Annotated in this window: 198 protein-coding genes, 1 tRNA gene and 1 rRNA gene (1 of these 200 cut by a window edge); 126 read left to right on the forward strand and 74 right to left on the reverse strand. The window is 49.0% G+C overall.

Features of this window, described 5'->3' with window-relative positions:
- The first annotated feature begins 3 nt into the window (after positions 1-3).
- Positions 4-119 (forward strand): 5S ribosomal RNA (gene rrf, locus J3369_RS00005).
- A gap of 94 nt (positions 120-213) precedes the next feature.
- Here the strand turns inward: rrf and J3369_RS00010 are convergent.
- From J3369_RS00010 to J3369_RS00045, 8 genes are all read right to left on the reverse strand, one after another.
- Positions 214-1,029 carry a transporter substrate-binding domain-containing protein gene (locus J3369_RS00010; RefSeq protein ID WP_349582252.1) on the reverse strand — a complete coding sequence of 272 codons (816 nt, stop codon included), beginning with the start codon at positions 1,027-1,029 and terminating at the stop codon, positions 214-216.
- 113 nt (positions 1,030-1,142) lie between these two features.
- On the reverse strand, positions 1,143-1,682 hold the full coding sequence (locus J3369_RS00015) for an acyloxyacyl hydrolase (RefSeq protein ID WP_349582254.1): 540 nt from the start codon (positions 1,680-1,682) through the stop codon (positions 1,143-1,145).
- A gap of 178 nt (positions 1,683-1,860) precedes the next feature.
- The gene (locus tag J3369_RS00020; RefSeq protein WP_349582256.1) at positions 1,861-4,935 is read right to left on the reverse strand and encodes an error-prone DNA polymerase; all 3,075 of its coding nucleotides are present in this window, start codon (positions 4,933-4,935) and stop codon (positions 1,861-1,863) included.
- Entirely contained in the window at positions 4,936-6,336 is a 1,401-nt protein-coding gene (locus J3369_RS00025; RefSeq protein ID WP_349582257.1) for a Y-family DNA polymerase, read from the reverse strand.
- Positions 6,329-7,015 (reverse strand): hypothetical protein, encoded by a 687-nt coding sequence (locus tag J3369_RS00030; RefSeq protein WP_349582259.1) that lies wholly within the window; start codon positions 7,013-7,015, stop codon positions 6,329-6,331. Before J3369_RS00030 ends, J3369_RS00025 begins: the two co-directional genes overlap by 8 nt.
- A gap of 101 nt (positions 7,016-7,116) precedes the next feature.
- Complete coding sequence (locus J3369_RS00035) at positions 7,117-7,614, reverse strand: hypothetical protein (RefSeq protein WP_349582261.1); 498 nt, start codon at positions 7,612-7,614, stop codon at positions 7,117-7,119.
- A 28-nt stretch (positions 7,615-7,642) separates the two neighbouring features.
- The gene (locus J3369_RS00040; protein ID WP_303573149.1) at positions 7,643-7,969 is read right to left on the reverse strand and encodes a DUF1820 family protein; all 327 of its coding nucleotides are present in this window, start codon (positions 7,967-7,969) and stop codon (positions 7,643-7,645) included.
- 52 nt (positions 7,970-8,021) lie between these two features.
- Entirely contained in the window at positions 8,022-8,591 is a 570-nt protein-coding gene (locus J3369_RS00045; RefSeq protein WP_119499457.1) for a TetR/AcrR family transcriptional regulator, read from the reverse strand.
- A gap of 134 nt (positions 8,592-8,725) precedes the next feature.
- Between J3369_RS00045 and J3369_RS00050 the strand changes: the two genes are divergently transcribed.
- On the forward strand, positions 8,726-10,366 hold the full coding sequence (locus J3369_RS00050; protein ID WP_349582263.1) for a M28 family metallopeptidase: 1,641 nt from the start codon (positions 8,726-8,728) through the stop codon (positions 10,364-10,366).
- Between the two features lie 69 nt (positions 10,367-10,435).
- Here the strand turns inward: J3369_RS00050 and slmA are convergent, their stop codons facing one another.
- Together slmA and coaBC are read right to left on the reverse strand one after the other, a co-directional pair.
- Complete coding sequence (gene slmA / locus J3369_RS00055) at positions 10,436-11,023, reverse strand: nucleoid occlusion factor SlmA (protein ID WP_119499458.1); 588 nt, start codon at positions 11,021-11,023, stop codon at positions 10,436-10,438.
- A gap of 106 nt (positions 11,024-11,129) precedes the next feature.
- Complete coding sequence (gene coaBC / locus J3369_RS00060) at positions 11,130-12,335, reverse strand: bifunctional phosphopantothenoylcysteine decarboxylase/phosphopantothenate--cysteine ligase CoaBC (protein ID WP_349582265.1); 1,206 nt, start codon at positions 12,333-12,335, stop codon at positions 11,130-11,132.
- 143 nt (positions 12,336-12,478) lie between these two features.
- On the opposite strand from coaBC, the gene radC reads away from it, so the two are divergent.
- The 9 genes from radC (at position 12,479) to mutM (ending at position 19,607) form a co-directional block, all read left to right on the forward strand.
- The gene (gene radC / locus J3369_RS00065) at positions 12,479-13,156 is read left to right on the forward strand and encodes a RadC family protein (protein WP_349582267.1); all 678 of its coding nucleotides are present in this window, start codon (positions 12,479-12,481) and stop codon (positions 13,154-13,156) included.
- A 169-nt stretch (positions 13,157-13,325) separates the two neighbouring features.
- Positions 13,326-13,685, forward strand: a complete 360-nt coding sequence (locus tag J3369_RS00070; protein ID WP_303573151.1) for a hypothetical protein — start codon at positions 13,326-13,328, stop codon at positions 13,683-13,685.
- Between the two features lie 104 nt (positions 13,686-13,789).
- On the forward strand, positions 13,790-14,473 hold the full coding sequence (locus J3369_RS00075) for a YjbF family lipoprotein (RefSeq protein WP_349582270.1): 684 nt from the start codon (positions 13,790-13,792) through the stop codon (positions 14,471-14,473).
- On the forward strand, positions 14,470-15,201 hold the full coding sequence (locus tag J3369_RS00080; protein ID WP_349582272.1) for a capsule biosynthesis GfcC family protein: 732 nt from the start codon (positions 14,470-14,472) through the stop codon (positions 15,199-15,201). The genes J3369_RS00075 and J3369_RS00080 overlap by 4 nt, the downstream gene beginning before the upstream one ends.
- A complete protein-coding gene (locus tag J3369_RS00085) occupies positions 15,198-17,303 on the forward strand; it encodes a YjbH domain-containing protein (protein WP_349582275.1) in 2,106 nt (701 codons plus the stop codon). Before J3369_RS00080 ends, J3369_RS00085 begins: the two co-directional genes overlap by 4 nt.
- A 300-nt stretch (positions 17,304-17,603) precedes the next feature.
- A complete protein-coding gene (rpmB, locus tag J3369_RS00090) occupies positions 17,604-17,840 on the forward strand; it encodes a 50S ribosomal protein L28 (RefSeq protein ID WP_119499464.1) in 237 nt (78 codons plus the stop codon).
- An 11-nt stretch (positions 17,841-17,851) separates the two neighbouring features.
- On the forward strand, positions 17,852-18,007 hold the full coding sequence (rpmG, locus tag J3369_RS00095; RefSeq protein WP_012516577.1) for a 50S ribosomal protein L33: 156 nt from the start codon (positions 17,852-17,854) through the stop codon (positions 18,005-18,007).
- A gap of 318 nt (positions 18,008-18,325) precedes the next feature.
- Positions 18,326-18,784, forward strand: coding sequence for a hypothetical protein (locus J3369_RS00100; protein WP_349582280.1), 459 nt, complete (start codon positions 18,326-18,328; stop codon positions 18,782-18,784).
- A gap of 13 nt (positions 18,785-18,797) precedes the next feature.
- Positions 18,798-19,607, forward strand: a complete 810-nt coding sequence (mutM, locus tag J3369_RS00105) for a bifunctional DNA-formamidopyrimidine glycosylase/DNA-(apurinic or apyrimidinic site) lyase (protein ID WP_349582283.1) — start codon at positions 18,798-18,800, stop codon at positions 19,605-19,607.
- Between the two features lie 89 nt (positions 19,608-19,696).
- On the opposite strand, the gene coaD is transcribed toward mutM, so the two are convergent.
- Positions 19,697-20,182 carry a pantetheine-phosphate adenylyltransferase gene (gene coaD, locus J3369_RS00110; protein WP_119499466.1) on the reverse strand — a complete coding sequence of 162 codons (486 nt, stop codon included), beginning with the start codon at positions 20,180-20,182 and terminating at the stop codon, positions 19,697-19,699.
- A 58-nt stretch (positions 20,183-20,240) separates the two neighbouring features.
- Complete coding sequence (locus J3369_RS00115) at positions 20,241-20,954, reverse strand: 3-deoxy-D-manno-octulosonic acid kinase (protein WP_303573157.1); 714 nt, start codon at positions 20,952-20,954, stop codon at positions 20,241-20,243.
- A 93-nt stretch (positions 20,955-21,047) separates the two neighbouring features.
- Between J3369_RS00115 and J3369_RS00120 the strand changes: the two genes are divergently transcribed.
- From J3369_RS00120 to glpG, 8 genes are all read left to right on the forward strand, one after another.
- Positions 21,048-22,049 carry a glycosyltransferase family 9 protein gene (locus J3369_RS00120; RefSeq protein WP_502877399.1) on the forward strand — a complete coding sequence of 334 codons (1,002 nt, stop codon included), beginning with the start codon at positions 21,048-21,050 and terminating at the stop codon, positions 22,047-22,049.
- Positions 22,050-22,231: 182 nt separating this feature from the next.
- Positions 22,232-22,639, forward strand: a complete 408-nt coding sequence (locus J3369_RS00125; protein WP_349582289.1) for a type 2 periplasmic-binding domain-containing protein — start codon at positions 22,232-22,234, stop codon at positions 22,637-22,639.
- Positions 22,636-23,817, forward strand: coding sequence for a hypothetical protein (locus J3369_RS00130; RefSeq protein WP_349582292.1), 1,182 nt, complete (start codon positions 22,636-22,638; stop codon positions 23,815-23,817). The genes J3369_RS00125 and J3369_RS00130 overlap by 4 nt, the downstream gene beginning before the upstream one ends.
- Before the next feature lies 1 nt (position 23,818).
- On the forward strand, positions 23,819-26,296 hold the full coding sequence (locus J3369_RS00135; protein ID WP_349582295.1) for a putative bifunctional diguanylate cyclase/phosphodiesterase: 2,478 nt from the start codon (positions 23,819-23,821) through the stop codon (positions 26,294-26,296).
- A gap of 145 nt (positions 26,297-26,441) precedes the next feature.
- Positions 26,442-27,635, forward strand: a complete 1,194-nt coding sequence (locus J3369_RS00140) for a glycine C-acetyltransferase (RefSeq protein ID WP_349582298.1) — start codon at positions 26,442-26,444, stop codon at positions 27,633-27,635.
- Positions 27,635-28,657, forward strand: coding sequence for an L-threonine 3-dehydrogenase (gene tdh / locus J3369_RS00145; protein WP_119499472.1), 1,023 nt, complete (start codon positions 27,635-27,637; stop codon positions 28,655-28,657). Before J3369_RS00140 ends, tdh begins: the two co-directional genes overlap by 1 nt.
- A 9-nt stretch (positions 28,658-28,666) precedes the next feature.
- A complete protein-coding gene (gene glpE, locus J3369_RS00150) occupies positions 28,667-28,978 on the forward strand; it encodes a thiosulfate sulfurtransferase GlpE (protein WP_349582301.1) in 312 nt (103 codons plus the stop codon).
- Positions 28,979-28,980: 2 nt separating this feature from the next.
- Positions 28,981-29,850 carry a rhomboid family intramembrane serine protease GlpG gene (gene glpG / locus J3369_RS00155; protein ID WP_349582303.1) on the forward strand — a complete coding sequence of 290 codons (870 nt, stop codon included), beginning with the start codon at positions 28,981-28,983 and terminating at the stop codon, positions 29,848-29,850.
- Here glpG and J3369_RS00160 read toward each other — a convergent pair.
- Complete coding sequence (locus J3369_RS00160; protein ID WP_442858435.1) at positions 29,841-30,254, reverse strand: flagellar basal body-associated protein FliL; 414 nt, start codon at positions 30,252-30,254, stop codon at positions 29,841-29,843. The genes glpG and J3369_RS00160 overlap by 10 nt on opposite strands.
- A gap of 165 nt (positions 30,255-30,419) precedes the next feature.
- On the opposite strand from J3369_RS00160, the gene J3369_RS00165 reads away from it, so the two are divergent.
- A complete protein-coding gene (locus J3369_RS00165) occupies positions 30,420-30,971 on the forward strand; it encodes a chorismate--pyruvate lyase family protein (protein WP_349582306.1) in 552 nt (183 codons plus the stop codon).
- 2 nt (positions 30,972-30,973) lie between these two features.
- On the forward strand, positions 30,974-31,855 hold the full coding sequence (gene ubiA, locus J3369_RS00170) for a 4-hydroxybenzoate octaprenyltransferase (protein ID WP_349582309.1): 882 nt from the start codon (positions 30,974-30,976) through the stop codon (positions 31,853-31,855).
- A 31-nt stretch (positions 31,856-31,886) separates the two neighbouring features.
- Here the strand turns inward: ubiA and ubiK are convergent, their stop codons facing one another.
- Entirely contained in the window at positions 31,887-32,141 is a 255-nt protein-coding gene (gene ubiK, locus J3369_RS00175) for a ubiquinone biosynthesis accessory factor UbiK (protein WP_119499477.1), read from the reverse strand.
- Between the two features lie 119 nt (positions 32,142-32,260).
- Between ubiK and rep the strand changes: the two genes are divergently transcribed.
- Positions 32,261-34,276 carry a DNA helicase Rep gene (gene rep / locus J3369_RS00180; RefSeq protein WP_303573167.1) on the forward strand — a complete coding sequence of 672 codons (2,016 nt, stop codon included), beginning with the start codon at positions 32,261-32,263 and terminating at the stop codon, positions 34,274-34,276.
- Positions 34,277-34,285: 9 nt separating this feature from the next.
- Here rep and J3369_RS00185 read toward each other — a convergent pair whose 3' ends face one another.
- Both J3369_RS00185 and J3369_RS00190 read right to left on the reverse strand, forming a co-directional pair.
- Entirely contained in the window at positions 34,286-36,883 is a 2,598-nt protein-coding gene (locus J3369_RS00185) for a sensor domain-containing phosphodiesterase (RefSeq protein ID WP_349582312.1), read from the reverse strand.
- A 181-nt stretch (positions 36,884-37,064) separates the two neighbouring features.
- Positions 37,065-37,463 (reverse strand): c-type cytochrome, encoded by a 399-nt coding sequence (locus tag J3369_RS00190; protein WP_502877390.1) that lies wholly within the window; start codon positions 37,461-37,463, stop codon positions 37,065-37,067.
- A gap of 425 nt (positions 37,464-37,888) precedes the next feature.
- Here J3369_RS00190 and J3369_RS00195 point away from each other — a divergent pair, with 425 nt between their 5' ends.
- Genes J3369_RS00195 through J3369_RS00225 form a run of 7 tightly spaced genes read left to right on the forward strand, consistent with a single transcriptional unit; the run spans position 37,889 to position 45,613 of the window.
- Complete coding sequence (locus J3369_RS00195; protein ID WP_349582315.1) at positions 37,889-39,256, forward strand: O-antigen ligase family protein; 1,368 nt, start codon at positions 37,889-37,891, stop codon at positions 39,254-39,256.
- A gap of 20 nt (positions 39,257-39,276) precedes the next feature.
- Positions 39,277-40,197 carry a glycosyltransferase family 2 protein gene (locus tag J3369_RS00200; protein WP_349582318.1) on the forward strand — a complete coding sequence of 307 codons (921 nt, stop codon included), beginning with the start codon at positions 39,277-39,279 and terminating at the stop codon, positions 40,195-40,197.
- Positions 40,198-41,139 (forward strand): sulfotransferase family protein, encoded by a 942-nt coding sequence (locus tag J3369_RS00205; protein WP_349582321.1) that lies wholly within the window; start codon positions 40,198-40,200, stop codon positions 41,137-41,139.
- 23 nt (positions 41,140-41,162) lie between these two features.
- On the forward strand, positions 41,163-42,167 hold the full coding sequence (locus J3369_RS00210; protein ID WP_349582323.1) for a glycosyltransferase family 4 protein: 1,005 nt from the start codon (positions 41,163-41,165) through the stop codon (positions 42,165-42,167).
- Complete coding sequence (locus J3369_RS00215) at positions 42,167-43,606, forward strand: lipopolysaccharide biosynthesis protein (protein ID WP_349582326.1); 1,440 nt, start codon at positions 42,167-42,169, stop codon at positions 43,604-43,606. Before J3369_RS00210 ends, J3369_RS00215 begins: the two co-directional genes overlap by 1 nt.
- Positions 43,603-44,529, forward strand: coding sequence for a glycosyltransferase family 2 protein (locus tag J3369_RS00220; RefSeq protein ID WP_349582328.1), 927 nt, complete (start codon positions 43,603-43,605; stop codon positions 44,527-44,529). The genes J3369_RS00215 and J3369_RS00220 overlap by 4 nt, the downstream gene beginning before the upstream one ends.
- Before the next feature lie 43 nt (positions 44,530-44,572).
- A complete protein-coding gene (locus tag J3369_RS00225; protein ID WP_349582331.1) occupies positions 44,573-45,613 on the forward strand; it encodes a glycosyltransferase in 1,041 nt (346 codons plus the stop codon).
- A gap of 30 nt (positions 45,614-45,643) precedes the next feature.
- Here J3369_RS00225 and J3369_RS00230 read toward each other — a convergent pair whose 3' ends face one another.
- Positions 45,644-47,233 carry a hypothetical protein gene (locus J3369_RS00230; protein WP_349582334.1) on the reverse strand — a complete coding sequence of 530 codons (1,590 nt, stop codon included), beginning with the start codon at positions 47,231-47,233 and terminating at the stop codon, positions 45,644-45,646.
- A 258-nt stretch (positions 47,234-47,491) separates the two neighbouring features.
- Here J3369_RS00230 and J3369_RS00235 point away from each other — a divergent pair, with 258 nt between their 5' ends.
- The 4 genes from J3369_RS00235 to J3369_RS00250 all read left to right on the forward strand — a co-directional run bounded on the left by J3369_RS00235 (position 47,492) and on the right by J3369_RS00250 (position 50,736).
- A complete protein-coding gene (locus J3369_RS00235; protein ID WP_349582336.1) occupies positions 47,492-48,463 on the forward strand; it encodes a glycosyltransferase in 972 nt (323 codons plus the stop codon).
- Positions 48,464-48,602: 139 nt separating this feature from the next.
- Positions 48,603-48,679: transfer RNA gene (locus tag J3369_RS00240), tRNA-Arg, on the forward strand.
- 157 nt (positions 48,680-48,836) lie between these two features.
- Positions 48,837-50,087, forward strand: a complete 1,251-nt coding sequence (locus J3369_RS00245; protein WP_349582339.1) for an AAA family ATPase — start codon at positions 48,837-48,839, stop codon at positions 50,085-50,087.
- A gap of 7 nt (positions 50,088-50,094) precedes the next feature.
- Positions 50,095-50,736 (forward strand): DUF4276 family protein, encoded by a 642-nt coding sequence (locus J3369_RS00250; protein WP_349582342.1) that lies wholly within the window; start codon positions 50,095-50,097, stop codon positions 50,734-50,736.
- Between the two features lie 45 nt (positions 50,737-50,781).
- Here the strand turns inward: J3369_RS00250 and J3369_RS00255 are convergent, their stop codons facing one another.
- From J3369_RS00255 to J3369_RS00275, 5 genes are all read right to left on the reverse strand, one after another.
- Entirely contained in the window at positions 50,782-52,425 is a 1,644-nt protein-coding gene (locus J3369_RS00255) for a replication endonuclease (protein WP_349582344.1), read from the reverse strand.
- Entirely contained in the window at positions 52,412-52,696 is a 285-nt protein-coding gene (locus J3369_RS00260) for a hypothetical protein (protein WP_349582347.1), read from the reverse strand. Before J3369_RS00260 ends, J3369_RS00255 begins: the two co-directional genes overlap by 14 nt.
- Positions 52,697-52,707: 11 nt before the next feature.
- On the reverse strand, positions 52,708-52,944 hold the full coding sequence (locus tag J3369_RS00265; RefSeq protein ID WP_349582350.1) for a helix-turn-helix transcriptional regulator: 237 nt from the start codon (positions 52,942-52,944) through the stop codon (positions 52,708-52,710).
- A 119-nt stretch (positions 52,945-53,063) separates the two neighbouring features.
- Positions 53,064-53,936, reverse strand: coding sequence for a hypothetical protein (locus J3369_RS00270; RefSeq protein WP_349582353.1), 873 nt, complete (start codon positions 53,934-53,936; stop codon positions 53,064-53,066).
- Positions 53,937-53,954: 18 nt separating this feature from the next.
- Positions 53,955-54,191, reverse strand: a complete 237-nt coding sequence (locus J3369_RS00275; protein ID WP_349582356.1) for a hypothetical protein — start codon at positions 54,189-54,191, stop codon at positions 53,955-53,957.
- A 221-nt stretch (positions 54,192-54,412) separates the two neighbouring features.
- Here J3369_RS00275 and J3369_RS00280 point away from each other — a divergent pair, with 221 nt between their 5' ends.
- Complete coding sequence (locus J3369_RS00280) at positions 54,413-54,808, forward strand: hypothetical protein (protein ID WP_349582358.1); 396 nt, start codon at positions 54,413-54,415, stop codon at positions 54,806-54,808.
- Between the two features lie 117 nt (positions 54,809-54,925).
- On the opposite strand, the gene J3369_RS00285 is transcribed toward J3369_RS00280, so the two are convergent.
- A complete protein-coding gene (locus J3369_RS00285) occupies positions 54,926-55,906 on the reverse strand; it encodes an IS5 family transposase (RefSeq protein ID WP_349582361.1) in 981 nt (326 codons plus the stop codon).
- A gap of 19 nt (positions 55,907-55,925) precedes the next feature.
- Positions 55,926-56,726: a hypothetical protein gene (locus tag J3369_RS00290; protein WP_349582364.1), complete on the reverse strand. Its 801-nt coding sequence runs from the start codon at positions 56,724-56,726 to the stop codon at positions 55,926-55,928.
- A 468-nt stretch (positions 56,727-57,194) separates the two neighbouring features.
- Here J3369_RS00290 and J3369_RS00295 point away from each other — a divergent pair, with 468 nt between their 5' ends.
- From J3369_RS00295 to J3369_RS00330, 8 genes are all read left to right on the forward strand, one after another.
- Positions 57,195-57,623 carry a DUF3010 family protein gene (locus tag J3369_RS00295; protein WP_349582366.1) on the forward strand — a complete coding sequence of 143 codons (429 nt, stop codon included), beginning with the start codon at positions 57,195-57,197 and terminating at the stop codon, positions 57,621-57,623.
- Between the two features lie 113 nt (positions 57,624-57,736).
- Positions 57,737-59,431 carry a class I SAM-dependent methyltransferase gene (locus J3369_RS00300; protein WP_349582368.1) on the forward strand — a complete coding sequence of 565 codons (1,695 nt, stop codon included), beginning with the start codon at positions 57,737-57,739 and terminating at the stop codon, positions 59,429-59,431.
- Positions 59,432-59,500: 69 nt separating this feature from the next.
- Complete coding sequence (locus tag J3369_RS00305; protein ID WP_349582370.1) at positions 59,501-60,031, forward strand: protein tyrosine phosphatase family protein; 531 nt, start codon at positions 59,501-59,503, stop codon at positions 60,029-60,031.
- Between the two features lie 148 nt (positions 60,032-60,179).
- Positions 60,180-61,073 carry a DNA ligase gene (locus tag J3369_RS00310; protein WP_349582372.1) on the forward strand — a complete coding sequence of 298 codons (894 nt, stop codon included), beginning with the start codon at positions 60,180-60,182 and terminating at the stop codon, positions 61,071-61,073.
- 205 nt (positions 61,074-61,278) lie between these two features.
- On the forward strand, positions 61,279-63,639 hold the full coding sequence (locus tag J3369_RS00315) for a TonB-dependent receptor (RefSeq protein ID WP_349582374.1): 2,361 nt from the start codon (positions 61,279-61,281) through the stop codon (positions 63,637-63,639).
- 53 nt (positions 63,640-63,692) lie between these two features.
- The gene (locus J3369_RS00320) at positions 63,693-65,063 is read left to right on the forward strand and encodes an MFS transporter (protein WP_349582377.1); all 1,371 of its coding nucleotides are present in this window, start codon (positions 63,693-63,695) and stop codon (positions 65,061-65,063) included.
- Positions 65,056-66,096, forward strand: coding sequence for a Gfo/Idh/MocA family protein (locus J3369_RS00325; protein WP_349582380.1), 1,041 nt, complete (start codon positions 65,056-65,058; stop codon positions 66,094-66,096). Before J3369_RS00320 ends, J3369_RS00325 begins: the two co-directional genes overlap by 8 nt.
- Positions 66,090-66,821 (forward strand): SDR family NAD(P)-dependent oxidoreductase, encoded by a 732-nt coding sequence (locus J3369_RS00330; protein ID WP_349582382.1) that lies wholly within the window; start codon positions 66,090-66,092, stop codon positions 66,819-66,821. Before J3369_RS00325 ends, J3369_RS00330 begins: the two co-directional genes overlap by 7 nt.
- 1 nt (position 66,822) lies before the next feature.
- On the opposite strand, the gene J3369_RS00335 is transcribed toward J3369_RS00330, so the two are convergent.
- Complete coding sequence (locus J3369_RS00335; protein ID WP_349582384.1) at positions 66,823-67,578, reverse strand: SDR family NAD(P)-dependent oxidoreductase; 756 nt, start codon at positions 67,576-67,578, stop codon at positions 66,823-66,825.
- A 263-nt stretch (positions 67,579-67,841) separates the two neighbouring features.
- Between J3369_RS00335 and J3369_RS00340 the strand changes: the two genes are divergently transcribed.
- The 8 genes from J3369_RS00340 to J3369_RS00375 all read left to right on the forward strand — a co-directional run bounded on the left by J3369_RS00340 (position 67,842) and on the right by J3369_RS00375 (position 76,814).
- Entirely contained in the window at positions 67,842-69,989 is a 2,148-nt protein-coding gene (locus J3369_RS00340; RefSeq protein WP_349582387.1) for a TonB-dependent receptor, read from the forward strand.
- Between the two features lie 286 nt (positions 69,990-70,275).
- A complete protein-coding gene (locus J3369_RS00345) occupies positions 70,276-70,971 on the forward strand; it encodes a Crp/Fnr family transcriptional regulator (RefSeq protein ID WP_303573185.1) in 696 nt (231 codons plus the stop codon).
- A 234-nt stretch (positions 70,972-71,205) separates the two neighbouring features.
- The gene (locus J3369_RS00350; RefSeq protein WP_349582390.1) at positions 71,206-71,877 is read left to right on the forward strand and encodes an isochorismatase family protein; all 672 of its coding nucleotides are present in this window, start codon (positions 71,206-71,208) and stop codon (positions 71,875-71,877) included.
- A gap of 4 nt (positions 71,878-71,881) precedes the next feature.
- Complete coding sequence (locus J3369_RS00355) at positions 71,882-72,826, forward strand: polysaccharide deacetylase family protein (RefSeq protein WP_349582393.1); 945 nt, start codon at positions 71,882-71,884, stop codon at positions 72,824-72,826.
- A complete protein-coding gene (locus J3369_RS00360; RefSeq protein ID WP_349582396.1) occupies positions 72,823-73,749 on the forward strand; it encodes a polysaccharide deacetylase family protein in 927 nt (308 codons plus the stop codon). The genes J3369_RS00355 and J3369_RS00360 overlap by 4 nt, the downstream gene beginning before the upstream one ends.
- A gap of 36 nt (positions 73,750-73,785) precedes the next feature.
- Positions 73,786-75,198 carry a 3-isopropylmalate dehydratase large subunit gene (leuC, locus tag J3369_RS00365; RefSeq protein WP_349582399.1) on the forward strand — a complete coding sequence of 471 codons (1,413 nt, stop codon included), beginning with the start codon at positions 73,786-73,788 and terminating at the stop codon, positions 75,196-75,198.
- Positions 75,198-75,824: a 3-isopropylmalate dehydratase small subunit gene (gene leuD / locus J3369_RS00370; RefSeq protein WP_349582402.1), complete on the forward strand. Its 627-nt coding sequence runs from the start codon at positions 75,198-75,200 to the stop codon at positions 75,822-75,824. Before leuC (J3369_RS00365) ends, leuD (J3369_RS00370) begins: the two co-directional genes overlap by 1 nt.
- Before the next feature lie 12 nt (positions 75,825-75,836).
- Positions 75,837-76,814, forward strand: coding sequence for an FAD-binding oxidoreductase (locus tag J3369_RS00375; protein WP_349582405.1), 978 nt, complete (start codon positions 75,837-75,839; stop codon positions 76,812-76,814).
- Between the two features lie 34 nt (positions 76,815-76,848).
- Here the strand turns inward: J3369_RS00375 and J3369_RS00380 are convergent, their stop codons facing one another.
- Entirely contained in the window at positions 76,849-77,844 is a 996-nt protein-coding gene (locus J3369_RS00380) for a DUF1838 family protein (protein ID WP_349582407.1), read from the reverse strand.
- A gap of 131 nt (positions 77,845-77,975) precedes the next feature.
- Between J3369_RS00380 and J3369_RS00385 the strand changes: the two genes are divergently transcribed.
- Positions 77,976-78,956 carry a LysR family transcriptional regulator gene (locus tag J3369_RS00385; RefSeq protein WP_349582410.1) on the forward strand — a complete coding sequence of 327 codons (981 nt, stop codon included), beginning with the start codon at positions 77,976-77,978 and terminating at the stop codon, positions 78,954-78,956.
- 6 nt (positions 78,957-78,962) lie between these two features.
- Here J3369_RS00385 and J3369_RS00390 read toward each other — a convergent pair whose 3' ends face one another.
- The gene (locus J3369_RS00390; RefSeq protein WP_349582413.1) at positions 78,963-79,823 is read right to left on the reverse strand and encodes an NmrA family NAD(P)-binding protein; all 861 of its coding nucleotides are present in this window, start codon (positions 79,821-79,823) and stop codon (positions 78,963-78,965) included.
- A 193-nt stretch (positions 79,824-80,016) separates the two neighbouring features.
- Here J3369_RS00390 and J3369_RS00395 point away from each other — a divergent pair, with 193 nt between their 5' ends.
- The 8 genes from J3369_RS00395 to J3369_RS00430 all read left to right on the forward strand — a co-directional run bounded on the left by J3369_RS00395 (position 80,017) and on the right by J3369_RS00430 (position 90,556).
- Positions 80,017-81,216 (forward strand): serine hydrolase domain-containing protein, encoded by a 1,200-nt coding sequence (locus J3369_RS00395; RefSeq protein ID WP_349582416.1) that lies wholly within the window; start codon positions 80,017-80,019, stop codon positions 81,214-81,216.
- Positions 81,217-81,252: 36 nt separating this feature from the next.
- On the forward strand, positions 81,253-82,728 hold the full coding sequence (locus J3369_RS00400) for a flavin monoamine oxidase family protein (RefSeq protein ID WP_349582419.1): 1,476 nt from the start codon (positions 81,253-81,255) through the stop codon (positions 82,726-82,728).
- A gap of 12 nt (positions 82,729-82,740) precedes the next feature.
- Positions 82,741-83,121 carry a c-type cytochrome gene (locus J3369_RS00405; protein WP_349582422.1) on the forward strand — a complete coding sequence of 127 codons (381 nt, stop codon included), beginning with the start codon at positions 82,741-82,743 and terminating at the stop codon, positions 83,119-83,121.
- Between the two features lie 146 nt (positions 83,122-83,267).
- A complete protein-coding gene (locus J3369_RS00410) occupies positions 83,268-84,158 on the forward strand; it encodes a DUF4437 domain-containing protein (RefSeq protein WP_349582424.1) in 891 nt (296 codons plus the stop codon).
- 238 nt (positions 84,159-84,396) lie between these two features.
- Positions 84,397-85,524 (forward strand): LLM class flavin-dependent oxidoreductase, encoded by a 1,128-nt coding sequence (locus J3369_RS00415; protein WP_349582427.1) that lies wholly within the window; start codon positions 84,397-84,399, stop codon positions 85,522-85,524.
- 204 nt (positions 85,525-85,728) lie between these two features.
- Positions 85,729-88,089: a TonB-dependent receptor gene (locus J3369_RS00420; RefSeq protein ID WP_349582430.1), complete on the forward strand. Its 2,361-nt coding sequence runs from the start codon at positions 85,729-85,731 to the stop codon at positions 88,087-88,089.
- An 82-nt stretch (positions 88,090-88,171) separates the two neighbouring features.
- Positions 88,172-89,572 carry an MFS transporter gene (locus J3369_RS00425; RefSeq protein ID WP_349582432.1) on the forward strand — a complete coding sequence of 467 codons (1,401 nt, stop codon included), beginning with the start codon at positions 88,172-88,174 and terminating at the stop codon, positions 89,570-89,572.
- 3 nt (positions 89,573-89,575) lie between these two features.
- Complete coding sequence (locus tag J3369_RS00430; RefSeq protein WP_349582435.1) at positions 89,576-90,556, forward strand: alpha/beta fold hydrolase; 981 nt, start codon at positions 89,576-89,578, stop codon at positions 90,554-90,556.
- On the opposite strand, the gene J3369_RS00435 is transcribed toward J3369_RS00430, so the two are convergent.
- Entirely contained in the window at positions 90,547-91,440 is an 894-nt protein-coding gene (locus J3369_RS00435; protein ID WP_349582437.1) for a LysR family transcriptional regulator, read from the reverse strand. The genes J3369_RS00430 and J3369_RS00435 overlap by 10 nt on opposite strands.
- A 141-nt stretch (positions 91,441-91,581) precedes the next feature.
- Between J3369_RS00435 and J3369_RS00440 the strand changes: the two genes are divergently transcribed.
- The 4 genes from J3369_RS00440 to J3369_RS00455 are packed head-to-tail and all read left to right on the forward strand — an operon-like array spanning position 91,582 to position 95,183.
- Positions 91,582-92,601 carry a carbon-nitrogen hydrolase family protein gene (locus J3369_RS00440; RefSeq protein WP_349582440.1) on the forward strand — a complete coding sequence of 340 codons (1,020 nt, stop codon included), beginning with the start codon at positions 91,582-91,584 and terminating at the stop codon, positions 92,599-92,601.
- A 2-nt stretch (positions 92,602-92,603) separates the two neighbouring features.
- Positions 92,604-93,674 (forward strand): LLM class flavin-dependent oxidoreductase, encoded by a 1,071-nt coding sequence (locus J3369_RS00445; RefSeq protein ID WP_349582442.1) that lies wholly within the window; start codon positions 92,604-92,606, stop codon positions 93,672-93,674.
- A 37-nt stretch (positions 93,675-93,711) separates the two neighbouring features.
- Positions 93,712-94,290: an NADPH-dependent FMN reductase gene (locus J3369_RS00450; protein ID WP_303573206.1), complete on the forward strand. Its 579-nt coding sequence runs from the start codon at positions 93,712-93,714 to the stop codon at positions 94,288-94,290.
- A gap of 32 nt (positions 94,291-94,322) precedes the next feature.
- Positions 94,323-95,183, forward strand: a complete 861-nt coding sequence (locus J3369_RS00455) for an NmrA family NAD(P)-binding protein (RefSeq protein WP_349582445.1) — start codon at positions 94,323-94,325, stop codon at positions 95,181-95,183.
- Between the two features lie 67 nt (positions 95,184-95,250).
- Here J3369_RS00455 and J3369_RS00460 read toward each other — a convergent pair whose 3' ends face one another.
- From J3369_RS00460 to J3369_RS00470, 3 genes are read right to left on the reverse strand one after another with little or no spacing between them, the layout of a single operon-like run.
- Positions 95,251-96,000, reverse strand: coding sequence for a maleate cis-trans isomerase family protein (locus J3369_RS00460; protein ID WP_349582448.1), 750 nt, complete (start codon positions 95,998-96,000; stop codon positions 95,251-95,253).
- A gap of 8 nt (positions 96,001-96,008) precedes the next feature.
- Positions 96,009-97,037 carry an NADP-dependent oxidoreductase gene (locus J3369_RS00465; RefSeq protein ID WP_349582450.1) on the reverse strand — a complete coding sequence of 343 codons (1,029 nt, stop codon included), beginning with the start codon at positions 97,035-97,037 and terminating at the stop codon, positions 96,009-96,011.
- Between the two features lie 34 nt (positions 97,038-97,071).
- Positions 97,072-97,710, reverse strand: a complete 639-nt coding sequence (locus tag J3369_RS00470; protein WP_349582452.1) for a glutathione S-transferase family protein — start codon at positions 97,708-97,710, stop codon at positions 97,072-97,074.
- Between the two features lie 209 nt (positions 97,711-97,919).
- Between J3369_RS00470 and J3369_RS00475 the strand changes: the two genes are divergently transcribed.
- The 3 genes from J3369_RS00475 to J3369_RS00485 all read left to right on the forward strand — a co-directional run bounded on the left by J3369_RS00475 (position 97,920) and on the right by J3369_RS00485 (position 101,094).
- Positions 97,920-98,594: a hypothetical protein gene (locus J3369_RS00475; RefSeq protein ID WP_349582454.1), complete on the forward strand. Its 675-nt coding sequence runs from the start codon at positions 97,920-97,922 to the stop codon at positions 98,592-98,594.
- A gap of 69 nt (positions 98,595-98,663) precedes the next feature.
- On the forward strand, positions 98,664-100,256 hold the full coding sequence (locus tag J3369_RS00480) for an FAD-binding oxidoreductase (RefSeq protein ID WP_349582456.1): 1,593 nt from the start codon (positions 98,664-98,666) through the stop codon (positions 100,254-100,256).
- Positions 100,257-100,272: 16 nt separating this feature from the next.
- The gene (locus J3369_RS00485) at positions 100,273-101,094 is read left to right on the forward strand and encodes an aldo/keto reductase (protein ID WP_349582458.1); all 822 of its coding nucleotides are present in this window, start codon (positions 100,273-100,275) and stop codon (positions 101,092-101,094) included.
- A gap of 30 nt (positions 101,095-101,124) precedes the next feature.
- Here J3369_RS00485 and J3369_RS00490 read toward each other — a convergent pair whose 3' ends face one another.
- Positions 101,125-102,066, reverse strand: a complete 942-nt coding sequence (locus tag J3369_RS00490) for a LysR family transcriptional regulator (RefSeq protein WP_349582460.1) — start codon at positions 102,064-102,066, stop codon at positions 101,125-101,127.
- A gap of 86 nt (positions 102,067-102,152) precedes the next feature.
- Here J3369_RS00490 and J3369_RS00495 point away from each other — a divergent pair, with 86 nt between their 5' ends.
- Genes J3369_RS00495 through J3369_RS00510 form a run of 4 tightly spaced genes read left to right on the forward strand, consistent with a single transcriptional unit; the run spans position 102,153 to position 105,324 of the window.
- Positions 102,153-102,689: a cupin domain-containing protein gene (locus tag J3369_RS00495; protein ID WP_349582463.1), complete on the forward strand. Its 537-nt coding sequence runs from the start codon at positions 102,153-102,155 to the stop codon at positions 102,687-102,689.
- Between the two features lie 2 nt (positions 102,690-102,691).
- On the forward strand, positions 102,692-104,107 hold the full coding sequence (locus tag J3369_RS00500; RefSeq protein WP_303573216.1) for an MFS transporter: 1,416 nt from the start codon (positions 102,692-102,694) through the stop codon (positions 104,105-104,107).
- A 3-nt stretch (positions 104,108-104,110) separates the two neighbouring features.
- The gene (locus J3369_RS00505) at positions 104,111-104,944 is read left to right on the forward strand and encodes a phytanoyl-CoA dioxygenase family protein (RefSeq protein WP_349582466.1); all 834 of its coding nucleotides are present in this window, start codon (positions 104,111-104,113) and stop codon (positions 104,942-104,944) included.
- Positions 104,944-105,324, forward strand: a complete 381-nt coding sequence (locus J3369_RS00510; RefSeq protein WP_349582469.1) for a cupin domain-containing protein — start codon at positions 104,944-104,946, stop codon at positions 105,322-105,324. Before J3369_RS00505 ends, J3369_RS00510 begins: the two co-directional genes overlap by 1 nt.
- Here the strand turns inward: J3369_RS00510 and J3369_RS00515 are convergent.
- Positions 105,307-106,017, reverse strand: coding sequence for a GntR family transcriptional regulator (locus J3369_RS00515; protein WP_303573219.1), 711 nt, complete (start codon positions 106,015-106,017; stop codon positions 105,307-105,309). The genes J3369_RS00510 and J3369_RS00515 overlap by 18 nt on opposite strands.
- Positions 106,018-106,254: 237 nt before the next feature.
- Here J3369_RS00515 and J3369_RS00520 point away from each other — a divergent pair, with 237 nt between their 5' ends.
- The 10 genes from J3369_RS00520 (at position 106,255) to J3369_RS00565 (ending at position 120,799) form a co-directional block, all read left to right on the forward strand.
- Complete coding sequence (locus J3369_RS00520) at positions 106,255-107,316, forward strand: Rieske 2Fe-2S domain-containing protein (RefSeq protein ID WP_303573220.1); 1,062 nt, start codon at positions 106,255-106,257, stop codon at positions 107,314-107,316.
- Positions 107,313-108,254, forward strand: a complete 942-nt coding sequence (locus tag J3369_RS00525) for a PDR/VanB family oxidoreductase (protein ID WP_349582473.1) — start codon at positions 107,313-107,315, stop codon at positions 108,252-108,254. The genes J3369_RS00520 and J3369_RS00525 overlap by 4 nt, the downstream gene beginning before the upstream one ends.
- A gap of 409 nt (positions 108,255-108,663) precedes the next feature.
- The gene (locus J3369_RS00530) at positions 108,664-109,542 is read left to right on the forward strand and encodes an NAD(P)-dependent oxidoreductase (RefSeq protein WP_349582476.1); all 879 of its coding nucleotides are present in this window, start codon (positions 108,664-108,666) and stop codon (positions 109,540-109,542) included.
- Positions 109,543-109,711: 169 nt separating this feature from the next.
- Entirely contained in the window at positions 109,712-111,949 is a 2,238-nt protein-coding gene (locus tag J3369_RS00535) for a chondroitinase-B domain-containing protein (RefSeq protein WP_349583702.1), read from the forward strand.
- Between the two features lie 21 nt (positions 111,950-111,970).
- Positions 111,971-114,172, forward strand: a complete 2,202-nt coding sequence (locus tag J3369_RS00540) for a heparinase II/III domain-containing protein (RefSeq protein WP_349582479.1) — start codon at positions 111,971-111,973, stop codon at positions 114,170-114,172.
- A gap of 5 nt (positions 114,173-114,177) precedes the next feature.
- A complete protein-coding gene (locus J3369_RS00545) occupies positions 114,178-114,522 on the forward strand; it encodes a cupin domain-containing protein (RefSeq protein ID WP_349582482.1) in 345 nt (114 codons plus the stop codon).
- Between the two features lie 2 nt (positions 114,523-114,524).
- The gene (locus tag J3369_RS00550; RefSeq protein WP_349582484.1) at positions 114,525-115,823 is read left to right on the forward strand and encodes an MFS transporter; all 1,299 of its coding nucleotides are present in this window, start codon (positions 114,525-114,527) and stop codon (positions 115,821-115,823) included.
- Positions 115,824-115,833: 10 nt separating this feature from the next.
- Positions 115,834-116,760, forward strand: a complete 927-nt coding sequence (locus J3369_RS00555; protein WP_349582487.1) for a sugar kinase — start codon at positions 115,834-115,836, stop codon at positions 116,758-116,760.
- 35 nt (positions 116,761-116,795) lie between these two features.
- Positions 116,796-117,422, forward strand: a complete 627-nt coding sequence (gene eda / locus J3369_RS00560) for a bifunctional 4-hydroxy-2-oxoglutarate aldolase/2-dehydro-3-deoxy-phosphogluconate aldolase (protein WP_349582490.1) — start codon at positions 116,796-116,798, stop codon at positions 117,420-117,422.
- A 413-nt stretch (positions 117,423-117,835) separates the two neighbouring features.
- Positions 117,836-120,799: a TonB-dependent receptor gene (locus J3369_RS00565; RefSeq protein WP_349582493.1), complete on the forward strand. Its 2,964-nt coding sequence runs from the start codon at positions 117,836-117,838 to the stop codon at positions 120,797-120,799.
- A gap of 92 nt (positions 120,800-120,891) precedes the next feature.
- Here J3369_RS00565 and J3369_RS00570 read toward each other — a convergent pair whose 3' ends face one another.
- Positions 120,892-121,623 carry a FadR/GntR family transcriptional regulator gene (locus J3369_RS00570; protein ID WP_349582496.1) on the reverse strand — a complete coding sequence of 244 codons (732 nt, stop codon included), beginning with the start codon at positions 121,621-121,623 and terminating at the stop codon, positions 120,892-120,894.
- 488 nt (positions 121,624-122,111) lie between these two features.
- On the opposite strand from J3369_RS00570, the gene J3369_RS00575 reads away from it, so the two are divergent.
- The 3 genes from J3369_RS00575 to J3369_RS00585 are packed head-to-tail and all read left to right on the forward strand — an operon-like array spanning position 122,112 to position 124,567.
- Positions 122,112-123,038 (forward strand): DUF6492 family protein, encoded by a 927-nt coding sequence (locus J3369_RS00575; RefSeq protein WP_349582499.1) that lies wholly within the window; start codon positions 122,112-122,114, stop codon positions 123,036-123,038.
- The gene (locus J3369_RS00580) at positions 123,028-123,804 is read left to right on the forward strand and encodes a glycosyltransferase family 2 protein (RefSeq protein ID WP_349582502.1); all 777 of its coding nucleotides are present in this window, start codon (positions 123,028-123,030) and stop codon (positions 123,802-123,804) included. The genes J3369_RS00575 and J3369_RS00580 overlap by 11 nt, the downstream gene beginning before the upstream one ends.
- Positions 123,797-124,567, forward strand: coding sequence for a glycosyltransferase family 2 protein (locus tag J3369_RS00585; protein WP_349582505.1), 771 nt, complete (start codon positions 123,797-123,799; stop codon positions 124,565-124,567). The genes J3369_RS00580 and J3369_RS00585 overlap by 8 nt, the downstream gene beginning before the upstream one ends.
- A gap of 20 nt (positions 124,568-124,587) precedes the next feature.
- Here the strand turns inward: J3369_RS00585 and J3369_RS00590 are convergent, their stop codons facing one another.
- The 3 genes from J3369_RS00590 to J3369_RS00600 all read right to left on the reverse strand — a co-directional run bounded on the left by J3369_RS00590 (position 124,588) and on the right by J3369_RS00600 (position 127,787).
- Positions 124,588-125,388: an alpha/beta fold hydrolase gene (locus tag J3369_RS00590; protein WP_303573228.1), complete on the reverse strand. Its 801-nt coding sequence runs from the start codon at positions 125,386-125,388 to the stop codon at positions 124,588-124,590.
- Positions 125,389-125,447: 59 nt separating this feature from the next.
- Positions 125,448-126,446 carry an NADP-dependent oxidoreductase gene (locus J3369_RS00595; RefSeq protein WP_349582508.1) on the reverse strand — a complete coding sequence of 333 codons (999 nt, stop codon included), beginning with the start codon at positions 126,444-126,446 and terminating at the stop codon, positions 125,448-125,450.
- Between the two features lie 126 nt (positions 126,447-126,572).
- The gene (locus J3369_RS00600) at positions 126,573-127,787 is read right to left on the reverse strand and encodes an MFS transporter (RefSeq protein WP_349582511.1); all 1,215 of its coding nucleotides are present in this window, start codon (positions 127,785-127,787) and stop codon (positions 126,573-126,575) included.
- Between the two features lie 439 nt (positions 127,788-128,226).
- On the opposite strand from J3369_RS00600, the gene J3369_RS00605 reads away from it, so the two are divergent.
- A complete protein-coding gene (locus J3369_RS00605) occupies positions 128,227-128,883 on the forward strand; it encodes a hypothetical protein (protein ID WP_303573231.1) in 657 nt (218 codons plus the stop codon).
- Here the strand turns inward: J3369_RS00605 and J3369_RS00610 are convergent.
- Positions 128,857-130,224: an MATE family efflux transporter gene (locus tag J3369_RS00610; RefSeq protein WP_349582514.1), complete on the reverse strand. Its 1,368-nt coding sequence runs from the start codon at positions 130,222-130,224 to the stop codon at positions 128,857-128,859. The two genes, J3369_RS00605 and J3369_RS00610, sit on opposite strands and share 27 nt — an antisense overlap.
- A 93-nt stretch (positions 130,225-130,317) precedes the next feature.
- Here J3369_RS00610 and J3369_RS00615 point away from each other — a divergent pair, with 93 nt between their 5' ends.
- Positions 130,318-131,271: a hydroxymethylglutaryl-CoA lyase gene (locus J3369_RS00615; RefSeq protein WP_349582517.1), complete on the forward strand. Its 954-nt coding sequence runs from the start codon at positions 130,318-130,320 to the stop codon at positions 131,269-131,271.
- 61 nt (positions 131,272-131,332) lie between these two features.
- Here J3369_RS00615 and J3369_RS00620 read toward each other — a convergent pair whose 3' ends face one another.
- From J3369_RS00620 to J3369_RS00640, 5 genes are read right to left on the reverse strand one after another with little or no spacing between them, the layout of a single operon-like run.
- Positions 131,333-131,962, reverse strand: coding sequence for an isochorismatase family protein (locus tag J3369_RS00620; protein WP_349582520.1), 630 nt, complete (start codon positions 131,960-131,962; stop codon positions 131,333-131,335).
- A gap of 22 nt (positions 131,963-131,984) precedes the next feature.
- Positions 131,985-132,845, reverse strand: a complete 861-nt coding sequence (locus tag J3369_RS00625) for an isocitrate lyase/PEP mutase family protein (RefSeq protein ID WP_303573235.1) — start codon at positions 132,843-132,845, stop codon at positions 131,985-131,987.
- Between the two features lie 36 nt (positions 132,846-132,881).
- The gene (locus tag J3369_RS00630) at positions 132,882-134,048 is read right to left on the reverse strand and encodes an iron-containing alcohol dehydrogenase (RefSeq protein ID WP_349582523.1); all 1,167 of its coding nucleotides are present in this window, start codon (positions 134,046-134,048) and stop codon (positions 132,882-132,884) included.
- A gap of 30 nt (positions 134,049-134,078) precedes the next feature.
- Positions 134,079-135,476, reverse strand: coding sequence for an MFS transporter (locus tag J3369_RS00635; protein ID WP_349582526.1), 1,398 nt, complete (start codon positions 135,474-135,476; stop codon positions 134,079-134,081).
- A gap of 40 nt (positions 135,477-135,516) precedes the next feature.
- Entirely contained in the window at positions 135,517-136,680 is a 1,164-nt protein-coding gene (locus J3369_RS00640; RefSeq protein ID WP_349582529.1) for an FAD-dependent monooxygenase, read from the reverse strand.
- A gap of 198 nt (positions 136,681-136,878) precedes the next feature.
- Between J3369_RS00640 and J3369_RS00645 the strand changes: the two genes are divergently transcribed.
- Together J3369_RS00645 and J3369_RS00650 are read left to right on the forward strand one after the other, a co-directional pair.
- Positions 136,879-138,492, forward strand: a complete 1,614-nt coding sequence (locus J3369_RS00645) for an FAD-binding oxidoreductase (protein ID WP_349582532.1) — start codon at positions 136,879-136,881, stop codon at positions 138,490-138,492.
- Positions 138,489-140,000, forward strand: coding sequence for an alpha/beta fold hydrolase (locus J3369_RS00650; protein ID WP_349582535.1), 1,512 nt, complete (start codon positions 138,489-138,491; stop codon positions 139,998-140,000). Before J3369_RS00645 ends, J3369_RS00650 begins: the two co-directional genes overlap by 4 nt.
- Before the next feature lie 18 nt (positions 140,001-140,018).
- On the opposite strand, the gene J3369_RS00655 is transcribed toward J3369_RS00650, so the two are convergent.
- Complete coding sequence (locus J3369_RS00655; protein ID WP_349582537.1) at positions 140,019-140,537, reverse strand: VOC family protein; 519 nt, start codon at positions 140,535-140,537, stop codon at positions 140,019-140,021.
- Between the two features lie 3 nt (positions 140,538-140,540).
- Positions 140,541-142,127 (reverse strand): carboxylesterase/lipase family protein, encoded by a 1,587-nt coding sequence (locus tag J3369_RS00660; RefSeq protein ID WP_349582540.1) that lies wholly within the window; start codon positions 142,125-142,127, stop codon positions 140,541-140,543.
- A gap of 277 nt (positions 142,128-142,404) precedes the next feature.
- Here J3369_RS00660 and J3369_RS00665 point away from each other — a divergent pair, with 277 nt between their 5' ends.
- From J3369_RS00665 to J3369_RS00685, 5 genes are all read left to right on the forward strand, one after another.
- Positions 142,405-143,940 (forward strand): aldehyde dehydrogenase family protein, encoded by a 1,536-nt coding sequence (locus J3369_RS00665; protein WP_349582542.1) that lies wholly within the window; start codon positions 142,405-142,407, stop codon positions 143,938-143,940.
- A gap of 61 nt (positions 143,941-144,001) precedes the next feature.
- The gene (locus tag J3369_RS00670; RefSeq protein ID WP_349582545.1) at positions 144,002-145,195 is read left to right on the forward strand and encodes an FAD-dependent oxidoreductase; all 1,194 of its coding nucleotides are present in this window, start codon (positions 144,002-144,004) and stop codon (positions 145,193-145,195) included.
- 8 nt (positions 145,196-145,203) lie between these two features.
- Positions 145,204-145,950 carry a maleate cis-trans isomerase family protein gene (locus J3369_RS00675; protein WP_349582548.1) on the forward strand — a complete coding sequence of 249 codons (747 nt, stop codon included), beginning with the start codon at positions 145,204-145,206 and terminating at the stop codon, positions 145,948-145,950.
- Entirely contained in the window at positions 145,950-146,861 is a 912-nt protein-coding gene (locus tag J3369_RS00680; RefSeq protein WP_349582551.1) for a polysaccharide deacetylase family protein, read from the forward strand. Before J3369_RS00675 ends, J3369_RS00680 begins: the two co-directional genes overlap by 1 nt.
- A 26-nt stretch (positions 146,862-146,887) precedes the next feature.
- Positions 146,888-148,414, forward strand: a complete 1,527-nt coding sequence (locus tag J3369_RS00685) for an aldehyde dehydrogenase family protein (RefSeq protein WP_349582553.1) — start codon at positions 146,888-146,890, stop codon at positions 148,412-148,414.
- Positions 148,415-148,469: 55 nt separating this feature from the next.
- Here the strand turns inward: J3369_RS00685 and J3369_RS00690 are convergent, their stop codons facing one another.
- The 7 genes from J3369_RS00690 to J3369_RS00720 all read right to left on the reverse strand — a co-directional run bounded on the left by J3369_RS00690 (position 148,470) and on the right by J3369_RS00720 (position 160,692).
- Positions 148,470-150,851 (reverse strand): TonB-dependent receptor, encoded by a 2,382-nt coding sequence (locus tag J3369_RS00690; RefSeq protein ID WP_349582556.1) that lies wholly within the window; start codon positions 150,849-150,851, stop codon positions 148,470-148,472.
- Between the two features lie 154 nt (positions 150,852-151,005).
- Positions 151,006-151,842 carry a LytTR family transcriptional regulator DNA-binding domain-containing protein gene (locus J3369_RS00695; RefSeq protein WP_349582558.1) on the reverse strand — a complete coding sequence of 279 codons (837 nt, stop codon included), beginning with the start codon at positions 151,840-151,842 and terminating at the stop codon, positions 151,006-151,008.
- A 63-nt stretch (positions 151,843-151,905) separates the two neighbouring features.
- A complete protein-coding gene (locus tag J3369_RS00700; protein ID WP_303573250.1) occupies positions 151,906-152,952 on the reverse strand; it encodes a DUF1838 family protein in 1,047 nt (348 codons plus the stop codon).
- Positions 152,953-153,138: 186 nt separating this feature from the next.
- The gene (locus J3369_RS00705) at positions 153,139-155,478 is read right to left on the reverse strand and encodes a TonB-dependent receptor (protein ID WP_349582561.1); all 2,340 of its coding nucleotides are present in this window, start codon (positions 155,476-155,478) and stop codon (positions 153,139-153,141) included.
- Between the two features lie 289 nt (positions 155,479-155,767).
- Positions 155,768-157,351, reverse strand: a complete 1,584-nt coding sequence (locus J3369_RS00710) for a TonB-dependent receptor (RefSeq protein WP_349582564.1) — start codon at positions 157,349-157,351, stop codon at positions 155,768-155,770.
- Between the two features lie 48 nt (positions 157,352-157,399).
- Complete coding sequence (locus J3369_RS00715; RefSeq protein WP_349582566.1) at positions 157,400-158,128, reverse strand: TonB-dependent receptor plug domain-containing protein; 729 nt, start codon at positions 158,126-158,128, stop codon at positions 157,400-157,402.
- Between the two features lie 257 nt (positions 158,129-158,385).
- Complete coding sequence (locus J3369_RS00720) at positions 158,386-160,692, reverse strand: TonB-dependent receptor (RefSeq protein ID WP_349582569.1); 2,307 nt, start codon at positions 160,690-160,692, stop codon at positions 158,386-158,388.
- 457 nt (positions 160,693-161,149) lie between these two features.
- On the opposite strand from J3369_RS00720, the gene J3369_RS00725 reads away from it, so the two are divergent.
- On the forward strand, positions 161,150-162,232 hold the full coding sequence (locus tag J3369_RS00725; RefSeq protein WP_303573255.1) for a DUF3089 domain-containing protein: 1,083 nt from the start codon (positions 161,150-161,152) through the stop codon (positions 162,230-162,232).
- Between the two features lie 51 nt (positions 162,233-162,283).
- Here the strand turns inward: J3369_RS00725 and leuD (J3369_RS00730) are convergent, their stop codons facing one another.
- The 4 genes from leuD (J3369_RS00730) to J3369_RS00745 all read right to left on the reverse strand — a co-directional run bounded on the left by leuD (J3369_RS00730) (position 162,284) and on the right by J3369_RS00745 (position 168,395).
- Complete coding sequence (gene leuD / locus J3369_RS00730) at positions 162,284-162,928, reverse strand: 3-isopropylmalate dehydratase small subunit (protein ID WP_349582572.1); 645 nt, start codon at positions 162,926-162,928, stop codon at positions 162,284-162,286.
- Position 162,929: 1 nt separating this feature from the next.
- Complete coding sequence (leuC, locus tag J3369_RS00735) at positions 162,930-164,348, reverse strand: 3-isopropylmalate dehydratase large subunit (protein ID WP_349583705.1); 1,419 nt, start codon at positions 164,346-164,348, stop codon at positions 162,930-162,932.
- Positions 164,349-164,453: 105 nt separating this feature from the next.
- Complete coding sequence (locus J3369_RS00740; RefSeq protein ID WP_349582575.1) at positions 164,454-166,319, reverse strand: hydantoinase B/oxoprolinase family protein; 1,866 nt, start codon at positions 166,317-166,319, stop codon at positions 164,454-164,456.
- A gap of 15 nt (positions 166,320-166,334) precedes the next feature.
- Entirely contained in the window at positions 166,335-168,395 is a 2,061-nt protein-coding gene (locus J3369_RS00745) for a hydantoinase/oxoprolinase family protein (RefSeq protein ID WP_349582578.1), read from the reverse strand.
- Positions 168,396-168,597: 202 nt separating this feature from the next.
- Between J3369_RS00745 and J3369_RS00750 the strand changes: the two genes are divergently transcribed.
- The 7 genes from J3369_RS00750 (at position 168,598) to J3369_RS00780 (ending at position 177,172) form a co-directional block, all read left to right on the forward strand.
- Positions 168,598-169,827 carry a class I SAM-dependent methyltransferase gene (locus J3369_RS00750; RefSeq protein WP_349582581.1) on the forward strand — a complete coding sequence of 410 codons (1,230 nt, stop codon included), beginning with the start codon at positions 168,598-168,600 and terminating at the stop codon, positions 169,825-169,827.
- Positions 169,827-170,189 carry a hypothetical protein gene (locus J3369_RS00755; protein ID WP_349582584.1) on the forward strand — a complete coding sequence of 121 codons (363 nt, stop codon included), beginning with the start codon at positions 169,827-169,829 and terminating at the stop codon, positions 170,187-170,189. The genes J3369_RS00750 and J3369_RS00755 overlap by 1 nt, the downstream gene beginning before the upstream one ends.
- A 177-nt stretch (positions 170,190-170,366) precedes the next feature.
- Positions 170,367-171,359: an alpha/beta fold hydrolase gene (locus J3369_RS00760; protein ID WP_349582587.1), complete on the forward strand. Its 993-nt coding sequence runs from the start codon at positions 170,367-170,369 to the stop codon at positions 171,357-171,359.
- A 42-nt stretch (positions 171,360-171,401) separates the two neighbouring features.
- Positions 171,402-172,109: a Crp/Fnr family transcriptional regulator gene (locus J3369_RS00765; protein WP_349582590.1), complete on the forward strand. Its 708-nt coding sequence runs from the start codon at positions 171,402-171,404 to the stop codon at positions 172,107-172,109.
- A gap of 141 nt (positions 172,110-172,250) precedes the next feature.
- Positions 172,251-173,693, forward strand: a complete 1,443-nt coding sequence (locus tag J3369_RS00770) for a flavin monoamine oxidase family protein (protein ID WP_349582593.1) — start codon at positions 172,251-172,253, stop codon at positions 173,691-173,693.
- Positions 173,694-173,962: 269 nt separating this feature from the next.
- Entirely contained in the window at positions 173,963-176,422 is a 2,460-nt protein-coding gene (locus J3369_RS00775) for a TonB-dependent receptor (protein WP_349582596.1), read from the forward strand.
- 69 nt (positions 176,423-176,491) lie between these two features.
- Positions 176,492-177,172 carry a hypothetical protein gene (locus tag J3369_RS00780; protein WP_349582599.1) on the forward strand — a complete coding sequence of 227 codons (681 nt, stop codon included), beginning with the start codon at positions 176,492-176,494 and terminating at the stop codon, positions 177,170-177,172.
- A 138-nt stretch (positions 177,173-177,310) separates the two neighbouring features.
- On the opposite strand, the gene J3369_RS00785 is transcribed toward J3369_RS00780, so the two are convergent.
- The 5 genes from J3369_RS00785 to J3369_RS00805 form a co-directional block, all read right to left on the reverse strand.
- Complete coding sequence (locus tag J3369_RS00785) at positions 177,311-179,146, reverse strand: alpha/beta fold hydrolase (protein ID WP_349582601.1); 1,836 nt, start codon at positions 179,144-179,146, stop codon at positions 177,311-177,313.
- A gap of 124 nt (positions 179,147-179,270) precedes the next feature.
- On the reverse strand, positions 179,271-180,719 hold the full coding sequence (locus J3369_RS00790) for an NAD-dependent succinate-semialdehyde dehydrogenase (protein ID WP_349582604.1): 1,449 nt from the start codon (positions 180,717-180,719) through the stop codon (positions 179,271-179,273).
- A gap of 26 nt (positions 180,720-180,745) precedes the next feature.
- Positions 180,746-181,930, reverse strand: coding sequence for a serine hydrolase domain-containing protein (locus tag J3369_RS00795; RefSeq protein WP_349582606.1), 1,185 nt, complete (start codon positions 181,928-181,930; stop codon positions 180,746-180,748).
- Positions 181,927-182,856, reverse strand: coding sequence for a DUF1838 family protein (locus J3369_RS00800; protein WP_349582609.1), 930 nt, complete (start codon positions 182,854-182,856; stop codon positions 181,927-181,929). The genes J3369_RS00795 and J3369_RS00800 overlap by 4 nt, the downstream gene beginning before the upstream one ends.
- Before the next feature lie 25 nt (positions 182,857-182,881).
- Positions 182,882-183,757 carry an alpha/beta hydrolase family protein gene (locus J3369_RS00805; RefSeq protein WP_349582612.1) on the reverse strand — a complete coding sequence of 292 codons (876 nt, stop codon included), beginning with the start codon at positions 183,755-183,757 and terminating at the stop codon, positions 182,882-182,884.
- 218 nt (positions 183,758-183,975) lie between these two features.
- Here J3369_RS00805 and J3369_RS00810 point away from each other — a divergent pair, with 218 nt between their 5' ends.
- Complete coding sequence (locus J3369_RS00810) at positions 183,976-185,319, forward strand: cytosine permease (protein ID WP_349582615.1); 1,344 nt, start codon at positions 183,976-183,978, stop codon at positions 185,317-185,319.
- 383 nt (positions 185,320-185,702) lie between these two features.
- Positions 185,703-186,488 carry a GntR family transcriptional regulator gene (locus tag J3369_RS00815; RefSeq protein WP_349582618.1) on the forward strand — a complete coding sequence of 262 codons (786 nt, stop codon included), beginning with the start codon at positions 185,703-185,705 and terminating at the stop codon, positions 186,486-186,488.
- A 109-nt stretch (positions 186,489-186,597) separates the two neighbouring features.
- Here J3369_RS00815 and J3369_RS00820 read toward each other — a convergent pair whose 3' ends face one another.
- Complete coding sequence (locus J3369_RS00820; RefSeq protein ID WP_349582621.1) at positions 186,598-187,785, reverse strand: CaiB/BaiF CoA transferase family protein; 1,188 nt, start codon at positions 187,783-187,785, stop codon at positions 186,598-186,600.
- Between the two features lie 167 nt (positions 187,786-187,952).
- Here J3369_RS00820 and J3369_RS00825 point away from each other — a divergent pair, with 167 nt between their 5' ends.
- Both J3369_RS00825 and J3369_RS00830 read left to right on the forward strand, forming a co-directional pair.
- The gene (locus J3369_RS00825; protein WP_349582624.1) at positions 187,953-188,798 is read left to right on the forward strand and encodes a cupin domain-containing protein; all 846 of its coding nucleotides are present in this window, start codon (positions 187,953-187,955) and stop codon (positions 188,796-188,798) included.
- A 118-nt stretch (positions 188,799-188,916) separates the two neighbouring features.
- Positions 188,917-190,335, forward strand: a complete 1,419-nt coding sequence (locus tag J3369_RS00830) for a sodium/proline symporter (RefSeq protein WP_349582627.1) — start codon at positions 188,917-188,919, stop codon at positions 190,333-190,335.
- A 60-nt stretch (positions 190,336-190,395) separates the two neighbouring features.
- Here the strand turns inward: J3369_RS00830 and J3369_RS00835 are convergent, their stop codons facing one another.
- Both J3369_RS00835 and J3369_RS00840 read right to left on the reverse strand, forming a co-directional pair.
- The gene (locus tag J3369_RS00835; RefSeq protein ID WP_303573275.1) at positions 190,396-190,704 is read right to left on the reverse strand and encodes a c-type cytochrome; all 309 of its coding nucleotides are present in this window, start codon (positions 190,702-190,704) and stop codon (positions 190,396-190,398) included.
- Positions 190,705-190,917: 213 nt separating this feature from the next.
- On the reverse strand, positions 190,918-191,625 hold the full coding sequence (locus J3369_RS00840; protein WP_303573276.1) for a Crp/Fnr family transcriptional regulator: 708 nt from the start codon (positions 191,623-191,625) through the stop codon (positions 190,918-190,920).
- Between the two features lie 290 nt (positions 191,626-191,915).
- On the opposite strand from J3369_RS00840, the gene J3369_RS00845 reads away from it, so the two are divergent.
- Both J3369_RS00845 and J3369_RS00850 read left to right on the forward strand, forming a co-directional pair.
- The gene (locus tag J3369_RS00845) at positions 191,916-192,335 is read left to right on the forward strand and encodes an acyl-CoA thioesterase (RefSeq protein WP_303573277.1); all 420 of its coding nucleotides are present in this window, start codon (positions 191,916-191,918) and stop codon (positions 192,333-192,335) included.
- A 452-nt stretch (positions 192,336-192,787) separates the two neighbouring features.
- The gene (locus tag J3369_RS00850) at positions 192,788-193,723 is read left to right on the forward strand and encodes an AraC family transcriptional regulator (RefSeq protein ID WP_349582632.1); all 936 of its coding nucleotides are present in this window, start codon (positions 192,788-192,790) and stop codon (positions 193,721-193,723) included.
- A gap of 20 nt (positions 193,724-193,743) precedes the next feature.
- Here J3369_RS00850 and J3369_RS00855 read toward each other — a convergent pair whose 3' ends face one another.
- Positions 193,744-194,637, reverse strand: a complete 894-nt coding sequence (locus J3369_RS00855) for a LysR family transcriptional regulator (protein ID WP_303573594.1) — start codon at positions 194,635-194,637, stop codon at positions 193,744-193,746.
- 161 nt (positions 194,638-194,798) lie between these two features.
- Between J3369_RS00855 and J3369_RS00860 the strand changes: the two genes are divergently transcribed.
- The gene (locus J3369_RS00860) at positions 194,799-195,989 is read left to right on the forward strand and encodes an MFS transporter (protein ID WP_349582635.1); all 1,191 of its coding nucleotides are present in this window, start codon (positions 194,799-194,801) and stop codon (positions 195,987-195,989) included.
- Here J3369_RS00860 and J3369_RS00865 read toward each other — a convergent pair whose 3' ends face one another.
- The gene (locus J3369_RS00865; protein WP_303573280.1) at positions 195,990-196,796 is read right to left on the reverse strand and encodes a sensor histidine kinase; all 807 of its coding nucleotides are present in this window, start codon (positions 196,794-196,796) and stop codon (positions 195,990-195,992) included. It lies immediately after the preceding gene.
- A gap of 174 nt (positions 196,797-196,970) precedes the next feature.
- Complete coding sequence (locus J3369_RS00870; RefSeq protein WP_349582638.1) at positions 196,971-197,333, reverse strand: RidA family protein; 363 nt, start codon at positions 197,331-197,333, stop codon at positions 196,971-196,973.
- 176 nt (positions 197,334-197,509) lie between these two features.
- Between J3369_RS00870 and J3369_RS00875 the strand changes: the two genes are divergently transcribed.
- Positions 197,510-198,352 carry an aldo/keto reductase gene (locus J3369_RS00875; RefSeq protein WP_349582641.1) on the forward strand — a complete coding sequence of 281 codons (843 nt, stop codon included), beginning with the start codon at positions 197,510-197,512 and terminating at the stop codon, positions 198,350-198,352.
- A 28-nt stretch (positions 198,353-198,380) separates the two neighbouring features.
- Here J3369_RS00875 and J3369_RS00880 read toward each other — a convergent pair whose 3' ends face one another.
- Together J3369_RS00880 and J3369_RS00885 are read right to left on the reverse strand one after the other, a co-directional pair.
- A complete protein-coding gene (locus J3369_RS00880) occupies positions 198,381-199,571 on the reverse strand; it encodes a sensor histidine kinase (protein ID WP_349582644.1) in 1,191 nt (396 codons plus the stop codon).
- A gap of 103 nt (positions 199,572-199,674) precedes the next feature.
- Entirely contained in the window at positions 199,675-200,763 is a 1,089-nt protein-coding gene (locus J3369_RS00885) for an MBL fold metallo-hydrolase (protein ID WP_349583707.1), read from the reverse strand.
- Between the two features lie 473 nt (positions 200,764-201,236).
- On the opposite strand from J3369_RS00885, the gene J3369_RS00890 reads away from it, so the two are divergent.
- From J3369_RS00890 to J3369_RS00915, 6 genes are all read left to right on the forward strand, one after another.
- A complete protein-coding gene (locus tag J3369_RS00890; RefSeq protein WP_349582647.1) occupies positions 201,237-203,525 on the forward strand; it encodes a TonB-dependent receptor in 2,289 nt (762 codons plus the stop codon).
- A 78-nt stretch (positions 203,526-203,603) separates the two neighbouring features.
- Positions 203,604-206,315 carry a glycoside hydrolase family 2 TIM barrel-domain containing protein gene (locus tag J3369_RS00895; protein WP_349582650.1) on the forward strand — a complete coding sequence of 904 codons (2,712 nt, stop codon included), beginning with the start codon at positions 203,604-203,606 and terminating at the stop codon, positions 206,313-206,315.
- A gap of 111 nt (positions 206,316-206,426) precedes the next feature.
- Positions 206,427-206,633: a ParD-like family protein gene (locus J3369_RS00900; RefSeq protein WP_070125995.1), complete on the forward strand. Its 207-nt coding sequence runs from the start codon at positions 206,427-206,429 to the stop codon at positions 206,631-206,633.
- Positions 206,626-207,396: a type I methionyl aminopeptidase gene (gene map / locus J3369_RS00905; RefSeq protein WP_349582654.1), complete on the forward strand. Its 771-nt coding sequence runs from the start codon at positions 206,626-206,628 to the stop codon at positions 207,394-207,396. Before J3369_RS00900 ends, map begins: the two co-directional genes overlap by 8 nt.
- Positions 207,397-207,485: 89 nt before the next feature.
- Positions 207,486-207,746, forward strand: coding sequence for a type II toxin-antitoxin system Phd/YefM family antitoxin (locus tag J3369_RS00910; RefSeq protein ID WP_349582657.1), 261 nt, complete (start codon positions 207,486-207,488; stop codon positions 207,744-207,746).
- Positions 207,747-207,775: 29 nt separating this feature from the next.
- A complete protein-coding gene (locus J3369_RS00915; RefSeq protein WP_349582660.1) occupies positions 207,776-208,114 on the forward strand; it encodes a hypothetical protein in 339 nt (112 codons plus the stop codon).
- A gap of 52 nt (positions 208,115-208,166) precedes the next feature.
- Here J3369_RS00915 and J3369_RS00920 read toward each other — a convergent pair whose 3' ends face one another.
- Complete coding sequence (locus J3369_RS00920; protein WP_349582663.1) at positions 208,167-210,179, reverse strand: glycoside hydrolase family 3 protein; 2,013 nt, start codon at positions 210,177-210,179, stop codon at positions 208,167-208,169.
- 23 nt (positions 210,180-210,202) lie between these two features.
- The gene (locus tag J3369_RS00925) at positions 210,203-213,835 is read right to left on the reverse strand and encodes a family 78 glycoside hydrolase catalytic domain (RefSeq protein ID WP_349582665.1); all 3,633 of its coding nucleotides are present in this window, start codon (positions 213,833-213,835) and stop codon (positions 210,203-210,205) included.
- Positions 213,836-214,335: 500 nt separating this feature from the next.
- Here J3369_RS00925 and J3369_RS00930 point away from each other — a divergent pair, with 500 nt between their 5' ends.
- From J3369_RS00930 to J3369_RS00940, 3 genes are all read left to right on the forward strand, one after another.
- Positions 214,336-216,996, forward strand: a complete 2,661-nt coding sequence (locus tag J3369_RS00930; protein WP_349582668.1) for a TonB-dependent receptor plug domain-containing protein — start codon at positions 214,336-214,338, stop codon at positions 216,994-216,996.
- A 125-nt stretch (positions 216,997-217,121) separates the two neighbouring features.
- On the forward strand, positions 217,122-218,501 hold the full coding sequence (locus J3369_RS00935) for an FGGY-family carbohydrate kinase (protein ID WP_349582671.1): 1,380 nt from the start codon (positions 217,122-217,124) through the stop codon (positions 218,499-218,501).
- A gap of 100 nt (positions 218,502-218,601) precedes the next feature.
- Positions 218,602-219,387, forward strand: coding sequence for a DeoR/GlpR family DNA-binding transcription regulator (locus J3369_RS00940; protein ID WP_119499527.1), 786 nt, complete (start codon positions 218,602-218,604; stop codon positions 219,385-219,387).
- A 115-nt stretch (positions 219,388-219,502) separates the two neighbouring features.
- Here the strand turns inward: J3369_RS00940 and J3369_RS00945 are convergent, their stop codons facing one another.
- Complete coding sequence (locus J3369_RS00945; protein ID WP_349582675.1) at positions 219,503-219,712, reverse strand: type II toxin-antitoxin system RelE/ParE family toxin; 210 nt, start codon at positions 219,710-219,712, stop codon at positions 219,503-219,505.
- A 12-nt stretch (positions 219,713-219,724) separates the two neighbouring features.
- Positions 219,725-219,970, reverse strand: coding sequence for a type II toxin-antitoxin system ParD family antitoxin (locus J3369_RS00950; protein ID WP_349582677.1), 246 nt, complete (start codon positions 219,968-219,970; stop codon positions 219,725-219,727).
- Positions 219,971-220,251: 281 nt separating this feature from the next.
- Between J3369_RS00950 and J3369_RS00955 the strand changes: the two genes are divergently transcribed.
- The 8 genes from J3369_RS00955 (at position 220,252) to J3369_RS00990 (ending at position 229,245) form a co-directional block, all read left to right on the forward strand.
- Positions 220,252-222,444 (forward strand): bifunctional rhamnulose-1-phosphate aldolase/short-chain dehydrogenase, encoded by a 2,193-nt coding sequence (locus J3369_RS00955; protein WP_349582680.1) that lies wholly within the window; start codon positions 220,252-220,254, stop codon positions 222,442-222,444.
- A 10-nt stretch (positions 222,445-222,454) separates the two neighbouring features.
- Positions 222,455-223,750, forward strand: coding sequence for a sugar isomerase (locus J3369_RS00960; RefSeq protein WP_303573292.1), 1,296 nt, complete (start codon positions 222,455-222,457; stop codon positions 223,748-223,750).
- Between the two features lie 101 nt (positions 223,751-223,851).
- Positions 223,852-224,997, forward strand: a complete 1,146-nt coding sequence (locus tag J3369_RS00965) for an alpha-hydroxy acid oxidase (RefSeq protein WP_349582683.1) — start codon at positions 223,852-223,854, stop codon at positions 224,995-224,997.
- A gap of 303 nt (positions 224,998-225,300) precedes the next feature.
- On the forward strand, positions 225,301-226,359 hold the full coding sequence (gene rhaT, locus J3369_RS00970) for an L-rhamnose/proton symporter RhaT (RefSeq protein ID WP_349582686.1): 1,059 nt from the start codon (positions 225,301-225,303) through the stop codon (positions 226,357-226,359).
- A 180-nt stretch (positions 226,360-226,539) separates the two neighbouring features.
- Entirely contained in the window at positions 226,540-227,184 is a 645-nt protein-coding gene (locus tag J3369_RS00975; protein ID WP_349582689.1) for a tellurite resistance TerB family protein, read from the forward strand.
- 128 nt (positions 227,185-227,312) lie between these two features.
- Complete coding sequence (locus tag J3369_RS00980; RefSeq protein ID WP_119499533.1) at positions 227,313-227,990, forward strand: hypothetical protein; 678 nt, start codon at positions 227,313-227,315, stop codon at positions 227,988-227,990.
- 207 nt (positions 227,991-228,197) lie between these two features.
- Positions 228,198-228,806, forward strand: coding sequence for a ZrgA family zinc uptake protein (locus J3369_RS00985; RefSeq protein ID WP_349582692.1), 609 nt, complete (start codon positions 228,198-228,200; stop codon positions 228,804-228,806).
- Between the two features lie 7 nt (positions 228,807-228,813).
- Positions 228,814-229,245 carry a MerC domain-containing protein gene (locus tag J3369_RS00990; RefSeq protein WP_349582695.1) on the forward strand — a complete coding sequence of 144 codons (432 nt, stop codon included), beginning with the start codon at positions 228,814-228,816 and terminating at the stop codon, positions 229,243-229,245.
- 157 nt (positions 229,246-229,402) lie between these two features.
- Here J3369_RS00990 and J3369_RS00995 read toward each other — a convergent pair whose 3' ends face one another.
- On the reverse strand, positions 229,403-229,933 hold the full coding sequence (locus J3369_RS00995) for a DUF3299 domain-containing protein (RefSeq protein ID WP_349582698.1): 531 nt from the start codon (positions 229,931-229,933) through the stop codon (positions 229,403-229,405).
- Between the two features lie 112 nt (positions 229,934-230,045).
- Here J3369_RS00995 and J3369_RS01000 point away from each other — a divergent pair, with 112 nt between their 5' ends.
- Positions 230,046-230,686 carry the 5' portion of an ABC transporter ATP-binding protein gene (locus J3369_RS01000; protein WP_303573300.1) on the forward strand. The gene runs 64 nt beyond the window's last position, so 641 of the gene's 705 nt are visible here — the first part of the coding sequence; its start codon is at positions 230,046-230,048; its stop codon lies off the right edge, out of view.

Genomic DNA, 230,686 nt, shown 5'->3' on the forward strand with positions numbered 1-230,686 from the left:
ATGCCTGACGGCAATAGCGACGTGGTACCACCTGAATCCATTCCGAACTCAGAAGTGAAACGCGTTAGCGGCGATGGTAGTGTGGGGTCTCCCCATGTGAGAGTAGCACACCGTCAGGCTCCCAATTACGAAGAAGCCCGCTCATCTGAGCGGGCTTTTTTCGTTTCCGAATGTATCTGCTTACGTCATACAAGACTCTTCAATTCTTAATGCTCACTCACTTCTGACATAAGCTGACTGGATATCTTTGATCAGGTTTTCGGGATCATGAATACCATACTTCAATTTTAATTCATCAATACGTGATTCGTTGCCGGTCAGAAAGTCATTAATCTGTTTGATAAGACCATGTTGCTTTATGCTCGCAAGCTTAAAACCAACGATATTGTGAGGCAGAACCGGTGACAAAGTGAATTCGCCAATCGTGGGATTTGCTTCAGACAGATAGCTGGTAACGAAGTAATCGACTTCTGCCACATCGGTTTTACCCTGCTCAACCAATTGCAGCGCCGACAGGCTGTCCTCAGTCTCTACAAAATCAATGTCACCATTTTTCTCTTTACCCTTCCAGTCGAGAGGTGTAAAGCCAAATGGTAAACTCACTTTTGAAACTTCATTGATTTCCATGTTCACATTGGTGTGCTTAATAATTGCACCGCTTAAGGTTTTCACCACATCCACAGAGTAGTGTTTTTCTGTTGATTCAGTGATACCCGGATGAAAGATTGGGTTGTCCGGATATATTAAATCAACCGTGCCTTTAGCCAACTCTATCTGCAGGCGTGGAACAGGCATTGTCTGATAAATGAATGTATGACCGGACTCACTGGCATAAAGCTCGAGAACAGCCCAGATGAAGCCCCTGTCCTGATCTGATGTGAAATTATAATGAGGGTAATAATCAAAGTTTTGCAGCCCTACAATGTAGGTTTCTGCCTTTGCAGGCTGGCTTGGGTTAATAAAGCATGACAAAAGCAAAGCAAGTGATGAGAGGCGCTTTAGCGGCTGTTTATTATTTTTAAATAACACTGTTCATGCCGGTGCTTACTCTGATTAAGAGTGCTTGAAAATTGACCATATTTTATGGAATCAATGCACAATTGCAAGTGCCGGTTTACAAACCGGCAACAAGATCTATATAACTAAAAATGGTATGAATAAGACACGTTCAGGAAGTCCAGACCGGGATTATCGCTGTTCAGGCCGCCATTTGAATAGTGCATGTACCTCAGAGCGAGTTGATTGACTTCGTGTTCATCTAAACTAAGGAGTAGTCCGAGACGATCTTCAAACTGATAATGTGAGCCAATGTTCTTACCGGCAAAATGACGGTCATTAACCAGACTTGCCCCGATACCTGCTTCAAGATATAACGGATACTTGTCGTATACCGTGGAAATTTGTTTTACCAGAACCGGAGAAAGCGCCAGTGCCAGATTAGTGTCGTGATCATTATAACGACCGTATTCCCAAACATTAAAGCTTGCCTCCCAATATAGCTTGATGTCTCCAAACCAGTCGGTATACAAAGATGTGGTAACGGGACGATAAGCAACTCTGACACCTTTAATGTCATCAAAGCCATGAAGATAATCGATCGCTACAGACTGGCCTGCCATTGAAGAGAATGTGATGCCGGATAAGAACGCGGCAAATAAACTGTATCTGAAAAGTGAAAACATGTGTTCCTCCTGAGTAATGCAACATGTTTGTGTAAACACGTTTGCAAAATGCTCACCAATAAAAAATGCACTAATTTACAGGGAGATAAATGGAGGTTTCGTAACAAACATTCAAGAATGTTTGTAAGTTGGTGTAAAGCTAAGTAAATCTTTCATAGTAGAAAACAGCATAAAAGGTTTAGTGGAAGTTCCTTGCTCCTGAATTCAATGTATCAAGCCAGCCACTTCTGTCAGTCAGCTTTCCTGCAATAATGTGAATAACCCCTTCGGGTGAACGTTCAAGAATGCCATCAACTTGCAGGATCTGTGATTTGAGATATGCCTGATGCTGATGTCTGGCGGTAGCTTGCCAGACAACCACATTCATATTGCCGGTATGATCTTCAAGGGTAAAAAAAGTCGCGCCGGATGCCGTGCCGGGGGCTTGTCTGCATGTAACGCAACCCAGTACGTGTACAACAGATTTATTGGGTCTGTTAATTAACTCCCGCGCCAGTGTCAGTTGTTTGACAGAATTGCTGCGAAGAATAAGCTCTACCGGATGCTGCTTTAACGATAATGTTGTTGACGCATAATCTTCCAGCAATGCATCTTTGTCATCTGGCGCAAAATCGAAGGGCAGTTGCTCATGCTGATCAGTGAATAAAGGCAGTGTGCTGTGCTTATCCATCATTTGCCATCTTGCACGGTAACGATTACCGGATATGCTGAAAAAAGCATCCGCACTGGCCAGAGAGGACAAATCAGATTCCGTCAAACCGGACATCTTAAGTTCAGTTAAACTCCGGTAACCTTCTTCAGGTCTCTTAGATTCAAGCAGTACAGCGCCATTTTCTGATAATCCTTTCACCAGTCGTAGTCCGAGCCGGATTTGCTTAATCCCTGCCTTCAGCTCTATCTTGTGATCAAAGTCCGACGCATTTACACAGGCCGGTAACACAGTGATCTCATGATGTCTGGCATCCTGAACCAGTTGTGAAGCCGAATAAAAGCCCATAGGCAAACTGTTGAGCAGGGCAACATAAAACTCTGCCGGAAAATAGCATTTCAACCAGCAGGATACGTAGGCCAGTACAGCGAAAGAGGCTGAATGCGATTCGGGAAACCCGTAACCCCCGAAACCTTTTATTTGTTCAAAAAGCTGTTCCGCAAAAGCCGGTTCGTAGCTCCGTTCCGTCATGCCTTTAATCAGCCTGTCACGAAATTCGTAAATGCGGCCATCTTTTTTCCAGCTCGCCATAGCGCGGCGAAGCTGATCGGCTTCCCCGCCCGAAAAGCCGGCGGCGACCATCGCCAGCTGAATAACCTGTTCCTGAAAAATAGGCACACCCATGGTTCTGGATAGTACCTGTCTGACTTCCTCTGACGGATAAGATACGACTTCTTTGCCATGACGACGCAGTAAGTAAGGATGCACCATATCGCCCTGTATCGGCCCCGGCCTGACGATAGCTATCTGTACGACTAAATCATAGTAACAACGTGGCCTGAGCCTCGGCAGCATAGTCATTTGTGCACGGGACTCAATCTGGAATGTGCCCACTGTATCGGCTTTACAAATCATATCGTAGACTTGCTGATCATCGCCCAGCGCGGTGATAAACGGTATCGATACCGGCACCGGAAACTGACGGTTTAGCAGGGCGAAGGTCTTCCGGATGGCGGTTAACATGCCTAAAGCAAGTACATCAACTTTCAGTAAACCTAAGGTTTCTAGATCATCTTTGTCCCATTGAATGACAGTGCGGTCTGCCATCGCAGCATTTTCAACAGGTACCAGTTCATATAACGGACCGGCCGAAATGACAAACCCTCCCACATGCTGAGACAGGTGTCTCGGGAAACCCGTAATTTGTTCAGTTAAGCTGATTAACTGACTCACCTTAGGGTTTAGCGGATTTAAACCGCAGGATTCAATTTGAGTTTGCCAGGGCACGGCTCTGTCGCGCCGGTTTATATTTTTAATCACATAATCCAGTTGGGATTCGGGAAAACCCAGCGCCTTACCTGTTTCGCGAAATGCGCTTTTAAACCTGAAGCTGATTACTGTCGCTGCCAGCGCTGTGCGTTCACGGCCGTATTTGCTGTAAATATACTGAATGACTTCTTCCCGCCGGCTGTGTTCAAAATCCACATCAATATCCGGCGGCTCATTTCTTTCTTTAGAAATGAAGCGCTCAAATAAAACATTTATCTGTCTGGGATCGACAGCGGTGATTTCAAGGCAATAGCACACAACCGAGTTCGCAGCAGAGCCCCGACCCTGATATAAAATATCGTTAGCGGCAGCAAACTGAACAATATCGTAAATGGTCAGAAAGAAATATTCGTATTGCTGTTCCTCAATCAGTGTCAGCTCTTTTTCTATAATGGCCCGCACAGCGTCAGATATCCCTTCCGGAAATCGCCTTGTAATGCCTTCTTCGACGCATTTTCTCAGCCAGCTTGTTGCGGTATAACCAGCCGGAACCAGTTCCGCAGGATATTGATATTTGAGTTCGTCCGGACTGAATACACATTGCGATGCAATTCTGGATGCGGTTGCAAGCCAGGCTGCCGGATACAGTTTTTGTAATTTACTTAGCGGACGGAGTGCTCTTTCTGCATTAGAGACAGCATGAAGGCCCAGTTTGTCTACCGTGGTATTTTCCTTCATAGCATGCATGACATGTTGTAATGCAAGCCGCTCGCTGTGATGAAAAAGGGCGTGGGTACACGCTGTTACCGGCAATGAAAAACTATCATGAAGTGCCTCATACTGAGCGAAACGAAGATGATCTCTGCCATCAAGGTGACGGACAGCGCCGATGTATGTTCTTTCAGGATGATAGCGTTTGAACCATTCTCCCCAGCGGACATTTTCTTCATCACTATGGTGAGGAAGCCAGATGATAATACAGTGCCGGACAGATTTGATGTCCCACTCTGCCAGCGCATAATCTCCTTTGGGACTGCGTCGTCTGGCATTGGTGATGATACGGCACAGTTCGCTCCATGCTTTTTTATCCGGGCAGAGCAGCACAAATTGCAATGATTCGCCGAAATTAAACAGGCTTCCGCAGATCAGTTTTACCGGTAAGTGATGGCGCGATATCTCGCTGTGCGCCCGCACAATACCAGCCACAGAACATTCATCAGTGATAGCAATAGCCTGATAGCTCAGGAATGCTGCTGTGGTTACCAGTTCTTCCGGTGAAGACGCACCATAAAGAAAACTGAAGTTACTTTGAGTAACGAGTTCTGCATATTGCATTCAGGCATACCAGCCGCTGATGTACCATCCACCCTGTTCCCTGAATATCTGCATGCGCTGACCGTGTTGATTCAGCGCGATGAAGTAATCTCTTTGTTCCGGTGCATTGTCCCACCAACCGCTTTCTATTCTCACCGGGCCGAACTCAATTTTAGGCGTTCCTGTCAGGCGTTGTGGCTGAGATAAAATAAAGGCAGGAATATGTTGTGCAGCCTGTTCACTGAAAGCGTGAGAGCGGGGCGCTTTTGCCATCGTAAACCGGTGGTCCTCCGGCCAGGCGGCGCCAGAAACTGCTTGATTACCCAACCGGGCGGTGAGTTTACTCAGTAATTGCTGGCGGGCGAAGAAATGCTTCCTGGCATTAAAAAAGTCGGCTTCAGTACCGGCATATTCATTAATTTCACCGGCACATAACGTGAATTGAATAACCGGCTCAGCCAGTTCTGTCGTTTCCAGTTTAAGGGCAATCAGGTTCGCCCATTCATCAAAGCTGAAGCGAAGATCTGATTTTCTGATATCCAGCGTCACAGGGTCTGTTTCTCTGTAACAGAGGGTTAGAATGAGCCACTGCGTGCCGGCATTCCGGAGTCGCAGAAAAATGCCTAAATCCTTCAAAATTTTACCGAGGTACGCATTCAGTTTATCTGTACCGGTTACTTCAAAAGGCAGAATAACCGTTTGTTCGAAGGTCGCAGGCGGATGATAAAACGGTCCTGCACGATAACTGTCTCCTTTCAGTGAGAACAGATATTTGAGTAAATCGCTGTTAAAGCGCTTACCAATTTCAGTGGCAGGTAATTCAAACAAGGCTCCCAGGTGTTTTATGCCAGCTCTGTATAACGCATGACTCTCTTTCTGACTGAGCAGTAATGAAGAAACGGGAAGATCATTAAGGGCCCGGCGAATTGATGCATTCTCCAGCAGCAGAATATTTGTTTTTTGCCTTGCAAGTACGCGGGCCGCGTCCGGGCTCCATGCTGAAGCATAATGACACCGTATGTTGCGTGAGAGGATCACTGCTTTTACGGCCTCCCATATTTGTTCGTAGCTGCCGTAATAGCGCACCAGATTATCGATACGTATTGCCAGTCCATCCGGCGGGCTTACTGAGATCTCTGCGACACACTCATAAAGTTGAGAGGCCAGATTTTTCAGTAATGACAATTCCATGGATTCATCGTAATCGATGAGCTCCAGGTTTTCACATAAGGCCGCGGCCTGAGCCAGTCCCATTTCCTGCTCAATGCCTGCTGCACGGGCAGTCCGGTTTAACTGAATAAGGGCATTGCGTTTCTGGTGGTAAACCGCAACAGGTAAACTGTTGTCAGTGGCTCCTGCATGCAGTGCGTTATCCAGCGTCAGCCGGTAACAGTATACATACAGCCAGCGCTGATCAGCCATGACGGGCACCATCCTGCTCCGGCAGACGGTTAAAACGGGACATTGCTGATGCAATAGCACTGTTATCCGGCGTGTATTTAAAGCGCTCTTTTACTCCCCGGACTGGCCAGCCTTTCAATTGCTTATTGATATTCACTTCAAAACCTTCAGTTGCCGGCATAAAAAGTAAATCTAAGGCGATGGGAAGCGGGTGTTGTATATTCTCAGGATGTTCGAAAAGTACCACCATACATTCATGCTGAGCAGCCGCCACCTGAAGCCGCCGGGCCTGTCCGGGGAGGATAGATTTTGTCCAGCAGCATACCAGTGAGCAGGCATCAGATTTGATGGCTTCTTCCGTTGCCCAGCCACACAAATCATCCGGTGCTGTGACAAGTTTGCAGTCAGAAGGATTTAAGCCGGTCCGGTTCAGCCAGGGGGCGGTAAGCATACCGGGCGCATTAATAAACACCGCCAGCGTTTCAGCTTGTAATGAATTGAATACAGATTTGAGAAATGACAATTCACCGCAACCCGGCAGACACACGATTCGGATTACCCCGGATGCAGGGAAGCCTCCAGACAATGCTGAATCAAAATGAGTGAATCCCGTCGCAAGCAGGCGGCTTTGTTTCATCTGAGCCTGACTGCCACGCCAGACTCCGGGGTGCATTTCAACCAGAGAAAGCGAATTTGCCATAATAATTTACCTGTATATCTATACAGTATTATAGGCAGAAAAAAACAGTGATCAAGACACCTGTTTATCTTTCAACAGAGTGATTGTTTTCTAAAGCAATGTTATTCAGACGCGGAAGAAGAGGCGCGGGGAGCCAGTAACCCTGATGTCATAAGATCACAGGCTTTAATAAAGCCATCGGCGGTATTTTTAACCCAACTGATACGTACATCATTAGGTTGTTCCTGCATAAAGCTTTTGATGTCTTCCATAGAAAGTTCGGTATCACGCAAAGCGATATTGAGCCCTTCTTCAATTGAATGTCCCTTCTCACAATTATCAAAAATAATCTTTGCAGATGAGGACACAATCAAGATTAAAACATCATACTTTTTACCACTGATAAGGCCTTTGCTACTGGCGGATTCAACCCGTTCGATAAAGATTTGCTGCAGAGATTTGGCCGTAGTACTCAAAGTGACAAAAGCACTATTGGCTTTACTGGCATTTTGCTTTGCCAGATGCTTATTTGAATTGACTAATTTCTGTAAGCTTTGCACTTTAAGCACAAAAAATATCAGGATTAAAACTAATACTGCAATAATGCTAAAAGCCAGCAAAGCAACAACTCCGGTCAGTTAAGGAAATTCAGTCTTTCTTCGGCGTGTAAATCGGGCTTGGGAACGCGGTTACTTTTTCAGAAAGTTGCGTGATTTTTGCCGTGCCCTGTTTTTTTACAGCATCAATGCGTAACACATTGTGCATAGGTACATACGTCCTTTCGACATCTGAAAACTCTGTTTTCAGTTTCTCATGGCTTGGATCAACCACGAGACTGGTATGAGTATCCCAGACAAAATCACCAATTTCTACAAAGCCGAACATACTGTCCTGACTTAATTCCCTCACATATAACTCATAGCGTTCGCCGTTACTGACAAACTGGATGCGGTACAAAGGGTCGTTACTACTCATGAAATTGAAAACCTAAGATGCACATTCGGGAGCATGATTTTACGGTTTTCTGTTAAACCTGCAATGGGGTTAGCAGAGCTTCTGTGGCAATGACCATCTCTTCACGGTTTTCAGCAAGGATGCCGTTTACGGCAAAGCCCTGAACATAACTGGTAAGCTGAAGGGCTGCAGACTCAATATTGATGTCCGGTTTTATTTCCCCTGACAATTTGGCTTTTTCCAGACAACCGATGAAATCGAGTTGCAGACGGTCCAGGTAGTGTCTTCCCATTTCTCTGATTGTGGGATCCTGTTTCCCCAGTTCGCAAACACAGTTAATCAATAAACAGCCTCTGCCGTAGACCAGGGGGATATATCGCAAAAAGAAAGTATTGATGGCGGTGATGCCGTGGTGGTTTTCCAGTTCACTGACTACGGGCATCAGCTGAGTTTTCTGATAATGCTCTAAAACTTTGTACAGGAACTGTTGTTTAGAACCAAATTCCAGATAAAAACCGCGCCGGTTAAAAGAGGTGCGGGCGATAATTTCATCCATGATGGCGCCGTGGAAACTATATTCAAGGAATATGTCCACAGCTTGTCCGAGTATCTCGTCTATATCGTATTGTGCGCTTCTTGGCATAGCGGTCGCATTAGTGTGTACTTCTATTGAGCGTAGCGTAAACCATGGAAGTATCAAGGGATAGGGTTAATCGCCTTGCTTAAATCATCTTCCGGGTTAACATGCCCGTGGTTTATGCAATTTTGAAGATGATTATGATAAGAAAATTAATCCTGAGCGGGCTGTTCGCTGCGTCTGCTATTACGGGTGTTGCGGCGCAGGATGATGCCGTTAGCAGCCATTTCAATCCTGACACGAACAGAATCAAATCTCACCTGTTCTTCCTTGCTGATGATTTGCTGGAAGGCCGTGATACCGGTTCCCGCGGGCACGATATTGCTGCGTTATATATTGCCACCGAATTTGCCAAATATGGTCTTAAACCGGCCGGTACGGATGGTTTTATGCAACCAGTACCTTTCCGTAAGGCCAGTCTGGTGCAGGAATCTCCCGAATTTACTTATCAGACGGAAGGCGGGACTTTGTCTTTTGCTTACCCTAAAGATTATTTGACCGGTCCAGATTTAATGACCACCGACTCTGCTCTGAGCGGTGAGATGGTCTTCGCCGGTTATGGCATTATTGCTGATGAACTGAATCACGATGACTACGCCGGTCTGGATGTGGAAGGCAAAATAGTAGTGGTACTCTCCGGTAAGCCGGCCTCTTTCCCCAGTGAAGAAGGGGCGCACTTCGCGTCGGGTTATCAGAAACAGTTTTATGCTGCACAGCATGGTGCCATTGGTATGATAACGGTTTCTACGCCAGTGGCTGAAAAAGTACGGCCGTATCAGAATATGCTCAGCTACATTCATACTCCCCGTATGGCATGGCTGGATGAAAACGGCGTACCGGCGAACACGTTCGCACAGCTGAAAAGCAGTGCTTATCTTGCCGAGCCGGCTGCACAGCAATTATTTGCCAATGCCCCTGTTTCTTTGAATGATATTTATGCGGAGCTGGAAGAAGACAAATCGCCGGCTGGTTTTGTGATTCCGGGGACGATTTCTCTGAGTAAAAAGAGTCTGCATTCTCAAATTTCCAGCCCGAATGTGGTGGGTATGATTGAAGGCAGCGATCCAACCCTTAAAAATGAGTATGTGGTTTTTTCTGCCCACTCCGATCATATCGGCTTTGCCAAAACAGTTAAGAAAGACAACATCAATAACGGTGCCATGGACAATGCCTCAGGTACTGCCGTGATGCTCGAAACGGCAAGGCTGTTCAGTGACTTACCTGAAAAACCAGCCCGGTCAATTTTGTTTGTTTCCGTAACCGGCGAAGAAAAAGGGCTGCTGGGCGCTGATTATTTCGCCCGTAATCCAACTGTACCGGTAACATCCATGGTGGCTGACGTGAATCTGGATATGCCAATCCTGACCTATCCCTTTGCTGATGTCATTGCATTTGGTGCCAGTCACAGCGATATGAAAGCGTCAGTAGAAGAGGCGGCAGGCAATGCCGGCATTACTCTGAGCCCGGACCCCTGGCCAGAGCAGGCATTGTTTACCCGCTCTGATCACTATGCTTTTGTAAAGCAGGGTGTGCCTTCGGTGTTTATGGTACCCGGTCTGACATCTAAAGATCCTGATATAGATGGCAGTAAAAAATTCGGTGAGTTTCTGGCAACCCATTATCACAAGCCCAGTGACGATATTAACCAGCCATTTAACTGGGAAGCTGCAAAAACTTTCACCCGTGTGAACGCTGAAATCGGACTGACACTGGCTACTCAGCCTAAACGTCCGGAGTGGAATGACGGAGACTTCTTCGGCAATACATTCAGTAAGCAGTAGTTTCAGAGTTTGTAAGCTTAACGAAAAAGAGCGCAGTATCGCGCTCTTTGTATTTCCGGTACAGACAAATCAGATAAAGACCTGTCTGAACATCTGCCATTGTTCGTTGAACTGCTCAGTAGGCTTGCGGGTAAAACCACTGCGGATGAACTGGTTTATCCGGCCGTCGACATAACAAATCATCATATTGGCTACTACACCTTCGTCTGCAGCCAGCGTTTTACCTTCCCGTAACTTGCGCTCACGCAAAATTTGCTTCAGTTGGGTTTCCAGCCTTTCGAATAACTTGGCAATCCGTGCACGCAACCGGTCCTGTTCACCCATCAGGGCATCGCCATTTAGGATGCGGGTTATGCCGGGATTCTTCTCTGCAAAGCCCAGTAACAAGTGCAAAATGAGCTGGCACCGTGCTGCTGAGTCCTTTTCCTCGTTCAGAATTTTATTGATACGGGAGAATAACGTTTCTTCAATAAATTCGATCAGTCCTTCGAACATCCGTGCTTTACTCGGAAAATGACGATAAAGCGCGGCTTCTGATACACCTACTTTTTCAGCGAGTTTCGCGGTCGTGATGCGTTGGCCCTGGTGTGTTTCCAGCATGCCAGCCAGTGCTTGAAGTATCTGCGCCCGGCGATTTGTTTTCTTTACAGCAGGCATAAGGCGAGTGTTTCCTCTGCTTCAGGATCAGTTCTCAATCCCGGTTCCATTTTAAAGTGGTCTGTGTTTTTGATTATCTTATGTCGGTTTATCGACCGGCAGACCATTAATTTGATTGTTTATTATTATATTGTTTTGCAACCAGCGCGATTAGCGATTTGGCTAACTCTGTTTTATTCGACGGAGGCAACTGTACGTCATCCTCTTTCCAGATGACATGCAGCGCATTTTCGTCACTGTTAAAGCCAAGCCCTTCCAGGGTGATGTCATTCGCAGCAATCATGTCGAGGTTTTTATTTTCTAGTTTGCCCCGCGCATAAGCTTCCACATTCTGGCTTTCAGCAGCAAACCCTACCGTAAATGGCGGAGAGGGTAATGCAGCTACAGTCTTAAGAATATCAGGGTTTTTAACAAAAGTAAGTGTTAACTTATCATCAGATTTTTTGATCTTATTTTCTGCCTGATGGTTAATACGATAATCGGCAACGGCTGCCGCTGCAATGAAGATTTGCGCTGAGTTAATCTCACTCATGACTGCTTCGAGCATATCATCAGCAGTTTGCACACTGATGCGTTTTACCCCGGGTGGTACTGTCAGGGAAACCGGGCCGGACACCAGCACAACCTCTGCGCCCTGCTCAGCCGCAGCCTGTGCTACGGCGTATCCCATTTTGCCACTGCTGTGATTTGATAAGTATCTGACCGGGTCAATGGGCTCTCTGGTTGGTCCCGCAGTAATGACAACTTTTTTACCTTCCAGCTTATTACCGGTCAGGGCACTGGCTAATGCAGATACGATAAGTTCCGGTTCTTCCATTCTGCCCGGTCCCACATCGCCACATGCCTGTTCGCCTGCTGCCGGCCCGATGAAACGGATGGCACGAAGTTGCAATTTTTGCAGGTTATCCTGCGTTGCCCGTGCCTGCCACATTTGCTGATTCATGGCAGGAGCAATGAAAACCTGAGCCGTGGTTGCAAGGTACAATGTTGAAAGCAGGTCATCCGCCAGGCCATGCGCCAGTTTAGCCATGCAGTGCGCCGTGGCCGGTGCAATCAATAAAACATCGGCCCATTTCGCCAGTTCGATATGACCCATTCCGGCTTCAGCCTGCTCGTCCAGCAACTCGCTGTGAACCTGATGGCCGGAAACCGCCTGTAACGATAATGAACTGACAAATTCTGTTGCACCACGTGTCAGTACCACTCTCACGTCAGCGCCCTGCGCTTTCAGTTTTCTTACCAGATCCGGTGTTTTATAGGCAGCAATACCGCCGGTAACACCCAGAAGAATTTTTTTATTGAATAAGTGCATAGTGCATTTTTCAGACAATAAGATTGCTGTAAGCCTACCAGATGTTTTCTGTTACCGGTAGACAGAGCGATCTGGCATTGCAGCCAGTAGTGAGCTTGTTTGTTAAAGCGTAGGCTGTTGTTCCGTATGATAAAGGAACAGATATGACCGGGTTAAAAACATGGCCGCTGGCTGAAAGGCCAAGGGAAAAGTTGTTTGAAAAAGGCGTGGCAGCCCTTTCTGATGCTGAAGTGCTGGCAGTGTTATTTGGCTGCGGTATGGGTGGTGCAGGGGCGTTGTGTATCGCGCGGAATCTACTGGTCGAGTTCGGTTCTCTGCGGGAAGTAGTGTGTGCAAAAAAAGCCCGTTTATGTGATATCAAAGGAGTAGGCGATATGCGTTATGCTCAAATTGCCGCAGTATCGGAAATATCCCGCAGAGTCCTGGAAACCCCGTTGAAATCGAGATCGGTATTTAATCATGTCAGTGATGTAGAAGCCTTCCTGCTGGCATCTTTGCGTCATGAGTATAAAGAGCATTTTGCCATTATGTGCCTTAACAGCCAGCACCATCTTATTGCCTTCAGAACACTTTTCACCGGCACATTGAATGCAGCAGCCGTGTATCCCCGTGAGATTGTAAAGCAGGTCATAGATGACAACGCCGCTGCGGTCATTCTGGTCCATAACCATCCTTCCGGCGTATCAGATCCCAGTGATGCCGATATTCTTCTTACGCGGGATGTAAAACATGCGCTCAATCTTATTGATGTCAGTGTGTTAGATCATTTTATCGTAGGAGATAATTCTGTGTTTTCTTTAGCACAGAAAGGATTGATGTAATTTTGAACCTTGCTATACTGAAGTCTACGATCCTGACAGATCGTCGGCGATCCATGCGACGAGCATGTGAAACGTATATTTTTTACGACCAAATTATGCCTGGAGAGTAGTCACTTAGTGACAAATGCTTTAGGATAGTGCGTCGGTGGATTTTTAATAAAGGACAATTATGAAACAGTCATTAATTTCATTAGTCATCGGTGCAACCATGGCTTTTGGTGCTGTTGCACAAGACAACTCTGGTAACAGCTCTAACGGTGCAGAAGGGAGCATGACTGCCGGTTCTATCGCTACTGGTGTTATCGGCCTGGGCGTATTAGGCGCAATCGTGAGCAACAACCGTGGTTCAGCTGACCTGGATGATGGCGTTGTAGATCCAGATCCAACTTGTAACGATGGTGACGAGCTGGTTGACGGTGTATGTGTTGGCTCAACGACTACAGTAACTGACACTGTTACTGTATCTGGTACGCAAACTATTACAGTTACTACTCCTATCACAGTAACTTATACTTACGCACCTCAGTAAGTTCTGAATGTATTTTGAAAGCCGCCCCTTAACCGGAGCGGCTTTTTTATTTCTGGTGTACCCCGCCGTTTTTTCATCGCTTTACTAATAAGATGTTTAAGAATATGTTCCGCAGGATTCTTTCTTCTCTGTTCGCCTTAGCACTGGTCAGCGGTTGTTCCAGCACGAATAAAGCTTATTACGACACGCTCAAACTGGCCTTCACGCAATCTGACAACACCGTTTCCTCTGAAACTCTGAGACAAAGCAAAGCGGATTTAATGGCCGTTAAACATGGTGATCGTGTGCAGATCATCATGGCGCTGGCCTATATCGAAGGTGAAACACAAACCTGGGTATCCGCTGATCATGCCTTACTATCCATGCAAAAGGGCGTGATTACCGAAACCCACGGACTCGCAAACGATTTAATTTATCACTCAGATCTTTTGGCTAATCCACTGTTTGATCCAACCGGCGCAGCGTTGTCATGGGATTATCTGGTGGACGTTGAAAATTATGGCTACGGACTGGATGTACAAACTGTCTGGCAGCGCAGTGAGGCAAGCCAGTTAACGATTATGGATCATGAATTTTCCGTATATCTGATTGAACAAACAGTCAATTTTAACGGCGCCAGCCCGTTTTATGAAACGGGGAAACAGTGGGTAAACCGTTACTGGTTTGATGATAAAAGTGGTGAAATGCTGAAATCTGAACAACTGTTATCGCCGGCCGGAGAGTTAATTACCATGACATATCTGAGCCGTGCCCGGCGACTGATTGATGATCAGGAGGTGAAGCCATGAAAGCATTGTTGGCGCTAATCATTATCTCATTATTCAGTGCATCTACGCCGGCATCGGTGAATGTAAAAGTAAATGGTCAGCAGTACCGTTATCTGAATCCGGTCAGGCTGTCTCTTATTTTGCAGACAACCGCAAAAAATGGCGACTGGTACTGGCCCGCCTGTGCTATTTACAGCGAGGACACTGCAGACGTTGAAGCCATGCGCAAAGACGTGTTGCAGTCCATTGATGCGGTAGCTGTAGATTTAAGTGTGAACGACGATAAAGCGATTGCACTGAACGCTCTTAAAAGGCAGGTAGAAAACTGGACGCTGGCAAAACGCCTGCCTGTAAAGTTGAACCGGAACGCGGCCCGGCTTGACGTGAAGCAAAATCCTATGCTGCAGGAAGGGAATTACGCCATTTACCTTACCGGCAGACCGGATACCGTGTGGCTCAGTGGCATGGTGAAAACGCCGGGGTCATACGAATACCGCAATCAGAGTACGCCGGCAGATTACGCTGAAGGGGTGAACCTGAGAGGCTATGCCGACTCTGATTATGTGTATGTCATTTCCTCCCGCGGAGAAATCACTAAACAGAATATCGCGTACTGGGGGAAATCTTATTCTCAAGTCATGCCCGGCAGTCAAATTTATGTGCCGCTGTTTACCTGGTTGTTATCGCCTGACGTTGATGATTTAAATGAAAAAGTGGCCAGTCTTGCTGTTCACAGGGTGCTGCCATGATGAAATTTAAAGGAACGCACACACGTTGTGCGGTAGCTGTTGCTGCTGCCTGTTTTAGTAGTGCTGCGATGAGTAACGACAGCGTAACGCTTCAGGTTCAGCCTTCACAGATGGTGCAGGGCGGAACCGGGCTGATTCAGACACCGACTTCGCGGATGGGTGAGGAAGGTGACTTATTTATTAATTACACCGACAATCAGGAATACCGGTTCTGGTCGGTGAATTTACAGTTGTACGACTGGATGCAGGCCACTGCCCGTTATACCGACGTACGTACCCGGCTTTACAGCGATGTACCAAGTTTCAGTGGCGATCAAACGTTGAAAGACAAAGGTCTGGATGTAAAATTCAGATTATTGAAAGAAGGGTTTTATTTCCCTGAAGTGTCGCTGGGTTTCCGTGACTTTGGTGGCACCGGTTTTTTCGAAAGCGAATATGTCACAGCATCAAAAGCCTGGGGGCCGTTCGACTTTCACCTTGGCCTTGGCTGGGGTTATATGGGCACCGCCGACGATATTACTAATCCTTTCTGTAAGCTGAAAGACAGTTACTGCGACCGGCCAGCCGGATACTCCGGCCGGGGCGGTAAAGTTGACTATCAGCAATTCTTCAAAGGCCCTATGGCTGTATTTGGTGGTATTGAGTATCAGACTCCCTGGGAGCCTCTGCGCCTCAAGCTGGAATACGAAGGAAACAATTATACCAATGACCGGGCGGGTGCACTGGAGCAGGATACCCGTTTTAACATCGGTGCTGTGTACCGTTGGAAAGGATTCGACTTTTCTGCAAACTATCAGCGCGGAAATACATTCGGATTTGGTGTGACTTATCACTTCAATATGAATACCGCTAAACAGGTGAAAATAGATAAGCCGCCCAGAGATATCGTGCAGTCAAAACCTGCTGCAGGTGTGGATTCCGTTAATAAGCGCCGCTTATACCGTGACCTGGCATTTGATGGCGGCTTTATTCTTTCTGATGCCTCTATCGAAGAAGATAAAGCCATTTTCTACGGTAATCAGATTGCATACCGTGACAAAAATGAGGCGGCTGAGCGGATTGGGCGTATTGCTGCGTCTGAGTTGCCTGAGTCGGTGAAGTCTTATCATATCGTCGAAAATGCAGGTCGTTTACCGCTGGTGGATACTGTCATTGATGCGGATGCATTTAAAGTGGCTGCTAAATACGAAAATATCGAAGCAGATATTAAGCAGACATACACACGACAGGCGCCGGAAGACAATGTACTCGATAAGTACGATCCGGAAAAAACCAGCGGATTGTTCCATTCTGTCGACTTCTTCTATACGCAGACATTCGGTAACCCGGAAGATTTTTATCTTTATCAGGGCGGCCTGATCCTGAGTGGCGGCTATGCGATAAACCAGAACTGGACCGCAATTTCCAGTATCCGCGCCACACTCTTCGACAATTTCGACAAGTTCAGCTTTACTGTTGACCAGGATACCTCAACCCTTCCCCGTGTACGTACCTACGTGCGTGAATATGTGGAAAATGACTTGTGGGTTGATACCGCCTTCATGCAGTGGAATGACAGTCTTGGCAATGATTTCTTCGCCCAGGCTTACGGTGGTTACCTGGAAACCATGTACGGAGGTGCTGGTGGTGAAGTACTCTGGCGTCCTGTAGACAGTTCTCTGGCGTTTGGTGTGGACGTAAATTACGTTAAGCAGCGTGATTATGATGATCAGTTCAGTTTCCTGGACTATACAGCCTTCACCGGCCATATCAGTGCTTACTGGGAACCTGAGTTTCTGGATGACACCATGCTGACGGTGAGCGCCGGACAGTTCCTTGCTAAGGACAAAGGGGTGAATATTGATTTCGCCAAGCGCTTCGACAGCGGTATTGTGGTGGGAGCGTATGCTGCATTTACCGATGTATCGTCAGAAGAGTACGGAGAAGGAAGCTTTACCAAAGGTTTCTATATTTCCGTGCCGCTGGATTTATTTACGCTGAAGCCGGCGAAAGGGCGTGGTACGTTCCCCTGGATCCCGATTTCACGTGATGGCGGACAAATGTTAAGACGGCCGGCGAGACTGATTGATTTCACGAATGCGCGATCGTCATTCCTGGATTGATCTGATCATTGAGTAAAAGATCTGCGATCAGATCGTTACAGGATCGATTTTAGGTGGTATTATGCGCCCCCGATTGTGCGTGACGGATGAATTTTCATGGTCTGCGCGCGGCTAAAAAATGAGTTAGCGTAAAAAATGTCGCGATGAAAAGAAGGTTTTTAGCCTTTTTTATTGAAATCTGCGTCTGTTTGCTGTATAAAATGCGCCCTCTAATTTATCGTAATATCGTCAACTGACCCGGAATACTTATTAGGTGGGATCGATTGGCGCGACAGTTTTGTAGTTCTGGAGACAAATACAATGTCAAGAGTATGCCAAGTTACTGGTAAGCGTCCAGCGGTTGGTAATAACCGTTCGCACGCGCGCAATGCGACTCGTCGTCGCTTTTTGCCAAATCTTCAAACTCACCGTTTTTGGGTTGAGAGCGAAAACCGTTTTGTTAAACTGCGTCTGTCTGCTAAAGGCATGCGTATCATCGATAAAAAGGGTATCGATTCAGTTCTGACTGATCTTCGTGCCCGTGGTGAGAAAATCTAAGGAAGCCGACAATGCGTGATAAAATTAAATTAGTTTCTTCAGCAGGTACAGGTTTCTTCTACACCACTGACAAAAACAAGCGTAACATGCCTGGCAAAATGGAGATCAAAAAATACGATCCCGTTGTGCGTAAGCACGTTATGTTCAAAGAGGCAAAAATCAAGTAATAAAACTTGCTTTTGTCTCCACGAAAACCCGGCTCTTGCCGGGTTTTTTGCGTTTAGCCTCCAGTGCGTTAATCTTAGCGGAAAGGCCAATACACCGGACTCTCGACGGGCTTCAGAAACGAAAATAGCTACCTGTGTCACTGGGCGTTCAGAAACACGGCGTAAACCCATCCATGGGGCCTCGGCTGCCGCATCCCTGCGGCAGACGGTTTCTGAACGCCCACTGACTCCGGTTTTACGCTATTTTCGTTTCTGAATTTGCGTAGACTCCGGTATTGACCATTATCCTAATAAAAGTAACTTCAAAACTGAGAAAATATGGCTTTTCTTTCACAGCGCGGTATGAACAACGTAGTGATATTTTCTATGTTGCTTATGATTGCCTTGTTCAATCTGGATACATTTCTGCCATCGGCAAAAGCGCCCGCCGTGGTGCCGTTGATCCCGCAAGACGCTTATGTATTAAAAATAGAGCAGGGGCAGAGCCAACTGGTCAGAAACGGACAAGGTTGGCGGCAGGTTTCTCCGGACCCGGAGATTGTCACTACTCCCGCGCAGCAAATCAGCGCCTGGCGTTCAGCAACGTTGCAGCCTGAAGAAATGTCGGCGGAGCCGCAAACTGAGCCTCTGGTAGCAGTGGTGTGGCTGGCCGGCCAGTCTGACGGCCTGGTGTTTGCCTTTTATCCCCAACAAGATAAAACGCTGGTGAAAACAGAGAATGCCTGGTACCGCCTGAGTGATGCTACACTCACCGGTTTACTACCCTGGGATCAATAGGAAGTAATGTTCTATGCCTGAATTACCTGAAGTTGAGGTAAGCCGCCTCGGCATTTCGCCCTGGCTGATGAATCAGACAATCAGCAAAATCATTGTGCGTGATAAGCGGCTTCGCTGGCCTGTTCCGGATGATATTTTTAAGGCTGAGGGCTGTGAGATCCGTAACATCCGCAGGCGGGCGAAATATTTACTGATAGATACCGGTAACGGAGAGATTGTGCTGCATCTGGGTATGTCCGGTAAATTACGTGTGATTGACGCCACGCATCCGCCGGTTAAACATGATCATATCGATATTGTGCTTGAGAGCGGTAAATGCTTACGTTTTAACGATCCCAGGCGCTTCGGAGCCTGTTTATGGCAGCCAACAGGTGAGATGCATAAACTGCTTCTGAAACTGGGGCCTGAGCCGCTTACAGACGATTTTGATGCGCAACGGCTGGTGGAACTGGCAAAAGGGAAAAAGAGCCCGGTGAAAACTTTCATCATGGATAATGACGTGGTGGTGGGAGTCGGGAATATTTATGCCAATGAAGCGCTGTTTATGTCTGGTATCGACCCGCGCCGTGCAGCTGGTCGTGTCAGCGCAAAACGTTATGCTGTGCTGACAGACGCCATTAAAGAAGTGCTGGCAAAAGCCATTGAACAGGGCGGTACTACACTGAAAGATTTTGCTCAGAGCGACGGTAACCCCGGCTATTTCGCCCAGCATTTAAGAGTCTATGGCCGTGCCGGAAAGGAGTGTGAAGTGTGTGGCAGTGAAATCAAAAGCGTGGTGATTGGACAGCGCAATACCTTTTACTGTCCTGACTGCCAGAAATAGCTTTCATTGAGAAACACGGCGTAAACCTATCCAGCGGGTCCTGACTGCCGCATCCCTGTGGCAGACGGTTCATCACATTCTGCCAGCCATCACTTACCGTGAAAGCGCTGCTTCAGCGCTTCTTCCACGACAGGATGACAAAAATCAGTCACTTTACCCTTATGCAAAGCCACTTCTTTGACCAGCGTGGATGAGATAAACGAGTTTTCTTCTGCCGGGGTCAGAAACACGCTTTCTAATTTCGGATTCAGGCGGCGGTTCATATTCGCCAGTTGAAATTCGTACTCGAAGTCCGACACCGCCCGCAGACCACGGATAAGTATCGTAGCGTTAATTTCATCCGCGAACGCGGCAAGCAGTCCGGTAAAGCCACGCACTTCTACGTTAGGTAAGTCTCTGGTGACTTCACGAATCATCTCCACCCGTTCTTCCAGCGAGAAAAGTGGCTTTTTGCTGGGGTTTGACGCAATAGCCACAATGACATGTGAAAACATTTGGGAAGCACGCTCGATTAAATCTGCGTGCCCGTTTGTTATCGGGTCAAAAGTGCCCGGGTAAATGGCTCGTGTGTGCATAGTGTGTCTTCTTTTCTGTAGAGATAACGAAATTACCTGTCTGCGGGCTGACTTTCAATCACACAGATTGCAAGCCCTCAAGAAAGGCATTCCAGTCGCTTTGCTGCCAGTGAAATCCGGCATGCTTATTTTTTTCTTTAACCAGTGAGCGTAAAAAACGCGCCACGTTTCGGGTTTTCCATTTATCGCCGGCGCGGAAGTCACAGCGATCAAAATCAATGATCCAGATTTCTTCCCGACTATCTATCATCACGTTTCTCACATTCAAATCGTGATGGTACACACCGGCACGGTGCATTCTGGCTACGGCAACACCTGTAGCAAACCATTTATCTTCCGGTAACGGTTGGCGGCATAGCACAGCATGCAGATCCTGACTTTCAGGAATCATTGCGGTAATTAAATCCCCCCGGTATACCAGACCACTACGCTGTACATGTGCTGCCACCGGGCGGGGTACGTTCAAACCCTGGTCCCGCATGGCTGACAGCAAACGAAGTTCTTTAAAGGGACGTGTTGCCTCAAGTCCGCCAAACACATACTGGTCGTCAAGCAATTTGCCCGGTAATCCGCCGCGACGATAATGGCGCAGCACAAGCGCATCTCCATCTACGTCCAGAAATAACGTGGTTCCCCGGCCTTTCGCCTGACCGGTAACAGCACCTTTCTCCTGCCACCATTGCGGGTCAAACCACTGCGGTGTAATTTGCGGATATTCATCTGCGCAGATCAGGATATGGTGACTGCCTGCTGACACTTGTTTTATCGCCATGCTGCATCGTTAATGTGGTAAATTGGTCATTGTAATGAAAATTTCACAGTTTTCAGCTTTAGAGGTGGGTCCTTGAAGAAAAAGATTTGTTTGATGAGGTTGTCTGCTATTGGCGATGTCTGCCATGCGGCGGCGTTAGTCCATCGGATAAAACAACACTGGCCGGATGCAGAGTTAACCTGGGTCATCGGCAAAATTGAATATGAGCTGATGAAGATGTTGCCGGACGTCCGTTTTATCGTGTTCGATAAAAAGCAGGGCAAACAGGCCGTTAATGCCCTGCGCGAAGCCGTCAGCGGAGAATATTTTGATGCATTGCTGATGATGCAGGTGGCATTAAGAGCGAATCTGGCTTCAAGGGTTATCAAGGCCCGTGAGAGGATCGGCTTCGACTGGGCCCGAAGCAAAGAGCTTCACTGGCTGTTTGCCAATAAAAGGGTCAAAGCGAAGCAGCATGCGCATGTTCTGGACGGCTTCATGGATTTCGGCGACGCACTTGGTCTGCCTCCTGACGGAAAGCCTGAGTGGGATTTACCCTTGCCTGAAAGTGCTTTTGAATTTGCCGCAGAACTGGCAGAAGAATACGGCCGTTTTGCGGTAATCAGCCCTGCAGCAAGCAAAGCTGAAAGAAACTGGTTACCAGAGCGCTATGCGGCGGTTGCTGACCACCTGCATGAAAAAGGCATTCCGGTGATACTGTGCGGTGGCCCCGGGCCGGTTGACCGGCAACTTGCCGATGCCATTTTACGTTGCACCAGTCATATCGCCCGTGATCTTGTAGGTAAAACATCATTGCACGATATGCTGGCCGTGCTTGAGCAGGCATCACTGGTGATCGCACCGGATACCGGCCCTGCGCATATGGCAACGATGGCCGGCACTCCGGTTATCGGTTTATACGCCCACTCTAATCCCCGCCGGACCGGCCCGTACAATGATTTACAGCACGTAGTGTCGGTTTACGATGAGTGCATTAAGGAGCAAACCGGCAAATCCTGGGAATCACTGGCCTGGGGAACAAGAGCAAAAGGACCGGACTTGATGTCCCGGATTTCAACAGCCAGTGTCATTCAAATGGTTGACCAGTTGCTGTAGATTTATTGGTCATTTTGTATGAATGTGATTTTCCTCAAAAAAAATCACGCAAAATGGCCAGAACCCTCTACACTGTATATACGCAAAATTCTATCAGACACGTTTCTTTAAGGATGAGGTGTCATTTGCTCATTTTCTTCCGCCAGGACGTTGCGAACAGACAGGGTCTCCCGCTGCTACGGATGTTTGTAGCCTGCATCATTCTGTGTATCACTTTTTCAGCCCATGCTTCTGAAGCGGCAGTGATTCTGCATAAAAATATTCAGCAACATCAACTTACCCGCAGTGAAGTGCGCGATATTTTTTCAGCCCGCAAACAGTACTGGCCCGACGGCACAAAAATTACGGTGTATGTGCTGGAATCAAATTCAGATGCTCACCGGGACTTTTGCCGGCAAGTGCTGAAAATGTTTCCCTATCAGCTGGAAAGGCTGTGGAATCAAATCATTTATTCCGGTCAGGGAGAGCGGCCTCAGACTCTCGCTACTCAAACTGAAGTGCTGGAAGCCGTAGCCAGCACGCCGGGCGCCGTCGGCTATGCGTATCAGGGTACCTGGTCGCAGGACGTCAGGGAGGTTACCGTACCATGAAGTCTTTTCCTGCCATTTTTGTACTTTTCTTTTCCGCACTGGTCGCCCGGGACTGCCTGGCTGAAGATGCGTTCAGCTGGCACGGGTTTCTCTCTCAGGGAATAAGCCAGTCAATCGACAGCGACTTTATCCATGAAGATGATGAAATCAGCTTTGACCTCACTGAGTTGGGTATAAACATGCGCTACGACATGAACGCCTCCCTTGCTGTGGTCGGGCAGGCTGTTTATCTGAATGGCGGTAATCGCTATGAGCGCGGTGCCAGAATTGATTATTTGTTTGTCGACTGGCGTTTGCCCGATATGGAAAACTGGACCGCAAATATCAACCTGGGCCGTTTTAAAAGTCCGCACTGGTTATATTCCGCCACCCGGGATGTACCGCAAACCCGTTCTACTATCATTCTGCCGCAGTCCATTTATTTCGATAATTTCCGTGATGTAGCGCTGGGCAGTGATGGAGTGTTACTGCAATTGTACCGCTCCTCTGACGAGGGAAATCTGAAGATTAACTGGAGTTATGGCAGTTCCCCCATGAGCAGCTATCAGACAAAAGCGTTGCTGGGCGAATTTGCACAGGGAGAATTGAAGCAGGACTATGCCCATCAGTTCAGTGTGTTCTGGCAGCCGCCGTCACTGGACTGGCAACTTGGCGCGAGCTGGCTGGATTCCGACTTCACTTACCATCCATCTGCCAATGAAAACCTGTTCGAGGGCGGAAGGACCGTCAGGTTATATACGTTGTCTGCGGTTTACTATGCGGAAAACTGGGAGTTTAATGCAGAGCTGCAGCGTAATCACAGTCGTGATTTCGGCGGCTATTCACCAGCCTTCTTTGATGAAAATAAAGGGGAAGGGGGATACGCCCAGATCCGTTACATGCTCAACTCTCAGTTTACCCTGACGCTGGGATACGACATGTATGTCTCCGACCGCAATGACCGTGATGGTGAAAAGCTTGAAGCAGCAACCGGTGGTGTCATTCCTGCTTATTTTGGCTATGAGAAAACCGCTACGGTAGGTGTGCAGTGGGATCCAAGGCCCAACTGGCGTATCCAGGCCGAACACCACTGGGTAAACGGAGCCGGCCGGCTAACCAGCATTCCCGGCCCTCAGAATACACCAGACACAGCCGGGTACTGGCGAATGTGGGCAGTACAGGTTATGTACTGGTTCTGATATGAAAGTTAAAGTATCGGTTACCACCAAATTACTGAGCATTGTTGTTGCAATGATGCTTACTGTAACAGTCGCTATCGCGGTAATGCTGATTGCGCAGTCGCAAAGCAATATCGAGCAGCAGCACAAAGACTTCCAGCTTAAAAATCAGCGTCAGATGGCATGGATGGACGAATTGTTTACTGTAAGGCTGTTGGTCTGGGTGGAAACTTTTTCCCGCTGGGGCCATACCGAAACCTTGTCAGAGCAGGAATTACTTAACGCTTTGAAAGAGTCTGAGGATGCGCTGAATGTCAGCCTGCAAATCAGTGATATGTGGCTGTTCAATGCAGACGGTAAGCTGATAACCGGCAACCGTGAAAAGATGCCCGCGTTTATACCGGAAATGGAACAACATACCCGGGATCAAATTCGCCCGCAGAACCGGTTTGATTGTCGTGAGATGTGTTACCGCTACGTGACCGCGCCCATCATGATAGAAGATCAACAAATTGCGGTGCTGGTGCTCAGTTCCAGCTTCGGTGAACTTCTGGCAGCACTTTCCCAGTTCTCCAGCGCTTATAAAATTGCCATTGTGCGCTACGAAGGATACAGCGCTGACAATATTGATTTAAAAATTGTCAGTCAGTTGTCGAATCAGAATCAACAAATCGTCAATTCTGTACTGGCGGCGACACCCTCTGATGCCACCACTGAAGGGATGGTTGAACGGGGCGTGCTGGTCAAACAGGATAAGAAGCGCTTGCTGGTGAGCTTACTGCCTATGTCTGAACAGGATTACTACATTCTGTTTATCCGCGATATTACGGCGGTTGTTGAGTCGGTGAACGCCTACCAGAACATGGTTATTGGTACCGCCATCACACTTTTCTTTCTCTTTACTATTTTGTTGCTGTTACTTATCCACCAATATAAAACCAAGTTGCTTCAGCTGGTGGAGCGGCTCCCGTTACTGGCAGAACACAGGTATCAGGAGTTTTCCCACGGCAGTAGTTTTCGTCGTCAATGGAAAGACAAGCTGTTCCCTGATGAACTCGATTTGCTGGAAGAAACGGCGCATAACCTTGCTGAACGGCTGGAAGAACAGGATTCAAAGATTGCAGCTTCGAACGCCCAGCTTGAAAACATGGCCATGTTTGATGGCCTGACAGGCCTGCCAAACCGCACAATGATGACCTTTCAGATTGAAAAACACATTGTGAACGCCACCCGGGATCAGGGGCTGGCTGCGGTGTTATTTCTCGATCTGGATGATTTTAAAAAGGTTAATGACAGTCACGGCCATGATGTCGGCGACAAATTAATTCATGCTGCTTCTGAGCGTATAGCCAATGCTGTGGGTGAACACGATCTCGTCGGGCGCTTTGGCGGAGATGAGTTTGTTATTTTACTCAGTAAAGTTCGTGATAAAAGCGAAGTGGAAGCGGTGGCGAAATCAGTAATTAACGTGTTTTCACGGCCTATTCAGGTAGATTCCCTGCCGTTTTACGTGTCTACCAGTATCGGTGTTGCCATCACTAATCAGCCCGAAACAACGGCGATGGAGCTGTTGCGGCATGCTGACATTGCCATGTATGAAGCCAAAGCGCTGAAAGGTGCTTCTTTCAAGCTTTACGATGCATCGATGAATATTAAGGTCATGCGTAAAGTAGAACTTGAACGGGAAGCCCGTGTGGCGCTCAGAGAAAACCAGTTCAGTCTGGCGTTGCAGCCTCAAATCAGTATTGATACTTTCCGGCTGGAGGGCTTTGAAGCGCTTATCCGCTGGTATCATCCGGTAAAAGGATATATTTCCCCGGGGGAATTCATTCCCATGCTGGAAAATACGCCGTTTATGCTGGAACTGGATTACTGGGTACTCACCCGTTCTCTGCGTATTCTCAATGAGCTGAATATCAGCGGATACAGTGAACTGAAAATGGCAATTAATATCTCTGCTGCACAGTTTTCAGATATCACACTGCCCAATTTTCTGGCCCAGCAACTGGCGCTCTATGAACTGGCGCCGGATAAAGTGGAGCTGGAGCTGACAGAAACCGCGCTGGTGTCTGATATGGATTCCGCCATTGATGTGTGCAAAGCCTTGCAGGATATGGGGTGTCTGGTAGCCATCGATGACTTCGGGACCGGTTATTCTTCGTTGAGTTACCTGAAATCCCTGCCTGTAGATTACGTAAAGATCGATCAGTCGTTTATCAGCGGCATGCTGGATAATCCGGAAGATGCCAATATTGTGGAATCTACCATTGCCCTCGTCAGGAGTCTGGGAAGAACCGTAATAGCTGAAGGGGTGGAAACGCCGGAACAACTGGGCAAACTGGGAGAGTTTTACTGTCATCAGGCCCAGGGTTATTTAATCAGCCCGCCCATTCCTGAAGCGCAACTCTGGGAGCGGCTGGAGAAAAACGTCAAAGACGGCTGCTGGCAAAATGTGGATAAACGCAACGCCGGCATTTCTCAGCATCAGTTCGAGTTTTGATCTCAGAAATAGTCTGCAAATGCCGGGCAAAGGTGTGCGAAAAAATTTACACTCCCCGTCTACAGGTTTGAACCCTTGATACAGCAAGGCTGTACCCATCAATACCCAACCATTAGAATACGCGTTTTCGACGACGGAGAGAAACATGTCACAGTCATTTATCACGCATTTGCGTGAGCAGATAGAAGAAGTAAAACAAGAAGGTCTGTACAAAAATGAGCGGGTTATTACTTCACAGCAGCAAGCTGACATTGCCGTCGACGATGGCAGTGAAGTCATTAACTTTTGCGCGAACAATTATTTAGGTCTGGCCAATCATCCGGATCTGGTATCGGCAGCCAAAGAAGGCCTGGACAGTCATGGTTTTGGCATGGCGTCGGTGCGCTTTATCTGCGGTACGCAGGATATTCACAAACAACTGGAAGGGAAAATCAGCGATTTTCTGGGCACCGAAGACACCATTTTGTACCCGTCCTGTTTTGATGCCAATGGCGGCTTATTCGAAACCTTGCTCGGGCCGGAAGATGCGATCATTTCTGATGCACTGAATCACGCCAGCATCATCGACGGTGTCCGCTTATCCAAAGCAAAACGTTATCGCTATGCGAATAACGATATGGACGCACTCGAAGCGCAACTGAAGCAGGCCGTTGCTGATGGCGCACGGTTTAAAATTATCGCCACCGACGGTGTGTTTTCCATGGACGGCGTTATCGCCAACCTGAAAGGCGTGTGCGACCTGGCAGACAAATACGATGCGATGGTGATGGTTGATGACTGTCACGCTACCGGTTTTCTCGGTGAAAATGGCCGTGGCAGCCACGAATACTGTGACGTTATTGGCTGCGTTGACATCATTACCGGCACGCTGGGTAAAGCCCTTGGCGGAGCATCCGGCGGTTACACCTCCGGCAAGAAAGAAATTGTTGAATGGTTACGTCAGCGCTCACGTCCGTACCTGTTTTCTAACTCCGTAGCGCCTCCCATCGTATCTGCCTCACTGAAAGTGTTCGATATGATGGCTGACGGTCATGCATTGCGCGAGCAACTGTGGAAGAACGCCGTGCATTTCCGTACGCGCATGGAAGAAGCGGGCTTTACTCTGGCGGGTAAAGATCACGCCATCATTCCGGTCATGTTAGGTGATGCCCGTCTGGCCAGTGAAATGGCCGAAAAAATGCTGGCGAAAGGTATTTATGTTGTGGGCTTCTCTTATCCCGTCGTACCGAAAGGTCAGGCCCGTATCCGCACGCAAATGTCAGCCGGTCACACCATTGAGCATGTAGATAAAGCTGTGGATGCGTTTATCGAAGTGGGTAAAGAGTTAGGAGTTATCTGATGAAGTCACTGGTAAAAGCGCACCGCGAACCCGGGATTTGGATGCAGGATACGGCAGAGCCGGAAGTGGGTCACAACGATTTGCTGATTAAAATCCGTAAAACCGCCATCTGCGGTACCGACATGCATATTTATAACTGGGACGAATGGTCTCAGAAAACCATCCCTGTACCCATGGTCGTTGGTCATGAGTATGTGGGTGAAGTTGTGGGCATGGGTCAGGAAGTGGCCGGTTTCAAAATTGGTGACAGAGTGTCCGGTGAAGGTCATATCACCTGCGGGCATTGCCGTAACTGCCGTGCCGGGCGTCGTCATCTGTGCCGGAATACCGAAGGGGTTGGTGTTAACCGGGCCGGTGCTTTTGCAGAATATCTGGTGATTCCTGCGTTCAACGCATTCCGCATTCCGGATAACATCAGCGATGATATGGCGTCAATCTTCGACCCGTTCGGTAACGCTGTGCATACCGCATTGTCCTTTGACCTGGTCGGTGAAGATGTGCTGATTACCGGTGCCGGTCCTATCGGTATTATGGCTGCGGCAGTAGCGAAGCATGTTGGTGCACGTCATGTGGTGATCACTGACTTAAATCCGTACCGTCTTGAACTGGCCGAAAAAATGGGTGCAACCCGTGCGGTCAACGTGGGGACCACCTCATTAAAAGATGTCATGAACGAACTGGGCATGACCGAAGGCTTCGATGTGGGCCTTGAAATGTCCGGTGTTCCCGCTGCTTTCCGTGACATGTTAGATAAGATGAATAATGGCGGAAAGGTTGCTATGCTGGGGATCCCGCCAACTGATGTGGCGGTAGACTGGAATCAGGTGATTTTCAAAGGCTTAACCATCAAAGGTATTTACGGCCGTGAAATGTTTGAAACCTGGTACAAGATGGCCAGTCTGTTACAAAGTGGTCTGGATATTTCTCCTGTTATTACCCATCAGTACAGTATCGACGATTTTCAGAAAGGGTTCGATACCATGGGGTCAGGGCAGTCCGGAAAAGTTATTCTTAACTGGTAGTTATCAACAATGTCAGAATTTCAGCATATCAGCGTACAGGATGCAGCAGCCAGACTCGGCGAGTTTGCAGTTGTCGATATTCGTGATCCGCAATCTTTTGCAACAGCGCACATGCCTGATGCACTTCATCTCAGTAATGACAATTTCGCTGAATTTCTGACAAACACTGCCAAAGACAAACCCGTGCTGGTGGTCTGCTATCACGGCGTCAGCAGCCAGCAGGCGGCTAACGTTATCGCGCAGCAGGGCTACGATTCCGTGTACAGCATGGACGGCGGCTTTGAAGCGTGGAAGCTCTCTCAGGATGTGGTGACAGCATAAACGTGAGTACACCGTTAATTGCTATTACCAATGAAAGTTACGCTCATCTGCTGGCGAATTATCTGACCAGCCAGCAGTTACCTTCTCAGGTTGCAGATTCTGAAAAAGAGGGTGAGTACATTATTGTACTCGCTGACGGCGGAGACGTTAGCCGTGCGACTGCAATTTGCGAAGAGTTCATCCGTCAGCCAGGCCATCCTAAATATCAGCAGGCTGCCTGGGAAAACGGTGAGCACGTGGCATTACATCCTTCGAAGTCCGGTAATCTCAGCATCGGCAATTTGTTGTCGTGGGCGAAAACTGCGCCGTTTGCAGCCTCCGTTCTGTTCATCTGTACACTGGTTTATGCCTTATCCTGGCTCGGTTTCTTCGGCACTGTCAGTCAGTACCTGAAAATGCAACCTGTGGGACAGTTGCTGCAAACCCATGAGTACTGGCGCCTGATTACGCCTGCATTCATACATTTCTCTGCCCTGCATTTTATCTTTAATCTGCTGTGGTGGAGCATGCTGGGCGCGCAGATTGAACGCACCTTTGGTTTCTCCATGTTGCTGCTGGTGTTTGTGGTCTCCGCGATAGCATCAAACCTCGCGCAGGCTGTGGTCAGTGGTCCTGCCTTCGGCGGTTTGTCCGGTGTGGTTTATGCCGTACTCGGATTCGTATGGTGGATTGGCTGGCTGAGACCGTCCTGGGGATTGTCTATTCCCAAAGCCATTGTCGGTTTCATGCTGGTGTGGCTGGTGCTGGGCTATGCTGATGTGCTGTGGGTGAACATGGCCAACACGGCTCATACTGTCGGCCTTATCAGTGGTTGTTTGATGGCGGCGTTACTGGCACTGGGCTCAGGCCGCCGCAAACCGGCTCAGCTGTGATACAAATACTTGGTAAAGATGACGTCTTTTACAATGCTGGCGCCGGTCTCTTTACGCATGTGATCCTGCAGCGCCTTTAAAATCGCCAGCCGGATGTCTTCCCGTCCGGTGAGCGATTTCACTTTATCTTCCGGTTGTTGACCAAATATTTCGATGGCTGTCGCACGCAATAATGGCAGGTGATGCTCCGCAATATCGAGTACATCCACACTGTCTATCATCAATTCTACCGTGACCCGCACATAGCCAAGTTTTTTCGCAGAAGGACCAATGTAATTAGTAATGATGTCCGGCTCCAGGCTCAAATACCCGTAGTTCGGAGCATCCTGGGCATGGCTTGAAAAGCTCAGCAGGCTACAAAGTAATGACAACGCTGCGAATGCACGAAGAGATAACATTTTCATAGGCTATACAGAATTTCAGTCAGTTAACGCGTTACAAGTATGAGTGTAGTTTAGCAAACGCCGCGAAATAAACACCGCAATATAGGGTATCTTTGCACAGGACTTTGGGCTCAGTGCTATACCAATGCTAAGATAGGACCGTTATCTTCAATGGTGTATTAGTCTTTGGAATTAGATTTAACCTTTCCCGCCGGTCTTGATGTTGCCTGGGAAGCTGCCAGTGCTGCTCAGGCTTTGCCGGTCAGTGCCCGTTCCTGGTTGCTGGACACCGGATCATTGACCGACCGGATAGAATCCCTTACAGACAAATTTTCTCTGGCACTGGTGGGGGAAGGCAATGCGCCGCTCCATGATGCTGAATTATCTTGTCTCAGTGCTGTGGCGCCACCAGATGGCGACGGTAAATACATTGTTCGTGAAGTCCTGCTGCAGAATGGCGGCACGCCCTGGGTATTCGCCCGCTCGGTAATTCCGCTGGTGCTGATGGAAACTGAATTTAATCAGCTTGGCAGTCAGCCTCTGGGTAAGCGTTTATTTAATGATGACCGCTTCGAACGCGGCGCCTTTGAGTTATGTAAAGTGAATAATTCATCTTTCGCCGGCGATACCGGTGTCACGCTTCTTGGCCGGCGCTCCTGCTTTCATTACCGGCAGCACGCCCTGCTGGTCGCTGAATTGTTCTTACCTGCATCACCTGTTTATCAAACGGAACGTTAAACATGTCACTTGAATTGTCTTTTAGTAACTGGCGGGCGTACATGCAACTGACCCGCATGGACAAACCCATCGGTATTTATTTACTGCTGTGGCCCACTATTTGGGCGCTGGTTATCGCAGCCGGTGGCCTGCCGGATTTAGGGATCTCGCTGATATTCATCGCCGGCGTGGTATTGATGCGTTCTGCCGGCTGTATCATCAACGACTACGCAGACAGAAAAGTAGATGGCAGCGTAAAGCGCACCAATCAGCGTCCGCTGGTGGCGGGCACGGTAACTGAAAAAGAAGCTTTGCAGCTGTTTGCTTTGCTGGTCGGGATCTCGTTTTTACTGGTTTTACTGCTTAACTGGCAAACCATTGCACTGTCAGTCGTTGCCCTGTTACTTGCTGCCAGTTATCCGTTTATGAAGCGCTACACCCATATGCCACAAGCTGTGCTGGGCGCGGCATTCGGCTGGGGGATCCCCATGGTCTTTGCCGCCACACTGGGATATGTACCCGTTGAGGGCTGGCTGCTGTTTATTGCTAATCTGGCATGGACCATCGCTTACGATACTTACTATGCCATGGTCGACCGTGACGATGATTTGATTGTCGGCATTAAATCGTCTGCCATTTTATTTGGTAAAAACGACCGTCTGATCATTGGTTTACTGCAACTGTTCACGCTGGGGGTTCTTACAAGTATTGCGATTTCACTGAATTACGGCTGGCCAGTGTATGTGGCGCTGGTGGCCTGTGCCGTGTTATTTGCTATTCAGTCTTATGAAACACGGGAACGCGGGCGGATGGCCTGCTTTAAAGCGTTTCTGGATAATCACTATGTCGGTTTAGTGTTTGCTGTGGGGTTAATGGTCGACAGAATAGGCCTTAACGCATTGTAGCGTTAAGGCATGTGTTGCAACGCCGGAGCACTTAAGCGTCCGGCGTGTTGTCTTCTTCAAGCTTAGCCAGACGGGCTTCCAGGGCTTCCAGTTTTTCACGGGTGCGGATCAGTACCTGGCTTTGAATATCAAACTCTTCCCGCGTAACAAGGTCCAGTTTGCTTAACTGGGCCTGCAATACCTGCTTCACCCTTGCCTCGGCTCCTTCGGCCATATTACGTACCCCGGGCGGTACAGCGTCTGAAATTTGTTTGGCGATTTCTTCGAGTTTTTTCGGATCAAGCATACTATTTCCTTTATAATGCGCGTCATCGCGACTATGCGTTTCGTATTCTAATTAGATGCGGCGCACATGCAATTAAAAAACCGTCATTCTCTCAAACCGTTAGCTCGCTCCTTTTCATTATGAAGTTAAATGATGCACAACAATCTGCTGTGACGTACGTCTCCGGACCTTGTCTGGTACTGGCTGGTGCCGGAAGCGGAAAGACGCGCGTAATCACCAATAAAATAGCTCACCTGGTGAGGGAATGTGATTTGCCGGCGCGGCAAATTGCCGCTGTGACCTTTACCAATAAGGCTGCGCGGGAAATGAAAGAGCGGGTAGGGCAGACTCTTGGCAAGCAGGAAGCCAGAGGCCTGAAAGTGTGTACGTTCCACACCCTGGGCCTGACCATCATCAAGGCTCATGTCAAAGAGCTTGGGCTCAAACCCGGCTTTTCATTATTTGACGATAAAGATTCCACAGCGCTACTGAATGACCTGACCGAAGACACTATCGACGGCGACAAAGATCAACTTCAGTTGCTGCAAAGCTGTATTTCAAACTGGAAGAATGACCTGTTATTACCCGATGCGCTGGCGAAAAAAGCCACCAGTGCCGGTGAACGGGAATTTGCGGAAGCTTACCGCCATTATCAGAATCACCTGCGAGCTTATAACGCGCTGGATTTTGATGATCTTATCCTGCTGCCTACCTTACTGCTTAAAACCAATGAGCAGGTCAGGTTGAAGTGGCAAAGTAAAATCCGCTATTTGCTGGTGGACGAATATCAGGATACCAACACCAGTCAGTATGAACTGGTTAAACTGCTGGTGGGAGAGCGGGCAAGGTTTACTGTGGTAGGTGACGACGATCAGTCAATTTATTCCTGGCGTGGTGCGCGCCCGCAGAACCTGCATTTGCTGCAAGAGGATTTCCCGAAACTGAATGTGATTAAGCTGCAACAGAATTACCGGTCTTCAGGCCGGATCCTGCACTGCGCCAACATTCTTATTCAGAACAACCCGCACCTGTTTGATAAAACCCTGTTCTCTGAGATGGGCTACGGCGAACCCTTACGTGTTCTCTCGGCCAAGAATGAAGAACATGAAGCGGAAAGAGTCGTCGCCGAACTGATTGCGCATAAGTTTATGAACCGCACCCAGTACAAAGACTACGCGATTTTATACCGTGGTAATCACCAGAGCCGGCTATTCGAAAAGCTGCTGATGAGTAACCGTATTCCATACCGTATCAACGGTGGCATGTCGTTCTTCGGCAGAACTGAAGTGAAAGACATCATGGCCTACCTGCGTTTGCTGGTGAATCAGGATGACGATAACGCCTTCCTGCGTGTTGTTAATACACCGAACCGGGGAATTGGCCGTGCAACACTTGAGAAACTGGGGAATTTTGCTAATCAGGTCGGTATTTCGCTGTTTGCTGCTACCACTCACTCCGGTCTATCCGGCGTATTAGGAGAATCGGCTTACCAGCGTGTTGCCGGATTTGGACGGTGGGTGGTGGAAACCTCGGATAATGTAGTTCGCGGCGACAGCAAAGCGGTATTAAGGGATATGATCCGCTCCATGCAGTACGAAGAGTTTCTGTATGAGCATAGTCCCAGTCCCAAAGCGGCTGAAATGGCCATGGCTAACGTCAGTACCCTGTTTGGCTGGGTGACTGATATGCTGGAAGGGTCCGATTTAGATACACCGATGACCATGCAGGAAGTGGTGAACCGCCTTATTTTGCGCGACATGATGGAGCGGGGCGAGGAAGATGGCGAAGCCGATCAGGTGCAGCTGATGACACTGCATGCCTCAAAAGGTCTGGAGTTTCCGGTGGTGTTCCTGGTGGGAATGGAAGAAGGCTTACTGCCTCATCAGAGCAGTATTGATGAAGATAACGTGGAAGAAGAGCGCCGCCTGGCTTATGTAGGGATCACCCGTGCCCAGCGTGAACTTATCTTCAGTCTGGCGAAAGAGCGCAGACAGTTCGGTGAAGTTATCAACCCCGAACCCAGCCGCTTCCTCTACGAACTGCCTGTAGATGACGTAGTCTGGGAAGAAAAGAAAGTGAAGCCCTCAGCAGAACAGCGCAAAAAGACCAACGAAGCCGGACTCGCCAGCTTAAAAGCCATGTTAGGGAAGAATTGAAGCGCGTTGTTACGCGCGTTTCTGCCTTGCCACCGGTTCCGGTGTTGAAAGTATTTTGCCCTGGGCATAGTGACAATCAATTTCATTTAGGGCTTTAAGCTGGGCTCTGGCGTCGACGCCTTCGGCGATAACGTCGAATTTCAGATGTTCTGAAATCAGCATAACCGACTGGATCAGCTTCAGGTTCCGTTGTGAGCGGGGGAGGGATTTCACGAATCTGTGGTCAATTTTGATGTAGTCGAAAGGGTAGGCAAACAGGTAGCTCAATGATGCCAGACCACTACCAAAGTTATCCAGCACCAGGGTGATGCCGGCCCGTTTCAGTTTCTTAATCGCAGGCAGGATAAACTGGGAACGCCGGTTTAAATCGTTTTCATCAAACTCAAACACCAGCCGGTCAGGGGATACCTTATATTCTTCTACTAACTGCAGAATTTTCGTGACCAGCGATGCCTGCAGCAGGTGATTAATCGACACGTTCACTGCAATCTTTTCGATGCCGGCAGGTGCTTCCGCTTCGTTGTTCAGCACTTCACAGGCTTTACGGAGCTGGAATAAATCAAGGTCGAGTGTCAGGCCGCTTTGCTCTGCCACTTCCCGGAAATGCTTACGGTTAACTTTACCGTGTCTCGAATGCTCCCAGCGCACGTACAGTTCGTGATAAAACGCGCTGTCGTTCCGCAAATCCATCACCGGTTGCAGATAACAGTCGAACTCCTCCTGGCGCAGAGCAAGACGGAACTCGTTTTCCAGCTCAAGCTCCTCAATCAGGCGGTCGCGCATGGATTTATCGAACATCACAAAACGGCCACGTCCCAGCGTTTTGGCCTGGTACATAGCTGCATCTGCATCCCGCAGCACTTCATCAGCGGCGCGGTAGTATGACTCAAGATGAGCTATTCCCACGCTCGCGCCGGAATACATCTCCTTGCCATCAAGAAGGAAAGGTTTAGAAATCGCATCAATGATACGGGTTGCTACGTCTTCAGCGGCGGCAGCATCTTCAAAGTTATCCAGCAATACCACAAATTCATCACCGCCAAGGCGGGCAAGCAGATCGTGTCCGCGGATACACAAAGCGATACGGCGGCTGACTTCGATAAGGAATTCGTCGCCGGCATGATGCCCGAGGGTATCGTTAATGGTTTTGAAGCGATCTAAATCGATAAACAGCACTGCAAACAGGTTTTCAGGGTAGCGCTGCTTGTTGGCAACGGCCAGCTCAAGCCGGCTGGTGAACATCGTGCGGTTGGGTAAGTCGGTGAGACTGTCATGATGCGCGTCATGGATCAGTTTAAGCTCTATTTCTTTTCGTTCTTCAATCTGCTGCTTCAGGAAGGAATTGATTTTATCAAGTTCCCGGGTGCGTTCTCTGACCTTTTCCTCAAGCAGTGCATTGTATTGCTGAATCGCGTCGGTATTTCGCTTTCTGCCGATCGCTGCTGCAATGTGATGGGAGACAAAGCGGAGCAGTTCGAGATCTTTAGCCGTGTATTTAGCCAGCTTACCGTAGGTCTGAATGCCTATAACGCCGGAAATTTTTCCGTCTACCACTAACGGGGAACCAAGCCAGGAGTTCGCACTTTTCAGCATTCGCTGGGCAGCTGCCACATCCAGTTCGCCTTCCTGAGTCAGTTCCAGGACCCGTGGCGGGTTGATAAGCTCTGTCTGGCCTGTACGTAAAACGAATTCCGATAAGCCCAGTCCCAGCGGCCGGCGTTCAATTGTATCTTCGGTGGTGTCGCTGAAGTAGGGGAAGTCGAGGTATTCTCCGGTTTCATCCAGCGTGGCAATGTAACAGTTAGGAGCAGTGATCAGGCGGGCCAGTATTTTGTGTATGCTGGCGTAGAAGGCATCCATATCGCCTTCCAGGTTCGCCGACAACTCTGAAATTTCATACAACGCCTGTTGCAGGGTTTCTATTTTCTGGCGCTCAAGAATTTCTTCCTGTAACTCATCATTGATTTTACGAAGTTGCCGCGTTCTGTCCCGGATGGTGCGCTCAGTGAGCTCGCGGCTTTTTACCCGGTCTACCGCATTCACAATGTGCTGGGAGACAAACAACAACACTTCCAGATCTTCATCTGTATAGAACATTGTGTCGTCGTAAGTTTGCACCACCATTGCGCCGATAACCTGCGAGCCACGCTTTAGCGGTACACCGAGAAACTGATGGGGAACAGCGCCAACAATGCTCACCCCGGTTTCACGGGTGAAGGCATCCTGATTCTCTTGTTCGAGGAATACATGACGACCGGTACGCAGAATGTGGCCGGTGATCCCGTCCATCAACGATTCTGCCGGGATTTGTCTGATAGTCTGCTCGTCGAACTCATCGACAAAATAAACAAAGTTAACGAGGTTGGCGTCTTTTTCGTAGAAGGCAACGAAGAAGTTATCCGCATTCATGAAGTCACCAATGATTTCATGGATAGCGGGATAGAGGCGGTTTAGATTGCTGACGGAACTTGCCAGTTCGGCAATATCGAAAAGCGCTTTCTGTACTCGCTCAGACCGTTTGTACTTGTCCGTAAGTTGTTGCAGCTGCGGTATGAGTTCGCGAAGCTCTTCCTCTGACAACTCGTACTGCGTTGACTCTGAAGACATCCTGATAAGCCGGTTATTATTCTGTTTAGTACCCGCTAATAAATTAACCGATTTGTATGAAAAATGCTACTTATTGACATTAATCTGAAGGAGTTTGAGAGGAAACAGCAGGGAAGTGTATGAAGAATAATACCCTGCAGTCAAAACGCTGATTTTGAATGCAGGGTAAGATATTTGTTAATTAAATGCCTTCGATCATGAACTCGATAGCTGCTTTAATCTCGTCATCACTACAATTGGCACAAGTGCCTTTTGGCGGCATAGCGTTAATGCCATTCAGAGCATTTTGCCATACGCCGTCCAGGCCACGCTCATCCAGGCGGGGTTGCCAGTCTGTAGCATTGTGCAAACGTGGCGCGCCTAAAACACCTGAACCATGGCAGGCGACACACGCGCCATTGTAAACATCCTCACCGGAACGGGCGGCAGATGCGCCGGCGCCTGCAGCCGCTGCACCTGCGATGTTCAGTTCACCGTAAGGCTTTATTCTTTCTTTTATTGCTTCGTCTGTCATTTCCTGTGCATGGGCGGTGGTGAGCCCCAAAGCAACAGTCATCGCTATCAATGCTTTTACTTTCACATCTGTCTCCGGCAACGGTCTTATTAGCAGTAATTGCCTGATTATAGCGGTTAAAAAGTCCCCGACAACATTTTGGTCACAAATACCTGGAAAAAGTGGGTGAAATATTCTTTAACCTGATTTCGGTCATGAAAACGCCAGATTCATGAAGACGTTAGCCGAAGCTTTGGGGTTTTGAATGCTTCGTGCGTGTCCGGATGAAATAATTCCGATCTTTTAAGCGAAGATATCGTAATGCATACGGTGGTGCGAATGCGTTACCGCCGAGTTAGTTGAATACCGCTTGAATACTGTTTATTCTGCGTGTTTTAAGCGCGAAATGTTGTATAACCCGGTACGGAAGTTATGAATTATTGGATGAATGGCACGGATGCTGAAAGTGGGTACACTTTACGGGGCAGGTGTTCGTCACAAGGTGTGAACCGGTGAACGAACAGCAGGCCATACCCAAAGCGCCCTCCGCGCATAAATTAAAGCCGCTTAACGATGCGGCAACCTCGCCGTTTGGTTTCTTTTTGTTGTGTTTATACACGGCACTGGTTTTTATTCGTCCTCACGAATGGCCGTTCTGGGAAGTTGAATTCCCGATCCTGCGTACCATACTGATCTCCACATTCGTTGCTTATCTGCTTTTCCTGAGACCGAAAATATGGGATATCCAGTGCACTTTGCTGGTGTTGCTGCTGTTTTCCATGGTGCTGTCTGAGTTCCGCGCCGGGCGGTTCTTAAGCGATCTCACGCCGGTAATCGACTGGGTAAACTCAAACGTTATTCCGTTTATTCTGTATCTTGGCTTTCTGGTGTCATTGAAGCGGCAACGCATTATCATGCTTATATCGTTAGTGGCGTGTCTTGTCATGGTGCATCAGGCATGGAGCCAGCTTGCCGACCCTCTCGGGCAGGGCTGGGCGGAAAGCGCCATTTTTCGGTACGACAGTGCTAACGAAATTCAGCAGGTTCGTTACATCGGTATCTTTAATGATCCCAACGACATGGGGATGTTCCTGGTCATGAACATTCCTTTTGCTGCTTACTTCTTTGTGACGGCAAAAGGCAAACTGGCCAAGCTGGCATCCCTGAGCGTGTTTGCGTTGCTACTGCTCGGGGTCTACTGGACCGGTAGCCGGGGCTCAATGATTGGCGTGTTTGCTGTTTTCTTTGCTTTCTTCTATATCCGCTTCGGCAAGGTAAAAGCTATGCTGGTGGCCGCAATGGGCGTGCCTGCCGGATTTATCGCTTTGATGTCTTTCCGGTCAATTGACGACAAAGACGCCAGTGCCATGGACCGTCTGACAGCCTGGTATGAAGGGATACAGATGGTTAAATACCGGCCTCTGTTTGGTTTTGGTAAAAACCGTTTTCTGGAGTATCACCCCAAGGTTGCTCATAACTCATTTGTGACCATCATGTCCGAGCTTGGCATCATCGGGTATACGCTGTGGATGGCGTTTTTCATTTTCATCTTCTATATGCTGTTCCGTATCCGCAGAATGCCGGATATTCCCGGTGAAGCCGGAGACAGCCTGCGCCAGGAGAAAACGCTGAGCTTGTACATGGCGGTGTCGATCATCGGCTTTGCCGTAACAGCATTCTTCATCAGCCGCAGCTACGCTATGTTCTTTTACATTTTTGCGGCAATCGTGTCGGCGTCTTTCTTCCGTTTGCGTAATAAATATCCGAAGTTGCCGCTGGCGTTTCAGGGCTCAAATATTGCGCGGGGTATCGGATACAGTGTTGTCAGTTTGATTCTGTTGTACCTGCTGCTGAAAAGCTTGCTGTCGTACTATTACTAAAGCATTCAGGGAGAGGTAAATTGAGTACTTTGAAAGCCAGTGTCATTGTTGCCGTATATAACGGTGAGAAAACGTTGGGCTTAACCATAGACAGCCTGCTGGCACAAACGTATCCCAACCTGGAAATACTGCTTATTGACGACGGCTCTACCGACGGCTCAAAAGCACTGATTGAAACCTACCTTCATGATCCGCGGGTGAAATATCACGCTAAACAAAACGGTGGAGTTGCCTCAGCACGTAATTACGGTATCAGCGTGGCCGAAGGGGATGTGATTGGTTTTTGCGATCAGGATGACCAATGGAAGCCTGAAAAGCTGGAGTACCAGCTGCCGGCCTTTGATAATCCGGAAACAGGTCTGGTTTACAGCTGGGTAGAAGTGAGAAAACACGGCGAAGTGTCGGTCAGTAAGCCGGAATTCGAAGGACAGTGTTTTGAAGCATTACTGAAACGGAATTTTATTTCCTGCTGTACCGCCATGGCTCGCAAATCACTGTTTCTCGAAATTGGTGGTTTTGATGAAAGCCGCGAATTGCATGGTGTGGATGACCGCCACGTGTGGCTGCGTATGGCCCGTATTTCTAACCTTGCCGTGATAAAGCGTCCGCTCGCCATTTATTTTATTCACGGAGAAAACTATTCCCTGAATGAAAAGAAAATGCTGATCGCCGACCTGGTTTGTGTGCGTAAAATTGCAGCTATGGACGGTGTTAGTGCACAGGAAAAAGCACTGTGTAAACAAGCCGAGTACGGTATTTATCTGCACTATGCCAATAATTTGTTATATCAGAATCACCCGCAGGATGCCGGTCACTGTTACCTGAATGCCTGGAAAGTAAAACCCGGACAGGTGAAATACCTCATTTCCGGGCTGTTGTTATCTGTTACGCCGCCGCCCTTGCTGCGCACCCTGAAATCATTCCGTAAGAGAGTTGTATAAATGGAACAGAAAGCCGTCATTGTGATCGGAATGCACCGCAGCGGTACTTCCGCTGTCTCCGGTATGCTTGCCGAACTCGGTGTTTTCATGGGCAGTGCTTTGTTTGCGCCGCAAAAAGGGGTAAATGAGAAAGGGTTTTACGAGAACTCGTATCTGGTCAACATGAATGAAAAGCTTCTTGATGAAGCCTTATGGTCCTGGGACGATCCTCTTGCACAGAACATGTACGCTGCGCCGCCGGAAAACGGTAACCATTTGCTTGATGAAGCGGTAAAAGTGCTTGAAAGCGATTACGGCAAACAATCCTGCTGGGGAATGAAAGATCCCCGTACCACGTTACTGCTGCCTTTCTGGCAACAGGTGTTCGATAAAATGGCGTTGTCACCGTTTTATCTGCTGATGGTGCGCTCTCCCTTTGAAGTATACGGCTCGCTGAAAAAGCGTGACGGCTTCTCTGCCGATAAATCATTAATGTTATGGCTAAACTATACCCTCACCGGCTACTTCTGCAGCCAGGGAAAGCCTCGCTATATCTTAAGCTATCACACGTTACTGGAGCGCCCTGAGGAGATGGCAAAGGCCGTATCTGATGCTGCCGGACTCAATATCGATGTGGATGCGCTGAAACTGGGTTTTGTTGACAAGAAAATGCGTAATCAGAAAAGCGTTAACGTACCTGAAGGTGAACTGTCTGATATTGCTGCGCAGGTGTATAACGCGCTTACTGCACCGGAAACAGATCATGATAAACTGGTTGCACTCAGTGCGCGGTATCAGGCGTATCTGGACAATTTGTCCCCTGTGCTGGTGGAACATTTGTTATCGCTGAAGAAAGAAGAAGTGTACTTCCGCCGTCATTTTCTTGAAGCCTACGAATCACTGTGGTGGAAAGTCAGCTGGCCGCTTAAAAAGCTGGAACAGTTCGTTAAAAGCAAAAAGTAAGATTTTAAAAGGTAAAGTAGTAAATGTTCACAGTGGGCGTGTACCGGCCGCAGACGCTGCCGGAAAGCTTTAATGTCTGTATCGACAATATCGTGCAGTATTTGCCGGAGCTCGGTGCATCTTACTTTTGTTCCGATGATCCTGCGCAATTATCCGCTGCTGATGTTATCTGGGATCCCCGCGCAGGAGGTGGTCATGCACCGCCGAAATGGCTGACGCTGCTGGAAAAACCGCTAATCATTACTCTGCACGGTGTGGGCCCGCTGGTATTTCCGGAACATTACAGTGAAGGTTTGCGTCACCGCTTTGAAATCTATAAAAGTAACCGTCGTAAGAAAAAAGCGTGGAAAGCGGCGTCCGGTCGCTACAGCCGCATTGTTACCGTGTCAGAATTTTCTAAGAAGGTAATAAACGACACCCTGAATATTCCGTCCGGTAAAATCGACGTTATTCTCAATGGTGTGGATTTGTCGGTATTTACGCCGCCTGAAAACCCCGCTGAAAATACCGCACCTTACTTTCTGCATGTGTCCAACGACGAGTCCCGCAAGAACGTTGACCGTATCATTAAAGCGTACGAAAAAATTAAAGCTGACAACAAGTGGCCGCTAATTTTAAAGCTGGCCGGTGACCGTACCTGCGATGTACCCGGGGTTAAAATTATCAATAAGCGCCTGTCGGCAGAAGAGCTGGTTGCGCTGTATGCCGGTGCCGGCGCATTTGTATTTCCGTCTGTTTACGAAGGCTTCGGGATCCCGATTATTGAAGCGATGGCCATGCGCTGCCCGGTGATCACTTCATCAGGTACCGCCTGTGAAGAGGTTGCTGCCAGTTACGCTACTCTGGTCGACCCTGCGTCTGTTTCTGCTCTGTCGTCAGCGATGGAATCACTGATGCTCAATCCTGTTTCTGAGCAGGCGATTGAAGCTGCTGTTAAACATGCCGGCTCTTTCAGTTGGAAAGAGACTGCTGAACAATATTACCGCGTTTTTCTTCAATCCGCCGGTGAAGGGAAAGCGTCTAAATAATGAAAAGCATTGTTCTGCATTCACTGAAGTGGGTGGCTATCGGTAAAATCCTTGGACAGAGTGTGCGCTGGCTAACCACTATCTTCACCCTGCGTTTCCTGTTTCCGGAAGATTACGCCGTTATCGCTTTATCGTCGTTCTTTACATCACTGCTGTGGGCGTTCAGTAAAAACGGTATTGCAGCTGCGCTTATCCGGGAAAAAGACGTCGATGATGACATTCTCGGACAGTTCTATACGCTGACCATCATCGCCCACACCTCACTGTTTCTGTTACTTCAGCTACTGGCGCCGGTTCTTGCCGGTGTGTACGACGATCCAAGGCTGGAAGACGTCATCCGCGTGTCATCACTCACTTTCCTGATTTCCCTGATAGGTTTCATGTCGGGCACCATGCTCAACAAGGAAATGCGCTTCAAAAAATTGTCTATGGTTGATGCAGCGTCAGAGTCTGTCGGCGCGCTTTCTACTGTATTTATGGCATGGTACGGGCTGGGTTACTGGTCAATCGTGTTTGGTGTTCTGGCGATGGAAACGGTGCGGCAAACCGGTTATCTCATCCGTGCCGGTAAATGGGTACGGCCCGGCAAGCTTACTTCTAAAATCAAAGGGATCCTCGATTTCTCGTGGAAAGCGGCACTACAGGCTACCGTGGGTTACAGCATCTTCAATCTCGATATTGCCATTGCCGGTTTGTATTTAAGTACTACCGATCTAGGTTTTTATCAATTCGCTGCCGTGCTGGCGATGATGCCGGCGGTAAAAGTGTTGCCGCTGCTCAGGCAGGTCGCATTGCCGGTTTATTCCAAGATTCAGGACCAGGCTTCGCAGATTGAATACTATTTCCTGAAAAGTCAGCGCATGAGTGCCTTGCTATTTGTCCCGGTGTTTTGGGGCGTCGCGGCCACCGCTAATACCATGGTACCGGCATTCTTCGGCGAGAAGTGGGTACCGGCAGCCATGATCATCACACTGTATTGTTTGTCTATGCCAATGCGGAGCCTGGAACAGCTGTTCGGGCCGGTGTTGAAATCCCTGAATAAAATGAATGTGATCATCGTCAACACCATCATCTTCGCCGCTATTCTGATCCCTGGCTTCTATATCGGTGCACAGTTTGGCAGCGGAGGCATGGCATTGTCGTGGCTGTTCTCATTCTTTATCAGTTTTATGATTGCATCTTACCGTTCGTGCCGCTGCCTGAATATCCGCTTTAAGCGTTTTATCGGCGCGGTGTACAAGCCCCATTTGATTGGCTTATGCATGCTTACCGCTACCTGGTGGCTGGGGCAGTACCTGATGCAATCCATGACTCCCTGGCTGGTATTTATTATTCAGGTCTTTACCGGTGGTGTGATCTATACCGGTCTGTCTTTACTGTGTGCCCGAAAAGAGAGCATGGAGCTCATTAACCTGGTCAGAAACAGGAACAGCAAATGAAAAATGTGGTCATTGCCGTTATTACCTGCCGCCGCCCGGAATGGTTGGGGCGGTTACTCGACGGCTTGCTTGCGCTTAAGTGCGATGAAGACATTAACCCCCGCATTCTGGTGGTGGATAATGATGCCAGTGAGAGCAGTAAGGACGTCGTTATCTCCCGTCAGCAGGACGGAGCTATTCCGGTGTCTTACGACGTGGAAAAACAGCAGGGTATTGTATTTGCCCGCAACCGCTGCGTAGAACTGTTCCATCAGATGAATGGTGATTACCTGGTGTTCATTGATGACGATGAATGGCCGCAACAACCTGACTGGCTTAACCGGCTGGTCAGTGCGGCGGGTGAATTCAATGTGGATGTGGTGACCAGCCATGTTATTTCTGTGGGCGAGCCTGGCACACCGGAGTGGGCTGTCGATTTAATTTACGGTAAAAATCCGTACAGACACGGACAGTTCATTGACGTGTTTTACACCAATAACCTGTTGTTGAGCCGGCGCATGACCGAAGCACTGACGCCTTGTTTCGATGCCCGTTTTGCCATGACCGGTGCCAGTGACTATCACTTTGCCCTGCGGGCGAAGCAGGCCGGATATCAGTGTGTTTATATCGATGCTCCGGTGGTGGAAGAATTTCCCGCTTCACGGGCATCCGTTAAATGGTTCTGCCGGCGGGGATTCCGTTCCGGGATCGGCTATACCCGTTCTCACGTGTTTGAAGAATCATACAAAACTGCCTTACTCCGTTGCGTGGCATTAAGTGGTGTCAGAGTACTTCGCGGACTGGCGAAACTCATCACCGGTGTTGTTACTAATAATAAAACAACCCGGGTGGACGGGCTGTTCCGCCTGTGCTCTGCGGCAGGCACCATTGCCGGTTTGTTCGGTATACAGCACGAAGAATATAAAGTGATCCACGGCAAATAATTCGCTGTGCCGTGAACGCTGATTGCATCAATAAGGAAATACTGTGAGTACAAGTAAGCCGCACGTTGTTATTCCGTTAGCATCTAATGCCCGACATTTGCAGCAGGTTTACACCGGTATGGAAGCGCTGGCTGCAAAAGGACACATCAGGCTGGATTATCAGTTCGACTGTCAGCGTCATCACAAAAGCGGGTTATCATTTACTGTGGATAACCGCCCAGTGTTTGTTGATACTGCCGACTCGCCGGCAATCAGCCAGCAGGATTACGATAAGTGCGATGTCTACTTCAAGCGTACCCTGAAGCCTGACGATACGGCGGCAATGAGCAAGCTGGAGCCATTCGGGCTGTATTTTGAAATCTATCCGTCAGTCCGCTCCGTACTCACAACCCGCCGGTACATGGCCTATTCTGACAGCGGTGCATCCAATAAACTGAAAACGTTTATCAAGTCTGTGGATACGGCCAACAAAATGAGCTTTATGCCCCGTGCTGCCCAGTTTGATAATCCGTATCCGGCCGGCAATACCGTGATGTTTTATGTGCGGTTGTGGGATCCGGATTTTGATAAAGAGTTTGAAATCAGCGAAGCGGAAGCCGAAGACCGGCGTTTAATTAATTCCCTGCGTATTGCCTGTGTACGCCAGCTGAAAGAACGCTTTGGCGACAGAGCGCTGGTGGGGGTGATGGATGATGCGTATGCCCGCAAGGTTGCACCGGATCTGGTTATCGCTGCAAACGACACTTCTAAACAAAACTATCTGGAAAGAGTAAAACAGGCCGGCGTGTGCATTGCCTCTACCGGCTTACATGAATCCCTGGGCGCAAAATTTGCGGAATATGTTGCTCTGGGCAAACCTATTGTCAGCGAAGTGTTTAACTACAGCCTGCCCGGCGATATTCAGGATAAACAGAATTACCTGCAATACACCACTGCAGAAGAATGTACTGAGCAGGTAGCCAGCTTGCTGGAATCACCTGAAGCCATGCAGAAAATGCGTGATGCGAATCTGAACTACTACCGCAATATGCTCACGCCGCAAGCCATAGCACAGCGTATTATCGATACTGTACAGCGCCGCTGAGGCGCTGCTGTATCTCACCTTTCATGTGCGTCAGAACGATTTAATTTCAATGTAGCCACCTTCCTGTGGCCGTAATTCTTCGATTTTTTCCATCGTCGTGACAATCGGAGGCAGCTCCCGGTTGCCGGTAATGGTCACCGCAGAACGGTCGTCGCCGTCACCGGTTTCATCCCGCTTCAGCAGACGGGTATCTTCCGTCACATTATTGTTCTCAAGGGTGATCACCGGGTGGCCTTCTACCCAGTTTGCATCGGGAATTTCATCTGTCAGCAGTACCGGCTCATTCTCATCTTCAATAAAGGCAATAGAATTATTACGCAGAGTTACTGAGTGCAGCCCCTGAAAGGTTCTGACAATGGTGCGGCCAAAATCTTCATCAATCAAAAACAGGTTGTTTTCGTACAGCGTATCGCCTCTTGACCCGCTGTTACCGTCACCGCCTGCACGGCTGCCCAGACCCGGCGGGCGCATCAGCATTGTGTTGCCCTTTACCTTAAATTGCTGGCCGGCAAAATCATATTTCTGATCGTATCCGATAAGCTCTACCAGATATTTCGCCTGAGGATCTTCACCGGATTCAATCCAGTTATTCTCAATCAGTGTGTTTTCAAAACGGGATTTCACACTGTTGCCACGGTTGTCGTGCAGAAAGCTGTCTTTCAACAGAAACTGGCTGCCCGGAAAGCTGTGCTGATCGCTGGCTACGTACACAGCATGTCCCCAGGAGCGGCCCGGCTTCTTACCACCGCTTTCCGTGACTTCCACATTAATCATCGATAAATTGCCGGAATTACGGTCGGTGGACAGCACGCCGGTACTGCAACGGCGGATAAGCACATTCTTCAGTACGGTGTTCGTGGCTTCATTCCGGAAACACAGCCCGCCGTCCTGCAGGACCACGTTTTCTATAGTCCAGTTATGAGAATGGCGCACTGCCAGTGTCCAGTTGAAACGCTCTGTACCCCCCGCAAAGACCGGTCTGTCTCCGGCATTTTTTGTGTTACCGAGAAGCCGGATAGGCAGCGCTTCTGTGCCGGAGATGTTTTTTATCTCAACCGGCTCATATTCGGCATCAGGATCCAGATAAATTGTATCGCCTGCGGCAAGTTGCGGGAGAATGTCCTTCAGCTGACGGTACTGACGGGAAGGGCCCACGTACCAGGTTTCAGGTTTTCTGGGCGTATTGGCGGTTTGTGTTATCCATACAATGCGGTAAATCCCACGGCGGCGCTCAGTGTCCGATTCTTTGAATTCCAGACGGTTCGTCCACATCGTATTGTATCTGTCCGGTGCCTGCAGACTGACCCGCAGCGTGTCGCCGTCTTTTACTTCAACGGGTTGATCTTTCACAGCCGGTGCACCGTTAACTGAAATCGCAATGCCTCTGGCTGTCAGTGTAAGCGGGTATTTGCCTACACCTTTCATGGTAAAGCATTCTTCCACCATTGCGCCGGGTGCCAGTTCCAGACGGGCTGGCAAATCGGCAGGATGTCGTACACGCCACTGATAATCAGACACATCTTTTACCAGACATTCACCGTCAGCAGCGTTTGCCTGTGTGATGCCAGAAAACAATATGGAGAAAAGAAGTGCTGGTACTGCGTGTTGCCATCGGCGCATAGAAATCCCTGTAAAATGGTGTTGCAAGTAAAGCTATACGGGACATTACCCAAATTAGCTTAAACTCACAAGTTACCGGCAGATGACAAAGGCTGTATTTACCGCGATTTACGGCATACTGCATAGCGCCGTGAATGCTTGTAATACAAAGGCTTCGTTGCTATGTTGCCTGTTCAGGGAATGCCGATGCCTGAAACAGGTGAACAGCTCTAAGCAGTCATCAGCGCTAACACTTACCGATGTGGTATCAGCTAAACAATGAACGTGTATTTCTATTTACCGGAAGATCAGAAACCTGCTCAGTTACCCGCGCAGACCGACTTCACATGGAAAGATTATTCGCTGGGCAAATATTGCTGGGGTCTGCAAACCTATAACCGTTTGCAACTGGCCGGCGTACCCTGTGAACTTACCCACACACTGCCTGATGAAGGTGTGATTATTGCGCACCGGGCATTCCTGCCGGACTCCGTCATTCCAACCCGTAAGCAGGTGCTGGTGTGTATACAGGCCGACTGGAGCCGTCATCCCTTCGCCCAGTTGCATATTTGTCAGAATATGGCGCAAACCAAAATGTCCGGTATACCGCGGCCGGAACGGTTCGCCACCGGTGAAACCTATTTCGTGCACCACTGGCCACAACCGGGTATGACGCCCAGAGATCCTGCCCGTGACAATACCTTTGAGAACATTTACTACTTTGGCCTGGCCGAGAACCTTGCGCCGGAGCTGAAATCAGACGACTGGCTTCAGTTCATGGAAGAAAACGGCCTTAAATGGCACCTGGAATCGTCACCGGCAAACTGGCGGGACTACAGTCAGGTAGACGGTGTGTTATTCGCCAGAGACTTCACTGGCAAGAAGCACATCAACAAACCCGCCAGTAAGTTGTTTAATGCCTGGATCACCGGTGCTATTCCAATTTGTACACCGGAATCTGCTTACGTCGATGAAATTGAAAACGATACTCAGGCCGTTGTAATAAACAATTACGACGATTTGAAAGCCAAACTCGTTGCGCTCAAAAACGACCCCGACCGCATCCGCAATATGCAGCAGCAAGGGGCGGTTAAAGCGAAGCAGTATTACCCCGAAGCCATTGTGCAGGAATGGGCAGCCATTCTGGAGACGGTAAAACAATACAGGATGAGCCGCGGCCAGTACGCAGCATTCATCGCCAAACGCAGCTTCAGCTGGTTGCTGTGTAAGTGCGTGCGCTGGTTAAGATAACAGCAATAAATACAACAGCCGGCTTCTTAAACAACGAATATGCCCGATAACGGATAAATCAGTTGAAGCCGGTGCCATGCATCAGTATCATTAGCGCCCGATTGAGCAGACAACCACTGTCATTCAATCCCCCTTCTACGCACCCGTAGCTCAGCTGGATAGAGCGTTGCCCTCCGGAGGCAAAGGTCAGAGGTTCGAATCCTCTCGGGTGCGCCATTTTTAAAGGGCTGCAGCCCGATTCTCTTCTTCTAAAAATTCTCTTTTTAAAATATGTAGCAAATGTGTAGCAGTTACGTACTTCGCCTCGCGTCTTTAACTAATTACTAAATGATGTAGACTCAATTTGTTTGGAAAGTTTTATTGGGATACATAAATGGCTCTAATTGAAGGGATCAAGATAAGGAATTACCGAGCACTGAAGGACGTTACGCTCGGTAAAACATGGCAAGAGCAGAATAAAAAGCCACTAACGCCTTTAACTGTAGTTGTTGGGAAAAACGGTGTCGGAAAAAGCTCTTTATTTGACGCATTTGGTTTTCTTGCGGATTGTCTCACTTTTGGTGTTGATGAAGCTTGCCATAGGAACGGCAGGGGGGGATTCGAAAGGCTAAGATCTGCATCTTCTAATGAGAATATAGAGTTTGAAATTTACTATCGAGAAGCTCAAAACGAGAGACCAATTACGTATGAGCTTAGTATAGGCTTAGATAATTATGATCGTCCTATTGTTGTTACAGAGCGATTGAGGCAACGGCGACAAGGATCTACTCGAGGTTGGCCATTTTCATTTCTTGATTTAAGTAGAGGTTCAGGAAAAGTCTGGTCTGGAAATGCTTTGGCAGAGAGTAAAATTTCAGATGAATATTTACAAGAAGAAACCAATGAAACTCAACAAATAGAGCTAGAGAGTCCTCAAAAACTGGGAATTGCTACACTCGGAAATCTGAAAGATCACCCCCGTATTGCAAAATTCCGTAAATTCGTAGAAGGATGGTATTTATCCTACTTTACTCCTGAATCAGCTAGAGATCTGCCGCGAGCTGGTCCACAGAAGCATCTCAACAGGAGAGGTGATAACCTTGGCAATTTTGTACAGTTTATGGAGAAGGAACATCCTCGAAAATTTAAAGATGTTTTGTCAGATATATCTTCGAAGATCCCAGGTATAGATAATATCGATACAGAACAATCCCCTGACGGTCGATTATTATTGCGATTTTGGTCAGATGGATTTGATAAACCTTTCTATGCACAACAGATGTCAGATGGTTCTCTTAAGCTGTTGGCATACATGCTTCTCTTAGAAGACCCTGAGCCAGCTCCTTTCATTTGCATTGAAGAGCCAGAAAATGGGTTATACCACAAATTGTTAGACTCGTTGGTCGAAGAGTTTCGTGATAGTGCGAAAGGCAAAAAAGGTGATTCTCAACTGTTTGTGACTACACACCAACCTTATCTAGTTGACTCGCTTGACCCTGAAGAAGTTTGGGTTCTAGAAAAAGATTCGGATGGCTTCTCTAAATTGACAAGAGCATCAGATTACCCTGAGGTTGTTGCAATGGTTGATGAGGGAATTCCGTTGGGTAGTCTTTGGTACAGTGACCATATAGATAGTAGGATTTAGCCATACAATGCACTTTGAGATTCTTGTAGAAGGACAGGCGGAACTCACAGCTCTGTCAATCTTGATGCCTAAGATAATTGGGGAGTATGGGAACCCCCATACTTGGAAAATTCACAAACATAGAGGAATTGGCAGATTACCCGATAATCCGATGAACGCTCCAAACGTTCACGACAGCACGTTGCTTCATCAGTTGCCTGCAAAGCTCAGAGGTTATTCTAAAGCGCAAAAAGAAAATCAAATGGTAATCGTTTTACTTGATTTAGATAATAATGATTTGCAAACATTTAAAACTGAATTAGATGTCTTACTACAGTGGTGTGAACCAAATTTCTCACCAGACTTTATTTTTGCAATTGAAGAGCTTGAAGCTTGGTATTTGGGAGATAGGGAGGCATTAGTTAAATTTAATGAAAAAATCGATATTACGGTTTTAGATTCTTACACACAAGACAGCATTGTCGGAACTTGGGAGTTGTTGGCGAAAGCAGACGAGCCTTCCATTCTTGCTCACCGTAAAAGAAGTGCTGCTATTTTGGACAAGAAAAAAGAATGGTCAAAGAAGATACCTCCTTTGATGATAGTTTCTGAAAATATCTCAAATAGCTTCAACACATTTGTCAGTCGATTGCAGTACCATATTTCTTGATTAGTACACTTATTTACAGAACTCCAAGTAAAAGCGGGAGAGCCGTCAAGCGGCTCTCTCTGAGCTATGTTCAATACGCCATTCGTGAACGCGGGTGATGATTTCCTGCTCACCATACCTAACGCCTTTCAACGCATGAGTAATAACACCGTCGAAATAGCTCTGTTTTATTTCTCCGGTGGTTTCATCGACTTTTTCAAGGTAGAGAGGCCGTACAGCTTGCTCATCACGTTTAGAGAAAACGCCGCCCATGAGGGTAACAAACTCAGACCAAGAGCCATTGTCCGCTGCTGTGTGAATTTTCTTCAGTCCCTCAGCAAAGTGTTGAACTTGTCTTAATCTGCGTAACTCACGCCATACAGTAACAGAGCCTTTACCAATTTGTTGAAACTGTCTGATGCTCCAGCAGCTAGCCCATGCATTAACACGTTGCGCTGCATGTGTGGCGTCACCTCCATCAATGTCAGAGTCCAGATTTTTACCGTTAATATTTTTACTCACATATTTCGCGATATAGCCGGTAGCGCTACCACGGCTGTAATCAATTTCTTTAAAGTCACACCGGTTTTCAGTGGCTCCGGCTTCATCACCATCATCACGTAAAGCGTGTTCGATAACGACTTGCTTGTATGCATCCATGTGATGAGGTTCGATAAATATTAACATATGCCAATGTGGGGTGCCGTCGTGTTGTGGCTCAGCCACTCGAAACCCGTATTGCGTGATGCCCTGTCGATCAAACTCTGCACGTATGCGGCTCCACATGCTATTTAGATATTGCTGACCATCATAAGGCGTTGAACCATCCCATTTCGGGTTTCTGTCGCCGGATTTAGCATAAGTATTGTGGAAACGTGAAGGGCATGTGATTGTAACGAATAGTGCTTTGTGACCGAGATCTTTGGATATCTGCTCAAAGCCAGCCATACGGGTCATTAATTCGTTCTTTCTGTTAACGGGATTCGAGACGTTTTTATCTGAAAGTTCGGCCAGTGAAAATGAATCATCTTCTTCATTAACGATGACAAGATTTTCCAGCATCTTCCGTTGGCGCTCGATTTGCAACTGTCGAAACTTAACGGTGAAGTCACTACAGTATTTTCCTTTACGGCTGTTCACTTGCCCGAGCGCTATGAAAACATTCTCCCGCTTTTGAGTTAATACCTTTCTCAATTTCCTTAACCACCAGTACTTGTCCTGCATTCTTCGAATTGCACCCGTCAACGTAACGACATTGGATTCTTCTGGCGGATTAATACCAAACCCGTTAACGAGTTTTGCGCAAGCTGCATAAACGTCTGAAATTCCGTTAACGGAATCTGAATCCGTTAACGAGTTACCAGCTTTACTTTTCACAACATAAAGTTCGATACGCTTGCAGCGCTGCGCATTTTCTTCTGCAGCTTCGCGTAAGTCATCTTCACCAGAGCCAAAATAATTTCTAAGCTTCTCTGGTAAAATTGCATCTATCTTCTCGCTGGTTTGCCGTAAGTAAGTATTAGCGTTGAACGGCTTCTCAAAGGATTGGTATTGCTCAATAAGGACTTCTTGCACTTCACGAGGAAAGTGTGAAATTAATCCTTTAACGAAAAGGCGATCATCAATACTTAAGGATTGGTAGAAGCTACCAAGCTCGTTGTCTTGCAGATCTAATGCAATAGAAAGTGGGGATTCTTTAAAGTGTTTCATGCGAATCCTCCCAACTTGCGACTGTTTGCGCTCCGCGTTCGGAAATCACAACGCTCGACCATCTAAAGCCGTATTGAAATGCCTCTCCTGCAGCTTGCACTAAACCAAACTTCATTAACGAGTTAAAAACCGTTAAGTGAAATTGGCGTGGCCTTTTACTTGGAAAGGTAGTTGTTCCTAATTGGCTCCCGACAGTTGTGCAAAACTCGACAATACCGCCATCAGCAAAGAACTTAAGTAGTTCCTTCTGGTTAAGACTTAATTTTTGCATATCTCAACCCCTTAAACGCTTAGTTCATCTTGATAAAGGTGAGTACGGCGGACAAAGCTATCCATCCAGCCATCTAAATCTTCTCGCAGATAGCGAACAGAACGCCCAATCTTGATAAAGGGCGGTGCAGGGGTGCGGTTTTCACGGTTGCCGTCCATCCGCGCTTGGCGAAGATAGGAACGGCTCATACAGATATATAGTGATGCTTCTTTTTCAGAAAGAAGACGTGGTGTGATTTGGTTAGTCATAGTGCCTCACGACAGTGTTAGTTGATACTGCGGAGGACTTTAGCGAGCAAAAAATTAAGATTTACCTTAGCCTTAAATTTGCATCCTTAGCCTTAAAAAATTTTTTAACGGGCTTTGTTCTATAGCTGGTTTAGGCGTTTACGGATACTGGAAAGCGTTGCGCCAAGGCTGCTAAGTTTGAAAGTCTGTCGATTACCTCTTTTGCTTTCCCACACAAGCTCTGAGTCTGAAATGTCTATTAAAATACCTATAGAATCATAGTCTCTTTCATCTTTGTTTCGTGACACTTCTTCACGAAGAAGCACCTCACAATGCTTAGTGGATATTTTGGGGTCAGATTGAAGTATCACTGATAAAAGATGGTGCAAATCGCTAATGCGTTGACCGTTTAATCCTTTCTGCGGAATCGGCTTATTCGTTTCACTGTGACTCTTCGAGGCGTTCAGTAATCCGGCTTCAACTAAGTGTCGATGTTGAATGACCGCATGAGTTAGATGAGCTAACTCTGATCCTTTGCGAATCGAAAGGGCATCCGCGCTTCTGTTTGAATCCGGCAGGAAGATTCCCTGTGCAGTCGCTTCTTCCTCTATACCCTTAAACACCGCTTCGATATCGTGTTCGGGAAGCTCTCCAAGTTTATGAGTATCCCACTCTTTCATATATTCATTGGGCAACGGTTTCTTGAATGGGTATTTTCGACTTACCAACGTAGCGTTTGCTCTATCTGCTAATGTGACTTGAGTGATTGAAAATGAACCGCTGTGTAACAGTGTTATAGAGTCATCAGCCGTTAGACTAATTACCCCTTCATAAGCAAGGACACACTGACCAACAGAGCCTATCGTAAATGGTTCTACTGCTATGTATTCTCGCTCCGGCATGAACAAGCTTAGCGGAAATTGCCGCTGTAAAATGTGGTAGTGGAGAGTTTGTACAGAGACCTTCGCTATCTCTGCAGCGTCATTTAAAAAGTAAAATTTTTGACATGACATAGTGAGATTGTCTTTTTATTAATCTACTTTAAAGCCAGCCTTTTTACACGAGTCACGATGGCTCTTCAATCTTCTAAGATCCTCTCGGAACTTTTCTCCTTCTCTTGATGAGTAGCCAGCCCGCATTTTACTGTTAATCTGCTTAATTTGCTGCTCTACGCCAGCACATTGATAAGTTGATGGTTGGAAGTCGTATCCTGCATAGGAAATTTGGGTGAAAGTGATGAAGAAAATGAAAATTGTGAGCCTAGCCATTCTTCTTTCCTTGGATATCTTAACTGAGAACAAGTTAGCAATCATTTCAGTGCTTTAAAAGTCTTTGATGATATACTGTGTTATCAACCTAAAATTTCAAACGAAAGTAGGCTGTGAGAAACGGACATCAATTAGTTTTTTACAACTTCGCAAACACCTAAAGGTAAACTTCAATATCATAGCTACTTCAAAATAGTATGTGAATTGCGTGACTTTTAGGCGTGTTTTCTGTAAATAAAAAATATCTTTGTAGAAAAATGGACAACTCAATATATTCCCCATTATCAGTAAATGAACGTCTGAAAATAATCTTTTTTATCTTATTAACGTTGCCTTTGATTTTTTTTGGAATTGGACTGATACCCGTAATTGGCCTTCTTATTGGAATTTTGTCTATGAGGAGGCGACAAGACTACAGCTCATATCAAGTGGCGGCTAAGTTCTATAACTTCTACTTTATCATTGCTATCGTTGCGCTGACAGTTTCCGTGGCTTACATCGAATTTGATATTAAAGCCAAAGAAGATGCGTATGTCATCGCTTATGAAACAGCAAAGCTCCAAGAACCTGAAAATGAAGCTATGTTAGGGAAACTGCGAATAAGTCCCACAGTTTAGGCCAGAAGTTAGACTTTTTGCTATTAGCTTAAATTTCGAACGCTAAATTTTCAATTTCGGTCAATATACTGCCGTTTTAGGCCGGATTTTGGCCTTATTCCGGGCTATTCCCGGATTTCAGACCGATCTTGGCTGTCGTTGTAACATCTGGTCTACTTTAAACAGGTTCGCCAAGGTGAATAGCATGGCTAACTGTGCGTCATTTTTCATCAGCCCTTTATAGCGTGCTTTGATAAAACCAAATTGGCATTTGATGATGCGAAACGGGTGTTCTACCTTCGCCCGAATGCTGGCCTTTAAATATTCGATGTTGATGGCAGTTTTGTTTTTGCGGGGATGCTTTTTCAGTGCCCGAACTTTTCCGGGACGCTCAGCAATCAGCCATTCCACATCCTTTTCTTTAAGTTCTTCACGCTTCTCTGCGCCTTGATATCCAGCATCGCCAGAGATGAATTCCTCATCGCCATGCAACAGGTTCTTCATCTGATTCAGGTCATGGTCGTTGGCGGCGGTGGTTACCAATGTATGGGTCAGACCGCTCTTGGCATCCACACCAATATGGGCTTTCATGCCGAAATGCCATTGATTGCCTTTCTTGGTCTGATGCATATCCGGGTCTCGCTCATTCTTTTTGTTTTTAGTGGAGCTGGGGGCTTCAATAATCGTGGCATCCACCAATGTTCCTTGCGTCATCATCACACCGCAGTCGGACAGCCATTGGTTGACCGTTTTGAATAATTTGCGAGTCAGCTTGTGCTTTTCCAGCAAGTGCCGGAAATTCATAATGGTAGTGCGCTCAGGAATGGCTTTATCCAGTGACAGTTGCGCAAACTGACGCATCGAAGCAATTTCATATAACGCATCTTCCATCGCTTCATCACCAAGGCTATACCATTGCTGCATACAATGAATGCGAAACATGGTCTCAAGCGCATACGGACGGCGGCCATTTCCCGCCTTGGGGTAGAATGGCTCTATCACGTCCAGCAATTGAGACCACGGCAACAGGTTGTCCATCCGGGATAAGAAAATCTCTTTTCTCGTCTGGCGGCGTTTGCTAGAAAACTCGCTATCGGCAAAGGTTAACTGGTGACTCATAGACGTTTATGGCTGTGATTTACTGTACTGCTATGATCTCACATCGGGGACTTATTCGCATCTTCCTTAATAATAAGGGTTCGAACCTATCCGATTCATTGGTAGTGATAGCTGAATTTGTATGTTGGCCGAATTCTGTTGGGAGTTGGGTAACTAAGAATTTTGTGCGATAAATATTAAGGGCCAAATTTGAATATAGAAGGGAAGTTCTGTAGGTATCTTCTCTGGCATTGTTCTTCTGCTCTAACCACGTATCAAATATTTGTTCATATTGAATAGCAGTCTCTGAAGCAATTTTTTTATCTACCAGTTTCTTATTTCTGTTCTCTAAAACAAAGAAAATAGCGGTGGAGATGAGCGTAATAACAGCAATGGCGAACATGTAATAGCTAACCATTTCTTCATAGGCTCTATCAGTAGCCTCATTTATTGCTGCTTCGTCATCACGTTGCCATTCTGCCTTGAGCGAATCAATTTTTATAACTAGTTGCGCTATTTTGCTGTCTGCTAATTTTTTTTCTAATTCTAATACCTGTTTTGATGAGAATTTACCAGATCTAATCTCATTTTCAATTTTAAATAGCCTTTCTTTAATGCTGTCTAATTCTTCAGTTCTGTAGTGTATCGATGGTGCGTCTTTGGTTGCTCCTCCAAATGCGCCTCCAAGTGCTAAGTGTTCCCTTAGAATATTTGCTTCATGTTCTAAATAAACTATTTTTTTTAATAAAAAATTAAAGTCGCTGGATTCAATTGGCTCGGCGTTAGTCGAAAGGCAAAATAACGAAAATAATAAAAATTTTACAAATAATTTCATTTTCAAGATAATTTCCTTTTTGGTCTTGATAATAGTTAATCATAATTAAATCAAAAGTAATTTTACACTAAGTGGTCATTTAAGCATTACGTGCAGGTGACAATGTGTATCTAGGTATATTATCGGATGGACTACCTAGATGTAACTCCATTATTTCAATCATAGCTATATCAGCCATCATCATTTTTGTGAATAAGTAGTGGTGCGGCGTGTAGGTTTGCTTATTTTCGGATAAATGGTCACAAACTTGTCGTCGTTCTATTTGACCTTTCCATGAAACGAGAGTGCAGGAGGGATTCTTCTTGTTAATTCCTAGCGATTCAGAAAGGACAGAACAGCACCATTAGAGGTTTCCCTGACGGCCGTTAGATCAAGAAATTAGCTAAAATAAAGTCATCTATAAAGAGAAAAACCAGCCGATAAGTCAGTAAATCCGGTATACTCCGGTTCGGTACTTTAAGGTGGAGTTTTGTAATGCGTGTATGTGGTGTAGAACTGGCGGGAAATGATGCAAACATTGCCCTGTTGAATCTTGAGAACGATATGTTCAGACTCCCTGATTGCCGCACTCGTAAATTGAGCCTGCAAAAAGCCGCTACCGCCCATGAGCTTAAGTATTTCCAAAAATCCTTCGCTCAGTTGGTGCAGGATTACAAAATCGAAATAATCGTTATCCGCCAGCGTCCGATGAAGGGCAAGTTTGCCGGTGGCGCTATTGGCTTCAAATTGGAGGCGGTGCTGGAATTACTGAGCGGGGTGCAGGTTATCATAATGCCGCCGACCGAAATTAAAGCAGCATTAAAAGATAGTCAGATGTACGTAGAGTTCAGCGAGACTGGTTTAAAAGGATTCCAGAAGTCAGCATTTGAAACTGCTCTGGCCTACATGAGTCAACACCTGTAGTTTTCCCGCAAGGCCAGTTTGCTGAGTATCTCTCCCTTGTGCCAAACCCGCCTTGCTGATATACCTGTTTCATTCAATTGCATCCTGCAAATGGCCGGCGAAGGAAACGCTGCTTGTTTGACAACATCACCTATTATTCGAAGCATGCTGAGCGTTTGACTGCGCAGTACAATAGTGTGTCTTTCGAACAGGTGCATGAGGACTGGCTGGAAGAAATACCGCAACAGGGTTTTGCGCTGGATATTGGTGCCGGTTCCGGTCGTGATGCACGCTATCTGGCGTCCAGAGGGTTAAGTGTTGTTGCAGTTGAGCCTGCCGGCGGCATTCGCGAGCAGGCGCAACACTATGCCGTAAATCAACCTGTTCACTGGCTGGATGACAGTCTGCCGGAACTCAAAAAAGTGTTTAACCTGTCTGCCCGGTTCGATCTTATCTTACTCAGCGCGGTCTGGATGCACATTGTGCCTTCTGAGCGGGAGCGCTGCCTGCGCAAAGTCAGTGGTCTGCTAAAAGCTAATGGCAAAATTGTTATCTCTCTTCGCCATGGTGGCGCAGGTGATGACGGGCGCACAATGTATCCGGTTTCCGCAGATGAACTGTCAGCGCTGGCAAAGCGGTTTGGATTAAGCTTCAGGCTGCTGAACAAAAAAGCAAAACCTGATGAACTTGGACGTAGCGACGTAACATGGGAAACCGTGGTACTCACGCTACCGGACGACGGCTCCGGTGCATTTCCGTTACTTCGAAATATCATCGTAAACGACAGTAAGTCGTCGACATACAAAGTCGCCTTACTCAGAACCCTGCTCAGAATAGCCGAAGGCCACCCCGGAGCGGTTATCGACCGTACCGACGGGTATGTTGTATTACCGGCGGGACTGGTGGCGTTGTATTGGGTCCGGTTATTTAAGCCTCTCCTCGATCATTTTAATCTACCGCAGAACAGCGACCCGGCTAAAAAGCCCGGATTCCTGAAAGAAGATGGCTGGGAAAAACTGGCTTCATTTTCCGGCAATGATTTGTATGTCGGGGCGAACTTCTCAGACCCTCTGAGTGCCCGTGCTGTTCATCGCACTATAAAGGATGTGGCCACCGTTATCAGAGATATGCCGGCCAGATACATCAGGCTTCCCGGCACAAAAGACAGTGTATTTCATGTCACTCTTAACCATCCCCGTGTTAAGGACTACCTGTCACTCGACGGGGCTTATTTTGCATCTGTAGGTAAATTCTATGTGCCTGAACGCATCTGGGATTCCCTTTCACGGTTCAGCGTTTGGATAGAACCGTCGCTGGTGAATGAATGGGTAGCGCTGATGGAAAGCTACATGATCAGACAAAACCGCACGGTCTCTAAAGGAGATTTACTCCTTGCACTAGCCTGGGAAGATCCTGTCAGAACAACAGCCAGAGTCAGGGGCCGCGTGGACAAGTTGCTGACGAAGGAAGAAGTGAAATGCTGCTGGTCCCGCAAGGCTATCATGATAAACAGCTACGCTGTCGATCACGCAATGCCTTTTGCACGCTGGCCTAATAACGATCTTTGGAATCTTTTACCGGCACAATCAAAGATAAATGCTGAAAAATCCGATAAGTTACCGACGAGTTTGCGGATGATGAATAGCCGGCATGTCATTACCGGATGGTGGGAGCAGGCGTGGCAGGATCAGGCTGATGAGTTTTTTATTCAGGCGAACCTGTCTCTTCCTAATTTAAGTGCCGCAAACCGCAGTTTCTCAGACGTATTCGAAGCCATGGTGATGCAACGGGACAGAATAAGAGATTTCCAGCAACTAAAAGAATGGTAGTACGGCGCGGCGTTAAGTCCTATAGTGAGCTTACTGAAGCCGCCCGAACCATGCGCCAGCGAGGGAACGATGAACGTATTCAAACACCTGTTACTACTGACTACTCTGATGTTTACTACATTTGCTCAGGCTGCTGACAACAGTAACTTTGAAAAGCTGCCGCCGCTGAAGAATTTTCAGGTAAATACTGAAAATATGGTGAGTTCCGGCCTGCCGTCAAAGCCTCATTTTGATGTGTTCAAAGCGCAGGGCGTTACCACTGTGATTGACCTGATCCCCGGTGACAGAAGTGAGGAGCGGGAAATTGTTCTGAATACTGGTCTGGCGTATGAAAATGTGCAGGTGGTGTGGGATAACCCGACGCTGGAAAATTTTCAGGAGTACGTGGGTTATATGCAACAGGCACAGAGCCGGGAAGGAACAACGCTGACCCATTGTAAACTGAACTGGCGTGGCGCTGTGTTTACCTATTTGTACCGCGTCACCCAACTGGGCGAGCCTGAAGCTAAGGCGAAGGCAGACCTGGATGCCATCTGGCAACCTAATGAAACCTGGCAGGCTTTCATCGACACCGTTAAAGCGCATTATCAGGTAAGCTGAATGCCGGGGCGCATTTCATCAAATGCGCCTTCCACATCGTCCCTTTTTTTAAGACACTCTGAAACCCGTTCCTAATCTGCCCGTAAGCCCGGTTTTCTTATCGGGGCCGCGCTGTAGTCTGAGTCTTTTACCTTACCGGACTACCTGAATGACACATTCCGCCCGTGCTTTTCTGCTTATGATTGTCACTGTCTTCTCTGCTGCTGCGCTGGCAAATAAGTCTGCTGAGGAAGAAAAGATGTCTTTGCAACTCGCTTCACAGTATTCAGATTCGATTGATATTCAAAATTACCTGGTAAGTGAAAAACTGGATGGCGTCCGGGCCCGGTGGACGGGTACAGAACTGAAAACGCGAAACGGCAATAAAATACATGCGCCTGAATGGTTTACAGCGAACTGGCCGGCGCAGGCGCTGGACGGGGAGTTGTGGACGAAGCGTGATGATTTTCAGCATATTACATCGATAGTACTGCGGGAAACGCAGGATGAACGGTGGCAGGAAGTCAGCATGATGGTGTTCGACTTGCCGGGTTCTGCAAAGCCCTTTGCTGAGCGGGTAAAACTAATCAATAAGCTGGTGGCCAGCACAAACAGTACTGCGCTTAAAGCTGTGCCTCAGGAGCAGATGGCTACTGCTGCAACTTTGGAGCAAAGGCTGGATGAGGTCGTTAATGCGGGCGGTGAAGGGCTTATGCTGCATCACAGGCAGGCCCTGTATAAAGATGGTCGCAGTGAGTTGCTGCTGAAACTGAAACGTCATGAGGATGATGAAGCAAAAGTGATTGGCTATGTGGCAGGGAAAGGCAAATATGCAGGACTGACCGGCTCGCTCATCGTGCAAAGCCGGGATGGCCTGATTTTCAAAGTAGGCAGTGGCCTGAGCGATGCCGATCGCGCCAGTCCGCCACCGGTGGGTAGTTGGATCACGTATAAATTCTACGGCAGAACACAAAAAGGGCTGCCGAGGTTTGCCAGTTTTATGAGGGTGAGGCCGGACAAGGATATGCCCTGGCAAAGTAATTTCGATTTAATTGAAAAGTAATTAAGAAGAACCTGATTGTAGATTTAGCGTGTGCATTCCGGCTCATTTGCCGGTGAAGTTTCCCGACTGAAAAAACCGCATTGATAAATATCATTTCCTAACTTATGTAGCAGTGATTTCATAAAAGTGAAAATTATACTAAAGGCTAAAGCGTGTATTTCTTGCCGGATTTATATCTGTGAGATCGCTGATAAAGGAATGAATAATGAGAGCAAGTGCACCACAACATTTACTAAGATTAAGTTATCTCGCAACATTAACAGGTCTAATTTACCAACCGGCCAGCGCGCAGGAAAATTCACAGGAAAGCTCAGCCAACAAGATTGAGCAAATTCAGGTAACAGCGCGTAAGCGATCTGAAAGTCTTCAGGATGTTCCCGTCGCGGTAACGGCGTTAATCTCTGATGACATTGAGAAACGCGGTGTGATTCAGATCCAGGATATTGCTGATCAAACACCCGGTTTCAATATTACTAATAACGGCTCGGGTAAAACAGACCGTACCGTTCAGACATTTACATTACGAGGTTTCTCCCCAAGCAGCGGCACATCAACAACTGCTTCTATGTTTATTGATGGAGTACCGGTTTCTTCAACGACGGCTGTTTCATCGGTGGGAAGTCCGGAAAGGATAGAAATACTCCGTGGTCCTCAAAGTGCCTACTTTGGGCGGAACACGTTTGCCGGGGCGCTGAATGTTGTTAATAAGTCGCCGAATCAGGAGTGGGCTGGCTCAGTCGAGGGAACATTGGGGAATTTTGATTACTACAGACTTCGCGGCGATATTGAAGGCGTTATTATCGAAGACAAGTTGTCATTCCGTCTTTCCGGAGAAACCTATGAACGGGAAGGCCCGTGGGATAATGCCGGTGAGGATGGGGGCACTCTGGGCGATCAAAAAACGACAATGGCGAATGTCTTTCTTGAGGCTACACCGACTGACTCACTGACTATCAAGGTTTTTGGCTTTGTGTCGTCTGACGATGACGGCCCCGCTGCTTCTGCGTTTTTATCTGCTTATGACATTACTGACCCGGAAGGAAATGTTGTCGTTCAGGGGCAACCAACCTGCGTTATTAACAATAACCCCTATTTTTGCTCTGTTCCGGTAAAGGCTGATCCGTTCACTTACAACACCGAGTCTACCGATGAGTTGAAAGCCCTTATGTCAGGAGTAACAGATAACCGGATTGTTCCCACGAGTATGCTGGACAATTACGGAATGAGCAGAGATTTCAAGCATGGACATATTGTTGCAGACTGGGAAATCGGAGATTTTGTACTGTCTTCACTGACAGGTTATAACAAAGAAGAATGGATTTTAATGAATGATCTCGACCATTTCGGAGCATCCTTCTTCAACTACGCATTTATTGTCGAACGGCTCATTGAAGACTTCTCACAGGAACTGCGACTGACTTACGACGGCGGTGGTGATTTCTCCGGTACGGTTGGTCTAAGTTATCTGAAGGGGGAGAATGACGGTACGCAGACACCGGTTATTTCTAATAATGTCCCTGCTGCCGTTACGCCAAGAGGCCAGAATAACGCTGAAACTTCCGGGATATTCTTTGGTGGCAGTTACGATTTTACGCAGAGTATGACGTTAAGCGTCGAGGGACGTTTGCAAAGAGATAAAATTACCGCCATCGACACGGTGACCGATTCTGAACTGGCATCTGAGAGTTTTGACAACTTCCTTCCCCGCATCATTCTCGATTACAAAGCCAGTAAAGACATGTTGCTTTACGGTAGTTACTCGAAAGGTGTGAATCCGTCAGCATTCAACTTAGGTCTGCTTGCCTTATCCGATTACGGTCGTGAGCAGGCTGCAAGTGTTGGCATTAATCTGGTTGTTGAGCCTGAAGAAGTCGACAACTTTGAACTGGGTGTGAAGGGTACTGCGGTAGATGGCTCGCTGACTTATGCGGTTGCCACTTATTTTGCTGAATGGACTAAACAAATTAACCAGGGGTATTTCGTTTTTTCTGAACCCGGCTCAGATGTCGCTTCTTCTCTCGAAGGCATTGCTAACTCGGGTAGTGTCGACCTTTATGGTGTTGAACTGGAATCTAACTGGGCGGCAACAGAAAACATCAGAATTAATTTTGCGGCAGCCTATACCGGCTCTGATATACAAAATTATACCGATGCAACATTGTCGGCTTTGTCCGGGGTTACTGATTACTCCGGAAACGAACAGCCGGCGGTTTCAAAAGTGTCGGGTAATCTGGGTGTTCAATACAACGGCTATATTGGCAACGAGTACGATTATTTCTTCCGTACTGACATTATTTATAAGAGCGGCCAGTGGACCAATCAGGCCAACTTTATGAAAACTGAGCCTGTTACAAAGGTTAATCTCAGAGCCGGCGTGACGGTGGAAAACGTAGACGTACAGGTTTACGTCAATAACCTTTTCGACAACGATGAGTATACGTCAACCTACGACTACTATGCCTTCGACCCCGCATTCTCGTACTTCAACATTAATTCAGCTGTGGTGATGGGATTGCAAACCCCCCGTACTTTCGGCGTCCAGTTTAAGTACTCTTTCTATGAATAAGCAGGAACAGAACAGCAGTATGAAATACTTAATGATTCGGGAGGTTCTGGCCTATGAACTTCGTTAAAGATGTAGCTCCGCAGCTAAGTATGAAGGTAAAAGCCGGCTTTAGTGTGGGGCAGATTGCAAAGCAATTGTTCAGGGACGCGCCGTCACTGCTTTTGCTTTATTACCTGGCCAATATAATGGGGATAGATCCCGCTATAGCCGGGGCGTCTATATTTGTTCCAAAGGTGTTTTTCGGTGCGGTATTCGATTTACTGGCAGGGGTAGCATCAGACAAATACGCACTTAAATTCCCCCGACGTCACTGGCTGTTGGTTGGTGCTATTGCCGCACCTTTTGCCATGATTGGGCCGTTTCTGTTGCCTGACATGTCTGAAACCATGCAGTCCATTTGGATATTCACGGCTTTTTGCATTTATATGGCAGTGTTCTCTACCTTCTCTGTTCCTTTTCTTGCTCAGTTCGCAGAGATGACGGATAGCAAAGAAGAGCGCACAGAAATGATGGCGTGGAAACACGCTTATGTGGGGGTAGGTTTGCTTGCGGGATCCGCAGGTATTCCTGTGCTTATCCATACCCTGGGAGGAGATCGCGCTGCTTATCTATGGTCTATTGCGCTGGTGGGCATCATTTGTTCGGTCAGTCTGCTAATTGCCTGGCATTTCGCGTCCAGTATTCCCGATAAAAAGAATGCTGCGCCTCCTATGCCGTTTAAAGAAATGACGAAGATTTTTTCAGACAGAAACTTCATCGTGCTGTGTGCCGCTGCGGTGGTAATGACTGTTGCGGCGGGCACCGGCTACGCCAGCTTTGTTTTCTTCATTTCTTACGGATTGGAACGCGCCGAACCTCTGGTTCAGATTGGGATGATGACAACCGTCATGGGATTCGCTGTGATGTTTGCTTCTCCCTTCTGGGTGGCCGTTGCAAAGGTTCTGGGTAAAAAAGGCACCTTTGTCTGTGCTGCCATTGCCCACAGCTTAGTACTCTTTACCTGGGGAACCTTTACTAACTTGCCTCCCTGGACTGATTTTATTTTCGGGTTTCTCATCGCATTGTTTAATTCCGGTTGGGGTTTGATTTTCCTCTCTTTGCTGTCTGACACGATTGCCAGTTCCAGAGAAAATAAAGGTGAAAACCGGGCCGGTATTTATTCTGCTGTATGGTCAATTATCGAAAAAGCAGGAATAGCAGCAGGGGGAACGCTGATCATTGGTTTGCTATTGTCTTTGTCGGGTTTCGATGCCGCTGCTGCTAAGCAGGGTCTTGAGCAGTCACAGGAAGCTATCACCGGGATTATCTACTCGTTTACCTTTATTCCCGGGGCGGCAAAAGTGTGTTCTGCATTAATTATTCTCTTTTTCTTCGCTCAGGAAAAAGAATTACCTGAAACGGGCGGAGAAGTTGAAAATGTCTGAAGTCGATGCAAGAACGAAATTAAAACTGGCTTTGGTGGGATGCGGACGAATCAGTCAGTCACATCTTGATGCCATTCAGTATCATGGTGACAAGGTAACACTAACGCATGTATGCGACAGTAATCATGATGCTGCAAAAGCTGTAACTGAAAAGTATGGCGGTACCGCTTTCAGTCAGTATGAAGAAATGATCGCCGGGGACGGGTTTGATGCAGTGCTGATAGCCAGTCCGAACTTCCTTCATTTTGATCAGGCTTTAACTGCGATCCGCGCGGGCAAGCATGTCCTGGTGGAAAAACCTCTGACGGAAACTGTCGATGAGGCCGGCATTCTCGCTGAGGAAGCAAAGAATAAAGGGCTTGTACTGGCCGCCGCGCATACTTTCAGGCACGGACAGGCAACATACGAATTGCTGAAGCACTTTCCTTCCTTCGGTAAATTACTTTCTGTTCAGGTATCGCAATGCGTGCACTGGGACGGGCCACAGGCTCCGTGGTGGGCTGAAAGAACGCCTGAGCAAAACCTCATTCTTTCCATGTTTGCGCCGCATCCTCTGGATTTCATTCAGTTGGTCATGGGTGATGATGACCCTGTGCGGGTTTATGCTGAAGGTGCCCGGCATCAGAGTGGCTGGCAAGGGGAAGATGAGGCGATGATCATACTCACCTATCCGCAGCGCAGGATGGTAAGTTTGCATATCAGTTACAATCAGCCTTACCTCACTGACCGCAAAATGTTGTATTTCGATAAGGGTGTGGCTGAAATCCGAAATGGCGAATGGCTGACGTGGAATGGTGAAGAGCTTTATTCTCCTCCGGCAGGCAGGGTAACAGATCCTCACTCGATGGGCGGCCACGACCTTTCCGGCTTTTTCAACAATCAAATGGATGAATTTGTTAAGGCTGTGAAAGGAGAGATGAGTTATTGTCCGACAGGTCTGGATGCAGCCAGATTGATCCGGACGCTAAACAGGGTCAGAAAGTCAGTCAGAGCTAATAGCGTTGACGCAATTGACGGGCCTCTGCCATGTTAACATTAGCAGGTAAAAGAGCCCTGATTACCGGCGCAGCTTCCGGAATCGGTGCAGCAACCGCGTCGCTTTTCCGGGCGCTGGGGGCGACTGTAACCGGATTGGATAAGCATGCAGCAGAAGACGCTTCCATCATTGAAGTTGATATTACGTCTGCGACAGCGCTGAAAGATGCATTGGACAGTATTCAGTCTGCCGGCCATACATTTGATATTCTGGTCAATATCGCTGGCGGAGGTTGTACCGGCTCTCTGGCTGAGACCAGTATGGAAGATTTTACTGCTTCGCTGGATTTAAACCTCAATGCAACGGCAGCGTTGTGTAAATGGGTTCAGCCTTCAATGATTGAGCGTGGTCACGGAGTTATTATTAATACCGGCTCAACGTTTGGTTTAACAGGAAGAGACAACAGTGTTGCTTACGGCGTGAGTAAAGCCGGGGTGATACAGTTAACAAAGTGCATGGCTGTTGACCTGGCTGACACCGGCGTCAGGGTGAATTGTGTTTGCCCCGGGCTTATCGAAACGCCGATGACATCGGTACTGTTTGAAGAAGAAGCGCTGGTGGAGAAGAAGCAAAAAAATCTGTCTTTGCATGCACTGAGGCGTGCAGGAAGACCTGAAGAAGTTGCTAACGTCATTGCTTTTCTGGCATCGGACCTCTCGTCTTATATCACCGGCGCGAGCATCCCTGTTGATGGTGGCTACACCGCCGGCAAGTGGCTGTAATTCAGGCGCCGGGCATATTTCCGCCGTCTACCGGAAGGTAGATGCCTGTAATGGACTGTGCCTGAGCGCTTGCCAGAAAAACTACCGCATTTGCGATGTCTTGTGGTGTTGCCAGACGGCCAAGGGGGCTATAAGTGCGCAACATAGCCAGCATGTCCTCTTCACTCTGGCCTTCGGTCAGGTTGCCGTTAAGCATCTCTGTTGGCACAGCACCAGGCAGAACCGCATTTACCCTGATATTGTATTGACCAGCGCTGGCCGCCGCAGTGCGGGTTGTCATCAGTACGGCTGCTTTTGAAGCGCAGTAGGCAGATGATGTCGCAGACGCTTTAATCGACATACCTGAGCCGATATTCACAATGGCGCCGCCGGTTTCTTTCATGGCCAGAATGCCTTGCTTACATCCCAGAAAAACACCATCTGCGTTGATCCGCATATGCTGTTGCCACACTTCGTAGGGCATTTCTTCAAAGGGGATATTAGGCCTGAATATACCGGCATTATTCACCACAATGTCAACAGGCGTTCCTTGCTGCCCGGCTGTGGCGAAAGCTTTTTCCCAGGCGGCTTCATCGGTGACGTCCAGTGAAATACTCGTGCACTGTTCACCTAATTTTTCCTTAAGCGCATGTAACTTATCGTCATTGATATCAGCCACGATCACGTTGATGCCTGACGCAACAAAAGCTTCTGCAATTGCCGAACCCAGGCCGCCTGCTGCACCGGTGATTAATGCGCATGAAGTCTTAATACTCATAGTAATACCTTTCAGAAAAAACCATTCTTTTGCGTACTTTCACACTACCTCATAACCACCCGGGAGCGATTGACATTTGTCATAGTGCACCTTTCTAAGTGGCTATAAGGTGATTGCAACACGGTCACCTGAACCTGCGCCTGACAAGCAGGCAAGTTGAACCTGAATAAGAAATGTAGTGGCTGCAAGCCGGCCGGAGCATTCGAATCATTTTAATTATAAGAGTGAAAAGGCAAACGCCACGAGTGAAGGAACTGAACACAATGAAACATCCCCAATTTAAACTGCGCCCCCTTGCGACGCTTTTTGTATTAATGCCGCTAACGGGTGTGACGCTGGCGCAGGAAACAGCGCCGGCTGATGATCTGGCGATTGAAAATATCACCGTAACCGCACAACGCACGGCACAGAGCATTCAGAGTACGCCGGTTTCTATGACCGCGCTCACGGCTAGCGATGTGGAGCGCATGCAGATAGACAATGCCAAAGACCTTTCACAGGTTGCGCCAAATGTGAACATTCGCGGTATTACCGGCGGTAGTGCAGGTATTGCTCCCTATATTCGTGGGGGCGGTGTAACCGATGGAGCAAATATTACTTCTGAAAACGAAGTGGGTATCTACATAGACAATATTTACCAGCCCCGCTCTGCTGCATCGTTTATTGAAATGCTGGATATAGAAAGGGTAGAAGTGCTGCGCGGTCCTCAGGGAACGCTTTACGGCCGTAACAGTTCCGCGGGTGCACTTAAGTTTATCTCAAGAGCGCCGGACGAATTATTCCGCTTTAAAAATGAAGCCGGTATTGGCCGCTGGAATGAAAAGTACGATAAATTGATAGTCAGTGGCGGCCTGAATGAGAGTGGCACTTTGCGGGGTGGGTTTAGTGGTATGTATCGCGACCGTGACGGCGGCCGCCAGTATGCTGAAACACTTCAAAAAGAAGTAGGCGCTGAGGAGTTTAAGGGCTTTCAGGGCGATTTATACTATGTCGGCGACGATTTTTCTGCACGCCTGAAGGCATTTTATACGGACTTTGAAAGTGACGGTATGTATGCCTCCGCAGTGGACATGTCCAGTATGGATAAGCCATCTGATAAATGGGAATACAGTTCAGGTAGTCTAGACCGCGTCGTGTCACCGAAAGAGTCGTTTACCAGAGATGAACAATCGGGTGTCAGTCTGAGTCTGGAAAAAGAATTGTCTGCTGATTTAATCATCACTTCGATTACCTCCTGGAATACACTTGAGGATGACTGGGGAGTAGGATTCTCCGGCGGTGTCGAGTATCCCTTCTTTGGTGAGGGCTACATTGAGCTTTACGGTCGTGATGCATATAGTGACCAGGATTCCTACACGCAGGAAATTCAGCTTCAGGGTAATGCGTTTGATGGCTTTATGAGTTTTGTTGGTGGTCTCTATTATTTTCATGAAGAAGGTGACCAGCACATTGAGTCCTCGATATATCTAGCTGATTCTTACACTGACTTTACGATAGATACCGACAGTTATGCTGCATTTGGCCAGGCGAGTTTGCACGTCAGTGATGATGTAAGTGTTATTGTTGGCGGTCGTTATACAAAGGAAAACAAATCCCTCGATGCGTCACTTTCCGGTGAAGCCGTTGTATCCGATGATGACTTCAGTAAATTTACGCCAAAGCTGGGTGTGGAATATCAGGTAAATAAAAATCTCTTTATGTTCGCCAGCTACACCGTTGGTTTTAAAGCCGGTGGATATAACGGACTGGCTTCAACATCGGAAGCTCTCGGAACAGCATTCCAGATGCAGGAAGTCAGCGCTTATGAGTTCGGTGTTAAATCGGATCTACTGGACAACCGCCTGAGATTGAACGTTGCCACATTTTTCAATGATTACACCAACCTTCAGCAACAGTCAGTAACGGCAGAGGGCGCTTTCATTACCGAAAACTACGATGCTGAACATAAAGGTATCGAAGCAGATATGCGGGTCCGGCTGACTTCTAACCTGAGCCTGTGGGCAAACGGTGTTTATCAGGACAGCGAATACACTGATACTGCCGCTACCGGCGGTGAATCTACCGGGGCTCTGCTTGGGAATCAGATGACGAATGTCTTTAAATTCCAGTATGCCACCGGTCTGGATTACATGGCTGATATTGGTCCGGGCACGTTTGCAATTGGTGCGAACGTAAACCGCAAAGCAGATATCTTCTCTACCTCTGACAATGCTGAAATCGGTCATATTCCTGCGCTGACACTGGTCGATGCTTATGCATCTTACGCTGTGGATCGCTGGAAACTAACACTGGCAGGCAAAAACCTCACCGATGAAAAATATTGGTACACAGGTTTCGGATTCGACGTAGTTCAGCCCCGGTTCATGGCCGACCCCATGACGTGGCGTTTGTCTCTGTCTTACGAGATGTAATCCGATACATCTGCAGGTGAACCACTCTGGCGCGGCCGGTTGCACTGTTGAAGGGCAAACCGGCCTTTATTGTCTCCGGCCGCGCCTCACTTACAAATATTAATGATATTACGATCTGCCATTCATCTTTTTAAATCAGAGCGTTATCTGATAATTTGACTTTTCGCAAAAATATATTGTTAATATTTTGTAACAGAGCACGTTTATTGCTTCTTGCATTGTATCGTGAATAGTCGTTTGCCAATTATCTTTCCTGAACTGTGCGGAAGATAGGGAGCCATGTCTTATGTTGCAATTATGTCATCCAACTGAATCTCCCGTGCGTCAGAATGACTGCCCGTTGTTCAAATCATTGTCGGCAGATGAGATGCTGGTACTGTCGCAAAATGCCAGACTCAGATTAATGGACAGGCAACAATACCTCTGCTTGCAGCATTCCCCTTCAGACCGCGTGTTTAATATGGCCTCAGGTTGTGCCATGGTTGAGCGGATTTCCAATGATGGCCGCCGCCAAATCCTCGCTTTCGTGTTTGCTGGTGATTTCATCGGATTATCGAATTCAGAACATTACGAATATGGGATAAAGTGTCTTACTCCCAGTACTGCTTACGAATTTAAGCGAAAGAAGCTGTATGAGCTTTCAGAAGAAATTCCCACGTTAAAGCAAAACCTGAAAAGCCTGCGTTCAATGATTCTGCAGCTGACGTTTGATCAGGTGTATCTGCTCGGTCAGCTTAATGCTTACGAACGGGTGGGCTATGCGATTTCCCATTTCCTGAAGCGTATTCCGGGTGCTACGCCTGAGCACATTGAACTGCCCATGACGCGGGCTGATATCGGCGACTACCTTGGCCTGACGGTAGAGACGGTCAGCAGAACGCTGAGCCGGCTTAAAAAAGACGGGCTGATCACCACACCTTCACCAACGTCTATCCGCATTATGGATCTTGAAAGCCTCACCAGCCTTGTGAATATCGAGTAAGTAAAAAAACTCCGGAAGAATAGCTGTTCTTTAACTATTATCAATTTCTCATTAACCGGAACGCTATAGCATTAGTGTTTTGGTTATCTGTATTTACTGCAAATTATCCCGCGACGCTGCTTCCGGTTGCTATGCCAGTTTAAGTAACCAAATTCTCTGTTTTTCAATTTGCAACATTTGTAATATAGTTATATCTATATTTTATTCGGTGTTCATTCTGTCTGAGGAGATAATATGGAGCTTTCCAATAAAACAGCCCGGGAAATCTACGAAGAAGTCAGGGCTAATCCTGCTCGTAAACGTTTCGGATTCGGCAAGAAAGCCATTCTGGTGAACATTGATTTGCAGAAAGCGTATACGCGCACAGACTTATTCAAAACCGCTTACGAAACCGATCCTAACCAGCTGGAATATGTGAATACTCTGGCGCAAAAGTTCCGCAAACTGGGCTGGCCGGTTGTCTGGACTAACGTCGCTTACATGGAATCCGGTGAAGATGCCGGTATCTGGGGCACCCGCACAGATACGCCGGACAGCTTACAAAATATCAAATTCGGCAGTGAGCGCTCGGAGCTGGACGATCGTTTGATCACCGACCCTGAAAAAGATGTGTTTTACTGCAAGAAAATGCCATCTCCGTTTTTTGAAACGCAGTTACAGAGTCTATGTGTGTGGCATCAGGTAGATACCGTGATCCTTACCGGCGGTTCTACGTCAGGTTGTATCCGTGCCGGTGCGGTAGACAGTCTTTCACGTGGATACCGTACCATTGTGCCGGAAGAGTGTGTGGCAGATAAGCACGAGAGTTTCCACTTCGCCAACCTTACTGATTTGTCGCTGAAGTACGCCGATGTGCTGGCGGTTCAGGAAGTCTTTGACTGGCTGGATAATCAGGCGGAAGGCTAAGCTGATGAAGAACGATCCGGGATATTACGACTACTGGCCTTATCATGACAGGCCGAAAATTACCTGGCCCAACGGCGCTAAAGTGGCGTTTTGGGTTGCGCCGAATATCGAATTCTATGAATTAGATCCGCCAGCCAATCCTTATCGCAAAGCCTGGCCCGGTCCGTATCCGTCTATCGGCGGATACGGGATCCGTGACTATGGCAACCGGGTCGGTCATATGCGGCAAATGAAACTGCTGGACAAATACGGGATCCGTGGCTCAATTTCTCTTTCAACTGCGCTGTGTGAACACCATCCGGAAATTATTGAATTGTGTGCTGAGCGTGAGTGGGAGTTTTTCAGTCACGGTATCTACAACACCCGTTATACCTATGGCATGAGTGAAGCGCAGGAGCGTGAGATGATCACCGACTCTATCGAAACCATCTACCGGCATACTAAACAAAAATGTGCAGGGTATCTGGCACCGGCGCTTTCCCACAGTGAGCAGACGATTGATTTATTTGCAGAAGCCGGTTCGGCGCTGTTTGGTGACGACGCCGGTTTCTACACCTGCGATCTGTTCCATGACGATCAACCAACGCCCATTAAAACCCGCTCAGGTAAACGTTTTGCGTCCATTCCTTATTCACTGGAGATGAACGATACGATCGCCTATGTGGTGAACAAAGTGGAGCCCCGCCAGTACGGCAAGATGCTGAAAGCCAATTTTGACCGTTTGTATCAGGAAGGCGCAGAAAGCGGCACCATCATGTGTATACCCACTCACAATTATCAGGTCAGTTGCCCCCACCGCCTGAAAGCGTTTGAAGAAGCGTTGGAATACATCACCGGGCACAGCGATGTATGGGTGACGACCGGGCGCGAAATTGCGTCGCATTTTTTGAACAACCACTATGACACCGTTTCAAACGATATCGCTGCGAAGCGGGGAGGCTTGCGATGAGTCTTGATGCTGAACACCTCAATTACCTTTTGCGTCGCCACGGCATGGACCACGATTTTTATGACTGGTCGATGCTGGAGAATCGTCCCCGTATCTTCTGGCCGGACGGTAAAAAACTGGCGGTATGGGTGAATGTTAACGTGCAGTTTTTCCCGTTGAATGAACAGAAAAACCCGTTGCCGGTACCCGGCGGTATGAAAATGCCTTATCCGGATCTGCGTCACTACAGTTTGCGGGATTACGGAAACCGTGTCGGCATTTTCCGTTTATTCAAAGCGTTGGATTCGGCAGGCGTTAAACCGACGGTGGCAATTAATGGTGCCATGGTTGAGCGTGCACCATACCTGATGGATTTCATTGCCGGGCGAGGTGATGAAGTGATTGCTCATGGCTGGAAAATGGATGATTTGCATCATGGCGGGCTTTCAGAGAGCGCCGAAAATGCATTGATATCAGAAACACTCAGCGTACTGCGCAACCGCTTTGAACAGCCGGTCACCGGCTGGCTCAGCCCCGGCCGTTTGCAGTCTGCCAGTACACCGTCTTTGCTGGCGAAAAATGGTATCAGCTACATGTGCGACTGGGTGAATGATGATATGCCTTATGCATTTCGCACCAATGCCGGCGGGATCACTGCCATGCCTTTGTCCAGCGAACTGGATGACTTTTTCATCATGGGCAGCAATCTGCACAGCGAAGACAGTTACGAAACACAGTTAAAAGATGCCTGCGACTTACTGCTGAATGAAGCAGAAGAGCAGGGCGGCCGTTTGCTTGCCATCAATCTGCATCCCTGGATGACAGGACAACCACACCGTATTGGTTGTCTTGAAAAGGCGCTGCAATACATTGCAGATAAGCAGGGCGTATGGTTCGCAACGGCATCAGAGATCCAACAGGCATGGCAGTCTCAACAACCGTAATTGAGTACTACCGGTAAGTTTTACAGCGGGAAAAATATGGCGAAAACGCTTTTCGAAAAAATCTGGGACGATCATCTGGTCGCCTCTCTCCCGGATGGTACATTTCTGATTTATATCGATCGGGTGTTTCTGCATGAAAGAACCGGCTCCATCGCATTGCAAAGTCTGGCCGAAACCGGCAGACCGGTTCGCCATCCTCAACAAGTGTTCTGCACCATGGACCACATTGTCGATACTTTCCCCGGCCGTGGTGATGACACGCTGATGCCATCGGGTAAGGATTTTATACAGGCCACCAGAAAAGAAGCCGCAGATGCGGGCATTACCTTGTTTGATATCGGTGATGACCGGCAGGGAATTGCCCATGTGATCAGCCCCGAAATGGGTATTGTTCAGCCGGGCATGACACTGGTTTGTCCGGACAGCCATACCTGTACGCAAGGTGCGATGGGTGCAGCAGCGTGGGGGATTGGATCTTCGGAAGCTGAGCACGCCATGGCAACCCAAACTTTGCGTATCAGCAAACCCAAACTGATGCGGGTGAACTTTGAGGGGGCAACCGGGGAAGGCGTGACAGCCAAAGACATGATCCTGCATCTGATTGGTCAGTACGGTGCCAACGGCGGTGCCGGTTATGCCATCGAATTTGCCGGCAGTGCCGTTGAAGCATTGTCTGTAGAAGGTCGTTTAACCTTGTGTAACATGGCGGTAGAGTTTGCCGCCTTTACCGGGCTGGTGGCAGCCGACTATAAAACATTTACTTATCTGAAAGGCAGACCTTATGCCCCGGAAGGAGAAATGTGGGATGCGGCGCTGGCTTACTGGCAAACGCTGGTGACTGATGACAATGCGGTATTCGATAAAGAAATTACTATTCAGGCACCGGATATTGAGCCTACGGTGACCTGGGGAACCAGTCCCCAGCATGCCTGCGGTATCTCTCAATTGATACCCGAAATGGACTGCTTTAGCAGTGACGATGCTAAAACCGCCGCAGCGCGGGCACTGGACTATCAGGGCTTGTCCAGCGGAATGGCCGTTCAGGGCCTGAAAATTGATAATGCGTTTATCGGCTCCTGTACGAATGCGCGCATAGAAGATTTACGCAGTGCGGCCAGTATCCTGAAAGGAAGAAAAGTCGCGCAGGGCGTGAAGGCGATTTGCGTTCCGGGCTCTCAAAAAGTGAAAGCCGCGGCTGAATCGGAAGGGCTGGACAAAATCTTTACCGAGTCCGGGTTTCAGTGGCGTGAAAGTGGCTGCTCTATGTGTTTCTTTGCCGGCGGTGAGCACTTTGGTGCAGGAGAACGGGTAATCTCAACCAGTAACCGGAACTTCGAATCCCGTCAGGGACCGAAAACCCGCACTCATCTTGCCAGTCCTGCAACGGTTGCGGCCAGTGCCGTTACAGGTGCTATTTGCGACCCGCGCCAGTTAAGAGATTTTAGCTAATGGAACCATTTGTTACCCACACGGGCGTTGCCGCTCCGCTACTTCAAATCAATATTGATACCGATGCCATTATTCCCAGCCGCGAAATGCGCAGGGTATCTAAAAAGGGTTTAGGTGAAGGCTTGTTCGCGGCCTGGCGATACCAGATGCCTGACTCCCGTGAACCTAATCCGGACTTTGTTTTGAATAAGCCGGAGTACGGGAATACATCGGTGATACTGGCCGGCAATAACTTCGGTTGCGGCTCGTCCAGAGAGCATGCCGTTTGGGCGCTTGCAGAATATGGCATCAGAGCGATTATTGCCCCCGGGTTCGGCGCTATCTTTTATCAGAATTGTATCCGCAACGGCATTATTCCGGTTGTACTTAAACAGGAGTGCGTTCAGGCACTGGCTGATGAAGTGAGTACTCACCCTCAAGATTCGCAGGTTTCGGTGGATCTTGAGAAGCAGGCTGTGATCAGCAGTGCGGGAAGACTCTATCACTTTGACATTGAACCCGGTCATAAAGAAATGTTACTTAAAGGCCTGGACAGCATTGGTGTTACCTTGCAGCACGTTTCAGACATCGCCGCCTATGAGTCAAAAGATAAGCAGCGCAGAGCCTGGCTGTATACAGCAAGCTAAGCAGATTAAGCAATGGCAAAAAAGCCACTGGTTATCTCCACAACCCGCGGTGTGACGTTTAGCCAGCAGGCCGGACAAACCCTGCTGGATGCCAGCATCGCCTCGCAGTTTCCGGTTCCTCACAGTTGTCACTCAGCGAAGTGCAGGCAATGCATTGTGACAGTGGCTGAGGGCACTACACACAAATTCAGGGATGAGAATCTCACACCCGGCGAGCTGGCAAGTGGTTGTATACTTGCCTGCGCCCGCACGGCTACGTCTGATTTACTGATAGAGGCCGGAGAGCTTGTCCATAAGAACATCCCGCCGGTTGTGAATATTCCTGCTATGGTGTCTGCAATCAAACGGCTTTCTTCAGAGCTTATTCTCGTCACTTTACAGTTGCCCATGTCGGCCCGTTTTCATCATCTGGCAGGACAACATGTTGCTGTTACAAACAGCGACGGCATACGGCGGAATTACTCTATGTGTGATGCGTCCCCGCAAGACGGGCATATCCGTATTCTGATCCGCAAGCATGAAACCGGACTCATGAGCCGCTACTGGTTTGAATACGCCGCGCAAGGTGATCTGCTAACCCTTGAAGGCCCGTCCGGTAGATTCGGCGAAAACATCGCCCGCTACAACAGGCCGCTGTTCATTGCAGAAAAAGAGGGGATTGCTCCGCTTCTAGCCCTTAAAGCGTCTGTTAATACAACCGGTTTACCGTTGTTCTGGCTGGGAGCGGGTAAAGGCGAAGTGTACAACGCAGGAAGTGAATTTGACGGACTCGCTGAGTCACACATACAGTGTTTTGCAGATTTCAGCGAAACGTCTATGCAGGCAATGCAAAATACACTGATAAAAGAGACTGACTGTTCTTCAGTTGATGCCGTGTACGTGTGTGGCAGCGCAGCCTTTCTAAAGCAGATTAAAGCGTTGCTAAAACGGGAGCCCTTCAGAGGACTCCCTGTGCACACAGAAGTCTTTATTCCGTCAGGCCCGCGGTAGATTGCAGATCCCGACGGTCATTATCCGGCAGGAATTACTTAACCGGCGCAGGAGTTTGTTCCAGCGCGTAATGCTCAAGGCTGGAAAGACTGGGATCTTCCCATTTTTCCGGCGCAGAGAAGTATTTTGCAAAGTGCTTCTTCGCATAGGCACGGACCGGCTCTGACAAAATAGAATCATCATGGTACGCACCCATGGTGCAGTCGTAATAAATATGACCTTCAGCCTGCCCCATTAACATCCACGGAAGCCATGGTGTAATGCGTGACCAGCAACCGCTGTACGTGATGCTGGTTTGTGAGGTGTCAGCCAGTTCGTCGCGGTTAATCACATAAGTAAACATTTCTGAGACGCGGTTCATCTTACCGGCAGATTCACGGGGCCACTTCTCCGGTTGCAAGGCAGACGGATAGAAAAGATGAATAGGCGTGCGCAAAAACACAGTATTGTTCGGCGCTTCCTGCCAGTCGAGTAACAGAGGGATCTTCGGGGGTTTTTCTTTATTCAAGCCACCGTAAGACGGCGGTTCAGGGAAGAAAGGCGCAATATGATGATTGAACGGATCGTTGGCAATGGGCACAACCTTTACGGTTTCGCCGGTATAAGGGTTATCAAACGTTTCAAGCACCTCGCCGGTTTTCAAATCTGTATAAAAGCCGACTTCCCGCAATAACTTCTGATAACTGCCATTGCCTTCATCAACAAGGCGGGCAACGGAAAAGCCCTCAAAACCAAATAATGGTTTTACCTTTTCCCCTTCGCGAACTCCGTTAACTGTACCTTTGAACCAGCCAAACTTCTCTTTTCCAAAATCCAGATCACCCATCAGACGCGCCCATGCATCGCGGTTCCACAGATTATCTTTATATTTAAGTGATGAATAATCCACTGAGGAGGACGCATCCCCCGGCGTTACCGCAGCACCGCATCCCGCTGCCACACCTGCAAATCCGGCGCCCAGCGCTACTTTTCCGGCAGAGCTTAAAAACTCTCTTCTGCCGGTATTGTGCTTATTGTTGTTGTCTTGCATGAACCATTTCCTCCTGATTATTTATGTTGTCTGGATTTTGAATCGCAAAATGAAAGCTAGCATGAAGCTAAAGTCATATCAATATATCAAACATGTGTTAGCATAAATCAAATTTATCAGGGAACCTGAGCATGGCAGCATTTCCGAAAAAGCGACTCCACTCACGAATAGGTACGTTCCGGCAGCTTGAAATACTGATTGCGGTAGAACGTTTTGGTGGGATCGCTGCGGCAGCGAAGAACTTGCATTTAACCCAACCGAATATTTCTATGCAGATGAAAAAACTGTCTGAAGGCATCGGCATGCCTATGTACGAGACGGTAGGCAAGCGCCTGAAATTTACCTTCGCAGGTAAGATGGTGCTTGAATATGCGAAAGAGATTTTTGCCTGTACAGACAGACTGGAAGTGGCCTTAAACGAACTGGAGAATATCAAAAGCGGAGAGTTGAGCATCGGCGTCGTAACGTCAGCTGAGTACTTTATCCCGCATTTGCTGGGGCCGTTCTGCCGCCGCTATCCGAACATCACAGTCGCCATCGAAATTGGTAATCGCGGACGCATTCTCGACCGTCTTACCCGCAATCTTGATGACCTTTATATTTTTGGACAGCCGCCTGCACTGGAGAACACTGCCAGTGTTCAGCTCGGCGTTAATCATCTGGTGGTTATCGCGCCTTCTTCCCACCCCCTGGCGTCCCGCCCGAGTCTGAGCTGGGAAGACATTGCCGCTGAGCAGTTTATTTTGCGTGAAGAAGAAGCCGGCATCAGACAAATTATAGATGCACAGCTGAAAGAGCGCGGGCTGGCCATTAACCGTCGCATGACTATCGCCAGTAACGAAGGCATCAAACATGCTGTACTAGCCCGCATGGGGCTGGCGATTGTACCGGCATTAAGTTTGGATGAGGGTCAAAGTAAGCAGCTCGTGAGGTTGCCCGTTCAGGGATTTCCGCTGGTGGATCACTGGCACGTGGTTCACCGTACCGGCAAGGTACTGTCTCAGGTGGCAGAGCTGTGCAAGCAATACATTCTGAATGAAGGGCTGGGCATGTACCGGGAGGCAACCCGTTACTGGGAAGCCAATAATCAGCCGAAATTGCCCACCCGCTAAAAATGCTTACTGCGGCATAAATGCGGCTTTGTAATCCGTCAGAAAGTCTGCAGCAGAGCGGGGTGGCCGGCCAAGCAACTGCTCAATTGTACCGGTAATGTGAGTGACACAATTATTAGCCAGCGCATCCAGTTCTTCACACACAGCGTTAACCCGCCACCCGTCGTTAATCACGTTACTTAATACTGCTCTGTATGTCTCAAGTGGCATGTCTTTGTAAGTAATTTGTCTGCCCGTTGTGCAGGACAATAATGCAGCAATAGTGCTGAACGATAACAGTTCCGGTCCGGTAAGATCATAGCTCTTATTTTCATGGCCGCTTTCAGTCAGTACCTTTGCGGCGACTTCAGCCACATCTCTGGCATCGGTAACAGCCACAACGCCATTGCGAAGAGGAAACGATAATGTGTCAGCCGTGGTAACACCTCTGGCACAGGTCAGCAGCATCTGGGCAAAGAAAGTCGGTCTTATCATCACCCAGTTGAGGCCCGAGGCTTTAATGTACTTTTCAGACTCAACATGCATCGCCGGAATGGGCTTATCGGAGGCCTCCAGAGATTCCATGGAAGACTGCTTCACCAGCAGGGCAACCCCGCATTTAACGGCCATGTCTGTGATTTGTTTTTCCAGTGCCAGTTGCGACTCGCTGTTACCCAGAAGCAGATAGACTTTTGAGACCCCTTCAAAAGCTGCGGCAAGCGCTGTTTGATCGAAGATTTCTCCTTCGACAATTTCAACGTTATCACCGAACAGATCCCGGGCTTTATCAGCCTGACGGACCATGACTTTCACTGCCGCCTGTTTTTCCAGTAATGCCTGCACCACGGCTTTGCCTGTTCGGCCTGTTGCGCCAAAAACCAGAATCATAGTGTCACTCCTTCAATCAAAACCGCGGATGCACAGGCAGCCTGCCAGTCTTTTAAATATTATAAAGAGATAACATTATACTAAATAGGGTTAATTACCAACCTGTTCTCAATCTGACATTTATCATATCGGGATAAAAAACCGGCCAATAGAATGAAATTATGGGCAAACACCACACATCACCGGGGCGGTAATGACATTGAAAATCGGGGTCTTATTCATATTTGTCATTCTAATGATAACGTCCGTCCGGTCCGGATGTGCGGCGGCAGAAGAGTGGCCCGGTGAAGCTCAGCGTGAGCTGGTGAAATCCCGCCAGCAGTCCTTTCCGGTAAACAGCTATGTGTATGACACAGAATGGTTTTCACCGCTTGAAGAGGTTGCAGGCAACAACCGCTATCCGCTCCCCCGCGCATTGAAAGACAGTGCGCAACACCGTAAAGCCGTGGCGCTGGCGAAACAGCACGACAGCTATGCGCTGCTTGTCTGGCAGCATGGCGTAATTACGCTGGAGTATTACGGTAGCGGCTTTTCGCGAAGCACGCTGTTTGATACGGCGTCTATGCACAAATCTGTGGTTGCGTTGTTATTCGGTACCTTGCTGGATGACGGTCTTATAGACTCAATTGATGATCCGGCAGAAAAGTACCTGCCTGAATTGCTGGGCACCAAAGCCGGAAGTGCCCCCGTCCGCTCTATGCTGGAAATGACCAGTGGCATCAAAACGCCTTTATTTGATAACCCTACCGATAACCCGTACACCTTTGCTTATTTTGGCAACGATCTGCATGCCGCCTTTGCCCGCTGGCCGGTGCCGCTGAAACCGTATGAGGAATTTCAGTACGCCAATGCCAACACCCAGTACCTGGGCTGGATCATCGAAGCCGTGACCGGGAAGCGCTATGCGCAGTACTTGTCTGAAAAAATCTGGCAACCGGCAGGCGCATCTGCAGCAAAGGTCTGGCTGGACAAACCCGATGGCAGCGCACGTATGGCATGTTGTTTACAGGCAACCGCTGAAGACTGGCTGCGCACCGGAATCATTCTGGCGCAGGGGGGCCGCATCAATGGCAAGCAACTGGTTTCTGCAAAGTGGACCACGCAAATGATGGCGCCGGGCACTATTTTTCCCAATTATGGCTGGCAGGTGTGGCGTGGTAGTCCGCACAATCCTGCCCGCATTTATGGCAAAGACATACCTGCGGTCATACCGGCCGAAGCGCCATTTGCCGCAGACGACACTATTTTTTTTGACGGTTCGGGAGGACAACGGGTTTACGTCAGTCCTTCACAATCCATGGTTATCGTGCGGATTGGTCGTCCATCAAAAACCTGGGATGACAGCGCGTTACCCAACATTCTGATGACAGCAAACAAAAACAATAATGGCTGATCCATCTTTCTTTTAACTTTTGAGGCAACAAAACAAATGAAAATAAACAGACGGGATTTGATGAAAGGTGCGCTGGCAGCGTCAGCCCTTTCAGTCGCAGGAAAAATACAGGCAAAAGAGGCTGAGAAAACACAAGTCGTCGTTATCGGCGGCGGGTTGTCGGGCCTGAATACCGCACTTCTACTTAAGGATGCCGGTATTGATGCCATTGTGCTTGAAGGATCGGACAGAGTGGGTGGCCGGGTATATACCGCTGATGATGTGGAAACGCGGCCAGAGTATGGCGCCAGCCAGATTGGCCGCTCTTATGCCAGGCTAATTGCGTTGTGTTCGCGTTTTAACCTCAAGCTGGTGCCTGAGCATCGCCATCTGATGCCGATGTCGAACTACATTGAAAAAACGTGGATCAAATCAACGGAGTGGGAAAACTCGCCACTGAATAAAACCGTGGGTAAAGAGCGCAAGATCATTCCGCCCCTTTTAGGTTCTAAATTGCTGATTGAAGCCAATCCGCTGGAAAATCTGAACGACTGGCTCGATCCGAAAAATGCCGGCTACGACATTTCAATCGGTGAATTACTCAGACAACGCGGCGTGTCGGAAGAAGCCATTAAGCTGGCTTCTGCAACCACAGACATGCAGAACGCATCCGCACTGGGCATGCTTCAGGAGAAAAACCGCACCTTGTTTGATGCATCCTTTGGCGGCCAGAAACTTGAAGTTATCGACCGGCCTTATGGTTTTGAGAACAAGAAGGGCGAGCACGACGGTCTGGCTCAAATTAACAATATTGAGGGTGGCGCATCACGTTTGCCTGAAGCGATGGCAAAAGCACTGGGCGACAATGTACGCATGAATAAAATTGTGCGCCAGGTCGACATGAATGAAAAAGGCGCGGAAGTGCGTTGTATGGACGGCAGCCGTTTTCAGTGTGACTACGTGGTTTCTGCTATTCCGTTCTCAACACTCCAGTACGTCAATATTTACCCTGAAGTGGCAGGCCGCCAGGAAGAAGGTATTTATACACTGAACTATGTCGATACCTGCCGCGCGTTCGGCATCATTGAAGAGCCTTACTGGGAAGAAGATGGCATTGAACCTTCGTTCTTCAGTGACGAAACCGTGCAGATGTTCTGGGCACTGGAAAAACGCCCTGACGAAGATAAATCACGCTTCATGGTGGTGTTTACCGATAACGCTGCATCGCGGATGGATCAGATGTCGAAAGCGGATGCGCTGGCCCTGATTGAGTCGGAGATAAACCGCATGCGCCCGTCTACCAAAGGCAAACTGAAGTTCCTCGATATTTATGGCTGGAAGAACGACCCGCTTATTCAGGGCTGCCGGCACATGTACACCCCAGGGCAGGTTAACCGCTTTGCGAAAGAAATGATTGAGCCGCATCACCGCATGCACTTCGCCGGCGAACATACCCGTCGTGTGGATTTTGGTATGGAGTCAGCCCTTGAATCCGGTGAACGCGTGGCGTTTGAAATTCTGTCCCGCGCATAAAGAGAGGTAGCAATGAAGAAGGTATTGATCAGCACTTTTCTTTTGCTGTTGTCCGGCTTGCTGCAAGCCAATGTGGCATTCGCTGATGAGGCGCAGGTAAAGAAGGGCAGGCAACTGTTTATGCTTTGTCAGGCATGTCATGCCTACACAGAAAATGCGGGTATGCGGGTTGGTCCTAACCTGGCCGGCATTGCGGGCAGTCAGGTGGGGCACGACGAAGCATATGCCTATTCTGCTGCATTGAGCGGAGCCGGTTTCAAATGGACAGACGACAAGCTGGATGCGTGGCTGCAAAGCCCGGTATCTGTTGTGCCGGGTACTCAAATGGCCTTTGCAGGGTTACAAAACCCTGAGCAGCGCGCAGCGTTAATCGCATTTCTGAAAACGCTCTAGCACACAACATCCGGCGGCATTCGTGCCGCCTGATAGTTAAATAAAAGGTTATGCAAAATATAAAAATAATAGATTTTTTCCTGATTCAGGGAACTGTTAAATTTAAAAAGGCATAAAGCTAATACAATAAGATTTGGAGGAGAACTATGCGTCCACACGTAGAGATGATTGATGAGAAAGATCTCATCTGGCACCCGGCCGAGCTGGTTGGTGCAACCGGTACTGCACGTCAGCGTAACCTGTCTTACGATGAAGAAGACGGTTCAGTATCTGCCAAAATTATGTTTGATACAGACTGGTCACGTCCCGCTGGTGTTCATGTCGCCCAGACCGAGTGGTACGTGCTAAGCGGTGAAGTGAAAATTGGTGACGAAGTGCTTATTGAAGGTGGTTACTGGTGTACCCCTCCGGGCGTAGTTTGTCCTGAACTTCACGTAAAGCCCGGCACAGAAATTCTGTATTTCCGTGAATACGGTACATGGGAATTTGAAGCGACTACTGAGCAGAAAGATTTTGTCCGCGAAGATCAGGAACTGGTTATCAAGCACAGTAACCTGATGGAATGGGTACCTGTTGAAATTGGCAGTCCCATGAACTTCGAAGCAGGCGGTACACCGGTACCGGGTCTGTTCATTAAACTGCTGTTTATCGATAAGAAAACACAGTTTTATACCCGTCTTATAAAAGCAAAACCGGGCTGGGTAGAGCATCCCCTTGCTCACCACCCGTGCTATGAAGAAGCCTACACGCTGGAAGGCACATTTGAGTTTAACTTCGGTGAGCAGTGGCCGGGTGTCTATTTCTTCCGTCCTGCGCTGGTGCGTCACGGCGACTTTGCGGCAGGTCCGAACGGCACTACCTGGTTGCTGCGTTGCGATGGCCGTCTGGTTGACTGGTATACTGATAATGCGAAGATGGAAATGCATGGCGACCCTGTGAACTGGGGCCCTGACTTCCCCGGAACGCAAGATCCTGTTCCGCTGCAACCTGTTCGCTCGCGCTCTGTAGGACCGATGAAAGACCCGTACTACACGTAAGCTTCCGCTGTTGTTAATCGCTAAAGAAACCACGCTTTGACCGCGTGGTTTTTTATTGCCTGTTGTTTGCTGCACCGCTCCGTCTGCTACCGGAAGTCAGTGAAATTTATCAGTAAATTTTCCGGGCTTCCGGCTATACAGTATGTCTATAACAGATTAATAAATTGATTTAGGAAAGCTATTTAAAAGCCCATAAGATGATTTTGGTCAATAAAACAACACATCTACGGGAGACGCCATGAGCGTACACAATCATGATGAACTGGAAGTCATCGGCCTTGTAAATCATTTTCCTGCTGCGGTAGGTAAGGCCCCTTCAGGCATCGACTTCGATGCAGATTATATCCGCTCGTCAGCACATCTTCAGGAAGCCGCAGGCTACGACAGAGTTTTGATCGCAAACGCGGCCACCATGCCGGAGAGCTTTGCAATCAGTGCTTACCTGGCTTCTTCAACAACCTCGCTGAATTTTTTAATGGCACACCGCCCGGGCGTCGTGCCGCCCACCGTGGCAGCCAGACATATCGCCACCATCGACCGTCTGAGCAAAGGACGTTGTGCTGTACACATCATCGCCGGCGCTGATGACAGGGAAGTGCAGGCTGACGGCTTATTCAACACCAAAGACGAACGCTATCTGATTGCCGCTGAATACGTGGAAGTGATGCGCAAAATGTGGTCTTCAGAAAAGCCTTTCGACTTTGACGGCGAATATTACAAATTTCGTGGTGCGTTTGCCCGCGTCCGTCCCGGCAATGGCGCAGTACCGGTTTACTGGGCCGGCACATCCGATCTGGCCCTCGATTTATGTGGCAAATGTGCTGACGTGTATGCCTTCGGTGGTGACACCTTTGACCGTGCAGCTATGCTCACCGGAAAAGCCAGAGCAGCGGCTGCCAGATATAAACGTGAAATCAGTGTGCTGATGACCATCGTGGTAATTGCCAGTGACAGCGAAGATGCTGCCTGGGAACGGGCTGCATCATTGTACGAGAAAGTGGTGGCGCAGCGTGAAAATGGCGACATCGGCATTGTCGGCGATCATGAGAAAGCCGGTGATGAGGCGGCTTCCGGGGCATTCCGCAGAATGCTGGACCAGGCAAAAAGCGGTCACCGTCTTGACCGGTGTCTCTGGACCGGCCTGAACAAGGCATACATGGGACGCGGTAATAACAGTGTGCTGGTGGGTACCCCTGAGCAGGTGGTAGACAGCCTGATGGAGTATCGCCGTCTGGGTGTAGACCGCTTTCTGCTGCGTGGTCCTGATCAGGATAACGATGCCGGCTTCATTGGTGAAAAAGTGATTCCGCTTCTCAAACAAACGATTGCAGAAACAATGCAATCCGTTGCAGCAAACGAAAACTAATTCGGTTTCAGACCCGACATTTATCAATTTCTGACACTGCCATACCTAATAAGATAACAAATGAGGTTTGCCTATGGTGGTTCAGACAGCTCTTTACAACACAGTCAAAGCAGTATCTTGACCACCGCCGGTCTGCTCCATTACCAGCACACAAAGATGTGTTTTAACCGGTGGATTATAAAACTACAACAACAAGGTTAAATCATGGAAAACAAGGCAAACGCGAAACTCAATAGCATCACAAAAGGGATCCTCAGTCTGGCCACATTAGCCGTTAGCGGTCAGGTCTGGTCGGAAGAGGCTGCTTCTCAGTCGTCAGGCGTGGAACGTATCGTCGTTACCGCTAAAAACCGTGCCGAGCCGCTACAGGAAGTGCCGCTGGCGATTAATGCATTCTCAGAAGAAGAATTACGCAATAACCAGATAAACGAAGTCCGCGATCTGCAGGACATTACCCCGAACCTCTATCTGGCCGGCGGCAACAGAAATGATCCCACCGCAGTGGGTATGCGGGGTCTGACGCCAAATACCTCTGATGAACGTTATCAGGGCGTGTCGTTCTTTCTCGACGGCATTCCGTTAAGTGGTCAGCTGGCATCTTTCGGCTTTATCGGCATTGACCGTATCGAAGTCATAAAGGGGCCGCAAGCAGCCAGCTTTGGCCGTGCAACATACAGCGGCGCCATAAATTTTGTTACTGCAACACCTGATGCTGATGAAACCGAAGGTGAGTTCCGTGCGTCTGCCGGTACTGTTTCCGGCGGTGCTGACAGCAGTTATTCTGTGGCAGGCTCAATTGAAACCCCTTTAATTGAAGACAAGCTGTGGCTGAATGTGGGGGCGACCAAATTTCAGAACGGTGGTGTGGCGGAGGCTACCGACGACGGTACATCTATTGGTCGTGAGCGTTCGGAAATTGTTACCGCGCAGTTGTATTACGCACCGTCAGATACACTGTCTGTGAAGTTCAGAACCATGTATTCCCATGATGAAGATACCGGTCAGCTGGCGGTTATTCAGCACCCCAGAGACTGGGTGGAAAGTGGAGCTGACCTTATCACTCTGCCCCGGGCAAGCGGTTCCTTTTATCCGTCAGTGGTGCCAGACCCTGATACCGGCACAATTGCCAGCTTCGGCGCGGCGGGAACGGCCAGAGACCGTTATTTTTCTTCTCTGATTGTCACCAAAGATATTGCTGATTACCGTCTGGTTTATAGCGGGGGTTACTACAAAAGCGAAGACGACAGAGATGCCGCATTCTCAACCCGTGCGTATCTGTCTGGGCAGGACCCGGTATTCGGCGATGTGGTGGGCACCGACGAAGTCAGCCTGACGTTCTATGCAGGCTTTACTTACCCGTCACGGGAAATATTTAAGAATTCCAGCCATCAGTTACTGTTACTTTCACCCGATGCACAGGATTTACGCTGGCGCGCCGGTCTGTATTACTTTTGGGAAGAAGACGAAACCCAGTTTACGTCTCTGGCGAGTGACGTGAACCCTTCAGGTACTGCGCGGGTGGATGAAATGCAGAACTATGCTGCGTTTGGCGGTCTCGATTACGACATCACTGATCAACTGATGTTCAGTGCTGAAGGCAGGATTGCCACAGAAAAAGTTATCTACAACGCCTGCCCGCAATGCACCACGCCGATGCCTGAAGAGGGCAGCAACAGTTCCACTGACTTTTCTCCGCGGCTGACACTGACTTACAAACTGTCAGAAGACAACATGATTTACGGTTTGTATTCATCAGGCATAAAAAGTGCGAGGTTAAGCCGCGTTGTGATTGATGGCGTTCCGCAGGCCATTGCGGCAAAACCTGAAGAGCTGGATAACTTCGAACTTGGTTCTAAAAACCAGTTTTTGGACGGCAAAATGATGCTGAATCTGGCGGCCTTCTATCAGGATGTGTCTGATCAGCAACTGACCAGTTCTAATAACCTGGAAGTGGGCGATCAGATAGTGCCGCTGACTTACGTTGATAACGTGGGTAACTCTGAAGTGTACGGTTTTGAAGCAGAGAGCAAGATAGCCGTTACGGACAACTTGTCTTTATCTGCCTCAGTGGGCTATGCGCACCATGAATTTGTAGACAGCGATCCGTTTGTTATGTCTGCCACGTCTGCATGGGGCTTTGAAGGAGAAAGCGGCGACCCGGTTTCTCTGAACGGCAAAACCCAGACCAACGTGCCGCGCTGGAACGGCAGACTGGCAGGAGAATACTTCGTGCCGGATGTGTACAACAACATGAGTTTGTCGGTCCGTGTTGACGGTAATTATCGCGGTGAGTTTTACGCGGATTTATCAAACCTTGTCACTGTTGAAAGTGCATGGACCTTCAACAGCCGTATCACTCTGGCAGACGATATTCTCGATATCTCACTGTATGGCCGGAATATTTTCAACCAGAACCGTGCTATCGGAACCGGACTGGCGGGCGGTTCTGCGCCTTGTGTGTTCAATGAAAATAATACTGCTTTGTACGGCAATAACCAGTTGTGCCTGAGTATAGCTGCGCCACGTCCGGCAGAATTTGGTGTCGAGGTAGGCTACAAGTTCTGACAATTCACAGGAGGGCTTGTATGAATGTTGTTGCCGGCCCTCCTCAAATACATGCAAGAACAGAATAATAAAGGGGAACAACATGGCAAATGCGCAAGCAGAAAGTCCGGGGGCTGACGGTTCAGCTGTACAACCCGATCGCATCCAATACAAAACGTTCTATTCAACCGGCGGACGGTTAACTATCGCCGCCCTGATCATTACCGCTGCACTCTGTACCATGGACAGAATGGTGTTATCGATGGTGGTTGATCCGTTACGGGCTGACTTAGGCCTCACAGAAACCCAAATCGGCGTGTTACAGGGCTTTTCCTTTTCTCTGCTTTTCGCTGTTTGCGGCATCCCTCTGGGATTAATGGCAGATCGCCTTGCAAGGAACAAATTACTGGCCTTTGCGGTGTTAACCTGGAGTGGCGGCACACTGGCCTGTGGCCTGGCAAACAGTTTCGAGTCTTTGTTTGTGTTCAGAATGCTGGTGGGAGCGGGCGAGGCAGCACTCTGGCCTGTGGCCATATCTTTGATTGGCGATTTGGCCCCGAAAGCCTATCGCGGCATGCTGATAGGCGGATTGATTGTCGGGCAATTGTTCGGCGGCAGCTTTTCACTCATTGTTGGCGGGCAGGTGCTGGAGTCGGTGACCGCCGGCAGTCTTACACATTTACCTGTCATTGGTTCCTTTGAGGGCTGGCGCTTTCTGTTTATCTTGTATGGCAGCTTCGGTACCCTGGCTATTTTACTGCTGCTAACCGGTAAGGAACCGCCAAGGGAAATCGTCTCTGAAGCAGCGTCAAAGAACCCTTTCAGTGGTCTTCGTGTTTTTTATGATTTCTTCAGGGCCAACTGGAAATCGGTGGGTTCTCTCTACATACTGACAATGGTGGTTGCCGTTGTGCAGTATTCCGGGTTCGCCTGGAATGTGCCGCTTATGCTCCGCCGGTTCGATATCGGACCACAGCAAGTGGGTCTGATCATGGGCATCATGTCTTTTGCAGCCGGTGCGGCGGGCTCGCTTGCCGGCGGATTTGCGGCAAAGAAAACCGGCAAAAGCCCGGTGAACCGGTGCAACGTGATTATTTTCGCTTATTGCATTTGCATCAGTTACGGTCTGATTGCGTTTAATCCTGCGCTTTATACCACTGTGTTTCTTATTGCTATTCCGTCGGTGCTGCTTGCCATGGCGGGGGTAATGTCTCTGGTTATTTTGCAGGATATTGTTCCTTCTAATATGCGCGGGGTAGCGACATCAGTGAACCACCTTTTTGCCAGCCTGATTGGCGCATCCATTGGTCCGGTACTGGTGGCCATGCTGACCCAGCATGTGTTCAAAACTGACGATATGGTTGGTGTTTCTCTGGGGCTGGTGGTAGGTCCTGCTATGGCGCTCGCGGCTTTCTTTGCATTCACCATCAAAAAAGAAATCGTGAAAAAGTACGACGGCATGGAAGCGTCTGTGGCTGATATGGCGAAACCGGTAAAAGGATAAAAAATGCATTATTTACTGAAATGGCTTTTAGCCGGTCTGGCAGTGTTGTTTATTTCTGCAGCCGCCATCATTGGATCTATGCGTGCCGGATGGTGGAATCCTTCCCTTGAAGAGGTAAAGGCAAAGCATGCCGGTGCACCGTCAGAGTTTATTAAAACAGGTGATGTTACCCTGCATGTTCGTGATGAAGGGGAGGGGCCGGTTGTCATTATGCTTCACAGTTCAATGACTAACCTGCGTATCTATGATGGCTGGGCGGAGGCGCTGAAAACCGGTTACCGTGTCATCCGGATAGACTGGCCACCTTACGGATTATCTGATGATCCTGAACCTTCAAAGGGCATGCCTGGTGTGGTTACGCTGCTGGAACAGTTCGTTAAGCAGCAGAACATTTCTGAGTTTACTCTGGTGGGCAGTTCCAGCGGTTCAACGATTTCAGTGTTATATGCTGCGAAACATCCTGAACAGGTGAAAGCACTGGCGCTCTCTACATTGCCATTGTCTGCACCGCCTACCTCTGAGCCTCCTTTTCTGGTGGATTTCTTTCAGTATATTCATCAGAACTGGACGCCGGGTTACTTACCGGAGGCCTATTTTTCGGCATTCCTCGGCTGGTTGTATGGTGAGCCTTCCAGGCTGACACCGGAAACCGTACGCTGGTACTACGAAACCAACAACATTCCGGGTAAGTTCGCACTGGTGAAGGCCTATTATGAAGCGAATCTGTCTGCGGTGTGGTCGAAAGGTGCGAAAGAAGAAGCTTCACAGGTCACTGCGCCGATCCTTTTGCAATGGGGCGACAGGGACGCGGTATTGCCGGAATATCTGGTGGAAAAAGCTGTGGCTGACTTTCAGAGTACACAAGTCGAGGTGATCCACTACGACGATGTGGGTCATTACCCCATGCTGGAACTGCCCGGAAAAACCGGTGAAGATCTGAAAACATGGCTCGACGGGGTATATCAGAGAAAAGGTCAGGACTGACTGATTTTTTTCAGTGCCGCAATAAAGGTTTTTTCACTACGGGAGAGCAGTGCCTCAGCGCGCCAGAACAGGCCGACGGGGCGCATGTAAGCGGTCTCGCCGAAATCAATTTTGATGAGCTCTCCCGCATTGATTTCATCGGCATATTCTCTGTGATTGCCCATTGAAACCAGGTCGCAGTTCAGCAGGCAGCCTTTCATCAGCAGAAAGGACGAGGTGCGCAGGCCGATCTGGGGGCGGGGAAGGTTGTGCATATTAAAAAGTTGTTCCCAGCGTTTATACATCACAGGGTTATCCGGCACTATCCACCGTGCTCTGGTTAAATCTTTGAGGGAAGGCTTGCCGTTTTTCAACAGCGGATGATTAGCCCTGAGCAAAATGCTGGCGCCTTCTACAGACAACTCTACAAAGGTGAGTCCGTTCATATCCAGGTCCGGTGCTTTAGAGCCCAGCGCCATTTGCAATCGCCCTTCCCGTACCCGTTCCAGCAGTTCATGAAAACTACCTTCTTTAACAATCACCTGAACATTCGGATCGCTGATTGCCAGCATTGAAATAGCCATGGGCAAGCGGTTTACCGTGAACATGCTTTCTGTCCCGAGGGTGAGCTTTTCTTCGCGCCTGTTACGCAAAGAATTGATGGTTGCCAGTGCCCGGTCCCGCTCAGTCATGATGATCCTTGCATGGGGCAGCAGTTCTTCTCCCTGGGCAGTCAGATATATTCCTCTGGAACTTCTTTCAAACAGCTTTATATCCAGCACATCTTCGAGCATCTGGATACTGCGTGACAAGGACGGCTGGGAAATAGCCAGCGCTTCAGATGCTTTGTTAAAACTCCCTAAGTCGGCCACGGTAACAAATCTGCGTAACTGGCGGATATCCATATTCTTGCTCGCTGCATTTGATATAAGTGTATGACTTATCCTGCTATAGAATAATTCTATAATCAATACGTATTTTCATATAGAAATATTATACCCCTGTCTCTAAGGTAGCTTAATCCGGAACAGATCAGGGAACCCGTTATGCCAGCTATTGAGCGGTACAACATCGCAATGTGTAATGCGCCTGTCAGGCCTGCTTTCAATGCAGACGGCACGCTCTGCAACAAGAAACTGCAAGCTAATATCGCGCAGTGCTGCGCACGGATAAAGCATGCGGCAGAGTGCTACAACGCTAAGGTGGTTGTGTTTCCTGAATTCACCTTTACCGGCTATCAGCAAATGGACTATGAGGGTTGGCTGAAGGCATCAGTCACTATGCCCGGTCCCGAAACAGAGGCATTTGCTGAGGTGGCTGCTGCCACCGGCACTTACGTTGTTATCCAGGCTGCTGAAACCCACCCTGATATTCCCGGCAGATACTTTTTGTCGTCCGCATTACTTACACCTTCCGGTGAAGTTGGCATGGTGTACCGGAAAAATTACGCCATTTCCCTGCGCACCAGTCCGAATGATGTATTCACTCAATACACGCGGGTATTCGGGGAAAGCGGTTTTTTTCCTGTGTATGCCTGTGAACTCGGAAACATTGGCATGCTGATAGGCGCTGAGCCTCACTGGCCGGAAGCTGTGCGCAGTCTTGCCTTAAACGGCGCTGAACTCATTGTTAATTCTGTGGCTTCCCTGACCGGTGTGGATTATATGCAGCGGGAGGGCGCTGCCAGTGTAAGAGGCGTAAGAGCATTCGAGAATCAACTGTATTTCGCCATGGCGAATGTGCAGGGGGAGCAGGCGGCCGCATCAGCCTGTTTCGATTACAACGGCAAAAACATCGCTGTTGAAGCTGCCGGCGACGACGACCTGGTCATCGCTGAAATAGACATTACCGCGTTGCGTGAGGCGCGAAAAAAACCAGCCACCAATTTTCTTGCGCAACTTCAACCCGCTATACACAGCCCGGTTCAGCAGTATCCACTGTGGCCTTCGGATGTGTTCGCACAAGCCCCGGCTGCAGACGCAGTTGCACTGCTGAAAGTTGAACAGGATGCCTGGCAGCGGTTTCTGTCAGCAGAAGATAAACACCCATTAGTGAGGGAGAACTGATCATGCCTTGTGAAATCGTAGGATTACACTTTTACGCCGATTCCTCTGAGCTGCGTCCGGTGGACACGGTTTTTGATACACAGTTTGCTGTTGATTATGCCATTGCCCATGAGGAGGCCGGATTTGACCGCGTGTTAATCGGTCAGACTGCCACCTGGCCGGACGGCTTTGCCATCGCCAGTCATATTGCTGCGGTCACCAGCAAACTGAAGTTCATGGTTGCACACCGTCCCGGATTCATCGCACCTACTATGGCTGCCCGCATGTTCGCCACGCTGGACCAGCTTTCCGGTGGCAGAGCGGGGGTACACATCATTACCGGCGCCAACGACAAAGAACTGGAATGCGACGGTGATTTTACCAGTAAAGAAGAGCGCTACCATCGCAGCCGGGAATACATCGATGTGTTACGGACGATATGGGAAAGCCACTCGCCGGCAGATTTCAAAGGTGACTGGTACCGCTTCAATCAGGCGTTTTCCAAAATTAAACCGGTACAAGCCGTTCTGCCTGTCTTCTGGGGCGGTGCCTCAGATCTTGCCGTCAAGTTGGGGGCGGAGTGTGCGGATGTGTATGCCATTGGCCCGGGCACTCTGGAACAAACCCGCGCCTTAATCAAAAAGTTTAAAACCAGAGCGGCTGAGTTTGGCCGTAACCCGGGGATCTCAATGTCTGTGCGGATCATTGTCGGCGACACCACAGAAGAAGCCTGGAAGAAGGCAGAAAATGTCCTGGAGCGGGTAACACAAATTCAGCGGGATGGCACAAAGATTGGGCGGGATAAAGGAAAGGATGACCTCGCCGCCAGCCATTTAATGGCAATGGCCTCGCAAGGGGAATGTCTTGATACCTGTTTGTGGACCGGCGTTGCAAAGGCCACTGAAGGGCGCTTGCAGGCAATGGCGCTGGTGGGGACGGCTGAAGAAGTCTCTGACGCTCTGCTTGAATATTACCGCGCCGGCGTGGACCGGTTTCTGATCAACGGTTTTGACACCATTCAGGACGTCAGACTGTTCGGACGGGATTTGATACCCATGATTAAACAAAAAGTCAGCGCCGAAGATGCGCGCTGATCTCGCCTTTATATTCACACCGCAAACAGAGAATAACATGACCAGACCAATGAAAATTGTGGGGATCGGAGGCACGACCTCTGAAAACTCATCAACTGAAAAAGCACTCGCTGTAGCTCTCGCTTCAGCGAAAGAAAGGGGCGCTGATGTCGAGCTCATCGGCAGCAAGACACTGGCAGCACTGCCTCACTACGCTTATGGCGTTGTAGAGCAATCAACAGAGGCTGCAGAATTTGTCGCGAAAATCAGGCAGGCAGATGGCTTAATCCTGGCGACACCCTGCTATCACGGCTCCGTGTCAGGGTTAATGAAAAATGCCCTCGACTATGTTGAGGAGACAGCAAGAGACAGCAGAGTGTATCTGGACGGTGTACCGGTGGGGCTGATCGTCAATGCTTACGGCTGGCAAGCCATCGGCCCGACACTGACCACCATGCGTTCGATAGTGCACGCATTGCGCGGCTGGCCGACGCCTTTCGGTGCCGGTATCAAAGTCAGCAGCGGGCTGTTCGACGGCATGCAGGTCACCGATGCTGACATTGCCGCTCAACTGGCGCTGGTGGGCAGTCAGGTTGCTGATTTCACAGCACGAAACCAACTGGCAGCAGCCAGCTAATAAAAATAACAATAATCAGAGGCACGGGAAAAATGATACTGGTATTTGGATCGACAGGCAGAACAGGAAGAGCACTGATTTCGCAGCTCCTTAAAAAAGGCGAAAAACTGAGGATCATGGTGCGTAACGCCAAAAAGGTCAGAGAGCTGCGGTTGCAGGGTGTGGATGTAGTTGAGGGAGAAATCGATAACTACCGTATTCTCAGTCAGGCGTTTGAGCGGGTGGATAAAGTGTATATGTTGCTGGGCAACAGCGAACATCAGCTTTTTCTGGAAAAATTAATTATTAATATGGCGCTGGAGAAAGGTGTCAGTCTGGTGGTGAAGCAATCCTCACTGGAAGCTCTGCCGGATTCAGACAAACCTATCCCGAAACTGCATGTTGAAAGTGAGCAGTATTTAAAGCGTTCGGGGCTTAACTGGGTGATGCTCAGGCCCACCTTTTTCTCTCAGATGTTATTTCTCTGTGCAGAGGGCATTGTGAAAGCTGATAAGCTCGCATTTCCCATGCTAAACGGCGTAGTCGCGATGACCGATGCAAGAGATGTTGCGGAGGTGGCCGCTCATGTGCTGACCACGTCGGGACACAGCGGGAAAAGTTACGATATTACAGGGCCGGAGCTGGTTTCTTTCGAAACTGTTGCCGCAATTCTCAGTAAAGAACTCGGCAGAGAGATAACCTATACCAGCACACCATTGGAAGACTTCAGGGCCAGGCTGGATCAGTTTGTTGAAGACAAATGGCGGGTTAATGCGGTTTGTGAGGAAATTAATTTTCTGGCTAACGCGCAACACGGATATACCACGTCTGTTGTTTCAGATTTGCTTGGTCGTCCTGCAAGAGGCGCTAAAGATTTTATCAGTGACTTCAGGCAGGCATTTACACCGGAGTAGCCGTTAATTTGGCGGGCAACGTGTTTGGATAAGGCAGGCGAGCTTACAACTCACCTGCTTTTTTTATTTAAAAATCAGACAGCAAACGGCCAAAGCCGGAAATTTTATCTTCAATACCGTTGGCACGCAGCGCATGCCAGTATGTGGCAGTATTAATGGCAATAACCGGCTTGTTCAGCTCCATCTCCAGGCGTTCGGCCTGTCTGGCCATACACAGGTTCGTACCTACCTGCACGATGGCGTCAACGTCGTCTCCGTTCAGCGCGTTAACGGTTTCGCGAACCGTTGATGGCGTTACACGGGCAATATCGTGCCAGCTCGGACACTGCAGAGGTTTATCCCGCACGGTTTCATAGCCGTGATCGCTGAGGTAGTTTGCCACTTCGGCATTCGCCACCGGATAGTATGGTGACAGGAAGGCGATTTTTTTAATGTTACCTTGCGCTTTCAGGGCTGCGGCAACAGCTTCAGAACCCAGAGAAATTTTCAGACCGGATTTAGACTGGATATTGTCTTTCCATTTCTGTGCACCTTCCGCGCCACCGTAAAAGGTAACCGCAGACATACCCATCACCAGGTAGTCAGGGCCCATGGTCAGCACACCTTCTACTGCTTCGTAGGTTTTACGGTCGATTTCCAGTGTTCCCTGCATAAAGGTTTCATTAGAAATGGCACTGGCATTTTTAATCACAATGCGGCTGTAGTGATTCGTTACGCCTGCCGGACGCATTTCTGAAAACTCAGGTTCTACAATTGTGTTGGTTGAAGGGCCCAGTACGCCAAAGCGGGCGCGGTAACCTAATATATCTCTTTCCATGTCAGCTCCTATAATTGTACAACGCGGATGCCGCAATCGGCTCCGTTAAACAGACTTTCAAGGGCGGCGGGGGCAGACAGTAAGCCATCGTAAACTACTTCCGTGGATTTCATCTGTCCGCTGTGATACCAGTCGATCAGTTCCTGTTCTGCCCCCGGGAATGACTCGTGGTAATCCCATACAAAAAAGCCTTCCATGCGTGCGCGCTTGTAGATCACGTTGTAGTAGTAGCGCGGGCCGGGTAACGGTGGATCGGTATATTCAGTGGCAATCTGTCCGCAGATAACCGCGCGGCCGCGCAGGGCAATATTCTTCATTGCCGCATCCAGCGTGTCACCGCCCACATTATCGAAATACACGTCGATACCGTCGGGGCATAAGGTTTCAAAACGCTCATATAAATCTTCAGATTTATAATCAATGGTCTGGTCGACACCCACTACGTCTTTCAGCCACTGACATTTTTCCGGGCCTCCGGCTATGCCAATGACGTTACAGCCCTTAATTTTGGCGATTTGCGCCACAATCGAGCCTACACCACCGGCAGCAGCAGAGACGACGACGGTATCTCCGGCAACCGGCTTGCCGATATCGAGGAAGCCGAAGTAAGCTGAAAAGCCGGAAGAGCCCAGAATGCCAAGATGCAGATATAAAGGCGTTTGCGGATTCGTGACCTTTTGCAGTGTTTTCACCAGCAGGCCTTCGGTGTCGCCACTCTGAACAGAGTAGTCCTGCCAGCCGGTTGAGCAGGCAACCACTTCGCTTTCTTTAAAATCTTCATGTCTGGAAGCGATAACTGTACCAACGCCACGGCCACGCATTACATCACCAATTTCAATTGGCTCGTGGAAACGGCTGGCTTCACCCATAAGATAAGCGCGCTGGGCAGGCGAAAAGCCAAGCGCATCGGTTTTTACCAGAAACTCACCGTCTTTGAGTGCAGGCACTTCAGACTCCGTCACCTCAAATAAATCCATACTGACGGCTTCGCCTTGCTTTATGTGCTTTTTCAGGCGTATTTGCCGGTTGATTGTCATCCCAGATTCCTCTCTTGTTCGTTTTATTCGGGTCTTATTTTTTTGTAAAAGCCGCAAATCCTGCCTGCATTTCCTCTAACACGGGGGCAATGCAGGAAGACGCCTGACAGGCCTGCCACCACTTGTGTAATTCAGCGTGAAACATCAGTGGAGACGGGCGGTTAAATTTGAGTGCCAGGGTTTCGATGTACCAGGCATTGGTCGCCATCGCGAAATCGCCGGTGTGCCAGGGCGTCGTACTTTCACCACGGCTGATACGCCAGCTCTGCCAGCGTGAAAGTAACAGCTCCAGTGGTTGCCACAGGATGGCGCTGTCTTCACTGGATAAGGGCTTGCCGGCTTGTTTGAAAAGTGCAAACAGCGCCGGTGCAATATGGGTATTGGCCATGCTGACTGTGGTCCGCACATTGGCTTTATCAAACGGGGTTTTCGGTAAACAGGGTGTACCGTCAAATTCGTCTTCGATGTATTCCGCAATCGCCGCCGATTCTGAAATGGTGCGGCCGTCATCAAGCACCAGTACCGGAATTTTGGCTAAAGGATTAAGGCGGGAAAATGCATCGCCGGCAGGGCTGCTTTCCGGTTTGCGGATATCAATATCCAGACCCTTTGCCAGAATTTGCATGCGTAAGCGCGCTGCATAGGGCGAGTGTGGCAGGCTGATTAAATACATAACTTACGCTCCGGAATTTCACTTAATGTATTAAAGGTATGACAATATACATTAATTAAGTTGAATTCAAATGCTGTTATTACTTATTTGTCATGTACGCACTGTATTACTTATCAATTGATCACGAATTGATAATTGTTAAGGCAGCCGGATTCCCCTGTCTCATAAACTTGCCGCATATCGTTATTGTTCTGGATTTAGGGGAAATTATGTACGAACTGAGTATATTGCGGTGGATTCACATCGTTGCCATGGTGTACTGGCTGGGTGGTGAATGGGGCGTCTTTCAGACGGCTTACAACATTGTTAACCGTAAGCTTTCAATGGAAGAAAGACGTCGTCATTTAGAAACCGCATACCGCATCGATATCCTTGCCCGTACCGGTATTATTTTATTATTGCCGCTGGGCTTACACATGGGTCATATCTGGGGTGTGCAACCCTATGGCGGAACTGCACTGGTGGTGATGTGGATTGCGGTAGCGATCTGGCTGAGCCTGTGCTGGGCGGCATTCTTTTTCCGTGAGACTGACAAGGGTATCCGGTTAACCAAAATAGATGAGAGTGTGCGCTTTGTGCTCATTCCGGTCATGATGATTTGTGCAATCGGTACTTTCCTGGGTTACGGCCCGTTTGCCACCGGTGAAGGGCAAATGTGGTATCCCACAAAAATCTTTATTTTTGCCTGGCTGCTGGTGATTGGTCTGAAGCTGCGTTTTATTATGCGTGAATGGACCGTTATTTTCAGACAACTGGCGCAGAAAGAAGATGAGGTACTGGAAGCCCGTCTCGAACAGCAAATCAGAATGTCCCGTTATCTTGCGTATCTTTACTGGATTGGCATTCTTACTGTTGCCTTCCTCGGTGCAACAAAACCATTCTGAGTAAGTGGCAGTGCGTTTGTACTGCCTTTTTATTGCAAGATACCGCTGTAAACAGGAGAGTTTAATCCTATGAATACCGTTATTTCGCCCGCTGTAATTGATGCAGTTACGAATATTACCGGCCCGCAATATCTGCTGACTGACCCTGCGTCATGCGCGCTTTATGCTCAGGATGTATATACCAAAGCAATACCCGCGGGTGCTGTTGTTCAGCCCGGCAATCTTGATGAACTGAGTCAGGTTATTAAAACCCTGGTTGATAACGACATAGTGGTAATTCCACGGGGCGGCGGTATGTCTTACACCAGCGGCTATGTGCCTGTAAGCGAAGGTGCTGTCATTATCGATATCAGTCGCATGAATAAAGTGGTGGAGATTAACGAAGAGGACATGTACGTCACCGTTGAAGCCGGTTGTACCTGGCAAACGCTTCACGAGGCACTGGAAAGTAAGAAGTTGCGAACACCCTGCTGGGGCACGTTGTCCGGTATCCATGCCACGGTAGGTGGCGGTGCATCTCAGAATGGTATGTTCTGGGGCTCCGGACAATTTGGTGCAATTGGCGATTCGATCATCAGTATGCAGGTGGTCGTGGCCGATGGCAGCGTGGTAGCAACGGGTAGTGATGCACAAAAGAATGGTTCTCCGTTCTTCCGTCATTTTGGCCCTGATCTGACAGGTTTATTCATTGGCGACAATGGTGCTCTGGGGATGAAAGGCACCGTGACACTGCGGTTAATGCGCCAGTTGCCTGCGAAAGACTACATTTCTATGGACTTTAGCAAGGGGGCCGATGCGTTAAATGCAATGAGTGAGATTTCACGCCGGGGTCTGGCGATGGAATGCTTTGGCTTTGACCCTTTCTTACAGGCGCAGCGCAAGAAACGTGAAAGTCTGCTTACCGATGCAAAAGCGCTGGCGGGCTTCATGAAATCTGCCGGTTCGCTGAAAAAAGCACTTGTCGGCGGGGCGAAAATTGCTCTGGCCGGACGCGGTTATATGGATGATGTAGATTTTTCTATTCAGGTGATTATCGAAGAGTCCGGTGAGCAGTCTGCTGAAGCTTCTGCAAAAGCGGTTCGGGACATCATTAAAAAATATAACGGCCGTGAAATCGAGAGCACTATTCCCAAAGTGGTAAGAGCAAACCCCTTCGGCCCGCTGAACAACATGGTCGGGCCTGCCGGTGAGCGTTGGGTACCGACCCACGGCCTTTTCCCTCACTCGAAAATTGTCAGTGCGTGGGAAGCCACAGAAGCGGTATTCGCTAAACACCGAGAAACACTGGATAAGTATGAAATCGGCTGTGGCTATTTGTTTGCGACCATTGCCAGCAATGCATTTGTGCTGGAGCCGGTATTCTTCTGGCCTGACGAGCTTAAAGAGTTGCATGAACAAACCGTTACACCGTCTCACTTCGCTAAGCTGACGAAGTTTCCGGAGAATCTGGAGATCCGTGCGTATGTCGATAAGGTGAAAAAAGAGCTGGTGGATTTATACAGTGAAATGGGCAGTTCTCATTTCCAGCTGGGTAAAGCTTATCACTACACAACTGGCTTAAAGCCGGAATCACTGGGCCTTATCACCGCCATCAAGTCTTACCTGGACCCGAAGAATCTGCTCAACCCGGGGGCACTGGGCTTCACTCCTGATAACCGTTGAGGAAAGCAGAACGCGTATGTTGAAATGTAGTTTGCATGATGGCAACACACTGCCTCCTGTGGGACTGGGTGTGTGGCAGGCCAGCAATAGAGAAGTGGAAAGCGCCGTCGACTGCGCTTTCGGTCACGGCTACCGCCTGATTGATACTGCCAGTATTTATGAGAACGAGGCCGGCGTGGGTCATGCCCTTAAAAACAGCGGGTTGCCCAGGGAAGCTTTTTATATCACCACGAAATTGTGGAATACCGACCAGATGCGGGTACAGCAGGCGTTGGAAGAAAGTCTGACTAAGCTGCATCTGGACCATGTGGATTTATATTTAATCCACTGGCCGGCGCCGTCGCAAGGGTATTTTGTTGATGCCTGGAAAGGATTGCTGGCGGCGAAGGAGCAGGGGCTGGTGAAGTCGGTGGGTGTGAGTAATTTTCAGCCTGAACATATTCAACGATTGCAGCAGGAAACGGGTATTACGCCGGTTGTGAATCAGATTGAGTTACATCCTCTGCTATCCCAGCCGGAGCTGGTGGACTGGTGTCAGAAGGAAAACATTGCTGTGCAGGCATGGAGTCCGCTGGCGCAGGGCGGTGCCGGTGTGTTTAATTCTAAAGCGGTCAGTACCCTTTCCCGGGGATATGGTAAAACGCCGGCTCAGATTGTGCTGCGCTGGCATTTGCAGCGCAATGTGTGCGTGATCCCTAAATCGGTAACACCTGAGCGGATACGTGAAAATATTGATATTTACGACTTTTCATTAAGCAAGCAGGATATGAAAGCCATGGATGCGCTGAATGAAAATCGCCGTCTGGGGCCGCATCCCGACACGTTTGTGAACGTCTGAACTCTGCTGACTCAGCCGCCTGACAGCTTGTCAGGCAGGCTGATAGCTTTCCTGCCACACTTCTTCAATCAGCTTTCTGGCCCACCGCTGGGCAGGATCGTTATCACTGCGCCCGTGCCACATCAGCAGTCCTTCATGAGGCTCATTCCAGCTGAAAGGGGCGGCGGTCACATAAAAATCAGGATGGTTCACGTAGGGTAAAGCAATGCTTCTGGCCAGCGTGCACACCAGGTCGCTTTGCGGCACAACATGGGCTACGGCAGACGGGTGGGGGGCGACCAGTCCGACACGGCGCTTTAAGCCTTTTGCTGTCAGCAAATCATCAATCCAGGTTTTTTCAACATGGCCGGTTGCCATGATGAGATGAGGCGTTGAAACATAGCCATCTATGGTTAACGCCTTTCCCGCAAGGGGATGGCGGGCAGACATTACGCACACCAGGTCGTCTTCAAATAAGCATGTTTTACGAATACGGTTGGGTAAATCCAGTGAGGACAGTGACTGAATAACACAAAGCATATCTACATGCTTTTTATCCAGTGCATCCAGAAACAGTTCCGGCAATACCGGATGAACACGAAGATTCATGCCGGGAGCCTGAGAGCCCATCTTTTTGAAGAGCGGTGCCAGCAACAGTAACTGATCCATTTGTGACACACCGATGGTTACCGTACTGCTGGCACTGGCAGGATCAAAGTCTTTCTCGTTCACCAGCACCGTCGACAGCGACTCCAGACTGAACTGCAAAGACGGCGCAATTCTGTGGGCATAGTCTGACGGCACGACGCCTTTGGGGACTTTAATAAACAAGGGGTCTTCAACAATGTCCCGCAACCGGTTCAGCGCATGACTGACCGCAGACTGGCTCAGATGAAGCGACTGTGCTGCCCGGGTAATACTGCCTGTACGGTAAATGGCATCGAAAACAACTAACAGATTGAGATCGAATTTTCCGTTATGAATTGAGTTCATTATTTGCATGCTCATTATGAGTTAGACAAATTAACCATGCCACTAAATAATCAAAATGTATAGAGAACAGCCACAAGGACGCTGAAATGGAAAAAAACAATAACACCCGTCGACACTTTCTGAGTACTGCTGTAGCCGGTGCGGCGTCTGCAATGATGCTCCCTGCCATGAAAGTACAGGCAGATACACTTTCTGCGGTGACTACCGGTGAAAAGTGGCCAAACCGCTTCTTCAATTTATTCACCAACGAGGACGGGCTCGCTGACATGCGGGAAATTCCGCTGAACAGTGCGACAAAACGGGTTTCCCATTACCTCATCCGCCACGATGCTGCGCGGGTCACCATAGGCGGCATGGAGCCCAATTTGCTAATGGACTGGCACGTTGCCAACCAGCCTAACCTGATCATTCCCATGTTTGGCACGCTGGTGGTTGTATTGCGGGATCGCCGGCGCTTCGAACTGGTGCAGGGTGACATTCTGTTTGCCGAAGATTGCACCGGCAGTGGTCATAAATCCGGAGCCGGCCCGGAAGGGCAGTTCGGTATCTCAGTACAACTGGACAAGTCTTTTTGCCCCGTTGCCGGCGATTCCTATCTTTCCTCTCTTCTGCGGGATCAGTAATTATGGAAGCTACACAGACGGCTCAGCCACAGGCTACTGCCGGAGAAACGTCCGCTAAACAAAGTTTGCCATGGCGCATAAAGCTGGGCTGGGGTCTGGGTTCTCTGCCGCTAACCGTGCTCAACATGGCAATCAGTGTATTGCTGCTGCGCTTTATGACCGACTCGCTGGGCGTAGCGGCTTCGGTGGCTGCCATGATCTTTGCCGTGGCGAAAGTCTGGGATGCTTTTAGTGATCCACTGATGGGTATTCTGTCCGACCGTATCCGGACGCCCTGGGGCCAGCGGCTTCCCTGGTTACTGGGAGGCGGACTGCTGAGTGCGCTGGTGATGATTTATCTGTTTGCGGCACCGTCATTAAGCATGACCGCCCTGATCATCTACCTGCTTGCCGGAAAGCTGCTCTATGCGACCACCTATACCATGTATATGGTGCCGTATATGACCATGCCGGCCAATCTCACCGCCAACTATAACGAGCGGACGGAACTGATGTCTTACCGGGTTATCTTCTCTTCGGTGGGCACAATGATTGGGCTGTCGCTTGCCCCGGCACTACTGGCTTACTGGGGCGCGGATAAAGCCGGTCACATGAAAATATCGCTATTTTTGGGGCTGGTTGCCGGAGTAACCGTTTTAGCCAGTGTGTGGTGCCTGCGTATCGCACCGGAACGAAAAGTGGTTCGCCAAACCGGTTATCCGCCGTTCTTCGAACAACTTAAATCTGCCCTGACGAATAAGCCCTTCATGTGGCTGATGAGTGCCAAGCTCAGCTACTTCTTTGTGCTTACCTTAACCCTGTCGACCTTTGCGTTTTTTACTAAACACGTGTTGCAGGTATCTGACGCAATGATTGGTTTTTACATGGGTATCCAGTCGGTTGCGCTGATTTGTTCGCAGCCCGTGTGGTTATTTGTTGCTAAGCGGTGGGGCAAGCAGCACGGTTTCATGCTGGCCTGTCTGTTGTTCGGTCTGACCCATCTCAGCTGGCTGCTGGCAGGGCCGGGAGAAGCGGCCTGGTCTATCGCTGTGAGAGCGGTTGTTATTGGTATAGCCGGTGGTGGCACCTTTTTACTCAGCCAGTCCATGCTGCCGGATACGCTGGAATATGACGCGTTGAAAAATGGTACAGACAGGGCAGGTATGTTTACCGGGCTATATATCCTGACGGAAAAATTATCCGGCGCACTGGGCGTGGCCTTTGTCGGGATGTTCCTGGGAATAATGGGCTATCTGGAGTCCACCGACGGTGTTGCGGTAGAGCAGCCTGAATCTGCCAAAACGGCATTGTATTTCTGTATTGCCATCCTGCCCGCTCTCATTCAGTTACTGAGCATTTTCTTTATGTCCCGCTATCGCCTGACAGCAGATGACCTGGCGGCACTGCGTGACAAAACTACGAATATGGAAAAGGAGTAAGTCATGAATTCTGAACCTCTTAACGCGGTTACTGAAGAGGATAAAGCGGTCTATCAACGGGATGGCGTGGTGTGTCTTCGTCAGATGTTCGACAGTGAATGGATCCAATTATTGAAGTCACATATTGAAGATGTGCGAAAAGCGCCGGAAGATTTTGGCGTGACAGGGCCCTCTCACAGTGCCGGAATGATCTCAGTGTGTTACATGTGGCGCAAGCCCGGGCCGGTGCGGGATTTTATTATGCAGTCCCCGTTAGGTCAGATTGTTGGCGAAACCATCGGTGCTGACTTCATCCGTATCTACCACGATCATCTGTTCGTGAAACCGCCTCAGTCTCCTAAAATTATGCCCTGGCACAATGATGAATCCGCCTGGCCGGTTAAAGGCGAAATGGCGCCGAATATCTGGGTTGCACTTGACCCGGTCAGCAGTGAAAACGGTCGGGTAGAGTTCCTTGCCGGCTATCATAAACATTGTATTGAAAACGACATTCACTATGGCTTTGCTCCGGACCAGGGTGCAGGTTTGTGCCCCAATTTCGAAGAGGAACGTAACAATCCGGGTTTCCCGTTTGAGTTTGTAGGCTTTGACATGCAGCCGGGTGATGCGGTGATTTTTCATCCCATGACGCCGCACTTCTCAAAAGGAAACTTTTCAGAAACGTTACCCAGAAGCGGGTTAGCTGTGCGCGTTTTCGGCAATGATGTGACCTGGTGGAACACGCCCTATAAAGCACCTATTCCGGATGTCACCGACTTACCTGAAGGGAAAGCACCGGAAGGCGAGTACTTTCCTGTAATCTGGGAAAAGCCCTCCGCGAAAAGCCATGCCGCCTGATGGCAAGGGTCGTTACCGTTTATTGTGACAACAACGGACGTTCGGCAGCGATGGAGGCATCGTTGCCACAAGTTTTTCCCGCTTCGCCGCTCTATCAGGATGCAGCAGAAAGCTGGTGCGTGATCACCGGAACCCGCGGTGATTTTGGTGACTGGCATACAGTGACATCGCCGTTATTGTCGATTGTGTTAACCGGCGAATGGGAAGTGGAAACAGAGTGCGGCGCCAAATTCCTCATGAAACCGGGCGATATGTTATTTGCTGCGGACACAACGGGGAAAGGCCATCGTTCCCGGGTCGTCTCACCGGTGCCATGCACTGTCGCCGGCATCGGACTCAAATCTCTGCCGGCCTCTCTTTGCTCACTTTTGCCCGGCTAGCCGGTACACTTTCACTGATGAAGAGTCCCGCACTGCATCAAACCGCACCAGTGCAGCATGAGCGTGTTCTTTCATTAAGGCTTCTGCACGGGCTCCCTGACGATTTAGCAACGCATCAACAATGGCATAATGTTGCTGGTGTGCGTAAAGCAGGCGCCGGTATTCCCTGGCGCTGTCTTTCGGATCAAACACCATGGCGCTGACCGAGGCCATGGGTAAAAACTCGTTGGGCTGTAATGCCGCCGCAATGGCAGGATTGCAACTGGCTTCAAGGATCACCGAATGGAAGGTGTTGTTCATTTCTACATAACGCTGTACATCGTCATCGGTGAGTTCGCCGTCAGCAAAAATCTCATCGCCCTCATGCAGGCATTCTGCTAACTGTGCCTGATGCGCTTCGCTCAGACCTTTCTCTGCCGCCAGCCGCGCGGCCAGTCCTTCCAGCACACCACGCACTTCCACAGAACCGTTTATGTCATCCTGATTAAGATGACGTACCTGATAACCACGTCGCGGGAGTTTGGTAAGCAGTCCTTCCTGCGCTAACTGTCTGAATGCAATACGTACCGGGGTGCGTGATACACCCAGCGCTTCTGCGGTGGGGATTTCCGCCAGTCGCTCACCCGGAGCAAAATCACCGGAAAGGATTTTGTTTCTCAGAATACTGATAACAGCGTGTTTACCTGTAACCAAAATGAACCTGTTGTTTATGCTGTACAAACTGACACAAGCATACACGCCCCCGTAAAAAACATCATGTACTCCATGAGACAACGCGTATTTCGTTCTTTGGATCCATTCTTGTTTGGGAAATCGGATTAACACTATTTTTTAGTCCGAATAATGATCTATTGGATCCAATATTAAAGTTAGTGTAGGGTTAATGCCGTTACTTTACTTTAACATTGGATCCAATTTCAGGGTGTTCCTATGACGACGTTTATGAAAAATACCTGGTATGTGGCGGCTGCCGCTGACGAGGTAAATGCCACTGCGCCACTTGGCAGAACCGTATGCAATATCGACATTGCTTTTTATCGTGATGAAACAGGGGCAATTCAGGCCGTTGAAGATTTCTGTCCTCACCGGGGAGCACCCTTGTCGCTGGGTTACGTGGAAGAGGGCAAGCTGGTATGTGGTTATCACGGTTTGCAAATGGACAAAACCGGTAAAACCCATTCTATGCCTAATCAGAGAACGGAACGTTTTCCCTGCATCCGTGCTATTCCTGTTGAGGAAAAGTATGGCTACATCTGGATCTGGCCCGGCGACAAAGAAAAAGCCTGTGTGTCTGACATTCCTCATCTTGAGTGGGCAGAAAGTCCTGAGTGGGCGTACGGCGGCGGGCTGTATGAAATCGCCTGTGATTACCGGCTGATGATAGACAACCTCATGGATTTAACACACGAAACTTACGTGCATGCCACCAGTATCGGACAAAAGGAAATTGATGAAACACCGGTAAAAACCACCATGGAAGGTAAGCAGGTGGTAACCAGCCGGTTTATGGAAAATATCATGCCTCCGCCATTCTGGCAGGCAGCAATGGAGATGAACGGGCTGGATAAGAATGCGCCGGTAGACCGCTGGCAAATTTGCCGCTTCGACTTACCCAGTCACGTGATGATTGAAGTGGGCGTAGCTCTGGCCGGTAACGGCGGGTATCACGCACCCGATGAGGTGAAAGCCAGCAGCATTGTGGTGGATTTCATCACGCCGGCGACCGACACTTCTATTCTGTACTTCTGGGGCATGGCCAGAAAATTCAAACCGCAGGATCCGGCACTGACCGATAAAATTCGCGAGGGACAGGGTAAAATTTTTGCCGAAGATCAGGAAATGCTGGAACGCCAGCAACGGAACCTCAGCCGCTACCCTGAACGCCATTTACTGAAATTGGATATCGACGCTGGCGGTGTGCAGGCAAGACGTATGATCACAAAGGCCATTAAGCTTGAATCGGAGTCTTCTGTTGCGGAGCAGGTGGCATGATTAAAGCTACTGTCGTCTCTAAAATCTTACTCAATGATTCGGTATGTGAGTTAAAGCTGGTGGCTGAAAATGGCCTGCGGTTGCCTGAGTGGCAAGCCGGTGCGCACATTGACGTGCAGTTGCCGGGTGATTTCACCCGTCAGTACTCCCTGTGTGGTCAGCCGCAAGATAATCATTACACCATCGCCGTACTAAAAGATAAACAAAGCCGTGGCGGCTCTGTGAGCGTGCACGAAACTGTGCAGAAAGGCGACACGCTGATCATCAGTGAGCCCCGTAATCACTTTGCCCTCGATAACAGCGATGCGCCCTGCTACCTGTTTGCTGCCGGTATTGGTATTACGCCCGTTGTGACAATGGCTGAAGCCTGTCAGAAAGCAGGGCGGCCGTTCCGTGTTTTCTATGCAGTTGCTGACGACAAACGGGCAGTGTATGCAGACCGGCTCGGACCGGCATCCTGTGTGCACGTTATCAGTAAGGCTGCATTCGCCGGTAAGCGGGTTGATCTGAACAATTGTTTTTATGGTGCCCCTGATAAAGCACAGGTGTATGTGTGCGGGCCGGGCGCGTTCATACAAGATGTGCTTAATGCGGCAAAGAACACCGGGTTATCGCCTTCACAACTGCACCGCGAGTTTTTCACCGCAGCAGAAACAGACACCTCATCAGATGAAGCATTTGAGATTGAACTCAAATCCAGTGGTGACATTTTCACCGTGAATAAAGACAGCACAATCCTCTCGGTGCTGGAAGAAAATGACGTGTTTGTGCCGGTTTCCTGTGAAGAAGGGGTGTGCGGCACCTGTGTCACCGGCTTGCTGGATGGCGAAGCCGATCACCGCGATGTTTTTCTCACCGACGAAGAAAAACAACAGATGAGACTGATCACCCCTTGCTGTTCGAGGGCCAGAAACGGACGGTTAGTGCTGGATCTGTAAAAACCTACCCTCTCACCGGCCGGTGAATGTATTGGTCGACCAATTTAGCCGGCAATTATTTTGCCGGCGAGTCACGTTAAAATTTCCGGATATATGCCTGCCACCGAAGTTTCTATAACTCCCTGATATAGCTTCTTTTATCTCTATTCCTACATCAATTATTTGTAAAATTTATGTACTCTTTTAACACTGATTACCATTTTTGGTAAAAATAATTGGTTGACAAATTGGTCTGATAAAAATACCTTTTCATTGTGATTGGTTGGTCATGGCTATCAACCATTTTGTTTGGCAATTCAAGTAGTGTCATCTGAATAATTGAACAAAGCTGAACTATGCCGGTGATGACAGGCGGGGAAGTTCAACTCAATCTCAGGACTGCTTGCAACAATGAATTCGGGAGATAGTAATGTCTAAACCAGTAATCGGTTTTATCGGCCTTGGTCTTATGGGCGGTAACATGGTGGAAAACCTGCAAAACAAAGGTTACCCCCTTGTTGTTATGGATTTAAATAAAGAAGCCGTAGCCAAGTGTGTAGAGCGGGGCGGAAAAACGGTACAGACGGGCAAGGAACTGGCAGAAGCGGCTGATATCGTTATGCTTTGCCTGACCACGTCAACGATTGTTGAGAAAGTGGTATACGCTGAAGATGGTTTGCTGGCAGGGATGAAAGAAGGTTCTGTGCTGATCGATTTCGGCACTTCGATTCCTGCTTCTACGAGAAAAATCGGCGCAGACCTGGCTGCAAAAGGCGCGTCTATGATCGACGCTCCGCTGGGTCGCACACCTGCACATGCAAAAGATGGCTTACTGAACATCATGGCTGCAGGTGACAAAGCCACCTTTGAAAAAGTAAAACCTGTACTTGATGATCAGGGCGAGAATGTTTTCTATCTCGGTGAACTGGGTGCCGGCCATACTACTAAGTTAATCAATAATTTTATGGGCATGACCACCGTGTGCACTATGTCTCAGGCCTTCGCTGTGGCCGAACGTGCGGGTGTAGACCGCCAGCAACTGTTCGACATTATGTCAGCGGGTCCTTCGAACTCTCCTTTCATGCAATTCTGCAAAAACTATGCAGTAGACAATGTCAGCGATCTCGGTTTTTCCATTGCGAATGCAAATAAAGATTTAGGCTATTTCCTCCAAATGGTCAGTGATCTCGGTACTGAATCTAAAATTGCAGAAGGCTCCTCGTCTTATCTGCAGGCTGCCTTTGATGCGGGCATGGGAAATGGCAACGTACCGGAAATTTACGACTACTTCCTGAAGCTGAATAAATAAGCATTTGCTGAAGCGAAAGCTTTAGCCAAATACCTGTCTCCTAAAAGCAATAATAATGAAACAGGAACCTCGTACTACCCTACGAACCCGCTGAAGCACTATGAGCTATGATTTACATGGTGTTTTCAGCAACTCTTTGCGGGTGAAACAGACAAGGGACAAGAACAAAATGAAGAAGCTTTGCCTGATACTTTTTGGCTTCATTACATCCTTCACTATCACTGCCGGTGAATATCTCGTTGCCACTCCGGCAGAATATCAACGTGTTGCTGAAGAACTGGCGCCCGGTGATACGGTTATTCTTAAAAATGGTGTGTGGACAGACTTCGAAATCGTATTCTCTGCTAAAGGGACCAAAAATGCGCCGGTATCTTTAACAGCGGAAGAAAAAGGCAAAGTGATTCTCAGCGGGCAATCTGATTTGAAACTTGCCGGCGAATATTTGCATGTGTCCGGACTGGTATTTAAAAACGGCTTCGCGCCGGGAAGCGCAGTGATTGAGTTCCGCGATGGCAAGAAACTGGCCAGCTACTCCAGAGTATCGGAAGTGGTAATTGATAATTACAACAATCCTGACAGACAGGAATCGGATTACTGGGTTGCGCTATACGGAAAGCATAACCGGTTCGACCACAGCCATCTGGCCGGAAAACGCAACAAAGGCGTGACAGTCGCAGTGCGGCTGAACAGTGAAGCCAGTCAGGAAAATTATCATCAGATTGATCATAACTATTTTGGCTTCCGTCCTGTATTCGGTTCAAACGGTGGTGAAACACTGCGTATCGGAACCAGCCATTACTCGCTGACCGACTCGTTTACTAATGTGTCTTATAACTACTTCGACCAGACAAACGGTGAAGTAGAAATCATATCTGTGAAATCCGGTAAAAACAGTATAACTAACAACGTATTTAATGAAGCCAGAGGCACGCTGACATTACGTCACGGTAACGGCAATAAAGTTGAAGACAATGTGTTTACAGGTAACGGACAGGATCATACCGGCGGCATCAGGGTTATTAATAAGCATCAGATAATTAAAAACAACTATCTCGAAGGCTTGACGGGTTACCGTTTTGGTAGCGGCTTTACCGTGATGAACGGCGTGCCGGACTCTCCTGTGAACCGCTATCACCAGGTTGAAAATGCGCAGATTGCCGGTAATACCTTTATCAATGTGGATCATATTCAATTCGCGGCAGGCAGCGATGCAGAAAGAACAGCAACGCCGGTCAATTCCGCTTTCACACAAAACTTGGTGCTGAATCAGAATGGAACCCAACCCTTTACTGTTTTTGATGACATTTCCGGCATCCGTTTTTCAGAAAATGTTGCTAATACGAATGTGCTGGCTGATATCCGGAGTGGATTCAGCAAACAGGAGGTTGCGCTGGAAAGAGCGGATAATGGCTTACTCTATCCGGCTGACGATTCTTTGAAGGCAGGTATAAACCGCGATATTCAGGTTGTTGCGAAAGAGGATACCGGCGTTGCCTGGTATCCGAAAACGCCGGCGACTACCGCATTTGATTCTGGTGAGACGGTGACGGTTCCGGCTGATGCTGATGCACTTATCAGTGCCATTAACAGGGCTGAAGACGGTGACGTTATTCATATTGAGGCCGGAAAGTTTGTCGTTCCCCGAATTGTCGAAATCAATAAGGTGATCACTTTGGCAGGTGCGGGAGACGGCAAAACGGAAATCAGCTTTGAGCGTTCAACACTATTTGAAATACATGACGGCGGAAGCCTGAAACTGGCTAATCTCTCCCTTACCGGTGCTGCCAGTCCGGATGCGGCAGGCAACAGTGTCGTGCGCACGAAAAAGTGGGGCATGTTGCACAACTACCGCTTTGTCGCTGAAAACGTAAAAGTAAGTCAGCTAGACATTAACCACACTTTCCACTTTTTCCTCTCTGGCAAAGGTGCATTCGCAGACAACATCACAATTGCTGACAGCAATTTTAAAGACATTACAGGCGATATTCTGGTGCTGAACACTGAAATCGAAGACCTGGGGATCTACAACGCGGAATATGTTTCATTAACAAATAATACGTTCAGGAATGTTGCCGGTGCAGTTGTAACGTTATACCGGGGCGGTACTGACGAAAGCACCTTCGGACCGCATTTGTCCATGTCAGGTAATACGCTGAGTAACGTAGGTAAAGGGAAGCGTAATAAAACGTCTGCATCTGTATATCTGCATGGTGTTCAGGTCACTGCGATAAGTGATAACCAGTTTGACCATTCTGAGCCTGTAATCGTGGAGCACACCGTCGGTGAGCCGCAGACAGAGATAACCGGCAATGCGTTTAAAGCCACCGGTAATCCGCAAGTTAAAGAGCTGAACGCTGAAGGCGGACCTTTCGCGTTGATTGAAAACAATACGCATCAGGCACAGTAGTCAGGGGAAGGTAAGTAGATTATGAAACAAGTGATAAAAGTAGCCATTGCCGTTTTTACTTTTGCCTCATTGATTATTTTTAGCGGTAAAACGATGGCACAGCATCCGAATCTGGTGATAACCAAAGAGGATGTTGTGGCAATGCGTAAGGCCGTTAACGTACCGGGGCGGTTTGCCACTGCTTATGAGTCTGAAAAACAACATGTGGATGCACTGATTTCGCAAGAAACTGATGTACCGGTCCCTGTAGACGGTGCCGGTGGCTATACCCACGAAAAGCACAAGAAAAATTATCAAGATATGTACCGGACCGGTTTGATTTATCAAATTAGTCAGGATGAGCGCTACGGAGATTTTGTACGCAAGATGCTGCTGGATTACGCGGAGTTGTACCCGACACTGGATGAGCACCCTGAGCGTAAAGTGAACTCCCAGAATCCCGGTAAGTTTTTCTGGCAAAGCTTAAATGAGGCAATGTGGCTGGTGTACACCATTCAGGCATATGATCTTGTTTATGATGCCATACCTGCGGATGAGCGTAAGTTAATTGAAGATAACCTGCTGAAGCCGGTAGCGCTTTTCATCTCAGAAGGTCAGCCATCTACTTTCAATAAAGTGCACAACCACGGCACGTGGGCAACTGCAGGTGTCGGGATGAGTGGTTATGTAATGAATCAGCCAGAGTGGGTTGAGAAAGCCCTTTATGATCTGGATAAATCGGGAGAAGGCGGCTTCCTGAAACAACTGGATATCCTGTTCTCACCGGATGGTTACTACAACGAAGGTCCTTATTATCAGCGATTTGCCCTGTTGCCATTCGTCACGTTTGCCAGCGCTATAGAAAATAACGAGCCTGACAGACAGATTTTTGCCTACCGCGACCACGTATTGTTAAAAGCCATCAACGCGACGATTCAACTGAGCTATAACGGCAAATTCTTTCCGATAAATGACGCTATAAAAAGTAAAGGCATTGATACTATTGAACTGGTTCACGGGGTGGCAGCAGCGTATCAGATCACGGGTGATACCGGGCTTTTAGATATTGCTGAAAAGCAAGGCCAGATACTGCTTACCGGGGCAGGTCTCGACGTAGCCAACGCACTGGATGCACAAAAAGTAACGCCGTATGCGTTCAGCTCTGTGGCGTTCGGAGATGGTCACGATGGGAAAGAAGGGGCACTGGTGATAATGCGGGAGCCTCAGGAAAATGGTGCTGCGGTACTGTTTAAACCGGCATCCCAAGGTCTTGGTCATGGCCATTTTGACAAGCTGACCTGGCAATTCTACGACCACGGTGCTGAGATCGTGACCGACTACGGCGCAGCACGGTTTTTGAATGTTGAAGCCAAGTTTGGCGGACGCTATTTACCGGAAAATGAAACTTACGCAAAGCAGACTGTAGCGCACAATACCGTGGTGGTGGACGAAAAGAGTCATTTTAACGGCGACGTTGATGTGGCCAATGCAAATGCACCGGAGTTGTTGTTATTTGACAGCAACGAAGCCGGAACCGTATCTAAAGCTACGATTTCTGCTGCATACGATGATGTTTCTCTTTCCCGCACAGTCGCGCTTATTCCTTTGCCTGAACTCCGGCAAACTATCGCACTGGATATATTTGAAGTGGCGGGTAAGGATTCTCACCAATTTGACCTGCCTTTGCATTACAGCGGTCAACTGATCGAAACGAATTTCCCCGTTGTTGTGAACCCGACTCAGTTATCGGCGTTGGGAGAGGCCAGTGGCTACGAACATTTGTGGCTGAAGGGCAGTGGCAAAGTTACAGATGATTTGGCAAAGGTCACCTGGCTGAATGACAACGGGGTTTTTTATACTCAAACCAGCATTGCTGGTGATGATGAAACGTTTTTATTTACTCAGACCGGGGCAGACGATCCGAACTTTAATCTGAGGAACGAAAACGCATTTATCCGCCGCGTTAAAAAGAGCCGGAATCACAAATTCGTTTCCGTGCTTGAGCCTCATGGTGAATACAACCCGTCAAAGGAATACACACTGGGCGCTAATAGCCTTGTAACTGGTCTCGCCTATACGCAGGATAAAGATGTCACTCTGATCAATCTTGCCATTGCGGGTCATGATTACCTTATTGCAATCAATGAAGCACAACCGGCTTCCTCACTTTCTTTTCAATACAAGCAACAAAACTTTACCCTGAGTGGCGGACTCGCGGTGTTTTTGCTTGACCATCAGGAGTAGAGAATATGAAAACTCAAAGCGAAAACTTTTTATCAGCCAATGAAACAGAAATCGAAGACTTGGGCAATGGCCTTAAACGTCAGATGCTGGGGTATAACCTTGAACTGATGGCAGTGAAAATCTGGTTTGATAAAGGCGCAGAGGGGTATACACACAAGCACCGGCATTCACAGGTTTCCTACGTGGTGGAAGGCGAATTTCATTTCACTATCGATGGCGTGATGAAAGTGATGAAGCCCGGAGACAGTTGCATGATCCCGCCTTATGCTGAGCATGGTGCTGTGTGTCCGACGGGAGGCATTCTTATCGATACGTTCAGCCCCGCCCGTGAAGATTTTATTAAGGACTGACTATGAAAATGTCCGGATTACGCTGGTGGGTTGTCAGCCTGATTGCCCTGGCGACCATCATTAACTATATCGACCGTCAGGCGCTCAGTGTGCTTTGGCCCGATATTGTAGAAGATCTTTTCCCCGAAAAAGCAGCGCTGGAACGTAAACAGATATACGCCAATATATCTATTGTGTTTGTGTTTGCTTATGCGTTTGGTCAGGCCATCTTTGGCAAAATTTTCGACTGGATTGGTACACGTATCGGTTTCGTGCTGTCTATCGGTGTGTGGTCACTGGCAACGGTGGCACATGCTTTTGCCCAGGGCATGCTGAGTTTCAGTATTTTCCGGGCCATCTTAGGGATTGCCGAGGCGGGAAACTGGCCGGGCGCGGCCAAAGGGAACGCCGAATGGTTTCCCACTAAAGAACGTGCGCTGGCACAAGGTATTTTTAACTCTGGCGCGGCAATTGGCGGCATCATCGCCATTCCAATGATTGCCTATATGACGGTTTATTTTAACTGGCAACTGATATTTATTGTTGTTGGCGGAGCAGGACTACTCTGGTTAATACCCTGGATGATTCTGGTGAAAGCGCCGCCCGGTAAACACCCATGGATCACAGAGCAGGAAAGGGAGTATATCCTCACTGGCCAGCGGTCAACCACAAAAGCAAGCGACGCAGAAGAGGAAGAGTATGCGCCCTCAACCGGCGAGCTTCTGGCACGTAAAGAAAGCTGGGGTGTCATTATTGCCTCAGCGGCGATTGACCCTATCTGGTGGCTCTTCGTTTTCTGGATCCCTATTTACCTGAACGAAGTATACGGCATGGATGTACAGGCCATCGGTATTTATGGCTGGGTTCCCTATGTTGGTGCGATGTTCGGCGCCTGGTTTGGCGGACTGTTAGCGCAAAACAGGTTGAAAGCCGGCTGGGATACCAACAAAACCCGCAAGCTGGTGATTACGTTGGGATGCGTAATAATGCTGCCTGCCCTGATAGCTATGGCTGATCCGGGTGACCCTGTCTCCGCGGTGATGATAATGGCAGTAATCCTGTTTGGCTTTCAGACTGCCATCGGCAACGTACAAACATTACCCAGTGATCTTTACGGTAAGAAAACCGTGGGTTCGCTCTCAGGGTTTTCAGGTATGGCTGCTAAGTTGGGTGCCGTCGGACTCACGTCACTGGTGCCTTATCTGACTGCTGACGGTAACTACACGCCGGCGTTTGTCATCGGCGCTTCCCTTGCCATCATAGCGATGCTGGCAATATGGGTACTGATCCCCCGTGTCGAACGTTTGACCATTAAGAAGTGAGGCCGGGGTAATGAACAGTATTTACTTTCTTGGCGAATGTATGGTGGAGTTGAAGTCACTCAATGAAAATACCATGCACCAGTCATTTGCTGGTGACGTTTATAACTCCGCGGTGTATTTGAAGCGATGCTTCCGGGATATTAAAACCGGTCTGATCTCGGCTGTGGGCACAGATTCTCTCAGTAGCAGAATGATTGCAGGGTTCGAAAAGGAAGGCATTAATTCAAAGTATGTTTTCCGGCACGAAAGCCTTGCTCCCGGTATGTATTACATTGAGACAGACTCTGCCGGCGAGAGGCGTTTTACTTACTGGCGTAATCAATCTGCTGCCCGCAAGATTGTTTCTTTCCTTGATGACGATGTACTGAATCAGCTCATTGATTGCGATTACTTTTTCTTCTCTGGCATCTCACTTGCGGTCATCGAACCTTATCAACGCAAGCTATTCTGGCAAAAGTTGGAAAAACTCAAACGTTTTGGCGTCAAAATCGTCTTTGATCCCAACTACAGGGCAAGGCTTTGGGGAGCGGAGAGAGAAGCTGTAGATAATTTCAATACGGCGTTCAAACTCGCTGACATCGTGTTGCCGGGCGTCGAAGATCTGGAGATGTTGTACAGAATTGATAATGCCCATGACGCTGTTGCTTACTGCACTAGCATGGGGGCGACGGAAGTGGTGGTGAAAAACGGCGCTTCTTCAGTACTCACTTATAGCAACGGAATTGTCATTGAGCATGTTATCACTCCGGTAGGTAACGTCGTTGACACGACATCCGCCGGTGACGCTTTTAACGGGGTTTATCTTGGCGCCCGGCTATCCGGTTTCGATGTTGGTCCCGCTGTAGCTCAAGCAGCAAAAGCTGCCGGAATCGTTATTCAGTTCCCCGGTGCCATTGCTCCTGAATCAGGGTTTATGTGCTTATTCGAAAGCGGGTAAATCTGAACTTGTAACCCTAATCTGAGAACTGAAACATGAAGCAATTTTCTGAATTAATGTCGGGGCAGTCTTTGCTGCCGATAATACAGGCCAACACCCCCGGTGAAGGCGTGAATATAGCCAGGGCAATGGCTAACGCTGGTCTTCAACTGGTCGAAGTCGTGTTAAGAACAGATTCTTCCCTGGACGCATTGTCTGCGATAAAGCAGGAGGTACCTGAATTAACCGTGGGCGCCGGCACGATTATCAACGCCCGTATTTTAGATGACGCCCTGAAAGCGGGCGCTGACTTTATTGTCACGCCGGCTTCCAGCCCCGGCCTTCTCGGTGCAGTGGGGCGAAGTGGTGTGCCTGTGCTGCCCGGAGTATCAAATACGGCTGATATTCTGCTGGCACTGGAATATGGCTTTCCCGAGCAAAAGCTCTTTCCGGCTTCACTGTCCGGTGGTGCTGCATTCTTGTCTGCCGTCTCATCTGTATTCAGGGGCGTGTCTTTCTGTCCTACAGGTGGCGTCAATGCTGATAATAAAGAGGACTATCTGAAGCTGTCCAATGTGTTCGCTGTGGGCGGCACCTGGGTCGCCAAACCTGAATGGATTAAAAACGGTAACTGGGAGGCTGTCACGAACGCCTGTTCACAAGCCCTGTCACAGTCTGTCTGAAATATCGACTTCTCCCCCTTTACACTAAATGAACCGGCTCAACATGAATTTGGTTAACCAATATTTGTGAGGAGCTGGTTTCATGGCGTGAATGTGAACTATAACCAAGATTTATAATTGTTCTCCTACTGCTATCCACTACGATAAAATCAGTTCAGTATTAATGTTTAAATGATTGAATTTGTTGTATATATCTTCTGTTATCTCTGTTCTTAGATAAACATCTTTAAACGATGGTTGTGCATTTACCAATTTGCGTTGTTTAGATATTTACCAAAATTGGTAATTATCATTACCAAAGAGGTTGACCTTTGGGTGTTTACCTGTAAATATCATGTAAAAGCTTTGTAACCTCCTCTGAGATTGCAAATTTAAAAACAGTTATATTGATTCGGGAAACACAGGAAGCAGCTATGGGACACAAATTATCTAAGATCTCACTGGCCATTTTGTCTGCCAGTGCCATCAACGCTATGTCTGTTGCACATGCGCAGCAAAACGATCCGGAGGCCACCGAAGATCTTGAAGTTATCGAGGTTTCCGGTATTCGTCAGTCTCTGACAAACGCCCTTGCAGAAAAACGCTCCTCAGACAATTTAATTGAGGTAATTCAGGCTGTAGATATTGGTAAGTTGCCGGATCAAAACCTGGCGGAGGTATTGGAAAACGTCACCGGGGTCCAGATTACCCGTGAAGCAGGTGTAGGTACGGGGGTTCAAATTCGGGGTACCAACGCCAACCGAACTGAAATTAACGGTGTGTCTACGGTCGGTTCAGGTGCGGGACGTAGCGGTATTAATTTTGAGGATGTATCGGCAGCCATTATCTCTGCCGTTGAGGTAACAAAATCACCGGAAGCTAAAACTATTGAAGGTTCTGTAGGCGGTACAATCAACCTGCGAACCATTCGTCCGCTGCAACTTAGTAAGCCTCTGGCATCTGTTCGGGTGCAGGGTGAAGACAGCAGCCTTTCTACTGACGGAATTATGCCAAGATTCTCCGGTGCATGGGGTGATAACTGGGACACTGACGCAGGCCGTTTTGGTATCGTTTTAAGCGGTAGTTACACTGAGCAGGATGTGACTGCTTTTCGTCCCCGTGCAGACCGCGATAATTCCGTTGCCGCAGATAGCGGTGTTGCCAGTGCCCAGTCTTTCGATTATCTGCCGGTGCAGTTTCTGAATCAGGATTATGATAACTATGAGTACGAGACAGTTAACCTTGCCGGTACCATAGAATGGGCTCCGAATGATCATACAAAGCTTTTCTTTGATGCGGTCATCAATGACCAGGAGCGTCGCCAGGAAAGTTCCAGGGTTCAGGCATCCGGTCTGAGCGATTTAAAAGACACAGCAATACCCGATACCTTTGAGACAGTTAACTTTGGTTCCCTTGATGGTCAGGATCTGGGCAGTATTCAAGCTGCACTGACAGGTGTAATACCGGTAGAAGATGGCGGTGCGGATCCAAACCTGCGTTTTTCCAGTGACACGAATTCACGTATTACCAAAAGTCAGATATTCCGGATTGGCGGTGAGTGGCAGGGCGACACGTTATTCGTATCAGTTGAAGCATCTTCTTCAAATTCAGAATCAGATACGCCCAGTTTCAATACTACGCTTAACTTCATAAACCCGAACGCAGCTACAAATGACTCAAATGAGAACGGCACACCGTTTGAGTATGACCTGACCAATGGTCTGGCATTTGGTATTGCATCCGGTGAAGCTAATGCCCCTACGGCTGAACAGCTTCTTGATCCTGCCAATGTGGTACTGCGGGATGTTAATCTCGGACAGGACAGAACTGAAAACTCAGAAGATGCCTTCCGGGCAGATTTTAAGTACTACCTCGACAACATTGACTTTATTAATACCATTGATTTTGGTTACCGCTACAGTAAAGCAACCAGTATGTCTGATGAAGTGCGAAATAACGTCGGGTTGCGCAGTATGGACGAAAGCCCGTCCGGCGACCTTTTTGCGGATATCCTGGTGGCGGGGCCGGACAATTTTAATGCTGCTGACGGCCGGGCGCTTTATATTGAAAATTTCCTGCTTATTGATCCTGAACTGGTTGCATCTGACCCTGATGGTGTACTTGATACCCTGAACGCGGCGATTGTTGCTAACAATGCAATCACCGGCTCAGACAGAGCGCCGATCAGCGCACCGACTTCTCAGGTTAATGCCTTCTTCGATATAGAAGAAATCACCCATGCTCTTTATGCGCAGATGAACTTCGAGTACGGTATATTCCGCGGTAATTTTGGTGTGCGGTATCTTGAAACAGAAGTTAATTCACTGGGTAATTCAATTACTCAGGATGATGCCGGAAACGAAATTATTTCTCAGGTGGAAACCCGCGGGGATTACGATTTTATTCTGCCCCGGCTCAATGTTGTCGCCAATGTGGCAGAAGACGTAGTTTTGCGCTTTGGGGCGGGCAAGGACATAAGACGTCCGGACTACGACGATTTGTCTACGTCAGTCACTTACAGCACCAGCCCGAACACTGCGGTGTCGATAGGGAACCCGGGGCTGACGCCGGAAGAAGTGCTGTCTTTCGATATCAGCGCTGAATGGTACTTTGCGCCGGCTGCGGTAGCCAGTGTGGGCTATTTCCATAAGACAAGAAAAGATTTGCATGTGATTCAGCAAGTTGACCCGTATGAAGATCCCACTACAGGTTACCGCGATGTGACCGGTCCGGACTGTGAGCAAGGCGGTATATTTAACCCGATTGCTGACATTAACGTGTTTGGTCCGGAACCCGGTGTAGGTTTGTGTGTGCCGACTTCAACAACGATCAATGATTCGGGTGAAACAACGCAGAAAGGTATCGAGCTGGCGGTGCAGTATGACCTGTCCGGTTTCGAAAAAGAGCTGGGTTGGGCTTCTGGCTTCGGTGTTGCGGCGAACTATACGTATCAGCAATTCTCCGGCGGAGATTCAGTTGACACGGCGACAAGCAGAGCAAACGCGGTATTCCGGTTAACAACCGGTATTGAAGACCTTGAAGTAACAGCGAACCAGCCTCTCGTTGATTTGTCTGAAAATGCTTACAACGTAACCGCTTATTACGAGAAATATGGTTTATCAGTCCGTGCCCGCTACACATGGCGTGAAGCCTACCGTTCCACCGATTTTGGCAGTACGTCCAGCTTCCCCTGGGGGTTCCCGGTTGTTCAGGAAGACAGAGGACAGCTTAACGCGAGTATCAGCTATGACATCAATGAACAATGGAACGTGGGCGTGGAAGCTGTAAACCTGACCGAATCGGATGTTACGCAGTCCTGCGTGAATGAAGGTGCGCTTCTTTGCTATCAGGGCTTAACAGATCGACGCATTACATTTGGTACAAGTTACAGATATTAATTTGTCAGATAAGACGAAAAAAGCTCCTCTACGGAGCTTTTTTTATGGGTAGAGCTTTTAATCCTGCACCGGCGCAACCGGTGGCAAAACAATTACTGAGTAAGGTGGGAGATTGAATACAGCCCGCGTGTTTCGTCTGTTCTGCGTTTAATCTCTTCGAGAGCCTTCGCTTCACTCGCCTCAAAAAGTGCATTGATTAGACGGTTGAAGTGATTATGCATGGCTTTACGGGCTGCGCCAGAATCCCTTTTAGCAATGGCATCATATATTGCAGTGTGCTCTACCAGACGTTGTTCGACGCTTTGGGAGCAAACATCCTGATAAGCCGCCACGATTTGAGGTTCAGTGCGTCTGAGTTTCCACAGATTATTAATCGACATAACCAGTGCATTATTTCTCGTTGCTTGCGATATAATTTCATGAAAACGACGATCGGCTTCGTCAGCGGTTTCAGGTGACTTCATGTCTTCCAGAGTGCTTTGCAACGTTTCCAGTTCCTGAGGCCGGATTGTTGCAGCAGCCAGTGCTGCGGCTTCAGCTTCTACAAGGGCTCTTGCCTGAGTAAGTTCAAAAGCACTGATAGGCTTCTGAGGCGTACTATGGTCTGCACCACTCGTAACATAAACTCCTGAGCCAGTTTTTACTTCCACTCTTTCTCTGACTTCCAGAGCGATAATTGCTTCCCGTACTGTAGGACGGCTAACATCATAAGCTTCGGCTAACTCGCGTTCTGCAGGCAGGCGACTACCGACCGGGTAAACACCTTTATCGATTAATGCCTCAAGCTTTTCAACAACACCCCAGAAACGTCTGCGCTTTTTCATGATCTGCTCCTGATAACAGAACGTCTATCTAAACTGCGGCGAAATTCTATTGTTCCGGACGCAGCGCCGTACTTATCTTTATACTATATTTCAGCAAAACTTTACATTATTGGTAAGCATTATTTTTTGAAATTGGTAAAGTCCCGAACTTAGTGGTTCATCGCACAAGTCATGAGCCACTTGCCAACCTTTACTCCTACGTTCGTCGAATATGGTATCGCAGCCTTTCATTATACTCTGAGATACAGAGTCTCTGATCGTAATCTGTACAAACACATACACTTGACTGACGCATCTTTTCAGAAAATGTAAATACTGTAAAAAGAAACGTAAAAATATGAACCGGCCAATTGTAAGGGTGTCTTTTTGTTTGCATTTGATGGTGTTTTCTCTTTTAAACTCTTTTAAACCCATCTTTGTGCTGCGTCACAAAGCCGGACACAGACATAAAGATTTAAGATATTTTATAAACAGGAGGTTACATCACGATGGCTATCACAGCAGTTTTGCCATTATGTATACAGGGAAGTTACGGTGTCGATGATCTGGGCCGTACGGAAATTTTATTTGCTACATTCAGCGCGTTTAATGCCGCTGAGGTTTTCAGTGAGTTTCTGATTGTCTGTCCACCGGATGAAGTGGATATTATTCGCCGTCGCACTGTGAAGTGGTCCGAATTTTCTATTCGCGTGATGTCCGAAGAAGCGCTTATTCCGGAATTTGAAAAGCACCGTCATGTCCGCGGCTGGCGTAAACAGCAAATCGTCAAGCTGGCAGCACCGAGAGTAATTACTACGCCTTATTATCTGACACTGGATGCCGACGCTATCTGCCTGCGTCCGTTGACTGAATCACTTTTATTACCCGGCGGCAAAGCGCTAATCCAGTACGAGCAGCGGGCGCAGCATCCCAAATGGTGGAAGTCTTCCGCCCGCATCTTAAAAATGTCCGGCGATGTGGGGAATCCTGAGCTGGGCATGACAGTAACACCGGCGCTGATGGCCAGTGACATCAGCGAAGCTACCGGCGAAGAAATTGCCGCTAACCTACGTGGCAAGGGGTCGTGGGTGGATAAATTATGCGGTCTGCATAATCCGAAATCGCCAACGAACTGGACCCTCTACCGGCATCGCCGTGGCAGATGGACCGAATATTCCCTGTATTATCTGACGGCGCACAAGCGCAATATGTTGGAGCAATACCACGTGGATGCCTGCACAGCTGAAAATCCTCAGGCGCTGTTAATTCATGATTCACACCCTTTTGAAGCCTGGCAGGCAGAGCAAAGCTTCGCCCCGAACGGACACGGTTTATTTTGTGTCGTAAACAGCAGTATGCGGTTTGACAATAATCTTGTATGGGACAAAATAGCGCCTTTCATCCCGGGTCCTGAGAGGAAGCTTCATGCCAGCTAAACGGCAGTTATCCTGTTTTGTTATTGCCAAAAATGAAGGCGACAGAATTGAGCGTTGCCTGAAATCACTGCATGGCTGGGTCGATCAACTCATTGTGCTGGACTCAGGAAGTACGGATGGTACCGTCGGTATCGCCAAAAAGTATGCAGATGAGGTCATCGAAACAGACTGGCCGGGTTATGGCGTACAACGAAACCGCGCCCTCACTTATTGCAAACATGACTGGGTACTGAACATCGATGCCGATGAAGAAGTCACGCCTGCTCTCAGAGATGAAATTGTGGCTGTGTTGTCCTCAGAGCACCTGTCTGCAAATTTCATAAAGTGCCCCTGGCATACTGTTTTTTTGGGTTCTGTGCTGAAGCACGGACGTTACAGCACGCCGCAGGGTAAATTGTTCTTAAAGCATGGTGCGAAGTTCAAAGAAGCCAGCGTGCATGAATCGCTGATCCTGGAAAAAGAGCAGGTACTGGTGCTTAAATCGCCTTTATTGCATTACAGCTGGCGTAACTATAAACACGCTATCGATAAGCATGTGCAGTACGCGGTATTGTCGGCTAAAGACAAATTTGCCCGTGGTAAAAAGGCGTCGTTGGGTTATGCCTGTCTGCGTTTCTTTACCGATTTTCTGCAACAGTATGTGCTTCGTGGTGGCTTTCTGGATGGAAGAGCCGGATTGATGATGGCCATTATTCTTGCCCAGTACGGGTTTCATAAATACGCCGCACTGTGGGCCATGAACAGAGAAGGAAGTGCCGGTGAGTAACCCGTGTCCACTGAGTGTTTATCTGATTACGTTCAATGAAGCTGAGAGGCTGGACGAGGTACTTTCTGCCGTCAGCTTTGCTGCAGAAATTATTGTGGTGGACTCCGGCAGTACCGATGACACTATCATGATTGCAGAGCGTCACGGGGCCAGAGTGATCCACCGGAACTGGCCCGGCTTTGCTAAACAAAAGGCCTTTGCGATGAGTCAGTGTACTCAGCCCTGGTTACTGAACCTTGATGGTGACGAGGTGCTGAGTGAAGAATCCGCAGCACACATTCAAACGGTAGTTACCGGCGAAAACCCGTCGCACGGTGCGTACCGCCTGCACTTTGAAGATATTTTCTGGGGCAGACCCATGTCGTCTAAAGCGGCAAAGCGCCACATTGTGCGGTTGTTCAGACAGGGCACTGCCCGATACCCGGAAGATCGCATGGTGCATGAAAATGTGAAACTGGAAAAGGGTTCCACCACCGGCGATATTAAAGGGCTGGTCATGCACTATGGCTATGGCAGTACCGAGCTGCTGATGAATAAACAGAACAGTTATTCATCGCTGAAAGCGCAGCAGAAATTTAACAGCAACAAAAAGCCGTCTTTGCTGAAATTGTTGCTGGTTTTCCCGCTGACTTTTTTAAAAACTTACCTGTTCAAACGGCACTTTTTATCTGGCAAGCGGGGACTGACCCACGCGTACATTGAATCTATGTATGCGTTTTTAAAAGAAGCGAAGCTGTTCGAGCTGACTGAGCGGAATCAATAGCAGGGCCGACCGGCCCCGTGTTACTGTTTAAAGAAGGTCAGCAGCATATCTGCAATGGCGGCAGGTTGTTCAAAAGTGCTCAGGGCGCCTGCGTCTTTAATCACCCGGGTTTGAGCATCCGCAATCCGTGATTTGGCTTCTTCCAGTTTATCTTCATCAAAAAACAAATCGTTTTCAGCACCGAATACCAGGGTGGGACAGGGAATTTTTGACATCCAGTCTTCAGCGCCCATCCAGTCCAGCACTGGTTCGTGAATATCAAACTTCCGGAGTCTGGCCAGCTGGCCGTGAATGAACGGTTTATAGCGTGTATCCAGTGAAGCTGTCGGGGCCAGTGCGGCATATCGCAGCCAGGCATCGGATATGAACTTGCCGTCCGCATCAAAAGGAATATCCCTGGATAGCGGCTTTGCTCTAATCGCAGCCACGAACTGATCAATTTGCGCTTTTGATATCAGCATTTCGCAGGAAATCACCAGTTTCTTCACTCTCTCAGGCCAGTTAACCGCAAGACAGGTTGCCAGTGCTGCACCTGAATGGTTGCCGGCAACAAAGGCTTTATCAATGCCATGGGCGTCCATGAAAGCGATGGTGTCTTGCGCAAAATCCGGAATGTTCATGGCGGCAGATGGCTCGTAGGATTGACCATGTCCGGCCATATCCGGTGCATATACGGTGAAATGCTGTGCCAGAACGGGAATAATATTTTCCCACTCAATGCTGCTCATTGGTGCCTGATGCAAAAGTAACAAGGGTTCGCCCTGTCCGGCTTTGATATAGTGAATTTGCCCTGCAGGCAGGTCCAGATAGTATTTTTTCATAACCATTCCGTGAGGAAACTTTACCCGGTCGTGTCCTGAATCCGGGTAAAGTGACAACGTTAAATCTTTATAATAACTTTCCCGGTGTTTTCACCGCGCATTAAGCGACAGAAAGCGTCCGGAGCACTGGCAATACCCTGAGAAACATCTTCAAAGGTTTTCAGTTTGCCGTCCAGATAATGGGGCAGGCAATACTCCACAAATTCTGCTCTCCGGGGTTCGTAGTCATATACTACAAGGCCGGTAACCTGTGCCCGGGATTTGATCCATATCGCAGGATGAGGGCCGCCGGCACGGCTGGTACTGTTAAGTTCAGACATAATGCCGCACAACACCACTCTGGCACCAACAGCAAGTTGAGAAGAGACAGTGTTCAACAGTTCTCCGCCAACTAAATCAAAATACACGTTAATACCGTCAGGGCAGGCTGCTTTAAGTTGCTCAGCAATGTCACCGGCTTTGCGATCCAGACAGATATCGTAGCCGATTTCTTTAACGGCCTTGTCGCATTTCTCTTTGCCGCCGGCAATACCCACAACCTTACAGCCGTAGAGTTTAGCCAGCTGGGCAGCTGTAGCACCTACGCCCCCCGTTGCAGCGGGAATGACAACCACATCGCCCGGGGCTGGTTTTGCAGTGCAGACAATGCCCGCCCAGGCGGTAAGCCCTGTGGTGCCCAGCGCGGAAAGATAGGCTGCATTGTTGTCTACGGGGGCATGAACGGCAGTCAAGGTTTTCCCGTCCATAACGGCGTATTCCTGCCAGCCGCCGAAGCCTCTGACAATATCGCCGGCACTGAAAGCCGGATCTTCACTTTGAACCACTTCAGCGATGGTTTCGCCTTTCATTAAATCGCCCGGCGTGATCGCACCGGATAAGTGCCTGCCGGCAATCTGACTACGCATGTACGGGTCGAGAGAAAGGTAAAGGTTTTTTACCAGCACTTCGCCGGCTTCGGGGGGCGTTACTTCGACAGAACGGGTCGTAAAGTCTGATGGTACGGGCGTACCTTCCGGCGTTTTAGCCAGTACAATTTGCGTGTTTTTTAAGTCGCTCATAGCCTGTATTCATGTCTGTTAAGGGAAACGTTGGTTGGCAGAGTAAGGGAAGATGCGCGGTGAAACTATGATAAAAATCATAGTTTCACCGAGCGACATGCCGTTGAGGCCGGAAGGGAAGCAGAACTACTTTGCTGCTCCGGCAAGCATGTCGTGATTTTGTTTTGCCGGTGTGGCAATTTGCGTTACAAAAATTAAAGCCGTAATAATTAACACAACGAAAATCATGAATGCGACCTGGTAGTCACCGTACATGGAATAGAAAACACCGGTTAACCAGATACCCAGACCACCACCAAGACAATCCAGCACGGCGATGGTGCCGAGGATTTTGCCTGCAGAGACCAGTCCGAAACAATTCACAGCGGATAATTGTATTGTGGTGTACACACCGCCCCAGCCAAGGCCAAACAGAATAATAGCAATCCAAATCAGGCTGCTGTTCATCATCGCCAGGCACGCCGAGCCGGTGAGCATAACAATAATGTTGCCGATGAAGACCAGTTTGTAATTCAGGTAGTCTGACAGCAGGCCGAAAACGAATTTACCGATCACTGCGCAGAGGAAAAACAGACTGATAGCGTTTGTGGCGGAAGCCGGCGTAAAGTCGAGATCACGCAGATAAAGGAACAGATGCGCCTGCACCGCCAGTACCGTGTAGAACGTTGTCATAGCGACTACAGAAATGGCCCAGAATGCTTTTGTTTTCAGTGCTTCCACATAACCGAGACCCTGCGACAGCGCTACATCCTGTGGTTTCGCGCTGGCTTCAGCTTCCGGCCCGTTTCTGACAAATAGCGCAACCATCGCAAACATAAAGGCAGGAAAAATCATGGCGTAAGTCATTGCCATGCGCCATCCCACCAGTTCACTCATATAGGTTCCGTACTGGGGAAAGATCATGCCGCCCAGACTGGTGCCAACCAGTGTGATACCAATGGCGACACCCCGTTTTTTCTGAAACCAGCTGGAAACCAGAATGATGGCCGGGTTCAGGCCACAAAACACCAGTACAACGCCAAGCAGCGCATGGGCAACATAGAGGTTAGCCAGTGATTCAACACCGCTATATAAGAAATAAGCTACAGCAAGCATGACCCACCCGGCCAGCATGCAGCGTTTAACGCCCAGCTTATCGATGATTATACCGCCGAAGGGAGCCAGTAGTGCGCTGGTGCCGAAGGTAATCATGTCGCGGAATTTTAATTCGCCGCGACTCCAGCCAAATTTTGATATTAGTGATTCATCAAAGACAGACAGGCCGGAAATACTCATTCCGTTACTGATGATCAGCACCACGCTTGCCAGCACGGCGATCATCCATGGGTAGCTTCTATTCATAACTCATCCAACACGTAAAATTGTTTTCGTTGAAAACAAACCTTTTTGAAAAGCCGGCAGACAGAACTCTGGAAAATTGTCTGGCATCAACTCTTAAAGGCTGATTATTTATAATAATTTTGAAAATGTAGCTGGTGATGTTCAGCTGTTTGCAATCGTTAGCCAGCAGGAAAAAAAGTGAAAATCACTCATTTGAAATCACCCCAGCTTGTCTGATTTTGCCCCGACTATCGACCGTTGAATATGACAAAACGCAATTTTTGAAAATTAAACCGGCTACCTGTTCAACAAACGGGATGAGCCGGCAGGACAGGCTATTTCTTAACCAGACTAATCCCTTTTATGAATTACTGTCAATTAACTTTAATTATTGTTATAACAATAATTCATAAAGTTGTGTTTATAGCAAATCTTGTCATTAAATCAGGGTGAAGAAACAATGGATTTTCTGGTGATAAAATTCCTGCATGTTATGGGGCTGGTTTACTGGTTAGGGGGCGACCTCGGTACTTTTATCGCAAGCCGGTATGTGCTGAAAACGGAACTGGGCCACGAAAGCAGAGTGGTGGCTGCAAAAATACTGAATGCAGCCGATCAGGGCCCCAGACTGGCAATGCCACTGATGTTTGCCAGCGGATTGCATTTGAGTACTACGCTGGGGTTAACGCCGTTCTTGTCAGGATGGCTGGCGGTTATCTGGGCTACAGGCCTGGCCTGGCTGGCAAGTGTTGCAGCATTGCACTGGTATTCAGGTGCCGCAAAAGCGCTCATTATAAAATGTGACTGGGTGATACGGGTGACAGTTTGTGCGGGCGCAATATTGACCGGCTTTTTCAGTGTTTTTACCGCCGGACCGGTAGTTGTTTACTGGGCAGCCTGGAAGCTGGCTTTGTTCGGTGTGGTTGTGCTTCTGGGTATTCTTATCCGCTTTAAGCTGAAGCCTTTCGGCCCCGCTTTTGCAAAACTGGCAAGTGGTCAGGGGGATGCAAATACCAATACAGTTATTCAGAACACTATCGGCGGTGCAGCCTGGCATGTAAAAGGCATCTGGATACTGCTGCTGGTGATATCAGCTTTTGGCCTCCACCTCATTTAATACCACCCGCGGCCATGGCTGGCGGAACACCCGCCAGCACATGAGTCCCGTTTTTACTACGTAGTCCAGTACAATCATGCCAAAAATCCACTCTACCGGTGCATCCATCAGCATGAGAATAAACGCGCCGCCGAAGCGGATGACAAAATTGCTTACCAGCACAGTAAACATGGGCCAGCGGGTATCCCCTGTACCCTGACAGGCACCTGTCAAAACAAAGTCGATGGCCATGACCGGTTGGACAACGGCAAAGAAATAGATAAACACACTGGTGTAATAGGTAACGTCGTTCTCGCCAATTAACCACAAAGAAAGCGGCTCGCAGAATATACCCAGCAGCAGTCCCATGATTGTCATTACGGTCAGTGAAAAACCCAGGGCAACGTGAAGAATGCGCTTTGCCATTGCCAGATCATTTTTCCCCACTGCCTGACCAATCATTACGTTGGCGCTCACAGAGAATCCGTAACCCACAACAAAGGAAACGGAAATAAGCATAATGCCTGCGCCATAGGCTGCATAGGGTGCTGTGCCGTAACGGGCGACTACCCACAGGAACGACAACACCGCTACCTGTCTGAACAACTGCTCCATGATGGCGGGGTAACTGATACGCCACAACCGGCGTCCGCCGGAAAGAGACCACCTGGCAATAAAAAACTCCCGCCAGCGGGGATATAGCAGACCAAGCATTAAAATCAGGCCGAGCAGATTGCCAATCCCTGCGGCTTTAGCCACGGCTGCAGAACCACTGTCGGTATAATATTGCCAGTTGCCTGCAAGTAAATACGTCAGTACCAGTGTTGTGCCGTTTAAAAAGATACCGGAAGCCAGCGGCAGCCAGGCAATACTGAGTGCTCTCAATGCGCTGGCGATAATGAAATAAATGGCTATGAACCAGCAGTACAGACTGAGTTCACGTATGTAACTGGCGCCTTCATAAAGTGCTTCAGGATCGGTCAGACCGAGACTGTACATAATGGGCTCGGCCAGCCACCAGAAACACACAGACAGCCCGATGGTGACTGCGACGCCAAGCATCAGTGTAACGCGGAGCCAGTGAGAAGCTTCACCATGCTCACCCCGTCCCTGACTCTGGGCGATGAGTGCCATGGCACCAATGTTCAGGCCAAACAGAATTGACTGAATAAGAAAGAACAGGCGCTGACCGGAAGTGACTGCGGCAATGGCTGAACTGCCCAGTGTTGCGACGACTTTTATTGTGAGGATCCCCACCACTGCCGTCATTGCCTGCACACCGCCGGCAGATCCTGCCAGCGACATCATTTGTCTGAAATCGACTTTTACAGCATGCACTGTACGGGCGTGTTGGTTATCCATGAATTTATGAGAAAGCCGGTCAGGCTATCGCCAGTAATGAGATTGAATGTTATTATGACATATAGATATTACAATAATCTATGGATTGAAAGCATGACTATGCAGTTTGATGTAGAAATTAGTGAAGTAGGCCCCAGAGACGGATTGCAAAGTATTGCACCAATTATGGCCACAGAAGATAAAAAACGTTGGATTTCGGCTCTGGCTGCCGCCGGGATTCCTGAAATCGAAGTCGGGTCATTTGTGCCGGCAAAAATACTGCCGCAACTGGCTGACACTGCAGAATTGGTGGCCCACGCCAGAACTATCGCTAATCTTAATGTTGCGGTACTTGTACCGAACTACCGTGGAGCCGAAAATGCCGTAAAAGCCGGCGCGCACAAGATCACGATTCCGTTGTCTGTGTCTGAAACGCATAGTCTCAAAAACGTGCGCCGTACCCATGTACAAATGCTCGAAGAAGTCAGACAAATCCGCGAACTGATTAATACTTTGCCCGAAGTTGAGCGGCCTGTGTTTGAGGGCGGCTTGTCTACCGCATTTGGTTGCACCCTTGAAGGTAAAGTGCCCCAAAGCAAGGTTTTTGGTCTGGCAGAGCAACTTATCGAAGCAGGTTGTGATGAAGTCGGGCTGTCTGATACAACAGGTTATGGCACGCCGTTGCAGGTGAAAAACCTGACGAAAGGTGTATGGGCTGCAGTAGGCAAAGATAAGCTTACCGGCATTCATCTTCACAATACCCGTGGTCAGGGCTTTGCAAATGTGATGATGGCGCTGGAAGTCGGCTTACGGACGATTGACTCGTCGATGGCAGGGATCGGCGGCTGCCCGTTTGCTCCCGGTGCTTCCGGCAATATTGTGACTGAAGATCTGGTTTTCCTGCTGGAAGGGATGGGGCTTAAAACCGGTGTACAGTTTGGGAAGCTGCTGCAGGCGCGAAAAATTCTGCGCCAGAGCTTACCGGCAGAGGTTGAGTTATATGGCTTTACCCCGGATGCCGGTTTACCGAAGGGCTTTAGTATGGTCACCCCGCAGCAACTGGCCTGAATAAAAAACGCGGCAAAGGAAAAACCATTGCCGCGTTCTGCTTTGAGCTGCTTTGGAACATTTACGCTGAAAGCGATTTCAGGTAATCAATGACTTCCAACTCTTTAACTACATCGGCGTACTTTGCGTTCATATCGAACAGGTTTGCCTGATGCGGTGCTTCGTGACGGTCTCCGCAGGCTTCTTCCACAACAATGGGAATAAACCCGTGGGAGCAGGCGTCTACACAACTGGCGCGAACACAACCACTGGTTGTGAGGCCGGTGAGCAATACCGAATCAATACCCGCTGCTGTTAGCGTAGAGGCCAGTGATGTGCCGAAAAACGCACTGGGATACTGCTTTGAGATAACCAGTTCGTTTTCTTTCGGTGCCAAACCTTTTGCCCAGGCGCCCATGGGGGAACCTTCTGTTAAGTAGCGTAGTGGCTTTGCCTTTTTAAAGAAGGTGCCGCCGTTAAAGCCTGAAGGGTGATAAACCACGTTGGTATAGATCACCGGAATACCGGCATCACGGGCAGCCTCAAGCACACGGATTGCAGATGCCAGTGCATCTTCAACATCGGCGTACAGGTCGCAGGACTTATCATAGTAAGCTTCAACGAAGTCTATCAGTACCAGTGCCGGCTTCTTACCGAAGCCGATGCGGTTGTTATATACGCTTGCGTAGTTAGCGTCTAAATTTTCACTCATTTCTTAATCCTTACGGCGTGGCTTATTTCGCCCACTTCTTCTCAAATGCCCATACATCTTCGAAACCGATGAGTGAACAGAACTCTTTGAAGTTATTGATTGGCACACCTGTTGGTTCAGGGCTGCCTTGCTCTTTCATGGCAATCAGGGCTTTTTCAACGGCGTTGGCGGCTGCAAGGGCGGGTAAAGACGGAGCAATAGCGACACTGAAGCCAATGTCCTGCATTTTTTCAGCGCTGTACATCGGGGTAAAGCCACCGTTAGACATGTTAGCCATCATCGGCGCATCGACTGCCTCACAGGCCTTACGCATTTCTTCTTCGTTGGTAAGCGCTTCGAGGAAAATGATGTCAGCGCCAGCGCGGCGGTAAGCGTTACAACGTTTTATCGAGGCTTCAAGCCCTTCGGCATGCAGAGCGTCGGTACGGGCAATGATCATCATATCTTCGTCAGTACGGGCATCTACCGCCACTTTAATTTTTTCAACCATGTCATCCACCGGAATAACACGGCGGCCCGGAGTATGGCCGCATTTTTTAGGGAACTCCTGGTCTTCCATCTGAATAGCAGCGACACCCGCTTCCTGATAGCCTTTCACTGTATGGTGAACATTCAGCAGGCCGCCAAAGCCGGTGTCTGCATCTGCCATGACAGCAGCGTTACTGGTTTTAACCAGTGTCGCCATGCGATCCAGCATCTGGGTGTAACTCACAATGCCCGCATCCGGCAAACCATAGCCTGATGCAGTCAGCCAGTAGCCACTGCCATAAACAACATCGAAGCCGACTTTATTCGCAACAACGGCAGTGATCATATCCTGAATACCGGGAGCAAATACAAACTCTCCCTTACTGATTTTTTCTCGCAAAATTGATTTAGACATATTGAATTCCAGGTGAGTCAATGTGGGTTGGGTGGCCTACCAGGCCGCCTGATAAATGGCCAGTGCATCGGCTTCACTTAAATAACGCGGGTTATTTACCAGAAGTCGTTGTTGTTGCATGGCTTCGTTTGCCAGTTTTGGCAGATCGGATTCGGGTATATTCAGCGCCGACAAGGTACGTGGAATAGCCACGTCAATCAGCAGAGCTTCTACCAGCTCAATGAAATGAGCGCAGTCGAGCTGGGCGTCGCCACAGGAGTTGTCGGTGGTAACACATGTCATCAGTTGCGCATACTGTTCTATGGCCCAGTCATCGCTGGCATTGAAGCGCAGCACATGGGGTAAGACCAGCGCATTACTGAGTCCGTGGGGAATGTGATAATTGCCTCCCAGCGGATAGGCGAGGGCGTGCACTGCAGCCACCGGCGCATTGGCAAAGGCTTGTCCCGCCAGCATCGCGCCAAGCAGTACTTTCGAACGGGCTTCCACATTATTACCCTGACGCACAGCGGTAAGCAGGTTTGACGAAATGAGTCGTAAAGCTTCTTTCGCCAGCATATCCGAATACGGATTTTTCTTTTTCTTGCTGGTGAAGGCTTCGATGGCGTGCACCATGGCATCAATGCCCGTAGCGGCTGTAATAGACGGTGGTAAACCAAGTGTCAGTTCTGCATCCAGTAGCGCAATATCCGGTAACAGTTGATGAGAAACTACACCGGACTTTGTGGTTTCACCGGTGGTGATAATAGAGATAGGCGTCACTTCAGAGCCCGTACCCGCCGTGGTGGGCACCAGAATTAATGGCAAGCGCTTTTGCTTTATTTGATCAATGCCGTACATTTCCTGCAGAGGCTGGTCGCCGGGCACCAGTGCTGCTATCAGCTTTGCCACATCAAGGCTGCTGCCACCCCCTACCGCGATAATACCGTCAGTGCCGGCGTCTACCGCCGCCTGCTTTGCTGAAAGCACAATATGCTCAGGAGGATCGGCCTGAATATCACTGTACACAAAGGGGACCAGTCCTTCAGCTTCCAGTTTGCTGATGACCGGCTTCAGGATGCCGGTTGCCAGCAAACCTTTGTCGGTGACCAGCATGGGACATGTTATTGCGAGTGCGCGGCAATGTTCAGCCAGTGTGCCGGCTGCGCCGGGGGAACACACGATTTTCGGGACTGACATAAACTCAAAATTAATGCTTGTCATGGGGTATCCTGTTATTCCTGAAACTGCTAATTACATGCTCTGCATCGCGCGCTTGTAACGCGTGAAAATCAGCAGGCTGACGGCCATAATCGCTGCAGGTACAACCGAATAAAGCAGTACCATGCCGCGAATGGCTTCCGGCGCCTGTTCAGCGGCACCGCCGGTTGAAGACTGAAATCCGGTGTAGCTTAAAAATGCACCTGCCAGGACCGGGCCGAGTGCGAACGCCAGCTTCTCTGTGGCGGAGAAAAAGCCTGAGAACAGACCTTCATCCACTGTTCCTTTGTTTTGACGTTGTTTGTCGATGACATCGGTAAGTAGTGAGAAGACAAGCAGGGCAAAGCCTGAATTGGTAAAGCCGATAAGCACCGCGCGGCAAAGCACAAGGAAATGTTCTGTCGACATCTCACCCCAGCCGGGTAATGTCATCAGCACGTCGTCACCGGGTTTAACCCAAAGCCAGGTAATGGTGATCAGCATCCAGCCGGTACAGGCAACCCAGAAGGCAGCTTCTTTGCCCCATTTGCCGGATAGTTTTACCCACATAGGCTGACTCAGCATCGAACCTGTACACATCACGATGACAAAAGGAAACAGCAGCGAAATGTCAGCAACCGCATATAAGAAAATGAAACCGACAACGGCGTAGCCACAAGCTTGTGCAACGGTTTGCACAAGATAAGTGGCAGCCAGTACCATGAAGGGTTTATTTTCTTTTACGGAGGCAAATCTGCTGAGTAATTTGCGTGGATCATCCTGTGAAATCTGTCCGAAATTACGGGGCACACCGAAAGCTGTCGCGAGCATGGCAACCACACAAATGCCACCGAACAGAATGGCCATTGTTCGCCATGCGGCTGCATCACCACCCAGTTTATAAACCAGTGGCTGAGCCAGTCCTACGCCCATAATCACGCCAATGATGACGAAAATCATACGCACAGACAGTACCTTGGTGCGTTCATGGGCATCAGATGAAAGCTCTGATGCCATGGCGAGGTAAGGCACTGAAAACGCACTGAATGCCGTAGACGCAATCAGAAACAAGACGCCGATAAATACCGCTGCCATGGTTGGCGAGGAAAATTCACTGAAACTGAACAGTGCCATAAAACTCAGGCCGGTAAGCAGGCCACCGACCGCCAGGAAAGGTCGACGGGAATGATGCGGCTTCAGTTTGTCTGACCACACGCCCATCGCCGGATCGCATATAATCACCCATAATTTGGGTACGAGTACAACTATACCGGCAACCCAGGCAGAAACGCCCAGCATCGTGGTCATGAACAAAGGTAACAGCGCTGCAGGGGCATCACGGAAAAGCTGGCCGCCAATCTGACCGCTCCCGTAGAGCAGCTTTGTGATAAGCGGTACTTTTGAAGTACTGATAACAGCCTGGTCAGCTGTACTTTCGATGGCTTGTGTCATTGTGTGTTCCTCGCGGCCACGTGTAAAAGGAGTGTCGCGGTCATACTGGCTCACTGACACAGTCGTAATGGAACAGGCCCAGGGTTTCTTCGTTGCGCAGATTACCCAGACCATACATTTCTGCTTCATTGCCCTGCAGACGGTCCGCATTTTCGTTGGACTCCTGCTGGATAAAGCTGGTGCGTTCGAAGCGGGAGGCTTCATATCTTTCGAGGGCTTCTTTCATCGAACCGGCGTCGTCGATGGCACGGGCCAGCATGATGGCATCTTCAATACCCGTCGCAGCGCCCTGGCCCATGAAGGGGGTCATGGCGTGGGCGGCATCGCCGATAAGGGTGACAGAATCATTTTTCGACCAGCCGTCTGACAGCGATTTATGAGCGTTGATAGCCCATTTGAAAACTGTGCCGGGTTTGATTTCATTCAGCAGGGTTTGTATATCAGGGCACCAGCCATCAAAGTGTTGCTTCAGCTCGTCAAGATCAGCAGGAATTGACCAGCCATCCTCTTCCCAGCCACTTTGACGGATAAAGAACACCAGGTTAAGAATATCGCCCTTACGAAGGGGGTAGCGCACGACCATTTTGCCGGGGCCGATATGCATGCCGGGCTGGTCGATAAGTTTCTGGATAGCCGGTGACGCCGGCGCCAGCGCACGGTATGCGATGTGGCCGGTAAAGTGAGGAGGCTGCGGGTTGAACAGCTGGCGGGTTGCCGACTTAAGGCCGTCAGCACCAATGACCAGATCGGCATCGTATTGTGTGTCGTCGGCAAAATATAAGGTTGCACCACCTTCACGGCTGTCGATGGTTTTTAAGTGCTTACCAAGATGCAACTGAGCACCGTCTTTTTCAGCCGCTGCGACCAGGATTTTGTGCAGATCCGCACGATGAATATACACATAGGCTGCGTTGTACTGTTGCTTCGTACCCGAGCGGTCCACGGTCAGCAAATTGTTACCGCCAGACCAGTGATCAATAGTTTGAGTAGACGGCTCCATACCGGTTTCAACAATGGCATCGCCAACACCGATGTAGTCCATTCCACGCATGGCATTCGGCGCCAGCGTGATGCCTGCGCCCACGTCTCCCAGTTGCGGTGCCGATTCAAATAACTGAACAGTATGACCTGCTCTGGTGAGAGCGATGACAGCCGTCAGACCGGCAATACCTGCACCAACCACAGCAATGTTTAACTTTTGCATAATTCTATTCCTTCGTTACCGTAGCGAATTCGCTTTGGGAGCGTATTAATTGTGCTTCTAGTGTCCATATTCACAGGCCGCCAGCCATGACAATTGTCAAAGACGCAGCGCGCCGCAAAGTAGTATGTTTGCTGGCATACACGCAGATGCTCCGGCACCCGCAAACGAGAAATTCAGAATCAGCAAACAAGGTTTTTTATGACGATCACTACGCCTGCAGAAGCGCCTGCGCAAACTCTGATATCCGACAATTTTGTTGATGAAATACGTCATGCAGCGGGGGCAGAAAATGTGATGGAAGCCTCCCATGTACGGCATTTGTATACCGATGTATATCGTCAGAAAGCGTCGCCGCTTGCGGTAGTTACCATCCATGATACAGAGCAGCTTCAGGCGGTCATGCGCGTCTGTTACAAAGAACATGTGGGTGTGTCGGTGCGCGGTGGTGGTGCTTCCTATACCGATGGTTATCTGATTGAAAATGGCCCGCAAGTTTTGCTGGATATGAGCAAGATGGACCGGATCCTGGAAATCAATGAACAGGACGCTTACGTCACCGTTGAAGCAGGTGTGACCTGGGCTGTACTAAAAGACACGCTGGCGGAAAAAGGCTGGCGGACACCTTTCTGGGGGCCATTCTCAGGAATGCACGCCACCGTAGGCGGCTCGGTGTCACAAAATACTATCAGTCACGGTTCAGGCGCATACGGCATTTCAGCCCAAAGTGTGCAGGCGGTTACTGTGGTACTGGCTAACGGTGATTTACTGGCTACAGGTTCTGCAGGTGCAGGCAGTACGCCATTTTGCCGTCATTTCGGCCCGGATCTGACCGGATTGTTTACGGGCGATTGTAGCGCCCTTGGTGTAAAAGCTACGGTTACACTCCCGCTGATAAGGCCGCGTCCTGCGCACCAGACAGTTTCCTTTGCTTTTAACGATTTTGAAACCATGCATGAGTCCATGCGGCGTATTTCGCTGGAAAGACTGGAAGACACGCATTTCTCCCTTGATGGCGCATTATCTCAGGGGCAGATTGCCCGGCAGGATAACGCCGGTCAGGTTGTTAAAATGGCACTGTCGATCCTGAAAAGTTCGCCGTCGTATTGGTCTGGGATAAAACAACTGATCACATCTGCGGTATCTGCCCGTAAAGTCATCAGTCAGTCGCCTTATATGACGCACTATATTGTTGAAGGGGTGAATGATGCGGAAGCGAAAAGTCGTATCCACCGTATCCGTGAAATTAACCAGTTATTCGGTCAGGAAATTCCGGCCACAGTGCCTGCGGTAGTCAGAGGCATGCCCTTTGCACCGTTTTACAACACCCTGGGACCTGCCGGTGAGCGCTGGGTCCCCCTTCACGGTATTCTTCCCCATTCTGCCGTTGCGGCTTTTCACAAAGAGCTGGAAGCTTTTTATGCTGCCCGCAAAAATAAGATGGACGAACTGGGGATCTGGTACGGTGGTATGTTTGCTACCGTAGCTTCTTCGGGCTTTTTGTACGAAATAGCGCTGTACTGGCCAGATGAAATTACTGATTATCACAGACAGGTTGTGCCAGCAGACTACCTGAGTAAATTGCCTGTCTATCCGGCAAATCACATTGCCCGGAAATATGTGCATGAACTTAAAAGCGCGCTGACGGATTTATTTGTGAAACACGGCGCGATTAACTTCCAGTTGGGTAAGGCTTACCCCTATCGTGACCGGTTACAACCTGTCACATTAAACATGGTCGACGCACTGAAGGCCCATGTGGATGATAAAGGTATACTGGCACCGGCTAATCTGGGATTCGGTGATAAAGCATGACGGTGGCTGACAGGGAAGTGATAAGCCGTCATTTTGTGCAGGTTGCAGATCGCACTGTGCATTACCGGCATGCAGGCAAAGGTCAGCCTGTGGTGTTAATACATCAGTCGCCAAAGAGTTCTGCTGAACTTGAGCCGTTTATGCGTCAGCTTGCGCCCCACTTCAGTGTTTTCGCCCCCGACACGCCCGGCTATGGCTTGTCTGCACCTCTTGCAGACACGAAGGCAACCATCGATGACTTTGTTGATGCGCTCATTGCCTTATTGGATGCCTTGTCTCTGGATGCGCCGGTGGTATTTGGCAGCCATTCCGGGGCGATATTCGGAGTCAGGCTGGCCGCCCGCTATCCTGAACGCGTTAGCGGACTGGTTGCAAACGGTATTTTGATTAACGATCAGGCCACAAGAGACGAACTGGTCGCGCATTATTTTCCGCAATTTCCGCCTTCCCGGACGGGTGAACACCTTGCCGGGGTGTGGTCCAGAATTCGCGATCAGCATTGTTACTATCCCTGGTATAAACAGTCACCGGAATACCGTATTCACTGGCCCGCCAGTGTGGAAGAAATGCATGAAAGTGCGCTGGAAATTCTTATGGCGGGCGAGCATTATCAAACCGGTTATCGTGCTGTACTGGACTACGATATATCGCCGGATGCCAGCGCCTTATCTGTACCGGCAATGCTGATTGTGGCCAAACCGGACGCACTGGTGCATTACGTGCCCCATTACCCGCCGCTTCCGGCAAACGTTTCTGTGACGATAACTGAAGACTACGCGGAGATTCCGCAAAAGACCATTGCGTTCATTTATGAACGTTGTGAGAATGTGAGCCTGCCGGCAGACCCTGTGGCAAAACACTCTCATCCCGAACGTCAGTTTATCCGCACCGGAAAGACCGGTCTGTATTGTGAATTTAGCGGAGACCCGCAAGCTACCCCCGTGCTGGTGGTGCATGATCTTTTTCAGAGTGTCCGGCAATGCAGAGAGTTAATCAGTGATTTATCTGAAAATCATTTCGTCATTGCCCCTGATCTACCCGGGCACGGTTACACGGCCGGCGAACCGCTGTCAGCTGCAGAAACGGCAAAGACACTGGTTACATTAATTGAGACTTTGAAAACACCGCGTATCGAACTGGTGTTTGTTGGCCGCAGTGGCTATCTGGCCGGTGAATTTGCCCGCTGTAAGCCACAAGGGGTGCAGACAGACGTACTGTTTGTCCCTGACCATGCCGGTATTGCGCTGGGTAAGCTGCACTTCGATGATGATACGGATGTTGCTCTGGCGAAAGCGCCGGACCTCACGCCGGAATCCTCAGGCGCCCATTTTCAGACCGCCTGGTATTACTTGCGGGACAGCTATTTATTCTCCCCCTGGTATCGCAGGGAAGAAGCATGTATTAGTCAGGGACGTGGCGAGCTGACAGTCTCTGAACTGCAAATTGCACTGCTGGATCTCATGGCTGGCTGGAAGAGTGGCAACCTGCTGCTGGATGCCGTGTGTTAATACCGCGTAAGCCGGAGTTCAATCCAGTGGCGTAAATTCCATTTCAGGGCCGCTTTGCAATTGCCCGGAGGGCGGTCTTTCCACCAGATTAAGCAGAAAACCGTCAGGATCCCGCAAGCATATTTCACGCTGACAAAAGTGCCCCAGTTCGAATGTGACCGCTGAGCCAGTCCAACTGGCGCCGGCAGCACTAAGCGCCGGTAAAACAACATCTAAATCGTCCACATAGAAAACCAGCGCACTTTCTCCGCACCGGGCAGGGCCACTTCGCACCGGTTCATCTGTGTCCGGGCGGGCAATTTCGAAAAGGCCCACCATGCCGAAATTCGGGCCTTTACTTTTAACAATGCTGACTTCGTAAGGCCGGTGTTCACTGAGCCCCAGTACTTCACTGGCTGAAGGGTGAGATAACACGCCTTCGAAATACAGGTTTGTTAAACCCAGCGCCTGATAAAACTGCTTTGAGCGCTTCCGGTCGCGAACGAATAACGCGCTGCGGATTAGTGCCGAAACAGGCGGCGGGATAACCGTCGTCATTGTTTAATTATCCTTTCCGGCAAAAAGAAACCCGTTGAGTTTATCCAGTCGTTGGATCCATGGATCCTTCACCGCCGCAGTGGTATCCGGGTTGAACAGCATAATTTTGCCTTCAGAATATTCCGGCCAGTCCGGTAACGCAGCATGATTGGGGTTGCCGTTACTGGCAAAATTCACCCAGTAATCCATCATCTGCGAAGAAACGGTTAGCTGGCGTTCTGATGGCGGCACACTCTCACTGTGATCACCGGTAAAGTTGCCGAACACATAAGGCAGATCTGCAGCATGAGGCGAGCCATAAACTTTGCCCGATGGCGTATCCTGCGTTTTTGACCAGGTCCCCGGCATACCGAAGCGGTAAATAAAGACAGATTGACCGGCTTCTTCATGGAGTTGCGCCAGCATTCTCAGCTGTGAATGGAAAACAAAGTCGCTGTAGAGAAACGTATCCCGCAGCACATCTGAGCCATAATCTTCCACCAGCGTGTCCATTGCGCCTTTCGGCAGCAGCGGCGTCATCAGACCGTTTTGTGCATCAGGCGGCACCATGCCGAACTCAAAATCATTGGCACCCAGCAACAGCGGAATTTTTGCCTGCATGCGTGCCCGGTACAACGCTTCTATGTTGTCCGGAATTACTACACCGTCAACGGCAAGTTCGATGAAGGAGGCAAAATTCGTGGCCGCAACTACGGCTTCTGCTGGCATTGCCCGCAGCGCCTCTAACGACATGTCTTTGTTGCCGGCACGCTCTGCGAATTCTACACCCTGCTGTTCGATAACCCGTGAACTGTCGTCCTCTGCCAGCGCAGCGACTACCGGTTGTTCGCCACGTCCGTAACCTGACTGGGAAATGGCGCGATGGAATAATCCTTTACCCGATTGTGTGGCGACCAGTGCATCCACAGAATACCCGCCGGCACTTTCACCGAAAATGGTTACATTGGCAGGATCACCGCCGAAGGCTGCAATATTGGCCTGCACCCATTCAAGTGCCGCAATCTGATCCATCAGTCCGTAATTAAAAAGCCTGCCGTCATCGGCATTTTCTTTGCTCAGTTCAGGATGAGCAAAAAAGCCGAAGCTGCCGAGGCGGTAGTTAATGGCAACCACCATCACGTCTTTTTCTGCCAGTTTACCGCCGTGATTTACCGGCCTTGAACCCGAACCATTTACCAGTCCGCCGCCGGGGATCCATACCATGACCGGTAACGATTCTTTGTTGCCGGCAGGGCGGTAAATATTCAGATATAAACAGTCTTCGCTTTCAGGCTGAGTGAATTTTTCTTTATCCGGCATGGGCATGTTACCCGCCGGACGCTGCATGCAACGATTACCGTATGTATCCGCGACAACGGTTTGTGAGCTTGCCGGCAGTGACTGAGGCGCACGCCATCTCAGCTCACCTACCGGCGGTTTAGCGTACGGTAAGCCTTTAAAAGACAATACCTTGCCTTCTTCCACACCAGAGTATGTACCCTGGCTCAAGGTGACCTTCGTGAAGTCTTTTTCTGAACAACCTGAGGCACAGAAAAGCAGAACGGCTGCGCAACTGATAGTGGTAATTCCACGGTATAAAAAGCGTTTCATAGCGAATTTCCGGTGAAGTGTTGTGATGACCCTGTAAAGCAGCCAGGTCGAGATTTCTTTGTATTTAGTTGGGTATATAACAGCTTGTTCTGCAATGACAAAAATCAAAAAATGAGCCGTGTCTGGCGAAGTTCAGCGCGCGGAGGCGGTGAAAAAACAGTTCAGACCGGGCGATTGATTTTTGTCATAGAGGGGCACTGGCATTGGCTATAAGGTGAATCCCATCTGCAAAAGCACTACTCATACCCGCGCTTTTGCACCGGATTTGGAGACAGCCATGCAAAGCGACATTTTAGATCCTTCCTGGTCAGGCATTGCACATGTATCAGACGCAACGAAGGCATTTTTAGCTCAACCCCATAAACTGCTCATTAATGGCGAACATACAGAAGGCGTGAAGGGTAATACGCTGAACAGCTACGACCCCGCTACCGGTGAGAAGCTGGCTACGGTATGTACCGGCACGGAAGAAGATATTGATAATGCAGTAAAGGCAGCAAGAGCGGCTTTTAACGGCCCCTGGTCGGCACTTTCTCATTTTGACCGTGCAAAGCTACTAAAAAAACTGGCCGTTGCCATTGCTGAACATGCAGAAGTATTTACCGAACTGGAAGTGCTGGACAATGGCATGCCCCGTTTCATCGCTGCACTGACTGTAGAAAATATCAGTGAGATGTTCGATTACTATGCCGGTTGTGCCCAGCACATTGAAGGCACCACGACCCAGCCTCCCAGACATGTTGCCATGGAAGCCGAAGCGCTGACCTATACGCTGAAAGAGCCGGTAGGTGTTGCCGGACTCATTGTGCCGTGGAACGTACCCATTTCTACCGCCGTTTTAAAACTGGCGCCAGCCCTTGCTGCAGGGTGTACCGTTGTCGTGAAGCCATCGGAAGAAACGCCTTTGTCCATTTTATTGCTCGGGCAGTTACTGAAAGAGACCGGCTTCCCTGACGGTGTTGTGAATATTGTTAACGGTTATGGCCACGATGCCGGCGCAAGGTTGTCGGCTCATCCTGATGTGGACAAAGTATCTTTTACCGGTTCTACCGCCACAGGCCGCAAGGTGATATCTGCCGCTATGGGCAACCTTAAAAAGGTGTCGCTGGAGCTGGGCGGAAAATCCCCGGTGGTGGTGATGCCCGATGCCGATGTAGAGCTAGTGGTTCCGGGCATTGCGCTGGCGACATTTTTCCTGCAGGGGCAAAACTGCATGGCGGGCACGCGCATTTTTATCCATGAAAGTCTGCATGACGAGGTGGTTGAGAAGCTCATTGCATTTACCTCATCGCTCAAAATTGGTCATGGTCTGCAGCCGGAAACCTTCCTGGGGCCACTCATCTCTGCCGGCCACAAAGAAAAAGTGCTCGGCTATATCAGCAAAGGTCAGGAAGAAGCCGCGAAGCTGGTTTACGGCGGCCGCCCGCTGGCGGGTAACGGACATTTTGTTGAGCCCGCGATTTTCACCGGATGCCACAGAGACATGGCCATTGTCAGAGAAGAAATCTTTGGCCCGGTCATGGCTATTCAGTCATTCAGTACTACCAATCTTGATGAGATCGCCGCCATGGCAAACGACACCGAGTATGGCCTGTCGGGCAGTGTCTGGACTGAAAGTCTCAGTACTGCTCACGCTCTGGTCGCGCGTATTCGCGCAGGTCAGGTATCGGTGAACTGCCACGGCGCCATCGGAACCAATATTCCGTTCGGAGGATACGGACAATCCGGCTGGGGCCGGGAATTTGGACGTGAAGGACTTGACGCTTATCTGGAAACAAAAGCAGTAACAGCCCGTCTGTCTGCGCGTCAGTGAACCCTGCAAATGCAATGCACGGAAAGTACCGGCAGTGCAGAAGAAATAAGGTAAATAAACTATGAAAAAAACTCAGGTAATCGTAGCCGGTGCCGGACCGGTAGGTACAGTAGCAGCGTACCGTCTGGCAACCATGGGATTTGATGTGTTGCTGTGTGAAGCAGGTCCGAATTGTGCCATCGATTTGCGGGCTTCCACGTTTCACCCGCCAACACTGGAAATGCTGGACGAAATTGGCATTGCTGAAACCCTTATCGAAAAAGGGCTGAAAGCACCCAAGTACCACTTCCGTGAACGTGAAAGCGGCGAAACCGTCGAATTCGATTTGTCTGAGCTGGAAGGGGAAGAAAAATTCCCCTACCGCCTGCAGTGCGAACAGCACGTACTGGCCAGCATGATTGCAGAAAAGCTGGATGCGCACCCTAAAGCGGAAGTGAAATTTAACCACCGTGTGGTGCATTTCGAACAAACAGAAGATGGTGTTGAAGTGGCGCTGGAAGGCCCGTTTGCCATTGAGAAAGTGCAGGCCAAATATCTGGTAGCGGCGGATGGCGGTAACTCCATTATTCGCAAATGGCTGGGCGTAGAGTTTGAAGGTTTCACTTATCCGGAGAAATTCCTCACGCTGTCTACCAAAACGGAGCTTAAAGACTACATCCCTGATCTTGAGTACGTGAACTACGTCTCAGACCCTAAAGAGTGGATGGTACTGCTGCGCGTACCCAGTGTGTGGCGCATTCTGGTGCCTGCACCTGAAGATCAGCCGGACGAATACCTGTTGTCGGATGAAAAGAAAAATCAGGTGTTCCGCGACCTCATTGGCCGTGAAGACATTAAAACCGAACACCGCACTATTTACCGCGTGCATCAGCGTGTGGCGAAGAAGTTTAACTTTGGCCGCGTGTGTCTGGTGGGCGATGCCTGTCACATGAACAACCCGTTAGGCGGCTTTGGTATGAACAGCGGTATTCATGACGCCTGGAATCTGTGCGACAAAATTGCTGCCAACCTCACCGAAGGTCACGATGACGAACGCTTTGAATTGTATGACCGTCAGCGTCGTCCGGTAACGCACAGCTTCATTCAGGCGCAGACAATGCAGAACAAAAAGCTGCTGGAACACAGCCCTGAAGAAAACCACGCAATGCGTTTGCAGGAAATGAAAGATACCCGCGACGACGACACCAAACGTAGGGCTTTCCTGCGCCGCCAGGCCATGTACCAAAGCCTTGAGCTTGAAAAAAGCATTGTGTAGGAGGGATGATGACTGACATATTAGGTTACCGCGCAAAATTTGGTGTTTTAGGTCCGTCGACCAACACCACCGTACAGCCGGAAATGGATGAAATGCGTCCTGCCGGTGTAACCAATCACTACAGCCGCATCATTGTTGATAATGCAAACGCATTGTCTGACGAGACCTTTCTGAAAGGGACTGCACTGATTGATCAGGGCACCGTAGATGCGGTTCGCGGTGTGATGACCTGCGCACCGGATTATCTGGTTATGGGCATGTCTGCCATTACATTTTATGGCGGAGCCAAAGGCGCTGAACAATGGCAGAGCAATATTGAAGAAGTCGCCGGTGTTAAATCGTCTATTGGTTCGGTTTCTGTTGTGGAAGCCTTTAAAGCCATTGGTGGCATTAAGAAAGTCGCTTTCCTGTCTCCCTACTACCCTGTTGCAAACACAGAAGTACGTAACTTCCTCAGTGATTACGGCTTTGAAACCGTTGCCGACCATCCTTTCCGCGCACCCACCTGGACAGCCATTGCTGAAATTACCCATAAGCAGGTTCGCGAGGTGGTGGAGCAGATGAACGACGATAACGTTGATGCCATTTTGCAGGTAGGAACCAACCTGTGTATGGCCCGTCTGGCAGGTCGCCTTGAACAGGAACTCAATAAGCCGGTTGTCGCAATCAATACGGCAACTTACTGGCATGCTCTGCGTGCAAACGGCATTACCGACAAAGTGTCCGGTTTTGGTCGTCTACTGGAGGAACTTTGATGCAATACGATTATGTACCGATTAGCCAGCGTGGGCAGTTAAAATGGCCTGAGGACAAGCGTGTTGCGCTGATCCTGACTTTTAACCTGGAAACCTGGGATCTGATTAAAGATACAGATGCACCTTACTATGCCGGTGGCCCGGCTGTATTACCGGATACACTTCCCGGTAACATTCCTGATTACCCGAATTTCACCTGGCGTGAATACGGTCAGCGCGTTGGGATCTGGCGCATGTACGACCTGTTTGATGAGCTTGGTGTGAAAGCCAGTTGTACCACCAATGCGGTCACATTTGAACGTCGTAACCCCATGGTTCAAGCCTGTCTTGACCGCGACTGGGAGCTGATCACGCACAACTATGAGCAAGGCGAGCTACTGACTAACTTTGCTCATGACGAAGCCAAAGAACGGGAAGTGATTTCCCGCTCCATCGACATGTACGAAAAGCATGTTGGCCGCCGTCCGAAAGGCTGGTTGTCGTCGTCACTGCGCGGTACGTTGAATACGCCGAAGATTCTGGCGGAAGAGGGCTATAAGTTCTATTGCGACATCATGAACGATGACCAGCCCTACATGATCAAAACAGACTGTGGCCCTATTGTTTCTGTGCCTTACAGCAATGAAATTAATGACTTCACAATCATTACCCGCCGTGGACATACCACAGATGAATATCGCGACATTCTGATTGAAGAGTTGAATGTGCTTTATAAAGAAGGCGAGAAACAAGCGCGGATCATGAACGTAGGTTTACATCCTCACGTCACCGGCCGTGCATACCGCATCCGCGCTATCCGCGAATTCATTGAATATGCCAAAACCCTGCCCGGCGTATGGTGGGCAACCCGGGAAGAAATTGCTGACTGGTACACAGAACAGCAGGCGTCACACATTCCCGGTCAACTTTAATCTGTATGAAAACAGAGGAGTCAACCATGTCACAAATCGTCGTGAATGACGGTGCCACGCCGTCACCGCAAACGGAAAATGTTAAAGCGTTGCTGTCTTGTGTGCAGGATAAGCAGCTCTACATCAACGGAGCTTATCAGGCTCCTGCAAAATCAGGTTATCTGGAAACAACCGATCCGTCCACAGGCAAGTTACTGGCCCGCATTGCTAATGCCACGGCAGAAGACGTTGATGCCGCAGTGGATGCCGCCCGTGCAGCACTGAAAGGTGCGTGGGCAGCCTATACACCGCTTGAAAGAAGTGCCGTACTTAACCGTATTGCTGATCTAATTGAAGCGAATATGGATGAGTTGTGCGAGCTGGAAGTGCTGGACCAGGGTAAGCCATACTATGTTGCCCGCTGGGCCGAAATTCCGGCAACGGCTAATCAGTTCCGCTTTTTTGCCGGTCAGGCGTTGTCACTTGACGGCAATACCGTTAATACCTCCATCAACTACCAGCCCGAGGGCAAGCAGGTGCATGCCTGGACTGAACGTCAGCCGGTGGGTGTGGTTGCTGCGGTGACGCCATGGAATTCTCCTCTTATTCTTACGGCAATGAAACTTGCACCGGCACTGGCTGCTGGTTGCACCATTGTGCATAAGCCTGCTGAACTGACTTCGTTAAGTGCCCTGCGCCTTGCAGAACTGATTACAGAGGCTGGTGTTCCTGCCGGTGTGTTGAACGTAGTGACCGGTGACGGCGCAAATTGCGGCGCGGCACTTACCGGTCATAAAGGCGTTGATAAAATTGCATTCACAGGTTCCACTGCCACTGGCCGTGCCATTGTGGATGCCAGCAAAAAGCACCTGACCAGGGTAACCCTTGAGTTAGGCGGGAAGTCTCCGGCGTTGGTATTGCCGGATGCTGACCTTGAGCTGGCTATCCCCGGCATTGCCAATGGCATCTTCTTCAATGGTGGCCAGGTATGTGTAGCTAACTCACGTACTTATATTCACCGCTCAATTTTCGACAAAGTGGTTGAAGGTATTGCGCAATACGGCGCAGGCATGCAGCTTGGTCATGGTCTTGATCAGGCAACCCAAATGGGGCCCGTTGTGTCTGTTGAGCAGGCGAAGAAGATAGAGCAGTTCATTGAACAGGCCAAAGCCAGTGGAGCAAAAGTGATCACCGGTGGTGTTCGTACCGGTGAAAATGGCACTTACATCACGCCGACGGTTATTACTAATACTACGCCGGACATGCCCATTCATTGTGAAGAAGTATTCGGCCCGGTGCTGGTGGCAGAACCTTACGATGACATTGAAGAAGCGCTGGTTTGGTGTAACGACAATGACTATGGTCTTGCTGCCAGTGTGTGGACACAGGATTTATCTGCTGCACACCGCTTATCCCGTCAAATTGACGCCGGCACCGTATGGATAAACTGCCATTCGATGTTTGATGCTGCACTGCCCATCGGCGGTATGAAGATGTCTGGCTATGGTCGCGACAGCGGCAAACAGGCGCTGGATAACTATCTGGAATGGAAGACCGTCTGCGCGGTGTTGTAATTCAGGTGCAAGTATCTAATCTGGAAGCCCTGCGAGACCGCAGGGCTTTTTTAATTCAGAAGCGGTAACTTAATGTTGCGCCAACCTGGCGCTTTGTCGCCAGCGAAATGGTGACAGCAGATACGGAGAACAAATACGGATCTGTTGCACTGTCGCCGGTGGAACGGGCCCAGGTGGGTGTGTCGTCGTTGAACAGGTTGGTGACGTAAGCGGATAAATCCCAGTCGTTGATACTGATACCGGCACGCAGATTGACCAGTGTTCTTGCCGGCAGCCAGGCAATGTTAGACATGTCAGTGTATCGTTTACCTGTGTAGGTTGCGTCTGCGCGGGCATGCCATTCATAGTTGCCGGCGAAACTGCCATAAGTCTGAATATACGCCGTTGCACTGAGTTTAGGGACCAGCGGATATTCCTGCCCGGCGGCATCATCTTCACCGTAAACGCTGAGCATGGCATCATCAGACAACGCTTTGGTGACATCGGTGCTGGCGTAAGCCATGGTACCGCCGATTGTCGTATCCGGTGTCAGTGCATAGGCACCATCCAGTTCAACCCCTGTGGTTTCACTGTCTCCTGATACCATGGGGACAGCATTGAATACTTCGCCCAGTGGTGCTGCCTGCGTATCAATGACGCTGTCTCCGTTAAGATCAACCTGAATGCCCCGCTGTGTCTGGCGGTCACGCCATTTAAGGAAATAAACCGCTGAGTTCAGGTACCAGCGGCCATCATCACTGTAGTGTTTCCAGCCCAGTTCGAGGTTATCAACCTTTGCTTCAGGGGCCGATTCATTAATGCCATTCTGCCGCGCTACCTGCTGCTGAGCTTCATTCAGCTCAAAGAATACAGAATAGCCCTGGGTGGGTTGATTGCCCTGTGCATAATTAAAATACACGTTGTTGCTTTTATCGATTGCCCAACGGGCAAGAACGCGCGGGAGTGTGGCCGGCGTTTTGATGGTGTACTCAGACACGCTGCCAACGCCACTGGTGATTTCATCAAACTGGCGGCGCATTTCAAGGCTCACATCTACCGTATCCGTAATTTGCCAGGCCAGAGAGCCGAACACCGCGTCTGTGACCGTTTTATCCATGGTGAGATCAAGGGTGCCCCACGGGCCTCCGGCACCGGTACCAAACCAGGCACCGTTTATAAAGCCGCCGCCTGTGCCAAAGTCGAAATCGAGGCGGGACAGGCCAAGCATCCAGTTGATCGGGCCGCTGTATCCGGATTCAATCCGCAGTTCGTAAGTGTTTTGAGTTTGCCGGTTCATTGTATACGCCTGGTACGTATCAACGGTGGTCCGGTCAAAGTCAGTAAGGGCTTCTATTTCGTGTTCCTGATCACTGAACAGGAATGTCGCAGTATAGTTATCATTGATAAGCCATTCAGCCGTTGCAGAAAATAGGGTTTTATCCAGCCACAATCCGTGCTTATCCACCGGAAGACTTGCCATTGTGCTACCCAGATTCTCTGTATTCACCCCCGGGGTGCCTGCAGACGCTTTGATTTCGCCACAGTAGAAGCTGCTTGCCTGGGTGAGTGTCATGCCTTCGGGCAGACCGCCCATAAACCGGGGCGTGGGGATAATAAACGGGCCACAGTTAAAATCGGTATATTGGGCAACCATTTGCGTAGCTGCTTCGCCGTCCTCATCGTTATTATTGCTGTAACGCATTTTCAGCGAGAAATTTTCAGCAGGCGTGAAATTCAGCGTCGCGGAATAATATTGCTGGCTGGTTTCACCCAATCTGCCACCTTCACTGTTTTCATAAAAACCGTCAAACTCCCGCTTAGAATATGTTACCCGCCCGGTAAGAATGTCTTCAACAAGACCACCTTCAACGGCACCTTCTATTGAACGTTCACCGTATGTGCCGGCACCAATTTTAATATGACCAGTTAATTCGTACTGTGGTGTGGTGGTTATCATGCTGATTGCACCACCGAATGTAGCGCGTCCGAACAGGGCTGACTGCGGCCCCTTAATTACCTCAACCCGTTGCAAGTCGTTGGTTGAAATACCTGCCGGGGAACCAAGAATGGGGATCCCGTCTACAAATACGGTTACCAGATCGCGCCGGTTATCGCCGAGGGCGGTGGTTTGCGCCATACCCCGTATGGCAAAGTCACTGTTTGCCCGTGAGCTGCCGCTGTTGAAAGTAACGCCCGGCGTAAACTGGGTGAGTTCTGCGACGTCGTTAATTCCCCTTGCTTCCAGTTGACCGTTGTTAAAGGCCTGAATGCTTAATGGTGATTCCTGGATGGTTTCTTCTTTTTTCCGCGCTGAAACAATAATTTTTTCCAGTGCTGCATTATCTGTTGAAGCGGCTTCTGTTTGTGCAATAGCTGGCAGTGTTGCCATACTCAAAAGGAGCAATAATGTGGTCTGATTGCCGGGAGTGATACCGGTGATTGCCTGTTTGTTTTCCATGAGAAGAAGTTCCTGTTTTTATGAATGTCGCAATACCAGTTAACCTGAGCTGCGGTCGGGCGGAAATGGCTATTTCGTGAACAGGATGAGACAGGGGCTTATTTTCGTGAATGCGCAACGGCGATACGCGAAATGACAGGCAGTGAGAAATCGTTTATGAACAGGTAATGTTATTTTTCTCTGCTAACTGGATGATATTACTCAGGTATGTATGACTTACCGGAAAGCGCTGATTGTTGTTCAGAACGACGGTGGCTTTGCGGCCCTGCCTTTCTATTTCGCGAATATGTTGCCGGTTAACCCAGTGAGAGCGGTGTATTTGCAGGCCTTGTTCATAGTCATTCAGCGCCAGCAGACAATCTCTAAAGCGGCCATGGATCAACCGCTCGGTGCCCGTGGTGATCACTTTTATATAATGATCATCGGCGCTGACAGCGAGTACATCTTTGAGCGTTAATGCGGGAAATTCCCGCAGAAAAAAAGGCGAACTTTGATCTTGTAACCCGTCATTGCGGGTATCTTGACTGGTGTCTTTAAGAGGCTGCTCACGGTAGTAGAGACCGGCGTTTATGTTGTCGAAAAACAAATTAGCCAGGCACCATGAAATTAACGGGAACAAAGAACAATATAAGAAGCGGGAAGCTTCAGAGACAGTGACCGGAAGGAGGTGCAGCGAAGGCATGTCAGGCGGGGCCTGTACATAACTGGCACCATAAATCAGCGGCAGCAATGGCCTCATGATCAGCATGGCCAGATAGGCGGAAATGATGTAAGCCGCCAGCCGGTGACGTCGCAACCAGTGCGAAAAATGAAACAGAAAACGGCACAGGCTGAATGCCAGCGTCCACATCAGCAGCCAGATGGTTTCACGGTAGATGAATTCACTGGCGGTATTATTAAAGCGCTGTCCCGTCGCGCTCTGGTCCATAACAAGACCAAAGCCGAGTAACAATGGAATGGCAAAGAAAATCGCGGTTAAACGGTTTTGCATCTCCTCATCCCTGATATTGCTGAATGAGGTAGTAACAGCTTTGCGTTACTACCTCACATTTTCTCAGCGTTTTGGCGGAAATACAGGTTCAGCAGGTGCTTCAGGCGGTGTCCAGCCTTCAGGAACCGGTGCCGGTTTCTGCTCGGTAGCATAGGCTTCCAGGCTAGACTCATTCGGACCGTAGTCTTCGGTAGGCGCACTTAAGAACTTAGGATCGATAGCACGGGCAGCTTCACGGATATCTTCCGGTAATTCATCAATACCGCCCGGTAACGTGGTAAACGTTGAGAAGTAGCTGATGTGACCTTCAGCCTGACCCATCAGCATCCACGGAAGCCATGGTGTAATGCGTGACCAGGAGCCGACAGCAGGAATGTGGGTTTTGTTCGGGTCCTGCACGTCAGATTTCTTGAATACATAAATGAACTGTTCTGACACACGGTTAAATTTACCCGCAGATTCACGTACCCACTTTTCAGGTTGCAGGCGGTTCGGGTAAAACAGATTGATGCCGGTGTTCAAAATAATGGTGTCATTCGGGCCTTCAGTCCAGTCCAGCAGGAAAGGGGGTTTAGCCTTGTTACCCATGTCTGTGCCTTCGTAGGCATTGGGAATATTCACATAGGAACTGATGGTGAAGTTGTAAGGGTCGTTCGCAATAGGAACAACACGAACATCTTCATCTGTGTAAGGGTTGTGCCAGGTTTTCAGTATTTCACCGGTTTTGATGTCTTTGTAGAACACCACCTCGCGGAGCATACGACGAATGCTGCCATCTTCCAGTTGTTTGGTGCGGGTTACGCTGAAGCCTTCCATGATAAACAGTTCACGGATCTGCTCGTTAGGGCGTACACCGAAGACTTTACCTTTTAACCAGCCAACCTTTTCTTTTGTTGGATCTAAATCGGCATCAAGGCGGGCGTATGTGTCGCGGTTCCATTCCGGATTTTTATAGTCCAGTGTGGTCAGAAATTCAGGTGTCTGATCTGATTTTGTGCCGGTGGCAGCCACAGAAGCCTGCGCAGTAAACAAAGAGGCAACAAAAGTCGCAATTAATGCGGCTTTCTGCCCGGTTTTAGCGGGCTTAACCCACTTCTTATAAGTGATCATTCACACTTCCTCGTTGTAATTGCTTGAATGCAATGATGATGGATCCGGATGTCATGTATCCCAATCTGCCTCTGATAATGAAAGGCTGCATTGAGAATTATCATGTTTTTGTGTTTTCGCTGAATATCAGCCACGGGGGGTGCCAGGCCAGAAGGGCAGGTAAAGCTACCTGCCCGGTGCGGTTGATTAATAGAACGAATATTTAGCTCTTAGACCAAATGTCCGTGGTTGCTGTAACGACATCAGCATTGCCGACTGAACACCTGTGTACTGGTAAGTCGGGCTAAATGTGTAATAGTCGAACGCAAAGGTATATTCGTCGTTATCGAACACGTTATCCGCATAGGCCTGCAGTTCGAGGTCACCGATATAAACACCGGCGCGAAGATTCACTTTGTGAATCGCCTCTGTTTTTACAATATTCGCAGCGTTACTCCACATACCGGATTTGTAGATATAGTCACCACGCAGGAAGTACTCATGTTCATTAGCAACTACACCGTTGTACTGTAAGCCGATGTTTCCTGAATACTTGGACACGCCCGGTTGCTCTTTACCGCTGAAATCGCTGATCCCGGTGAGAGTGGTCAGGTTATTCGATTTGAAGCTGTTAATGTCTGAACCGATATACGCCGCAGAAGCATTAACCCGCAGGTCACTGGTAACCATCCAGTAGGATTCAAATTCGATACCGTACAGGTCTACGTCACCGGCATTCACAGAAACGGCGACGTTTTCTGCCTGTGCGTCAGAATCTTCCTGAAATACATAGCCGGCCTGATTAATCTGATCGTTCCACTGTGCGTAATAAGCAGCCAGCGCATAATTCATTGAGCCGTCGATGAGTGAGCCTTTTAACCCGACTTCATAGTTGTTTACCGTTTCAGGCTGAACAACAAAGCCCACGCCTTCAGCAGCAAGTTGCTCCTGAATGTACGCACTGTAGCCAGTAATATAGGAATTGAATGAACCCGGGTTGACACCTTTTGAATAGCTGACGTAAGCCATGGTGTCGTCGCTGAGTTTATGATCAACGATGACCCGTGGCATGAAATTAGTGAATTTTTCGTTTGCCAGTTCGGTCCCGGTATTGTCCAGTGATGACAACTCATCAGTCTGGTACCGGCCTTCCATGCTCAGTGTGGTATCGTCTGATAAATCGTAGGTCAGGCCGAAGAATACGCCCATGGTTTCCGCTTTGGTTTCAGACGGCGGATTGATACTTGCCGGCGTGTAGCCTGCCACAACACCCGCTGTTGCACTTTGTTTACTGGCATCCAGATAACTGACGCCTACAGAGCCGTTAAGCTTGCCGTCACCTGCGTAGCTTAAACGGAATTCCTGGGATACATCTTCATTTTTCTTGTCGACCACGTAGGTGTAGAAATAGCTGTCAGAGGCAAAATGATCGATGTCGTTGACGCCTATCCATTCTTCATTGTTGTAGCCGGTCAATGAAGATAACGTGATGGTGTCGGTGACATCCCAGTCCGCAACCAGATGAGCGTGGTAGAACTCACGACCCAGACCATAGCCATCAAGCAGGCTGGTGGAAGACAGCCGGTTTTCAGGGTTACTTAGCAGTGCCTGTAAGCTGTCACTGGCTGCTGTGTTGTATGCCAGGGGATCAGCTTTCTGAGGTACAGAACAGAAATAGGGATTGCCGTTCATGGTGCAGTTGGACTGGCCAGTCAGATTGTACTCATCAAGTGAATAGGCAGAAATAAGCGCAGAAGCCGAGGGACCATCTTCATCTCTGGAATAAAATCCGAAAGCTTTAAGAGTCAGGTCGTCTGTGGGAGTCGCGTAGAGATACAGATTTGCCATCGTGGTTTTCTGATCGCCAAGGGTACCGCCGTCACTGTAACTGTTATCCCTCGCACCTTCACGCTCGTAAGTTTCAGCAGTGGCGCGGAAGGATAATTTGTCGTCAACAATCACACCTTCAATTTCACCGCGCAGGCGTGAGTAGTCGTAATTTCCTACTGTCAGATCCACAGACCCGGCCCATTCTTCATTGGGCGTTTTGTTGACGATGTTAACAGCACCGGCAAAGGTATTGCGGCCGAAATACGCAGCCTGAGGACCGCGCAGGATCTCTACCCGTTCAGGACTGCCGATAGAGGAAATAGCCGTGGTAGAAGAAACCGGTACGCCATCAATAAACATGGATGCAGTGGCTTCATTACCGTTGCTCGGGGTGAAGCCACGTAAGGTGAAGGTTTGTACAGAGCGGTCTGCTTTGCCTGAATAGTTGTTGGAAATGACCAGGCCCGGAGTGAAATTCTGTAAATCGCCAACGGAAATGATGCCCTGCTTATCAATGCTTTCTGATGTCATTGCTGATACGGCAATGGGCACTTCCTGCAAACTTTCTGAACGCTTCCTGGCGGTCACTTCTATTTTTTCGATTAGCATACTGTCTTCACTGACAGCTTCCTGAGCGGAAACGGGAGAAAAAGCGGCGCTCAGCGCGATAGCAACCAGACTGAACTTAGCCAGTTGGCGTGGAGTACTTGGAGTCATTATGTTTTTCCTACTTACCTGTTCAAAACGTGTTGTGGCAAATCGCGATTCTTTGATCGCTTTTCTTTTGTTCATCTCACCATCAGGAGCAAGAATTAAATATGACTATTGTCAAAAAATGATATGCTTTTATGACATTTCTGTGAAGGTAATTCAAGAGTTGTTTTTCAAATCAGTCACTTATGAATTAAATTAATAAGGTGAGTGAGGGGGATTTATAGATTAAACAAGAAGGAAAGCCATCCTTGCCGGAGCAGGGAAGGCTTTTGGTAAAGATAAACCTGCCGGTTTAATAAAATGACCATTTTGCCTGCAACCCGAAAGTCCGGGGTTCAGGCAGGCCCATGACGAGTCCGGAATTGTTACCGAAATACGCAAAATCGTACTGGAATGCGAAGTAATCGTAACCCGTCGTGTAATCGGTATCTTCAAAGGCTTTGTTAACAAATACCTGAATGTGGATATTGTCCACAGTAAACCCTGCTCTGAGATTTACTTTCTGAATTGCACCTGTTTTCAGGAAGTTGGCCTGATTGACCCACTGACCTGATTTAAAAACATAATCGGCACGCATGAAGTAATATAAGGCATCGCTGAACTCGCCGTCGTATTGCACGCCAATATTACCGGAGTACTCAGACACATTCGGCTGCTCCTTACCTGAGAAGTCGGAAATACCGGTCAGCGCAGTCAGTGCGGTATTCGTAAAACTGTTAATTTCTGAGCCCGTGTAGGCACCAGCCAGATTCACGCGGATATTTGATGTGACGGCCCAGTTTGATTCCAGTTCCAGCCCGTAAAGATCTACATTGCCTGTGTTAGACACGCCTGAAAAGCTGATTGCTGTTTCGCCACCGGGCTCGGTGTACACCAGGTTGTTGCGGTTAATCTGATCTGTCCATTCTGCGTAATATGCGGCAAGGGCATAGGTCATCGACCCGTCCATGGTCGTGCCTTTAAGACCCGGTTCGTAGTTGTTTACTTTTTCCGGCTTTACCGCAAGCGTAATGCCGGCTGCTTCCGCCTGTTCACGGCCATAGTCGGTGAGGGTCAGTAAGCCGGTATTAAACGCGGACGGATTCACACCTTTGGAAAAACTGACATAGGCCATGGTGTCTTTGTCGAACTTATAGTCGACAATAAACCGGGGCAGGAAGTTATTGAAGGATTCGGAGGCAAGCTCGTTGCCAGTGCTGTCAAAAGAGGTAATCGTATCTCTTTGATAGCGGCCTTCCAGGCTGGTACTTAACTGGTCGTTAAACGCGTAGTTCAGACCAAAAAATCCGCCGGTGGTTTCCGCATTAGACTCGCCGCCGGGCGTGACTGAATCCGGTACCACATAAAGTAAGGTGGTGAGTGTGTTGAATTTGGATGCATCCAGATAACTGAGACCGGCTGTACCGGAAAAAGCGCCTCCGGCATCGTAGCTGAGGCGGAACTCCTGAGAGAAATCTTCCTCGCGACGTTCAACAAGATACGGATAGTTAAAGAAATCTGCACCGTAATGGTCGATATCATTCAACAGGACCCACTCTTCTTTGTTTACACCGGTCAGAGAAGACAGCGTGTAATCGCCAAGTTCCCAGTCTGCCACAATGTGGCCATGGCTGAATTCCCGTGCCATCCCGTAGTCATCCAGCATGTCAGATGAAGTCAGTCTGTTTTCTGTAGATGACAGCAGCGTTTTCATTGCTTCAGAAGCTGAGGTGTTGTAACTGATCGGGTCAGCTTTATCCGGTACAGAACAGAAATACGGGTTGCCGTTTATCAGGCAATTTGATTGCCCCTGCACAACCACGTTGCCGGCAAAATCATTGATATCGTAGGCAGAAATAAACGCTGAAGCAGCAGGGCCATCGTTATCTTCTGACATGAAGCCAAACAGCTTTATAGTCAGATCATCTGTGGGGCGGGCAAGAACTTAAACGTTTGCCATGGTTGTTTGCTGATCACCCAGACGCCCGCCATCTTCTCCGGCGTTATCCCATGCACCTTCTTTATCGTAATGTTCGGCAGATACTCTGAATGAGAGTTTGTCATCAATCAGGACGCCTTCGACTTCGCCCCGGTAACGCTGATTGTTATAGTTTCCCAGGGTGGCTTCAACCGATCCGCTCCACTCCTCGTTGGGTTCACGGTTCACTACGTTAATTGCACCTGCAAAGGTGTTTCGGCCAAAATAGGCACTTTGCGGCCCCCTGAGTATTTCTACCCTGGCCGGTGATCCCACAGAAGAAATTGCTGTTGTTGAAGATACCGGCACACCGTCGATAAACATTGATGTGGTGGGATCAACGCCGCTTGAGGGGGAAAAACCCCGCAGTGTGAAAGTTTGTACTGTGCGGTCGGTCTTACCTGAAAAGTTGTCGGAAACAACAAAGCCGGGAGTTTGCTCTGCAAGATCCTGAACCTGGATAATTCCTCTTTTATCAATATCGTCTCCGGTCAGCGCGGTTACCGCTACGGGAATAGATTGCAGGCTTTCAGCCCGTTTTCGTGCCGTGACCTCAATTTTCTCGATTACTGCGGCATTCTCTTTTTTCCCGTTATTCTCTGTTTGTGCCAGAGCGGGCGATAGAGCTGCTGCCAATGAGGTAAAAAGAAGCGTGCGTTTGATATGGGTGAGCGTGTTGTTTTTTGCGATTTTCATTGATGGTTCCTACCTGTTTTATTCATTCACGCATATAGCGCTGTTTACCCGGAAAGGGCTGATTGTTGGCAGATGAGCGAATATATTCGCTTTTGTTTTTATGATATGTCTTTATATCGCCATCGAAGAGGGCGATAAAAAATGACTATTATCAAATCTCAGATTGCTTTTTGAGCGAAATACGTTCGATTTTCAGGCAGGTGAAAGGCTTGTGAAGAATGAAAAACGCCCCTTGAACGGGGCGTTTGAAAAGCAGATTAGAAGTGGTAAGTGCCGGTTATACCAAATGTTCTTGGTTCGCCCATGGCAACCGTAGGTAAGCGGTTAAAGTCACCGAGTAACAGTGTACTGCCGGCAATAAGCGGGGTGTCGTTATCAAACAGGTTTCTTACCCATAAAGACGCCTCCCATTTTTCTGAGTTAACACCAATGCTGGCATTCACAACAGTACGTGCACCGACGTAGTCCAGGGCATCATGGTTCGAGCCTTTCTTTTTCGACTCATAGCGGCCGTCGATACGCGCATAACCTTCCATTTCCGCAGACACTTGCGTACGGTATATCACCTGCGCATTGAAAGTGTGCTTAGACATACGCGGTAATTGCTGACCATTGAGGGATACAGAATCAATGCCGTCGATCACGCCCACCAGTGAGGCAAGGTTACCGTCTTCAGCATCAGTAAATTTGGCATCTGCCAGGGCATAACCAAATCCTGCTTCCAGATTCTCATTCAGTACGCCGGCAACTTCCAGCTCAAAACCTCTGGAGCGTCCTTCACCCGCATTCTGTACAGTGAAAACAGTGGTGCCTTCAATCTGAGAAGAGGTTTGAATGCCTTCCATTTCCACATCAAAGATAGCGGTATTCACCCGTAAACGTTGGTCGAGCCAGTCTGATTTCATACCAATTTCGTATGTCCAGTTGGTCTCTTCATCATAGGATTCGTACTCTTCCGGCAGAGAAGCGTTAGGGGCGTTAAAGCCGCCTGATTTCACACCTTGAGCCACAGAGCCATAGAACAGGATGTCCGGTGTCATCTGGTAATCCACAGAGGCCCGTGGTGTAACAAACGTCCAGTCCTGCTCCTGGTCTCTTACAGTTACCGGATCAACCAGGCTTTTCGTTTCCTCTGTTAAGCGCAGCTCACCGCGAACGGTCCACTCGTCGTTAATTGCATAAGTCAAAGAGCCATAAACCGCTGCAGTTTTCGTGCGGTTAGTGCCGTCGCCTGTGAGTCCGCCGTAGTTAACCAGCTCATCAAACAGGTTTGACGGGAAGCCGCCGGATAAATCGGTGAAGGGGGCGTAGAAAGTTAATGCTGTCTGGCCGTCTTCGAGACCTGAATCATCGATGCCGAACCATGAGCGTACTTCGCGCTTCAGTTCGTAGTAACTGGCGCCCACTAGCCACTGCAACGGACTTTTATTGGTATTATGCAGACGCAGCTCCTGGCTCCATTCGGCATGGCGCTGATTACCAAAGGCAACATAAGAGGGCAGGGTAACGTAACCTGAATAATCCGACAGCCAGTAATTAGTGCCTTCAAGCTGACGGTCCTGATCTGTAATGGCTGACATTTCCATATAGTTGTAACCGGTAATGGAGGTCAGGCGGGTTGTCGCAAAATCATAAGTCATATTCAGGCTGGTCCGGCTCAGCATCCGGTCCGTCCGGGGGGCGGTAGTGGTGAATGTCCAGATTTCCGGATCGTCACGGTCCAGTGAGGGAACCTCTCCGCAATAACGCTGGAATGTATAACCTTCCGGGAAGATGGCTGAAGTTGGCGCCTGACAGTTACCATCTACGATGGCCTGAGCATTAAAATCGATTTTATCTACCGAGTAATAGGTATTCAGATTAGCTTCGAAGTTCTCAATACCATCGTACCGTAATGAACCGCTGTAGAAGTTAGACTTGTAGCCGCCAATGTCTGAGCCGTCGTTACTGTTTTCGTAACCCCCGTCCCAGTCATCGTAGGTCATGTTAGCACGGTAGTAGAGTCCTTCGGCAATGGGACCTGTAACCATCAGAGAGGTCTTCACTTTGCCGTAATTGCCCACTGTAGCGCTGACTTTAGATTCGAAAATGTCACTGGCTTTGCGGGTGATAAAGTTGATTGCACCCGCGTAGCTGTTGCGGCCGTACAAAGCACCCTGAGGGCCTTTTACAACCTCAATACGTTCAAGGTCGAGCAGGCTTGAATCCAGGCCGTCACGGCCTGAAACATATACGCCATCGATGAAAATAGACGTATTATTTTCGTCATCACTACGGGAAACCTGTGCCAGACCACGAATGGTCGGTGTGGTGTAGGTTTTGCCCGGATATCCGTCCATTTGCAGGCCTGCAATCATATGGGTAATATCACGCAGATCTTCCAGCCCGGCCTGTTCAATATCAGCACCGGTCAATGCGGTGACGGCCAGCGGAATTTCCTGGATACTTTCTTCAACCTGCCGGGATGTCACGGTAATTTTTTCTATGGTCTCGTTCGCAGATGCCATGGAATGTAGTGAGCTGGTTGCCAGAGCAACCGCCACTGTCAGTTTATTGAGCCTCATTAAGTTTTTCCCTGTATCACTTGCTTTTTATTGGTTTTCTTTCGGGTGACTCCGGATGGAATACACGCCTGTTTTGATTCCAACAATACGGCTTCAGAAGCGATGTGATTATTATTGTAACGCTAATGACATATTGTTATGGCTATTAAGCATAGCGACTATCTTTTGTGCAAGCGATTTTCTTAAATTAGTGTGTCCTGAACACTGATTTTAAACGAAGGTATATAGCTTTTTTTGTATTTATTCATTGTTTATCAATGGTTTGTTTGTCCGTGTTTTTCCTTTTCAGCCGGGGGGGAACTCCTCAAAGTTGCTGTTTGTAAATTTGACATTTGCTAAAAAAGTGCACCGTTTTGTCGCTACTTTCTAAGGCTTCAGGGATTCTTTCACTGTCAGCCGTTGCATATTTTTTTGTTTTATTGTTATGTATAAATAGCTTTTATTTCACGGAGTCAACATGGCAACTTTTTCTATCCGGTGTGTACTTCCGGTATTATTCTTATTTATCGCACCTGCTTTAAATGCGCAGGACAGCAATGCTTTCAGCGCTGCTGATGCGCCACCTGCTCCCGATTACGCTAACCCGGTATACTGGGCTGCACTTCCCGGTGCTCCCGGCGCTACGGCGGCTGTGCCTGAAGGGCTGTCTTTTGATCCGGAAATAAAGAATACAGATGTATTTTACATTCACCCGACGACCTTAAAAGACAAAAGCGTCTGGAATCAAACCTTGTCGGATGAGACAACAAATCACTGGACTGATGTGAGTGTGATGGCAAGGCAGGCTTCGGTATTTAACGACTGTTGCACAGTGATTGCACCCAGGTACCGGCAGGCAAGTTTCAAATCGGGGGGCGATCCTACGCTGTCCGGTGATGGCGGAAAAGCATACCGGCTGGCGTACAGCGATGTGCTCGCTGCGTTTGACTATTACATGACCCACATGAACAAGGGGAAGCCCTTTATCATTGCCGGGCACAGTCAGGGCGCGCTGATGACATACTGGCTGCTGAAAGATCGCATCGACGGTAAGCCTGCCCAACAAAAAATGGTTGCTGCGTATATTATCGGGATTGATTTAATGCAGGGAGATTTCGGCCGCACGTATAAAACATTGTCGCTGTGCAGTACCCCTGAGCAGACCGGCTGTGTGCTTGCCTGGAACGCCGGCACAAAAGACCTGGATATTGATAAAATGTCACAGTTCGCGGGTTCCCGGTATGCGTATACCTATAACACTCAGGAAGGACGGAACGCTGTATGCGTAAACCCGTTAACGTTCGACACCAGCAAGCCTGAAGCGCCGGCGGGTGCGTCGAAAGGTGCGGTGCCCGGAGCACCCGGAGAAGGTAAGGTGAACGGACTGGTAAAAGGCGCAGTAGCGGCGCGATGCGAGCGTGGCTACCTGATAGTTGATTACGACCCTGCACTCGATTTATCACCATCCTTCGGTGGTAGTATGCACTACCACGAGTTCGGCCTCTTTTACGCCGATATCCGCGACAATATTGCAAAGCGGATTACCGTCTTCGAAAAATAATATCTGACAGATTAAACGCAGCAGATGTCTTTCTGCTGCGTGTTGATTTTGTCAGTCAATCTCTGTAAACAACCAGGGTTCACTGGCTTTCAGTGTGGCCTCGAAATCTGCGATACGGGAAGACTCTCTGAGTGTCAGAGAAATTTCATCATCACCCGACAGCAGGTTTTGGCGGCGTGACGGGTCGATTTTAAATTCCCAAATAGCGCCGGTTCCTGTGCGGATTTCACATTTTTCCAAATCAACCGTCATTGTGAAATTGCTGTCTTCACGCAGTGCAAGCAGACAATCCACAACAGACTGCGGGAGGGTGACAGGCAAAATGCCGTTCTTAAAACAGTTGTTGTAAAAGATGTCGGCGAATGAGGGGGCAATCACAACGCGGAAGCCATAATCCCGTAACGCCCACACGGCATGTTCACGGCTCGAGCCGCAACCAAAGTTGTCCTGCGCCAGCAAAATGCTGCTGTCGCCACAGCCCGGTTTGTTAAGGATAAAGTCCGGATTCTTCCTGCGCGTTGATGTATCGGTTTCTGCATCACCTTCATCGAGATAACGCAAATCATCAAACAGCCAGTCTCCGTAGCCAAATTTCTTTATCGACTTGAGATATTGTTTAGGCAAAATAGCATCGGTATCCACATTGGCTCTGTCGAACGGCAACACGGTGCCGGTATGAGTGGTAAACGCCTGCATATTAAAATTCCTCCCGTGTTACATCGACGAAGTGACCGGCAATAGCCGCCGCAGCTGCCATCGCAGGACTCACAAGGTGAGTACGACCACCAATGCCCTGGCGGCCTTCAAAGTTGCGGTTCGAGGTGGATGCACAGTGTTCTTTTGGCATTAAGCGGTCGGCGTTCATGGCCAGGCACATGGAGCACCCGGGCTCGCGCCATTCAAATCCTGCCGCAGTGATAATTTTATCCAGGCCTTCTGATTCTGCCTGGGCTTTTACCAGTCCGGACCCCGGCACAACCAGTGCCTGCTTTATTGTGTCAGCCACTTTGCGGCCTTTTACTACCCGCGCTACTTCCCGGATGTCTTCAATGCGTGAATTGGTGCAGGAACCCACAAAAACACGGTCGAGTTTAATATCTGTCATGGGCTGACCGGCCTTCAGACCCATATAGTTGAGCGCTTTCTGGTAATCTTCAGACTTGTTTGCCGGAAAAGACGCTGGATCCGGTACCGGGTTATTCACACCGGTTACCATTTCAGGTGAGGTGCCCCAACTGATTTGCGGTTGAATGTCGGCTGCGTCGAAGTGGCGCTCAATATCAAATACTGCCCCTTCGTCGCTGTGCAGAGTTTGCCAGACAGCGACAGCCTGATCCCATTGCCCGCCTTTGGGCGCATAACGCTTATCTTTCACGTAGGCTTCTGTAGTGGCATCAAAGGCTACAAGACCGGCTCGTGCTCCGGCTTCAATGGCCATGTTACACAAGGTCATACGGCCTTCCATGGTCAGGTTCTGAACGGCTGTGCCGGCAAATTCGATGGTACAACCGGTACCCGCTGCAGTACCGATTTGCCCGATCACATACAGCACCATGTCTTTGGCAGTCACACCCGGTGACAACGTGCCGTTAATCTTAATCAGGAAGTTCTTCGCTTTGCGCTGAATCAGACACTGGGTAGCCAGAACGTGTTCTACTTCCGAGGTGCCGATACCCACGCCAAGAGCAGCAAAAGCGCCATGAGTCGCGGTATGGGAGTCGCCACACACCACAGTCATACCGGGTAAAGTTAACCCCTGTTCAGGGGCGATAACGTGCACGATACCCTGACGTTTATCGTTGAGGGCAAATTCGGGAATGTTGAACCGTGAGCAGTTGTCATCCAGGGTTTTAACCTGAATCCTTGATGTGGAATCTTCAATGCCGTCTATACCTTTTTCACGGTCTGTGGTCGGTACATTGTGGTCCGGTGTGGCGATAACCGAACTGGTACGCCATGGCTTTCTGTCTGCGACCACCAGGCCTTCGAAGGCTTGTGCAGACGACACTTCGTGTACGATATGACGGTCGATGTAAATTAACGCTGTGCCGTCGTCATTTTGTTTGACGCAGCGTCTTTCCCAAAGTTTATCGTAAAGGGTTTTGGGGGAACTCATGTGGTGTATCTCCTGAAACTGATGTTTGCCATCAGGCAACATCGCCGGCGTAAAGCCGGCGATGAGTTGTTGCATTTCTCCGCGTGAAACTGCGGAATAAATGGCTTATTTCACGTTCTGGAACGTGGGTGTTACCGGCGCAGGAATATGGGTTTCCTCCAGGCAACGTGCTTTGATTTCTTCAATGGTGCCACCGTGACTGAACATGCTTACCTCACCGCGGGTTGCAGTAAGAGTGGCACGTAAATCAGTGGTTGCCGCTTCATTAACTGCACCGTTTTCGATGATTACGCCGTAGGCTTTCGCACCTTCAACGGTTACCAGACCGCGGTTGAAATCGGTGAGAACCATGGCAGGGTCGCGCAGGTACGGATCGCCCCAGCCGCCGCCACCCCAGGTGTTGAAGTACAGCAAGTCACCAGCTTTCACTTTCAAATCTTCGCATTTAGACGGCAGCCATTCTTCTGTGCCGTCGGCACGAACCATACGCTTAGTGGAACGCATGCCCGGCTCGCCACCGTTAACACCCCACGGGTGTACCAGCCAGCGATCATCGTGAATCGCGATCTGGCCGTCACACAGGAAGCGGTAAGCAACAGACAGACCGTGACCACCACGATGCAGACCTGCACCGCCTGAATCAGGAATGACTTCATAGTTCTCAATACGCATAGGGAAGTATGACTCAATGAATTCGTTCGGTACGTTAGTGAAGCCCGGCCACAGGGAGTGACCGTCCGGTCCGTCACCTACCGGACGACCCGGGATACCACCGAAGCCGATCTGGAATAGCTGGAACCATTCGCCTTTGTCGTCATAACCTGAGTAGAACAGGTGAGGGGAGTCAGAGAAACCGGCTGCATTCAGCAGTTCCTGCGGTGCACCCATACCCAGCAATGCACCCAGAATATCGAAGATACGACCCAGGGCGTGGGTACGGCCAGACAATGCCGCCGGATATTTAGGTTTAAGCAGGGTACCCTCAGGAATGCGTACGTCCACCAGGTCATAGAAGCCGTCGTTGAAGATTATCTGCGGGTCTACCACGTTAATAGTGAATGAACCGAAGAACATTTTAAACATCTCTTCGTTCAGGTAGAAGTTTATAGAACTCTGTGCCTGGGGATCAGTGCCGTCGAAGTCGAAGATAACTTTCTCGCCTTCACGCCACATCTTACAATTAATTTTGTATGGACCCATGCCCTTGCCGTCGTCACAAATGTAATCAGCAAATTCGCGGGGTTCTTCAGGGATGAACATCTTGATGATTTCACCCATGGCTTTTTTGTTCCGCTCCAGCATGATGTCCAGCGTGGAATCGAATACATCATCACCAAAGCGCACTGCCAGTTCGTTACAACGTTTAGCGGCGGTTTTACATGCCGCGACCAGGGCGTTGAGGTCGAAACGGTTCCACTGCGGGGTACGTACGTTGTGCAGAATAAGCTCCAGCACTTCTTCCTGCAGCACACCTTTCTTGTACAGTTTAACCGGTGGTATACGCACACCTTCCTGGAAGATGGTGGATGCCTGAATTGGCATTGAGCCGGGTACCATACCGCCGTTATCTGACATGTGACCAAACATGGCAGACCAGGCAATATGACGACCGTCTTTGAATACCGGCACCAGTACCAGCCAGTCGTTCAGGTGCGAAATCGCAGCGTTACACATGTACGGGTCGTTGGTAAGAATAATGTCGCCTTCTTCCAGCGTGCCGGAATACGCATTGGTAAAACCGGTGATGAAAGAGCCCATCTGGCCGACAACCATTTTGCCGTGACGGTCTGCGATAAGCGGGAAGCAGTCACCCTGTTCACGGATCCCCGGAGACATCGCTGTACGGAACAGTACCGCGTCCATTTCTTCACGGGCGTTCCGCAGGGCGTTTTCAATAATATCGACAGTCACACCGTCTACATCTACCCGTTTCAGCGGGGTGCTGTTGGTTTCAATAATTTGTGCAGTCATAGTGATACCCCTTAGTTATTTCACGGGATTAATGAGGAGGTTGCCAACGTGGTCGATGTTGGCCTGATAACCGGGCAGAACTACGGTGGTCGAATCCATTTCGCTGACAATGGCCGGGCCCGGTACCGCGATGGCAGGGTGCAGCTTGCTGCGGTCGTAGATTGCACCGTCGTGCCATGCGCCGTCGTAGAAGAAACGGGTATCCTGTACTTTACAGTCAGCCAGCGTCAGTGTGTCTTCACCCAGTTTGCGTTCAGCAATATCGCCGGATTTGGCTTTGACCACGGCACGGATCATCAGAATTTCATGGCCGTCGCCCAGCTTGAAGGTAAACAGTTTTTCGTGCTCCTGATCGAAGTAATCAGTCAGCACAGCAAGGCCGTTGGCTTCAATGTCATCGCGGGTGAAGTCGACAGAAATTTCAAATGCCTGACCGGTGTAGCGCAGATCGGCCTGATAAGTGACTTCCAGAGACTCAGGAGCAAGACCATCTGCAATCAGTGATTCAGAGGCTTTACTGCGAAGTTCTTCCAAATCGGCCATCAGGGCTTCTTTGGTGGTTTCCTGTGCCAGTGTCAGATAGGTACGGGCTGCTTCGTCCTGTACTTCTGTGGTGGCATCACCGTATGCACACAATACGCCGGGACCCGGCGGCACGATAACAGGCCATGCATCAGTCAGAATACCCAGTGCATTGGCATGCAGGGGACCCGCACCACCAAAGCCTACCAGCGCGAAATCACGGGGGTCGTAACCTTGTTCTACTGATACCAGACGCAGCGCACCGAACATGGCTTCGTTGGCAATCTTGATGATACCTTCAGCGGCCTCCATCAGATCGATGCCCATGGCGTCTGCCACCTTTTGTACCGCAGCTACAGCCGCTTCGCGATCGATGGCCATGGCACCACCCAGTTGCACATCAGATGGCAGATAGCCTAATACCACGTTGGCGTCACATACTGTCGGTTCCGTACCGCCTTTCATATAGGCGGCAGGGCCGGGAACGGCACCGGCAGATTCAGGGCCGACACGCAGTGCTTTGGTTAATTCCGGTACGAAAGCAATCGAGCCGCCACCTGCACCTACAGTGCGAACGTCTACTGATGGCGCACGAACACGTACGTCACCCACAATGGTCTCGCGGCGAACTTTGGCTTTAGAGCCCTGGATCAGGGCAACGTCTGTTGAGGTACCGCCCATGTCGAAGGTAAGAATGTCGTCATAGCCGGCGCGGCTACAGAAGTAGATAGCACCGGTTACGCCACCGGCAGGGCCTGACATCAGCAGGTTTACCGGAGATTCTGCAGAAGCGCGGCCGGAAGCCAGACCGCCGTCAGAACGTAGAATAGAAAGCTGTACGTTTTCTCCCATGCGGTCTTTCAGTGCAGCCTGCAGGTTATTCACATAACGGGCAACTTCCGGACGTACATAGGAGTTCACAACCGTGGTTTCTGTGCGCTCGTATTCCTGCATTTCAGGTACGACTTCGCTGGACAGAGAAATCGGCATATCACCGAAGACTTCCTGAGCAATCACTTTTGCACGTTTTTCATGTTCATCATTGACGTACGCATTGATGAAACAGATGGTGAGTGCTTCTACTTCACCTTTGGCTTTGAGTGTCTCGAGATCGGCTTTAAGCGCTGCTTCATCGAGGTCTGACACCACTTTCCCTTTTGCGTCCATCCGCTCAGCTGCGCCGATGGTCAGTTCAAGAGGCGCCAGCAACGGGTTTTTCACGTAACTGACCCAGCCGCCAAGACCGCCCGGGCAAAATGAGCGGGCAACCTGCAAGGTGTGCTCGTAACCTTTTGTGGTGACCAGGCCGACTTTGGCGCCTTTACCGGTCAATACCGCATTGGTGGCAACCGTTGTACCGTGCATAACACGGTGGATTTGTGTTGGATCAACACCAGACTCTTCACAGATACGGGCAATACCATTGAGTACCCCTTCTGAGGAATCATGGGGGGTGGACGGTACTTTGGCTGTAAAGGTCTGACCGTTTTCTTCGTTAATCAGCAGCAGGTCAGTAAATGTTCCGCCGACGTCAACGCCAAGACGATAACTCATATTTCATTCCCCTCATTTCAGGCAAATTCAGCTCGGTTAATTTCGTTTTAAGCCTAAACATTGGAAAGGTTGCTGCCATGACAATTATCAATGCAGCTCACGGTGAGGATTTCTATAGTCCGGAACATCAGGTCAGTACCGTCAGCAAGGATTGCCATGCGGGATGACAAAGTTTCTGTTTCACAAAAAAACGAGGTCAGACATGCTTAATTGTTTCCAACAGGGCAAGCACGACATGCTGCCAGAGGCAACACACGACGAAGCGTCGCGCCAGGAGTTTGCCAAAAGCTTGCGGGGCTATATCCAGCACGCCACGTTGCCGGGGCTTCAGCCGGTATATGAAAAGAAAGTGGTGCCTAAATTCAAACGGGAAAACGGCCGCGAGCCTGAAAACCGTCAGGATATTCGCCGCGCCATGGTGAAAAACAGCTATTTCCAGCTGTACGCATCGACTAACCGTATTGCCCAGGAGTTGCTCTGGGAATCCACGGTAATGAGTGTAGAGCGCCAGTTGCCGCAACTGATTGAAAAGGCCAAAGCACTGTCAGCCAAATCTGAGACGAAACTGGTGATCCCTGAAGGTTTTGTGCCGCCCAAATACGTGAGCGCCATTGATATTCATTGTATGCCGGGTGGCTACTGCACCGAAGTGACCGCCGATGATGTTTCTGCCGGTGTGGTTTACGACCGTGGTGTGTATCTGTATACCATGGGTTATACCGGTCCGGACAACGATGATATGGGTCGTTCAGTGTGTAATTACCTTAAGCGTAACAACCCTGATTTCAAACCCCGCCGCATCCTCGATATGGGTTGTACGGTAGGACATTCCACATTGCCTTACCGCGATGCGTTTCCGGATGCAGAAATCTGGGGTATCGATGTAGGTGGTGGCTGTGTGCGTTATGCTCATGCCCGTGGCGTTGCAATGGGTAAAGAAGTTAACTTTGCCCAGATGAACGCCGAAGAAACTACTTTCGAAGACGGTTACTTTGACCTGGTAGTCAGTCATATTCTGCTGCACGAAACCAGCGGCAAGGCGATGCCGAAAATATTTAAAGAAAGCGAACGGGTACTGGCTCCCGGCGGCCTGATGATTCATGCCGATTTACCGCCATTCGATCTCATGGACCCGTTCACCCAGTTCATCCTTGATAATGAAACCTGGTACAACAACGAACCTTTCTGGGGTGCGATGCGAGACCTTGACCAGATCCAACTGGCTGAAGATGCAGGCTTCCCCCGTGATGCGGTGCGTTTTGATACGGCGCCAATGGCAATTATGGAAACCACGGAAGGGTCGAAAGGCTATAGCGATGAGTCGAAAGAAGCTGTCGCCGATCGCGAATTTACTGCCGGCGAATTCGCCCCGGGTGGTGGCTGGGAAGTGCTGATTGCACAGAAACCTTTAGTTAACCAGGAGGTAGCGTGATGTCTGAGTCACATAACAATCCGCAGATGCAACACAGCGCTAAAGGTAAGCGTCCGTCGTTTTATGAAGATGCCGCGTCGGATCAATTAATGTCTATGGTGATGGTGCTGGCCAGCGAGTTAAATGTATTGCGTGATCGCATGGATGCACAGGAACGCGTGGCGAAACAACACGGTATTGATTTGGCAGCAGGCATCGAAGCGCTGGAACTGGACGATGAGGCACTGGAAAGCCGTGAAGCATGGCGTCAGGGATTTTTCTCCCGCCTGTTCTATCTTACCCGGAAAGAAGCGGAAGAAGCGCAAACGGGTGAAACCAAAAAATCTTATAACGCGACCATTGATGATATAGCCAAAGCATAATGGTGTGAGATAACGATCCTCAACGGAAAGCCTCTGCCGGCGTGATGCCTTCAGGGGCTTTTTTTATCGTATTTTTCGGGTGGATTGATAATTGTTAAGGCGGGCTTGTCATGTGCCCGTTAGGTTGGTTAAAACAGTCAGTTGTAAATTACTCTGCCTTTACTGGGATCTCTGAATATGAAAAATCGTTTGTTCGTTTTAATGCTGTCTATCCTGATGTGTTCTGCCTCAGCATCATTAAGTGCTGAAGAAGGCAAAAATGCAGAGACAACGAGAACATTGACGCTGGAAGACATGCGGAAAAAATACGCGGATGCTGATTCAAAGTTCATGGACGTCGATGGCATCAACGTGCACTACAAAGATCAGGGCACCGGTCCAGCAATCCTGTTAGTGCATGGTACTCTCGGCGACCTGCATGACTGGGATACCTGGGCAGAGGTGCTGAGCAAACATTATCGTGTGATTCGCTTTGATTTACCCAGCTTTGGCATCACCGGGGATATCCCGAATGGTAACTATTCAGTCGACCGCAGCCATGTTCTGATTGACGGCCTGATGGATGCGCTGGGTATTGAGAAGTTCGGTATTGCCGGCATTTCTTACGGCGGCATGGTGTCGTTCCGTTACGCCGCAACCCGTGTAAACCGTATTACGTCCATGATCCTGGTGAATTCTGCGGGTATTCAGTTTGGCAAAGCGGTTAAGCGTGACACGGATACCAAAGACAAGCCCCGTAAAAACATGTTTATCGATCCGGTGGTTAACCGTGAAGATGTTGCTCAGTTCTATGATGACTACATCAATGATCACACCTATGTGACCAGTGCGTTTATTCAGCGCAAGCTGGACTATCTGAACATTGTTAACCGCGATGCCAATTCTGTTAAAGCGTACAAGCTGTACGAAAAAGGTAATCCTCAACGTGTGCTTTCTCATGTCACCGCACCGTCGCTGGTTATCTGGGGAACGGCGAACCAGGCGCTGGATACAGAAACGGCGCAGGCTTTTATTGATGCGCTGACCGCTTCCTGCTTCAAAAAGCTGGTCACCTTTGATGATGGCGGGCATTACATCAATGTGGAGCGGCCGGCTCCGACGGCGAAAGCCGCGCTGGCATTTTTACAGGGTCTGCCTGAAGTTGATGCGTGTAAATCATCTTGTGAGTAACTGATCTGGTGTCACAGCCTTACGGCGTGCGGGAGGTATTTGATGTCTCAGTTGTTTTTGCCCAGAAGTATGGAGCCTGTATACGGATATAACCCGTTCAGTGACTGTCCGCTGTTTCGTGACTTATCTGTGAAGCAGCTTTTCGAGCTGCGTCGTTGCGGCACGCAAATTGAACTGGGAGCCGATGAGCCAATCTTCGATCAGTTCTCTCCCTGTACCAGTGTGTTTAATGTGATCAGCGGTGCGATTGTTGTCGAACGGTTTGCTGATGACGGCAGACGGCAAATCATCGGCTTTTTGTTTCCCGGAGACTATCTGGGCATTGTTAACTCCGCGCGCTACGAGGTGGCTGCCCGCAGCCTCACAAAGTCTACCCTTTACCGCTTCGGCAGAAAAAAGCTGGTGGATTTTTCTCTGCATAATCATCAGTTACGCAGAAACATTGAACACATCATGTCGAACGTATTTTACCGGCTGATGGAACAACTGTTTATTCTCGGTCAGAAAAAAGCGCACGAAAGGTTGTGCTTCCTTTTTGTTCACTTGCTTGAGCGTATGCCCGGTGCCACGCCGGAACACATCCAGCTTTATATGTCCCGTCAGGATATTGCAGACTATCTTGGTCTTACCATTGAAACAGTCAGCCGTTCCCTGGCAAAGTTGAAAATCGATGGCCTCATTCACTTTCCTTCCATTAATCATCTGCAAATTCTTAATGTTCCGGCAGTCAGGAAGTTGGCAGCAACCTGACCCCGGCTAAATCATATTTTGTAACAATCACCTGCAGGACCAGAAGCTTGTTTTTGATAATAATCAATGCGGTGATACCGGTGGACTCATAGCCTAGAAGCCTATTAACAATAATCAAAAAAAGTGAACAGGTTGGTACTTATGTCAAATTCATTTGATCCGCGTTTCTCCCGCCGTGGCTTTCTTAAAGGCAGCGCTCTGGTAATGGGTTCGGCATTGTTTCCTGCCTTCGCCCGTGCGTCGGGCAAAACAGATGTCACAATCATCGGCGCAGGTCTGTCCGGTCTTTATGCAGCAAGCCTTCTTGAGCAGTCAGGTCTGACCGTACGCGTGCTGGAAGGACGAAACCGCATTGGCGGCAGACTGTATACACTGGATGATGTACCGGGGGCACCGGAGGCTGGCGGCCAGACAATTGGTCCCAACTATGGTCGTATGATTTTTAATGCATCGCGGGTGGGTGTACCACTAAACCAGGTCGATTTTGGCCTTGGTAATGAACCTGTCAGACAGGTCATGCAGGTAGCAGGGCAGCGTGTATTGCCAGCTGACTGGGCTACATGTGCCGGCAACCCGTTCCCTGATGAATTTAAAGCCATGACGCCGGACCAACTGTTGCCGGTGCTGCTCGGCAAACCACCTTTTTCACAAGGGAATGACTGGCTGAGCGATTCGAACTTTAATCTGGACATTCCTGTCAGTCAGTTACTCCGGGAGAAAGGGCTTTCTGCAAAAGCAATAGAAATGCTGGGGGCTGCTAATAATTACGGCAGAACCCTGGATGAGTCGTCCTTACTGTTCCTCTACCGCAATAATTATTTTGTTATGCAATCTATGCAAACGCCCGGTGGCGTGAAGATGGCGCAGGGCGGAAACCAGCGGGTGCCTGAAGCCATGGCAAAACACCTCAGCGGTGAAGTGCTGACAGGCAAAGTAGCGGCTAAAATTAAAGAGCGCGACAGCGGTATTACTGTTCGTTGTGATGATGGAAGTGAATACGAGTCACAATACGTGCTGTCGTCGGTACCTTTTTCCACCTTGCGTCATGTTGAGATTGATGCGCCTTTACATGTTATGCAACGGGAAGCCATCAACGAACTGGAATATGGCAAAGTGTATCAGGCACATTTTGAGGTGGTTTCTCCTTTCTGGGAAGGTAAAGGTTTTCTGCCAAATGTGTGGTCAGACTCTGTCATCGAGAGAGTCTTCGCCAGTGATCCTTCACAAAGCGGTAAGATCACCAACCTGACCGTGTGGATTAACGGCAAAGGCGTGGAAGCCGTTGAAAAACTCTCTGAGAAAGACGCCGCAGCACTGATTCAAAAATCACTCTATGAAGCCTTGCCGGAGGCAAAAGGTGCGGTGAAGTTTGTCCGCCTGTTTAACTGGCAGGATTCACCCATGTCCCGTGGGTCTTTTGCCACCTGGAAACCCGGTCAGGTTGCCCGTTATGCAAACGTAATGGCTACACCTACATCAAGGCTGCATTTCTGCGGTGAACATACTGCACAATGGGCAAGTGGTATGGAAGGTGCGCTGGAATCCGGCGAGCGGGCAGCAAACGAGATTTTGACAAAAGTCTGAGCGTAATTTTTCATCTGAACGTGTCACCGTAAGCGCAGGTTTACGGTGACTTTCTTGTGTCCGGAATATTTGTAATGAACTGATTTAATGATGTTTATTAGTCAATTTCATAATCTTGCTGTTTTTTGATATTTGTTAATGAGTCCCCGTTTTGCTGGCGATAATCTGTTCAACAAGGTGCTTTGACCGTTTAAAAAAAGTACCGTCAAAAATAATGATTAGCCGTGTAAAAAGCCAAATAACAACAGGTATCAAGTGAGGTGGGAAACATGTATTCATGGAACAAAAAATACGCTTTAAGTGCAGCGGGGATGGTTTTTGCAATGTCGCCGGTGGCATCAGCCATTGCGCAAACAGAAGAAAAGAAAGCCGACGATAATAAATACGAGCAGGTTGTTGTTAAAGCGAGAAAACGGGATGAAACCATCATCGAAGTACCGCTGTCTGTTAAAGCGTTTACCAGTAAAGATTTGCAGGAGTCAGGATTAACCGAGCTGGAATCGCTGGCAAACTTCACACCCAACCTGGATTTCCAGAATGTGGGTAACTCTCAACCCGGCCGCTTTAACCCCGGCATCCGTTTCCGTGGTATGGACATTGCCATATCTACCCCGACAAACCAGACCGGCGGCTTCTTTGTTGACGGTGTTGCTGTGCTGGGGGGCGAAAGCTCAGTGTCATTCTCAGATATCGCTCAGGTTGAGGTGTTACGCGGCCCGCAGCCAGTCTACTTTGGACGCGGCACCTTCGGCGGTGCCATCAACTATACCACGGTAACGCCCGGCGACGAGTTCAGCGGCCAGATTTCAGGAGGCTTCAGTCCGACATTCGGCAGCAATGAATTTAATGCTTATGTTGAAGGTGCGTTGTCGGAGAATGTGTCTTCCCGCCTGACTGTGTTTAACCGCGAGCAGGGTGCGCCTTTTACTGCCACTGACGGCGGTGAACTGGGTGCTGAAAAGACCACGGGTGTGTCGTTAATTCTGGCCATGACACCCACAGAAAACTTATCGGTAAAAAGCCGTATCGCTTATTCTCAGGATGATGACGGTGCGCCAGCATCAACGTTCGTAAAGTATTCAGAAAATAGCAATATTTCCGTCGGTGACACGTTCAGTGCACAAACAAACAACGGTACTGTTGAAGCTACGTGGGCGACACCATGGTTATCCGGTTCGTTGCCGTACACCACAGTAAGCAGCAACACCCGTTTTTATGACGTAACTGTAGCCGGACAAACTCAGTATGGTGATGCGCTGGAGGACGGTACCTATAGCATGAGCGAATTACTCGCAATGCGCCCGGAAGGAGGAGATACCCCGTCTCTGGACCATATCGGACTGCGTTCTGACATGCTGGTGTTCTCTACCGAAGCATCCTACTTCATTGATGAAAACTTCTCCTTTGATGGTCTGGCGGGTTACAGCCACAAATCCACCACGCAAATCAGAGATGCTGATCAAACTGACGCACAGGCGTGGATCGTACAAACCTATCTGGAACTGGAATCCTGGTCTGCAGAAGGTCGTCTGAACTACGACAACAACGATAATTTCCGTGCTATGGCCGGGGTTAACTATTCAGTGATCGATCAGATGGGTGATGTTGACGGTGGCTGGAACGTATTTAATGGTTACTATGGCGGCATGCTGTTCGGCTTCGGTACCAGTTACCTCGACGCAACTAAAATTGAAACGCTGGGTATCTTCGGTTCAGCTGAATATGACTTTACTGACTGGGCCACGCTGGTAGTCGAAGCGCGCTATCAGGATGACACCACAGACAACCGCTCCGGTTTCACCGAAGGCACCCTATCGCCTTCTGCTGAATTGTCTTTCGACGGCATCCTGCCACGTATCAGTCTGCTGCTTTCACCAATGGATGACGCGAATGTGTTCCTGACCTACTCAGAAGCCATGTTGCCGGGTGCTTACAACAGTATGTTTGATTCAATGGATGCAGATGATGCCGCGGAGTTTTTAGCTGAGAATCCTAATATCGAAACAGAGACGGAAGAAGAAACGATTAAGTCCTATGAACTGGGTTGGAAACAGTCTGTTCTGGATGGCGCTTTATGGTACTCACTGGTTGGTTTCCATCAGCAATGGGAAGGCATGAAGTCTACCGGCCTCTATACCTTTACCGGAACCAGCACAGGCACATCTTATTTTCTGACGCCTACTATGACCGGCTCAAGTACGCAGACAGGTATTGAGCTTGAAGGTCGCTGGTCAGCCAGTGACAACCTCAACATTCAGTTCGCTTACGGTTACACCAGCTCTGAGTACGACAGTTACAACAGTAACTCTTTCAGAAGTGCGCTGGGTCTGCCTTACGGCACATTCTACAAAGCAGACGGAAATACACTTCCACGGTCTCCGGCGCATAGCGGTGCTATAGGTATCACCTGGCAGAACAGACTGAATGCAGAGTGGGATTATGCCCTGCGTGCAGATACCACCTTCAGAAGCAAAACTTATACGGATGAGCTGAACCTTACCACCATTGAGGGCTATACCCTGCTGAATCTGCGGGCAAAACTGATTGGTACTGACAATGGCGTATCCGTAGAGCTTTACTGTAATAACTGTACTGACAAAGAGGGATGGGCAACAGGTCGTCGTCTTACCGACTTCAGCGCCATGCCAAACTTCTTTGCCACACAGGGTGCAGTGGTTGACCCTATTATGCCAAGAGAAGTTGGGATCCGCGCGAGTTACGAATTCTGATAATGACATGTCCGGATGTACCGTCAGGCGCATCCGGCCAGCGTCGTTCCGTTCACAGGGTCGATTAATATGAAAAAAGCAGTGCAACTTATTACTGCCATCGCCGGTAGCATTTTTTGCCTGACCATACAGGCTCAGGCAGAACTGCCTGCATTCTGGCAACTCAGTGAAGGTGTCTGGCATAGTCATAACATGTACATGGACGGAAAATTTGCTGTCAAAATTCCGGACTATGAAAGCGTTGTGACCATCGCTGTAAAGGATGATGAGGTGATCACCACCGAAGATAAGTTCTATCCTGCCGGCTATTTTAACGGTGCCGCTATCGGGCTGGATATCCCTGCAAAGAGCGGTGTGCACATGGTTCAGACAACCCGTGCGTCCCTTGACAGCAAGGGTGTTGCAGAAGAGCAGGCTGTCGCCGGGGCACCGGTTAAAACCATTACCACACCTCTGGACGGGAGTTCTGCGTTCTACACTGTGAGTGACAAAATAACCGGTGATACCTCTTACCGGATGCTCATCAGTTACCCGCAAAATAATGCCAGGATTGTTGTGAATATGGGCTTGCAACCCGTTGAAGCCGGAAATGCGGCGGGCGCACTGCGCGGGCTGTCAGTGTTTAACGGCGTTAAATTACCGGGCAGTGAAAAGCAGGCGCTTTTAAAGCAATTAGAGACGGTATACAACGCAACCGTTACCGTTGTCCGTGAAGCAGACGGACAGTTTCGTGTAGCGGATAACCTGTAAGTACACAGCGATTCTGTGTGCTTATGATAACCGTTTTATGAAGGTTTCCCGTCAAATAACATTTGTTATTTGAGCCTCTTGCCGGTGGGGTTTTCCCACCGGCATTTTTATTTCTGCGCCCCCGGAGGCGCGGGTAGCTCAGAGACGGATAACGATTTTCCCGAAGGCGCCGGTATTCATTTTGGTAAACGCCGCTTCAATATCAGTGATGTCGAACTGGCTGTCGATAAGAGGCAGTACCCCATGTTCTGACATGAAATTCAGCACCGCTTCGTGGTCTGCTCTTGAACCTACCATGACCGCACTGACCTGCAGAGCGCCAAAGATGAGAGGTTGCACATCAATGGTTCCGCCGAAACCGTCCAGTGCACCGATAACAGCAAGATGACCGTTGATGGCAAGGCTGGCAACAGATTGTGCCATGGTACCTGCACCGCCCAGTTCTACCACATGATTGACGCCGGCCCCTTTAGTGATTTTTCTGACTTCTTCAGACCATTCCGGCGTGGATTTGTAGTTAATGCCGTGGGCTGCCCCCAGTTGTTTTACCTGTGCAAGCTTTTCGTCTGAGGACGAAATGACAATGGGTACCGCACCTTTTGCTGCTGCGATTTGTACGGCAAACGTCGCCACGCCACCGGTGCCGATGACGAGTACGGTGTCACCTTCCTGAATGTTGCCAAGGGTTACCAGTGCCCGCCAGGCGGTAGTGGCAGCACAGGGCGTGCAGGCAGCCTGCTCATCACTCCAGCGTGCAGGTGTGGCTACCACTCCCTCTTCACTCAGCAAAGCGTATTGGGCAAGTACGCCATTGGCACCAGCGCCCAGTGCGGAAAACATGGCGGTGAGGTTTAATCTGCCACCTGACCATTGCTGAAAGAAACTGGAGGTGACCCGGTCTCCCGCTTTCCATTGTGTGATGTCGCTGCCGGTTTCCACAACAACACCAGCAGCATCAGAAAATGGGACGAATTCGTCGGCCTGTACGGGGTAGGAGAGATCGCGAATGGAGGCGTCGCGGCGGTTAAGTGATACGGCGCTGATCTTAACCAGTACTTCGCCCGGACCCGGTGAAGGGAGGGGTGATTCCACAGCAGAAAGCGTGAAGCTGTCATCCTGCCTTTGATATAAATATTTTGTGTAATTCATGGTGTGTCCGGTAGTGTGAGTTAATTCAAAAAGTGCACGGCAAAAATCGCCTGGTTGCTTTTCCGGCGCAGCGAGAAATGCAGCGCCGGTGATGCGGGTATTTACCTGAGGGTGATCTTTTTTAATGGTCTCAAGCATGCCGTTAAGGGTTAACGGATCATCGCTGGCCTGAGCAATCATGACGGGGCAGGTGACCTTGCTGAATACCGCCGGAAAGTCCTGATTGTAAATGGCATCAAATGCCTGATTGCGGCCTTTCAGATGTGTAATGGCGCCCAGCGTTTCGGTATGGACCAGATGTGCATCGTAGGCCGGACACAGGGCTTTCATCAGTGTAAAGCTGTCTGTGATGTAGCGTCCGGCGTTGTCGATTACAGGCGCATCACCAATGTCTGCACGCATTTTTTTGCGGTTTGCTGCATCCGGTTCGTAAATAACGCCGGAGAGTAACAGCGAGGCGACTTTTTGCGGTGCAAGAACAGCCATTTCTGTGGCGAAGTGGGTACCGGAATGATGTGCCGCCAGATGGAACCGGTCGATATTTAACATCGACAGGGCTGACAGAAACCAGTTTGCGTAATCCGTTGTTTCCGGCGATGCCTTATCCGGTACGAAAGAGTTACCAAAACCCGGTGTATCAAAAGCAATCATATGCAAATGCTCACCGGCAATCTGCATCACTTTTTCAAATGATGAAGAGCAAGCAGGTGTGCGGTGCAACAGTATCACCGGCAACTGATCTTCAGCTACCTTGAGCGGCCTGATTTCACGGTAATGAAGCTGACCGTCGGGAATATTAATGTAGTGGCTTAGTATCGCTGGCAATGTCATTTCCTGCAGAAAAAACGTTGCCTAACAGTAGGTGTTCAGGGTGTTGCGGGCATTGATAATAGTCAAAATATTGCGCCTGCCTTACAGGCAGGCGCGGGTAATTCAGAACGTGCCAGAGTTACTCTTCAATAACATAGCACTGGTATTTCATTTCCAGGTATTCTTCCAGACCAACGTGGGCGCCTTCACGGCCAATCCCGCTGGCTTTAATCCCGCCAAACGGCGCATTAGCGGCTGAAATAACGCCGGTGTTAATGCCCACCATGCCAGACTCAATAGCATCTGCTACACGTTGTGCACGGTGCAGGTTATCGGTATAAAAATACGCTGCCAGACCAAACGGTGTGTCATTGGCGTAACCCAGTACTTCGTCTTCTGTATCAAAGCTGATGATTGGGACCAGTGGTCCGAAGGTTTCCTCGCAGGCGCACTGGGCATCACGGGGAACACCGGTGAGTACCGTAGGTGCGTACCAGTTGTCACCAAAGGGTAAGCGTTCTCCGCCGGTGAGTACTTTAGCACCGGCTGCAACAGCCTGCTTCACGTGTTCTTCCACCTTATCCACGCCTTTGCTGTCGATTAGCGGGCCAATTTCGGTGCCTTCTTCCAGTCCGTTACCAATTTTAAGGGCGGCCACTTTTTCACTGAGTTGAGTCTGGAATGCATCTTTCACGCTATTGTGAACATACACACGGTTCGGCGAAATACAGGTTTGGCCAGCATTGCGGAATTTAGCTTTTAACAGGCCCTCAACGGCTTTCTCTATATTGGCATCTTCGAACACGATGAAAGGCGCATTACCGCCGAGCTCCAGTGAGAGCTTTTTCACATCGCCTGCACATTGCGCCATCAGTTGTGCGCCGATTTCCGTTGAGCCGGTGAAAGTGAGCTTTCTGACCAGCGGGTTCGTGCAAAAAGCATCGCCGATAACACTGGCTTTGCCGGTTAAGACCTGGAATACACCATCAGGTACACCGGCTTGCACAGACAGTTCCGCCAGTGCCAGCGCCGTCAGCGGGGTCTGGCTGGCGGGTTTCACCAGAATTGTACAGCCGGCTGCAAGTGCAGGCGCTACTTTGCGGGTGATCATTGCTGCCGGGAAGTTCCAGGGGGTGACTGCTGCACATACGCCAACCGGATCACGTGAAACACGAATATGGGTATTGGCCGCAGCTGCAGGCAGGATCTCACCCTGAATGCGCATGGCTTCTTCAGCAAACCATTTAACGTAGCTGGCAGCATAGGCAATTTCGCCTTTGGCTTCGGCCAGGGGTTTACCCTGTTCTGTGGTCATAATGGTGGCAAGTTCATCGGTATGTTTAACAATGAGTTCGTACCATTTACGCACAATGTCTCCGCGGGTTGATGCGGGAACCTTCTTCCACGTTTTCCACGCTTCGCTGGCTGACGTGATGGCATCATTTACCTGATCAGCACTCAGCAAAGGCACGCGACCGGCTTCTTCACCGGTTGCCGGGTTATTTACCGGCAAAGACTCCTCAGCGGTTATCCATGCACCGTTGATCAGGCAAGCTTGCTTAAAAATGGCGATATCAGTCAGTTTCATATTCGTGTCCGTTTAATTAAAAATTACTACAGTCCGGCGGCAATCAGGTTCGGCAATACACTGTTGTCCCATTCGGGCTGACGGGGCGGTTTGGCACCTGTTCGCAACACGACCGTGTTAAAAGATGGCATGATGTACACCACCTGATTGGCGTTCCCGTCAAATAAATACAGCTTCGGATCGGTGTAAGGTTCACTGTGGAGTACCTTCGGTCCCGGCCCGTCTTCTCCGGTATAGCCCCGGCGAGGCTTGTACGGATGTCCCAGCCAGACTCCCAGACCATAATGCGGGTTGTGATCTGACGGCGCGGTCATGGTCTGAACATAGTCTTTTGGCAACAATTGTGTTTCACCGGCTTTGCCGTTGTTTAACAGTAAAACAGCCAGTCTTAGCCAGGTTTCTGCCGGCAGTGTCATACAACAGCCGGAATGGGCCAGGCCGCCTTTACGGTCTACCCAGATTTCTCCGCCCGCCGCACCAAGTGGGGCAAGTACTTCATTGCTCAGAAAATCGGCATAACGCTGGCCTGTTGCTCGCTCAATAACGATGGCCACCAGTTCGGCAGTGGCATTGTTGTATCCGTAAGTGGTGCCGGGCTCAGCCACCAGCGGGTAATCGTTAATCAGTACGTCGCCATGCTGATAAGAGAGATATGCCGTGTTCCAGGGGTGAGCCGGATCGGTACTGTAGCCCTGGGGTAATAATCCTGAATGCATATTGAGCAGGTGTCTTATTTTAACCGCTGCCTTTGCGGTGCCTTTCCACTCAGGAATAAATTCTGCAACAGACTGATCAACAGAACCGATAAATCCTAACTTTATAGCCCGCCCGATGGTGATAGCGGTCAGGGGCTTTGACAATGATTTTGATACAATTTGCGAACCGGCATCGTAGCCGTTGTAATAACCCGCGTACTGTATTTTTCCGTCTTTCCAGACAAGCAGCGCTGATGAGTTGTTCTTTTGCGCATAGTTGGCTGCGGCATCCAGCGCCTTCTGCGATATGCGCTTTTCATCAGCTTCTGCAACCGGCAAGGGTGTGTAAGGTGTTGCGCCGGCCACTTTTTCCATCGGGCTGTAATTAAGCATCATGCCGCCGTCAGCCATCACCTGGTTGAAACGTTCAAGATAGAGCTTGTCGTAATCCGGTTCTGCTGACAGCGCGCCGGTAGTCATCAGCAACAATGATGCAACCAAACCTGCGGGCTTCATGATGACGCCTTCTTTTCAGCCAGCGCTTTATTGTAGAAGTCTATTGAGTCAAAGCGTACATCCTGCCAGTTTGCGGTATCGAAAATATCCGGCGTGTACTTTTTGAATCCTGCATATACGTCGTCAGATAAATCACTAAAACCGTTGATGTGTTGTCCGAAGGCTCTTGCCATACTGCGTCCTTCCAGTTGACCAAGGCGCAGGAAGGGTTGCCAACTGGTGAGGTTCTGCATGTGAATTTCTGCTTTCACCGATTTTCTGGACGGGTCAAGTACCTCAGACAGTGGCGCGGAGTAGGTAGACATGGAATCCCAGAACACCTTTTCGCCGCTGGAATATTCAGGCCACTCTCCCGGTTGAAACATATTCGGAAAGGCTTCGATGGATTGGGTGGGCACGTAAACCCGGTCGCCTATCACATTGACTCGCAGTGGCTGAGGGGCAATGCCGGGGGCAATAATGCCCTCAGGCGTGTAAAGCCTGCCGATGGGACCAAGGATAAAAGTCTCCAAATCAATCTTTTCACCGCTGACCGGGTTCGTCCATTGCGTGATGGGCTTGTCTGTGTCGAATTCGGTGTAATAGCCGGTTTCATAGTGCTTCAGGTGGTAGTGTCCGGGCTTGCTGTCCGGTTTCCAGTACTGCACCACATAATTGTTCATCGAAAAAAACGGTACGACGTTTTCGCCCATGTAGCCGTAAATGTGAAACCGCAAGAAGGTATGTTTTTCTTCTTCGCCGGTGCTTCCCATTATCTTTGTGGTAATTTCAGCGCGTTTCTCCGGCGTAGACAGGTCAAGTTGCGCTCTGAGGCTTCCTTTCTCTGCTGACGAAGCAAAGGCCGGGACTGCACCCACTGCCATCGCCGATACACCCAGACCACCGAGTTGTTTTATTGCTTTACGTCTTGCTGGCAGATGTTTCATTGTTTTCATCCTTGTTTTACGAAGCTTACTTTCGGGAGAGTTGCATTGGCGGATGTTCACCCAGCGATTTATTCAGCGCTGAATCTGCCTGGTTATTGCTGCTGTTATAAGCAGTCAGCATGTTAAGGCTGGTATCTACCGCAAGTTGCAGTTGTTCAAGTTGCATGGGGCCGGGTAAGTCGGAACGGCAGATTGCTCCGCCGAAGTAGTGGTCTACATCGTCCAGAACCAGTGCGTAGCGGTCGCCTGATGCCGGAGCGGCATGCCAGGCATCAAGGTGGGTTTCCCAGGACATTTTCTCACTGAGAATATCCTTTGTGCCGGTTTGAATAAGTGCCGGTTTGCTCAGCGTGGCATAACCGGCTTTTTCAATGAATCCCGGAATAGCAGCAGGGGGCGAGAATGCCAGCACCACCGATACCCGCGGATCGTCAGGATTATCCACGCCGTCCGGGAGCAGGCCGGTAGCGCCACCTTTTACCAGCGCGGTCAGCGCGCCGTAACTGTGGCCGGCAGCAATGTATCCCCCGCTGCCGAACTCGTCTGCCAGCAGTTGCATGTCCTGTAATCTTGCGCTCCACGACGCCAGACCCTGGAACTCACTGGTGCGGGGATGCTCCACAGAATCCACATGCAGCGGTGCATAGACTTCGTAACCGGCATCGACCCAGGGTTCGATTATTCTCACATATTGAAGTGGCGCAGAGGCAGCACCATGGGAAAACAGAATGATACCTTTTGCCTTTGCAGCAGGTGTCCAGTGCCAGATTTGTACGTCACGTCCGTGAGTTTGCAGAGTCAGGGTTTCAGGCTTTGCCGCTGCGAAAGCATTGGATGTGAGCAGCAACACAAGCAAACAGGCGAAGTGGATCAACTTGGCGGGTTGCACGGGTGACTTCATAGGGGACTCCGGATCAGGTTTGTCGACTGTCTCATATTACGTGGTTAGCCCGCAGTGCCTATGACAATTATCAATTAACAGCAGGGGCTGGCAGTACAGACACAATAAGCACAAAACTCTTGCGGGCTCTTTGACATTTGTTAATGCCCGGTGCGAAGGCTTTTGATTAGCTTATGAGCATGTCGCCTTAATCTGGCGACCCGTTCCGGAGACCAAAAATGCTAAATAAACTAAAACAGTGGTGGACGCTGGATGCCACAGAAGAAGCACAAAGTGATGACAATCCTCATCTGCCCTTAACTCCCTCACAAAGACGCAACGCTATGCCTTTGCTGGCGCTGGCTTTTGGCTGGGGATTTCTGGTTACCGGTTTGCTGACCGGCGGCGCACTGGGGAAAGGTCTGGCGTTTACCCCCGATTTGCTCACGGCTTCATTTCTGGGTAACGGGATGAACTTTGTCATTGGTGCACTGGTAGGTTATATCGGCTACAAAACTGCGTGTAATTCGGGGCTGTTATACCGTTTTACCTACGGCAATATTGGCGCATATATTCCCGTGCTCTTTGTCGCACTGTTAACCATCGGCTGGCAGGGTATTACCGTAGGCGCGTTCGGTTTTGCCTGGGCGCAGTCATTCGACTCTGTCACCTTTTATCTTGTTGCGATTGGCGCCGGCATTCTGTTTACCGGCACAACGTATATGGGTGTTGCAGCGCTTGAAAAAGTCAGTATGCCTTCAGTGCTGATGTTGGTGGCAGTGGGCATTTATGCTACGTGGCTGAACATTGATACCACCGGTGGCTGGCAGGCATTTTTTGCGCTTTCTGAACAGCAGGCCGCAAAGTCGCCCATGAGTATGTATGATGCTGTGAATCTGGTGGTGGGCTCCTGGATAGTTGGCGCTATCGTGATGGCAGATTACACCCGGTTTGCACGCAAGGCGTGGGTGGCGATTGCTATTCCGTTTGTGGTTTTAATTATTTCACAGTGGTTTCTGCAAATCATCGGCTCCATGGGCGGGATTGTTTCCGGTACTTACGAATTCACCACCTACATGCTCCAGCAGGGTCCCTGGATTGGCTTTTTCGGTCTGATTGCCATGAGTCTTGCGCTGTGGACCACAGGCGATACCAATTTGTATTTGCCTGCCGTGCAAACAGCCAGTGTATTTAAGCGTCCTAAACGGGTAACAACATTACTGTGCGGACTGGCCGGAACCATACTCGGACTGGGTGTTTATCAGTATTTCCTGGAATGGATTAATTTGCTGGCAGCGCTGGTTCCACCGGTAATTGGCCCTGTTATCGTCGACTATTATCTGGTTAACCGGAAGCGCTTTAATCCTGAAAAACTGGACCATCTGCATAAGTGGAATCCGCTGGCGGTCATGGCTTATCTTATCGGTGCAGCCTGTGCGACAGCCATTACCTATCATGTAGTGTTGCCCCTGTCAGATGTGCTGTTTCCGTCGCTGTACGGGTTACTCATGTCTATGATCAGCTATTTTGTGCTGAGTGTAGTGGCAAAAGTCCTTGCGGCGAAAAAACCTCAGCTTGCCTGATCCTGCAAATATACATACGCCTGCTAAATGATATAAATGTATATTTAGCAGGCATCATCGTTTATGCTGATCTGGCTAAACATCTGTTTTTAAGTCAAATAACCATACTGATTGTTGTTAAATCCGTTATTTAGCGCAGGATGCGCTGTGATTCAAGGTTGTCTTTGTGTCCTCTTAAGTTTGAATGACCTATCATTATGCTCTTGTAGAGATGTCATGATAGTATTCAGGCCGAAACTATCCGTTATAAACGTCAGGTTGCAGCCGGATATAGGTTATCCGTCAGCTCACATGTACAATCGCGGTCATAGATGACACGCGGTTAAGATAGAAAACAGTGCTGAAACACGTGGTATATGAACGGCACGGACAGGAGATTCACTTTGGATAAATCTTCCATTATTGAAATACTGAAGCAGTTTGAGGCACAGCAGGGGTTAGAATGGGACGGTCCTACGCCTCTGTATCATAAGTTGTACAGCTTACTGAAAGAACAAATTGTAGACGGCACCATCAGTTATGGCGCGCAATTGCCAACGGAACACGAACTGGGTGAAGCCTTTGGTCTGTCGAGAATCACCGTAAAACGGGCCATGGACGAACTGGCCTCAGAAAAGCTGGTAGAGCGTCGTCGTGGCCGTGGCACAACGGTCACGTATAAATACAAACCCAAGCCGGTAAAAGCGCCGCTGACGGGCATGCTTGAGTCCATTGAAACCATGGGTCGCCACACGATTGCAAAAGTGATCCACATTGCTGACCGTGTACCGCCAGCTGATGTCCGTGATGATCTTGGCTTAACGGAAGGTGAAACGGCCTGTCGTCTGGTGCGGGTAAGACTCACCGAAGATGAAAAGCTTCCGTTTGCTTACTACGTCAGCTGGACACTGACAAACAGTGATACGTTCTCTGAAAAAGCGCTGCAAAAGCACACCCGTATTGAACTGTTGAAAAAGCAGGGCACAGTATTGTCCCGTATCGATCAGTTTATCAGTGCAGAAGCCGCTCCCGCTGATGTAGCGAAAGAGTTAAATCTTAAAGAGTTCAGTCCGCTGCTTGTGGTATCAAGACGCTCGTACGACGCAAACGGAAAGCTGGTGGATATTATGCAGGGCAGTTACAACCCCGCCATTTTCCAGTATCAGATGAGTATGGAAATTAACGACTAGCGTTAAAAAACAGGGGCATTATTCATGCCCCTGAACGGAGAACAACAGAATCTGTTGCTCGGGAGTGCTTGTTTCAGCAAGGCTGACTAAGCTTGGGAACGCTGTACAGTTAATTAATGACGACTTCCTGTTTCAATAATCTTTCAATTTCCTCTTTACTGAATCCGGCTTCACTTAATACTTCTACCGTGTCTTTGCCCTCAGCAGGCAAATCGAGGTGCAGTGCTGTGCGCTCGCCGTCGAATTCAACAGGCAGTGCAGGGAGTTTGGCCTTACCTTCTGTGGTCGTAACTTCAAGTAAGCCGCCACAGTTCAGGTGAGGATCTTCAAACAGATCTGATGGCTTATTAATGGGTGAGAAGGGAATACCAGCCCGCTCCAGTTTTGCCATCAAAGTGGTTTTATCCAGTTCAGCGAACATGGCACTGATCACAGGCAAAATCTCATCACGGTATTTAACCCGGTCGTTGTTTTTGCTCAGCCTTTCATCGGTAGCAAAATCATGCAGTTCGAATTCTTCGCAGAACTTTTGCCATAAGGTGTCGCTGACGACGCCTATGAATACCCGTTCTTCATTTTTGCAATGGAAAATGTCGTAAACCGACCAGGCGCTGCGTCGCACTGACATTGGAGGCGGCTCTTCTCCCAGCACGGTTTGTTGCGCCATATGCTGGCCTACCATGAAGGCAGTGGTTTCAAACAATGAGCTGGTAATGTGCCGGCCTTTGCCGGTTTTTTCCCGCTCGTGCAAAGCCGACAGCACACCAATGACGCCGAACATGCCGCCGGTTATATCAATGACTGATGAACCGGCCCGCATTGGCCGGTCGGGCAGACCTGTCATGTAAGCCAGTCCGCCCATCATCTGGGTCACTTCATCCAGCGCGGTGCGGTTTTCGTAAGGGCCTTTCAGAAAGCCTTTCAAAGAGCAGTAGATGAGTCCCGGATTAAGCACTTTCATGGCTTCGTAACCAAAGCCCAGCTTGTCCATTGCTCCGGGTCTGAAGTTCTCAATGAGAATATCGGCCTTACTGATCAGCGTTTGCGCGACGGCTTTGCCTTCATCAGATTTAAGGTCAATACACAGACTGCGCTTGTTTCTGTTGTACATCGGGAAATAGCCGGCGCCGGAGCCTTTCAGGCGACGGGTTTTATCTCCGCCGGGAGGCTCAATCTTAGTCACTTTTGCGCCAAGATCTGCTAATACAAGGCCCGTTGTCGGCCCCATTACCATGTGCGTAAATTCAACGACGACTAAGTCTTTTAAAGGCATCGTTGTTCCGGCAGTTTCACTCACAGTCTTTTCCGTTTTCTGATAATAATTATAAATGCTATAACAATATATCTTAATCAACAAGTAAAATTATTAATGTGTTATCAATATAACTTTTGATTTGGCGCAAATCAGCCAGGTAATGACCGTGGCACAGTACAAATGAAGTATAAAAATAAGGTTATTAAGTGATGGCAAGAGACTACGTGGAATTTATACAGGCTCAGGAATTAGCCTGGGAATACGATGAATGCTTTGAAGGTACAGAGCGCAAGTTGCTGAGTATCGATACAGACAGCGGTGGCAGAACACAATTGCAAAAGTATCCCGCCGGCTATCAGAATCCGGCTCCGCATGCGCTGGCCTGTAACGAAGAGTTTTATGTATTACATGGTTGCTTTTACCTTAATCACTTTGTTTATTCTCCGGGGTGTTATGGCTTCTTTCCTGCCGGATTCCAACGCAATAAGCTATACGTACCTGAAGATGCAGTGATTTTGCGTTTCTTTGATCACGCTCCGGTACCCCTGGCAGAGGATGCCGGCGGGGCAAAAGAACGGGCAGAGGGACGTGAAGCGATACCTTGTCTCGACACTTACCGGATGTCCTGGGACAGCAGCGTGCACGACATCAAACTGACCCATCTCGGGTTTGCCCGTAAGAATTTGCGCATTGACCCGGTCACAGGTCAGCGTACTTTTTTATTTATGACGTCTCCCCAGTCGCACCCGGTTAATTTTCACGGTGCGCAGGAGTCGCATCCCACGCCGGAAGAAGCTTATCAATTACATGGTGACCTTACCGGCCATGTGGGGACCATGTATCCGGGCGCTTACTTCTGGCGGCCGCCGCATATTCCTCACGGTCCGTTTGGTACACGGGGCGGTAGTTTGTCTCTTATCCGGTTTGTAGGCGGTGAGCACGTGAATCAGTGGTCTGAAGTCCAGCACGGATTTAATTACAATCAGGCCTACCAGCCGGTCTTGCCTGACTGGATGATGCGGCAGTCGCGTTTTACTCCTCCGCCCAACTACTGAAGGAGGGGTTGCCGGGAGAACTGACAATTATCAAAGCGCTGAAGGACGCGCAGCAATAGCATGATGGGGAAGCCTCGCTTTCTTCCTTTTCCCTTGTGCACATCAGGGAGTGAACATCATGAGCACAACTATCCTTATCACTTTAATTGTTTACAAGTGCGTCCTGCTTGCTGTGGGTCTGTGGGCACAGCACCTGAATAAGGACCAGGAAGACTACTTTCTGGGTGGCCGTCAACTCGGTCCTGTTGTTGCGGCCATAAGCTACGGTTCCAGTTCTGCTTCTGCGTGGACGTTACTCGGCATGAGCGGTCTGGCCTATACAATAGGACTGACCGCTGTATGGGTTGCTGCAGGGGCCGTCGCCGGTGCAGCCATTTCCTGGTTCTGGATTGCTCCGCGTCTGATGGAGGTCACTGCCAGAAAATGTCAACTCACGGTCGTCGACTTCATGGCTGACGGTGCCTCAAAAAACGACGCCAGCCGCATAAAGGCCATTGCCACCCTGATCATTCTCTTCTGTTTTATCATTTATATGTCATCGCAATTTCAGGGGGCGGGTAATGTGTTTGAAAGTACGTTTTCCATGTCCTCTTCAGGCAGTATCTTACTGGGCGGCACAATCATACTGATTTACACCCTGCTAGGTGGCTTCTGGGCGGTAAGTCTGACAGATACCATTCAGGGAATTCTCATGTTGTTTGCCGCCATTCTGCTTCCGGTGATGTCATGGATTGCCGTAGGCGGCGCAGAGGGTTTTCAGGCAATTCTCGCTTCCCCGCCTTCTGAAGACTGGCTTTCATTTACGGGAGCCAACGCGGGATGGATGGCACTGGGTACGGTTGCAGGTAGTATTGCCGTGGGACTTGGTACGTTTGGTCAACCTCATTTACTCAACCGTTTTATGGCATTGAAAAGTAAAAAGGCACTCCGTCAGGCCAGTGTGCTAAGTGTGTTCTGGTTTGCGCTGGTATTTGGCGGTATGTGTTTGCTGGGACTGGCAGGGCGAACACTTCTGCCGGAGCTGGATAACCCGGAAACTCTTTTCTTTGCGCTCACCTCTGATCTTCTGCCCGGTGTCACAGGTGCCATTGTGCTGGCAGCCGTGCTGTCAGCCATTATGTCGACGGTAGACAGCATGTTGTTGGTGGCGGCCGCTTGCGTTGTGCATGATCTCGGCGCCGGAAGGTTTATTAAAAACAAACCGCTTCTTATGTCCAGAATTACCATGACTGTGCTGGCAACGGCCGCAGTTATGCTGGCTATCTCGCTGCCAAGCAGTATTTTTGACAGGGTTATTTTTGCCTGGAATATGATTGGTGCAGCTTTCGGTCCGGTTATTATTGTCTCTCTCTCGGGCAGAAAAATCGCCAAAAACGGTGTAGTAGGCGCAATGCTGGCAGGCTGTCTTTCCACTTTTGTGTTCAGCATGATGCCGCACACGCCCGGGGATTTATTACAACGTGCGGGCCCGTTTCTGTTAGCTACGGTTATATTGCTGATAATGAGCGGAAAATCTCGGGTCGCGTTGGTGAAATAGAAAAGAATTAAAGTGCTTATAAATATGCCGGCTCTGTTGCAGACCCGGCAGTGTACAGTGTTATTTCATAGCAGCGAAGTAGGCTGAAATATTAGCGATGTCTTCATCTGACAATGGCTTCGCCATGGGGCCCATCATGGGATCTTTACGTGTTCCGTCACGAAAGGCTTTCAGTTGCTTCTCCAGATACGGGGCCTTTTGACCCGCCAGGTTCGGCCATAAAGGGCTCGGGCTGATCCCTTGAGCACCATGACAGCTGGCGCAAATGGTGGCTTTGGCTTTTCCTTTTTCAGCATCCGCAGCAAAAGCAGATACACTCACCGTGCATGACAGAACGGCTGCAAGCAGGGCATGCTTAGCTTGTTTCATAGGTTACTCCAGTCTTCGGGGTCATTCATTGTCAGTTTTTTATTTTTAAACCACAGGTCAGGAAAACCTGAACGACAATAATTGAAAAATCAGTGGTGGCTTCTGTATTAGATAGTATGAAGACCGTCCGTCAGACTCTATGACTATTATCAAAAAAAAGGCGGGCAGCAGAGCAGTGCTTTTACACTGCATCTGCTTAAAGGGAATGAAATATCAGGTTGAGGCCATTTCGCTCACCGCTTCCATATCCAGGATCTGCAAGTGGTTTAACGAAGGTACAGCAATCAGCTTATCCTGCTTCAGCTTTGCCAGTGAGCGGCTCACTGTTTCTGTTGTCAGCCCAAGGAAGTCAGCAATATCCTGACGGGTCATATACAATTCGATGCGGTCAGGTCTTGCGCCCGGCAGCCTTTCGAGCAGGTGCATAAACAGGAAACACAGTCTTTCATGAGCTTTCTTCTGCCCCAGAATATACAACTGATCAATGGTACGGTTCAGAATTCGGGAGTTAATCTCGGTCAGGTTCGTTTTCAGGTGTGGCATTTCTTCTGCCAGGTCGTACAGCTTCTTGCGGTTAAAGCGATAGAATTCAGCTTTGGTCAGACTGCGGACTGCGTAGTCGTAGCACGGTGAGCTGGTCACACCAACAAAGTCGCCGGGGAAGAGAAATCCCAGAATTTGTCTGCGGCCATTATTGGAAACCCGTTCTATGGAAACTGTGCCGCTGATAACGTTGAATACATTCACCGAACGATCATGTTGCCTGAAAAGGTACTCACCTGAACCACATTTTGTTTGTTCTGCACACATGTCCAGTTGTTCAAGTTCGTTTGGTGTCATATCATTGAACAACACGCTGCCGCTGTATGCAGGCTGCGAGTGGACCGGCCGGATGTGTTTGGGAATAAATATCGTCGACATCTTGTAAACCTCATTCAGGTTGAGCTCGAAATTGTCAAACTCACCAACTTTACATAGACCGGTTACAGCATAATTTACGCCAGTCTGAATAACCGCACAAAAATCGCGTTATAATCGCGCCTGTACACCATGTTTGTTATTAATATGTTAAAACATAATGATATGTCAATGTTTTTAATTGGGGCGTTGTGCACTATTTTGGAGCAGAATAATTCCCCAAGTTCTGACATTGCCAAAACCTGAGATGATCTTTATGCTATAAAAATATAGCAATAGATCAAGAGGTAGTAATGAGATTTCTTTCCCGCAGACTGGTCATGCCCAATGACCTTAACTATGCCAACGCGTTATTTGGCGGTCGTATTCTTGAATGGATTGATGAGGAAGCCGCTATTTACGCGGCTTGTCAGCTAGAGACAAACAGCCTGGTAACCAAGCATATTGGCGCAATCAGCTTTGAAAGTCCGGCATTGCAAGGTGATGTTGTTGAGTTTGGCCTTAAAACAACTGCCGTAGGGCGGAGTTCAATTACGGTGAGCTGCCTTGTCAGACATAAGGCGACAAAGACGTCAATTTGCCAGGCTGACGATATCGTTTTCGTACGAATAGACAAAGAAACCCGTCGTCCGGCTCCCCATGGTAAAACGCTGGAAATCCTCGAAGAGCAGACCCGCAGAGAACTTTCTACGTTAAATCCTGACTGGAAGTAATTCTGTATCTTTAAATACAAAGGGTTAGTGATTGCGCGTAATTTTTTTGTCTCAGCATTGATAAATGTCAAGGACAGGAAGTTATTTAGCTTCTTAGTATGAAAAAGCGACAATTTGTTCGCACTAATTCATTCTCACCTGACAAATGCGGAGGCAAATGATGCTCGTGGCTATAAAAAAATCCAGATATTCAGGTTTGCATCAGTGGTTTCGCAATGTTGTTCGCGACCCGAATGTATATTGCTTTTTGATAGCGCTCAGTATTTTACTGGCGATAGAACTGATGCTTTTCAGAGTATAATCTGTAACAGCTGCAGAAATTCAAAATAACTAAAATCCGGAGTCCCGGACGATCAGGCAATAAAACCGGACAATTACGTTATCCGCTTCTGGCTGCCTTGTGCTAAAAGTAACGTTATAAATAGCGTTTTTTATTACCCGGGATCAGGAATATGCTTCACTCTGCAGCCATCGATATTATCAGCGATAAACTTGCTGACCGGATTGGCCGGCATACCGCCGGTCAGTCAAATGTGATCACTGATATTGCCGGGCTCAGTTTTTATCGCAAAGATGCGCCGACGGAGTGTACAACCTGCTTTGTTGAACCAAGCATCGCGCTGGTGGTGCAGGGTGAAAAGCGGATGGCGTTGGGTAGTGACATTTTTCATTACAACCGCTACCGTTTTTTAATTACCTCACTGGACCTACCGGCGCAGGCGCAGATTTTAAAAGCTGAGCGTGCGGAGCCGTATCTCGGTCTGGCGCTGCGGCTGGATTTCACCACAATGAGTGAACTGCTCATGCAAGCGTCGGCAGATACCAAAACCTTAGCCTCTTCTAACAGTGGTATGTCGGTTGGCAATACTACGCCGGAGTTGCTGGATGCCTGTGACCGTCTGGTTAGTCTGCTGGACGATAAGGCATCGCTTTCAGTGCTGGCTCCGCTGATTAAAAAAGAGATTTACTGGCGGGTTCTGAATTCGGAGCAGGGTGACAGACTCCGTCATATTATTTCAGCAGGAAGCCAGGGCTTAAGGATAGCGAAAGCCATCGACTGGTTGAAAACTCATTTTACGCAATCTTATACCGTGGAAGAGCTGGCGGAACGTGCGCAAATGAGTAAATCCACCTTCCATCATCATTTCAGACAGCTCACCTCTATGAGCCCGCTGCAATATCAGAAAAGCCTTAAACTGATGGAAGCCAGACGTCTTATGATAGGCGAACAAATTGACGCTTCGGACGCTGCATACCGTGTGGGCTATGAAAGTCCTTCCCAGTTTTCCCGTGAATATTCGCGGTATTTTGGGAACTCTCCGAAGCGGGATGTGGAAGCGCAGTGGCGTATGATTGAAGGCGAAAAAAGGACTCTGCAGGCGGGGTGACAGTGAACATCACCGCGCCTTTATTCCTGATATTTCAACCGGTCGATAACCAGTCGCATGGCTGAACTGATCTGCCGGTTGCTGGAAATACACAAATGGTAGCCGTCGAAAGGCGGGCACCAGTCCGCAAGTACACGGCGTAATGCACCGCTTTCTATTTCATTTTCTACTTCCTGTTCAGTGACAAAGGCAATGCCGTGGCCCTCACGTGCTGCATCAATACACATATCGCTTTCACTGAAAATGAACGGGCCTGACACTTTTTTTACGATCTCAATACCGTTCTTTTCAAACTCCCAGTCATAGGCCGGTGCCAGCGCATTAAACCGCAGAGACAGGCAGGCGTGATGATCCAGTTCGTCGGGATGTTCTGGAACACCATGTTTACGGAAGTAGTCCGGCGTAGCCACTGCTGCCAGTGATACAGGGGGGCCAATTTTTATCGCAATCATGTCCGGACTGACAAATTCACGCAGCCTGACACCGGCATCAAAACGTTCCGCAGCAAGGTCATTCAGACGGCTGTCGAGGTTCAGTTCAATATTCACTTCGGGGTAATCCCTGACAATCCCCGATATCTTCGGCCACAAAAGAAAACGGGCCGCCGGTTTACTGGTTGAAATCCGCACCGTTCCTTTGGGCGCATCGCCAAGCATCCGCAGTTCTTCTATTCTGGCAGTGATCTGGCTGATACCGGGTTTCAGTGCAGCCAGTAACTTCTCACCGGCATCGGTTACCGACACTTTTCGTGAGGTTCTGTGCAACAGCCGGATCCCCACCGAAGCCTCCAGTCTTCTCACCGCGTGGCTTACTGCCGACTGCGATACGCCCAGTGTTACAGCAGCGCGGGTAAAACTCTTTTCTTCTGCGACCACCATAAAAAGTGACAAATCGCCCAGCTCGTCTCTGATCATCACATTATCTCTTTCGCTAATCTGCCATCCAGTGTACGCAGTGCCAGCATAAAAAACATCTTCTTTGATGAAATCAATTCATGGTTGAGATGACAGTGAGCCAATTGTTCCCTGTAAATAACGAAAATATAATTAACATGAATTTTATTGAGCAGGTTGTAATGAATAGAACTCATCAAAATGATAACAGCAACAAAGCCGGTTACTGGAGTGCAGTGTTCTCAATGACACTGTGTGTTGCCATGCTGATTGCCTCTGAGTTTATGCCTGTCAGTTTGCTCACTCCTATTGCAGATGGCTTGAATGCGACCAAAGGGCAGGCTGGTCAGGCAATTTCAGTCAGCGGTTTTTTTGCTGTTGTTGCCAGTCTGTTAACCAGTACTGTTGCAGGCAAACTAAACCGGAAATGGGTATTGCTGGCGATGACAGGGTGTATGCTGCTGTCACTGGTATTCATTGCTCTTGCGCCTGACTTCATCATGTTAATGGTAGCGAGAGCGTTACTTGGAATTTGTGTCGGCGGGTTCTGGTCGCTGGCGACTGCTGTGATCATGCGCCTGGTACCGGCAGACAGTGTATCAAAGGCTTTGGCTATCATGTATTCGGGACAGGCCGTGGCTGCTGCATTCGCTGCTCCTCTTGGCAGCTACATGGGTGATCTGATTGGCTGGCGCGGTGTCTTTTGGGTACTGGTACCTGTGGTGGCAGTCAATCTGATTTGGCAGATGATTTCACTGCCTTCTATGCCCACAGATAAAAAACAAGGTTTTGGTGAGATGTTCGGATTACTGAAACGGGGCTACTTTGCCCGTGGCATCATTGCCTCTATTTGTGTTTATGCCGGTGCATTTGCCATGTTTACGTATTTGCGGCCCTATATCGAATCTGAGGTAAAAGGGGACGTTCTTCTGCTTACCTTCCTGTTACTCTTACTCGGCGTAGCCGGATTCGTTGGCACATGGCTCGGCGGCAAATTCGCAAACGATCACGCTGTACGCTTTCTGCAGGGCGTGCCGCTGGTGATGAGTGTAGTAACCGCCGGACTTATCGGGTTAAGCGGTTCTGTATTCATGGTAGGTGTGCTGCTGGCTTTATGGGGTATATGCAACACGGCTATGTCCATCGGCTGGATGACCTGGCTCAGTCAGAATGTGGATGATGCACCTGAAGCGGCGGGCAGTATTATAGTAGCGGCTATTCAGGCGGCGATACTTTTTGGCGCAGCAGCCGGCGGCGTATTACTGGACGGTTTCGGTATCAATGTGACCTTTGCAGGCAGTGTGGTGCTCACGCTGGTATCGTTATGTCTGGTGGGGAGTGGTCGCGGAGTGCTTAAGCCTCAGGCGGAGTGATCACTCCGCCATCAGGTTATGCAGTTTAAATGAGACAACAAACCCGCCTTCCGGTTTGCTTTCGTTATAAATGTCGCTGGCCAAGGTTACTTTTACCAGGTTGTACACCACACTTAGTCCCAGGCCCGCGTTTCCGGCACCACGTTTGGTGGTGTAGAAAGGCTCAAACACTTTTTTGAGTTCTTCTTCGGTGATCCCCACACCGTCATCGGCAAATGTAAACTGATATCCATCGCCGCCGGGGGCAATGGTGATGGTAATTTTGCAATGTTCATGACCCGGGCCTGACGCGTGGATCATCACATTGGATGTAAGTGCCGTAAGGATCTGAATAAGGACGGCAGGGTAGGTGGTAACGATAATTTTGGGTGGAAATCTTGGAATAAAAGTAATGGTTTTGTCTTGAGAATGGTGCTCATAGGATGCGATAAATTCAGTGACCAGTTCTGATACGTTAACCTGTTCCAGCTGGCTGGCTTCTTCAGATTTTTTAACCGCAACTTTCTTAAAGCTGGTCAGCAGCTTCGATGCGCGCTGCATGTTCTTAAGCATACTGGAAGTGATGTCCTGAGAAGTCTCCAGGAACTCTGCAAATTTATCGGTATCAAGCTCGCCATTGTCGAAGTCCTGTTTGAGCTCGTCAAGCAGTTCCATCAACAGGGTGCAGTTTGCAATATTAACACCCAGGGGCGTGTTGATTTCGTGGGAAACACCGGCCACCAGTCCGCCCACTGCATCCATTTTTTCAGATTCAAACTGCTTTTCCTGATCTGTTTGAGAGGATGAATTTTCAAATGCTTTGTTCATGTACGTCAATTCAGTTTAAGTGCTCAGAACCAAAAAGCAGGGGAGTATATGTCGCCTGCTGTACCTGATAAAAAGCGTAGTGGCTAAAAAGCAGAACTGCAAAAAAAGTGACGGGTCAGTTGCGGGGAAAGTGGTACATATTTGCACCACTTAAAGGGTAAACGGGTTGCGGATTTACTGGTAGTCTTCACCGGCTGCAGCGGTAAACGCCATTTCTACCAGCCATTCCGGATCCGCCAGCTCCACTTTTACACAAGCGCGGCTGGGGGCTGTCCCTTCGTCAAACCATTCGTCCCATACCGCATTGAGGCGGTCAACATTGGCAAAGTCAGTAATGTAAATAGTGACGGTAAGAATACGGGACTTGTCGCTGCCCACCAGTGCCAGCATGGCTTCAGCCTGGGAAAACACTGCTTTTACCTGTGCTTCGATAGTGGTGGCGCTTCCATCTTCCGGTACTTCAACGAAGTTCGCGATACCGTTAAAAACAGTTACTTCAGACCAGCGTCGGGTGGGATTAATTCGATGTATTTTCATAGTTGGGAGAGCGATGGTTGTAAAACGCCTAGTTTGGCATTTTTGCTTAGGTAAATCGACCCGAAGGGTCACCGCGCATTAATGAGTTTTATTAATAACGCTGTGTAAGACTTAGTGATTATCGTTTGTGGTGGCCGCCGGTATGGTGATGGACGGCGATGTATAAGGAGAAAAGAATGTTATTCAAAACACTGAACAGTGGCGAAACGATGCCGGCTCTGGGCCTGGGCGTGTATCAGGTTGAAGAGCCGCGGCTGTGTACCCGCTGCGTGGAAATTGCGCTGGATACCGGTTATCGCATGTTTGACACTGCATCAGCCTATCGCAATGAAGAGGCGGTGGGTGAGGCGGTCAGAACCAGCCATGTTGCCAGGCAGGATATCTTTCTGACAACCAAATTATGGATCTCTGACATGGGGTATGACTCAACCTTAAAAGCAGTAGAAACATCCCTGAACAACCTGGGCACGGACTATCTGGATCTGTATCTTATCCATCAGCCTCTCAATGATATTTACGGCTCATGGCGCGCAATGGAAAGGTTACACAAAGAAGGTGTACTGAAAAGTATCGGGGTCAGTAATTTTCATTCCGACCGCATTGCTGATTTAATCGCCTTTAACGAGATTAAACCGGCGGTAAATCAAATCGAATATAACCCTTTCTATCAGCGCAAAACCGAACTGGAATATCTGAAAACCAAAGATATTGCGCTGGAGTCATGGGCACCGTTCACTGAAGGGCGGCATAATTTGTTTGAATTGCCTGAACTTAAGGCCATTGCCGGAAAGTACGGCAAATCAGTGGCTCAGGTAGTGCTGCGCTGGCAACTACAGGAAGGTGTCATTGTGATCCCGAAATCGGTAACGCCTTCCCGCATTAAAGAAAATTTTGAGGTGTTTGATTTTGAATTAACTGCAGATGACATCGCGCAAATTGAAGCTTTGGACCGTAAACAAAGTTGTTTCTTTTCTCACAGAGATCCGGAAACCATCGAATTTCTGGCATCTTATAAATAGGCTGACAAGATGTTGTTAAAGCGTTAGGTCAGTGATCTGACGCTGGTAGTACCGGCATATGAAAAGAGAATACTGTGTGAGAAGATTCAGAGCTCACGAATAGTTTTGCATCATGCGCTTTACTAATTTCTGAAGCTATATACAAACCTAATCCCAGACCTTCACTTTCCCGTCCGGCTTCTTGCCGCCAAAAAGGTTGAAATAATCTGTCGATGGCTTCCGCAGGGATTGTAGGGCCATAATTCGCCACCTGAATACAAAGCATTGATTTTTTTGCTTGCGCGCTAACAGTTACGGGGCGGCCATCTTCACCATGAATCAATGCATTAATCAGAAGGTTGGATAAGAGTTGCGAAAGTCGATCAGGATCGCAGTAGATCACATCATTAATGACAATGTCGCCGGTAATTGTCGCGGCGGGATAATTATTCGATAATTCGGCCACGACATGAGAAAGCTTGTCTCCCAACTCATCCGTCTTTCTTCGTTGCACAATAACACCCTGACTTGCCCGGGTATGAGCGAAATCCATAACATCGCTAATCAATCTTTCTATGCGAAAAGCACTCGCTCTCATCATTTTAACTACTTTCGCAGTCTGAGGTTCATTCGTAATATTTTCTATTACATCTAATCCAACGGAAATGGTAGAGAGCGGAGTTCGTAAATCATGACCAAGTATTGCTATGTTTTGTTCGCGCAATTGAACAGCTTCTTTTTGGTGCTGCCACTGGTATTTTGCTTCAGAAAATGCTGCAGCATACTCGATTTGTCTGGTGATTAGAGCTGAAAATGAACTTAGTAGGCTTAAAACTTTGTCATTGTTTAAAGCAAGAGCTTTTTTATCTAACCCACAAAGAGTGCCAAAAAATCTTCCCTGTTCATCATGAAGTGGAAAAGAAAAATAGCTCTGAAAGTTGAACATCTTAGGAACAGGGTTTTCTGCATACAGAGGATCTTTGTCTGCATGTTCGATAACAATTTCTTTATCCATAGCCCTGACACTATTGCACAAGGTGTAGGTAACATCTAACTTGCCACCCACTGCGAGACCAAAATCGACCTCATCGTGCAGCGCGCATACGGTCCAGCTATCGGGCGTCACATGCGCGATGCACACAAAGCCAACTCCCGTACTTTCAGCTACGAGTTTTAAAATGTGGGGTACAGAATCAATTGATCGAATAATGGAAACTGAAATATCCGGGGAATATGGCATTGTTTTGTCTCGGGTACAGATGCGGTTCGATTAACTATATCGCAATAGTTGTGATCATCTAAAAGACTAAATGACATATTTTTCCAGTGCAAGCTACCAGTTATTACCACCATTTTTGCTGCGGCAGCGATTCCAGTGTGAAAGTTTCACCAATGTGCGGTGTTGCTACATTCAGGTTCTTGCCTTCTGCAGCCCGCGTGAACCGGATCACCGGCTCGTTCCAGTCATGAAAGGCGAGGTCGAATTTACCCCAGTGAATTGGCATCACGTTTTTCGCCTTAACATCCAGCGATGCCTGCACGGACTCTTCCGGCAACATGTGAATTTCCGGCCAGTAGGGGCTGTAAGCGCCGTCTTCCATAAATGCCATATCGAAAGGACCAAACCGCTTTCCTATTTCGGCAAAATCAGGGCTGTAGCCACCGTCGCCACTGAAATATACCGACACTTCAGGTGCCTGAATAACCCACGAACCCCACAATGTGTCATTGCGTTGTCCGGGTTTACGGCCGCTGAAGTGATTCGACGGCGTAAATATAAAGCGCGTGTCTTTCAGCATGGCATCCCCAAACCAGTCCAGCTCAGTAATTTTACTGTCGTCGATACCCCATCTCAGTAAATGCGCCCGCACCGCAAGAGGTACATAGAAGTGACCCGTTTTACTATCAAGCTCAGCGATGGCTTTCGCATCCAGATGATCGTAGTGGTCATGAGAAATCAGCACCGCATCGATATACGGAAGACCGTCAATAGTGAGCTCTTTATCCGCCGGATACGGTGTGCCAATCAGCCACACAGGTGAAGCGCGGTAAAATACAGGATCCGTCAGCACAGTCATTGAACCGGTGTTGATAAGAATGGTGGAGTGTCCGAACCAGGTAAACGACGGTGTTTGCTGTGCAACAAAATCCGGCTGTTTCGCCGGCAACAAGCCGGAAGGGTGCTTACCCGCCGGCGGGAAGATAACCGAATTCAGCCATTTTCCCATGGGAGGCTTCGGACTGTCGGGATCGTCGGAAACAGGGTGGCGGTTAACAAAAATGTCGTCTTTAAAGTTATCGGAAGCCAGCATCCGCGCCCGGGTCTGATCATCAGGCTTACCACCAAATACCGGCGACAACTTCACAAATAAAAAACCGCTGACAAACAGCAGTAACACAATGGCCAGCGACCAGACCAGTAGTTTCTTCATAACACCCAAAGCAGGTACTCCAGTGACTTTTTCACCGTCATTTATTGCGAACGAAAATTGTCAGCTAAATCACGGCAGGGACACAATCTTTATGCGTTCAAGCCAGTACTATGCCGGTTTTCCGGCTGGTAAAGCAAGGCAGGGGTAAGAGTGACTTGAGTTCATATTTTAAAGGATACCTTCACACGTGGCATTTGGTAAGGCCGGCTGTTGTGTGCGAAATATGGGATTTACTCTCTGAAAATAACAAATGTTAATATATCTATATTTTTGATGGCTGCTATCTATATCTTGGTAATCAATGTATGCGTATGAAATTAATGTGTTTTTCATCATGTTTCGCATTGTTGCTCGTATGGTTTAAAGAAAGTTGTTAACAGAAGGTTGTCAATGTTTATATTTAACGTATATTGGCCTTACCAAATATTTCTGTTTTACCAATTTCAAATGAAAAGAGTTATTTGAGAGACCTTATGAAACCTGCGAGCAAAAAAAATCTATCACCATTAGCCATTTGTATTTCTGCACTCGTATCGGGCGTTTCGATTGATGCCGTGGCCGCCGAGCTTGAAATTATTGAAGTGAAGGCGCAAAAACGAGCCCAGGCGCAGCAAACTATACCTGTAGCCGTGTCAGTACTTGGAGAAAGCGCCCTTGAAAGACTCGATGTTAAGAACTTTGACGATGTAACCCGGGTCTCTCCATCATTGACGGTAGAGCATGGTGACGATCCTCAATCAAGTAGTATTCGCATGCGGGGCGTCGGCACATCAGCCTATAGCATCGGTGTGGAATCCAGTGTGGCGGTGGTTGTCGATGAAGTGCCGCTGATGATGGCCGCACAGGCTTTTAGTAATCTTGCAGATATACAGCAAGTCGAAGTGTTAAGAGGTCCTCAGGGAACCCTGTTTGGTAAGAATGCGTCTGCGGGTGTTGTAAACGTAACCACTAAAGCGCCATCGCCGGATTTCGAAGGTAGGGTGGAAACAGGCCTGACAAGTGATGATGAGGTTAAAGGCCTGATAACCTTATCCGGCCCTGCTTCAGATACGTTGAGTTATCGGATTAATGGCTATTACAAAGATCGTGACGGCTATCTTAATAACTTAACTACCGGCGAAAAAGAAAACGGTGAGAAGAGCCATGGCTTGCGCGGTAAATTACTCTGGTATGCAACAGACGATCTTGATGCCACATTTATCTATGACATCTCACATATCGAAGGGGGAAGTACCCCCACCTGGGTCGATGCTGAGGAAGGGGTTGTTGGTGAAGGCGAGGTGCCGGGAGAAGAGAATCGCAACGTCAGACGTGATACACCCAATGAGTTCGAAACAGACCAGTCGCTGGCTGTTCTTAAGCTAAATTATAATATCAATGACGATCTAGTATTTACTTCCGTATCAAGCTTTCAGTCATTTGAACAAGCAGCTATTGCAGATGCAGATTTGACAGACGTTGCGATCGAAGATGCTTTTCCTCCATTTCTGCAAGAGAGATTTAATCCACTGGGGCTGACCGGTCCTCAGGTTGAGCAAAAAGGCTACATTGACGCTGATGCTTTTACCCAAGAACTGCGTCTCACCGGTACATTGTTTGAAAAATTCGAATTCATAACCGGGCTTTTTTATAGCGATCAATCGGTATACCGGGATTTCGATCGTAAGCCTTTGGTGTTCGTGCTTGATAAATGGGATGCGCAAGCGGACTCAGAATCCATCGCTCTGTTCGGACAAGGTGCCTATGAATTCACAGACAGAACATTCATTGACGTAGGATTACGCTTTAATCACGAAAAGATCTCTGTTGATTTCAATGACTATTATGCAAACGGTTTCGCATTGAATCCAAGCAATGCTGCAAATTTCAGTGGCAATGACGAGCAGGACGCGGTTACCGGTAAGGTCGCACTCCGTCATTTTCTTAAAAACGGCACTATGATATTTGGCTCCGTAAGTACAGGCTATAAAGGTCAGGCTTATGATGTTGCATCCGGGTTTACTCAAAATGACGCGGACAACCCGGTTGGTGAGGAAACGTCGATATCTTACGAACTTGGCATAAAAGGGTTTTCTGATAGCCGGAATTTTAGCTACGAAATCATCGCGTTTATGACAGATTTCGAGGATTACCAGGCACAGGGCGGTCGTAATGACGAAAATGGCGCGCCAGTGTTCACGTTGAATAATGTGGGTGAGCTTCGCACTAAAGGCATAGAAACCGAGTTCTCTTATCAGGCTACTGATGCTTTGCGATTGGATGCTTCCATTGCTTATACCGACGCTGTTATCGAGTCGTTCGTAAATGCGCCCTGTTACGGTGGACAAACTGAAGCTGAAGGCTGCACATTGTCCGCAGATATAGAAGGCCTGAATGTACAGGACTTAAGCGGACATGACCTCAATAACTCTCCCGATTTCAAATACAACCTTGCCGCTTATTGGGAACAGCCTGCTCAGGGATACGAATTCAGCTGGTTTGCTCAGGCAAGTTACCAGTGGCAAGACGATGTAAGCTACGACTTGTACGGCGACCCATTAAACCGTCAGGAAGCATATGGGATTGCTAACGCCGGCGTTGGCATCGTGGACAACCAGGATCGTTACAAAGTGACCGTATTCGTCAACAACCTTTTTGATGAAAATTATTCTATGGGTTACACAAATTATGATGAGCGCTTTCAGGGCCTGACAGCACTCTCGAAACGTTGGTCGCGGGGAGCTATGCGCTATTTCGGTGTAAACGTGTCTTATCGATTCTGACACTAACATGATTAACAAAAGCAGTATGACAACAATCCATGCTGCTTTTGTCATTTTAAACATATTTAAGGAGAGTTCATGAAGCGTTGTAGCGCACTCTTTTTCATCTTACCCGCGGTTTGTATTCTTATCGCTTGTACTCAGGTTGCTGATTTTAATGCTGACTTACCAAAAAATGTGGAAGTACGAGACCAGCAAACACTGAATAACGACTGGCAGTTTATCTTTGCCGATGAAATTCCAGCGGGTATCCATGCCCCAACATTTAAATGGACTGGCGCAGAGTATGTCTCCGTGCCCCATTCCTGGAACCGCGTAGGCTATTATCTCGATGATCAGTCAGCTCATATTCATAACTCAGGCAATATTAATAATACGCAGGGTAAAGGCCTCTACCGGAAAGTGTTTAATGTACCTGCACAGACTGAAAATAAAAGACTTTGGCTGGAATTTGATGCAGTAAGTCGTGTGGCAAATGTGTGGGTCAATGGAAAATTTGCCGGTGAACATCGCGGAAGCTTTAATCGCTTTCGCTTTGATATCACTGACCTCATAAACGTGGGCCGACCTAACGTACTGGTGGTTCAGGCAGACAACAGCAAGCCAACAGCAGATTCAACCACTGCAGATACGTTACCTATTGCCGGAGATTTCTTTGTGCATGGGGGAATTTATCGGCCGGTAAGACTTATCACAACGAGTAATATTCATGTTGATATGAAAGATTTTGGTGGTCCCGGCGTTTACGCGACTACCGCTGTTGAGGTTGACAAGGCGGTGATTAGCATCGAAAGCAGGATCACTAGCAATGAAGGCGAAGCAGAAAACGTAACGCTACTTACTCAATTGACTGACGATACTGGAAAGGTAGTAGCAAAAGATGTCCGGGATATTTTGCTTCAGCCGGATGAAACAGAAATAACCGATGTGTCTCTTTCCGTATCTTCACCACAATTATGGCAAGGTATAGATAACCCTTATTTGTACACGCTCGCAGTGTCGATATTAGACAACAATGACAATCTCCTCGATACGGTGAAGCAAAATATCGGCTTGCGCACCATTGAAATCTCGGCAGATAAAGGATTGACGTTAAATGGTCAACCCCTTGAACTTCGCGGTGTGGGCTATCATCAGGACAGAGAAGGAAAAGGTTGGGCAGTCTCTGCTGAAGAAATAGAAGAAGATGTGCAATTGCTGATGGATATGGGGGTAAATACTATCCGGCTGGCACATTATCCTCATGGTCAGCCAGTGCACGATTTGGCTGACAAACTTGGCCTATTGTTGTGGGACGAAATCCCGCTGGTTTCTGCGTGGCGTTACGGCGAGGAACATGAGGCTGTAAATACCGCGTTAGCTGATAACGCCAGTCTGCAACTCACAGAAATGGTTAAGCAGAACTTTAATTACCCCTCTGTAGCAGTATGGGGTATAGCCAACGAAGTCGACTTTGGTGCCGTCGTCCCCATGTTCGTGCAGAGCAGTCCCGGCTCTAATCCTGACCCGCTACCTATCTTAAATCGCTTGAAAGCGGAAGTAGCGCAGTTGGATCCGACGCGTAACTCGACGTTAGCCAACTGTTGTGCGGGTGTGCCAACCTGGGATCAGTCAAAGGTGCCCAACACCTCCGCTATCACCACTACGACGGGCGCAAACCGCTATTTTGGCTGGTACTACGGCGCGCCTTCAGGACTGGCGGAGAACCTCGACGCCTTGCATAAGCAATATCCGGAGCAGCCGCTGGCTGTCACTGAATACGGCGCAGGCGGAGCGCCGAGCTTCCATTCTGACAACCCTCTGGGAGGGCCGGTAGCGGCAACCGGCAGAAATCAGCCGGAAGAGTATATGAGCTATGTGCATGAGGAGAATTGGCGCGTACTCAGTGCGCGGGATTACCTGTGGGCAAACTGGATTTGGAATGGCTTTGACTTTGCGACAACTACTCGAAGAGAAGGTGACTCACAGGATATTAATACCAAAGGGCTCATCACTTATGATCGCGCCATAAAGAAGGATGCATATTATTTCTACCAGGCGAACTGGTCAGCTAACCCTATGGTTCATATTGCTTCACGGCGCTATATACAGCGGGCTTACCAAACCACCGATATCAAGGTGTACAGTAACGGAAAACAAGTCGAATTATTGGTGAATGATCGAAAAGTGAGTGAGGCACCTGATTGCGATCAGAACACATGTGTCTGGCGGGATGTGCGGCTAGTGGCTGGACAAAATAAGATTGTAGCGCGGGCAAGTGGTTTCGCCTCCGCACCTTCAGACCGCGTAGAAGACAGTGTGATGTGGCATCTGGATGAATCGCAGATCAACGCATATTACATTGATGCGGGCGCCATTATGTCAGCGGATTCGCCAAAAGCCCATTTCGGTTCGGATGATTTCTTTAGCGGAGGAAAAGCAATGTCTCTTGATAAGCCAGGAGGGTGGGGGAGACCATCAGTAAAAGCAGTTATCGAGGATACACAAGAGCAGGCTTTGCATACAACTTACCGTGCAGGTCAGTTCTCATATCATTTACCGTTGGATAAAGGGCAGTATAAGGTCACACTCTCTTTAGTCGCTCCAGACAGTAAAAGCCGCTTTGATGTATTCGCGGAGGGAAGTGCTCTGTTTGCGAATATCTCTGGAAAACAAAATGCAGATGAAAGTTTTACCGCGTTTACGGTGGCAGAAAATGTGAATGTGTCAGATGGCAGTCTTGAACTCAGTTTTAAGCCGTCAGTAGGTGAAGCTTATGTGTCAGCAATAAGTGTGATGCCCGTTAAGTAAAATAGAATGCGTGTTATTTCAGCCCGGCCGAGAACAGCGTGACCGGGCTTTTTTTGACTCTTTTTATAGAGTGTAGCAATATGTAGCAAATCATATTTTATTGGTTTATGCATGGGCATTGTCAAAATCTCCGAACAATTGCACGAAGAAGTGCGCAAGAACAGTGTGGTGATGGAGCGTTCTATCAATTCGCAGGCTGAGTTCTGGATGAAAATCGGGAGACTTGCAGAGCAAAACCCGACGCTCACCTATGAGCAAATTCTGGAACAGGAAAAACGTCAGCAAAACGTATCAACAGTGAGACTGGTTCATGAGTAGTGTATCGATAAAAAATGCACAGGAAATCGCATTGATGCGCGAATCAGGCCGGTTACTGGCCATTGTATTTCATGCGCTGGACAAAGAAATTCAGGCCGGCATGACCACCATGGAAGTGAATGATTTCGTCGATGCATTCATCACCGACACCTTGCAGGCAAGACCTGCCAGTAAAGGGCAGTACGGCTATGAATATGTGCTTAATTCATCGGTAAACGAAGTGGTATGTCACGGTGTGCCGTCAGTAGCCAAGAAGCTGCGGGAAGGGGATATCGTGAATGTAGATATCACGCTCGAGAAAAATGGCTTTATTGCCGATAGCAGCAAAATGTATTGCATTGGCAAAGTAACATCTATTGCGAAAAAGCTGGTAGACACGACTTACGAAGCCATGTGGAAAGGCATTGAAACCGTAAAGCCAGGCGCGACACTGGGTGATATTGGTCATGCCATTCAGTCGCATGTGGAAAAAGAGGGCTTCAGTGTCGTGCGGGATTACTGCGGGCACGGTATTGGCCGCGAAATGCATGAAGAACCGCAAGTTGTGCATTATGGCCGCAAGGGCACAGGCATGCATTTAGTGCCAGGCATGACATTTACCATTGAGCCGATGATTAATCAGGGCACCTACAAAACCAAACAAAAGAAAGACGGCTGGACAGTGGTGACCCGCGACAAAAAGCTCTCAGCACAGTGGGAGCACACCATTCTGGTGACTGAAACCGGATTTGAAGTGCTTACATTGCGGGATGAAGAGAAGTAGTAAGCAATAAAGACTGGCCAGAGTGACGGCTTGAACGTGCTCATAATTTGGTCTATAAATGACCTTCATTCCGACGTAGGGGGTAAGTTGTGCAAATTAAGCCAATAAGTTTTATAGAAGAACATGCTGCAGATCTACCTGTTGACGAACCTATCGTTGTGACGCAAAACGGGGAGCCTGCTTACGTTATCGAAAATTATGCCCAGAGAAAATTCAGGGATGACGCTATCGCAATGCTGAAAATTTCCTCGTTTTCAGAAAAAGATGTGGCGGCGGGTGAAGTGATTGATTCTGATGTTCTTAAAACCCGTCTGAAGCAAAAACTAAAGGCTGCGTCTGAGAGCCGCTAATTTGTTTCCAAGCAGAAAGGAACTCTGCCGTGGACTACTCTATTTACTACACGAAGACATTTGAACAACTTGTTGAACTCTGTGTTCAGCATCTGGCACCATTCACTTCAGAGGAAGAAGTGCTGGAAAGAGTATTCAGGGCAATTGAATGTTTTGAATTCACTTTGGCTGCAGGCTCTGAGGCTGCCCCCGTATCTCCTTATCTGTCGACACTGGGCGTCTTTAATTACAGAGAGTTTAATGTCGATGGCTTTCGAATATTGTATCGCCACGATCGGGCGGCAGATGCCATCATCGTCGTTCTCTTTTGTTCTCAGAAACAAGATCTGGTTACTCTTCTCGTAGATTACTGCCTTATTTACAAATGACAAAATAACAAAGGCAGCGTTCGCTGCCTTTTCAATATCTACACACCAAAAATCAGAACGTCAGTCCTTCACGGCGCTTGTACAGCGGGTTTTCGCTGTCGTCTGCGTAACCGGGTTTCTGTGCTTCTACGGCTTCATCAGAAGACGGCAGCTCCAGTGGCAGGGTGCCGGTGGGTGATACCTTGCCGGTAAGCACATCAATCACGGCATCGTCTGCACTACCGAAGTTAGCCAGAATAGCGCCTGCGGTATTGTTCAGTTCACCCATGATCATGGGGCGTTCCAGAAATACGGATAAGATAGTTGGTACTTGCTGGCTAACGGCCAACATTTGCTGATACTTCTCATCGTCTTCGCGGAATGACACGCGGCCTTCATTCTGGCGGCTGCCGAAGAAGTGATTCGGATGCAATTTTTCGCTTGGCGTCGAGAATCGGAAAATCGCAAAGTCGGCTTGGGCCGGGTTGGTCACAACTTCAAAGCCACGAGCGGTAAGTGCCTCTGCATTTAAGCCATCAACGAACACTTTCTTCATCGAGTCTGCCAGTGGCAGCAGGTTATCTGCATTTTTCAGTAGCACTTGAGATTTTGCCTGAACCTCACGAGCCAGTGCACGCCATTCCGGTTTACCCACATTCGAAGCTGCATTGGCTTCATCCACGTAGGGGTTGTCGAATAAACCGAGCTCAAATTTCAGTGTAAGAATACGGGTGGCCGACTCATCGATACGCGCTTCTGTCAGTTTGCCTTCATGTACCGCGTTAACGATGATCTCAGGCTGGTCTTCACCGCCGAACTGGTCGATACCTGCGGTAATACCTTTCACGAAACGCTCAGGAATAGTCAGGTCTTCCACACCCCACGGCGTTGCAATTTCCCGCACGCCCTGTGGTTTAGTCGGTGCCTTACATTCTTCACTGCAGTCCCGGGTTACCGCCCAGTCTGAAACCACAACGCCTTTAAAGCCAACATCGCCGCGCAGCAGGTTTTGCAGGATCTGCTTGTTGAAGCCCGGGCTTACTGCTTCTACCGGTTCACCGTCAACGGTGATGCCGTGTAAGATAGGATAAGCAGGCATAATACCGGTGGTTTTTGCTTCGAAAGCACCGTCAAATGCACGGATATGATCTTCAAAGCTGGTATCGTCCAGCTGTGCATTGCGGCCGTAGTAGTTATGACCATCAAAACCTTCTACCGCTGCACCGTAACCCACCCAGTGTTTGGTCACGGTTGATACGCCTTCTGGCGTGATGCCATCAGAGCTGCCCTGGAAACCACGAATGTACGCGCCCACCTGCTTACTCACTTCACCAGCGTCGCTGCCAAAGGTGGCAATGATACGAGGCCAGCGGGGTTCGGTGGCTAAATCAGCCTGCGGTGATAACGCCATAGTGAAACCGGTCGCACGGTATTCCTGACGGGTAATGTCACCAAACTGTTCGGTCACTTCCGGATCGTTCAGCGCACCAAAACCAAGAGGCTCAGGCCACTGTGTGAAACCATCGGTAGACTCGTTGGCACCTAACACGTATTGGAAGTGGTTACGGGGGTCGGTACTGATAATGGCAGGAATACCCAGTCGGGTTGTTTCTGCCAGCGCCTGGACTTTGTTGTTCTCGACGGCCAGATCTGGTGGAGACATGTTCAGGCGGCTGATGTAACTGCCGATGTGTTTGTCTTTGAACAGGGGAGTGGCGACATCGATGTCATAGCCGTCCTGAGAAAAACCAGCAAAGCCATTTTTACCCGGCAAGGTGCCATGTACCATTTCACCGGCTTTTTCTTCCAGCGTCATGCGGGCAACCAGGTCGGCCACACGTTCTTCAACGGGCAAACGCCAGTCTTCATACGGGGTAAGTTTGCCATCGGCATTCAAATCGCGGAAGGTTTGGCCATCCTGTTTGATAACCGCTTTGCTGGTGGTTTTAACCGTCACCTGGCTTACAGGAGCGGTTTCATTCTTCGGTTGCTCAACCTGGACGGGCGAGGGTTTCTCGCCACAACCAGTAAGCATAGCGGTAGTGATAAGGCAGGCACTACCCAATGTTGCTGTATGCTTTTTCATTAATCGTGTCCTTGACCGGATAATTATTCGTTAATGGCGCCTGTGATTTGGTAAGTACCAGAGCCGAGTGAAAAGGTGTTCATTTCATCGGTACGGGAAACGTTAGTTACGAACTTACTGGCATTCACATTCTCGCCATCAATCTTCAATGCTTGCTGCGCGCCGGGTAACGAAATTGTTGCTGTAGTGTTAGCAGGAATGGTTACCCGGTAGTCAAACTTACCATCTTTTACTTGCCAGTGGCTCGAAATTTTTCCGTAAGGTGAGTCATATTCTGCTTTTACCCAGTCAATTTCGTTCTGCGGATCAAACTCAGGCTTCAACGCAAAGGTTTTAAAACCGGGGCTCAGTCGTTGAATACCGCCTGAGTGACTGATTAACCATTCACCGATAGCACCGAATGAATAGTGGTTGAAGGAGTTCATGCTGTTATTGCCACCGAATCCGTCTTCAACAGTGTAACCGTTCAGGCGTTCCCAAATTGTTGTTGCACCCTGGTCGATAGGATACAACCACGACGGATACTGGTCGTTGAGCAATAAGCGGTATGCATCATCGGTATAGCCATTCTCAGACAGCGCTTTGCTGATCCAGGCTGTGCCGATAAAGCCTGTCATCAAGGAGTAAGCCGGGCGGGTTTTCCCTGCATCGTCAACGTTTTGTGACGATACCGAACGGGTCAGCTTCTCTGCCATCGCTGCTGCGTTGTCTTCGTTGAATGCATTCATCGCCAGACCAACCGCAAACGAGGTTTGGGTGTCTGCTACTGCCCATTCTGCTGGTGGAGCCATAGGGTTAAACATACTTGGGCCGCCCACCAGACCAACAGTTTGCATTTCATCATTCACAAACTTGTCGTTAAAGAAGGCTTTGCGTTCATTATACTGATTGCGGTACTCGCGGGCCTGCGCATCATCGCCCAGTACCGCTGCTACCTGCGCCATAATATCCAGCGCATAAATGTGATAAGCGGTAGCCAGATAATCTGCACCTAACTGATTATTCTGCGGGCCTAACCAGTCTCCTAATCCTGAGTCAGTGCTTAAGCCGGTTTCGCTGTCGATGGAGTCATGCAGGAATGTCATGTATTCATTCATGGACGCGTAGTGTTCAGCGAGTAAGCCTTTATCACCATATTGATAGTAGGTTTCCCACGCAACGGTAATACCGGCTACACCCCACAGCACGCCACCGAAGCCGCCGCCAACAGGAGCAACGTCTGCATACCGGCCACTTTCAGCCTGAGTATCCCGCATTGCCTGTAAATGGCGACGCATAAACTGTGAGGCATCACTCACATACGTTGCGGTGGGGGCAAACACGTTGATGTCGCCGGACCAGCCCATACGTTCGTTTCGCTGGGGACAGTCAGTCGGTACAGACAGAAAGTTATCTACGTTAGACCATGTCAGGTTTGACCATAGCTGATTAACCTTGTCGTCTGAACATTCGTAACTGGCAGTCAGTGCCTGCACAGAACTCACTACAACGCCGTTAACCGCTTCAAGGGGCAGAGGTTTTTCAATGCCTGTTACTTCAATGTACTGGAAACCATGAGAAGTGAAATGCGGCTCAAAGGTTTGTTCGCCATCTGCCATGATATAGATGTCCTGACTGAGCGCCGCGCGATAATTTTCTGTCATGATCATGCCCACATTCGGGCCTGATTCCGGTAAGTCCGGATAGAGCATTTCGGCAAAGCGCACGGTAACGGCTTCACCTGATTTACCGTCTTGGAAATGCAGACGAGGTACGCCAACGATATTTTGTCCAAGGTCGTAGACAAATACGCCGGGTCGCACCTCTTCCACACTTTTTGCCTGAACGGTGGTAAATTCACGGGCCGGTTCGCCGATTTGCCCGATAAGCTTCATATTGTCGTACGACAGCGTTTGTGCAGGGCGCATCATATTTGGCTGCACATTCTGCGCTTTTGTTTCCTCAAGAGAAATTTCAACTGCCGGTTCCCACTCACCTTCAAACGACGGGGTCGCCCAGCCTGCCTGCGCTTCTGCGATTCGGGCATCGTACACTTCACCCATCGATAAACTGCCATACACTACCGGTGACGTGTCGCTGAACTGCCAGCTGCCCGGTTGGGTAACTACAATACTCTCAGAACCGTCTTCATAGGTAACGACCAGTTGCGCGAGCAATGACTGACGATCGCCGAAGCCGTTCCAGGTGTTGCCGAAGCCCAGCATACCGCTCCACCAACCTTCGCCCAGCCGCGCGCCCATGGCGTTTTCACCTTTTTGAATGGCACTGGTGACATCATAAGACTGATAAAGGTGAGTCAGGTTGTATTGGGTAAGGCCCGGGTTGTAATAATCGTTACTGACCTTTTCACCGTTTACGTAGTATTCGTATATGCCACGCGCGGTCACATACAAACGGGCTTTGCTGACGGCCTTATCTGCTACATCAAACTCAGTACGTAACTGCGGCATACCGTTACTCTGGGTATCAACAACAACCAGCTGGCTGTCATCAGAGCCGGTGAAGGTGATCCCTGCTTTGGTATCGCTGACCTGCGCAGATTTTTCTGCGAATTCAGCGCCATGCTCGGTGCCATTAAACAGCACGCTGTGCGGCGTATGCATGTTGCTTACCGTCAGGTTGCTTACTGTGACGGTTGTACCAGCATCTGCCGCTAAACCGATATCGTTAAGCATGCCATAGGTAACATAGTCGTGGTTGTGACCCAGAGGATTCAGCTGTACCGTTGCCCCTTCCACCAGTGGCGGAAACATCATCTGGAATCCTGACTTTTCTTCAGATTCTGCACCCACCCAGAATGCAGGATTGCCATCTAACTGAACGGTGACATTGCCGAATTCATTATTGATAAGCAGGTGGTGAGGTTTAAAACGGTTATAGGCATTGATCAATGATTGCTTAATATCGAAGGATTTAACCGGCGTATTTTCGTTGTCATCCGGCGTGTAACCTGCACGGTAAAAGTTCAGCGTCGCCGGTTCACCGTTTTCAACACCTTCCACGTCCAGCTCAATCTTGAAATAACTCTCGTCTTCGCCGCTTTCTACCTGATAGATGTTCTTATACTTATCCATCATTCTCGGGTCATTAGCCGCATAAACAATACCGCCTGCTGTACCACCTTCTGCAATGGTGATATCTGCACCGATACGGAAGAGAGGCAGATAATCGCCATACAGGGGGAGGGCGTCGTCATTGCCACCAATCCAGGTCGCACCATTCCAGGCATTCAGAGAGGTATCCAGTAAGCCCGTTTCAAAAATAGAGGTGGCCTCACTCGCATCGCCTTCGCTGTCCCATACCGTCAGCTGCCAGGTGTACTGTGTACGCGGGCTTAAAGGTTTGCCTTTGTAGGTAATATGCAGTGCTTCTGAGGAGTTTTGTTTGCCGGAGTCCCATACCTGCGCGCCGTTTTCATCTGTCACGCGGATCCGGTAGGCCGACTGGCTAAGACCTTTTGCTCCGCCTTTAGCTGACATCTGCCAACTGAATCGGGGCGCGGTGACGTCAATGCCAATGGGTTGGGTGCGATACTCAGTTTTCAGTGCTGCAAGAGCAAATTGATCGGTAACACTTCCGACGCTGCCAGTTCCTCCGCAAGCTGAAAGTAACGTGGCGGGTGCTGCAACAGCAAGGGTGAGAATAAGTTTGCGCATGCAAATCTCCGGTACATACCTGATGGCAATCTGTTCAGGTGAAACTGAATATATCGTCAGTTTTCCTGAAACGTTATGATTGAAAGTGATTGGCATGTTGCCCTAAGCACATAGATGTTGTCAATGTGTTAACGGGCGCTCACCGGAAACGAAAGGTTCTGGAGGCGTGTGAGTGATACCAACCGGGATGATTAACCCTTGCCGGTGTAGTGCTCTGTGAGGTGATTAGCGCATTTTGGGTGCGCTGCAAAGCATGTTTTATCAACTTTACATTCAGTTCTGCGTCAATCTGTCAGTTTGTAAAAGACTGGTTATTTTTCATCCATGAATTTTATCAATAGCTGGTATTAATCATATTTGTTTGTGATTGCTATTGACTGCATATGATTGTCGATGTACTTTGTTGCCTCAATGTTAATTAATATCGAGCAGTTTTAATAAAAATAACACGCTGCCAAAAATTAGATAAATCACTGACACAACCACGCAAGGAGTTGAAAATGGCTTCATTTTCAGGACTGACAACCACACCAGTTTTCCGCCGTTCTGTACTCGCGGCACTTATCACTGCTTCTTTTTCTCAATGTGCAGTTGCACAGGAAGCAGAGTCTGCACAATCTGAACCGGATCCAATGGTAGAAACCATTGAAGTTCGTGGTTCAGCAACCGGTACCCTTATTCGAGGTGCAACACCGGTAGGTACTAACGTTGTAGGGATTTCAGAAGAAGATGTCGCTGAAATTGGTGTGCCTGACAGTAACGAACTTCTTGCACAAATTCCGCAAATGACCAGCACCTTCAACAGCCGTCCTACTATGGCGACTGATATTGGTCAGGGCATGCCAATGCCGAAACTGCGGGATATCGGTACCGGTGGTGGTAGCACGACACTGGTACTGCTGAACGGTTTACGTTTACCGGGTTCCGGTATTATCCAAACCGTACCAAATGCTGCGGCCATTCCTCCTTCAGTATTAAGCACCGTAGAAGTGGTAATGGATGGTGGTTCTTCTATATACGGTTCTGATGCCATTGCCGGGGTGGTTAACTTTATCACCCAGCGTCCGAAAGATGGTGTGACCGTAAACCTTGAAGGTGGATTCGGTGATAGTTATACCGCTGGTTCCCTTAACCTGACTGCCGGTACTTCATGGGACTCCGGTGCGGCGATGTTGTCTTTCTATCACGCGGAAAACGGTGATGTGATGGGTTCTGACCGTGATTTCATTACTGCTGACAGCACAAGCAATGGCGGCGGTGACTACCGTACCCGTCAGTGCAGCCCGGGCAATATCACGGCAAACGGGACCAGTTACCGCATGGACACGCTGACCGAAGGCAGTAACTTATGTGATCCTAACGATGGCATTTCTTATGTGCCCGAGCAAAAACAGGACACCATCTTCCTGGCCCTCGAGCAGGAATTTTCTGACAACGTTTTCCTTAATCTGAACACGTACTACAGTGACTGGGGCGTGGATATTACCGGCGATGCGACCAACGCGTTAACGGATCTGGGTGCTTCAGGCACAATTACATCAGATAACCCTTATTTCACTGCTATCGGTGATGAAACTTCGCAAACTGTGGACTTCAATTTTTCTGACGTAGTTGGCCCGGGCGCGAAAAACAGCAGCGACTTTAAAGCATTCTCTTTCATGCCGGAACTGACCGTAGAATTACCGAACTACTGGCGTCTGAAAGCCGCATACAGTTACGGTTGGGCGGAAACCCACGGTGAAGAAACCGGCGTTAATGCGACTGCCGTTGCTACTGCGCTGGCCGGCACAGATGTATCTACTGCGCTGAACCCGTACGATGTAGCTTCAACAGATCCTGCGGTACTGAGCAGTATTCTTTCTTACTACGGTACACTGGGTGATGCCAAGCAAACCCACCATCAGATCCGTCTGACACTGGATGGTGCTATTTATTCTTTACCGGCCGGTGATGTGATGCTGGCTGTGGGTACTGAATACTTTAAACAAAACTATGACGTTTCGTTCGGCGGTGGCGCAGCAGATGCTCTGCTAATGACAGAAACATCTGCGTCACGCAACGTGAAGTCTGTTTTCAGTGAAGTGGTTGTGCCGGTGATGGATGACATCGATGCCGGAACTATCGACTTTACTGCATCCATCCGTTACGACAGTTACAACGATGTGGGCAGCACGACCAATCCAAAGATTGGTGTGGATTATTCACCTACGGACAACTTACGTCTGCGTGCACAATGGGGTACGTCCTTCCAGGCGCCGAGTCTGGCAGACTCCGGTGCAGCTGTTGATACCCGTGCGATTACAATGAGTGTCAGTCCTTTCATGGCCCCGGATGCAGCTGATTCAGATTTCTTCCGTGGCACCATTATCCTTGCTGGTGGTAGTGACGGACTGCAGCCTGAAGAATCTGAGTCATACAGCGTAGGTTTCGACTGGACACCAGAGTTCGCTGACGACTTTAAAGTCAGTATGACGTATTTCGACGTGGACTATTCAAGTGCAATCAGTCTGGCACCGTTCTATACGCCAAGTGTACTGTTCAGCACGGAAGGTTACTCGGATTACTACACAATCAATCCAACACTGGATGAGGCGCTGGCAGCGGCAGACGGCATGCGCATTGATGGCCAGTCTATCGAAAGCTTATACGCTGATGGCAACTCAGTTTACGCTTTGTTCGATGCCCGCCGAAATAACATGACGGCGACTAAGCTTTCAGGTATCGATTTCGACATCGCCAAAGAATGGCAAACCAGTTTTGGTAGTGTGAATGCCAGCGTCGCCGGTTCTTATACACTGGACAGAACATTCCAGCCTGTACAGGGCGCGGCGTATCAGGATGAAAAAGGTACCGATGAGCGTGGTGACTACAACCTGTTAGCTCAGGTAGGTGCGACTTACGAAAACATGCTGGGTACTGTACGTATTCTTCACACCGATGGCTGGGAAAACGCGGTTGCTTCAGCAGACTCTCTGACCACAGTAAATCTTTTCGGTAAGTACGATTTAGGCGAATATGAGTTTGTGGAAGAAGCATCTGTTACTGTAAACGTAGACAACCTGTTCGACGAAGATGCAGTTTACTATGATGATGCAAACGGCTTTATCAGTGGTTCAACACTGGGCCGGGTGATTTATCTGGGACTGAATCTGAAGATGTAATTCAGTGCATGAACTGAAAGCGGAGTCAGCAGACTCCGCTTTTGTCGTTCAAAGTAATGCTTAAAAATGGCCGGAGCACTGACGAAAGCAACATGACGGAACACAATAAATGCAGGAGAAAAATCATGCTTAAAGCCGTTCTGGATATAGGCAAAACCCACATTAAATTGCTGTTGGTAGATAACGGTAAAGAATGCGCCAGCTTTAGCTGTAAAAATGCGCCCATTGCCGGCATGTATCCTCAGGCAGATGTGGAAGGCATATGGAACTGGCTGGCAGAAACCTTACGCTCCTGCACACTGACGCCTGATATCAACGCTTTTGTTGTCACCACTCACGGCGCGACGGCTGCGTTAGTAGATACAAACGCCCCTGAAGGGGATCAACTGGCACTACCGGTCCTTGATTATGAATATCAGGGCGTAGAGAGTTGCTCTGATGCTTATGAAAGTGTGCATCCTGACTTTTCAGAAACCTTGTCACCCGCATTGCCTGCAGGTTTGAATCTGGGTAAACAACTGTTCTGGTTGCAGCAAAAGTATAAAGAGGCGTTTGACTCAGCCTCAACCATTTTACTTTACCCCCAGTACTGGGCCTGGCGTCTTGGCGGCTTACCGGCTGCAGAAGTAACATCTTTAGGGTGTCATACTGATATGTGGCAACCTCAGAAAAAAGACTACTCTTCGCTGATTGATAAGTGTGGCTGGCGGGAAAAAATGCCGGCACTTAAAAACGCATGGGATTGTCTTGGTACCGTGTCAGCACGGGTTGCAAAGGAAACCGGGTTGTCTGAACAGTGCGAAATTTTTGCCGGTATTCACGACAGCAATGCCAGCCTGTTGCGCTATTTGTCACTGGCGAAAAGTGGCGAGAGTTTCAACGTAATTTCTACCGGCACCTGGACCATTCTGATGCAGGCAAACGGTAACACCGGCAAACTTGCCAGCTACAAAGATACCCTGGCCAACGTGGATATTTTCTCTAACCCGGTCAGTTGCGCACGTTTCATGGGCGGGCGGGAATACGAAAGCATCTGTACTACTCTGGGCGGCAACATTCGCATGAGTGCTGAAGCCGGGGATATTCAGCAGGCGTTGGATGAAGGCTGGATGGTGACGCCGGATTACAGTCAGGGGAATGGCCCCTTCGGTGGCCTTACTGCGAAACAATTATGTCCGGATGCGCCACCTGCTCCTCAGGCTATTGCGACGCTGTACTGTGCGCTGATGATTGATCAACGGTTAACTGATCTGCATTCAACCGGCACAATATATATAGAAGGGGCATTCCTGAAGAACCCGATGTTATGCCAGTTAGTCGCGCAGCTGCGCCCCGACCAGACCGTCATGCTCTCCCGTGACAACACAGGAACAGTAATGGGCGCGGCGAGTTTGATTCACTTTGATAAACAGGCTGCGGCTGAACTGGACTTAGTGCCCTGTGAACCTGCTGCGTTTGATAAATTGGAAGCGTACCGGGAAAAGTGGTACAAATCGATTGGATGAATCTATCATATTCAATCAAAAACTTGGTGTTTTGATTGATTGTGCTTGAACAGGTGACTATATTATCGCTTACACGAATAACAATTATACAGGCAATACCATGCTGGAGAAGCAACGTCACCAGCTCATTCTGGATATCCTTGATGAGAGCACCTTTGTGAGTGTGCGCGACTTGTGCGCGCAACTTAACTCGTCTGAAGCGACCATTCGTCGTGACTTAAACAAACTGGCTGATGCGAAGAAAATTAAAAAAATTCGCGGCGGCGCGCAGGTGTTAGACAGTAAGACCGTGTCTAATATCCGTCTTTCCGGCAATGCATTTCTGGTGGACAGAGAGCGCAATACCAGCACCAAGCAGCTTATTGCCAAAGCGGCCACTGACATGTGTGAAGACGGCGAATCTATCATCATCAATGGCGGTACATCCACGTTTATGATGTCTGAGTTTCTGGCCGAAAGACGCATGAATATTCTGACGAACTCCTTTGTACTTGCACATGAGTTACTGGAAAACAGTCAGAATCAGGTCACGCTCCCCGGCGGGGAAGTGTATCGCAAGCAAAGTATCATTCTCAGCTCATTCGAAAACGACACCACACAAAACTACCGTGGCAGCAAAATGTTCATGGGCTCACCCGGTGTCAGTGAATTCGGCGTAATGGAAACCGATCCACTGCTGATTCTGGCGGAGCAAAAACTCCGTAAGCGCGCTGATAAACTTATCGTACTGGCTGACAGCAGTAAAATTGGCGTGAAAGGTAATCTGATTTTCTGCGGATTGTCTGAAGTCGATACGGTCATCACCGACAGCAATGCAGCACCCGAAGCACTGGATAAAATCCGCGAATTCGGCGTGAATGTGATTGTGGTGGAAGCCTGCGATTAGGCTTCAGGGGGAGTGTTTAGATCTTCTGTAAGTCTTGTGTAATCTAATGATGAGTTAAAGACTCTCAACACCCTTATAGAAGATGAGCAGTTTTCATAAACAATGATGTAACTATCTACTGGCCAGAGACAATATCTTTATCTGGCCATATAAGCTCGAATTCCTTTTTCCTCAGGCCGATAAAAGGAAGGTTAGCTAACTTTTCGATAGTCTTTCCCAGCTTATCCAAAAACAAATCGGCTGCGCGGGAATTGTCTTCTGCGATGAATAACCAAATATCGATCAAGTCTTGCTTTGCCTGGTTGCTTGTTTCGATATTTACCATCGCTGTACTAACTTATCCGCTATTAAGTTTATTTCTGGCTATCTGTTTAATTTCTGCCATATCTAAAGTGCCGGCATTACCGCTATCTAATCCCTTCTGAACCTCTGCGATGAAGTGATTACTCACGTTTTGATTCTCCTGCAGCTCAAGAAGTCTCAGAGCACTACAGACTACTTCGCTCACAGAGTTGTAACGACCTGACTCTACGAGTTGGTTTACGAATTCGTCAAAATGGTGACCGAAGCTGACATTGGGCATTACCCATCCTCCCGAAGCGTTAAGACACAGAATAACTTAATTCTGACCACACATTTAAGTGTACTACGGATCAGTTTAGAGACAAGGCAACAGGACTGGTTGGAGGCTTTAGTCAAAGTTTCAAGATTTATACAACCCTTAAAATACTTGTAACAATTCTGTTATATTGTGATTGGAAATGATTGACAAAGATTGTATTGGATGTATATTGAATCATTAATGAATTAATGAGTCTCACAAAAGACCAGTTTCAATTAATTAACTTCACAGGATGCCTATAAATGCCTTATCAGCCAGATGAATACAAACACGTTAAATATCTGTGGGAAGACGAGGTTGCAGATAAACTCGATCCCGTAGAAAACCTTGTATACCGCTCAAATAAGCTGGGCGAAGACCAGCGTATTACTAATACCGGCGGCGGTAATACTTCGGCTAAGTTAATGGAAAAAGATCCGTTAACCGGTGAAGAAACTGAAGTGCTGTGGGTAAAAGGCTCCGGTGGCGATCTGCGTACTTCAAAGAAAGAAAACTTCTCTTCTTTATACCAGGACAAACTGAACGCACTTGACGGCGTGTATCAGGACTATTCAGATAAAGGCTATAAGTCTGCCGGTGAAGACCGTATGGTCGGCATGTTCAAGCACTGTAACTTCTGCCTGAATCCACGCGCCTCGTCTATTGATACGCCTCTGCATTCAATGATTGACGAAAAGCACGTTGATCACCTGCACCCGAATGCAGTTATCTCCGTTGCATCCTGTAAGGCGCAGAAAGAACTGACTGAAGTGATTTGGGGCGGCAAGCTGGCCTATGTGCCGTGGATGCGTCCCGGTTGGGAAGCGGCGAAACTGTGTGAAGACACCTATGCTGCGAGCCCTGACATCTGGGGTATTCTGTTAGGTCAGCACGGTCATACCAACTGGTCATCTGAAAGTAAAAGCTGTTACGAAACCTCTTTATGGGTTATCGAAACAGCGGCACGTTACATTGAAGAGCATGACAAAGGCGAAATGACCTTTGGCGGTCAGAAGTATCAGTCTCTGGACGATGCGGCCCGTACTGATCTGTTAAAAGACTTTTTACCGGTAGCCCGTGGCCTGCTTTCTAATAAAGTGAAGTTCATCGGTACTGTACAAACAGATGATGCCACACTGCGCTTCGTAAACAGCGTAGATGCGCCCAGTCTGGCAGAGTTAGGTACATCGTGTCCTGACCACTTCCTGCGTACTAAAATTAAGCCGTTGTTCGTCGATTTCGACCCGCAGAATGACGACTTCGATACCCTGATCACTAAGTTTAAAGCCGGTCTGGAAAAATATCGTGAAGATTACACGGCATATTACGAAGCCTGTAAACGTGAAGATTCTCCGGCTATGCGTGACCCGAGCCCGACGGTTGTACTGATTCCGGGTGTAGGCATGATTGCCTGGGGCAAGAACAAGAGTGAATCCCGCGTTACTGCAGAATTCTATAACTGTGCTATTGAAGTAATGCGTGGTGCAGAAGCGATTTCTGAATATACCGCCCTGCCAGCTCAGGAAGCGTTTGATATTGAATACTGGGCGTTAGAAGAAGCAAAACTTCAGCGTATGCCGGCAGAAGCGCCACTGGCCCGCGATGTGGTTGTAGTGATTGGTGCCGGTGACGGTATCGGTAAAGCGACAGCGCACCGAGTTGCTAAAGAAGGTGCCCACGTAGTGTGTGCAGATCTCAACCTTGAGAATGCACAGCGCACCGCGAAAGAACTTACCGACAAGTATGGTCAGGGAATTGGTGTAGCCGGTACAGGGATTTCTGCCTGTGGCCCGGCTGTAGCACTTCAGGCTGACATCACTAAACGTGAAACCGTGGAAGAGTTGTTCACACAGGTACTGCTGGCGTATGGCGGTCTGGATAAAGTGATTGTGACTGCGGGTGTATTCATCGCAGAAGGCGCAGACATGGCGAAGAACGATCAAATCTTCGACCTGAGCTTTGGCGTGAATGTGAAAGGCGGCTATGTCGTTGGCTCAACGGCTCAGAAAATCTGGGAAGCGCAGGGCCTGAAAGGCGCACTGGTACTGACTACCAGCGTGAATGCAGCCGTATCGAAGAAAGGTTCTCTGGCGTACGACACCAGTAAAGCTGCGGCAAACCATCTGGTTCGCGAACTGGCGGTTACCTTGTCACCGCTGGTCAACGTGAATGCACTGGCACCGGCAACAGTTGTGCAGGGCAGTAACATGTTCCCGAGAGACCGCGTGATTTCATCACTGACCAAGTACGATATTGCTCATGATGAAAGTGAAAGCACGGAAGAATTACGTAACAAGCTGGCGCAATTCTATGCACAGCGCACGTTAACCAAACAACCTATCACACCGGATGATCAAGCCGAGGCGGCCTATCTTCTTGTATCCGGTCAACTGAGCAAAACAACCGGGCAAGTGATCAGTGTAGACGGCGGTCTGCATGAAGCTTTCCTGAGATAAGAGGTGACTTATGTTAAGAAGAATTGATGCATCCATTATCAGCGATGACAACGAAAAGCTGAAAGGGCACTTAGACGCGGATTACGCTGCGCTGGCAGATAAACTGGCACGCCAGGATATCGATATTGAGAAAATCACTGAGCTGGCCGGCGAATTCCAGGTTGCCGTACCTTCATGGGGTACAGGTACAGGCGGCACCCGTTTTGCCCGTTTCCCGGGTGAAGGCGAGCCGCGCAACATCTGGGAAAAGCTGGAAGACTGCGCAGTGATCAATGAAATGTCAGGTTGTACTGACAGCGTATCGCCTCACTTCCCCTGGGATGTGGTTGACGATTTCTCTGAGCTGAAGCAAAAAGCAGATGAGTATGGTCTGAAGTGGGTATCGGTGAACTCAAACACGTTCCAGGACCAGCGCGGCCAGGAGCACTCTTACAAGTACGGCAGTCTGAGTAACACCAAAAAAGAATCCCGTGAGCTTGCGATTCAGCACAACCTTGATGTGATTGGCTACGGTCAGCAACTTGGCGCAAAAAGCCTGACAGTATGGGTTGGCGACGGTTCAAACCATCCCGGTCAGCAGCATTTCCAACGTGCATTCGAGCGTTACCTTGCCAGCATGGAAGAAGTGTATAAAGGCTTGCCGGATGACTGGGAAATGCACATTGAACACAAAATGTTCGAGCCTGCATTCTACTCCACTATCATTCAGGACTGGGGTTCAAACCTGCTGGCTGCTATGCACCTGGGGCCTAAGTGTAAGTCTCTGGTTGATTTGGGTCACCATGCACCGAATACCAACATTGAAATGATTGTATCCCGCTTAATTCAGTTCAAGAAGCTGGGCGGTTTCCATTTCAATGACAGTAAATATGGCGACGATGACCTGGACAGTGGTTCACTGCATCCTTATCAGCAGTTCCTGATCTTTAACGAACTTGTTGATGCTGAATATCGTCAGCAGGACGAGTTCGGTCCGGCGTACATGCTTGATCAGTCACACAACGTGACCGACCCGGCAGAAAGCCTGATCAATTCAGCCATTGAAGTACAGCGTTCTTACGTTAAAGCATTGCTGGTTAACCGCGAAGCCCTGTATGGTTTCCAGGAAGACAATGATGCACTGATGGCGTCACTTGAGCTGAAAAATGCATTCAACCTGGATGTATCACCTATTCTGGCGATGGCGCGTTACCGTAAAGGTTCACCGATTAATCCTCTTGGTGTTTACCGCGGTGTTGGTTATCGTGAAACCATGGCAAAAGAGCGTCCACGCGACCCCAATGCCACCGGTTCTGGTATCGTCTGATTCAGACGGACTGTGAATTTGGCCTGAAGATACAGCTCGCGTTTGCGGGCTGTTTTGTATCTGAGGGCTGTGGATCTGTAGCATGAGAACGGAAAACAATAATGCGATTAAGCCAGTGTCATAATTTTCATGATTTTCGTAAGTTGGCGCAGAAGCGTTTGCCCAGGCCAATTTTTAACTACATCGATGGCGGTGCTGACGATGAAACTACGTTACGCCGCAACACGTCGGCTTTCCGTGAGTGTGATCTGATCCCCCGCGTACTCACCGGCGTGAAAGATATTGATTTGAGCGTTGAAGTGATGGGGCAAAAACTGCAGTTGCCGGTTTATTTGTCACCAACCGCACTGCAACGTTTGTTTCATCATCAGGGTGAACGGGCTGTAGCAGCGGTCGCTGAGCAATTCGGCACCATGTTTGGTGTGTCGTCCCTCGGCACAGTCAGCATGGAGGAAATTGCTAAGCAATACGATACGCCTCAGGTATATCAGTTCTATTTCCATAAAGATCGCGGTCTCAACAGAGCCATGATGGAGCGGGCGAAAGAGTCCGGTATCGAAGTGATGATGCTTACCGTCGATTCCATTACCGGCGGTAACCGCGAGAGGGATTTACGTACCGGTTTCTCCATTCCGTTCCGGTTGAATCTGGCGGGCTTGTGGCAGTTTGCGACTAAGCCGGCGTGGGGTATTAACTATGTCACTCATGAAAAATTCTCGCTGCCGCAACTGGATGCCCACATTAATATGGGCGGTTCAACCAGCTCTATCGGTGACTACTTCACAAACATGCTCGACCCGTCGATGAACTGGAAAGACGTGGCAGAGATGGTGAAATTCTGGGACGGCCAGTTCTGTCTCAAAGGTATTATGAGCGCCGACGATGCTAAACGTGCCGTTGATATCGGCTGTACCGGCATTGTGATTTCAAACCACGGTGGCCGTCAGCTTGACGGTTCCCGAAGTTCCTTTGATCATCTGGCTGAAATTGTTGATGCCGTCGGTGACCAGATTGACGTTATGTTCGACAGTGGTATTCAGCGCGGTACGCACGTACTCAAGGCATTAGCGCTGGGTGCGAAAGCGGTCGGACTGGGGCGTTACTATCTTTATGCACTGGCAGCGGCTGGTCAGAAGGGCGTAGAGCGTGCGATGCAGCAAATGGTGGCTGAAATCGAACGGGACATGCGCCTGATGGGCTGTAGCAAAATCAGTGAGCTGAACCGCGACCACGTGCGATTCAGATAAGCGTTTTGTGCGCTTTGTAAAATGAAGCACGCAGGCGGGCCTGCGTGCAGTCTTTTTGTTGCTCTTCATCTCTTCTTTAAGCCCGACCCAATCCGTTAACAGTTCACCGGATCTCCTTTAAATACATCACTGTATGCGTATCCCTGCACCTCATGATTACTACTTTTGAATATTTGTGATTGAAAATGATTAAAAGTGTGTGATTTACATAAAATTATTGTGTATGCTGGCAATTGTATTGTTTAAATGATGTAAACCCGTTACTTAAAAATTACATGCGGGTGGTGTACTGGGAGTAAAGGCATGACACCAAATCCATTACTAGGGGTATTGTTTCACTGGCTGGGCGGTTTGTTCTCTGCCAGTTTCTATGTTCCGTACAAACGCATTCAAAAGTGGTCATGGGAAATCTTCTGGCTGACCGGTGGTATTTTCAGTTGGTTCCTGTGCCCGTGGTTTTTCGCAATGGTCCAGACCGAAGATTTATTTGGCGTTCTGGGCAGTACACCGGCAAGCACATTGCAGCAATGTTTCCTTTGGGGGCTGGGCTGGGGCTTTGGCGGTTTAACCTTTGGTTTGGCTGTACGCTACATGGGTATCTCGTCCGGCATGGCTATTGTGCTGGGTCTTACCACAGTATTAGGTACGTTAGGCCCACCTATATTTGATGGCACTATCGGTGCCGTACTGGCAACCACCAGTGGCCAGTTTGCTGTAGGCGGTACGTTGATGACGCTGGTCGGGGTTATTGTTGTGGCAAGGGCGACTGCTGAAAAGAACCGCAGCCTCGGCACCACAGAAGAAGCCGAAACCATTGATATGAAAAAAGGCTTAGCCATCGCCGCGTTTTCCGGCGTCATGTCTGCATGTTTTGCTTTCGGTATTGCGGCGGGTAAACCCATCCGTGAACTGACTCTTGAAGCCGGCACCGATCATCTCTGGCAGGGTTTGCCTGTATTGTGTGTTGTATTGCTGGGTGGTTTAACGACTAACGCTGTCTGGTGTATTTATCTGATTGCGAAAAATGGTTCTGCCAAAGAATTTTTTGGTCAGGTCGCCAAAGGCACTGAGCGCCTGCAGGGCAACATGATGGTGAAAAACTATCTTCTGGCTGCATTAGGTGGTGCATTCTGGTACTTCCAGTTCTTCTTTTACACCATGGGCGAAAGCAACATGGGTAAATACGAGTTCTCCAGCTGGACCATTCATATGGCCAGTATCATCATTTTCTCTACGCTGTGGGGATTAGCGTTGATGGAATGGAAAGGCAGTAATAAAAAGAGTCGTATGCTGCTGCTGACCGGTATCTCTTTACTTGTTCTTGCCACGCTGGTGATCGGCGTAGGTAACTCTCTGCAATAACGTAACAGTCCCTGGCGCCGGCCTTGGTATGGTTTCCAGTAGGTTGGCGCGCTTAATCCCTCTCCGGTACGCTAAGCTGTATTGTCAGCCGGTTAAGTGACAAAACTTAATTTCCTTTTGTGCGTTCAAATTATGAAGGCTTCCGGGCCTTGTCTTGCATTATTCACAAGAGGTAGTTGTATGAATATCAATAAATTGCTGGGTCAGGTTTTAAATTCTTCTGCGGTAAAACAACACAAAGATAAATTAAGCGGTCTGACAGGATCATCAGGCTCCTCCGGCGCAAGTTTATTGAAAAAGGCTGGTCTTGGCGCTGCGGGCGGTTCATTGCTGACATCTATGCTGAAAAAAGGCAAAGGTTCAACCTTGCTGAAAGTGGGTGGAGCAGCGGCGATAGGCGCACTGGCGTACAAAATTTACAACAATTATCAGATAGAGCAATCTGCTGCGCGAAAGCGGGAAACGTTTGAAGACAACGATCCCCAACATCCGGTAATTATTCTTAAAGCCATGATAGCGGCAGCCAAAGCGGATGGTCATATTGATGAGGCGGAAATGTCCCGTATTCACGATGCCCTTGCTAAGTCTGACGCAGGATCTGATGAGAAGGTCTTCCTAGAGGGAGAGATTAATAAACCGCTGGATCCGGCAGACGTGGCAGCAATGGCAACTTCACCCGCAATGGCCGCAGAAATATACCTGGCATCATTGTTGGTGATCGATGAACAGAACCATATGGAGAAGGTCTACCTCAGAGAATTAGCGGCTTTGCTGCGGTTGGATGATGAAATGGTACGTCGTCTTAACGAGAGTGGCAGAACGTAAACGAATAGAATTTCATACCTGAAAGTTTTCAAATCCCATCCAAAGGTATCTTTTTCCAGAACCAAAAAAACGATATTCTTGTGCTACATTTTTAATCAGTCGATGCAGATACCCATTCAGGACAGATTATGAAAAAGTTATGTAGTGCAGCAGTATTGGCGTTCGCCGCCGTTTCTTCACCCGTCAGCGCCATCAGCGAGGGTGAGTATTATTATCTTCCAAGTGATCTTTGTGAAACCGCCAGTACCGAAAATGTGAGCCAGAACAAGCTGCTTACCGTTATCGGCAATAACTCTCAGTCGCAGGTGCAACTGAATCTGGAATTACTGGCAGACTATCCTGAAACAGGACTGAGTTATCTTGAACAGGCGCAAAACGCTGCACAAATTGCGATTGTAGAAAAAGCTTCAAAAAACTGGGTACACTTCACGCAGGACAATATGTACATCTTAGGGAAAGAAAAAATCCCTTTGTCTGAAGCCGCTAAAATTCCGGCTATCCTTGCTAACTCACCGGAAAAAGCTGAAGCGTATCTGAGTAAAATCGAGTCTCTGGCGAAACGCTACAACTTGAAAGACGATGACATTATTATCGTGCAGACCGGTGCCCGGGTGCTGGTGCAGGACGATACCAACGAAGTATTCCTGAAATCATTCTTTACAGCATTTGATGCCAGACGGGTAGAAAAGCATCTGCTGACTATCGACCATCATGCTCCGATGATGCAGTCACTGGAAGTGGCCTTCCATGAAAAACGCAGTCATGGTGCATGCGGTGTGAAAACCCAGGATGTCGCTAAGCTTTAATACAGTCCGGTAATCGTTGCTCCCGGCAGTCATCTGTGCGCGGAGCAATGATTTCAAATCCGCTACTTTTTCTTCTGAACTTCCCCGGTTCCTTCTGCAACAAATTTCACCACATTCACATCTTATCTTCCGAAGAATTGTTGTAATCCTAATTGATACATTATAACATTCTAAGAATTGTTATAATATAACATGTCTGGAGTGATTATGGCTTTATCTTCTGTTCGCATTTTCATGGCAGCCACATCCGCAGCCGTTCTTTTATGTTTAGTTCCTTTTTCCGCAGCCCGGGCCCTGGCAGGTAAGCATGTTCATGGAAACGGGCAGTTACTTGTTGCTCAGGATGAGAGTAACTGGCAGCTTCAATTTTCAATTCCTGCAGTGGATTTACCGGGTTTCGGGCATGCACCGGAAAGTGATGAACAGATGCAGCAGGTACATCAAATTGAAAAACAAATAAGTGAGTACAGCAACGTTTTCTCTGTAGACGGAAATTGCCAGCTGGTCAGTCAGGAGATTGATTTTCCTCACCACGACTCTCCTGAGCACGACGTTGGCCATGAAACTCATGGCTCGCAGCATGAAGATGAGCTGCACCATGACGGCGAGCATCACGACGAAGATCATCACGATGCGCACCATCACGAAGATGTCACGTTAGCCTATCAATTATCTTGTGGCGACAACATTTCTGAAATGACGATAACCCTTTTTCGTCTGGCGCCATCATTGTCAGCCATTGAGGTTCAGTGGATAAATAATAAGGGGCAGGGGATGACTGACGCCACACCTCAGAGCGCAACAGTAAGCTGGTAAATATCACATGCAAAATACTCCTCTCTACAACGGAAATACTATGCCGCGAATTCAGGAAGTGGGCGATAAAATCGCTATCGCACTTTCATCTTTATGCGTTGTTCACTGCGTACTCACACCATTATTAATCATCGCCTTACCCACTTTTGGCGGGCTTGCAATCCTCGACCACGAAGTCTTCCATCAGGTTTTACTGTTTTTTGTTGTACCAGTAGGTCTTGTGGCGTTACTTACCGGTTACCGGCATCACAAGAATGGCAAAGTACTTTCCTGCGGACTGGCAGGTTTGTTTCTGCTTACTCTCGCCGGCACGGTTGCCCATGACTTTGTCGGGGAGGCGGGGGAGACGGTGTTAACCATAATCGCCTCATTATTTATCGTCACCGCACATATTCAGAACTTCCGGAAGCGAAACCTCACCCGCTGTGAGCACTCCTGAAATACCAATTTTAAAACGCTCAGAACAGGCATCTCCATGCATCATATTAAGTTACCTGTTACCTGTTACCTGTTACCTGTTACCTGTTACCTGTTACCTGTTACCTGAGTGCGGTGAAACGCCTGATCATGACACTGGATTTTAGAGAAGGCGTTTTTTATTCAAACAGTTCGTAACGATCCACATTCAGTGTGTAAGCTGCGGTGCCTAATTCATGCTGGCGGGTTTGAATTTCCACTTCGCCCTCAAACCAGAATGGCTGCTGCAAATCCTCTAACTTCAGTCCCTGCTCGTAGCTCACATAAATAATCTGGTTAGGCGGTGGCGGCGGCATATGCAAACAGGCACCAAAGTAGGGTACGATGAAAAATTCGGTCACCAACTTTTCTTCATTTTGTTGAAGGGGGACCACGTAACCCGGGATTTTAATCGAACGGCCGTCGAATTCAGGAATGACCTGCACAGAGCTTAACGCCTGCTTGAAACGCTCTGTTTTCTCATCTTCAAACGAGTTCTGTGTGAACGCCTTTACAGAATCTTGTTGAGATCCGTCCTTAACATTGCTTAGATAGTCAGGTGGGTCCAGCAGCGCCGCCAAATCACTGGCCGGCATTAACGCGGTCCACTCTATTTCTTCATATTCGGCAGCAGATAGTGACGCGCTGAAGGGACACGCACTTATACACATTAAAATTGCGGTTTGTCTCAGGATTCGTTTCATTAAAAGCGTCGCTATTGGTTAGATAAAATGCCCGATGTTATAACATCACCAGATTCTATAATAACGATAAGAGTTCAGTTTGAATAGTCAGCATACAAGCACTTCGTCGGCTTCTGTCGCGATACATCTCAAAGATGTGGTTCATCAGTACCCGAAAAGTAAAACCCGCATGACACTGCCGGAATGGACAGTGCAAAAAGGTGACCGCATCTTTTTGCATGGCCCGTCGGGCTCGGGAAAAACCACGTTATTGAATATGCTGGCAGGTGTGCTGAACGCAGACAGCGGTGATATTACCTTGCTGGGCGAGGATTTCTCTTCACTGTCATCCGGTAAGCGGGACGGGTTCCGGGCCCGGCACATCGGCGTGGTATTCCAGCAATTTAATCTGGTGCCTCATCTCAGTGTATTGAAGAACATCGAACTGGCCGCCTATTTCGGTGGCAACAAAGGCAATGTAGAAAGCAAAGCAGCGGGCTTAATTAACACCCTTAAATTGCCTGCAGAAGTGTTAACCCAGTCAGCTAAAAGCCTGAGTGTGGGGCAGCAGCAACGGGTGGCCATTGCCCGCGCGCTCATCAATGAACCGGAAATTCTGCTGGTTGATGAGCCAACTTCTGCGCTGGATACCGACGCCCGTGATGCATTTATGACTCTGCTGATTGATCTGTGTAAACAACATCACACTACGCTTATCTTCGTCAGTCATGACAAAAGCCT

Source organism: Alteromonas sp. NFXS44 (assembly GCF_040148705.1).
Taxonomy (GTDB): Bacteria; Pseudomonadota; Gammaproteobacteria; order Enterobacterales; family Alteromonadaceae; genus Alteromonas.

Coding starts and splice junctions, on each gene's coding strand:
- J3369_RS00245 (WP_349582339.1), top strand. CDS start 48,837: ATGGCTCTAATTGAAGGGATCAAGATAAGGAATTACCGAGCACTGAAG.
- J3369_RS00690 (WP_349582556.1), bottom strand. CDS start 150,851: ATGGAAAACAAACAGGCAATCACCGGTATCACTCCCGGCAATCAGACC.
- coaD (WP_119499466.1), bottom strand. CDS start 20,182: ATGCACACACGAGCCATTTACCCGGGCACTTTTGACCCGATAACAAAC.
- leuC (WP_349583705.1), bottom strand. CDS start 164,348: ATGAGTTCCCCCAAAACCCTTTACGATAAACTTTGGGAAAGACGCTGC.
- J3369_RS00985 (WP_349582692.1), top strand. CDS start 228,198: ATGGCTTTATCTTCTGTTCGCATTTTCATGGCAGCCACATCCGCAGCC.
- ubiA (WP_349582309.1), top strand. CDS start 30,974: ATGTCACTTGAATTGTCTTTTAGTAACTGGCGGGCGTACATGCAACTG.
- J3369_RS00555 (WP_349582487.1), top strand. CDS start 115,834: ATGAACAGTATTTACTTTCTTGGCGAATGTATGGTGGAGTTGAAGTCA.
- J3369_RS00350 (WP_349582390.1), top strand. CDS start 71,206: ATGGAGCTTTCCAATAAAACAGCCCGGGAAATCTACGAAGAAGTCAGG.
- J3369_RS00875 (WP_349582641.1), top strand. CDS start 197,510: ATGTTATTCAAAACACTGAACAGTGGCGAAACGATGCCGGCTCTGGGC.
- J3369_RS00720 (WP_349582569.1), bottom strand. CDS start 160,692: ATGAGGCTCAATAAACTGACAGTGGCGGTTGCTCTGGCAACCAGCTCA.
- J3369_RS00625 (WP_303573235.1), bottom strand. CDS start 132,845: ATGTCTAAATCAATTTTGCGAGAAAAAATCAGTAAGGGAGAGTTTGTA.
- J3369_RS00320 (WP_349582377.1), top strand. CDS start 63,693: ATGAACTTCGTTAAAGATGTAGCTCCGCAGCTAAGTATGAAGGTAAAA.
- J3369_RS00115 (WP_303573157.1), bottom strand. CDS start 20,954: ATGGCGATAAAACAAGTGTCAGCAGGCAGTCACCATATCCTGATCTGC.
- J3369_RS00975 (WP_349582689.1), top strand. CDS start 226,540: ATGAATATCAATAAATTGCTGGGTCAGGTTTTAAATTCTTCTGCGGTA.
- J3369_RS00740 (WP_349582575.1), bottom strand. CDS start 166,319: ATGACTGCACAAATTATTGAAACCAACAGCACCCCGCTGAAACGGGTA.
- J3369_RS00550 (WP_349582484.1), top strand. CDS start 114,525: ATGAAAATGTCCGGATTACGCTGGTGGGTTGTCAGCCTGATTGCCCTG.
- J3369_RS00085 (WP_349582275.1), top strand. CDS start 15,198: ATGATGAAATTTAAAGGAACGCACACACGTTGTGCGGTAGCTGTTGCT.
- J3369_RS00050 (WP_349582263.1), top strand. CDS start 8,726: ATGATAAGAAAATTAATCCTGAGCGGGCTGTTCGCTGCGTCTGCTATT.
- J3369_RS00660 (WP_349582540.1), bottom strand. CDS start 142,127: ATGAAACGCTTTTTATACCGTGGAATTACCACTATCAGTTGCGCAGCC.
- J3369_RS00850 (WP_349582632.1), top strand. CDS start 192,788: ATGCTTCACTCTGCAGCCATCGATATTATCAGCGATAAACTTGCTGAC.
- J3369_RS00750 (WP_349582581.1), top strand. CDS start 168,598: ATGCTTAATTGTTTCCAACAGGGCAAGCACGACATGCTGCCAGAGGCA.
- tdh (WP_119499472.1), top strand. CDS start 27,635: ATGAAGTCACTGGTAAAAGCGCACCGCGAACCCGGGATTTGGATGCAG.
- slmA (WP_119499458.1), bottom strand. CDS start 11,023: ATGCCTGCTGTAAAGAAAACAAATCGCCGGGCGCAGATACTTCAAGCA.
- J3369_RS00045 (WP_119499457.1), bottom strand. CDS start 8,591: ATGCCAAGAAGCGCACAATACGATATAGACGAGATACTCGGACAAGCT.
- J3369_RS00410 (WP_349582424.1), top strand. CDS start 83,268: ATGCGTCCACACGTAGAGATGATTGATGAGAAAGATCTCATCTGGCAC.
- J3369_RS00830 (WP_349582627.1), top strand. CDS start 188,917: ATGAGCACAACTATCCTTATCACTTTAATTGTTTACAAGTGCGTCCTG.
- coaBC (WP_349582265.1), bottom strand. CDS start 12,335: ATGCACTTATTCAATAAAAAAATTCTTCTGGGTGTTACCGGCGGTATT.
- J3369_RS00940 (WP_119499527.1), top strand. CDS start 218,602: ATGCTGGAGAAGCAACGTCACCAGCTCATTCTGGATATCCTTGATGAG.
- J3369_RS00780 (WP_349582599.1), top strand. CDS start 176,492: ATGAAAAAAGCAGTGCAACTTATTACTGCCATCGCCGGTAGCATTTTT.
- J3369_RS00455 (WP_349582445.1), top strand. CDS start 94,323: ATGATACTGGTATTTGGATCGACAGGCAGAACAGGAAGAGCACTGATT.
- J3369_RS00510 (WP_349582469.1), top strand. CDS start 104,944: ATGGCAAGGGTCGTTACCGTTTATTGTGACAACAACGGACGTTCGGCA.
- J3369_RS00230 (WP_349582334.1), bottom strand. CDS start 47,233: ATGCGCCGATGGCAACACGCAGTACCAGCACTTCTTTTCTCCATATTG.
- J3369_RS00235 (WP_349582336.1), top strand. CDS start 47,492: ATGAACGTGTATTTCTATTTACCGGAAGATCAGAAACCTGCTCAGTTA.
- J3369_RS00425 (WP_349582432.1), top strand. CDS start 88,172: ATGGCAAATGCGCAAGCAGAAAGTCCGGGGGCTGACGGTTCAGCTGTA.
- J3369_RS00345 (WP_303573185.1), top strand. CDS start 70,276: ATGTTGCAATTATGTCATCCAACTGAATCTCCCGTGCGTCAGAATGAC.
- J3369_RS00635 (WP_349582526.1), bottom strand. CDS start 135,476: ATGACACAAGCCATCGAAAGTACAGCTGACCAGGCTGTTATCAGTACT.
- J3369_RS00575 (WP_349582499.1), top strand. CDS start 122,112: ATGGCTATCACAGCAGTTTTGCCATTATGTATACAGGGAAGTTACGGT.
- J3369_RS00295 (WP_349582366.1), top strand. CDS start 57,195: ATGCGTGTATGTGGTGTAGAACTGGCGGGAAATGATGCAAACATTGCC.
- J3369_RS00420 (WP_349582430.1), top strand. CDS start 85,729: ATGGAAAACAAGGCAAACGCGAAACTCAATAGCATCACAAAAGGGATC.
- J3369_RS00925 (WP_349582665.1), bottom strand. CDS start 213,835: ATGCGCAAACTTATTCTCACCCTTGCTGTTGCAGCACCCGCCACGTTA.
- J3369_RS00020 (WP_349582256.1), bottom strand. CDS start 4,935: ATGCAATATGCAGAACTCGTTACTCAAAGTAACTTCAGTTTTCTTTAT.
- J3369_RS00470 (WP_349582452.1), bottom strand. CDS start 97,710: ATGTATTTAATCAGCCTGCCACACTCGCCCTATGCAGCGCGCTTACGC.
- J3369_RS00270 (WP_349582353.1), bottom strand. CDS start 53,936: ATGTCATGTCAAAAATTTTACTTTTTAAATGACGCTGCAGAGATAGCG.
- rpmG (WP_012516577.1), top strand. CDS start 17,852: ATGCGTGATAAAATTAAATTAGTTTCTTCAGCAGGTACAGGTTTCTTC.
- J3369_RS00590 (WP_303573228.1), bottom strand. CDS start 125,388: ATGAAAAAATACTATCTGGACCTGCCTGCAGGGCAAATTCACTATATC.
- J3369_RS00895 (WP_349582650.1), top strand. CDS start 203,604: ATGAAGCGTTGTAGCGCACTCTTTTTCATCTTACCCGCGGTTTGTATT.
- J3369_RS00125 (WP_349582289.1), top strand. CDS start 22,232: ATGTTTGTAGCCTGCATCATTCTGTGTATCACTTTTTCAGCCCATGCT.
- J3369_RS00600 (WP_349582511.1), bottom strand. CDS start 127,787: ATGAATAGAAGCTACCCATGGATGATCGCCGTGCTGGCAAGCGTGGTG.
- J3369_RS00265 (WP_349582350.1), bottom strand. CDS start 52,944: ATGACTAACCAAATCACACCACGTCTTCTTTCTGAAAAAGAAGCATCA.
- J3369_RS00525 (WP_349582473.1), top strand. CDS start 107,313: ATGATTAAAGCTACTGTCGTCTCTAAAATCTTACTCAATGATTCGGTA.
- J3369_RS00450 (WP_303573206.1), top strand. CDS start 93,712: ATGACCAGACCAATGAAAATTGTGGGGATCGGAGGCACGACCTCTGAA.
- J3369_RS00755 (WP_349582584.1), top strand. CDS start 169,827: ATGTCTGAGTCACATAACAATCCGCAGATGCAACACAGCGCTAAAGGT.
- J3369_RS00790 (WP_349582604.1), bottom strand. CDS start 180,719: ATGAAACTGACTGATATCGCCATTTTTAAGCAAGCTTGCCTGATCAAC.
- J3369_RS00955 (WP_349582680.1), top strand. CDS start 220,252: ATGCCTTATCAGCCAGATGAATACAAACACGTTAAATATCTGTGGGAA.
- J3369_RS00945 (WP_349582675.1), bottom strand. CDS start 219,712: ATGGTAAATATCGAAACAAGCAACCAGGCAAAGCAAGACTTGATCGAT.
- J3369_RS00080 (WP_349582272.1), top strand. CDS start 14,470: ATGAAAGCATTGTTGGCGCTAATCATTATCTCATTATTCAGTGCATCT.
- leuC (WP_349582399.1), top strand. CDS start 73,786: ATGGCGAAAACGCTTTTCGAAAAAATCTGGGACGATCATCTGGTCGCC.
- J3369_RS00040 (WP_303573149.1), bottom strand. CDS start 7,969: ATGAGTAGTAACGACCCTTTGTACCGCATCCAGTTTGTCAGTAACGGC.
- J3369_RS00220 (WP_349582328.1), top strand. CDS start 43,603: ATGAAAAATGTGGTCATTGCCGTTATTACCTGCCGCCGCCCGGAATGG.
- J3369_RS00885 (WP_349583707.1), bottom strand. CDS start 200,763: ATGAAGAAACTACTGGTCTGGTCGCTGGCCATTGTGTTACTGCTGTTT.
- J3369_RS00465 (WP_349582450.1), bottom strand. CDS start 97,037: ATGACAATCAACCGGCAAATACGCCTGAAAAAGCACATAAAGCAAGGC.
- J3369_RS00530 (WP_349582476.1), top strand. CDS start 108,664: ATGTCTAAACCAGTAATCGGTTTTATCGGCCTTGGTCTTATGGGCGGT.
- J3369_RS00400 (WP_349582419.1), top strand. CDS start 81,253: ATGAAAATAAACAGACGGGATTTGATGAAAGGTGCGCTGGCAGCGTCA.
- J3369_RS00580 (WP_349582502.1), top strand. CDS start 123,028: ATGCCAGCTAAACGGCAGTTATCCTGTTTTGTTATTGCCAAAAATGAA.
- J3369_RS00015 (WP_349582254.1), bottom strand. CDS start 1,682: ATGTTTTCACTTTTCAGATACAGTTTATTTGCCGCGTTCTTATCCGGC.
- J3369_RS00215 (WP_349582326.1), top strand. CDS start 42,167: ATGAAAAGCATTGTTCTGCATTCACTGAAGTGGGTGGCTATCGGTAAA.
- J3369_RS00715 (WP_349582566.1), bottom strand. CDS start 158,128: ATGAAAATCGCAAAAAACAACACGCTCACCCATATCAAACGCACGCTT.
- J3369_RS00305 (WP_349582370.1), top strand. CDS start 59,501: ATGAACGTATTCAAACACCTGTTACTACTGACTACTCTGATGTTTACT.
- radC (WP_349582267.1), top strand. CDS start 12,479: ATGACCGGGTTAAAAACATGGCCGCTGGCTGAAAGGCCAAGGGAAAAG.
- J3369_RS00700 (WP_303573250.1), bottom strand. CDS start 152,952: ATGATCACTTATAAGAAGTGGGTTAAGCCCGCTAAAACCGGGCAGAAA.
- rhaT (WP_349582686.1), top strand. CDS start 225,301: ATGACACCAAATCCATTACTAGGGGTATTGTTTCACTGGCTGGGCGGT.
- J3369_RS00315 (WP_349582374.1), top strand. CDS start 61,279: ATGAGAGCAAGTGCACCACAACATTTACTAAGATTAAGTTATCTCGCA.
- J3369_RS00325 (WP_349582380.1), top strand. CDS start 65,056: ATGTCTGAAGTCGATGCAAGAACGAAATTAAAACTGGCTTTGGTGGGA.
- ubiK (WP_119499477.1), bottom strand. CDS start 32,141: ATGCTTGATCCGAAAAAACTCGAAGAAATCGCCAAACAAATTTCAGAC.
- J3369_RS00435 (WP_349582437.1), bottom strand. CDS start 91,440: ATGGATATCCGCCAGTTACGCAGATTTGTTACCGTGGCCGACTTAGGG.
- J3369_RS00285 (WP_349582361.1), bottom strand. CDS start 55,906: ATGAGTCACCAGTTAACCTTTGCCGATAGCGAGTTTTCTAGCAAACGC.
- J3369_RS00160 (WP_442858435.1), bottom strand. CDS start 30,254: ATGAAAATGTTATCTCTTCGTGCATTCGCAGCGTTGTCATTACTTTGT.
- J3369_RS00185 (WP_349582312.1), bottom strand. CDS start 36,883: ATGTCTTCAGAGTCAACGCAGTACGAGTTGTCAGAGGAAGAGCTTCGC.
- J3369_RS00385 (WP_349582410.1), top strand. CDS start 77,976: ATGGCAGCATTTCCGAAAAAGCGACTCCACTCACGAATAGGTACGTTC.
- J3369_RS00930 (WP_349582668.1), top strand. CDS start 214,336: ATGGCTTCATTTTCAGGACTGACAACCACACCAGTTTTCCGCCGTTCT.
- J3369_RS00260 (WP_349582347.1), bottom strand. CDS start 52,696: ATGCAAAAATTAAGTCTTAACCAGAAGGAACTACTTAAGTTCTTTGCT.
- J3369_RS00800 (WP_349582609.1), bottom strand. CDS start 182,856: ATGAAACATCTGCCAGCAAGACGTAAAGCAATAAAACAACTCGGTGGT.
- J3369_RS00135 (WP_349582295.1), top strand. CDS start 23,819: ATGAAAGTTAAAGTATCGGTTACCACCAAATTACTGAGCATTGTTGTT.
- J3369_RS00520 (WP_303573220.1), top strand. CDS start 106,255: ATGACGACGTTTATGAAAAATACCTGGTATGTGGCGGCTGCCGCTGAC.
- J3369_RS00835 (WP_303573275.1), bottom strand. CDS start 190,704: ATGAAACAAGCTAAGCATGCCCTGCTTGCAGCCGTTCTGTCATGCACG.
- eda (WP_349582490.1), top strand. CDS start 116,796: ATGAAGCAATTTTCTGAATTAATGTCGGGGCAGTCTTTGCTGCCGATA.
- J3369_RS00475 (WP_349582454.1), top strand. CDS start 97,920: ATGTACGAACTGAGTATATTGCGGTGGATTCACATCGTTGCCATGGTG.
- J3369_RS00670 (WP_349582545.1), top strand. CDS start 144,002: ATGAAAAAAACTCAGGTAATCGTAGCCGGTGCCGGACCGGTAGGTACA.
- J3369_RS00310 (WP_349582372.1), top strand. CDS start 60,180: ATGACACATTCCGCCCGTGCTTTTCTGCTTATGATTGTCACTGTCTTC.
- J3369_RS00355 (WP_349582393.1), top strand. CDS start 71,882: ATGAAGAACGATCCGGGATATTACGACTACTGGCCTTATCATGACAGG.
- J3369_RS00855 (WP_303573594.1), bottom strand. CDS start 194,637: ATGATCAGAGACGAGCTGGGCGATTTGTCACTTTTTATGGTGGTCGCA.
- leuD (WP_349582572.1), bottom strand. CDS start 162,928: ATGCAGGCGTTTACCACTCATACCGGCACCGTGTTGCCGTTCGACAGA.
- J3369_RS00705 (WP_349582561.1), bottom strand. CDS start 155,478: ATGACTCCAAGTACTCCACGCCAACTGGCTAAGTTCAGTCTGGTTGCT.
- J3369_RS00380 (WP_349582407.1), bottom strand. CDS start 77,844: ATGCAAGACAACAACAATAAGCACAATACCGGCAGAAGAGAGTTTTTA.
- J3369_RS00485 (WP_349582458.1), top strand. CDS start 100,273: ATGTTGAAATGTAGTTTGCATGATGGCAACACACTGCCTCCTGTGGGA.
- J3369_RS00650 (WP_349582535.1), top strand. CDS start 138,489: ATGACGGTGGCTGACAGGGAAGTGATAAGCCGTCATTTTGTGCAGGTT.
- J3369_RS00645 (WP_349582532.1), top strand. CDS start 136,879: ATGACGATCACTACGCCTGCAGAAGCGCCTGCGCAAACTCTGATATCC.
- J3369_RS00845 (WP_303573277.1), top strand. CDS start 191,916: ATGAGATTTCTTTCCCGCAGACTGGTCATGCCCAATGACCTTAACTAT.
- glpE (WP_349582301.1), top strand. CDS start 28,667: ATGTCAGAATTTCAGCATATCAGCGTACAGGATGCAGCAGCCAGACTC.
- J3369_RS00490 (WP_349582460.1), bottom strand. CDS start 102,066: ATGAACTCAATTCATAACGGAAAATTCGATCTCAATCTGTTAGTTGTT.
- J3369_RS00900 (WP_070125995.1), top strand. CDS start 206,427: ATGGGCATTGTCAAAATCTCCGAACAATTGCACGAAGAAGTGCGCAAG.
- J3369_RS00695 (WP_349582558.1), bottom strand. CDS start 151,842: ATGCAAAACCGTTTAACCGCGATTTTCTTTGCCATTCCATTGTTACTC.
- J3369_RS00775 (WP_349582596.1), top strand. CDS start 173,963: ATGTATTCATGGAACAAAAAATACGCTTTAAGTGCAGCGGGGATGGTT.
- J3369_RS00415 (WP_349582427.1), top strand. CDS start 84,397: ATGAGCGTACACAATCATGATGAACTGGAAGTCATCGGCCTTGTAAAT.
- J3369_RS00685 (WP_349582553.1), top strand. CDS start 146,888: ATGTCACAAATCGTCGTGAATGACGGTGCCACGCCGTCACCGCAAACG.
- J3369_RS00570 (WP_349582496.1), bottom strand. CDS start 121,623: ATGAAAAAGCGCAGACGTTTCTGGGGTGTTGTTGAAAAGCTTGAGGCA.
- J3369_RS00330 (WP_349582382.1), top strand. CDS start 66,090: ATGTTAACATTAGCAGGTAAAAGAGCCCTGATTACCGGCGCAGCTTCC.
- J3369_RS00030 (WP_349582259.1), bottom strand. CDS start 7,015: ATGGCAAATTCGCTTTCTCTGGTTGAAATGCACCCCGGAGTCTGGCGT.
- J3369_RS00255 (WP_349582344.1), bottom strand. CDS start 52,425: ATGAAACACTTTAAAGAATCCCCACTTTCTATTGCATTAGATCTGCAA.
- J3369_RS00495 (WP_349582463.1), top strand. CDS start 102,153: ATGGAAAAAAACAATAACACCCGTCGACACTTTCTGAGTACTGCTGTA.
- J3369_RS00665 (WP_349582542.1), top strand. CDS start 142,405: ATGCAAAGCGACATTTTAGATCCTTCCTGGTCAGGCATTGCACATGTA.
- J3369_RS00500 (WP_303573216.1), top strand. CDS start 102,692: ATGGAAGCTACACAGACGGCTCAGCCACAGGCTACTGCCGGAGAAACG.
- J3369_RS00935 (WP_349582671.1), top strand. CDS start 217,122: ATGCTTAAAGCCGTTCTGGATATAGGCAAAACCCACATTAAATTGCTG.
- J3369_RS00950 (WP_349582677.1), bottom strand. CDS start 219,970: ATGCCCAATGTCAGCTTCGGTCACCATTTTGACGAATTCGTAAACCAA.
- J3369_RS00390 (WP_349582413.1), bottom strand. CDS start 79,823: ATGATTCTGGTTTTTGGCGCAACAGGCCGAACAGGCAAAGCCGTGGTG.
- J3369_RS00630 (WP_349582523.1), bottom strand. CDS start 134,048: ATGACAAGCATTAATTTTGAGTTTATGTCAGTCCCGAAAATCGTGTGT.
- J3369_RS00760 (WP_349582587.1), top strand. CDS start 170,367: ATGAAAAATCGTTTGTTCGTTTTAATGCTGTCTATCCTGATGTGTTCT.
- J3369_RS00505 (WP_349582466.1), top strand. CDS start 104,111: ATGAATTCTGAACCTCTTAACGCGGTTACTGAAGAGGATAAAGCGGTC.
- J3369_RS00980 (WP_119499533.1), top strand. CDS start 227,313: ATGAAAAAGTTATGTAGTGCAGCAGTATTGGCGTTCGCCGCCGTTTCT.
- J3369_RS00360 (WP_349582396.1), top strand. CDS start 72,823: ATGAGTCTTGATGCTGAACACCTCAATTACCTTTTGCGTCGCCACGGC.
- J3369_RS00745 (WP_349582578.1), bottom strand. CDS start 168,395: ATGAGTTATCGTCTTGGCGTTGACGTCGGCGGAACATTTACTGACCTG.
- J3369_RS00100 (WP_349582280.1), top strand. CDS start 18,326: ATGGCTTTTCTTTCACAGCGCGGTATGAACAACGTAGTGATATTTTCT.
- J3369_RS00640 (WP_349582529.1), bottom strand. CDS start 136,680: ATGCAAAAGTTAAACATTGCTGTGGTTGGTGCAGGTATTGCCGGTCTG.
- J3369_RS00070 (WP_303573151.1), top strand. CDS start 13,326: ATGAAACAGTCATTAATTTCATTAGTCATCGGTGCAACCATGGCTTTT.
- J3369_RS00860 (WP_349582635.1), top strand. CDS start 194,799: ATGAATAGAACTCATCAAAATGATAACAGCAACAAAGCCGGTTACTGG.
- J3369_RS00535 (WP_349583702.1), top strand. CDS start 109,712: ATGAAGAAGCTTTGCCTGATACTTTTTGGCTTCATTACATCCTTCACT.
- rep (WP_303573167.1), top strand. CDS start 32,261: ATGAAGTTAAATGATGCACAACAATCTGCTGTGACGTACGTCTCCGGA.
- J3369_RS00870 (WP_349582638.1), bottom strand. CDS start 197,333: ATGAAAATACATCGAATTAATCCCACCCGACGCTGGTCTGAAGTAACT.
- J3369_RS00545 (WP_349582482.1), top strand. CDS start 114,178: ATGAAAACTCAAAGCGAAAACTTTTTATCAGCCAATGAAACAGAAATC.
- J3369_RS00880 (WP_349582644.1), bottom strand. CDS start 199,571: ATGCCATATTCCCCGGATATTTCAGTTTCCATTATTCGATCAATTGAT.
- J3369_RS00805 (WP_349582612.1), bottom strand. CDS start 183,757: ATGAAGTCACCCGTGCAACCCGCCAAGTTGATCCACTTCGCCTGTTTG.
- J3369_RS00275 (WP_349582356.1), bottom strand. CDS start 54,191: ATGGCTAGGCTCACAATTTTCATTTTCTTCATCACTTTCACCCAAATT.
- J3369_RS00620 (WP_349582520.1), bottom strand. CDS start 131,962: ATGAGTGAAAATTTAGACGCTAACTACGCAAGCGTATATAACAACCGC.
- J3369_RS00480 (WP_349582456.1), top strand. CDS start 98,664: ATGAATACCGTTATTTCGCCCGCTGTAATTGATGCAGTTACGAATATT.
- J3369_RS00405 (WP_349582422.1), top strand. CDS start 82,741: ATGAAGAAGGTATTGATCAGCACTTTTCTTTTGCTGTTGTCCGGCTTG.
- J3369_RS00825 (WP_349582624.1), top strand. CDS start 187,953: ATGGCAAGAGACTACGTGGAATTTATACAGGCTCAGGAATTAGCCTGG.
- map (WP_349582654.1), top strand. CDS start 206,626: ATGAGTAGTGTATCGATAAAAAATGCACAGGAAATCGCATTGATGCGC.
- J3369_RS00920 (WP_349582663.1), bottom strand. CDS start 210,179: ATGAAAAAGCATACAGCAACATTGGGTAGTGCCTGCCTTATCACTACC.
- J3369_RS00795 (WP_349582606.1), bottom strand. CDS start 181,930: ATGAAGCCCGCAGGTTTGGTTGCATCATTGTTGCTGATGACTACCGGC.
- J3369_RS00890 (WP_349582647.1), top strand. CDS start 201,237: ATGAAACCTGCGAGCAAAAAAAATCTATCACCATTAGCCATTTGTATT.
- J3369_RS00595 (WP_349582508.1), bottom strand. CDS start 126,446: ATGAGCGACTTAAAAAACACGCAAATTGTACTGGCTAAAACGCCGGAA.
- J3369_RS00120 (WP_502877399.1), top strand. CDS start 21,048: ATGAGGTTGTCTGCTATTGGCGATGTCTGCCATGCGGCGGCGTTAGTC.
- J3369_RS00130 (WP_349582292.1), top strand. CDS start 22,636: ATGAAGTCTTTTCCTGCCATTTTTGTACTTTTCTTTTCCGCACTGGTC.
- rpmB (WP_119499464.1), top strand. CDS start 17,604: ATGTCAAGAGTATGCCAAGTTACTGGTAAGCGTCCAGCGGTTGGTAAT.
- mutM (WP_349582283.1), top strand. CDS start 18,798: ATGCCTGAATTACCTGAAGTTGAGGTAAGCCGCCTCGGCATTTCGCCC.
- J3369_RS00445 (WP_349582442.1), top strand. CDS start 92,604: ATGCCTTGTGAAATCGTAGGATTACACTTTTACGCCGATTCCTCTGAG.
- J3369_RS00680 (WP_349582551.1), top strand. CDS start 145,950: ATGCAATACGATTATGTACCGATTAGCCAGCGTGGGCAGTTAAAATGG.
- J3369_RS00655 (WP_349582537.1), bottom strand. CDS start 140,537: ATGACGACGGTTATCCCGCCGCCTGTTTCGGCACTAATCCGCAGCGCG.
- J3369_RS00675 (WP_349582548.1), top strand. CDS start 145,204: ATGACTGACATATTAGGTTACCGCGCAAAATTTGGTGTTTTAGGTCCG.
- J3369_RS00250 (WP_349582342.1), top strand. CDS start 50,095: ATGCACTTTGAGATTCTTGTAGAAGGACAGGCGGAACTCACAGCTCTG.
- J3369_RS00340 (WP_349582387.1), top strand. CDS start 67,842: ATGAAACATCCCCAATTTAAACTGCGCCCCCTTGCGACGCTTTTTGTA.
- J3369_RS00610 (WP_349582514.1), bottom strand. CDS start 130,224: ATGGATAACCAACACGCCCGTACAGTGCATGCTGTAAAAGTCGATTTC.
- J3369_RS00840 (WP_303573276.1), bottom strand. CDS start 191,625: ATGTCGACGATATTTATTCCCAAACACATCCGGCCGGTCCACTCGCAG.
- J3369_RS00565 (WP_349582493.1), top strand. CDS start 117,836: ATGGGACACAAATTATCTAAGATCTCACTGGCCATTTTGTCTGCCAGT.
- J3369_RS00810 (WP_349582615.1), top strand. CDS start 183,976: ATGCTAAATAAACTAAAACAGTGGTGGACGCTGGATGCCACAGAAGAA.
- J3369_RS00335 (WP_349582384.1), bottom strand. CDS start 67,578: ATGAGTATTAAGACTTCATGCGCATTAATCACCGGTGCAGCAGGCGGC.
- J3369_RS00540 (WP_349582479.1), top strand. CDS start 111,971: ATGAAACAAGTGATAAAAGTAGCCATTGCCGTTTTTACTTTTGCCTCA.
- J3369_RS00430 (WP_349582435.1), top strand. CDS start 89,576: ATGCATTATTTACTGAAATGGCTTTTAGCCGGTCTGGCAGTGTTGTTT.
- J3369_RS00025 (WP_349582257.1), bottom strand. CDS start 6,336: ATGGCTGATCAGCGCTGGCTGTATGTATACTGTTACCGGCTGACGCTG.
- J3369_RS00205 (WP_349582321.1), top strand. CDS start 40,198: ATGGAACAGAAAGCCGTCATTGTGATCGGAATGCACCGCAGCGGTACT.
- J3369_RS00965 (WP_349582683.1), top strand. CDS start 223,852: ATGCGATTAAGCCAGTGTCATAATTTTCATGATTTTCGTAAGTTGGCG.
- J3369_RS00960 (WP_303573292.1), top strand. CDS start 222,455: ATGTTAAGAAGAATTGATGCATCCATTATCAGCGATGACAACGAAAAG.
- J3369_RS00460 (WP_349582448.1), bottom strand. CDS start 96,000: ATGGAAAGAGATATATTAGGTTACCGCGCCCGCTTTGGCGTACTGGGC.
- J3369_RS00395 (WP_349582416.1), top strand. CDS start 80,017: ATGACATTGAAAATCGGGGTCTTATTCATATTTGTCATTCTAATGATA.
- J3369_RS00990 (WP_349582695.1), top strand. CDS start 228,814: ATGCAAAATACTCCTCTCTACAACGGAAATACTATGCCGCGAATTCAG.
- leuD (WP_349582402.1), top strand. CDS start 75,198: ATGGAACCATTTGTTACCCACACGGGCGTTGCCGCTCCGCTACTTCAA.
- J3369_RS00615 (WP_349582517.1), top strand. CDS start 130,318: ATGACTATGCAGTTTGATGTAGAAATTAGTGAAGTAGGCCCCAGAGAC.
- J3369_RS00865 (WP_303573280.1), bottom strand. CDS start 196,796: ATGAACAAAGCATTTGAAAATTCATCCTCTCAAACAGATCAGGAAAAG.
- J3369_RS00765 (WP_349582590.1), top strand. CDS start 171,402: ATGTCTCAGTTGTTTTTGCCCAGAAGTATGGAGCCTGTATACGGATAT.
- J3369_RS00210 (WP_349582323.1), top strand. CDS start 41,163: ATGTTCACAGTGGGCGTGTACCGGCCGCAGACGCTGCCGGAAAGCTTT.
- J3369_RS00140 (WP_349582298.1), top strand. CDS start 26,442: ATGTCACAGTCATTTATCACGCATTTGCGTGAGCAGATAGAAGAAGTA.
- J3369_RS00770 (WP_349582593.1), top strand. CDS start 172,251: ATGTCAAATTCATTTGATCCGCGTTTCTCCCGCCGTGGCTTTCTTAAA.
- J3369_RS00440 (WP_349582440.1), top strand. CDS start 91,582: ATGCCAGCTATTGAGCGGTACAACATCGCAATGTGTAATGCGCCTGTC.
- J3369_RS00725 (WP_303573255.1), top strand. CDS start 161,150: ATGGCAACTTTTTCTATCCGGTGTGTACTTCCGGTATTATTCTTATTT.
- J3369_RS00375 (WP_349582405.1), top strand. CDS start 75,837: ATGGCAAAAAAGCCACTGGTTATCTCCACAACCCGCGGTGTGACGTTT.
- J3369_RS00995 (WP_349582698.1), bottom strand. CDS start 229,933: ATGTGTATAAGTGCGTGTCCCTTCAGCGCGTCACTATCTGCTGCCGAA.
- J3369_RS00710 (WP_349582564.1), bottom strand. CDS start 157,351: ATGTCAGAAGATAACGATGGCCCTGCTGCTTCAGCGTTTATTTCTGCC.
- J3369_RS00075 (WP_349582270.1), top strand. CDS start 13,790: ATGTTCCGCAGGATTCTTTCTTCTCTGTTCGCCTTAGCACTGGTCAGC.
- J3369_RS00605 (WP_303573231.1), top strand. CDS start 128,227: ATGGATTTTCTGGTGATAAAATTCCTGCATGTTATGGGGCTGGTTTAC.